124 protein-coding genes, 1 pseudogene and 1 riboswitch (2 of these 126 only partly in view) are annotated in these 230,686 nt (G+C 73.2%); of the genes and pseudogenes, 27 read left to right on the forward strand and 98 right to left on the reverse strand.

Annotated elements, in window-relative coordinates; all coding sequences use genetic code 11:
• Positions 1-505, forward strand: partial view of an aldo/keto reductase gene (locus tag ACWCO8_RS03765; protein WP_451030747.1) — the 3' portion only. It extends 482 nt beyond the left edge of the window; the window shows 505 of its 987 coding nt (coding positions 483-987); the start codon falls outside the window, past its left edge; it ends in the stop codon at positions 503-505.
• Positions 506-565: 60 nt separating this feature from the next.
• On the opposite strand, the gene ACWCO8_RS03770 is transcribed toward ACWCO8_RS03765, so the two are convergent.
• Positions 566-1,921 (reverse strand): helix-turn-helix domain-containing protein, encoded by a 1,356-nt coding sequence (locus tag ACWCO8_RS03770; protein WP_451030748.1) that lies wholly within the window; start codon positions 1,919-1,921, stop codon positions 566-568.
• 209 nt (positions 1,922-2,130) lie between these two features.
• Between ACWCO8_RS03770 and ACWCO8_RS03775 the strand changes: the two genes are divergently transcribed.
• On the forward strand, positions 2,131-2,841 hold the full coding sequence (locus ACWCO8_RS03775) for a DUF4232 domain-containing protein (RefSeq protein ID WP_451030749.1): 711 nt from the start codon (positions 2,131-2,133) through the stop codon (positions 2,839-2,841).
• Here ACWCO8_RS03775 and ccrA read toward each other — a convergent pair.
• The 21 genes and pseudogenes from ccrA to ACWCO8_RS03880 all read right to left on the reverse strand — a co-directional run bounded on the left by ccrA (position 2,834) and on the right by ACWCO8_RS03880 (position 97,935).
• Positions 2,834-4,174, reverse strand: coding sequence for a crotonyl-CoA carboxylase/reductase (gene ccrA, locus ACWCO8_RS03780; RefSeq protein ID WP_451030750.1), 1,341 nt, complete (start codon positions 4,172-4,174; stop codon positions 2,834-2,836). The two genes, ACWCO8_RS03775 and ccrA, sit on opposite strands and share 8 nt — an antisense overlap.
• Positions 4,171-4,866, reverse strand: a complete 696-nt coding sequence (locus ACWCO8_RS03785) for a 4'-phosphopantetheinyl transferase family protein (protein ID WP_451030751.1) — start codon at positions 4,864-4,866, stop codon at positions 4,171-4,173. The genes ccrA and ACWCO8_RS03785 overlap by 4 nt, the downstream gene beginning before the upstream one ends.
• Positions 4,863-5,729 (reverse strand): metallophosphoesterase family protein, encoded by an 867-nt coding sequence (locus tag ACWCO8_RS03790; protein ID WP_451030752.1) that lies wholly within the window; start codon positions 5,727-5,729, stop codon positions 4,863-4,865. The genes ACWCO8_RS03785 and ACWCO8_RS03790 overlap by 4 nt, the downstream gene beginning before the upstream one ends.
• A 5-nt stretch (positions 5,730-5,734) precedes the next feature.
• Complete coding sequence (locus ACWCO8_RS03795; protein ID WP_451030753.1) at positions 5,735-6,514, reverse strand: thioesterase II family protein; 780 nt, start codon at positions 6,512-6,514, stop codon at positions 5,735-5,737.
• Between the two features lie 130 nt (positions 6,515-6,644).
• Complete coding sequence (gene asnB / locus ACWCO8_RS03800; RefSeq protein WP_451030754.1) at positions 6,645-8,495, reverse strand: asparagine synthase (glutamine-hydrolyzing); 1,851 nt, start codon at positions 8,493-8,495, stop codon at positions 6,645-6,647.
• 13 nt (positions 8,496-8,508) lie between these two features.
• Positions 8,509-8,763, reverse strand: a complete 255-nt coding sequence (locus ACWCO8_RS03805) for an acyl carrier protein (protein ID WP_362016286.1) — start codon at positions 8,761-8,763, stop codon at positions 8,509-8,511.
• Between the two features lie 38 nt (positions 8,764-8,801).
• Complete coding sequence (locus tag ACWCO8_RS03810) at positions 8,802-9,824, reverse strand: 3-oxoacyl-ACP synthase III family protein (protein ID WP_362016284.1); 1,023 nt, start codon at positions 9,822-9,824, stop codon at positions 8,802-8,804.
• 31 nt (positions 9,825-9,855) lie between these two features.
• Positions 9,856-10,572, reverse strand: a complete 717-nt coding sequence (locus ACWCO8_RS03815; RefSeq protein WP_451030755.1) for an SDR family NAD(P)-dependent oxidoreductase — start codon at positions 10,570-10,572, stop codon at positions 9,856-9,858.
• Entirely contained in the window at positions 10,569-11,786 is a 1,218-nt protein-coding gene (locus tag ACWCO8_RS03820) for an acyltransferase domain-containing protein (protein WP_451030756.1), read from the reverse strand. The genes ACWCO8_RS03815 and ACWCO8_RS03820 overlap by 4 nt, the downstream gene beginning before the upstream one ends.
• Positions 11,787-11,816: 30 nt before the next feature.
• Positions 11,817-16,352 (reverse strand): type I polyketide synthase, encoded by a 4,536-nt coding sequence (locus ACWCO8_RS03825; RefSeq protein WP_451030757.1) that lies wholly within the window; start codon positions 16,350-16,352, stop codon positions 11,817-11,819.
• Positions 16,353-16,356: 4 nt separating this feature from the next.
• Positions 16,357-17,523 (reverse strand): zinc-binding alcohol dehydrogenase family protein, encoded by a 1,167-nt coding sequence (locus tag ACWCO8_RS03830; RefSeq protein WP_451030758.1) that lies wholly within the window; start codon positions 17,521-17,523, stop codon positions 16,357-16,359.
• A 91-nt stretch (positions 17,524-17,614) separates the two neighbouring features.
• Positions 17,615-27,742, reverse strand: a complete 10,128-nt coding sequence (locus ACWCO8_RS03835) for a type I polyketide synthase (protein ID WP_451030759.1) — start codon at positions 27,740-27,742, stop codon at positions 17,615-17,617.
• A gap of 111 nt (positions 27,743-27,853) precedes the next feature.
• A complete protein-coding gene (locus tag ACWCO8_RS03840) occupies positions 27,854-53,047 on the reverse strand; it encodes a type I polyketide synthase (RefSeq protein WP_451030760.1) in 25,194 nt (8,397 codons plus the stop codon).
• Positions 53,048-53,060: 13 nt separating this feature from the next.
• Positions 53,061-63,986 (reverse strand): type I polyketide synthase, encoded by a 10,926-nt coding sequence (locus ACWCO8_RS03845; protein ID WP_451030893.1) that lies wholly within the window; start codon positions 63,984-63,986, stop codon positions 53,061-53,063.
• Positions 63,935-76,654 (reverse strand): SDR family NAD(P)-dependent oxidoreductase, encoded by a 12,720-nt coding sequence (locus tag ACWCO8_RS03850; RefSeq protein ID WP_451030761.1) that lies wholly within the window; start codon positions 76,652-76,654, stop codon positions 63,935-63,937. Before ACWCO8_RS03850 ends, ACWCO8_RS03845 begins: the two co-directional genes overlap by 52 nt.
• A pseudogene (locus ACWCO8_RS03855) lies at positions 76,651-83,244 on the reverse strand (SDR family NAD(P)-dependent oxidoreductase); the annotation flags it as partial. The gene ACWCO8_RS03850 and the pseudogene ACWCO8_RS03855, both read right to left, overlap by 4 nt.
• Before the next feature lie 154 nt (positions 83,245-83,398).
• Positions 83,399-94,255 (reverse strand): amino acid adenylation domain-containing protein, encoded by a 10,857-nt coding sequence (locus tag ACWCO8_RS03860; protein ID WP_451030762.1) that lies wholly within the window; start codon positions 94,253-94,255, stop codon positions 83,399-83,401.
• Entirely contained in the window at positions 94,252-94,932 is a 681-nt protein-coding gene (locus ACWCO8_RS03865) for an FMN-binding negative transcriptional regulator (RefSeq protein WP_451030763.1), read from the reverse strand. The genes ACWCO8_RS03860 and ACWCO8_RS03865 overlap by 4 nt, the downstream gene beginning before the upstream one ends.
• 16 nt (positions 94,933-94,948) lie before the next feature.
• Positions 94,949-96,232, reverse strand: a complete 1,284-nt coding sequence (locus ACWCO8_RS03870; RefSeq protein WP_451030764.1) for a lysine N(6)-hydroxylase/L-ornithine N(5)-oxygenase family protein — start codon at positions 96,230-96,232, stop codon at positions 94,949-94,951.
• A complete protein-coding gene (locus ACWCO8_RS03875) occupies positions 96,229-97,062 on the reverse strand; it encodes a phenylalanine 4-monooxygenase (RefSeq protein ID WP_451030765.1) in 834 nt (277 codons plus the stop codon). Before ACWCO8_RS03875 ends, ACWCO8_RS03870 begins: the two co-directional genes overlap by 4 nt.
• A 372-nt stretch (positions 97,063-97,434) precedes the next feature.
• Positions 97,435-97,935: a peptidylprolyl isomerase gene (locus ACWCO8_RS03880; RefSeq protein WP_451030766.1), complete on the reverse strand. Its 501-nt coding sequence runs from the start codon at positions 97,933-97,935 to the stop codon at positions 97,435-97,437.
• A gap of 90 nt (positions 97,936-98,025) precedes the next feature.
• Between ACWCO8_RS03880 and ACWCO8_RS03885 the strand changes: the two genes are divergently transcribed.
• Positions 98,026-98,187 (forward strand): hypothetical protein, encoded by a 162-nt coding sequence (locus tag ACWCO8_RS03885; protein ID WP_451030767.1) that lies wholly within the window; start codon positions 98,026-98,028, stop codon positions 98,185-98,187.
• Positions 98,188-98,190: 3 nt separating this feature from the next.
• On the opposite strand, the gene ACWCO8_RS03890 is transcribed toward ACWCO8_RS03885, so the two are convergent.
• From ACWCO8_RS03890 to ACWCO8_RS03900, 3 genes are all read right to left on the reverse strand, one after another.
• A complete protein-coding gene (locus ACWCO8_RS03890) occupies positions 98,191-99,084 on the reverse strand; it encodes an NAD(P)-dependent oxidoreductase (RefSeq protein ID WP_451030768.1) in 894 nt (297 codons plus the stop codon).
• Between the two features lie 125 nt (positions 99,085-99,209).
• Positions 99,210-101,219, reverse strand: coding sequence for a heavy metal translocating P-type ATPase (locus ACWCO8_RS03895; RefSeq protein ID WP_451030769.1), 2,010 nt, complete (start codon positions 101,217-101,219; stop codon positions 99,210-99,212).
• Complete coding sequence (locus tag ACWCO8_RS03900; RefSeq protein ID WP_451030770.1) at positions 101,212-101,571, reverse strand: helix-turn-helix domain-containing protein; 360 nt, start codon at positions 101,569-101,571, stop codon at positions 101,212-101,214. Before ACWCO8_RS03900 ends, ACWCO8_RS03895 begins: the two co-directional genes overlap by 8 nt.
• Positions 101,572-101,747: 176 nt before the next feature.
• Here ACWCO8_RS03900 and ACWCO8_RS03905 point away from each other — a divergent pair, with 176 nt between their 5' ends.
• Positions 101,748-102,695, forward strand: coding sequence for an arsenic resistance protein (locus ACWCO8_RS03905; RefSeq protein WP_451030894.1), 948 nt, complete (start codon positions 101,748-101,750; stop codon positions 102,693-102,695).
• A 61-nt stretch (positions 102,696-102,756) separates the two neighbouring features.
• Here the strand turns inward: ACWCO8_RS03905 and ACWCO8_RS03910 are convergent, their stop codons facing one another.
• On the reverse strand, positions 102,757-102,993 hold the full coding sequence (locus tag ACWCO8_RS03910; RefSeq protein WP_451030771.1) for a DUF2283 domain-containing protein: 237 nt from the start codon (positions 102,991-102,993) through the stop codon (positions 102,757-102,759).
• Positions 102,990-110,987 carry a ricin-type beta-trefoil lectin domain protein gene (locus ACWCO8_RS03915; protein ID WP_451030895.1) on the reverse strand — a complete coding sequence of 2,666 codons (7,998 nt, stop codon included), beginning with the start codon at positions 110,985-110,987 and terminating at the stop codon, positions 102,990-102,992. The genes ACWCO8_RS03910 and ACWCO8_RS03915 overlap by 4 nt, the downstream gene beginning before the upstream one ends.
• 646 nt (positions 110,988-111,633) lie before the next feature.
• Here ACWCO8_RS03915 and ACWCO8_RS03920 point away from each other — a divergent pair.
• On the forward strand, positions 111,634-114,831 hold the full coding sequence (locus ACWCO8_RS03920) for a DNRLRE domain-containing protein (protein ID WP_451030896.1): 3,198 nt from the start codon (positions 111,634-111,636) through the stop codon (positions 114,829-114,831).
• A 128-nt stretch (positions 114,832-114,959) separates the two neighbouring features.
• On the opposite strand, the gene ACWCO8_RS03925 is transcribed toward ACWCO8_RS03920, so the two are convergent.
• Both ACWCO8_RS03925 and ACWCO8_RS03930 read right to left on the reverse strand, forming a co-directional pair.
• Complete coding sequence (locus ACWCO8_RS03925) at positions 114,960-116,288, reverse strand: class I SAM-dependent RNA methyltransferase (protein ID WP_451030772.1); 1,329 nt, start codon at positions 116,286-116,288, stop codon at positions 114,960-114,962.
• A gap of 59 nt (positions 116,289-116,347) precedes the next feature.
• On the reverse strand, positions 116,348-118,399 hold the full coding sequence (locus tag ACWCO8_RS03930; protein ID WP_362012343.1) for an APC family permease: 2,052 nt from the start codon (positions 118,397-118,399) through the stop codon (positions 116,348-116,350).
• A 246-nt stretch (positions 118,400-118,645) separates the two neighbouring features.
• Here ACWCO8_RS03930 and ACWCO8_RS03935 point away from each other — a divergent pair, with 246 nt between their 5' ends.
• Together ACWCO8_RS03935 and ACWCO8_RS03940 are read left to right on the forward strand one after the other, a co-directional pair.
• Entirely contained in the window at positions 118,646-119,314 is a 669-nt protein-coding gene (locus ACWCO8_RS03935) for a potassium channel family protein (RefSeq protein WP_362012340.1), read from the forward strand.
• Positions 119,314-119,988, forward strand: coding sequence for a potassium channel family protein (locus tag ACWCO8_RS03940; protein ID WP_362012337.1), 675 nt, complete (start codon positions 119,314-119,316; stop codon positions 119,986-119,988). Before ACWCO8_RS03935 ends, ACWCO8_RS03940 begins: the two co-directional genes overlap by 1 nt.
• Before the next feature lie 91 nt (positions 119,989-120,079).
• On the opposite strand, the gene ACWCO8_RS03945 is transcribed toward ACWCO8_RS03940, so the two are convergent.
• From ACWCO8_RS03945 to ACWCO8_RS03980, 8 genes are all read right to left on the reverse strand, one after another.
• A complete protein-coding gene (locus tag ACWCO8_RS03945; RefSeq protein ID WP_451030773.1) occupies positions 120,080-120,835 on the reverse strand; it encodes a DUF3159 domain-containing protein in 756 nt (251 codons plus the stop codon).
• A 3-nt stretch (positions 120,836-120,838) separates the two neighbouring features.
• Entirely contained in the window at positions 120,839-121,237 is a 399-nt protein-coding gene (locus ACWCO8_RS03950; protein WP_362012333.1) for an OB-fold nucleic acid binding domain-containing protein, read from the reverse strand.
• 79 nt (positions 121,238-121,316) lie between these two features.
• Positions 121,317-122,003 (reverse strand): response regulator, encoded by a 687-nt coding sequence (locus ACWCO8_RS03955; protein WP_362414558.1) that lies wholly within the window; start codon positions 122,001-122,003, stop codon positions 121,317-121,319.
• A gap of 110 nt (positions 122,004-122,113) precedes the next feature.
• A complete protein-coding gene (locus ACWCO8_RS03960; protein WP_451030774.1) occupies positions 122,114-124,666 on the reverse strand; it encodes an ATP-binding protein in 2,553 nt (850 codons plus the stop codon).
• Positions 124,667-124,929: 263 nt separating this feature from the next.
• A complete protein-coding gene (locus ACWCO8_RS03965; RefSeq protein WP_451030775.1) occupies positions 124,930-125,658 on the reverse strand; it encodes an ABC transporter ATP-binding protein in 729 nt (242 codons plus the stop codon).
• Between the two features lie 164 nt (positions 125,659-125,822).
• A complete protein-coding gene (locus ACWCO8_RS03970; protein ID WP_361967363.1) occupies positions 125,823-126,584 on the reverse strand; it encodes a DUF3710 domain-containing protein in 762 nt (253 codons plus the stop codon).
• Position 126,585: 1 nt separating this feature from the next.
• On the reverse strand, positions 126,586-127,101 hold the full coding sequence (dut, locus tag ACWCO8_RS03975) for a dUTP diphosphatase (protein WP_362012322.1): 516 nt from the start codon (positions 127,099-127,101) through the stop codon (positions 126,586-126,588).
• A complete protein-coding gene (locus ACWCO8_RS03980) occupies positions 127,101-127,685 on the reverse strand; it encodes a PaaI family thioesterase (RefSeq protein WP_362012319.1) in 585 nt (194 codons plus the stop codon). The genes dut and ACWCO8_RS03980 overlap by 1 nt, the downstream gene beginning before the upstream one ends.
• Positions 127,686-127,743: 58 nt before the next feature.
• On the opposite strand from ACWCO8_RS03980, the gene ACWCO8_RS03985 reads away from it, so the two are divergent.
• Complete coding sequence (locus ACWCO8_RS03985) at positions 127,744-128,250, forward strand: DUF3093 domain-containing protein (protein WP_362012317.1); 507 nt, start codon at positions 127,744-127,746, stop codon at positions 128,248-128,250.
• Here ACWCO8_RS03985 and ACWCO8_RS03990 read toward each other — a convergent pair.
• The 4 genes from ACWCO8_RS03990 to ACWCO8_RS04005 all read right to left on the reverse strand — a co-directional run bounded on the left by ACWCO8_RS03990 (position 128,247) and on the right by ACWCO8_RS04005 (position 131,819).
• A complete protein-coding gene (locus tag ACWCO8_RS03990; protein ID WP_451030776.1) occupies positions 128,247-129,224 on the reverse strand; it encodes a hypothetical protein in 978 nt (325 codons plus the stop codon). The two genes, ACWCO8_RS03985 and ACWCO8_RS03990, sit on opposite strands and share 4 nt — an antisense overlap.
• A gap of 12 nt (positions 129,225-129,236) precedes the next feature.
• Complete coding sequence (locus ACWCO8_RS03995; protein WP_003955561.1) at positions 129,237-129,533, reverse strand: DUF4193 domain-containing protein; 297 nt, start codon at positions 129,531-129,533, stop codon at positions 129,237-129,239.
• Positions 129,534-129,925: 392 nt separating this feature from the next.
• On the reverse strand, positions 129,926-131,161 hold the full coding sequence (locus tag ACWCO8_RS04000) for a sensor histidine kinase (protein WP_451030777.1): 1,236 nt from the start codon (positions 131,159-131,161) through the stop codon (positions 129,926-129,928).
• A 4-nt stretch (positions 131,162-131,165) separates the two neighbouring features.
• Positions 131,166-131,819 (reverse strand): response regulator transcription factor, encoded by a 654-nt coding sequence (locus tag ACWCO8_RS04005; protein ID WP_189804626.1) that lies wholly within the window; start codon positions 131,817-131,819, stop codon positions 131,166-131,168.
• Between the two features lie 397 nt (positions 131,820-132,216).
• On the opposite strand from ACWCO8_RS04005, the gene ACWCO8_RS04010 reads away from it, so the two are divergent.
• Positions 132,217-132,390 (forward strand): hypothetical protein, encoded by a 174-nt coding sequence (locus tag ACWCO8_RS04010; protein ID WP_361967377.1) that lies wholly within the window; start codon positions 132,217-132,219, stop codon positions 132,388-132,390.
• Between the two features lie 124 nt (positions 132,391-132,514).
• Here ACWCO8_RS04010 and ACWCO8_RS04015 read toward each other — a convergent pair whose 3' ends face one another.
• Both ACWCO8_RS04015 and ACWCO8_RS04020 read right to left on the reverse strand, forming a co-directional pair.
• Positions 132,515-133,345, reverse strand: a complete 831-nt coding sequence (locus ACWCO8_RS04015; protein ID WP_451030778.1) for an inositol monophosphatase family protein — start codon at positions 133,343-133,345, stop codon at positions 132,515-132,517.
• Between the two features lie 9 nt (positions 133,346-133,354).
• Positions 133,355-134,482, reverse strand: coding sequence for a ferrochelatase (locus ACWCO8_RS04020; protein ID WP_451030779.1), 1,128 nt, complete (start codon positions 134,480-134,482; stop codon positions 133,355-133,357).
• Positions 134,483-134,617: 135 nt separating this feature from the next.
• Between ACWCO8_RS04020 and ACWCO8_RS04025 the strand changes: the two genes are divergently transcribed.
• Complete coding sequence (locus ACWCO8_RS04025; protein WP_362012302.1) at positions 134,618-135,880, forward strand: MFS transporter; 1,263 nt, start codon at positions 134,618-134,620, stop codon at positions 135,878-135,880.
• Positions 135,819-137,159 carry a D-arabinono-1,4-lactone oxidase gene (locus tag ACWCO8_RS04030; RefSeq protein ID WP_451030780.1) on the forward strand — a complete coding sequence of 447 codons (1,341 nt, stop codon included), beginning with the start codon at positions 135,819-135,821 and terminating at the stop codon, positions 137,157-137,159. The genes ACWCO8_RS04025 and ACWCO8_RS04030 overlap by 62 nt, the downstream gene beginning before the upstream one ends.
• Before the next feature lie 34 nt (positions 137,160-137,193).
• Here ACWCO8_RS04030 and ACWCO8_RS04035 read toward each other — a convergent pair whose 3' ends face one another.
• On the reverse strand, positions 137,194-138,000 hold the full coding sequence (locus tag ACWCO8_RS04035) for a hypothetical protein (RefSeq protein ID WP_451030781.1): 807 nt from the start codon (positions 137,998-138,000) through the stop codon (positions 137,194-137,196).
• Between the two features lie 450 nt (positions 138,001-138,450).
• Between ACWCO8_RS04035 and sepH the strand changes: the two genes are divergently transcribed.
• Positions 138,451-139,494 (forward strand): septation protein SepH, encoded by a 1,044-nt coding sequence (gene sepH, locus ACWCO8_RS04040; RefSeq protein ID WP_451030782.1) that lies wholly within the window; start codon positions 138,451-138,453, stop codon positions 139,492-139,494.
• Positions 139,495-139,575: 81 nt separating this feature from the next.
• Here the strand turns inward: sepH and ACWCO8_RS04045 are convergent, their stop codons facing one another.
• Entirely contained in the window at positions 139,576-140,412 is an 837-nt protein-coding gene (locus ACWCO8_RS04045; RefSeq protein ID WP_451030783.1) for a sulfurtransferase, read from the reverse strand.
• Positions 140,413-140,682: 270 nt separating this feature from the next.
• On the opposite strand from ACWCO8_RS04045, the gene ACWCO8_RS04050 reads away from it, so the two are divergent.
• Positions 140,683-141,456, forward strand: coding sequence for a VOC family protein (locus tag ACWCO8_RS04050; protein WP_451030784.1), 774 nt, complete (start codon positions 140,683-140,685; stop codon positions 141,454-141,456).
• Positions 141,457-141,565: 109 nt separating this feature from the next.
• Here the strand turns inward: ACWCO8_RS04050 and ACWCO8_RS04055 are convergent, their stop codons facing one another.
• The 3 genes from ACWCO8_RS04055 to ACWCO8_RS04065 all read right to left on the reverse strand — a co-directional run bounded on the left by ACWCO8_RS04055 (position 141,566) and on the right by ACWCO8_RS04065 (position 146,820).
• Positions 141,566-142,957: a polysialyltransferase family glycosyltransferase gene (locus ACWCO8_RS04055; protein ID WP_451030785.1), complete on the reverse strand. Its 1,392-nt coding sequence runs from the start codon at positions 142,955-142,957 to the stop codon at positions 141,566-141,568.
• A gap of 2 nt (positions 142,958-142,959) precedes the next feature.
• A complete protein-coding gene (locus ACWCO8_RS04060; RefSeq protein ID WP_451030786.1) occupies positions 142,960-143,925 on the reverse strand; it encodes a glycosyltransferase family 2 protein in 966 nt (321 codons plus the stop codon).
• 222 nt (positions 143,926-144,147) lie between these two features.
• The gene (locus tag ACWCO8_RS04065; protein ID WP_451030787.1) at positions 144,148-146,820 is read right to left on the reverse strand and encodes a YfhO family protein; all 2,673 of its coding nucleotides are present in this window, start codon (positions 146,818-146,820) and stop codon (positions 144,148-144,150) included.
• A 299-nt stretch (positions 146,821-147,119) separates the two neighbouring features.
• Between ACWCO8_RS04065 and ACWCO8_RS04070 the strand changes: the two genes are divergently transcribed.
• Positions 147,120-148,346, forward strand: a complete 1,227-nt coding sequence (locus ACWCO8_RS04070; RefSeq protein WP_451030788.1) for an MFS transporter — start codon at positions 147,120-147,122, stop codon at positions 148,344-148,346.
• A 47-nt stretch (positions 148,347-148,393) separates the two neighbouring features.
• Positions 148,394-148,831, forward strand: coding sequence for a GlcG/HbpS family heme-binding protein (locus tag ACWCO8_RS04075; protein ID WP_451030789.1), 438 nt, complete (start codon positions 148,394-148,396; stop codon positions 148,829-148,831).
• A 120-nt stretch (positions 148,832-148,951) separates the two neighbouring features.
• Here the strand turns inward: ACWCO8_RS04075 and ACWCO8_RS04080 are convergent, their stop codons facing one another.
• From ACWCO8_RS04080 to ACWCO8_RS04115, 8 genes are all read right to left on the reverse strand, one after another.
• Entirely contained in the window at positions 148,952-149,827 is an 876-nt protein-coding gene (locus tag ACWCO8_RS04080) for a hypothetical protein (protein WP_451030790.1), read from the reverse strand.
• On the reverse strand, positions 149,824-151,464 hold the full coding sequence (locus ACWCO8_RS04085) for a hypothetical protein (RefSeq protein ID WP_451030791.1): 1,641 nt from the start codon (positions 151,462-151,464) through the stop codon (positions 149,824-149,826). The genes ACWCO8_RS04080 and ACWCO8_RS04085 overlap by 4 nt, the downstream gene beginning before the upstream one ends.
• 488 nt (positions 151,465-151,952) lie before the next feature.
• Positions 151,953-154,739 carry an ATP-binding protein gene (locus ACWCO8_RS04090; protein ID WP_451030792.1) on the reverse strand — a complete coding sequence of 929 codons (2,787 nt, stop codon included), beginning with the start codon at positions 154,737-154,739 and terminating at the stop codon, positions 151,953-151,955.
• A 20-nt stretch (positions 154,740-154,759) separates the two neighbouring features.
• Complete coding sequence (locus ACWCO8_RS04095; protein ID WP_451030793.1) at positions 154,760-155,752, reverse strand: hypothetical protein; 993 nt, start codon at positions 155,750-155,752, stop codon at positions 154,760-154,762.
• Positions 155,753-155,871: 119 nt separating this feature from the next.
• Positions 155,872-156,522 (reverse strand): thymidine kinase, encoded by a 651-nt coding sequence (locus tag ACWCO8_RS04100; RefSeq protein ID WP_362012261.1) that lies wholly within the window; start codon positions 156,520-156,522, stop codon positions 155,872-155,874.
• A 62-nt stretch (positions 156,523-156,584) separates the two neighbouring features.
• Complete coding sequence (locus ACWCO8_RS04105; protein ID WP_451030794.1) at positions 156,585-157,793, reverse strand: alkaline phosphatase family protein; 1,209 nt, start codon at positions 157,791-157,793, stop codon at positions 156,585-156,587.
• On the reverse strand, positions 157,793-158,377 hold the full coding sequence (locus tag ACWCO8_RS04110) for a DUF5998 family protein (RefSeq protein ID WP_362012255.1): 585 nt from the start codon (positions 158,375-158,377) through the stop codon (positions 157,793-157,795). Before ACWCO8_RS04110 ends, ACWCO8_RS04105 begins: the two co-directional genes overlap by 1 nt.
• Positions 158,378-158,475: 98 nt before the next feature.
• The gene (locus tag ACWCO8_RS04115; RefSeq protein ID WP_451030795.1) at positions 158,476-161,421 is read right to left on the reverse strand and encodes a bifunctional acetate--CoA ligase family protein/GNAT family N-acetyltransferase; all 2,946 of its coding nucleotides are present in this window, start codon (positions 161,419-161,421) and stop codon (positions 158,476-158,478) included.
• A 176-nt stretch (positions 161,422-161,597) separates the two neighbouring features.
• On the opposite strand from ACWCO8_RS04115, the gene ACWCO8_RS04120 reads away from it, so the two are divergent.
• Positions 161,598-161,879, forward strand: coding sequence for an HPr family phosphocarrier protein (locus tag ACWCO8_RS04120; protein WP_361767649.1), 282 nt, complete (start codon positions 161,598-161,600; stop codon positions 161,877-161,879).
• 266 nt (positions 161,880-162,145) lie between these two features.
• Here ACWCO8_RS04120 and ACWCO8_RS04125 read toward each other — a convergent pair whose 3' ends face one another.
• From ACWCO8_RS04125 to ACWCO8_RS04140, 4 genes are all read right to left on the reverse strand, one after another.
• Positions 162,146-162,838: a GntR family transcriptional regulator gene (locus ACWCO8_RS04125; protein WP_451030796.1), complete on the reverse strand. Its 693-nt coding sequence runs from the start codon at positions 162,836-162,838 to the stop codon at positions 162,146-162,148.
• A gap of 178 nt (positions 162,839-163,016) precedes the next feature.
• On the reverse strand, positions 163,017-163,802 hold the full coding sequence (locus tag ACWCO8_RS04130; protein ID WP_451030797.1) for a M23 family metallopeptidase: 786 nt from the start codon (positions 163,800-163,802) through the stop codon (positions 163,017-163,019).
• A 13-nt stretch (positions 163,803-163,815) separates the two neighbouring features.
• Positions 163,816-163,981: riboswitch (cyclic di-AMP (ydaO/yuaA leader) on the reverse strand.
• A gap of 223 nt (positions 163,982-164,204) precedes the next feature.
• A complete protein-coding gene (locus tag ACWCO8_RS04135) occupies positions 164,205-165,572 on the reverse strand; it encodes a M16 family metallopeptidase (protein ID WP_451030897.1) in 1,368 nt (455 codons plus the stop codon).
• A gap of 26 nt (positions 165,573-165,598) precedes the next feature.
• Positions 165,599-166,960, reverse strand: coding sequence for a M16 family metallopeptidase (locus ACWCO8_RS04140; protein WP_451030798.1), 1,362 nt, complete (start codon positions 166,958-166,960; stop codon positions 165,599-165,601).
• Between the two features lie 314 nt (positions 166,961-167,274).
• Here ACWCO8_RS04140 and ACWCO8_RS04145 point away from each other — a divergent pair, with 314 nt between their 5' ends.
• Complete coding sequence (locus ACWCO8_RS04145) at positions 167,275-169,734, forward strand: DNA gyrase/topoisomerase IV subunit A (RefSeq protein ID WP_451030799.1); 2,460 nt, start codon at positions 167,275-167,277, stop codon at positions 169,732-169,734.
• Here the strand turns inward: ACWCO8_RS04145 and ACWCO8_RS04150 are convergent.
• Positions 169,731-170,786 carry a CobW family GTP-binding protein gene (locus tag ACWCO8_RS04150; RefSeq protein ID WP_451030800.1) on the reverse strand — a complete coding sequence of 352 codons (1,056 nt, stop codon included), beginning with the start codon at positions 170,784-170,786 and terminating at the stop codon, positions 169,731-169,733. The genes ACWCO8_RS04145 and ACWCO8_RS04150 overlap by 4 nt on opposite strands.
• A 408-nt stretch (positions 170,787-171,194) precedes the next feature.
• On the opposite strand from ACWCO8_RS04150, the gene ACWCO8_RS04155 reads away from it, so the two are divergent.
• Both ACWCO8_RS04155 and ACWCO8_RS04160 read left to right on the forward strand, forming a co-directional pair.
• A complete protein-coding gene (locus tag ACWCO8_RS04155; protein WP_451030801.1) occupies positions 171,195-172,874 on the forward strand; it encodes an ATP-binding protein in 1,680 nt (559 codons plus the stop codon).
• Positions 172,871-173,554 (forward strand): response regulator, encoded by a 684-nt coding sequence (locus ACWCO8_RS04160; RefSeq protein WP_451030802.1) that lies wholly within the window; start codon positions 172,871-172,873, stop codon positions 173,552-173,554. Before ACWCO8_RS04155 ends, ACWCO8_RS04160 begins: the two co-directional genes overlap by 4 nt.
• A 25-nt stretch (positions 173,555-173,579) precedes the next feature.
• Here the strand turns inward: ACWCO8_RS04160 and ACWCO8_RS04165 are convergent, their stop codons facing one another.
• The 5 genes from ACWCO8_RS04165 to ACWCO8_RS04185 all read right to left on the reverse strand — a co-directional run bounded on the left by ACWCO8_RS04165 (position 173,580) and on the right by ACWCO8_RS04185 (position 179,995).
• Positions 173,580-175,178 carry a solute symporter family protein gene (locus tag ACWCO8_RS04165; RefSeq protein WP_451030803.1) on the reverse strand — a complete coding sequence of 533 codons (1,599 nt, stop codon included), beginning with the start codon at positions 175,176-175,178 and terminating at the stop codon, positions 173,580-173,582.
• The gene (locus ACWCO8_RS04170; protein ID WP_451030804.1) at positions 175,175-175,762 is read right to left on the reverse strand and encodes a DUF485 domain-containing protein; all 588 of its coding nucleotides are present in this window, start codon (positions 175,760-175,762) and stop codon (positions 175,175-175,177) included. The genes ACWCO8_RS04165 and ACWCO8_RS04170 overlap by 4 nt, the downstream gene beginning before the upstream one ends.
• Positions 175,763-175,860: 98 nt before the next feature.
• Positions 175,861-176,604 (reverse strand): response regulator, encoded by a 744-nt coding sequence (locus ACWCO8_RS04175; RefSeq protein ID WP_451030805.1) that lies wholly within the window; start codon positions 176,602-176,604, stop codon positions 175,861-175,863.
• Entirely contained in the window at positions 176,601-177,776 is a 1,176-nt protein-coding gene (locus tag ACWCO8_RS04180; RefSeq protein ID WP_451030806.1) for a sensor histidine kinase, read from the reverse strand. The genes ACWCO8_RS04175 and ACWCO8_RS04180 overlap by 4 nt, the downstream gene beginning before the upstream one ends.
• Positions 177,777-177,877: 101 nt before the next feature.
• Positions 177,878-179,995: a DNA gyrase/topoisomerase IV subunit B gene (locus ACWCO8_RS04185; protein ID WP_451030807.1), complete on the reverse strand. Its 2,118-nt coding sequence runs from the start codon at positions 179,993-179,995 to the stop codon at positions 177,878-177,880.
• A 433-nt stretch (positions 179,996-180,428) separates the two neighbouring features.
• Here ACWCO8_RS04185 and ACWCO8_RS04190 point away from each other — a divergent pair, with 433 nt between their 5' ends.
• Positions 180,429-180,659 carry a DUF7455 domain-containing protein gene (locus ACWCO8_RS04190; RefSeq protein ID WP_137992866.1) on the forward strand — a complete coding sequence of 77 codons (231 nt, stop codon included), beginning with the start codon at positions 180,429-180,431 and terminating at the stop codon, positions 180,657-180,659.
• A gap of 101 nt (positions 180,660-180,760) precedes the next feature.
• On the opposite strand, the gene ACWCO8_RS04195 is transcribed toward ACWCO8_RS04190, so the two are convergent.
• The 8 genes from ACWCO8_RS04195 to ACWCO8_RS04230 all read right to left on the reverse strand — a co-directional run bounded on the left by ACWCO8_RS04195 (position 180,761) and on the right by ACWCO8_RS04230 (position 193,350).
• Positions 180,761-181,579 (reverse strand): S1 family serine peptidase, encoded by an 819-nt coding sequence (locus tag ACWCO8_RS04195; protein WP_451030808.1) that lies wholly within the window; start codon positions 181,577-181,579, stop codon positions 180,761-180,763.
• A 132-nt stretch (positions 181,580-181,711) separates the two neighbouring features.
• Positions 181,712-183,259, reverse strand: a complete 1,548-nt coding sequence (locus ACWCO8_RS04200; protein ID WP_451030809.1) for an RNA polymerase sigma factor — start codon at positions 183,257-183,259, stop codon at positions 181,712-181,714.
• 374 nt (positions 183,260-183,633) lie between these two features.
• On the reverse strand, positions 183,634-184,521 hold the full coding sequence (locus tag ACWCO8_RS04205; protein ID WP_362012217.1) for a FadR/GntR family transcriptional regulator: 888 nt from the start codon (positions 184,519-184,521) through the stop codon (positions 183,634-183,636).
• A gap of 160 nt (positions 184,522-184,681) precedes the next feature.
• On the reverse strand, positions 184,682-186,442 hold the full coding sequence (locus ACWCO8_RS04210) for an ABC transporter ATP-binding protein (RefSeq protein WP_451030810.1): 1,761 nt from the start codon (positions 186,440-186,442) through the stop codon (positions 184,682-184,684).
• Positions 186,443-186,561: 119 nt separating this feature from the next.
• Complete coding sequence (locus ACWCO8_RS04215) at positions 186,562-187,326, reverse strand: NUDIX hydrolase (RefSeq protein WP_384506105.1); 765 nt, start codon at positions 187,324-187,326, stop codon at positions 186,562-186,564.
• Positions 187,327-187,435: 109 nt separating this feature from the next.
• Positions 187,436-189,505: a glycogen debranching N-terminal domain-containing protein gene (locus ACWCO8_RS04220; RefSeq protein WP_451030811.1), complete on the reverse strand. Its 2,070-nt coding sequence runs from the start codon at positions 189,503-189,505 to the stop codon at positions 187,436-187,438.
• A 115-nt stretch (positions 189,506-189,620) separates the two neighbouring features.
• A complete protein-coding gene (locus tag ACWCO8_RS04225) occupies positions 189,621-190,976 on the reverse strand; it encodes a DUF4192 domain-containing protein (RefSeq protein ID WP_451030812.1) in 1,356 nt (451 codons plus the stop codon).
• A gap of 214 nt (positions 190,977-191,190) precedes the next feature.
• The gene (locus tag ACWCO8_RS04230; RefSeq protein WP_451030813.1) at positions 191,191-193,350 is read right to left on the reverse strand and encodes a RecQ family ATP-dependent DNA helicase; all 2,160 of its coding nucleotides are present in this window, start codon (positions 193,348-193,350) and stop codon (positions 191,191-191,193) included.
• Between the two features lie 354 nt (positions 193,351-193,704).
• Between ACWCO8_RS04230 and ACWCO8_RS04235 the strand changes: the two genes are divergently transcribed.
• Positions 193,705-194,334 (forward strand): hypothetical protein, encoded by a 630-nt coding sequence (locus ACWCO8_RS04235; protein WP_362012203.1) that lies wholly within the window; start codon positions 193,705-193,707, stop codon positions 194,332-194,334.
• Between the two features lie 150 nt (positions 194,335-194,484).
• On the opposite strand, the gene ACWCO8_RS04240 is transcribed toward ACWCO8_RS04235, so the two are convergent.
• The 6 genes from ACWCO8_RS04240 to ACWCO8_RS04265 form a co-directional block, all read right to left on the reverse strand.
• Positions 194,485-195,114, reverse strand: coding sequence for a hypothetical protein (locus ACWCO8_RS04240; RefSeq protein WP_451030814.1), 630 nt, complete (start codon positions 195,112-195,114; stop codon positions 194,485-194,487).
• Between the two features lie 91 nt (positions 195,115-195,205).
• Positions 195,206-195,916, reverse strand: coding sequence for a ribonuclease HII (locus ACWCO8_RS04245; protein WP_362012197.1), 711 nt, complete (start codon positions 195,914-195,916; stop codon positions 195,206-195,208).
• 205 nt (positions 195,917-196,121) lie between these two features.
• Entirely contained in the window at positions 196,122-198,041 is a 1,920-nt protein-coding gene (locus tag ACWCO8_RS04250; protein WP_451030815.1) for a DUF4153 domain-containing protein, read from the reverse strand.
• A gap of 180 nt (positions 198,042-198,221) precedes the next feature.
• Positions 198,222-199,133 (reverse strand): ADP-ribosylglycohydrolase family protein, encoded by a 912-nt coding sequence (locus ACWCO8_RS04255; RefSeq protein ID WP_451030816.1) that lies wholly within the window; start codon positions 199,131-199,133, stop codon positions 198,222-198,224.
• Between the two features lie 12 nt (positions 199,134-199,145).
• Positions 199,146-199,805, reverse strand: coding sequence for a histidine phosphatase family protein (locus ACWCO8_RS04260; RefSeq protein ID WP_451030817.1), 660 nt, complete (start codon positions 199,803-199,805; stop codon positions 199,146-199,148).
• Between the two features lie 95 nt (positions 199,806-199,900).
• Positions 199,901-200,506 (reverse strand): YdbC family protein, encoded by a 606-nt coding sequence (locus tag ACWCO8_RS04265; protein ID WP_451030818.1) that lies wholly within the window; start codon positions 200,504-200,506, stop codon positions 199,901-199,903.
• A 139-nt stretch (positions 200,507-200,645) separates the two neighbouring features.
• Here ACWCO8_RS04265 and ACWCO8_RS04270 point away from each other — a divergent pair, with 139 nt between their 5' ends.
• Positions 200,646-201,176 (forward strand): TerD family protein, encoded by a 531-nt coding sequence (locus ACWCO8_RS04270; protein WP_451030819.1) that lies wholly within the window; start codon positions 200,646-200,648, stop codon positions 201,174-201,176.
• Positions 201,177-201,258: 82 nt separating this feature from the next.
• Here ACWCO8_RS04270 and ACWCO8_RS04275 read toward each other — a convergent pair whose 3' ends face one another.
• The gene (locus tag ACWCO8_RS04275) at positions 201,259-204,147 is read right to left on the reverse strand and encodes a vitamin B12-dependent ribonucleotide reductase (RefSeq protein ID WP_451030820.1); all 2,889 of its coding nucleotides are present in this window, start codon (positions 204,145-204,147) and stop codon (positions 201,259-201,261) included.
• 161 nt (positions 204,148-204,308) lie between these two features.
• Complete coding sequence (gene nrdR / locus ACWCO8_RS04280) at positions 204,309-204,821, reverse strand: transcriptional regulator NrdR (RefSeq protein WP_451030821.1); 513 nt, start codon at positions 204,819-204,821, stop codon at positions 204,309-204,311.
• A gap of 482 nt (positions 204,822-205,303) precedes the next feature.
• Here nrdR and lexA point away from each other — a divergent pair, with 482 nt between their 5' ends.
• Entirely contained in the window at positions 205,304-206,095 is a 792-nt protein-coding gene (gene lexA / locus ACWCO8_RS04285) for a transcriptional repressor LexA (protein ID WP_362012177.1), read from the forward strand.
• A 117-nt stretch (positions 206,096-206,212) separates the two neighbouring features.
• On the opposite strand, the gene ACWCO8_RS04290 is transcribed toward lexA, so the two are convergent.
• The 5 genes from ACWCO8_RS04290 to ACWCO8_RS04310 form a co-directional block, all read right to left on the reverse strand.
• Complete coding sequence (locus tag ACWCO8_RS04290) at positions 206,213-208,186, reverse strand: ATP-dependent DNA helicase (RefSeq protein WP_451030822.1); 1,974 nt, start codon at positions 208,184-208,186, stop codon at positions 206,213-206,215.
• Positions 208,187-208,223: 37 nt separating this feature from the next.
• The gene (locus tag ACWCO8_RS04295) at positions 208,224-210,080 is read right to left on the reverse strand and encodes an IucA/IucC family protein (RefSeq protein WP_451030823.1); all 1,857 of its coding nucleotides are present in this window, start codon (positions 210,078-210,080) and stop codon (positions 208,224-208,226) included.
• A gap of 61 nt (positions 210,081-210,141) precedes the next feature.
• Positions 210,142-210,834, reverse strand: a complete 693-nt coding sequence (locus ACWCO8_RS04300; protein WP_451030824.1) for a GNAT family N-acetyltransferase — start codon at positions 210,832-210,834, stop codon at positions 210,142-210,144.
• 77 nt (positions 210,835-210,911) lie between these two features.
• Positions 210,912-212,792 carry an IucA/IucC family protein gene (locus ACWCO8_RS04305; RefSeq protein ID WP_451030825.1) on the reverse strand — a complete coding sequence of 627 codons (1,881 nt, stop codon included), beginning with the start codon at positions 212,790-212,792 and terminating at the stop codon, positions 210,912-210,914.
• A gap of 38 nt (positions 212,793-212,830) precedes the next feature.
• Positions 212,831-214,294, reverse strand: coding sequence for a diaminobutyrate--2-oxoglutarate transaminase family protein (locus tag ACWCO8_RS04310; protein WP_451030826.1), 1,464 nt, complete (start codon positions 214,292-214,294; stop codon positions 212,831-212,833).
• A gap of 310 nt (positions 214,295-214,604) precedes the next feature.
• Here ACWCO8_RS04310 and ACWCO8_RS04315 point away from each other — a divergent pair, with 310 nt between their 5' ends.
• Positions 214,605-215,780 carry a trypsin-like serine peptidase gene (locus ACWCO8_RS04315; protein WP_362012160.1) on the forward strand — a complete coding sequence of 392 codons (1,176 nt, stop codon included), beginning with the start codon at positions 214,605-214,607 and terminating at the stop codon, positions 215,778-215,780.
• A gap of 119 nt (positions 215,781-215,899) precedes the next feature.
• Positions 215,900-217,072, forward strand: coding sequence for a trypsin-like serine peptidase (locus ACWCO8_RS04320; RefSeq protein WP_451030827.1), 1,173 nt, complete (start codon positions 215,900-215,902; stop codon positions 217,070-217,072).
• A gap of 111 nt (positions 217,073-217,183) precedes the next feature.
• Here the strand turns inward: ACWCO8_RS04320 and hflX are convergent, their stop codons facing one another.
• The 6 genes from hflX to miaA all read right to left on the reverse strand — a co-directional run bounded on the left by hflX (position 217,184) and on the right by miaA (position 225,243).
• Complete coding sequence (gene hflX, locus ACWCO8_RS04325) at positions 217,184-218,677, reverse strand: GTPase HflX (RefSeq protein ID WP_451030828.1); 1,494 nt, start codon at positions 218,675-218,677, stop codon at positions 217,184-217,186.
• Positions 218,678-218,805: 128 nt separating this feature from the next.
• Positions 218,806-220,302, reverse strand: a complete 1,497-nt coding sequence (locus ACWCO8_RS04330; protein ID WP_451030829.1) for a M1 family metallopeptidase — start codon at positions 220,300-220,302, stop codon at positions 218,806-218,808.
• A gap of 117 nt (positions 220,303-220,419) precedes the next feature.
• Complete coding sequence (locus tag ACWCO8_RS04335) at positions 220,420-222,549, reverse strand: RelA/SpoT family protein (RefSeq protein WP_451030830.1); 2,130 nt, start codon at positions 222,547-222,549, stop codon at positions 220,420-220,422.
• Between the two features lie 209 nt (positions 222,550-222,758).
• Entirely contained in the window at positions 222,759-223,634 is an 876-nt protein-coding gene (gene dapF, locus ACWCO8_RS04340) for a diaminopimelate epimerase (RefSeq protein WP_451030831.1), read from the reverse strand.
• 98 nt (positions 223,635-223,732) lie between these two features.
• A complete protein-coding gene (locus ACWCO8_RS04345) occupies positions 223,733-224,197 on the reverse strand; it encodes a hypothetical protein (RefSeq protein WP_384506348.1) in 465 nt (154 codons plus the stop codon).
• Between the two features lie 107 nt (positions 224,198-224,304).
• On the reverse strand, positions 224,305-225,243 hold the full coding sequence (miaA, locus tag ACWCO8_RS04350) for a tRNA (adenosine(37)-N6)-dimethylallyltransferase MiaA (protein WP_451030832.1): 939 nt from the start codon (positions 225,241-225,243) through the stop codon (positions 224,305-224,307).
• Between the two features lie 183 nt (positions 225,244-225,426).
• Here miaA and ACWCO8_RS04355 point away from each other — a divergent pair, with 183 nt between their 5' ends.
• Together ACWCO8_RS04355 and ACWCO8_RS04360 are read left to right on the forward strand one after the other, a co-directional pair.
• Positions 225,427-225,750 (forward strand): hypothetical protein, encoded by a 324-nt coding sequence (locus tag ACWCO8_RS04355; RefSeq protein ID WP_451030833.1) that lies wholly within the window; start codon positions 225,427-225,429, stop codon positions 225,748-225,750.
• A gap of 55 nt (positions 225,751-225,805) precedes the next feature.
• A complete protein-coding gene (locus ACWCO8_RS04360) occupies positions 225,806-226,159 on the forward strand; it encodes an antitoxin (protein WP_451030834.1) in 354 nt (117 codons plus the stop codon).
• A gap of 102 nt (positions 226,160-226,261) precedes the next feature.
• Here the strand turns inward: ACWCO8_RS04360 and ACWCO8_RS04365 are convergent, their stop codons facing one another.
• The 5 genes from ACWCO8_RS04365 to pdxA form a co-directional block, all read right to left on the reverse strand.
• Positions 226,262-226,969, reverse strand: a complete 708-nt coding sequence (locus tag ACWCO8_RS04365; RefSeq protein WP_451030835.1) for a class III extradiol dioxygenase subunit B-like domain-containing protein — start codon at positions 226,967-226,969, stop codon at positions 226,262-226,264.
• A gap of 10 nt (positions 226,970-226,979) precedes the next feature.
• Positions 226,980-227,327: a hypothetical protein gene (locus ACWCO8_RS04370; protein WP_451030836.1), complete on the reverse strand. Its 348-nt coding sequence runs from the start codon at positions 227,325-227,327 to the stop codon at positions 226,980-226,982.
• Positions 227,328-227,397: 70 nt separating this feature from the next.
• Entirely contained in the window at positions 227,398-228,918 is a 1,521-nt protein-coding gene (gene miaB / locus ACWCO8_RS04375; RefSeq protein WP_362012131.1) for a tRNA (N6-isopentenyl adenosine(37)-C2)-methylthiotransferase MiaB, read from the reverse strand.
• A complete protein-coding gene (locus ACWCO8_RS04380; protein ID WP_451030837.1) occupies positions 228,915-229,649 on the reverse strand; it encodes a HisA/HisF-related TIM barrel protein in 735 nt (244 codons plus the stop codon). Before ACWCO8_RS04380 ends, miaB begins: the two co-directional genes overlap by 4 nt.
• Positions 229,650-229,746: 97 nt before the next feature.
• Positions 229,747-230,686, reverse strand: partial view of a 4-hydroxythreonine-4-phosphate dehydrogenase PdxA gene (gene pdxA, locus ACWCO8_RS04385; RefSeq protein WP_451030838.1) — the 3' portion only. It continues 68 nt past the right edge of the window; only the last 940 of its 1,008 coding nucleotides appear in the window; its start codon lies beyond the right edge, outside the window; it ends in the stop codon at positions 229,747-229,749.

The raw sequence follows: 230,686 nt of genomic DNA on the forward strand, positions 1-230,686 counted from the left end.
CCTGCTCGGCGCCAGCAACCACTGGGCCTGGCGCGTCGAGCGCGCCCGCATCCTGGCCGCCGCGGCCGGCGTCCCCGGCTACGAGGTGCTCCAGCACCACCACAGCTACCTGCGCCAGCGCATGGACATCCCGAGCCTGCGCTCCCCCGACGGCAACCAGGGCCTGGTCAGCGGCGATCTGCTCAGCTACCTGCGCGCCAACCCCGAGCTCACCCAGGTCTCGTACTCGCCGCTGATCTCGGGCGCGTACGTACGGGACGACAAGCCGCTCGGCGCGGGCTTCGAGCACGCGGGCACCGAGCCGCGGCTCAAGGCGATCCGCGAGGTGGCGGCGGAGACCGGCGCGACGGTCAACCAGGTGGTCCTGGCCTGGCTGATGGGCGGCGACATCCCGGTCCTGCCGCTGGTCGGCGCCTCGTCGGTGGCCCAGCTGGACGAGAACCTGGGCGCGGTCGACCTCGAACTGACCGAGGAGCAGCGGAAGAAGCTCGACTCCGTCAACTGACGCCACGCACTCCCGCCGCGTGCCCCGCGCCTCGTCCGAGACGCGGGGCACGCGGCCGTCCTACGGCGTCTGCTCGCTGTTGTCCTCGACGGGCCGGTCGATCCACTCGTTCCAGCCCAGCGGCCGGTCGTAGCCGGGCCGGCCCACGTTGCCGCTCGTACGGAACGGCTTGCCTTCGTCGTCGATGCGGACCGTGCCGCGCTGTTTGCCGCTGGACCAGTCCAGTTCGATGTACCAGCTCACGTCGTGCGCCTGGGCGCTCGCCATCACGTAGAAGACCTCGGGGTCGGACTCGCTGACCTTGTACGGGAAGTCCCGCTGGCCGGCGACGGGGGTGAGGTCGGGGCGCGGGGAGTCGAGGTCCACGGCGAAGGACTTGGTCTCCACCTCACCGCCGCAGCCGACGCCCATGCTGTAGTCGTTCCAGGGGAGCGGCGCGCCCTTCTTCTCGACGCGGACGTGGAGGGCCTCCAGGACGACGGTCTGCTTCCCGGTGCCCTGCACGGTCAGCGCGAGGAGGTGGTCGCCGCCGGTCACGCCGCCGAGCGAGGCCACCCAGCCGGGCGCCTCCGCCTCGATGGGCGGCGGGGGGACCTGCGCGGGCTCCCGGTCCAGCAGGTAGTGCTGGCTGCACGGGTGTTCCCACTTGTACGGGTTCGCGGCGACGGTCGGCGCGGTGGCCTCCCCTTGGCCCCCGCCCGTTCCCGTACCCGCGCCGTTGCCCGTGCTGTTCGGCGCCGACGGCGTCGGGGTGGGGCTGCCGCTCTTGCCCGATACCGACGGCGTCGGGGTCTTGGTGGCGGCGCCGGTCTCCGGGCGCTCGGAGACGGACGAGGAGCCCGTGGTCTCCCGCTTGTCGTCGCCGTCCGCGCCGCTGGGGACGTTCAGCACGAGGGCCACCGTGACGACGGCCGCGACGACGGCGGCACCGGCGATCGCGACGGTACGCCGACCCCACCCGCGCCGGGGGCGGGGCTCGGCGTCGGGCGCGGGGGCCGGGCCGCTGACGACCAGTTCGTTGTCGTCGGAAGCCTCCGATTCCGCGTCCTCGGCCTTGGCTTCCGCCTGAGGCGCCGGTGCGGGCGCGGGCGCCGGTTCCGGCGCGGCTGCGGCTGCCGGTGCGGCTGCGGCTGCTGGCGCGGGCGCCGGTGCGGCTTCGGGCGCCGAACCCTTGCGCTGGCGCGTCACGTCCGCGTGCACCCAGAGCCGGTGGAGCTCGACGAGCTCGTCCGGCGTCGCCTTGCAGAGCCGCGCGAAGCGCTCCACGGGCGCGTAGTCCGTCGGCACGGCCTCCCCGGTGACGTACCGATGGAGGGTGGAACCGCTCATGTGCAGGCGCTTCCCCATCGAGCCGTAGCTCAGTCCCGAGCGCTCCTTGAGCCGTCCCAGAAGCGTCGCGAACTCGTCCCCGACCACCGTTTCATCCTCTCCCGCATCCCGCCCCCGCATCCCAGGGAGCGACATCCCCCCCAGGTCAACGGCGCGACTTCGTCCCAGTGTCCCGTACCACCCGGCGGTTGTGGCGGGCGGGACGGATCTTCGCACAAGCTCTGGTCATCCAAGCACGCCGCAGCGGCCCCGCCGCCGGCCTGCACTCGACCCACGCACATCCCGGGGGACCTCTCATGTCCGGACGCATCACCCGAACCCGCCTGCTCGCCGCGACGACGGTCGCTATCGCCGCACTCTCGCTGACCGCGTGTGGTGACACGGACGCCACTTCCGCACGGAGCCACGGCACCGCCGACTCGGCCTCCTCCACGGCCACCTCCACCCCCACCGCGAGCCCGTCCGCGTCGCAGCCCGCCACGCAGCCGCCGAGCACGAGCCCGACGGCGCAGCCGGCGAAGAGCACGCCGAAGAAGTCCGGCGGCAAGGAGAACGGCGGCCAGGGCGAGGCGAAGGGCTCCTCCGGCGGGGGCGGCGAATCCAGGAACCCGCAGTGCGGCACCGGCACGACCAAGACCATCGCCACGCCGGTCTCCCGCCCGCTGAACCACCTGCTGATCACCGTCACCAACACCGGCACGAAGTACTGCGACCTCCTCGGCCACCCGGTCGCCCGCTTCGGCGAGGCCCAGTCCGTGCCCCCGGTGGACGAGTCCACCCACCCCCAGGCGGTCGTCACCCTCGCCCCGGGCGAGTCCGGCTACGCGGGTGTCCGCCTCTCGGCCGCGGACGGCAGCGGTACGCACGGCTACACGACCAAGAGCCTGACGGTCGCCTTCAGGAACGGCACGGTCGCGAACCCCTCGCTCCCCGGCAAGGGCGTGTACGTCGACTCCTCGCTCCAGGTGACGTACTGGCAGCAGCAGATGGGCGACGCCCTCAACTGACGGCGCGGAAGCGGTTGATGGCGTCGATGTGCTTCGCGCGCATCTCCGGGTCGCGCACGCCCAGGCCCTCGTCGGGGGCGAGGCCGAGGACGCCGACCTTGCCCTGGTGGAGGTTGCGGTGGACGTCGTAGGCGGCCTGGCCGGTCTCCTCCAGGGAATAGGTCCTGGAGAGGGTGGGGTGGATCTTGCCCTTGGAAACCAGGCGGTTGGCCTCCCACGCCTCGCGGTAGTTGGCGAAGTGCGAGCCGACGATCCGCTTCAGCGACATCCACAGGTAGCGGTTGTCGTACTCGTGGTGGTAGCCCGAGGTCGAGGCGCAGGTGACGATCGTGCCGCCCTTCCGGGCGACGTAGACCGAGGCGCCGAAGGTCTCGCGGCCCGGGTGCTCGAAGACGATGTCCACGTCCTCGCCGCCCGTGAGTTCGCGGATGCGCTTGCCGAGGCGCTTCCACTCCTTCGGGTCCTGGGTGCGCTCGTCCTTCCAGAACCGGTACCCCTCGGCGTTGCGGTCGATGACCGCCTCCGCGCCCATCGCCCGGCAGATCTCCGCCTTCTCGGGGGAGGAGACGACACAGACCGGGTTGGCGCCGCCGGCCAGGGCGAACTGGGTGGCGTACGAACCGAGTCCGCCGCTCGCGCCCCAGATCAGGACGTTGTCGCCCTGCTTCATGCCGGCGCCGTTGCGGGAGACCAGCTGGCGGTACGCGGTCGAGTTGACCAGGCCGAGGGAGGCGGCCTCCTCCCAGGTCAGGTGCCTGGGCTTGGGCATCAGCTGGTTGGACTTGACGAGCGCGATCTCGGCCAGACCGCCGAAGTTGGTCTCGAAGCCCCAGATGCGCTGCTGGGGGTCGAGCATCGTGTCGTTGTGCCCGTCCGGCGACTCCAGCTCGACCGAGAGGCAGTGGGCGACGACCTCGTCGCCCGGCTGCCAGGCGTTCACGCCGGGGCCGGTGCGCAGCACGACGCCCGCGAGGTCGGAGCCGAGGACGTGGTACGGCAGGTCGTGGCGCCGGCCCTGCGGTTGCTGCCTGCCGTAGCGCTCCAGGAAGCCGAAGGTGGGCAGGGGTTCGAAGATCGAGCTCCACACGGTGTTGTAGTTGATCGAACTGGCCATCACCGCCACCAGCGCCTCGCCGGGTCCCAGTTCGGGCACCGGCACCTCGTCCAGGTGGAGGGACTTGCGCGGGTCCTTGTCCGCGGAGTCCATGCCCGCGAACATCTCGGCCTCGTCCTTGCGGACGACGACTCCCCGATAGCTCTCGGGGATCGGCAGCGCGCGGATGTCGTCGGCGGTCGCCTCCCCGGAGAGGATGGCGCCGGCAAGGTCCTTCACGTGTTTCTCCTCGTCTGGCTTGTGCTGTGGAGCAGGACGATCGAGGTGCCGAGCAGTCCGTCGCGCACGCTCCAGCGGCCGGCCATCCGGCGCCCCGTCGGCCAGGGGCCTTCGACGAGGAGCTCGGCGTGGAAGCCGCCCGAAGTGCCGGTCCGGCTGTCGCCCTCGACGTCGAAGGTGATCGTCGCGTCCTCGAAGGAGAGGAACCGCTCGGTCAGCGGGAACCACGCCTTGTACACGGACTCCTTCGCGCTGAACAGCAGCCTGTCCCAGCACACGCCCGGGTTCGTGCGCCCCAGCGCGTGGACGGCCGCGCTCTCCTTCGGGAACGCGATGGCCTCCAGGACGCCGTCCGGGAGGGGTTCGTTCGGTTCGGCGTCGATGCCGATGGTCAGGGCCTCCCCGGCGCGGGCCACCGCCGCGGCGCGGTAGCCGACGCAGTGCGTCATGCTGCCGACGACGCCCGCCGGCCACCGCGGCGCACCGCGCTGCCCCGGCAGGATCGGTACGGAGGGGATGCCCAGGCCCGCCAGCGCCTTGCGGGCGCAGGCGCGGGTCGTGGTGAACTCCCGCCGACGGGTGTCGACGGCGAGGGCGATGTGCTCTTCCTCTTCCGGGTGGAGCGGCTCGTGCGTCAGGTCGGTGCGGGAGTCCGCGTACCGCACGCCGGCCGGGAGTATGTCGCCGATCATCCGCGCGCCTCCTCCTGGAGCACCGGGCGCAGCAGCGTCTTCGGCAGGCCCCGTCTGCCCCACTCGCGGGGGTATCCGAGCGAGACCTCCATGAAGGGCACCCCGTCGTAGGTGGTGTCGCGGGGGATGTGCAGGTGTCCGTAGACGGCGGCCGCGGTACGGAACCTGCGGTGCCAGTCGGCGGTCAGCTCGGTGCCGCACCACTGGGCGAACTCGGGGAACCACAGCACCGACGTGGGCTCCCGTACGAGCGGGAAGTGGTTCACCAGGACGAGGGGGATCTCCGGGTCGCACGCGGCGAGCCGCTCCTCGGTCGCGCTGACGCGGGCGCGGCACCAGGCCTCGCGGCTCGGGTAGGGGTCCGGGTGCAGCAGGAACTCGTCGCTGCAGACCACGCCGGCGTCGTAGGCGCGGGCCAGCGCCTGTTCCTGGGTGAGTCCGGGCGCGCGGAAGGTGTAGTCGTACAGCAGGAACAGCGGGGCCACCGTCACCGGGCCACCGGCTCCCCGCCAGACCGGGTACGGGTCCTCGGGGGTGTGCACGCCGACGCTGCGGCAGAAGGCGACCAGGTGGTCGTAGCGTGCCTGGCCGCGCAGTTGGACCGGGTCCGACGGGTGGGTCCACAGCTCGTGGTTGCCCGGCGCCCACACCACCTCGGCGAACCGGTCGCGCAGCAGGGTCAGGGCCCACTCGATGTCCGTGGTCAGCTCGCCGACGTCGCCGGCGATGAGCAGCCAGTCGCCGTCGTTCTCCGGCTTCATGTCCTCGACGATGCGGCGGTTCTCGGCGTGGGAGACGTGCAGGTCGCTCACGGCGAGCAGTCGGCCGGACCCGCCGGGCCGTTCGGTCTCTCGGTCTGTCATGGGTCTCACACCTGGGCTTCCGCTCGCGGGGCGAGCTTGCGCAGGTACTCCTTGATCTGGGCGTTGACGGCGCGGTGTTGCGGCACGAGGTAGAAGTGGCCGCCGGGGTGGACGAGGAGTTCGAAGGCGCCGGTGGTCTCCTCGTCCCAGCTCCGCGCCTCGTCGAGCGTGACCCGCGGGTCGGCGTCACCGGTCATCACGACGACGGGGCAGCTCAGCCGCTGTCCCGGGCCGCGTCGGTAGGTCTCCACGAGCCGGTAGTCGGCGCGGATCGCCGGCAGGATCATCTGCAGCATCTCCGGGTCGTCGAGGAGGGTGAGGTCGGTGCCGTTGAGCTTCTTCATCTCCTCGACAAGACCGGCGTCGTCGCGCTGGTGGACCACTTCGGTACGGACCCGGGACGGGCCGCGGCGGCCGGAGGCGAAGAGGACGGCGGGCGGACGCCCGGCGGCCTCGAGACGGCGGGCGAGTTCGAAGCCGACGACGGCGCCCATGCTGTGCCCGAACAGGGCCAGGGGGGTGTCGTCGTGGGGGTCGAGGACGCGGAACAGCTCGTCCGCGAGGGAGTCGAGGGAGTCGGCGGCGGGCTCCGCCCGCCGGTCCTGACGGCCGGGGTACTGCACCGCGAGGACGTCGACCTCGGGCCCCAGCGCCGCCGAGACGGGGAAGAAGAAGCTCGCGGAGCCTCCCGCGTGCGGCAGACAGAGAAGGCGCGTTGCGCCGGGCGACGTCGGATGGAAGCTCCGCATCCACAGCTTGTGTTCGTCGCTGGACCGGTTCGCCATCAGTTCCCCTTGTTTCCACACATGCGGTCGGATCGAACGGTACGGAGGGCGGGACGGCTCCCGCTCTCCGTACCGGTGCGGTGCCGGCCGGTCTCGTACCGGTCGGCACCGCGGTGGCGCGGACGTCGGCTCAGACGTCCACGGTCACGTCGTAGTTGGTCAGCCACCTGTTGAGCCAGAGAGCCATCTCCAGGCCGCCGCGATCGTGCGGGAGGCTGACGTCGTCCAGCTCGCGGTTGAGGACCCGGGTGACCCTGGTGGTGTTCAGGAGCGGTCGCACCGGGGCGTCCGGGTCGGCGAGCACCTCGCGCAGCTCGGCGCGGAGCGCCTGCTCGTACCGGGTGTCCTGGGTGGCGGGGAACGGCGTCTTCGTGCGCTCCAGGATGGAGGTCGGCAGCACGTCGCGGGCGGCGGCGCGCAGCAGGCTCTTCTCCCTGCCGTCGAAGGACTTCATCGCCCAGGGCACGTTGAACACGTAGTCCATCAGCCGGTGGTCGCAGAACGGGACGCGGACCTCCAGACCGACAGCCATGCTCATCCGGTCCTTGCGGTCGAGGACCGCCTGCATGAACCGGGTGATGTTGAGGTACGTGACCTCGCGCATCCGCCGGTCGACGGCGCTCTCGCCGGGCAGCACCGGCACCTCGGCGACGGCCTCGGCGTAGCGGTCCTGGCGGTAGCCCTCCAGGTCCAGCTTGGCCAGCAGGCCCTGGTCGATCAGCGAGCTGCCGCCGAAGATGCGCGCCGAGCCGGGGGTGAGCCACGGGAAGGTGGGCGCGTTGACCGCCTCGTCCCGCATGTACCACCGGTAGCCGCCGAACAGTTCGTCGGCGGACTCGCCGGAGAGGACCACGGTCGCCCGCTTCCGGATCTCCCGGCACAGCAGGTACAGCGACGGCCACAGGTCGCCCCAGTACCCGGGCGGCAGGTCGGTGGCGGCGAGGATCGCCGCCCGTACCTCCGGGTCGGCCAGCTCCGCGCTGTCGAGGAGCACCTCACGGTGGTCGGTCCCCACCTGGGCGACGAAGTCGCGCACGTACGGCGCGTCGGCCGTGCCGCGCACCGCGTCGGGCTCGAACTGGTCGGCCGCGCCCTGGAAGTCCACCGAGTACGACCGCACCGGGCCGCGGCCCTCGGCGGTGAGCGCGCGGTGGGCGAGCGCGGTGATCGCCGACGAGTCGAGGCCGCCGGAGAGCAGGGTGGCGACCGGGACGTCCGCGACGAGCTGGCGGGACACGATGTCCTCCAGCAGGCCGCGGACCGTGCCGATGGTGGTGTCGAGGTCGTCGGTGTGCTCGCGGGCGGTGAGCTGCCAGTACCTCGTCTTCGTCAGACCGCCCTCGGTCACCCGCACGATCTGGCCGGGCCGGACCTCGGAGAGGTCGGCGAACGGGGTGATCTCCGGGGTCTTGACCATGTCGAGTATCTCGGCGAGGCCCTGGGCGTCGACACGGCGCGGCACGGCGCGGTTGGCGAGGACGGCCTTGGGCTCCGAGCCGAACAGGACGCCGTTCGCGGTGCGCGCGTAGTACAGCGGCTTGACGCCGATCGGGTCGCGTACGAGCAGCAGTTCGCGGGTGGCCGCGTCCCACAGCCCGATGGCGAACATGCCGTTGAGCCGGGCGGCGAAGTCCATGCCCCACTGCAGGTACGCGGTGAGCACGACCTCCGTGTCGCTGCGGGTGCGGAACTCGTGCCCCAGCGCCGCCAGTTCCTCGCGGAGCTCCTGGTAGTTGTAGATCTCACCGCAGAACGTCAGCGCGGCGAGCGTCCTGCCCTCGCGCTCGGCGACCATGGGCTGCGCCCCGCCCGCCGGGTCGATGATGGAGAGCCTTCGGTGGCCGAACGCGACCGGTCCGTCGATCCAGACCCCTTCCGCGTCCGGGCCCCGGCAGCCCATGGTGTCGGTCATCGCCTGCACGACCGGGCGGTGCCGGGCGAGTTCCTCGCCGTGCGCCACCCATCCGGTGATCCCGCACATCCCCGTGTCCTCCTCAAACGCCGCTGAGGGCGGTGTTGACGCGGTCGAGCAGCTGGCGGGGGGTCCTCGCCTCGCTGACCACGTTCTCGCCGAGCTCGATGCCGTTCTTGCGCTCGATCCGCCGGACGGCGTTGAGCGTGGTCAGCGAGTCGAAGCCGAGCGCGGCGAACGTCAGGTCCGACGGGTCGCCCTCCGGCTCGACCGGGTCCTGGTCGCCGATGCTGCGGTTGAACACGTCGATCAGGTCCTGGATGGTCATTTCCGCCATAGCGCTTTCCTTTGTGGTGTCGTGTGCTGGGTCGTCGGTCAGACGGTGAGGAGCGTGCAGTACCAGTGCATGCCGATGGAGATGCCGGCGAGGGCGACCACGTCGCCCTCGACGAGGTCCCCGCGCTCCAGGTAGGTGTCGAGGCAGATGAGCTGGTCGGCCCCGCCGCAGTGGCCGAGGTCGGCGCCGAGCGCGGCGTTGGTGCGCTCCAGCGGTACGCCGACGGCCTTGGCGATGTCCGCCAGGCTGTCCTGGTTGTCGTTGAGGAAGAGGAACTTCGCCACCTGGCCGGTGTCCACGCCCGCGCGGTCGCAGGCGCGCTCGTAGACCGTGCGCACCCGGCTGTTGAGGGTGCGGACGAACTTCGCCAGGTGCTCGGGCTCGCGGCGGAAGTGCCGGTACACGAGGGCGAGCGGGTCGACGTCGAGGTTGGCGGTGCCCTCGGGCGGGAAGGGCGCGGCGGCGCCGCCGTACTCGACGCGGTAGAAGTCGTTGTACGTCGGGTCGGTGATCTGCTCGGTGGCGAGCCACCGCAGCCTGCCGTGGCCCCGGCGCAGCACGGCGGCCGCCGCTCCGTCGCTGGAGAGGAGGGTGTTGCTGCGCATGCGGTTGGTGTGCGCCTCGCTCGCCTGGTTCACGGCGACGAGCAGCACGGTGTCGACGTCCTCGCGGGTGGCGAAGGTGCCGGCGATGTGCTGGAAGGCGGTCACGCCGGACGCGCAGCCCTGGGTGAGCAGCAGCGTGGGCGAGGCGGTGGCGCCGATCTCCCGCGCGAGCGCGGTGGAGGCGTCCCACAGCAGGTAGTCGGGCACGCTGCTGTCCGCGACCACGACGAGGTCGAGGTCCCTCGGGTCGACGCCCGCCTTGGCGAGTGCCTTGGTGGCGGCGCGGGCGGCGAGCGCGGTGGGCGTGGTGCCTTCCGGCGAGCGGTGGAAGGTGCGGTAGCCCCAGAGCAGGACCCGGTCGGGGTCGTCGACGTAGTCGGCCGCGGTGGCGGCGACGTCCCTCGGGTCGCCGAGGGCGTGCGCGAGGCCGAGGATCCCGAAGTCGGCGGGAGGCATGGTCGGTCGGTACTCCTTCATCGTGGGCTGCTCAGCGGGGGAACACGCCGTCGGCGACCCAGCCGCCGTCGAAGCGCAGGGTGGTGGCGGTCATGTACGCGTATCGGTCGCCGGTGAGGTCGAGGACGAGGTCGGCGACCTCACCGGGCGTGGCGAGCCGGCCCAGCGGGGTACGGGCGGCGATGGCGGCCTCGTCGAGGTTGCCGTTCTCGAAGCCCTTCTCCACCAGCGGCGTCCGCACATAGGCGGGGCTGACGGCCAGGACGCGCACCCCGTGCTCGGCCCACTCCACGCCGAGCACCTCGGTGAGCATCACGACGCCCGCCTTGGAGGCGCAGTAGGCGGCGCGGCCGGGGACGGCGCGGTGCGCCATGACGGAGGCGACGTTCACGACGAGTCCGCCGCGCGCGGCGAGCGCCGGGAACAGGGCCTGGGCGCAGTAGAACGTGCCGCTGAGGTTGACCCCGAGGACGCGCTCCCAGGTCTGCGGCCGCAGCTCGGCCGAGGGCGCGATGGCGCCCACGCCCGCGCTGTTGACGAGGAGGTCGGCCTCGGGCACGGCCTCGGCGGCGGCGTGCACGTCCTCGGCGTCGCGGACGTCGACGGTGTGCCAGTCGATGCCGGTCCCGGTGCCCGGCCGGCGGTCCCAGCCGGTGACCGCCCAGCCCACCCTGACCAGCCGTTCGGCGACGGCCGCGCCGATCCCGCTGGCCGCACCCGTCACCACTGCTCGGCGCTGCTCGCTCACGCCCGCCCCTTCCAGTTGCGGTAGACCTCGTCGATGGAGGCGCTGACGGTGGCCATGGCCGCCTCGTAGGCGGCTGCCACGGTGTCGCCGCTGGGCGGCGCGAGGCCGAGCGCGCCCAGGTCGGGGGCGCGGCCCTCGACCCAGAGGGCGGCGGCGGCCCAGCGCAGCTGGTCGAGTTGCGGCCGGGTCGTGGACCCGGCGCCGACCGCCGCGTGGGGCCGGTCGGAGAGCGTGGCCGAGACGAAGCGGAGGAGGCTTCCGCAGCCGACCTGGACGAACACGCGGGCGCCGTCCTCGTACAGACGCTCCACCACCGACCGGAAGAGGACGGGTTCGAGCAGGTGCCGTTCGAGGAGTGCGCGTAACGCCGCCTCGTCGTCCGGGTAGGGGCTGACGGTGGTCGCGGACCAGACGGGCACGGTCGGCCGTTCCAGCGGGATCCGGTCGAACACCTCGGCGAAGCCGGGCAGGTACGGGGCCAGCATCGGTGTGTGGAACCCGGAGCGGAACGGCAGCACCCGGCGCGGGACCGCCGGGTCGGCGATCCGGTCCAGGCAGCGCTCCACGGCGTCCTCGTCCCCGCAGAGCACGCTCTGGTCGGGGGCGTTGTCGTGGGAGAGCACCACGCGGGGCTCGCCCTCGGCGAGCCGGGCGGCCGCCGCCGCGGGCAGGCCGACGGCGGCGAAGACCACGTCCGGCACGGGCGAGGTGCCCATGTCGCCGGCCATCGCCTCGAAGGCCCGCGCGGGGAACGTGCCCGCGGCGAACAGGGCGCTCCACTCCCCCGCGCTGTGGCCGGCCACGGCGTCGGGGGTGATGCCGACGCGGCGCAGCGCGGTGTCGAGGACCCGGTTCAGCCGCAGCGCGGCCTGGGTGCGCGCGCCGAGGGAGTCGTCGTCGGCAGCGGTCGTCGGTTCGGCGGGCAGGCCGAACCAGCCCCGGACGTCGTCGGGGGCCGGACCGGTGCGGGCGTCGAGGCCGGGGAAGAGGAACACGACGCCGCCCCCGAGCCCGGGGCCCGGGGTGAACCAGAGGTCGTTGCCGCCGCGCCAGGGCTCGCCCCGGGCGACGAGCAGGGCCGCCTGCTCCACGCGCTCGGGCGTGGGGTCGAACACGGCGACGCGGCAGGGGCCGGTGCCGGCGGGGCGGCCTGAGCGCAGCGCGTCGAGCAGCTCGGCGGGCGTGAGCGCGGCGGCGAGGAGCACGTCCGTCACGGTCGCCCCCGAAACGCCGGGAGGAGTACGTCAGTCAAGGTCGCCCCCGAACGCGGTGGGGTCGCCCACGGCGTGCAGCACCTGGAGGTCGCGGCCGAACGCCAGCTCGCGCAGGAAGGCCTCCACGCCCTCGTCCGGGTCGATCAGGCCGATGCCGCTCCGCACGTACGCGCGCTCCAGCTCGGGGGTGACCATGCCGCCCGCGTCCGCGGCCCACGGGCCCCAGTCCAGGGCGAGCACCCGGTCGGCGACCCGCCCCGACCACTGGCGGGCCAGGGTGTCCAGGGCGTCGTTGGCGGCGGCGTAGTCGCTCTGGCCCCGGTTGCCCAGGACGCCCGCGATGCTGCCGAACAGCACCAGATGACGCAACCCGGGCCGCAGGTGCTCGGCGAGCGTGCGGGCGCCGGTGACCTTGGTCCCGAAGACCTCGGCGAACGACTCCGGAGACTTGTCGGGCAGCGTCTGGTCGCGGACGACCCCCGCCGCGTGCACCACGGTGTCGAGGCGTCCGTGCCGGGCGTACACGTCGTCGAGGACGGCGCGCAGCCGCTCCGGGTCCGTCACGTCCGCACGGTGATGGCGCACCGACGCGGCCGTCCCGGCGAGGGCGTCCAGAGAGAGTCGGACCTCGCGGGAGGCTCCGTACGCGCGCACCTCGCGCTCGATGTCGGCCGGGGTGCGCCCGCCCTCGGCGATCAGACGGGTACGCAGGGCGGCCTCGTCCAGGGCGGCGTCGGCGGCGGGTTCGCTGCGGCCGATCAACTCGATGTGGCAGCCGGTGCGTTCGGCCAGGGCGGCCGCGAGGCGGGCGGTGATGCCACGGGCGCCGCCCGTCAGCAGGACGACGCTGTCGCGGTCCAGTCCGAGGTCCGCGGCCGTGACGCGCGCGGGCGGCACGGAGGACAGTTCGGCGGCGGTCGTGCGCCAGAGGGCGCGGCGGCCTTCGAGGTGACCGACGGACGGCTGCGGCGCGTCGAGTTCGTCCGCCAGCGCCCGCGCCGCCTCGGCGGGCGAGCGGCCACCGGGCAGGTCGACCGCGACCACCGCGAGGCCGGGGTACTCGCGGGAGAGCGCACGGGCGAAGCCGTGCAGGCCCGCGCCCGCGGGTCCTTCGTCGTGGCAGGTGGCGAGGAGCAGGGTGCGTACGCCCGCCAGGACCGCCGCGCGCACGGCGGCGAAGCGGGCGGGCAGGACGGGGTCGCCGCCGTCGAGCGCGTCGAGACTCAGGAAGGTGTCGCAGTCGGCCGGGTCGTCCACGACCTCGGCGCCGCGCTCCTTCAGCAACAGGGCCAGTTCGGCGGCGACCTCGCCGCCTCCGCTGATCGCGGCGCGCTCGACCCGCCACTCCCCCGGGACGTGCGGCGTCGGCACGAGCTCGACCACGTGGCGAAGGGTGCGGGCGTCGGCGCGGGTGCCGGTGCCGCCGTCGGTGCGGGCGGCCAGCCAGTCGGTCATCTCCCGGATGGTGCGCAGGTCGGAGAGGGCGCCCACGGACTCGGCGTGCGGGGTGCCGCCGAGAAGGGTGGCGGCTATCTCCGTGCGCTTGAGCGAGTCGATGCCGAGCGCGGCCTCCAGGTCCAGGTCCTGGTCGAGCATGTCGGCCGGGTACCCGGTGCGCCGCGCGATCAGTTCCAGGACGGTCGGCGCGGAGGCCGACTCGGTGGGGGGCTTCACCACCGCGGGAGCAGGAGCGGGTGCGTGTGCGGGAGCGGGTGCGGGAGTGCTCGTGGTGGCTTCGCCGCCGAGGTAGCGGAGCATGACCTCCTGCTGGGCGGCGACGATGCGCTGGGTGCCCCGCAGGAACTCGATGACGGTCTCGTCCCGTTCGCCGCCCGTGGTGGTGAGCGCGACAGGCGGTTCGACGGGCCGCAGGCCGCCGGGGACGGGCTCGCCGTCCGCCGTACGGACCAGGTGGCCGTCCACCGTCCACCGCACCGGAGCCGATGGTTCCGGCGCCTCTGCACGGTCCCCTGTCAGCGCCTCCGGCCGCACCGGTACCCCGCGCACGGCGAGGGCGGCGAGGGTGCCGAGCAGGTGGGGCAGGCCGGGGCGGCCGGGCGCCTCCACGGACAGGGCCGTGTGCGGGCGGTCGCCGAGGACGGCGCCGACCAGGCGGGTCAGGACCGTGCCCGGCCCGGCCTCCACGAAGACGCGGGCCCCGGCGGCGTACATCCGCTCGATCTGTTCGGCGAACCGGACGGGCCTCGCGAGGGCGCCGGCCAGCAGCGCCCGTGCGGCGTCCGGTTCGGCCGGGTACGGCTCGGCGGTGGCCCCGGACCACACGGGCACCTCGGGCGCGCGGAACTCCTGGGCCGCCAGCGCCTCGGCGAACGCCTCGACGGCGGGCTCCATCCGGGGGCTGTGGAACGCGGCGGCGACCGGCAGCCGCTTGGCCGTGAGCCCGGCGGTACGGAGCGCGGTGACGGCGGCGTCGATCCCGGCGGCTGACCCGGCGAGCACCACCTGGTCCGGAGCGTTGTGGTTGGCGAGGACCACGTCCTCGGCCAGGCCGTGCTCGGTGATCAGGGCGGCGACCGCGTCGGCGGGGGCGGCGACGGCGGCCATCGCGCCCGCGTCCGTACCGGCGGCGGCGTGCATGGCCTGGGCGCGGGCGCCGCTCAGCGGCAGCACGGCGTCCTCGGGAAGCACGCCCGCGGCGGCGAGGGCGACGAGCTCGCCGTAGCTGTGACCGCCGAGCAGGTCGGCCTCGACGCCGCAGGCGCGCAGCAGGTCGAGCGCGGCCAGGCCGCCGATGCCGAGGGCGGGTTGCGCGAGTCGGGTGTCGACCAGGCGCGGGGCGTCACCGTCGAAGGCGCCGGAGGGGAACACCGCGTCGGCCAGGGCCGGATCGGCGCTCAGGAACCGGTGCAGGCGGGGAGAGGCCAGGAACAGGTCGGCGAGCATCCCCGGCCGCTGGCTGCCCTGCCCGGGGACGAGCAGCGCGACGGGTCGGCGGGTGCCGTCGCCGACGTGGACGCCGTGCTCGGGCGCGTCCTGGAGGCGCAGCGCCAGGTCGATCTGTTCGCGCAGGCCGGCCGCGTCCTCGGCGACGATCGCGACCCGTGTCGGGCCGGTCCCGGTGACGGCGGCCAGGTCGCGGAGCGCGGCGCCGTCGACGTGCCGGTCGGCGAGTGCGCCCAAGGAGGCGCGTACCTCGTCCTCGGTGCCCCGGAACCGCAGCAGCCGGGGCTGCGAGGCGGCGGGCGCGGGGGCCTTCGTGCGCGGCTCGGCGGCGGCGACGACCGCGTGGTAGTTGACGCCGCCGAACCCGAACGCGCTGACCCCCGCGACCCGTTCGGTGTCCGTCCACGGGCGGGCGGCGGTGTCGAAGGCGAAGGGACTGGTCGCGGCGGACCAGGCGGCGTTGGGGGCCTTCACGTGCCGCGTCGGCGGCCGTACGCCGGTGTGCACGGCGAGCACCGCCTTGATCAGTCCGGCCATGCCCGCCGCGCACTTGGCGTGGCCGATGAGCGACTTCACCGAACCCAGAGAGCACGCGCCGGGTTCGGCGCCGGCCTCGCCGAACACGCCTGTGAGCGTCTCCAGTTCGGTCCGGTCGCCCAGGACGGTGCCGGTGCCGTGCGCCTCCACGAGGCCGACCTCGCGCGGCGAGATCCCGGCGGTGGCGTAGGCGCGCTCCAGCGCGCGCCGCTGGCCCTCGGGGCGGGGCGCGGTCAGGCCGAGCCCGCGCCCGTCGCTGGCCGCGCCGACGCCCTTGACCACGGCGTAGACGCGGTCGCCGTCCCGCTCCGCGTCCTCGAGACGCTTCAGGACGAGGCAGGCCACGCCCTCGGCGAGCACGATGCCGTCGGCGGACGCGTCGAAGGGACGGCAGCGTCCCGTCGGCGAGAGCGCCTTCACCGAGCCGAACATCAGGTAGTCGTGCAGGCCGTTGTGCGTGTCGACGGCCCCGCACAGGACCATGTCGCTGGTGCCCGCGAGGAGTTCCTTGCAGGCCTGGTCGAGCGCGGCGAGCGAGGACGCGCACGCGGCGTCGACGGTGTAGTTCGGTCCGCCGAGGTCCAGGCGGTTGGCGACCCGTCCCGCGATCACGTTGGCCAGCGTGCCGGGGAACGAGTCTTCGGTGAGGTGCGGCAGCCGCGCGTCGAGTTCGGCGGGCAGTTCGTCGAGGTGCAGCGGCAGCAGCGACCGCATCGCGTACGCGGAGGCGAGGTCGGCGCCCGCCTCCGCGGCGAAGACGACGGACGTCGCCTCCCGGTCGAAGGGCCGGTCGGCGTAGCCCGCGTCCGCGAGGGCCCGGGTGGCGGTCTCCAGGGCGAGGAGCTGGGCGGGCTCGATGGCGCCGAGCGAGGCCGGCGGCACGCCGTGGCTCAGCGCGTCGAAGGGCAGGGGCGGCAGGAACCCGCCCCACTTCGACGGCGACCGCTCCCCCGACGGGGCCTCGGCGCCCGCCCAGTGGCGATCGGTCGGCCAGCGCTCCGCGTCGACCTCGGTGACCGAGTCGACGCCGGCGACGACGTTCGCCCAGTACTGGGCGAGGTCGGGCGCGCCGGGGAAGGCGCAGGCCATGCCGACGACCGCGACGTCGAAGGATCGGGCGCTCATCGGGTCAGTTCCTCCCGGCGACGGAGAACAACGGGAAGTACCCGTCAAGGTCGTCGCGGCTGTAGGCCTCGGCCAGTTCGGGTATCCGGTCGAACGGCGTGACCGGTCCGTCGGCGATGTCGGGCAGCCAGCCCGTCTCCTGCATCACGTCCCGGATGCGGGCGCCGTCCTGGAACCGCCACGCGTGCGTGTGGACGTGGATGTGCCGGGTGATGCACTCGGTGGCGCGCAGGTTCCACAGCCGCATGCCGGTCTTCCAGCCCACGGTGGACACCACGCCCTCGCGGGCCAGGCTCTTCAGCGTGGCGCGGTGGAGGCCGCCGCCGAGGTTGTCCAGGAAGACCGAGACGCCGAGGCCGCCGGAGAGTTCGCCGACGATCTCCAGGAACCGTGCCTCGGAGGCGCGGTAGCGGTCCATCGCGCCGGGCTCGCCGGACTCCTTGGCCCAGGTGTAGTCCAGGTCCGGGAACTCCCGGCGGTCGACCGGGATCGCCCCCGAGGCGGCGATCTCCTTGAGCCTGCTGTCCCGGCCGGACACCATCGCCGTACGGAATCCCTCGCGGCGGGCCAGTTCCAGTTCGGCGTAGACCACGCCGCCGCCCCAGCCGAGGACGAGCGGCTGCTCGTCCCAGGCGTCGTCGACCTGGCTCCGCCAGCAGCGGCTGGTGACCCGCCAGTTGTCCCAGGCGGTGAAGTAGCGCGCGAACGGAGCCCAGCGCTCCACGGGGTACCGGCCGTCCTCGGGCAGCGGTACGAGCCGGTCGGCGGGCACGACCATGCGCTCGGCGAGCAGGCCGGGCGAACCGGGCGCGTCGTAGGCGGAGATGGTCTCCGCGTAGCCGTTGCGGTCGATCCGGCCGAACGGGATCCACAGGCAGTCCTGGCCCTCGCGCAGGCCGCGCACGGCGGATCCGGCGGAGAGCACGCGCACCACGCCGCAGGTGCCGACGGTGATCCGCTCCTCGCCACGCTGGCGGACGATGTCGACGGGGGTGCGGGCGAGGGCGTGCTCCATGTTCGCCTCCCAGCAGCCCACGAGGGGCTCGACGAGCACCTCGTGCTCGCCCGGCGACGCGATCGGAACGCGGGCGAGGGTCAACTCACCGCGCACCGGCCCCTTCGAACGGTCCTCCGGGCCGGCGGGCAGAACCCATGCCTTGACTGTCTCCATCAACTCCCCCAGATGTGGGTGTATTTTGCCGTCGTCACAAGCCGTCCCGCGTCTGAGGTCGACGCTATCAGGACAGCCGTCTTGTTGATCATCAACGGTTCCACCTCGCCACGAGGCCCTCCAACAGCTCCGCGATCCGGGCCCGTTCGGGGCCGTCGGCGGGCAGTCGGGTGATGGCCTCGTCGAGTTGACCGAGCTCTTCCAGGACGAGGACGGCCGTCGCGGCGTCCTCGTCGGCGAACTCCGCCGGCGCCTCGCCGTCGGCCGGTGCGAGTTCGGCGAGCAGGTGCCGGGCCAGCTCGGCCGGGGTCGGGTGGTCGAACACCAGCGTCGGCGGCAGCCGCAGTCCGGTGACGGCGGCGATCCGGTTGCGCAGCTTCAGCGCGGCCAGCGAGTCGAACCCCTGCTCGAGGAAGCGGTGGTGGACCTGGACGTCGTCGCCGCTCGGGTGGCTGAGCACCAGCGCGGCCTCGGCGCGGACCAGATCCAGCAGGAGCGCCTCCTGCTCCCCGCGCGGGCGGCCGGCGAGATCGCGTCCCAGGGTGGGCGCGGCCGCGGCCGCCGCCTGCGCGGCGGCCCGGCGTGCGGGTACGCCCGAGAGCGCGCGCAGCATCGGGGGCAGTTCGTCGGCGGCGGCCCGCAGCGACCGCAGGTCCAGCGCGCTCGCCGCGACGAAGGGCTCGTCGCCCCGGCACGCCGCGTCGAAGAGCGCGAGGCCGCGCTCCTCGGTCAGCGGCACCATGCCGTTGATGACGGCCGTCTCGTCCGGGGCGACCTCGTGGCCGCTCTTGGTGGCGCGCTCGGCCCACCAGCCCCAGGCCACGGACGTCGCCGTCAGGCCGTGGGCCCTGCGGTGCCGGGCCAGGGCGTCGAGGAAGGCGTTGCCCGCCGCGTAGTTGCCCTGGCCGAGGCCGCCGAGCGTGCCCGCCATCGAGGAGAACAGGACGAACGCGGCCAGGTCGAGGTGGCGGGTCAGCTCGTGCAGATGCCAGGCCGCGTCGGCCTTCGGGCGCAGCGCCGTGTCCACCCGCTCCGGGGTGAGCGCGGCGACGACGCCGTCGTCGAGGACGGAGGCGCTGTGCACGACGGCGGTCAGCGGGTGCTCGTCCGGGATCGCCGCGAGGAGCTCCGCGAGGGCCTTGCGGTCGGCGACGTCGCACGCCGCGTGGGTGACCTGGGCTCCGAGCGCGCCGAGCTCCTCGCTCAGCTCGCCCGCGCCGGGTGCGTCCTGACCGCGCCGGGAGGCCAGCACGAGGTGCCGGACGCCGTGTTCGGCCACCAGGTGGCGGGCGACCAGCGCGCCGAGGTCGCCGGACGCGCCGGTGACCAGGACGGTGCCGGCCGGGTCCCACGGCGCGGGTCCTTCCGGTTCGGCGAGGCGGGCGAGGCGCGGCACCAGGGCCGCGCCGCCGCGCAGCGCCAACTGGGGCTCCCCGGCGGCCGACGCGGCGGGCAGCGCCCGCCACGACTCGGGCTCGCCGTCGGTGTCGACCAGGACGAACCGGTCGGGGTGCTCCGAGTGGGCCGAGCGCACCAGGCCCCAGGCGGCGGCGCCCGCGAGATCGGACGCCCGGTCGGCCGCCGCGCCGCGGGTGAGCACGACGAGCGGGACGGCGGCGAACCGGTCGTCGGCCAGCCACGCCTGGACGGCCGCCAGCGTGGCGTGCGCGACGGAACGCGCCTCGGCGGGCACGTCGCCCTCACCGCCCACGGCGGTGACCAGGACGGCGTCGGGGATCTCGCGCAGGGCCGCCGGGTCGGCCGCGCCGTCCACGGTGTGCCCGAGGCCGCGCAACTCCTGGGCGGCGCCCAGCGGATCGGCACCGAGGACGGCCCACCGGCCGGGCTTCGCCCCGGCGTCGGTCGCGGCCAGCGGCACCCAGTCCATGCGGAACAGCGCGTCGCGGCCGATCCGCCCGGAGGCGGTGCGGTCCGCCACGGCGCCGAGCCGGACCGCGTCGACCGTGAGCACCGGGTCGCCCGCGGGGTCGGCGAGAGTGAGGGCCACGGTGTCCTGGCCGGTGCGCTCGGCGCGTACCCGCACAGCCCGCGCGCCGGTCGCGTGGAGACGTACGCCCGACCAGGCGACGGGCACCCGGTCGGTGTCGAGGACCGCGTGCAGGGCGGCGTCGAGCAGCACGGGGTGCAGGGCGAAGCCGTCGGCCCGTTCGGCGGCGTCGGCGTCGAGCGTCACGTCGGCGAACGCGTCGTCGCCGAGCCGCCACGCGGCCCGTACGGCACGCCATGCCGGGGCGGGGCCGACGCCGGCCGCGTCGAGTTCGGCGTAGAGATCGTCGACGGGCTCCGCGCCCGCCGGCGGCCAGGAGGTCGGCGCGGCGCCGGGCGCGGCGTGGGCTTCGAGCGTTCCTTCGGCGTGGCGCACCCAGTCACCGTCGGTCCGCGCGTGCACGCCGACCGCTCGGGTGCCGTCTCCGTCGGGTTCGCCGACCCTCACCTGCACGGTGACGCCGCCGTCCGCGAGCGCGAGCGGCGCGTACGCGGTCAGTTCGCCGATGCCCGCGCTGCCGACCCGGTCGGCGGCGGCGAGGACGAGATCGACGAGGACCGCCCCCGGCACCTCGCCGGGCAGCCACGGCTGTGCCGCGGCGGAGAGCCTGCCGGTGAGGACGAGCCCGCCGCCCGCGAGGTCGACCTCGGCGCCGAGCAGCGGGTGCCCGGCCGAGGCCAGTCCGGCCGCCGTCATGTCGCCGGTGCCCACCGAGGGCTCCAGCCAGTGCCGGGCACGCTGGAACGCGTACGTCGGCAGCTCGACCGTGGCCGCGCCGGTGCCCTCGAAGACGGGCCGCCAGTCGACGGTGGCGCCCGCCGTGTGGGCCTCGGCGGCGGCGCGCAGGAACTGCTCGCGGCCGCCCTGGTCCCGGCGCAGGGTGCCGAGCGCGGCGGCTCCGACGCCCGCGTCCTCCAGCGTCTGCTGGAGGGCCACGGTGAACATCGGGTGCCCGCTGACCTCCAGGAACGGTCCGTGGCCCTGCTCGGCCATGGCGCGCACGGCCTGCTCGAACTCCACGGTCCTGCGCGCGTTCTCGTACCAGTAGTGCGCGTCGAGACCCGCGGTGTCGAGCAGGCCACCGGTCACCGTGGAGTAGAACGGGATCGCCGACGAGCGGGGGGAGGTCGGCGCCAGCGTCTCGACGAGGTGGTCGCGCAGCACGTCCACGTGCGCGGTGTGGCCCGCGCCGACGATCTGCCGGACGCGGCGCACGCGGACGCCCTCGCCCTCGAGTCCGGTGAGCAGTTCCTCCAGCGCGTCGAGGTCGCCCGCGACGGTGACGGAGCGCGGGTCGTTGACCGCCGCGATGTCGAGGCGCGTCCCCCACGGCTCGAGGCGCCGGAGCGCCTCCGCCTTGGGCAGCGCGACGGCCGCCATGCCGCCGGTGCCCGCCAGGGTCAGCCACGCCTTGCCGCGGGTGGCGACGATCCGGGCCGCGTCCCGCAGGGACAGGGCGCCCGCCACGTACGCGGCGGCGATCTCGCCCTGGCTGTGGCCGACCACCGCCGACGGGTGCACGCCGTGCGCGCGCCACAGCGCGGCGAGCGACACCATCATCGTGAACAGCGCGGGCTGAACGACGTCCACGCGGTGCAGCGGCGGCGCGCCCTCGACGTCGTGGAGCACGTCGAGGAGGTCCCATTCCACGAACTCGGCGAACGCGTCGGCGCAGGCGTGCACGCTCTCCCGGAAGACCGGGAACTCCTCCAGGAGCCCCTTGGCCATGCCGGGCCACTGGGCGCCGTGGCCGGGGAAGACGAACGCGACCCGGTCGGCGCCCGCGGCGACGCCCTGCGCCGCCGCCGGGTGGGCGGTGGCACCGGCGACGGCGTCGAGGCCGCTCAGCAGCTCGTCCGTGTCGGTGCCGAGCACGACGGCCCGGTGGTCGAAGGCGGCGCGGCCGGCCGCGAGCGACCAGCCGACGTCCGCGGGGCGGACGTCGGGAACGGCAGCGACATGGTCACGCAGCCGCGCCGCCTGGGCGCGGAGGGCGGCTTCGGTACGACCGTGCAGCGGCCACACCACGACCGGCTCGGGCGCGTCGGCAAGGGGCTCCGGCGCCTCCGCGACAGCCGGAGCGTCCGCCTCCGGCGCCTGCGCCACGGGCGCGTCCTCCTCAGGCGCCTGTTCGATGATCACATGGGCGTTCGTTCCGGACAGGCCGAACGACGAGATGCCCGCGCGGCGCGGGCGGTCCACGGCGGGCCACTCCATCGGCTCGGTGAGCAGCGAGACGGCCCCGGTCGTCCAGTCGACCTGCTCGGTGGGCGCGTCGACGTGCAGGGTCCTCGGCAGCAGTCCGTGGCGGATGGCCTGCACCATCTTGATGACGCCCGCGGCGCCCGAAGCCGCCTGCGTGTGGCCGACGTTGGACTTCACCGAGCCGAGCCGGAGCGGCTCGGTGCGGTCGCGGCCGTACGTGGCCAGCAGCGCCTGGGCCTCGATCGGGTCGCCGAGCCGGGTGCCGGTGCCGTGCGCCTCCACGGCGTCCACGTCGGAGGGACGCAGACCGGCGTCGCCCAACGCGGCGGTAATCACGCGCTGTTGGGCCGGTCCGCTGGGCGCGGTGAGTCCGTTGGAGGCGCCGTCCTGGTTGATGGCGGAGCCGCGGACGAGGGCGAGGACGCGGTGGCCCTGGGCGCGGGCCCGGGACAGCCGCTCGACCAGCACGAGGCCGACGCCCTCGGCCAGGCCGGTGCCGTCCGCCGCGTCGGCGAAGGCCTTGCAGCGGCCGTCGCCGGACAGTCCGCGCTGGGCGGAGAAGCCGATCAGCGCGGCCGGGCTGGACATCACGGCGACGCCGCCGGCGAGGGCGAGGTCGCTCTCGCCCCGGCGCACGGACTGGCAGGCCAGGTGGAGCGCGACCAACGACGACGAGCAGGCGGTGTCGACCGTGACGGCCGGCCCCTCCAGGCCGAGGGTGTAGGAGATCCGGCCGGACACCACGCTCGGCACGTTGCCGGTGAGCAACTGCCCGTCGGAGCCGCCGGCACCCGGACCGCGACTGGACGCGTAGTCACCGACGTTGGCGCCGGCGAACACGCCCGTACGGCTGCCGCGCAGGCCGGCCGGGTCGATGCCGGCGTGCTCGAACGCCTCCCACGCCGCTTCGAGGAGGAGGCGCTGCTGCGGGTCGGTGGCGCGGGCCTCCAGCGGGGAGATCCCGAAGAACGCGGCGTCGAACTCCGCGAGGCCGGGCAGGAAGCCGCCGTTGCGCACATAGCTGCGGCCCCGGGCGTCCGGGTCGGAGTCGTAGAGCGCGTCGAGGTCCCAGCCCCGGTCGGTGGGCAGGTCGCCCACCGCGTCCCCTTCCGCCACCACGAGCCGCCACAGGTCGTCCGGCGACTCGACGCCGCCCGGGTACCGGCAGCTGAGGCCGACGATGGCGATCGGGTCGTCGTCGTCCTCGGCCCGTGCGGTGACGACGGGCGCGGACGTCGCGACGGCTCCGAAGGCCTCGGCGAGCAGGTGCTCGGCGAGCGCGGCGGGCGACGGGTGGTCGAAGACCAGGGTCGCGGGGAGCGTCAGACCGGTGGCCGCGCCGATCCTGTTGCGCAGTTCGACGGCGGTGATGGAGTCGAAGCCGACGTCGCGGAACGCCCGGTCGGCGGGGAGCGCCGACGGCGAGGCGTGGCCGAGGACGGCGGCCGCGTGGTCACGGACCAGTTCGGTCACGGCCCGTGTGCGCTCCCCTTCGGGCAGCGCGGCGAGCCGTTCGCGCAGGGCCGAGGCCGTACCGGTGTCGACGACAGTGTCGCGCAGCAGGGCCGCGGCCTCCGGTACGCCCTCCAGGAGGGGCCTGCGCCGTGCCGAGCAGAACACCGGCACGAACCGGGTCCAGTCCACGTCGGCGAGGGCGACGGTGGTCTCGTCGTGGTCGAGCACCTGCCCCAGGCCCGCGACGGCCAGGTCGGGGTCGAGGAAGGGCAGGCCCTGCCTGCGGACGCGCTCCGGGTCGACACCCTCGCGGATGCCGTCCCAGTCGTTGACGGCGGCCCAGATTCCCCAGGCGACCGACGTCGCGGTCAGGCCCCGGGCCCTGCGGTCCTCGGCGAGCGCGTCGAGGTAGGCGTTCGCGGCGGCGTAGGGGGCGTGCTCGCCGCTGCCCCACAGGCCGGCGATGGACGAGAAGAGGACGAAGGCGTCGAGGTCGGCGTCGGCTCCGAAGAGCTCGTCGAGGTGGCGGGCGCCGAGCACCTTGGCGGCCACCTCGTCGGCGAACTCGCCCACCGGGGTGTCGGCCAGCGGGCGCAGCTCCAGCGCGGTGGCGGCGTGCAGGACGCTGCGTACCGGCGTACCGGCCCGGTCCAGTCCGGCGACCAGCGCGGCGAGTTGGCCGCGGTCGGCGACGTCGCAGGCCGGGAACTCCAGGGCCGTGCCGGACCCGGCGAGTTCGGCGGTCAGTTCCGCCGCGACCGGGGCGGCCGCGCCGCGCCGGCTGGGCAGCACGACGCGCTCGGCGCCGTGGGCGGCAAGCCAGCGCACCAGGTGCGGGCCGAGCGCGCCGGTGCCGCCGGTGAGCAGCACGGTGCCGGTGGGCCGCCACCGGCGGGGGGCGGGGGTGGCGCCGAGCGGTGCGCGGACGAGGCGGCGCACGGAGAGGCCGGTGTCGCGCAGCGCCACCTGGTCCTCGGCGCCCGCGTCGCCCGCGAGGACGGCGGCGAGCCGGCCGGCCGCGCGGTCGTCCAGTGCGGCGGGCAGGTCGACGAGGCCGCCCCAGCGGTCGGGGTGCTCCAGGGCGACGACGCGGCCGAGGCCCCACGTCTGGGCCTGCGCGGGTGCGGTGACGCGCTCGGCCGGAGCGACGGCGACCGCGCCCCTGGTGGCGCACCACAGCGGGGCGTCGACGCCCGCGTCGCCGAGGGCCTGCACGAGCGCGACCGTCAGGGCCAGGCCCACCGGCAGCGCGGGGTGTTCGGGGTGCGGCTCGTCGTGGAGGGCCAGCAGGGACAGCACGCCGGCGGGGCGGACGTCGGCCGGGCAGGCGTCCGCGAGGCGGGCGGCGAGCGCGTCGCGTCCGGTGTCGCCGTCGGCGAGCGTGAGGGTCGTGACATCGGCACCCCGGGCGGTGAGCACGCGGGCGCAGTCGGCGGGCAGCGGGCCCGTGTGCCCCTCGGGTACGACGAGCAGCCACGGTCCGGTCAGGCGCGCGTCGTCGGGGACGGTGCCGCGCTCCCACTCCACCGCGTACCGCCAGGTGTCGACGGTCGACCGTTCGTGCCGGTCCCGGTGCCACTGGGACAGTGCGGGCACGACCGCGCTGAGCGGTTCGTCCGTGTCGACGCCGAGCGCGCGGGACAGCGCCTCGACGTCGGCGCGGTCCACGACGTCCCAGAACCCGGCCTCCCACGGGTCGGCGCCCGCCGCCGCGGCCACGGCGGCGCGGCGCTGCGGCGTGAGCCAGAACCGCTCGCGCTGGAAGGCGTACGTGGGCAGGTCGACGCGGCGCGGGGCGTACGGGGCCAGTTCGGCCGCCCAGTCGACGGGCGTGCCGAGCACGGCGGCCTCGGCGAGGGCCGTACGGAACCGGCCCAGGTCGCCCTTGTCGCGGCGGAGGGTGGCCACCGAGGCGACGGGGACGTCGAGGGCGTCGGCCGTCTGCTGCACGCCGACGGTGAGCACCGGGTGCGGCCCGGCCTCGATGAAGACGCGGTAGCCGTCCTGGATCGCCCGGCGGGTGGCCTCCTCGAAGCGGACCTGCTCGCGCAGGTTGCGGTACCAGTAGTCGGCGTCGAGCCCGGTGGTGTCGAGGGGTTCGCCGGTGAGGGTGGAGAGGAAGGCGACCTCGGTGCGGCGCGGGGTGATGCCGGCCAGGTCGGCGGCGAGACGCTCGCGGATCTCCTCGACCTGCGGCGAGTGCGAGGCGTAGTCGACGGGCACGCGGCGCACCCGGACGCCCTCGGCCTCCCACGCGGCCTGGGCCGCGTCCAGGGCGGCCACCGCGCCGGAGACGACCACCGCGGAGGGACCGTTGACGGCGGCCACGCCCAGACCGGGCCACTGGGCGAGCCGGGCCCGCACCTCGGCCTCCGGCAGCGGTACGGACAGCATGCCGCCCCGGCCCGCGAGCGCCAGCAGGGCCTTCGCCCGCAGCGCGACGACCTTGGCGCCGTCCTCCAGGGACAGCGCGCCCGCGACGCAGGCGGCGGCGATCTCGCCCTGCGAGTGGCCCAGGACGGCGTCGGGCCGTACGCCCGCCGTACGCCACAGTTCGGCCAGGCTCACCATGACGGCCCAGAGCACGGGCTGGACGACGTCGACGCGTTCCAGCGCCTCCGGCGAGCGGACCGCCTCGTCGAGCGACCAGTCCGTGTACGGGGCGAGCGCGCGGCCGCACTCGGCCCAGCGGGCCGCGAAGGCGGGCGAGGAGTCGAGCAACGGCACGGCCATACCGGCCCATTGGGCGCCCTGGCCGGGGAAGACAAAAGCGGTCCGCCGGACGCCGACCCCCGCGGTGCCGGTGACGACAGCCGGGTCGGGCCGCCGCTCGGCGAGCGCGGTGAGCCCTTCGAGCAGCCCGTCGCGGTCGTCGGCGACCACGACCGCGCGGCTGGGCAGGGCGGTACGGCCGGTGGCGGCGCTGTACGCGACGTCCACCGGGGCCAGGTCGGGACGGTCCACGAGGTGCGCGGCAAGGCGTCGGGCCTGCGCGCGCAGCGCGGGCTCCGTCGCGCCCGACAACACGACCGGGATCGCGACGGGTTCGGTCCGGTCCTCGGCGGGCACGGTGGGCGCGGTGGCCTCCGCACGTGCGGCGGGGACGGTGGCCGAGGCGGGTGCGGACGGCGCGGGGGCCGGAACCACGGCGGTGGGTGCGGCCGGTGCCTGTTCCAGGACGATGTGGGCGTTGGTGCCGCTGATGCCGAACGACGACACCGCCGCCCGGCGCGGCCTGCCGACCTCGGGCCACGGCCGGGCCTCGCGCAGCGGCTCGACGGCGCCGGAGGCCCAGTCGACCTGCGGGGACAGCTCCGTGAGGTGCACGGTGCCGGGCAGTACGCCGTGGCGGAGGGCCATGACGGCCTTGATGATCCCGGCGACGCCGGCGGCGGCCTGGGTGTGGCCGATGTTGGACTTCACCGAACCGAGCCACAGCGGCTCGTCCCGGTCCTGGCCGTAGGTCGCCAGCAGCGCCTGCGCCTCGATCGGGTCGCCGAGGGCGGTACCGGTGCCGTGGCCCTCCACGAAGTCGACGTCGGCCGGGTCGAGCCGGGCGTCGGCGAGGGCCTGGCGGATGACCCGCTGCTGTGCGGGCCCGTTGGGAGTGGTGAGGCCGCTGCTGGCGCCGTCCTGGTTCACCGCCGAGCCCCGCAGAACCGCGAGGACCGGGTGGCCGAGCCGCTCGGCGTCGGCGAGCCGTTCGACGAGCAGCATGCCCGCGCCCTCGGACCAGCCGACGCCGTCGGCCTGGGCGGAGTAGGGCTTGCAACGGCCGTCGGCGGCGAGGCCGCGCTGCCGGGAGAAGTCGACGAAGACGGCCGGGGTGGACAGCACGGTCGCGCCGCCCGCGAGGGCCATCGTGCACTCGCCCGCGCGCAGCGCCCGTACGGCGGAGTGCAGTGCCACCAGGGACGACGAGCACGCCGTGTCGAGCGTGACGGCCGGGCCCTCCAGGCCCAGGACGTAGGCGACGCGACCGGAGGCGATGCTGCCGGCGGTCCCGAGGCCGAGGTAGCCCTCGACCCCCTCGGGCAGCGGGTCCGCGCCCGTGCCGTAGTCGTGGTACATGACGCCCGCGTACACGCCGGTACGGCTGCCGCGCAGCGACGCCGGGTCGATGCCGGCCCGCTCGATCGCCTCCCACGCGGTCTCCAGGAGAAGGCGCTGCTGCGGGTCCATCGCGAGGGCCTCGCGCGGCGAGATGCCGAAGAAGGACGGGTCGAACTCGCCCGCGTCGTGCACGAAGCCGCCCTCGCGGGCGTGCGAGGTGCCGGGCCGGTCGGGGTCGTCGGCGAAGAGCGCGCCGAGGTCCCAGCCGCGGTCGGTGGGGAAGCCCGCCACCGCGTCGCGGCCCTCGGCCACAAGCCGCCACAGGTCGTCGGGGGAGGCCGTGCCGCCGGGGTAGCGGCACGCCATGCCGACGATCGCGATGGGCTCGTGGCCCCGGTCCTCGGCCTCGCGCAGGCGCTGCTTCGTGCGGCGGAGGTCGGTGGTGAGCCGCTTCAGCGTTTCCAGGACCTTCTGGTCGCCGCTCTGTTCGTTGGACAACGCTTCTGCTCCTCGTACCCTGCGGTCTGTGCGGTTCGTACGGTCTGTGCCGTGTGGACGGTCGGGGCCGTGTGTGCGGTCCGTGCCGTGTGTGCGGTCGTGCTCGGTCATCTAGAGGTCCCTCAGCTCCTGGTCGGCGAGGTCGAGCAGCTCGTCGAGGCTGACCTCGTCCAACGCGTCGTCGCCGTGCGCGTCGTCGACCGTGTCGCCGCCGTCGTCCTCCAGCGTCCGCAGCAGCGCGCGCAGCCGGGACCGCACCGCGTCACGGAGCTCCAGGTCGGCGGCCAACTCGGCGGACGCGCCCTCCAGTTCGGCGAGGGTGCTGGTGCGCAACGAGGTCACGGTGACCCGGCCGGGGGTGAGACCGGCCATCAGGTGCGCCGCGAGCGCGGTGGGCGTCGGGTGGTCGAAGATCGTCGTGGCGGGCAGCCGCAGTCCGGCGGCGGCGGAGAGGCGGTTGCGCAGCTCGACCGACATCAGTGAGTCGAAGCCGAGTTGCTGGAAGCCGCGGCCCGGGTCGACGCCCTCGGGCGCCGCATGGCCGAGCACGTCGGCGGTGTGCCGGAGTACGGCGTCGAGCGTGGCCCGCTCCCGTTCGGCGGCGGGCAGCGCGGCGAGCGTCCGCATGAGCGGCTCGGCGGTCTCGGTCACCGGCCGCGCGGGCGCGGGGACCAGGGACCGCAGCACCGGCGGCAGTTCCGCCGCTCGGGCCCGCATCCCCGGCAGGTCGAGGCGTGCGGCGAGCGTGACCGGAGCCCCGCCCCGCGCGACGTCGAACAGGGCCAGGCCCTGCGCGGCGTCGAGCGGCAGCATGCCCGCCCGGGCCGCCCTGCGCGTGTCGACCTGCCCTGCCATGCCCTCGGCCCACGGGCCCCACGCGATCGAGGTCGCGGGCAGGCCCTCGGCCCGCCTGAGCCCCGCGAGGGCGTCGAGGAAGGCGTTGGCGGCGGCGTAGTTGCCCTGGCCGGGCCCGCCGAGCAGGCCCGCGGCGGACGAGAACAGCACGAACGCGTCCAGGTCACGGGTCAGTTCGTGCAGGTGCCAGGCGGCGTCGGCCTTGGGCCGCAGCACCGTGTCGAGCCGGTCCGGGGTGAGCGACTCCACCACACCGTCGTCGAGCACGCCCGCGGCGTGCACCACGGCCGTCACGGGGTGCTCGGGCTCGACGCCCGAGAGCAGGGCGGCCAGGGCCGCCCGGTCGCCGACGTCGCACGCGGCGAACTCGGCGACGGCGCCCGACTCGGCCAGCTCCCGGGCCAGTTCCGGGTGCTGCCCGGACCGGCTGACCAGCAGCAGCCTGCGTACGCCGTGTTCGGCCACGAGGTGGCGGGCCACCAGCGCGCCCAGCGCACCGGTCGCGCCGGTCACGAGGACCGTGCCGCGCGCGCCCAGCGGCGCGGCCGGCTCCGTGGCGGCGGAGCGGACCAGGCGGGCCGCCCGCACGCCGCCGGCACGAACCACGAGCTGCGGCTCGCCCGTCGCGAGGGCGGCGGGCAGGGCCGCGAGCGACGCCGGGGCGTCGTCGGTGTCGACCAGGACGATCCGGCCCGGGTGTTCGGACTGCGCGGCGCGGACCAGGCCCCAGGCGGCGGCTCCCGCCAGGTCGGGCCGCTCGCCGTCGTCGGCCGCCACGGCGCCGCGGGTAAGGACGACCAGACGCGCGTCGGTGGCACGGTCGCCCGTCACCCACGACCGCACCAGCTCCAGCGTGTCGCGCAGGACGTCCCGTACGGCCGACGGCACGTCCCCGGAACTCTTGGCGGGCAGCGGCGCGATCACCACGGCCACGCCCTCGCCGACGGTGTCCGGGCCCTGGTGCTCCTCGACGTCGGCCACCGGGCGCAGCGCGTCGGACAGACCGTGCTCGTCCCCGCCGAGCAGCGCCCAGCGGCCCGGGGTGGCGCCGGTGGCGGCGACGGGCACCCAGTCGAGGTCGAACAGCGCGTCGGCCGCGGTGGGCCCGGCGCGCAGGTCGTCCGGGCCGAGCGGCCGCAGGCGCAGCGACTCGACGGTGACCACCGGGTTGCCGTCGTGGTCCCACGCGTGCAGGGACACCTCGTCCGCGCCGACCGGTGCGAGCCGTACCCGCACCGAGCGGGCGCCCGTGGCGTGCACGGTGACGTCGGTCCAGGAGAACGGCACGCCCTGGGCGCGCAGTTCACCGGCGCCGACCGCGTGCAGCGCCGCGTCCAGGAGCGCCGGATGCACTCCGAAGCCCGCCGGTTCGGCCAGGTCCGGCAGCTCGACCTCGGCGAACACCTCGGCCGTCGCGTCCGTACCGCGCCGCCAGAGCGCGCGCAGGCCGCGGAAGACCGGTCCGTAGCCGAACCCGGCCGTGGCCAGGTCGTCGTAGACGCTGTGGGTCGGCATCGGCTCGGCGCCTGCCGGCGGCCACTCCCGCGCGTCCGGGGCGGGCGCGGGGGCGGGCGCCGCGAGGACGCCGGTCGCGTACCTGGTCCACTCCCGCGCGCCGTCGGCGCGACCGGACACCGTGACCGGCCGCTCGCCGTCGGCGGGCGCGCCGACCTGGACCTGGACGAGCACCGAGCCGTCCGCCGGCAGCACCAGCGGTGCGGCCAGGGTCAGTTCGCGCACCCGGGGCGAGCCGACGTGTCCGCCCGCCGCGACGGCCAGCTCGACGAAGGCGGTCCCGGGCAGCAGGACGCTGCCGAGCACGGCGTGGTCGGCCAGCCAGGGGTGGGTCGCCGCGCCGAGGCGGGCGGTGAGCGTCACACCGTCGGGCGACTCGACGACGGCACCCAGCATCGGATGGTCCGCGACGGCGAGCCCGGCGGCGGAGAGGTCGCCGACGCGCGGCGCCGACTCCAGCCAGTAGCGCGTGCGCCGGAAGGCGGTCGTGGGCAGTTCGACGCGCCGGGCGCCGAGGCCCGCGAAGAACGCCGCCCAGTCCACGTCGGCGCCCCGGTGGTGCAGGGTGCCGAGCGCGGTGACCGCGGCGGGCACCTCCGGCCGTCCGGCGCGCAGCACGGGTACGGCGGCGGCGGTGTCGGGCAGCAGTTGGGCCGCCATCGCGGTGAGCACGGCGTCGGGGCCGAGCTCCACCACGGTGTCCACCCCCGCCGCGTCGAGGGCGCGCACGCCGTCCGCGAAGCGCACGGCGTCCCGCACGTGCCGCACCCAGTAGGCGGCGGTCGCGAACTCCTCGCCGACGACCTCGCCGGTGACCGTGGACACGACGGGAACGCGCGGCTGCCGGAACCCGACGGTCGCGAGGACCTCCGCGAACTCCGCGAGCATGGGTTCCATCAGCGGCGAGTGGAACGCGTGGCCGACCTTCAGCCGCCGTGTCCTGCGCCCCCGTTCGGCCCAGAGCGCGGCCGTGGCGAGGACGGCGTCCTCGGCGCCGGAGACGACGACCGAGGCCGGGCCGTTGACCGCGGCGACGACCGCCCCGGTCACCAGCTCGGCGGCGACCTCGGCCTCGGGTGCCTCGATCGCGGCCATCGCGCCGCCGGCGGGAAGCGCGGCCATCAGGCGGCCCCGCGCGGCGACGACGGTCACCGCGTCGCGCAGCGACCACACGCCCGCCAGGTGGGCGGCGGCCAGCTCGCCGACCGAGTGGCCGAGCAGGAAGTCCGGCGCCACGCCCCAGGAGCCGAGCAGCCGCGCGAGGGCGACCTCGAGCGCGAAGAGCGCGGGCTGGGCGTACGCGGTGTCGTCCAGCCCCTCGCCCGAGACGACGACCTGCCGCAGGGGCCGTTCGAGCTGGGCGTCGAACTCCGCGCACACCTCGGCGTAGGCCTCGGCGAACACCGGGTACGCCGCGGCCAGTTCCTCGCCCGAGCCCGCGCGCTGGGCGCCCTGGCCGGTCAGCAGGAACGCCGTACGGCCGGTGCCCTGCCCGGTGGCAGGACCGCCCCGCGCGGCCAGGCCCGCGAGCAGCTCGGCGCGGGTGCTCGCCACGACCGTGGCCCCGCGTCCGAGGCGTCCCCGGCCGGTGGCGGCGGAGTAGGCGATGTCGAGCGGGGTGAGCGCCGGATCGGCGGTCAGCGCGGCGGCGAGCCGGTCGGCCTGCAGGCGCAGCCCCTCGTCCGTGCGCGCCGACAGCGTCACGGGGACGACGGCGGCCGGCTCCACGGCCGATCCGTCGGTGGCCCCCTCCGTGGGGGTCCGGTTGGGCTCTTCGGCGGGCGGCGTCCGCGGCCCGTCCTGTTCGAGCACCACGTGGGCGTTGGTGCCGCTGAGGCCGAAGGACGACACCGCCGCCCGGCGGGGCCCCTCGCCCTCGGGCCAGGCCCGGGCCTCGGTCAACAGCTCCACCGCGCCCGCCGACCAGTCCACGTGTGTCGACGGCTCGTCGACGTGCAGGGTCTTGGGCAGCACGCCGTGCCGCATGGCCTGCACCATCTTGATCACGCCGGCCACGCCGGCGGCGGCCTGGGTGTGCCCGAGGTTGGACTTCACCGAGCCCAGCCACAGCGGCCGGTCCCGTTCCTGGCCGTACGTGGCGAGCAGGGCCTCGGCCTCGATCGGATCGCCCAGCGACGTGCCGGTGCCGTGGCCCTCGACGGCGTCCACGTCGGAAGGCCGCAGGCCGGCCTCGGCCAGCGCGCTGCGGATGACCCGCTGCTGCGAAGGACCGTTCGGCGCCGTCAGACCGTTGGACGCACCGTCCTGGTTGACCGCCGAGCCGCGTACGACGGCGAGCACGGGGTGGCCGTTGCGGCGCGCGTCGGAGAGCCGCTCGACGAGCAGCATGCCCGCGCCCTCGGCCCAGCCGGTGCCGTCGGCGCCGGTGGAGTAGGACTTGCAGCGGCCGTCGGCGGCGAGGCCGCGCTGCCGGGAGAAGTCGACGAACACGCCCGGGGTCGCCATCACGGTGACACCGCCCGCGAGCGCGAGGTCGCTCTCGCCCGAGCGCAGCGACTGGATGGCCCAGTGCAGCGCGACCAGCGAGGAGGAGCACGCCGTGTCGACCGTCACCGCGGGCCCTTCCAGGCCCAGGGTGTAGGCGACGCGGCCCGAGGCGACGCTGCCCGAGTTGCCGGTGCCGAGGTAGCCCTCGACGCCCGCCGGCAGCGTGCCCACCCCGGCCACGTAGTCGTGGTACATCACTCCCGCGTACACGCCGGTACGGCTGCCGCGCAGCGACGCCGGGTCGATGCCCGCCCGCTCCACGGCCTCCCAGGAGGTCTCCAGGAGCAGCCGCTGCTGCGGGTCCATCGCGAGCGCCTCGCGCGGCGAGATGCCGAAGAAGCCGGCGTCGAACTCGCCCGCGTCGTGCAGGAAGCCGCCCTCGCGGGTGTGGCTGCTGCCGGGCCGGTCGGGGTCGTCGGCGAAGAGCGTCGCGAGGTCCCAGCCGCGGTCGGCGGGGAATCCGGACACGGCGTCGACGCCCGCGGCGACCGTGGCCCACAGCTCGTCGGGCGACGCGATGCCACCGGGGTAGCGGCACGCCATGCCCACGATCGCGATCGGCTCGTCCGCGGGGGCGATCGGTGCCGGGGCCCGTTCGACCGGCGGCGTGGTGCCGAGGAGGCGTTCCAGGAGGTGCGCCGCCAGGGCGGCCGGGGTCGGGTAGTCGAACACGGCGGTGGTGCCGAGGCGCAGGCCGAGCGCGGCGCCGAGCCGGTTGCGCAGCTCCACGGCGGTCAGCGAGTCGAACCCGAGGTCGAGGAACGCGCGGTCGGCGGCGACCGCCGTCGCGGACGCGTGGCCGAGGACCGCTGCCACGTGCTCGCGTACGAGGTCGACGGCGGCGCGCTCCCGCTCGGCCCGGGAGAGGCCGGCGAACCGGTCGGCCCCCTCGCCGGTCCCGGCGCTCGCGGCCCGGCGGGCGGGCTGCCCGACGAGGCCGCGCAGGAGCGGCGGGAGCGCGTCGGCGGCCGCCCGCAGCGCGGGGAGGTCCCAGAGCGCGGCCACGGCCAGGGCGTCGCCGCCGTGGACCGCGGCGTCGAACAGGGCCGTGCCGTCCTCGGCGCCGAGCGGCCGCATGCCCGCGCGGCCGACGCGGCGCACATCGGCGTCCCCGAGGCCCGCGGTCATGCCGCCGCGCGCCTCCCACAGTCCGTACGCGAGGGCCACGCCGGGCAGCCCCTGGGCGCGGCGACGGGCGGCGAGGGTGTCGAGGAAGGCGTTGGCGGCGGCGTAGTTGCCCTGGCCGGGGGCGCCGAGGACGCCGGCGGCCGAGGAGAACAGCACGAACGCGGTCAGGTCGAGGCCCGCCGTCAGTTCGTGCAGATGCCAGGCGGCGTCGACCTTGGGCCGGAGGACCGTCCGTACCCGCTCGGGGGTCAGCGACTCCACGGTCGCGTCGTCGAGGACACCCGCCGCGTGCACCACTCCGGTGAGCGGCGGCTCGATGCCCGCGAGCAGGTCGGCGAGGGCGTCCCGGTCGGCGGCGTCGCAGGACACGACCCGGGCCGTGGTGCCGAGGGCGGCCAGGTCGGCCACGAGCTCGGCGGCGCCGGGGGCGTCCTGGCCGCGGCGGCCCGTCAGGACCAGGTGCCGTACGCCGTGCTCGACGGCGAGGTGGCGGGCGATGACGGCGCCGAGGGTGCCGGTGCCGCCCGTGACGAGCACGGTGCCGTCCTGGTCGAAGGAGGCCGTGGCGGCGGGCGCGGGCAGCGCACGGGCCAGTCGGGGCGCCAGTACGGCCGTACCGCGTACGGCGAGTTGGGCCTCGCCCGTGCGGATCGCGGCGGCCGCGCCGGAGCGGTCGCCGTCCGGGGCCAGGTCCACGAGCGTGAACCGGTCGGGGTGCTCGGACTGGGCCGAGCGCACCAGGCCCCATACGGCGCCGGCCACCGGGTCGGGCGCCTCGTCGGCACCCGCCGCGACGGCGCCGCGCGTGACGAACACCAGGCGCCCGGGGCGGTCCTCGGCGAGCCAGGCCCGGATCCGGGCCAGCGCGTCGACGACGGCCGCGTGCGTCTCGGCCACCGTGTCACCGTCGGGCGTCCCGCCGGGGACGACGAGCTCGGTGACGTCGGAGGCGGCGTCGTCGGAGGCGACGGTGCCGGTCGCCACGGGCGTCCACTCGATCCGGTGCGGTCGCGCGGTCCTACGGGTGGCGGGCGCGTCGGCCACGGGTCGCAGGCGGACGCCCTCGACCGTGACCACCGGCTGCCCGGTGGGGTCGGTGGCGGTCAGCGTGATGCCGCCGCCCTCGGCGGTGAGCCGCACGCGCAGGGCCCGCGCGCCGACGGCGTGCACCCGTGCGCCGGTCCAGGCGAACGGCAGCCGGCCGCGCCCCCAGTCCGCGACCAGGTCGCCGAATCCGAGCGCGTGCAGGGTGGCGTCGAGCAGCGCGGGGTGCACGCCGTACTCGTCGGTCGACCCGGCGTCGTCGGGCAGCGCGACGTCGGCGTACACGGCGCCGTCACGCCCCCATACGGCGCGCAGGCCGCGGAAGACGGGGCCGTAGTCGAAGCCCGCGGCGGCCAGGTCCTCGTAGAGGTCGCCGATCGGGAGCGGTTCGGCGCCCGCGGGCGGCCACTCGGTCAGGGTCTCGGGGGCCGGGCCGCTGTCGGGGGCGAGGACGCCCGCCGCGTGCCGGGTCCAGGCGTGCTCGTCGTCCTCGGGACGCGAGTAGACGCCGATCTGGCGGCGGCCGTCGGCCTCGAGGGCCTCGACCCGGACCTGCAGGCGCACCGCGCCCTGCGCGGGCAGCGGCAGCGGGGCCTCGAGGCCGAGGTCGTCCACGCGGGGGCAGCCGATGTGGCGGCCGGCCGCGAGGGCGAGGTCGAGGAACGCGGTGCCCGGCAGCAGCGCGGGGCCGAGGATGGCGTGGTCGGCCAGCCAGGGGTGGGTGCGCAGCGACAGGCTGCCGGTGAACACGACCGCGTCCGCGCCGGGCAGTTCGACGGCCGCGCCGAGCAGCGGGTGCCCGACGGTGGTCAGGCCGGCGCCCGCGAGGCCCGCCGGGGTGGTCGCGGGCGGCGTGAGCCAGAACCGCGCGTGCTGGAAGGCGTACGTGGGCAGGTCGACGCGGCGGGCGTCCGTGCCCGTGAAGTACGCGGCCCGGTCGACCCGCGCGCCGCCGGCGTGCAGGGCGGCGAGGGCCGCCACGGCGGTCGCGGCACCGGGCCGGCCCGCCCGCTGGACGGGGACGGCGAGGACGTCGTCCACGGTCTCGGCGGTCGGCGCGCTGAGCGCGGCGTCCGGGCCGAGTTCGAGGAACGCCGTGACGCCGGCGGCGCGCGCGGTCCGGACGGCGCCGGAGAACCGTACGGCCTGCCGGGCATTGCGCAGCCAGTAGCCGGGCTCGGTGACGTCGTCGTCGTCGGCCACGGTGGACACGATCGGGACGGTCGGCGCCTCGCTCCGCACCGAGGCCAGGACCTCGGCGAACTCGGCGAGCATCGGCTCCATACGGTGGGAGTGGAAGGCATGACTGACCGTCAACCGCTTGGTCCTGCGCCCCTGTTCGGACCAGTGGTCCGCGACGGCGAGGACCGCCTCCTCGTCGCCGGAGACGACGACCGACGACGGCCCGTTGACCGCCGCGATCCCAGAGCCTTCGACCAGCGTCGGGACGATCTCCTCCTCGGAGGCCTCCACGGCCACCATCGCACCGCCCCCGGGCAGCGCCCCCATCAGCCGCCCACGAGCGGCGACGACGGTCACCGCGTCCCGCAGCGACCACACACCCGCCACATGCGCGGCGACCAGTTCGCCGATCGAATGGCCGATCAGCATGTCCGGGACCACGCCCCAGGATTCGACCAACCGGTAGAGGGCGACCTCGACGGCGAACAGCGCCGGCTGCGCGTACGCCGTGTCGTCCAGACCCTCACCCGAAGCGATCACCTCACGCAACGGACGATCAAGGACTGTGTCGAACTCCGCGCACACGGCGTCGAACGCCTCCGCGAACACCGGGTACGTCGCGGCCAGTTCCTCGCCCATGCCCCGGCGCTGCGCGCCCTGCCCCGTGAACAGGAACGCCGTACGGCCTTCCCTGGCCACCGTCGGCACGGCCGCGTCGAGCGCGGCGAGCAGCTCGTCCGTCCGCTCGCCGACGGCGGCGACCCTGTGCGCCAGCGCGGCCCGGCCCGTGGCCAGGCCGAGACCGATGCCGGCCGGGTCGGCGTCGGGGTGTGCGGTGACGAACGCCCGCAGCCGCTCGACCTGTGCCCGCAGCGCGTCCTCCGTACGCCCGGACACGAGCCAGGGCACCGGTCCGGTCGGCCGCGCGGGGGCGGGGTCGACGGCGGACGACGTGGTGACGGCGACGGCCGGGGCCTCTTCGATGATCACGTGCGCGTTCGTTCCGCTGACGCCGAACGACGAGACGCCCGCCCGGCGCGGCGCGCCGGTCTGCGGCCACTCCCGGGGCTCGGTCAGCAGTTCCACGGCGCCCGCCGACCAGTCGACGTGCGACGACGGCTCGTCGACGTGCAGGGTCCGGGGCAGTTCGCCCGCGTTCAGCGCGAGCACCATCTTGATGACGCCCGCGACGCCCGCGGCGGCCTGGGTGTGGCCGATGTTGGACTTCACCGAACCGAGCCACAGCGGCTCGTCCCGGTCCTGGCCGTAGGTCGCCAGCAGCGCCTGCGCCTCGATCGGGTCGCCGAGGGAGGTGCCGGTGCCGTGGGCCTCGACGGCGTCCACGTCGGACGCCCGCAGCCCGGCGGCGGCCAATGCCGCGCGGATGACCCGCTGCTGCGCGGGGCCGTTGGGCGCGGTGAGGCCGTTCGAGGCGCCGTCGGAGTTCACGGCGGAGCCGCGTACGACCGCGCGCACCGGGTGGCCGAGCCTGAGCGCGTCGGAGAGCCGCTCCACGAGCAGGACGCCCGCGCCCTCGCCCCAGCCGGTGCCGTCGGCCCCGGCGGCGAAGGCCTTGCAGCGCCCGTCGGCCGCGAGGCCGCTCTGCCGGGCGAACTCGGCGAACGCGCCCGGTGTCGCCATGACGGTCACGCCGCCCGCGAGCGCCATCGAGCACTCGCCCGAGCGCAGCGCCTGGATCGCCCAGTGCAGCGCCACCAGCGACGACGAGCACGCGGTGTCCACGGTGACGGCGGGGCCCTGGAGGCCGAGCGCGTAGGCGACGCGACCGGAGAGCACGCTGGCCGAGTTGCCGGTGCCGATGTGGCCCTCGTGCGCCTCGGTGACTCCGCCGAGCAGGGCCGCGTAGTCCTGCCCGTTGGTGCCGAGGAAGACGCCGACCGAGGTGCCGCGGGCCCCGTGCGGGTCGAGGCCCGCGCGCTCGAAGGCCTCCCACGCCGTCTCGAGGGCGAGCCGCTGCTGCGGGTCCATCACGAGGGCCTCGCGCGGCGAGATGCCGAAGAAGTCGGCGTCGAACCCGGCGGCGTCGGTGAGGAAGCCGCCCTCGGCGTAGGCGTCGGCGGTCTCCCAGCCCCGGTCGGCGGGGATCGGGCCGACGGCGTCGACGCCGTCGGCGAGCAGCCGCCAGAGGTCCTCCGGCGACTCGACGCCGCCGGGGAACCGGCAGGCCAGGCCGACGATGGCGATCGGCTCGTCCAGGTCCACGGACATGGACATGGACGCAGACCCCGGCATGGACCCGGACGGGGACGCCGACGCCACGGTGGCCGGGGCCAGGAGCGCGAGGACGTGCGCGGCCAGGGCGCGGGCGGTCGGGTGGTCGAAGACGGCGGTCGTGGCGAGCGACGCGCCCGTCGCGGCCGTGAGCCGGTTGCGCAGCTGGACGGCGGCGAGCGAGTCGAAGCCGAGGTCGCGGAAGGCGGCGTCGGGGTCGACGTCGGCGCCGCCCGCGTGGCCGAGGACGGCGGTGACGTGCGCGCGGACCAGTTCGAGCGCGGCCCGCTCACGGTCGGGGCCGAGGAGCTCCGCGGCCGGCTCGACCGGTGCGGGTGCGGCCAGTTCGGCCAGCAGGGGTGCGGCCGCGAAGCGGTCCCAGTCGGCATCGGCCACGACGAGGTGTGCGTCGTCGCCGCCCACCGCGAGGTCGAGCGCGACGAGGGCGCGGTCGGGGTCGAGCGGGGTCAGGCCGGCGCGGCGCATCCGGCCGGCGGCGGCCGCGTCGAGCATCCCGCCGCCCGCCCACGGGCCCCATGCCACGGCGGTGCCGGGCAGGCCGAGGGCGCGACGGTGGACCGCGAGCGCGTCCAGCACGGCGTTCGCGGCGGCGTAGGCGCCCTGACCCAGGTTGCCGAGGGTGCCCGCGAGCGAGGAGAACAGCACGAACGCGTCGAGATCGAGACCGGCGGTCGCCGTGTGGAGCGCGAGGGCGGCGTCCGCCTTGGCGCGCAGCACGGCGGCGACGCGGTCGGGGGTGAGGGTGTCCAGCGGCGCGTCGTCCAGGACGCCGGCGGCGTGGACGACGGCGGTCAGCGGTTCGTCCTCGGACAACCGGTCCAGCAGGGCGGCCAGTTCGGCCGGGTCGCCGGCATCGCAGGCGGCGAGGGTCACCCGGGCGCCCGCGGCCTCGACGGAGCGGACCAGTTCGTCCGCGCCCTCGGCGGCGGGGCCGCGCCTGCTGACGAGCAGCAGGTGGGCGGCGCCGCGCTCGGCGAGGCCCCGGGCGACGTGGCCGCCGAGCGCGCCGGTGCCGCCGGTGACCAGGACCGTGCCCCGGGGGTGCCACTCGTGGCGGGGGCTGTCGGCGGCGCGGACGAGACGGGCGGCGAAGGTGACGCTCGCGCGGACCGCGCACTCGTTCTCGGTGCCCACGAGGACGGTGGCGAGGCGTCGTCGGGCGCGCTCGTCGAGGGCGCCCGGCAGGTCGACCAGGCCGCCCCAGCGGTCCGGGGCCTCCAGGCGGACCACCCGGCCGAGCCCCCACACGCCCGCCGCGGCGACGGCGGTGTCCGGGATCGCGTCCCAGGAGCCCACGGAGACGGAGCCCGAGGTGGCGCACCACAGCGGCGCGCCCACCCCGGCGTCTCCCAGGGCCTGGACGAGGGTGAGGGTGGCCCGTACCGGGTCGGCGGAGAGGGCGAGCAGCGAGAGCACTCCGGCGACGTCGGGCGTGTCGAGGAGGGCCGCGACGGTCGCGCGGTCGGCGCCTTCGGGCAGTTCGACGTACGTGACGTCGGCGCCGTGCTCGCGCAGCGCGGCGGTGCAGTCGGCGGCGAGCGGCAGGTCGCCCGCGGGGGCGACGAGCAGCCAGCGGCCGGTCGGCGTCGCGTGGGACCGGTCGGCCGACGGCGTCCACCGGACCCGGTGGCGCAAGGCGTCCACGGCGGCGGCGGTACGGTCCCGGTCACGCCAGTTCGACAGGGCGGGCAGCAGCGCGTCGAGGCCCGCGTCGGCGGCGACGCCGAGCAGGTCGGCGACGTCGCCGCGTTCGACGGCGGCCCAGAACGCGTCGTCCGCGAGGGCTTCCCGCGGCGCCGGGACGTCGAGCCAGTAGCGCGTGCGCTCGAAGGCGGTGGTCGGCGGGTCGACCCACAGTCCGCCCGTGTCCGCGAAGAACGCGGACCAGTCGACCGGGACGCCCTCGGCGTGCAGGCGGGCCAGTGCGGCGACGGCCGTACGCTCGCCGGGCCTGCCGTCGCGCTGGGCGGCGACGGCCACGGCGTCCGCGCCCGCGTCGGCGGCGACCAGGCCGGACAGCACGGCGTCGGGGCCGAGTTCGAGGAAGAGGGTGGTGCCCGCCTCGGCGGCGGTCCGCACGGCGTCGGAGAACCGTACGGCCTCGCGGACGTTGCGCAGCCAATGGCCGGGCTCGGTGAGGTCACCCCCACCGGGCACCGTCGACAGGACCGGGATGCTCGGCGCGGCGAAGCCCACCGACTCCAGGACCTGCGCGAACTCCGCGAGCATCGGCTCCATCAGATGCGAGTGGAAGGCATGGCTGACCGTCAGACGCCGTGTCCTGCGGCCCTGTTCGGACCAGCGGGCCACGACGGCGAGGACCGCGTCCTCGTCGCCGGAGACGACGACCGCCGACGGCCCGTTGACCGCCGCGATCCCCGCGCCCTCGACGAGCGTCGGAGCGACCTCCTCCTCGGAGGCCTCCACGGCCACCATCGCACCGCCCTCGGGCAGCGCCCCCATGAGCCGGCCCCGCGCGGCGACGACGGTCACCGCGTCGCGCAGGGACCACACGCCCGCTACGTACGCGGCCGCCAACTCGCCGACCGAGTGGCCGATCAGGAAGTCCGGACGTACGCCCCAGGACTCGAAGAGGCGGAAGAGGGCGACCTCGACCGCGAACAGCGCGGGCTGCGCGTACTCCGTGTCGTCCAGACCCTCGCCCGAGGCGATCACCTCGCGCAGCGGGCGGTCGAGCACCGCGTCGAACTCGGCGCACACCTGGTCGAAGGCGTCGGCGAACACCGGATGCGCGGCCGCCAGCTCCTCGCCCATGCCGATCCGTTGACCGCCCTGCCCGGTGAACAGGAGCGTGGTGACCGCGTCCGCGCGGGCCCGCGCGGACTCGACGTGCGCGGCGGGCCGGTCGGCCGCCAGGGCGGCCAGGCCGTCGGCGAACTCGCCCCGGTCGGCGCCGACGACGACCGCGCGGTGCGGGAGCGCGGCCCGGCCGGTGGCCAGCGAGAAGCCGGTCGCCACGACGTCGGTGTCGTCGCGGACCCAGTCCAGGATCCGCGCGGCCTGGGCCCGCAGTCCGGTCGCGGTACGGGCCGAAAGGACCCACGGCACGGCCGCCGGGGCCCGCGCGGGCTCCGGGGCCTCGGGGACGTCCGGTGCGGCCTCCAGAACGACGTGCGCGTTGGTTCCGCTGACGCCGAACGAGGAGACGCCCGCCCGGCGCGGCGCGCCGGTCTCGGGCCACTCCCGTGCGTCGGTCAGCAGCTCGACCGCGCCCGCCGACCAGTCGACGTGCGACGACGGCTCGTCCACGTGCAGCGTCTTGGGCAGCACGCCGTGCCGCATCGCCTCGACGGCCTTGATCACGCCCGCCATGCCGGCGGCGGCCTGGGTGTGCCCCAGGTTCGACTTGACCGAGCCGAGCCACAGCGGCCGGTCCTGGCCCCTGTCCTGCCCGTAGGTGGCGAGGATCGCCTGGGCCTCGATCGGGTCGCCCAGCGTCGTGCCCGTTCCGTGCCCCTCGATCAGGTCCACGTCGCCCGCGGTGAGTCCGGCGTCGGCGAGGGCGCTGCGGATGACCCGCTGCTGCGACGGGCCGTTCGGTGCCGTGAGGCCGTTGGACGCGCCGTCCTGGTTGACGGCGGAGCCGCGGACGACGGCGAGGACGCGGTGGCCGTTGCGTTGCGCGTCGGAGAGCCGCTCGACGAGCAGCATGCCGACGCCCTCGGACCAGCTCGCGCCGTCGGCGGCGTCCGCGAAGGACTTGCAGCGGCCGTCGGGCGCGAGGCCGCGCTGCCGCGAGAACTCGACGAACGTGCCGGGGGTGGCCATCACCGCGACACCGCCCGCGAGCGCGAGGTCGCACTCGCCGGAGCGCAGCGCGCGGGTCGCCCAGTGCAGGGCGACCAGGGAGGACGAGCACGCGGTGTCGACGGTGACCGCCGGGCCCTCGAGCCCGAGGGTGTAGGCGATGCGGCCGGACGCGACGCTGCCGGAGTTGCCCATGCCGAGGTAGCCCTCGAGGCCCTCGGGAGTCGCGCCGAGCCGCGCCGCGTAGTCGTGGTACATCATTCCGGCGAAGACGCCCGTCCGGCTGCCGTGCAGCGCGGTGGGGTCGATGCCCGCCCGCTCCACGGCCTCCCACGCCGTCTCCAGAAGGAGCCGCTGCTGCGGGTCCATCGCCAGCGCCTCGCGGGGCGAGATGCCGAAGAAGCCGGCGTCGAACTCGCCCGCGTCGGCGAGGAAGCCGCCCTCGCGGGTGTAGCTCGTGCCTTCGTGGTCCGGGTCGGCGTGGTAGAGCGCGTCGAGGTCCCAGCCTCGGTCGGCGGGGAAGCCGGAGATGACGTCGCGGCCCTCGGCGACGACGCGCCACAGGTCCTCCGGCGACGCCACGCCGCCGGGGAACCGGCAGGCCATGCCGACGATGGCGATCGGCTCGTCCACCCGCGCGAGGGCGGTCGGTGCCGTGGGTCCTTCGGCGGCGGCGCCGAGCAGCTCGGCGAGGATGTGCCGGGCGAGGGCGGCGGGTGTCGGGTGGTCGAAGACCGTCGTGGCGGGCAGCCGCAGGCCGGTGGCCGTGCCGAGCCGGTTGCGCAACTCCACGGCGGTCAGCGAGTCGAAGCCGAATTCGAGGAACGGCCGGTCGGCGGCGACGGCGTCGGCCGAGCCGTGCCCGAGCACGGCGGCGGCCTGACCGCGCACCAGCTCCAGTACGGTCCGGGTGCGTTCGGCGGTCGGCTGGGCGGCGAGGCGCTCGCGCAGCCCGCCCGGGTCCCCGTCGCGGGCGACCCGGCGGCGCGGCGCGCCCGCGAGGCCGCGCAGGGCCGCGGGCAGACGGGTGCCCTGGTCGCGCAGGGCGGCCGGGTCGAGCCGGGCGGCGACGGTCGGTCCGCCGCCCGTGACGGCCGTGTCGAACAGCGCCAGGCCTCGGTCGGCCGGCAGCGGCAGGACGCCGCCGCGCGCCATGCGCGAGGTGTCGGCGCGGCCCGTCATGGCGCTGGCCGGGGCCCACAGACCCCAGGCGATCGACACGCCGGGCAGGCCGAGGGTCCTGCGGTGCTCGGCGAGCGCGTCGAGGTAGGCGTTGGCGGCGGAGTAGTTGCCCTGGCCGGGGCCGCCGAGGACGCCCGCGAGGGACGAGAAGAGGACGAAGGAGCGAAGGCCGAGCTCCGCCGTCAGCTCGTGCAGGTGCCAGGCGGCGTCGACCTTGGGACGGAGCACCGCGTCCACCCGCTCGGGGGTGAGGGACTCCACGGTCGCGTCGTCCAGGACGCCCGCCGCGTGGACGACACCGGTGACCGGGTGCGCGGCCAGCACCTGGGCGAGGGCGTCGCGGTCGGCGGCGTCGCAGGCGGCGAAGGAGACCCGGGCGCCCAGCGCGGTCAGTTCGGCGACCAGGTCGGCGGCGCCGGGCGCCTCCGCGCCCCGCCTGCCGACCAGGACGAGGCCGCCCACGCCGTGCGCGGTCACCAGGTGCCGGGCGACGAGGCCGCCGAGGGTGCCGCCCGCGCCGGTGACGAGGACGGTGTCGTCCGGTCCGAAGGGGACGGTCCCGGTCTCGTCGGAGGCAGGGGTGCGGGCCAGGCGCGGGACGAACAGCTCGCCCGCGCGCACGGCGACCCGCGGCTCGTCGGCCAGGGCCGCCGCGGTCGGCACGGCCCGCGAGGAATCGGCGTGCTCGTCGATCTCGACATGACCGAACCGGCCGGGGTGCTCGGCCTGGGCCGCACGCAGCAGACCGCCGACGGCGGCACCCACCAGGTCCGTGGCGCGGGTGACGACGACGAGGCGCTCGGGCCTGTCGTCGGCGATCCAGCGCTGGACCTCGGCGAGCAGTTCGTGCACGGTCCGGCGGACGTCGTCGGGTTCGCCGGACCTGTCGGCCTCGTCGAGGCGCAGCAGTACGACGCCGGCATCGGCGGGGGCTCCGGCCGCTCCGGATGCTTCGGGCGTTCCGGCTGTCCCGGCCGCTTCCGGGGTGGACACCGGGAGCCAGTCGAGGTGCAGAAGGGGGTCGCCCGCCGTGCGGGCCGCGGCGACCTGCGCGGCGGTGACGGCACGCAGCCGCAGCGCCTCGACGCCCGCGACGGGCGCGCCGGTGCCGTCGGCCAGGTCGACCGACACGGCGTCACCGCCCAGGGCGGCCAGCCGGACCCGCACCGCGCGGGCACCGACGGCGTACACGCGCATGCCCTGCCACGCGAACGGCAGCCCGCCCGTGCCGACCAGACCGCCGAGGCCGATCGGGTGGAGGGCGGCGTCGAGCAGGGCGGGGTGCAGCAGGAAGCCCGCCGGGTCCTCCGACTCCAGCTCGACCTCGGCGAACACCTCGCCGCGCTGTCCGGTCCCGCGCCGCCACGCGGCGCGCACGCCCCGGAAGACGGGGCCGTAGTCGAGACCGCGGTCGGCCAGGTCGGCGTAGAGCTCCGACACGTCGACCGGCTCGGCGCCGGTGGGCGGCCACTCGGTGAGCGGCATACCGGTGTCGTTGCCCGTGGGCGCGAGGACGCCGGTGGCGTGCCGCGTCCACGGGCCGTCGTCGCCGACGAGGCGTGTGTGGACGCCGACGGCACGGCGGCCGTCGGACTCGGCAGGGCCCACCCGGACCTGGAGCTGGACGGTGCCGTGCTCGGGCAGCGCCAGCGGCTCGCCGATCACGAGCTCGTCGAGCACTCCGCAACCGAGCCGGTCGCCCGCGGCGAGCACGATCTCGGCCACCGCGGCGCCGGGCAGCAGCACGGCGCCGAGGACGACGTGGTCGGCCGACCACGCGGGCGTGCCCGGGGCGAGACGCCCGGTGAGGACGAGTCCGCCGTCCTCGGCGAGGTCGACGGCCGCGCCGAGCAAGGGGTGCCCGGCGGCGGCGAGACCGGCGCTCGCGAGGTCGCCCAGGGCGGGCCCGGTCGGCGCGAGCCAGAAGCGTTCGCGCTGGAAGGCGTACGTCGGCAGGTCGACGGCCCGCGCGCCCGTACCGGCGTGGAAGGCGGCCCAGTCGACCCGTACACCGCCGACATGGGCCTCGGCCAGGTGGCCGAGGAGAGTCGCCACTCCGCCCTGGTCCCGCCGGAGCGAGCCCACGACCACGGCGGTCGCGTCGGCCGCCTCGACCGTCTCCTGCGTGCCGACGGTCAGCACCGGATGCGGGCTGACCTCGACGAAGCCCCGGTAGCCCTGGGCGAGAAGACCCGCCACGGCGTCGGCGTACCGCACCGGCTCCCGCAGGTTGCGGAACCAGTACTCGGCGTCCAGCGCCGTGCCCCCGATCCAGTCGCCCGTCAGCGTCGAGAACAGCGGGACGGCTCCGGCCGTGGGGGCGACGTCGGCGAGGTCGGCGAGCAGCCGCTCACGCAGTACGTCGACGTGGGCCGAGTGGGACGCGTAGTCCACCGGGATCCGCCGCGTCCGCGCACCATCGGCCGCGCAGGCCGCCGTCAGCTCGTCCAGCGCGTCCGGATCACCCGACACGACGGTCGCGGCGGGTCCGTTGAGCGCCGCGATCGAGACACGACCGGCCCACGGAGCGATCCGCTCGGCCACGTCGTCGGCCGACAGCGCGACCGACAACATCCCGCCCCGACCGGCCAACACCTCACCGATGACCTTCGACCGCAAAGCCACGACCCGCGCGCCGTCGGACAGCGACAACGCCCCCGCCACGCACGCGGCCGCGATCTCGCCCTGCGAGTGCCCCACCACCGCCGACGGCACCACACCATGCGAACGCCACACCTCGGCCAGCGACACCATCACAGCCCACAACACGGGCTGCACCACATCGACCCGGTCCAGGCCGGGGGCTCCCTCGGCCTCCCGCAACACGTCCAGCAGCGACCACTCGACGAACGGGGACAGCGCGGCGGCACACTCCGCCATCCGCGCGGCGAACACCGGTGACGTATCGAGGAGTTCCGCCCCCATGCCCACCCACTGCGAACCCTGACCGGGGAAGACGAACGCCACCCGGCCGTCGCCGCCCGCGAGACCCCGCACCACACCCGGCGCCTCAGCACCCGTTGCCAGCGCGGAAAGACCGGCCAACAGCTCCGCCCGGTCCCCACCCAGAACCACACCACGATGCCCCAGCACCGAACGCGTCGTCCCCAGCGCGAACGCCACATCACGCGGATCGGCCTCAAGCGCAGAGCCGTGCGCGGCCAGACGCTCCGCCTGCGCACGCAGACCCTCCGCCGAATCGGCCGAGAGGATCCAGGGAAGGACCGGCAGATCCCTCTCCGCCGGCCGGGCCGCGGGTTCGGCCGCGACCGGGGGCTCTTCCAGAACGACGTGCGCGTTCGTGCCGCTGACGCCGAACGACGACACACCCGCCCGACGCGGAGCACCCGTCTCCGGCCACTCCCGCGACTCCGTCAACAACTCCACCGCGCCCGCCGACCAGTCCACGTGCGGCGACGGCTCATCCACATGCAGCGTCCGCGGCAGCACACCGTGCCGCATCGCCTGCACCATCTTGATCACACCCGCCACACCCGCAGCAGCCTGCGCATGGCCGATGTTCGACTTCACCGAACCGAGCAACAACGGCCGCTCACGACCCTGCCCGTAGGTCGCGAGCAGGGCCTGCGCCTCGATCGGGTCACCCAGCGTCGTGCCGGTGCCGTGGGCCTCCACGGCGTCCACGTCCGAGGACGCGAGACCCGCGTCCGCCAGCGCGCGACCGATGACCCGCTGCTGCGAGGGGCCGTTCGGGGCGGTCAGGCCGTTGGAGGCGCCGTCCTGGTTGACGGCGCTGCCGCGCACGAGCGCGAGGACGGGGTGGCCGTTGCGGCGGGCGTCGGACAGCCGCTCGACGAGGAGCACGCCCGCGCCCTCGGCCCAGCCGACGCCGTCGGCCGAGGCCGCGAACGACTTGCACCGGCCGTCCGGGGAGAGGCCGCGCTGCCGCGAGAACTCCACGAACGTGCCGGGGGTGGCCATCACCGTGACGCCGCCCGCCAGTGCCATCGAGCACTCGCCCGACCGCAGCGCCTGGATCGCCCAGTGCAGCGCGACCAGGGACGACGAGCACGCCGTGTCGACCGTGACCGCGGGGCCCTCGAGGCCCATGGTGTAGGCGACGCGGCCGGACAGCACGCTGCCCGCCGTACCGAGGCCGAGGTAGCCCTCGACGCCCTCGGGCAGCGTGCCCGCGCCGCTGCCGTAGTCGTGGTACATCAGGCCGGCGAAGACGCCCGTGGCACTGCCGCGCAGGGTCGCGGGGTCCAGGCCCGCGCGCTCGATCGCCTCCCAGGAGGTCTCCAGGAGCAGGCGCTGCTGCGGGTCCATCGCGAGGGCCTCGCGCGGCGAGATGCCGAAGAAGCCCGCGTCGAACTCGGCGGCGTCGAGCAGGAAGCCGCCCTCACGGGTGTAGCTGGTGCCCGCGCGGGACTGGTCGGGGTCGTACACGCCGCCGAGGTCCCAGCCCCGGTCCTCGGGGAAGCCGGTGACGGCGTCGGTGCCGTCGAGGACGAGCCGCCAGAGGTCTTCGGGGGACGCGACGCCGCCGGGGTAGCGGCAGGCCATGCCGACGATCGCGATGGGCTCGTCGACCGGGGCGACGGCCGTCAGGACCCGCGGTGCCCCTTGGCCCGTCCCGAGCGTCTCGGCGAGCAGGTGGTCCGCCAGGGCGGTGGGCGTGGGGTGGTCGAAGGTGACGGTCGCGGCGAGCCGCAGGCCCGTCGCGGCACCGAGCCGGTTGCGCAGCTCGACGGCGGTCAGCGAGTCGAAGCCCAGCTGCAGGAAGGCCCGGTCGGCCGCGATCGCGTCGGAGCCCGCGTGGCCGAGCACGGCCGCCGCGTTCTCGCGGACGAGCTCCAGCGCCGCGCGGCGCCGGTCGGCCTCGGGGAGCGCGGCGAGCCGGTCGGCGAAGTCGCCGGTGCGTGCGGCGGCCGCGGTACGGCGGTCGGGGGCGGGGACGAGACCCCGCAGGACGGCGGGCAAAAGACCGTGCTGCGCCCGCAGTACGGGAAGGTCCAGGCGCGCGGCGACGGTCAGGGAGGCGGGGGCGGCGCAGGCCGCGTCGAACAGGGCGAGGCCGTCGGCGGGCGGCAGCGGGGCGACGCCGCCACGGGCGAGGCGGGCCGTGTCGACGCGGTCGAGGCCGCCCGCCATGCCGTCGGACCACGGACCCCAGCCGATCGAGGTGGCCGGCAGGCCGAGGGCGCGCCGGTGGGCGGCGAGGGCGTCGAGGAAGGCGTTGGCGGCGGCGTAGTTGCCCTGTCCGGGGCTGCCGACGGTGGCGGCGAGCGAGGAGAACAGGACGAACGCGCTCAGGTCGAGGCCGGCGGTCAGCTCGTGCAGATGCCAGGCGGCGTCGGCCTTCGGGCGGAGCACGGTGTCGAGCCGCTCGGGGGTCAGGGACTCCACCGTGGCGTCGTCGAGCAGGCCCGCCGCGTGGACGACGGCGGTCAGGGGGCGCTCGGCGGGGATGCCCGCGACGGCGCCCGCGAGGGCGTCACGGTCCGTCACGTCGCAGGCGACGACGTCGGCGGTGGCGCCGAGCGCCGCGAGTTCGGCCACCAGCTCGGTGGCGCCGGGCGCGTCGGCGCCGCGCCTGCCGAGCAGCAGGAGCCCGCGTACGCCGTGGTGTTCGACCAGGTGCCGGGCGACGAGCCGGCCCAGCGCACCGGTTCCGCCGGTGACGAGGACGGTGCCGTCGAAGCCGAGGGTGCCGGTGCCGTCCGCCGGTACGGCGGCCCGGGCGAGCCGGGGAACGCGCAGGGCTCCGCCCCGTACCGCGAGTTGGGGTTCGCCGGTGGCGAGCGCGCCGGGGAGGGCGGCGGCGGCTTCGGGGGTGTCCAGGTCGATCAGGACGACCCGGCCGGGGTGTTCGGACTGGACGCTGCGGAGCAGACCCCACACGGCGGCGCCGGCCAGGTCGGGCACGGTGTCGCCCTGGTCGGCGGCGACCGAGCCGTGTGTCACGACGACGAGCGGGACGTCCGTACGGTCCTGGGCCAGCCAGGTGCGGACGAGCGCGAGGGCCTCGTGCGTGGCGGCCCGCACCGCGTCGGGAACGGACCCGGCCGTGGCCCCGGAGACGGAGACCACGACGGCGTCCGTGCCGGTCGCGTCGAGGGTGTCGCGGGTGGCGACGGTGGCGAGGTCTCCGGTGGTGGCCTCGGCGCCCGCGTCGGTCAGCGCGGCCGCGATGCCGTCCGCGTCGGCGCCGAGGACGGTCCAGCGGGTGGCGGTCGACCGCCCGGCAGGGCGCGGCTCCCACTGCACGCGGTGCAGGGCGTCCGCGCTCGTGCTGCCGCCGACCTCGACGGCGGGGCGCAGCCTGAGGTCGGCCACGGTGGCGACCGGCCGGCCCTCGGCGTCGGCCATGGTGACCGCGACGGCGTCCGGTCCCGTGGGCGTCAGCCGCACGCGGAGGGACCGCGCGCCGACGGCGTGCAGCCGCACACCGGTCCAGGTGAACGGCAGTCCGCCGCGCTCCACCACGCCGCCGAGGCCGAGGGCGTGCAGGGCGGCGTCGAAGAGGGCCGGGTGCAGGCCGAATCCCGCCTCGTCGGTGCCGTCGGGCAGGTCGACCTCGGCGAGCAGCGCACCGTCGTGGCGCCAGGCGGCGCGCACGCCCCGGAAGGCGGGGCCGTAGCCGAAACCGGCGGCGGCGAGGTCGTCGTAGAGCGCGTCGACGGCGACCGGCTCCGCGCCGGCGGGCGGCCACGTCGCGAGGACGGCGGCGGGCTCGGGGTCGGCGGGGGCGAGCGTGCCGGTCGCGTGGCGGGTCCAGCCGGTGCCGTCGGCGGGGGCGTCGTCGGGCCGGGAGTGGATCGTGACCGCGCGCAGGCCGTCGCGGTCCGGGGAGTCGACGCGTACCCGCAGCCGGACGGTGCCGGAGCCGTGCAGGGCCAGCGGGGCGGTCAGCACGAGTTCGGTGACCGTGCCGCAGCCGATCCGGTCGCCGGCGGCGGCGGCGAGTTCGGCGAACGCGGTGCCGGGGACCAGGGGCGTGCCGAGGACGGCGTGATCGGCCAGCCACGGGTGGGTACGGAGGGAGAACGTACCGGTGAACACCACGGCGCCCGGGGCGTCCGGCCGGTCGGAGTCGGCGGAGTCCTCGGCGGGCAGCTCCACGGCGGCCCGCAGCAGCGGGTGGCCGGCGGCGGCGAGCCCCGCGGTGCCGAGGTCGTCGGCGGGCTCGGCGGCCAGCCAGTAGCGCTCGTGCTGGAAGGCGTACGTCGGCAGGTCGACGGGGCGCGTGCCGGGGCCGAGGAAGGCCGCCCAGTCCACGGGTCCGCCGTGGGCGTGCACGCGGGCGAGCGCGGTGACCAGGGTCTCGGCCTCGGGCCTGTCGGCGCGGGCGGCGGCCACGGCGAGGACCTCGGGCCGGTCGGAGTCCTCCGGCAGGGCGTCGGCGACCAGCGCGCTGAGCACCGCGTCCGGGCCGACCTCGACGAAGGTGTCCGTGCCGTCGTCGGCCAATGCGCGGACTCCGTCGGCGAAGCGGACCGTGTCGCGGACGTTGCGCACCCAGTACTCGGGGTCGCACAGCTCCTCGCCCACCGGCGCTCCGGTCACGGCGGAGACGAACGGCACCCGGGGCGGGGTGAACGTCACCGCTCCCAGGACCTGCCGGAAGCGGTCGAGGACCGGCTCCATCCGGTGCGAGTGGAACGCGTGGCTGACCCGCAGCCGCCGCGTCTTGCGGCCGAGCGCGGCGAACCGTTCGGCGGCGGCGAGCACGGCGTCCTCGTCGCCCGAGAGCACGACCGACGCGGGCCCGTTCACGGCGGCGAGGGCCACGGCCGGGCCGAGGTCGTCCGCGACCTCGGCCTCGCTCGCCTGGACGGCGACCATCGCGCCGCCCGTGGGCAGCGCCTGCATGAGCCTGCCGCGCGCGGCGACCACGAGGACGGCGTTCCGCAGCGACAGCGCACCCGCGACGTGGGCGGCGGCCAGCTCGCCGACGGAGTGACCGAGGACGAGGTCGGGACGGAGGCCCCACGAGTCGAGGAGCGCGGACAGCGCGACCTCGAAGGCGAACACGGCCGCCTGCGCGTACACGGTCTGTTCGAGGGCGTCGCCGCCCTCGGCCACGACCTCGCGCAGCGGCCGGGGCAGTACGGCCTCGAACTCGGCGCACACCTCGGCCCAGGCGGCGGCGAACGCGGGGTACGCGGTGGCCAGTTCCTCGCCCATGCCCGCACGCTGCGAGCCCTGTCCGGTGAAGAGCATCGCCACGGTGCGGTCGGGCCGCGCCTCGCCCGCGACGGCGGTGGGCGCCCCGGCCGCGAGCGCGGCGAGACCGGCCACCAGCCGCTCGCGGTCGGCCCCGACGACGGCCGCGCGGAAGGGCAGCGCGGCGCGCTCGGTGGCCAACGCCGAGGCGATGTCCAGGGGTTCGGCGTCGTCGGGGAGGCCGGCCGCCAGCCGCTCGGCCTGCGCGCGGAGCGCGGCCGGGGTGTGACCGGACAGCAGCCACGGCAGACTCGGGTGCACGAGCCGCCCGGACTCGGGAGCGTCCTCGGGCTCACCGGTGGGCTCGGGGGCCTGCTCCAGGACGACGTGGGCGTTGGTGCCGCTCACGCCGAACGCGGAGACCGCCGAGCGGCGCGGGGCGCCGGTCGCGGGCCAGGCGCGGCCCTCGGTCAGCAGCTCGACCGCCCCCGCCGACCAGTCGACCTGTGGCGTCGGCCCTGTGACGTGCAGGGTCTTGGGCGCCACGCCGCGCCGCATGGCCTCGACCATCTTGATGACACCCGCGACGCCCGCCGCGGCCTGCGTGTGCCCGAGGTTGGACTTGACCGAGCCGAGCAGCAGCGGCCGCTCCCGCTCCTGCCCGTAGGTCGCCAGCAGCGCCTGGGCCTCGATCGGGTCGCCGAGCCGGGTGCCGGTGCCGTGTCCCTCCACGACGTCCACGTCGGAGGGCGAGAGCCGGGCGTCGGCGAGCGCCTGCCGGATGACCCGCTGCTGCGAGGGGCCGTTGGGCGCGGTCAGCCCGCTGCTCGCGCCGTCGGAGTTGACGGCGGAGCCGCGGACGACGGCGAGGACGCGGTGGCCGTTGCGGCGCGCGTCGGAGAGCCGCTCCAGGAGCAGGACGCCGACGCCCTCGCCCCAGCCGGTGCCGTCCGCGTCGGCCGAGTACGCCTTGCACCGGCCGTCGGTCGCGAGGCCGCGCTGCCGGGAGAACTCGACGAACACGCCGGGCGTGGCCATGACGGTCACTCCGGCCGCGAGGGCCATCGTGCACTCGCCCGCCCGCAGCGACCGCACCGCCCAGTGCAGGGCCACCAGGGACGAGGAGCAGGCGGTGTCGACGGTGACCGCCGGGCCCTCAAGGCCCAGGGCGTAGGCGACGCGGCCGGAGACGACGGCGGTCGCGGCTCCGGTCACGAGATAGCCCTCGGCGTCCTCGGGGGCGCGGGCGCCGAGGCCGTAGCCCTGGCCCCAGGTGCCGGCGAACACGCCGGTGCGGCTGCCGCGTTGGGTGTGCGGGTCGATGCCCGCCCGCTCGTACGCCTCCCAGGAGGTCTCCAGGAGCAGCCGCTGCTGGGGGTCCATGGCGTGCGCCTCGCGCGGCGAGATGCCGAAGAAGGCCGGGTCGAAGTCGGCCGCTCCGGTGAGGAATCCGCCCCGGTCGGTGTAACTGCGGCCGGAGCGCTCGGGGTCGGGGTCGTGCACGTCGAGGTCCCAGCCCCGGTCCTCGGGGAAGCCCGACACCAGGTCCGTACCCGCCTCGACGGCGTCCCACAGCTGCTCGGGGGAGCTTATGCCGCCGGGGAAACGGCAGGCGGTGCCGACGATCGCGATCGGCTCGGACGCCGCGTCGACGAGCGTGCGGTTGCGCTGCCGCAGCCGCTCGGCCTCACGCAGGGATCCGCGCAGCGCAGAGACGAGTTCCTCGTTGTTGGTGCTCATTGGTGCTTGTCCCTCAATCCCTGCGGAGCTGATTGTCGTTCGCGATCTTGAGCAGGTCGTCGATGCCCATGGAGTCCAGCGAGTCCAGGAGCGCGGCGGGGTCGGCCTGCGTGCCGTCCGGGTCGGACGGGCGGGCCGGCGGCGGCACCGTGACTCCCGCGAGACGGGCCAGCTCGTCGAGGAGTCCGGCCGATCGGAGCCGGTCGAGCGGGATGGCCGCGATGGCGCGGCGCAACGCGCCGTCCTGGTCGCCGTCCCCGTCGGCGCCCGTGTCGCCACCGGCACCCGGGCCCGCGCCCGCCGGTGTCCGGGCGGCCTGCGACGGCACCACGAGTTCCGCCAGGATGTGCCGGGCCAGGGCGTCCTGGGTCGGATGGTCGAACACCACGGTCGCGGCCAGCCGCAGTCCGGTGGCGTCCTTCAGCCGGTTGCGCAGCTCGACGGCGGTGAGCGAGTCGAAGCCCGCGTCGAGGAAGCCACGCGTGCTGTCCACGGCCGAGGCCCTGGCGTGGCCGAGCACCGCCGCCGCGTGGCCGCGGACGACGTCGAGCACCGCTCGGCGTCGCTGCTCCTCGCCGAGAGGGGCGAGCCGCGCGGGCAGTGCGGCCGCGTCGGTGCGCGGCGCCCGGGCGGGCGGACGGACCAGGCCGCCGAGGAGGGCGGGCAGCGGGCCCGCCTGCCGGAGCAGCGCCGCGGTGTCGAGGCGGATCGCGGCGAGCGCGCCGGACCCGGTGCGGCAGGCGGCGTCGAGCAGCGCCAGCGCGTCCGCGGAGGCCAGCGGACGGATCCCGCCCCGGGACATCCGCGCGCGGTCGCCGTCGCCGAGACCGCCGGTCATGGCGCTCTCGGCCGCCCAGGGACCCCATGCCAGGGAGACGGCGGGCAGTCCGAGGGCCCTGCGGTGTTCGGCGAGCGCGTCGAGGGCGGTGTTGGCGGCGGCGTAGTTGCCCTGGCCGGGGCCGCCGAAGGTGCCGGCGGCCGACGAGAAGAGGACGAACGCGGAGAGGTCCGCCGCACGGGTCAGCTCGTGCAGATGCCAGGCGGCGTCCGCCTTCGGCCGCAGCACGGCGGAGAGCCGCTCGGGGGTGAGCGAACCGACGACGCCGTCGTCGAGCACGCCCGCCGCGTGCACCACGGCCGTCAACGGCGGCTCGATGCCCGCGAGCAGGGCGGCCAGCGCGTCCCTGTCGCCCACGTCGCAGGCCGCCACCCGTACATCGGCGCCCAGGGCCGTCAGGTCGGCCGTCAGTTCGGCGGCGCCGGGAGCGGTCGCGCCCCGTCGGCCGGCGAGGACGAGGTTCCGTACGCCGTGCCGGGCGACGAGGTGCCGCGCCACGAGCCCGCCGAGCGTGCCGGTGCCACCGGTGACGAGGACGGTGCCGTCGCCGTAGGGGGCGGTGGTGAGCACGACCTTGCCGATGTGGCGGGCCTGCGCCATCAGCCGGAACGCCTCCTTGGCGCGGCCGACTGGCAGCTGACGGACCGGCAGCCGCGTCAGGGCGCCGGCCGCGAACAGCTCGACGACCTCGGTGAGGATCTCCTGGATGCGGTCGGGGCCGGCGTCCACCAGGTCGAAGGCCCGGTAGGAGACGTCGAGGCCGGTACGGATGTCGGTCTTGCCGAGTTCCGCGAACCGGCCGCCCGGCGCGAGCAGGCTCAGGGACGCGTCCACGAACTCGCCCGCGAGCGAGTTGAGGACGACGTCCATCCCGCGCCCGCCGGTCGCCGCCTTGAAGCGCTCGGCGAAGTCGGTCGTACGTGAGGAGGCGATGTGGTCGTCCGCCAGACCGGCGGCGCGCAGCACGTCGTGCTTGCCGGGGCTCGCGGTGCCGAAGACCTCCGCGCCCCAGAGCGTGGCGAGTTGGGTGGCGGCCATGCCCACACCGCCGGCGGCGGCATGGACGAGCACCCGGTCTCCGGGGCGTACGTCGGCGACGTCGCGCAGGCCGAACCAGGCGGTGAGGAACGCGGACGGCACGGCGGCCGCCTCGGCGAAGCCCCACCCGGCGGGGACCGGCACGACGAGGCGCCGGTCGGCCACGCAGGAGGATCCCATCGACCCGGGGAGCAGGCCGAACACCCGGGCCCCCGGGGCCAGGTCGTCCACGCCGGGCCCGACCTCGGTGACCACGCCGGCCGCCTCGACGCCGAGCGGCTGGGGGTCGCCCGGGTAGAGGCCGAGCACGGTGAGCACGTCGCGGAAGGTCACGCCGGTGGCCCGGACGGCGACGCGTACCTCGCCCACCGCGAGCGGCGGTTCGGGGCAGGGGGCGGCGGACAGAGCGTCGACCGTGCCGTTCGCGCCGGCTTCGAGGCGCCACCCGCCGGCGGGCAGGACGATCGCGTCGGAGCCCGCGCGTGCGAGCCGTGGCGCGGTGACCGCGCCCGCCCGGACGGCGACCTGGGGCTCCCCGCAGGTCAGCGCGGACGCGAGGGCGCGCGCCGACTCGGGGGTGCCGTCGAGGTCGGCGAGGACGATCCGGTCGGGGTGCTCCGCCTGGGCGGAGCGCACGAGGCCCCACGCGGCGCGCGCGGCGAAGTCGGCGGGTTCGTCGGCGGACACCGCGACGGCGCCGCGCGTGACCACGGCGAGCCGGGCGCCGGCCCCGTCCCCGTCGTCGGCGAGGAAGTTCCCCAGAACCGCGAGGACTTCGGCCGTCACCCGGTGCGAGTCCGCCACGGGATCGGCACCGGGGTCCGCGACGACCGGGAGAAGTACGGTGTCGGGCGCCTTCGCGCCGACCTCGGCGCCCGCGGCCCGCAGCCCGTCCACGAGCGTGGAGACGTCGGGCGAGTCGGCACCGGTCGACGTGCCTGCCGGAATCCCGGTCAGGGCGAAGCGACGAGCCGGGGCGCCGGTGGGCTCGACGGGCACCCAGTGGGTCTCGAAGAGCGCGTCGGGCACGGCGGGCGCCGCGGCGGGCCGCAGGCGCAGCGAGCCGATCGCCGCCACCGGCAGGCCGTCGGCGTCGGACAGTTCCACCGCGAGGGCGCCTGCCTCACCCGTACGGGAGAGACGGGCGCGGACGGCCCGGGCGCCACGGGCGAACACCCGTACGCCGGTCCACGCGAACGGCAGACCGCCGTGCGCGGGGTCGGTGATCAGGCCGCCGACGCCGATGGCGTGCAGGGCGGCGTCGAGCAGGGCCGGGTGCACCGCGCAGCGGTCCGCGTCGGCGACCCCGGCGGGCAGCTCGACCTCGGCGAACACCTCGGCCGCCGGGCCCTCGCCGCGTCGCCACGCCGCGCGCAGGCCCTGGAACGCGGGCCCGTAGCCGAAGCCCGCGTCGGCGAGCCCCGCGTACATCGCGGCGACGTCGGCGGGCTCGGCGCCCGGGGGCGGCCACTCCCCCGCCGCAGGCCCGGCCTCGGGCACCTCGCCCAGCACGCCGGTGGCGTGGCGGGTCCAGTCCCCGTCGGCACGCGCGTGCAGGGCGACCGCACGGCGGCCGTCGTCCTCGGCGGCACCGACGGTGACGCGTACCTCCACGGCGCCGTCCACGGGCAGGACCAGCGGCGCTTCGAGCGTCAGTTCCTCCACGCCGCCCGCGCCGGTCCGGTCGGCGGCGGCGAGCGCCAGCTCCAGCAGGGCCGTGCCGGGCAGCAGCACCGCGCCGCGCACGACGTGTTCGGCCAGCCAGGGCCGCGCCGACGGGGACAGCCGCCCGGTGAGCACGGCGCCGCCGTCCGGCAGGTCGACGGCCGCGGCCAGCAGCGGGTGTCCGGCGGCGGACAGACCCGCGCTCCGGAGGTCGGCGGCGGGAGCGGCGGGCAGCCAGTAGTGCTCGCGCTGGAAGGCGTACGTGGGCAGGGCGACGCGCGCGCCGCCCCGGCCCGCGAAATACGCGGCCCAGTCGAGCGGGAGGCCGTCGGCGTGGGCACGGGCCAGCGCGTCGGTGAGCGCGGCCGTGTCGGGGCGGTCGGCGCGCAGCAGCGGCACGGTCAGCGGCTCACGCTCCTCACCTGCCCCGGCGCCGTCGGTCTCGACGGCCGACGAGTCGGACTCGGCCAGGGTGCCCTGTGCCATCGCGGTGAGCACACCGTCCGGGCCGATCTCCAGGTAGCGGACGGCGCCCGCCGCACGCAGACCGAGGACCGCGTCGTGGAAGCGCACGGTCTCGCGCACGTGCCGCGCCCAGTGGTCGGGCGAGCGGACGTCGTCGGCGGTGAGCGGGCGACCGGTCAGCGCCGAGACCACCGGCACCGTCGGCGTACGGAACTCGAGGCCCGCCACGACCGAACGGAACTCCGCGAGCATCGGCTCCATCAGCGGCGAGTGGAAGGCGTGCGACACGCGCAGCCGCCTGGTCCGGCCCCCTTCGGCGGCAAGCCGCGCGGCGGCGTCCGTGACGCCGGCCTCGGCGCCGGACAGGACCAGCGAGCGCGGTCCGTTGACGGCGGCGAGTGCGACCTCGTCGCCGAGGAGCGGTCGCACCCGCTCCTCGGTCGCCTCCACGGCGATCATCGCGCCGCCCTCGGGCAGCGCACCCATCAGCCTGCCGCGCGCGGCCACGAGCACCGCCGCGTCGGGCAGCGTGAGCACGCCCGCGAGGGCCGCGGCGGTGATCTCGCCGAGCGAGTGCCCGGCGATCAGGTCGGGGACGACACCCCAGGAGCGCAGCAGCGCGGCCAGCGCGAACTCGACGGCGAACAGCGCGGGTTGTGCGTACTCCGTGCGGTCGAGCACCTCTGCGGGGCCGGTCAGGACCAGGTCGCGCAGCGGGCGGTCGAGCAGGCGGTCGAACTCCGCGCACACCGCGTCGAACGCGTCGGCGTAGGCGGGGTGGGCGGTGTACAGCTCGGCGCCCATGCCCACGCGCTGCGCGCCCTGGCCGGTGCACAGGAACGCCGTACGCCCCTGGCGCGCGGCGACGGGCCGGGCTCCGGCGAGGCCTGCGAGCAGCTCGTCGGTGCCGGAACCGGCGGCGGCGAGGCGGTACTCGAAGGCGGTACGGGTGGTGGCGAGCGCCCGGGCGACCGCCACCGGGTCGGCGTCCGCGTGCACGGCGACGTGCGCGCGCAGCCGCTCGGCCTGGGCGAGCGCCGCCTCGGGCGACCGGCCGGACACCACCCACGGGACGTCCCCGGCGGGGTCGAGAGGCCCGGAGGGCCTGATGTCCTCGACGGGCGGGGCCTGTTCGAGGATGACGTGCGCGTTGGTGCCGCTGACGCCGAACGAGGACACACCCGCGCGGCGCGGCGCGCCCGTCTCGGGCCACGGCGTCTCCTTTGTGAGGACGGAGACGGCTCCCAGGCTCCAGTCGACAGCCGTGGAGGGGCGGTCGACGTGCAGGGTGGCGGGCAGGGTGCCGTGGCGGAGCGCGAGGACGGTCTTGATGACGCCCGCGGCGCCGGACGCGGCCTGCGTGTGGCCGAGGTTCGACTTCACCGAACCGATCAGCAGCGGCCGGTCCCGGTCCTGCCCGTACGCCGCCTGCAGCGCCTGTGCCTCGATGGGATCGCCGAGGGCGGTGCCGGTGCCGTGGGCCTCCACGGCGTCGACGTCGGACGGCGCGAGTCCCGCGCCCGTCAGCGCGGCGCGGATGACGCGTTGCTGCGACGGGCCGTTGGGCGCGGTCAGCCCGTTGGAGGCGCCGTCGGAGTTCACGGCGGAGCCGCGCAGCACGGCAAGCACCTCGTGGCCCCTGCGGCGGGCGTCGGACAGCCGCTCGACCAGCAGCAGGCCCACGCCCTCGCCCCAGCCGGTGCCGTCGGCGGCGTCGGCGAACGCCTTGCAGCGCCCGTCGGCGGCCAGGCCGCCCTGTCGCCCGAACTCGACGAAGACGCCGGGGGTGGCCATCACGGTGACGCCGCCGGCGAGCGCGAGGTCGCACTCGCCGGACCGCAGCGCGGCGGCGGCCCAGTGCAGCGCGACGAGCGACGACGAGCAGGCGGTGTCGAGGGTGACCGCCGGGCCCTCCAGGCCCAGTACGTAGGCGAGCCGTCCGGAGACCACGCTGCCGGACGTGCCGGTGAGCAGATGGCCCTGCAGCTCGTCGGGCGTGCCGTAGAGGCTGGTCAGGTAGTCCTGGCCGCCGTAGCCGACGAACACACCGGTCTTGCTGCCCCGCACCGAACGGGGGTCGATGCCCGCGCTCTCCAGGACCTCCCACGCGGTCTCCAGGAGGAGCCGCTGCTGCGGGTCCATGCCGACGGCCTCGCGGGGGCTGATGCCGAAGAACCCGGCGTCGAAGGCGCCCGCCGAGTCGAGGAAGGCGCCGACCTTCGCGTAGCCCGCGTCGGTGACGTCCCACCCTCGGTCGGCGGGGAAGCCGCCCATCGCGTCGCGGCCCTGGAGCACCAGCTCCCACAGCCGCTCGGGCGAGTCGACGCCGCCGGGGAACCGGCAGGCCATGCCGACGATGACGACCGGGTCGTCCTCGATCGCGGTCCGCGTGGCCGGCTCGGCGACGACGGCGCCGGTGGCGGCGCCCGGCAGCCGGTCGAGCAGATGGTCGACGAGCGCCTCGGGCGTGGGGTGGTCGAAGACGAGCGTGACGGGCAGTTTCAGGCCGGTCGCGTCGCGCAGGCGGTTGCGCAGCTCGACGGCGGTCAGCGAGTCGAAGCCCAGCTCCTGGAACGCGCGGCCCTCGGGGAGCGAGGCGGCCGACGTGTGGCCCAGTACGGCCCCGGTCTCACCGAGCACCAGGTCGAGGAGGGCCGCCCGGTCGAGGGGTACGGCGCCGTCCCGCGCCGGCTCGGGCGCGGCGGACTCGGCGGCCTCGGGCAGGCCGGCGAGCAGGGGGCTGCGCCGGGCCACGGTGAACGTCGAGGCGAACACCGGCCAGTCGATGTCCGCGACGGCCAGCGCGGCCTCGTCCCTGCCGAGCGCCCCGCGCAGCGCCGCGACGGCGCGCTCGGGTGCCATGGCGGGCAGGCCCCAGCGGGCCATCTGCTCGCGTGCGGGTCCATCGGACATGCCCGCGCCGCCCCAGTGGCCCCAGGCCACGGCGGTGGCGGGCAGCCCCTCGGCGCGGCGCCGCAGCGCCAGCGCGTCCAGGTGGGCGTTGGCGGCGGCGTACGCGGACTGGCCGCTGCTGCCCCAGACGCCTGCGCCCGAGGTGAACAGCACGAAGGCGGAGAGATCCTGGTCGCGGGTCAGTTCGTCCAGGTGGCGTGCGCCCGCGACCTTGGCGGCGGCGACCTCGGCGAGGTCGGCCGGGGTCACGTCGGCGAGCGGCTTGTACCGCTCGATGCCCGCGAGGTGGAAGACGGCGCCGACGGGGTGCTCGGCGAGCAGCCGGGCCAGCGCGTCGCGGTCGGCGGCGTCGCAGGCGACGACGTCGACCGCCGCGCCCAGCGCGGTCAGTTCGGCGACGAGGTCCCGGGCGCCGGGCGCGTCGGGGCCGCGCCGGTTGGTGAGCACGAGCCGCTCGGCACCGGCGCCGGCGAGCCAGCGGGCGACGTGTGCGCCGAGGCCGCCGGTGCCGCCGGTGACCAGGACGGTCCCCTCGGGGCGCCAGTCGGCGCCGCCGGGGCCGCCCGGGGCGCGGCGCAGCCTCCTGCCGAACGCGCCGGACGCGCGGACGGCCACCTGGTCCTCGTCGCCGGCCAGGACGGCCGCGAGCCGGTCGGCCACGCGTCCGTCGACCTCGGCGGGCAGGTCGACGAGACCGCCCCAGGCCCGGGGCCGCTCCAGCGCGGCCACCCGGCCGAGCCCCCAGACCTGCGCCGTCGCCGGGTCCCCCACCGCGTCGGAGGGCCCGACGGCGACCGCGCCGCTGGTCACGCACCACAGCGGAACGCCGTCGAGGGCCTGCACCAGGGCGAGTACCCCGGGCAGCGGCTCGGGATCGCCGGGCGCGACCAGGACCAGGACGCCCGCGTAGCCGCCCAGGTCACCCACGCCGGCGAGCAGCTCGGCCGTCGTACGGACGAGGTCCATTCGGGCGGCCAGGGCGGTGGCCACGCTGTCGGCCCAGACGTCGCCCTCGGGGATCACGGCCAGCCAGCGGCCGGCCGGAGTACCGGAGACGGTCAGCGGCGTCCAGTCGACCCGGTAGCGCCACGAGTCGACGGCGGTCTCGTCCGCGTGCCGCTCGTGCCAGGCGGAGAGGAGCGGGTGGACGGCGGCGAGCGGCTCCCGGTCGGTGTCGCCCGCGCCGAGCGCGGCGGCGAGGTCGTCGGCCGAGCCGCGCACGGCGGTCCAGAACTCCGCGTCCCCGCCCTGCGCGGGGGTGGGCACGTCGAGCCAGTAGCGCTCGCGCTGGAAGGCGTACGTCGGCAGCGGCACCGGCCGCGCCCCGGGCAGGGCGGCCGTCCAGTCGACCGGCACGCCTCGTACCGCGGCCTCGGCGAGCGAGGCGAGGAACGTGGCGGGGCCACCGTCGCCGCGGCGCAGGGAACCGACGGCGAGGACCCTGTCGTCGGCCTCCTGCACGGCGGCGGTGAGCACGGGGTGCGGGCTGACCTCGACGAACGTGCCGTAGCCCGCGTCGAGGAGCGTGCGCGTGGCGGTGTCGAAGCGGACCGGCTCCCGCAGGTTGCGGAACCAGTACGCGGCGTCGAGGCCGGTCGTGTCGAGGAAGCCGCCGGTCACCGACGACACGAACGCGACGTCGGCGGCGCGGGGCCGGATCGCGGCGGTGGCGGCGAGGACCTCGTCGCGTACGGCCTCGACCTGCGCGGAGTGCGAGGCGTAGTCGACGGGAATCCGCCGGGCCCTCAGTCCGTCGCGGTCGGCCGCGGCCATCAGTTCGTCCAGGGCCGAGGCGTCGCCGGACACGACGGTGGCGGCGGGGCCGTTGACGGCGGCCACCGACAGCCGCTCGCCCCACGGCGCCAGCAGCTCGCGCGCGGCGTCCTGGGCGAGCGGCAGCGCCACCATTCCGCCCCGGCCCGCGACCGCGCGCAGCGCCCGCGCGCGGGCGGTGACCAGCAGGGCGGCGTCCTCGAGGCTCAGCGCGCCCGCGACGCAGGCGGCGGCGATCTCGCCCTGCGAGTGGCCGACCACGGCCGCCGGCTCGACGCCGTGGGCGCGCCAGAGCGCGGCGAGGGACACCATCACGGCCCACAGGGCGGGCTGGACGACGTCGACGTTCTCCAGCGCGGCCGGGTTGGCGAGGACCTCGCGCAGCGACCAGTCCACGTGCGGGGCGAGCGCGGCGGCGCACTCGTCCAGGCGGCCGGCGAACTCGGGCGAGGCGGCCGCCAGTTCGAGGGCCATGCCGACCCACTGGGCCCCCTGCCCGGGGAAGACGAAGGCGACCCGGCCGGGTCCGCCCGCGAGGCCTCGGACGACGCCCGCCGCGGGGTTCCCGGCGGCGAGGGCGGCGGTACCGCGCAGCAGCTCCGCCCGGTCCGCGCCGACGACGACGGCGCGCTGCTCGAACGAGGACCGGGTGGTGGCCAGGGCGAGGGCGATGTCGCGCGGCTCGTCGGTGGGCCGTTCGGCCAGCTGCGCGAGGAGCGCGGCGGCCTGCCCGCGCAGGGCGTCCTCGGTGCGGCCGGACAGCACCCACGGCACGGGCCCTGCCCCGTCCGCGCGCTCCGGCTCGGCCTCGGCCTCGGGCGCCTCCTCCAGGATGACGTGCGCGTTGGTGCCGCTGACGCCGAACGCGGACACGCCGGCCCGGCGCGGCCGGTCGCCCGCGGGCCAGGCCCGGGCCTCGTCGAGCAGCCGTACGTTGCCCGCCGACCACTCGACCTTCGGCGTGGGGGCGTCCACGTGCAGGGTCTTCGGCAACACGCCGTGCCGCAGCGCGAGTACGGCCTTCAGCACACCGGCGACACCCGCCGCGGCCTGCGTGTGGCCGAGGTTGGACTTCACCGAGCCCAGCCACAGCGGCTCGGCCCGGTCGGCGCCGTACGCGGCGAGCAGCGCCTGCGCCTCGATCGGGTCGCCGAGGACCGTGCCCGTACCGTGCGCCTCGACGAGGTCCACGTCGGAGGGCGAGAGCCTGGCGTCGGCGAGCGCGGCCTTGATGACCCGCTGCTGTGCCGGGCCGTTCGGGGCGGTGAGGCCGCTGCTGGCGCCGTCCTGGTTGACGGCCGAGCCGCGCAGCACGGCGAGGACCGGGTGGCCGAGGCGGCGGGCGTCGGAGAGCCGCTCGAGGAGGAGCACGCCCGCGCCCTCGCCCCAGCCGGTGCCGTCGGCGGCGGCCGCGAACGGCTTGCACCGGCCGTCGGGCGCCAGACCGCGCTGGCGGGAGAACTCGACGAACGTGGCGGGCGAGGACATGACGGTCACACCGCCCGCGAGCGCCATCGCGCACTCCCCCGACCGCAGGGACCGCATCGCGAGGTGCAGCGCCACGAGCGACGCCGAGCAGGCCGTGTCGACGGTGGCCGCCGGGCCCTGGAGACCCAGGACGTAGGCGAGGCGTCCGGACAGGACGCTGGCCGCGTTTCCTGTGCCCGCGTACCCCTCGACGCGGTCGAGGACGGGCCGCGCGGCGGAGATGTAGTCCTGGCCGTTGGTGCCGAGGAAGACGCCGACGTCGGCGCCGCGCAGCGACTTCGGGTCGATTCCGGCGCGCTCGACGGCCTCCCAGGCGGTCTCGACGGCGAGCCGCTGCTGCGGGTCCATCGCGAGCGCCTCGCGCGGCGAGATGCCGAAGAACCCGGCGTCGAACTCCGCCGCACCGTCGACGAACCCGCCCTCACGCACGTACGACGTACCCGCGTGCTCCGGATCCGGGTGGTACAGGCCTTCCACGTCCCAGCCCCGGTCGCCCGGGAACGGGGACAGCGCGTCACGGCCCTCCGCGAGCAGCCGCCACAGGTCCTCGGGGGACGCGACGCCGCCGGGGAAGCGGCAGCCCGCGCCGACCACCGCGACGGGTTCGGCGGCGCGTTCGGCCGTCTCGCGCAGCGTCAGGCGTGCCTGGGTCAACTCGCCCGTGACCCACCGCAGGTGGTCGAGCAGCTTGCTCTCGTTCTCCACGTTCAGGACTTCCCGAGCTCGTTTTGGATGAAATCGAAGATCTCGTCGGCGGATGCCGTGCTCAATTGGTCGGCGGCGGCCGGGGACCCGGCGGTCACCGGCGTCCACTCGCCCAGCAGGCGGCGCAGCTCGGCGGTGACCTTCGCGCGGGTCGACTCGTCCGCCGCGGCCGGGTCGAGCCCGGCGAACCGGTCGAGGTCGGCCACCGACGGCGCCGTCCCGGCGGGCGCGAGCCCGGCCGCGAGATGCGCGGCCAGGTCGTCCCCGGTGGGGTGGTCGAAGACCAGCGTGAGCGGCAGCGTGAGCCCGGTGGCCCGGGTCAGCCTGTTGCGCAGCTCCACCGCGGTGAGCGAGTCGAACCCGAGGTCGAGGAAGCCGCGTTCGGTGTCGACGGCCGCCGGGTCCCGGTGCCCGAGCACGGCGGCGACCGAGGTACGGACCAGGTCGAGGACGACCCGCCCGCGTTCGGCGGCCGACAGGCCCACGACGCGCTGCCGCAGCTCCGCTTCGGCGGGGGCCGCGCCCGCACCCGGCGCGACGGCCCGGTGGGCCTCGGGAATGCCGGAGATCAGCGGGCTGGGACGTACGGCGTGCAGGGAGGGCGCGAGCCGCGCCCAGTCCACGTCCGCGAGGACCACGGCCGGGTCGCCGCCGGCGATCTCCCGGCTGAGCGCTTCGACGGCCCGCTCGGGGTGCATGGACCTCAGGCCGTCGCGGTCCAGCCGCCTGCGCACCTCGTCCGCGTCGGCCATGCCGCCGCCCGCCCACGCGCCCCACGCCACCGAGGTGGCGGGCAGGCCCGCGGCCCTGCGGCGCTCGGCGAGGGCGTCGAGGTGGGCGTTGGCCGCGGCGTAGTTCGCCTGTCCCGCACCGCCCACGACACCCCCGAGCGCGCCGAACAGCACGAAGGCTTCCAGGGGCAGACGCTCCGTCAGCTCGTGCAGCGCGGTCGCGGCGTCGGCCTTGGCGCGCAGCACCGTGGCCAGCCTCCCCGGGGTCAGGGAGTCGTGCACGCCGTCGTCGAGGACGCCCGCCGTGTGCACGACGGCCGTCAACGGCGGTCCGTCGGCGGCGATCCGGTCGAGCAGGGCGCCGAGCGCGGTGCGGTCGGCCGCGTCGCAGGCCTCGGCCACGGCTCGGGTACCGAGCGCCGTGAGCTCCGCCACCAGCTCCGCCGCGCCGTCGGCGGCCGGTCCTCGCCTGCTCACCAGGACGACACGGTCGGCGCCCGAGCGGGCCGCCCAGCGCGCCACATGCCCGCCCAGGGCGCCCGTACCGCCGGTGACCAGGACGGTGCCGGTGGGACGCCACCCCTCGGGTGCGGGGGTGGTCGCGCGGACGAGCCTGCGGCCGAGAACGCCCGTGGCGCGCACGGCGACCTGGTCCTCGCCGTCGATCCCGGCGAGCACGTCGCACAGCAGGCCGACGGCATGGCCGTCCGGGTCGGCGGGCATGTCGACCAGGCCGCCCCAGCGGTGCGGCGCCTCCAGGCACAGCACCCGGCCGAGGCCCCAGACCTGCGCCTGCGCCGGGTCGGCGACGTCGCCTTCGGCCACGCCCAGGGCGTCGGCGGTCACGCACCACAGCGGTGCGGACGAGTCGGCGTCGCCCAGCGCCTGCGCGAGCACCAGGGTGGCGGCGGTGCCGTCCTGGCCGAGCGCGAGCAGCGACAGGACACCGTCCACCGGCCCCGCGACCCGCTCGGCGAGCCGGGCCCGGTCGGGAGTCTCGGGTACGACCAGCTCGACGGCGTCCACGCCCCGTTCGGCGAGACCGCGCAGGGACGCCCGTACGAGCGGGTGATCCGCGCGGGCGGCCGGGACGGCCACCACCCAGCGTCCGAGCAGCGGCTTCTCGGACCGGCCGGCGACCCGCTCCCAGCGCACGCGGTAGCGCCACAACGCGACGGGGTCGGCCGACGGCCGCTCGGGAGTCTCCGGCCAGAAGCGGGTGCGCTGGAACGGGTAGGTCGGCAGGTCGACCTGGCGCGCCCCGGTGCCGGCGAAGAAGGCCGGCCAGTCCACGGCCGCGCCGGACCGGGCGAGCCCCTCGACCAGTGCGAGCGCCTCGGGCCTGCCCTTGCGCAGCAGGGCCACGGCGCCCTCGGTCAGCGCGGCGAGCACACCGTCCGGGCCGACCTCGACGAGGGTGGTGGCCCCGGCGGCCCGCAGCGCGGCGACACCGTCGGCGTACCGCACGGCCTCCCGCGCGTTGCGCAGCCAGTACCCGGGTGTGCCCATGTCGTCGACGGCACCGGTCACCGTGGACACGACCGGGATCGCGGGCGTGCCGTAGGCCACGGTGTCGAGGACGCGCTCGAACTCGGCGAGCATCGGTTCCACCCGGTGGGAGTGGAAGGCATGACTGACCGTCAACCGCTTGGTCCTGCGGCCCTGTTCGGACCAATGGGCCGCGACGGCGAGGACCGCGTCCTCGTCACCGGAGACGACGACCGCCGACGGCCCGTTGACCGCCGCGATCCCCGCGCCCTCGACGAGCGTCGGAGCGACCTCCTCCTCGGAGGCCTCCACGGCCACCATCGCACCACCCACGGGCAGCGCCCCCATCAGCCGCCCACGAGCGGCGACGACGGTCACCGCGTCCCGCAGCGACCACACACCGGCCACATGCGCGGCCACCAACTCACCGATGGAGTGGCCCACAAGGTGGTCCGGGCGTACGCCCCACGACTCCAGGAGCCGGTAGAGGGCGACCTCGACCGCGAACAGCGCGGGCTGCGCGTACGCCGTGTCGTCCAGACCCTCACCCGAAGCGATCACCTCACGCAACGGACGATCGAGGACCATGTCGAACTCCGCGCAGACCGCGTCGAACGCCTCCGCGAACACCGGATACGCCACAGCCAGTTCCTCGCCCATACCCCGACGCTGCGCACCCTGACCCGTGAACAGGAACGCCGTCGAACCGTCCTCCCCGGCCGCGAACGGGTCGGGGTCGGCCAGGCCGGCCAGCAGTCCGTCGTGGTCGGCGGCGGCCACCACGGCGCGGTGCTCGAAGCGGGACCGCGCGGTGGCCAGCGTCAGGCCGATGTCGGCCGGACGCACCTCGGGGTGGGCCGTCACGAAGGCGTGCAGCCGCTCGGCCTGTGCCCGCAGGGCCGTCTCCGTACGCGCCGACAGCAGCCACGGCACCACGGCGTCGGGGCCCGACGCGACAGGTGTCGCGGCCCCCACGGGTGCGACCGGCTCGGTGGGCTCGCCCTCCTCGATCACGACGTGCGCGTTGGTCCCGCTCACGCCGAACGACGACACACCCGCGCGGCGGGGACGCCGCCCCGCCGGCCAGGGCCGCGGCTCGGTGAGCAGCCGTACCGCGCCGGCCGACCAGTCGACCTTCGGGGACGGCTCGGTGACGTGCAAGGTGCGCGGCAGTTCTCCCGCGTTCAGCGCGAGCACCATCTTGATGACGCCCGCGACGCCCGCGGCGGCCTGGGTGTGGCCCAGGTTCGACTTGACCGAGCCGAGCCACGCGGGTTCGGCGCGGTCCTGGCCGTAGGTGGCCAGCAGCGCCTGCGCCTCGATCGGGTCGCCCAGCGTGGTGCCCGTGCCGTGGGCCTCGACGGCGTCCACCTCGGACGGTTCGAGGCCCGCGTTGGCCAGGGCCTGGCGGATGACCCGCTGCTGGGAGGGGCCGTTCGGCGCGGTGAGGCCGTTGGAGGCGCCGTCCTGGTTGATGGCCGTGCCACGGACGACCGCCAGGACCTGGTGCCCGTTCCTGCGCGCGTCCGAGAGCCGCTCCACGAGCAGCATGCCCGCGCCCTCCGACCAGCCCGTGCCGTCGGCGCTCCCGGAGAAGGCCTTGCACCGGCCGTCGGCGGCCAGGCCGCGCTGGCGGGAGAAGTCGACGAACACGTCCGGGGTCGCCATCACGGTGACACCGCCGACGAGCGCCATCGAGCACTCGCCGGTACGCAGCGACTGGACGGCCCAGTGCAGGGCGACCAGCGAGGACGAGCACGCGGTGTCGACCGTGACGGCGGGGCCCTCCAGGCCGAGGACGTACGAGATACGGCCGGAGAGCACGCTCGCGGAGTTGCCGATGCCGACGTACCCCTCGGCGCTCTCGACGCCCGGCCGGAGCAGGGACACGTAGTCCTGGCCGTTGGTGCCGAGGAAGACGCCGACGTCCTTGCCGCGCAGCGACTTCGGGTCGAGCCCCGACCGTTCGACGGCCTCCCACGCGGTCTCGAGCGCGAGCCGCTGCTGCGGGTCCATCGCGAGCGCCTCACGCGGCGAGATGCCGAAGAACCCGGCGTCGAACTCCGCCGCACCGTCGAGGAACCCGCCCTCACGCACGTACGACGTACCCGCGTGCTCCGGATCCGGGTCGTACAGCCCCTCGGTGTCCCAGCCCCGGTCGCCCGGGAACGGGGACAGCGCGTCACGGCCCTCCGCGAGCAGCCGCCACAGGTCCTCCGGCGTCTCCACGCCGCCGGGGAGGCGGCAGGACATGCCGACGACGGCGATCGGGTCGTCGCCCGCCGTGCCGACGGCGACGGCCGCGACCGGTGCGCTCCGCTCGCCCAGCAGCTCGCCGCGCAGGTGCTCGGCGAGCGCGCGCGGGTTCGGGTGGTCGAAGACAAGCGTCGCGGGCAGCCGCAGACCGGTCGCGGCGGCGAGGCGGTTCCGCAGTTCCACCGCCGTCAGCGAGTCGAAGCCCAGCTCCTTGAAGGCGTGACCGGGTGTCACGGCGTCGCCGTCCGCGTGGCCGAGGACCACGGAGGCATGGCCGCGGACCAGGTCGAGCAGCAGCCGGTCGCGCTCGGCGGCGCCGAGCGCGACGAGCCGCTGGGCGAGCGTGTCCTGCCCGGACTCGGCGTCGGCGGCGCGACGCGCGGGCCCTCGGACGAGGCCCCGCAGCAGCGCGGGTACGGGAGTGCCACCTGTGGCGAAGGACGTCAGGTCCAGCCAGGCGGGCACGAGGACGGGATCGGCGGCGCCGGTGGCGGCCCGGTCGAAGAGGGACAGCGCGTCGGCCGTGGGCAGCGGCACCACGCCGTCACGGGCGGCCCTGCGCAGGTCGGCGGTGCCGAGGTGGCCGGTCATGCCGCTGGCGTGCGCCCACAGGCCCCACACCTGGGACACGGCGGGCAGACCGAGGGCGCGGCGGTGCTCGGCGAGGGCGTCCACGAACGCGTTGCCCGCCGCGTAGTTGCCCTGCCCCGGGGCTCCGAAGAGGCCCGAGGTGGAGGAGAACAGGACGAACGCGGCGAGGTCGTGCCCCTGCGTCAGCCGGTGCAGGTGCCAGGCGGCGTCGACCTTGGGCCGCAGCGCGCGGTCGACCCGCTCGGGGGTCTGGGAGGCGATGACGCCGTCGTCGAGGACGCCGGCGGTGTGCACGACCCCGGTCAGCGGCCGCTCCGCGGTGATCTCCGCGATGAGCGCGGCGAGCGCGGTCCGGTCGGCGGCGTCGCACGCGGCGACGGACACCTCGGCGCCGAGGCCGCGCAGTTCCTCGGCGAGCGCGACGGCCTCGGGCGCGGCGGCGCCGCGCCGTCCGGCGAGCACGAGCCTGCGCACACCGTGGACGGTCACCAGGTGCCGGGCGCACAGCGCGCCGAGCGTGCCGGTGCCACCCGTGACGAGGACGACGCCCTCGGGGTCCCACGCGGGCGCGGACACGTCGGTCAGCGGGGCGCGGACAAGGCGGGGCACGGAGGCGTGTCCCGCGCGGACGGCGATCTCCGGCTCGTCGACGGCGAGTGCGCCGGGCAGCTCCTGGAGGGCGTCCGGGCTGTCGACGTCGACCAGCACGAGCCTGCCGGGGTGTTCGGCGCGTGCCGAACGGATCAGGCCCCAAACGGGGGCGTGCGCCAGGTCGGTGACGTCCTCCTCGCCCACGGCGACCGCGCCGTGGGTGAGGACCACCAGCCGTGTGGCGGCCAGCCGTTCCTCGGCGAGCCATTCCTGGAGCACGGCCAGCACGCGGTGCGTGGCGGTGTGGGCGGCGCCCACGACGTCCTCCGAGCGCGGCGGCCGGCACGGCAGGACCAGGACGTCGGGGACGGTGTCCAGGGCGGCGACGGCGGCGACGTCCGCGTGCAGGCGGAAGCCGGGCAGCGGGAGATCGCCGAGGACGGCGATCCCGTCGGCCGTGGCGGCGGGCAGCGGTACGGACGTCCACTCGACGCGGTACAGCTCGCGGTCCCTGGCCGACTCCGTGGCGCGCGGCTGCCGCAACTCGACCGTGTCGACCGTGAGTACGGGCGCTCCGGTGCCGTCGGTGGCGTACAGGGCGAACGTGTCCTGGCCCCTGGGCGAGAGCCGTACGCGCAGCCGGCTCGCGCCGACCGCGTGCAGGGTGACACCGCGCCAGGCACCGGGCACCAGTCCGGGGCGGACCTCCGCGAGGGCGGCGTCCAGCAGTGCGGGGTGCACACCCCAGTCACCCGCGCCCTCGGCGGTCACTTCGGCGATCACGTCATCGGCGAGCGCCGGCCCGCCGGCCGCGTCGGCGCCGGTCCGGCCGATGAGCACGCCGGTGGCGTGCCGGCTCCAGGGCCGGTCGTCCGGGGCGTCCTCCGGCCGGGAGAACACGGTGACCGAGCACGTGCCGTCGGCGTCCTCGGCGCCGACGGTGACCTGCAGCCGCAGAGCGCCGTCGGCCGCCGTCAGGGGCGCGTCCTCGACGAGTTCGGCCAGCGCGCGGCCCCCGCCGGCCCAGAGCGCCAGCTCGACCGAGGTGGCGGGGGACAGCGTGGTGCCCGAGGCCACCCGGCCGGTGAACACCTGGCCGCCGAGGTCCGCGAGGGCGGTGGCGGCGCCGAGCAACGGGTGCCCGGCGTCGGCCAGGCCGAGGCCGGTCGCGTCGCCCGCCGCCACCGGTCCCTCCGGCCAGAAGCGGCTGCGCTGGAAGGCGTACGTGGGCAGCTCGACATGGCGGCCGCCCTGGCAGACGGCGGCCCAGTCGACGGGCACACCGCGTACGGCGGCCTCGGCCAGCGAGGTGAGGAGGCGGCGCGGGCCGTCCTCGTCGCGGCGCAGCGAACCGATCGCCGTGGCGGACGCGTCGACGGCGTCCGCCGTCTCCTGCACGGCCGAGGTCAGCACGGGATGCGGGCTGACCTCGACGAAGACGGTACGGCCGTCGTCGAGCAGGGCGCGGACGACGGGCTCGAACCGTACGGTCTCGCGGAGGTTCCGGTACCAGTAGCCCGCGTCGAGCGAGGCCGTGTCGAGCGGTCCACCGGTCAGCGTCGAGTGGAAGGGGACGTCCGACGAGCTCGGCCGCACCTCCGCGAGCACGGTCAGGAGTTCGGCCTCGATCGACTCGACGTGGGCCGAGTGGGACGCGTAGTCCACCGGGATCCGCCGCGTCCGCACACCATCGGCCGCGCAGGCCGCCGTCAACTCGTCCAGCGCGTCCGGATCACCCGACACCACGGTCGCCGCAGGCCCGTTGAGCGCCGCGACCGAGACACGACCGGCCCACGGAGCGATCCGCTCCGCCACCGCATCGGCCGACAGCGCCACCGACAACATCCCACCCCGACCGGCCAACCGCTCACCGATCACCTTCGACCGCAGGGCCACGACCCGCGCGCCGTCGGACAGCGAGAGCGCCCCCGCCACGCACGCGGCCGCGATCTCACCCTGCGAGTGCCCGACCACCGCGGACGGCACCACACCATGCGAACGCCACACGTCGGCCAACGACACCATCACGGCCCACAGCACCGGCTGCACGACATCGACGCGGTCCAGGCCGACCCCGTCCCGGACGACGTCCAGCAACGACCAGTCGACAAACGGCGTCAAGGCCTCGGCACACTCCGCCATCCGCGCCGCGAACACCGGGGAGGCATCGAGGAGATCCGCCCCCATGCCCACCCACTGAGCGCCCTGACCGGGGAAGACGAACACGACGCCCGCGTCGGCGGAGTCGGCGGTGCCGGTGACCACGGAATCCGTGGGCTCCCCGGCCGCCAGCGCGGCCAGACCGCGCAGCGCCTGCGCACGGTCGGCGGCGACGACGACCGCGCGGCGCGGCAGCGACGCACGGGACGCGGCCAACGACCAGGCCACGTCGACCGGTTCGAGCCCGGACTCGGCCTCGATCCGCTCGGCGAGCCGGGCGGCCTGGGCGGCCAGGGCCGCGTCCGACCGCGCGGACAGGGCCCACGGCACCCAGCGGGACTCGGGCTCGGACGTCGGGGCGGCCGGTTCCTCCTCGGGGGCCTCCTCGAGGACCAGGTGCGCGTTCGTGCCGCTGGCGCCGAAGGAGGACACGCCCGCGCGGCGAGGCCGGTCGGACCGGGCCCACGACTCGGCCTCGGTCACCAGCTCGACGGATCCTGAGGCCCAGTCGATGTGCGGGGAGGGCGCGTCCACGTGCAGCGTCCTCGGGACCTCGCCCGCGCGCAGCGCGAGCACCATCTTGATGACGCCCGCCACGCCTGCGGCGGGGCCGGTGTGGCCGATGTTGGACTTGAGCGAGCCGAGCCGCAGCGGCCGTTCGCGCTCCTGCCCGTAGGTGGCCAGCAGGGCGTTGGCCTCGATCGGGTCGCCCAGGGTCGTACCGGTGCCGTGCGCCTCGACGACGTCCACGTCGGACGCGGCGAGGCCCGACGCGGCGAGGGCGGCGCGGATGACCCGCTGCTGCGCCGTGCCGTTGGGCGCGGTGAGCCCGGAGGACGCGCCGTCCTGGTTGATCGCCGAGCCGCGCACCACGGCCAGGACGGGGTGGCCGTTGCGGCGCGCGTCCGACAGCCGTTCCAGGAGCACGACGCCCGCGCCCTCGGACCAGCCGATGCCGTCGGCGGCGGCGGCGAACGCCTTGCACCGGCCGTCCGGGGAGAGGCCGCGCTGCCGCGAGAACTCCACGAACGCGCGCGGGGTCGACATGACCATCACGCCGCCGGCGAGCGCGAGCGAGGACTCGCCGCTGCGCAGCGACTGCCCCGCGAGGTGCAGCGCCACCAGCGACGAGGAGCAGGCGGTGTCCACGCTGATCGCCGGGCCTTCGAGGCCGAGGGTGTAGGAGACCCGTCCGGACAGCACGCTGGCGTAGTTGCCCGTGCCGAGCAGTCCCTCGTCCACCCCGTTGCGCACCACTCCGTGGCGCGTGTCGTAGCGCTGGTCGGTGACGCCGGCGAACACGCCCGTGGCGGAGCCGCGCAGGCCGAGCGGGTCGATGCCCGCACGCTCGAAGGCCTCCCACGCCATCTCCAGGAAGAGGCGCTGCTGCGGGTCCATCGCCAGCGCCTCGCGCGGGCTGACGCCGAAGAAGGCGGCGTCGAAGTCGGCGGCGCCGTCGAGGAATCCGCCCTTGCTCAGATAGCTGCTGCCCGCCTTGTCGGGATCGGGGTCGTACAGGCCGTCGAGGTCCCAGCCCCGGTCGGCGGGGAAGTCGCCGATGACCTCCCGGCCCTCGGCCAGGACGCGCCACAGGTCGTCCGGTCCGTCGACGCCTCCGGGGAAGCGGCAGGCCATCGCGACCACGGCCAGCGGCTCGTCCGTGTCGGCGGCGCGGACGGAGGCCGGAACGGCGGGCGCGGGAACAGCGGGCGCGGGAACGGCGGGCGCGGGAACGGCGGGCGCGGGAACGGCGGCGCGTTCGGGCGTACGGGCCGTGGTGGGCGGCGCCGCCGGGGCGCTGTCCAGTTCGGCGAGCAGGTGCGCGGCGAGCGCGGCGGGGTCAGGGTGGTCGAAGACGACGGTGGTCGGCAGGCTCAGGCCGGTCGCCTCGTTGAGCGCGGTGCGCAGGCGCAGCGCGGCCAGGGAGTCGAAGCCGAGGTCGCTGAAGCCGCGCTGCGGCTCGACGGCCGCCGGGTCGGCGTGGCCGAGCACGACGGCGGTCCGGGCGCGCACCAGGTCGAGCGCCTTGCGGCGGCGGTCGGCCGCGGGCAGCCCGGCGAGGCCGTCGCGCCAGGTGGTCGTGGTGCCGGCCTCGGCGGGCAGCTCCACGGGGGCGGACACGGCCGTCGGGCGCACGATGCCGTCGACCGGCGGCCAGTAGCGCTCGCGCTGGAAGGCGTACGTCGGCAACGCGACGGCCCGCGCGCCCGTGCCGGCGTGGAACGCGGCCCAGTCGACCCGTACACCGCCGACATGGGCCTCGGCCAGGTGGCTCAGCAGGGTCGGCAGTCCGCCGCTGTCCCGCCGGAGCGAGCCGACCACGACGGCCGTCGCGTCGGCCGCCTCCACGGCCTCCTGTGTGCCGACCGCCAGCACCGGATGCGGGCTGGACTCGACGAAGCCCCGGTAGCCCTGGGCGAGAAGACCCGCCACGGCGTCGGCGTACCGCACCGGTTCCCGCAGGTTGCGGAACCAGTACTCGGCGTCCAGCGCGGTGCCCTCGATCCAGTCCCCCGTCACGGTCGAGAACAGCGGGACGGTTCCGGCCGTGGGGGCGACGTCGGCGAGGTCGGCGATCAAGCGTTCGCGCAGCACGTCGACGGCGGGCGAGTGGGACGCGTAGTCCACCGCGACACGCCGCGCACGCACCCCCTTCTCCCCGCAGAGGGCGGCCAGTTCGTCAAGGGCGGTCGCCTCGCCCGCGACGACGACGGAACCCGGGCTGTTCACCGCCGCGACCACCGCGCGGTCCGCCCAGGGCGCCAGCAGCTCGCGCGCCGTGGCCTCCGGCGCGGCGACGGACAGCATCCCACCCGAACCCGCCAGTCGCACCAGGCTCAACCCGCGCAGGGCCACGACCCGCGCGCCGTCGGACAGCGAGAGCGCTCCCGCCACGCACGCGGCGGCGATCTCGCCCTGCGAGTGCCCCACCACGGCCGACGGCACCACACCGTACGAGCGCCACACCTCGGCCAGCGACACCATCACGGCCCACAGCACCGGCTGCACGACATCGACGCGGTCCAGGTCGACCCCGTCCCGGACGACATCGAGCAGCGACCAGTCGACGTACGGAGCCAAGGCCTCGGCGCACTCGGCCATCCGCGCGGCGAACACCGGTGACGTATCGAGGAGTTCGGCCCCCATGCCCACCCACTGCGAACCCTGACCGGGGAAGACGAACGCCACACGACCGTCGCCGCCCGCCACACCCCGCACGACACCCGGCGCCTCAGCACCCGTTGCCAGCGCGGACAGACCGGCCAACAGCTCCGCCCGGTCCCCACCGAGCACCACAGCCCGATGCCCCAGCACCGAACGCGTCGTCCCCAGCGCGAACGCCACATCACGCGGATCGGCTTCGAGCGCAGAGCCGTGCGCGGCGAGACGCTCCGCCTGGGCACGCAGGCCCGCGGCCGAATCGGCCGACAGGATCCAGGGCACCACCGGAAGATCCCGCACCGCGGGCTCCACCGGCGGCGCGTCGAACGGCGGCTCCTCCTCCAGGACCACATGCGCGTTCGTGCCACTGACGCCGAACGACGACACACCCGCCCGACGCGGAGCACCCGTCTCCGGCCACTCCCGTGCCTCGGTCAGCAGCTCCACCGCGCCCGCCGACCAGTCCACCTGCGGCGACGGCTCATCCACATGCAGCGTCCGAGGCAGCACACCATGCCGCATCGCCTGCACCATCTTGATCACACCCGCCACACCCGCAGCAGCCTGCGCATGGCCGATGTTCGACTTCACCGAACCCAACAACAACGGCCGCTCACGACCCTGCCCATACGTCGCCAACAGCGCCTGCGCCTCGATCGGGTCACCCAACCGCGTACCCGTGCCATGCGCCTCCACGGCGTCCACGTCCGAGGACGCGAGACCCGCGTCCGCCAACGCCTGGCGCACCACGCGCTGTTGGGAGGGCCCGTTGGGGGCGGTGAGGCCGCTGCTGGCGCCGTCCTGGTTGATCGCGCTGCCGCGTACGACGGCGAGGACGGGGTGGCCGTTGCGGCGCGCGTCCGACAGGCGTTCCAGTACCAGCAGGCCGACGCCCTCGCCGAAGCCGAACCCGTCGGCGGCCGCGGCGAACGCCTTGCAGCGGCCGTCGGCGGCCAGCGCGCGCTGGCGGCTGTACTCGGTGAACACGGCGGGGGTCGACAGCACGGTCGCGCCGCCCGCGAGCGCCATCGTGGACTCGCCCGACCGCAGCGACCTCACCGCGAGGTGCAGCGCGACCAGCGACGACGAGCACGCCGTGTCGATCGACACGGCCGGGCCCTCGAGACCGAGGGTGTAGGAGAGCCGGCCGGACAGCACGCTGGGCGAGGTGCCGGTGACGACGTAGCCCTCCAGCTGGGTGCCCGCCGCACCGGCGATGTCGGAGTAGTCCTCGCTGCTGAATCCGACGTACACGCTGGTCGCGCTGCCGCGCAGGCCGTCGGGGTCGATCCCGGCGCGCTCCAGCGCCTCCCAGGCGGTCTCCAGGACCAGTCGCTGCTGCGGGTCCATCGCCAGCGCCTCGCGGGGGCCGACCCGGAAGAAGCCCGCGTCGAAGCCGGCGGCGTCGGTGAGGAAGCCGCCTTCACGGGCGTACGAGGTGCCCGGCCGGTCCGGGTCCGGGTCGTAGACCGAGGCCATGTCCCAGCCGCGGTCGGCCGGGAACTCCGAGACCGCGTCGGTCTCGTTCGCGATCAGCTCCCACAGGTCCTCGGGGGAGGCGACGCCGCCGGGGTAGCGGCAGGCCATGCCGACGATCGCGATGGGCTCGCTGTCGCGGCTCTCGACCTCCCGCAGCCTGCGCCGGGTGGTCTGCAGGTCGCCGGTGACCTGCTTGAGGTAGCTGAGCAGCTTCGCCTCGTCGGCCTTGGGCGCACCCCCAGGTCGGTCGGTCCGCTCGGTCATGCGATCCCCCGGTCGATCAGGTCGAACAACTCGTCCGCCGTGGCGGCGTCCAGCGCGGCCGCGTCGTTTCCTTCTCCGGACTCGGCGGCGTCCCAGCGGGAGGCCAGTCGGCGCAGGTGCTCCGCGACGCGTGTCCGGTCGGCTCCGTCGGCGGGCAGCGCGGCGAACGCTCCCTCCAGGCGGGCCAGTTCGGCGATGAGCCGGTCGGCGGCGGCGCCTTCGGCCTCGCTCGGCATCAGCGACGCGAGCAGGTGCTCGGCGAGCGCGGCCGGCGTCGGGTGGTCGAAGACCAGCGTGGTCGCCAGCCGAAGCCCGGTGGCCGCGCCGAGCCGGTTGCGGAGTTCGACGGCGGTCAGCGAGTCGAAGCCCAGCTCCTTGAAGCCGCGCGCGAAGTCCACGGCGCCCGGCCCCGCGTAGCCGAGTACGTCGGCGGCGTGACCGCGGACGACATCGAGCAGCGCGTGCGCGCGCTCGGTCGCGGGCAGCGCGGCGATCCGCGCGACGAGGGCGGCGGCGTCGTCGACGGGGCGCGCGACCGAGGAGGCGGCGGGCCCGGCCGGGGCTCCGGTCAGGCCGCGCAGCAGCCGGGGCGCCGCTCCCGCCCGCAGGGCGGCGAGGTCGAGGCGCGCGGTGACGGTCACGGCGTCCCCGGTGCGGGTGGCCGCGTCGAAGAGGGCAAGGCCCTCGGCCGAGGCCATCGCGACGATGCCGCCCCGGCCCGCCCGTGCCACGTCGGCGGCGTCGAGGTGCCCGGTGAGGCCGGTGGCGTCGGCCCACAGGCCCCACGCGAGGGAGGTCGCGGGCAGTCCCTCGGCGCGGCGTCGCTCGGCGAGGGCGTCGAGGAACGCGTTGGCGGCGGCGTAGTTGGCCTGGGCGGGTGTGCCGAGGGTGGCGGCCGCGGAGGAGAACAGGACGAACGCGGAGAGACCCCGCTCGCGGGTCGCCTCGTGCAGGTGCTGGACGGCGTCGGCCTTCGGGCGCAGTACGGCGGGCAGCCGGTCGGCTGTCAGCGCGGTCAGCACGCCGTCGTCGAGGGCGCCCGCGGTGTGCACGACGGCGGTCAGGGGCTGCTCGGCGGGCAGGCTCGCCAGGAGCGCGTCGACGTCGGCGCGCTCCGTGACGTCGCACCGCGCGAACCGGGCGGTGGCACCCGACTCGGCCAGTTCGGCGACCAGTTCGGCGGCTCCCGGCGCGTCGGCGCCCCGGCGGCTGGCGAGGACCAGGTGCCGGGCACCGTGCTCCTCGACCAGGTGCCGGGCCAGCAGGCCGCCGAGGACGCCCGCGCCGGTGAGCAGCACCGTGCCGTCGGCGTAGGGGGCGACGGTGAACACGATCTTGCCGGTGTGCCGGGCCTGCGCCATGAACCGCAGCGCGGCGCGGGCGTCGGACAGCGGCCAGGTGCGGGTGGGCAGGCCGCGCACCTCGCCGGCGGCGACGTGGGCGACGACCTCGGTCAGCAGGCTCTGGATGCGCTCGGGGCCCGCCTCCATCAGGTCGAAGGCGCGGTACGTGACTCCGGGCAGCGCCGCGGGGTCACGGCGGTCGGTCTTGCCGAGCTCGACGAACCGGCCGCCGTCGGCGAGCAGTTCGAGGGAGGCGTCGGTGAACTCGCCCGCCAGCGAGTTGAGCACCACGTCCACGGCCGGGAACCGCTCGGCGAACTCGGTGGTCCGCGACGACGCGATGTGCTCCTCGTCCAGGCCCTCCGCCCGGAGCACCCCGTGCTTGGCCGGGCTCGCCGTGGCGAACACCTCCGCGCCGAGCAGACGGGCGAGCCGGACCGCGGCCAGACCGACGCCGCCGGCGGCGGCGTGCACGAGGACGCGGTCCCCGGGCCGTACGCCGGCGAGGTCGACAAGCCCGTACCGGGCGGTGGCGTACGCCGACGGCAGCGCCGCGGCCTCCACCCACGTCCAGGCCTCGGGTACCGGGACGACGAGCCGGCGGTCCACCACGGCCAGCGGCCCGAACCCGCCCGGCACCATGCCGAGGACGCGGTCGCCCACGGCCAGGTCGGTCACGTCGGCGCCGACTTCGAGCACGGTGCCCGCGGCCTCGGAGCCGATGGCGTCGACCTCGTCGGGGTACATGTCGAGCGCGCACAGGACGTCGCGGAAGTTCAGGCCCGCCGCCCGTACGGCGACGCGGATCTGACCGGGTGCGAGCGGAGCGGTGGCGTCGGGCGCGGCGACTGCGTCGACGCCGTCGATGGAGCCGGGCCGCACGACGTCGACGCGCCAGGCGTCCGCCCCGGCGGGCGGCCGCAGCGTGTCGTCGGCCGCGCGGGCCAGCCGTGCGACGGACAGCTCTCCCTCGCGGAGCGCGGACTGCGGCTCGTCGCCCACGGTCGGCACGGCACGCAGCGAGTCGGCCACGCCGTCGGTGTCGACGAGCAGGAAGCGGTCGGGGTGCTCGGTCTGCGCGGAGCGTACGAGTCCCCACACGGCGGCGGCGGCCGGGTCGGGCGCCTCGCCGGGCCGGACGGCGACGGCGCCGCGCGTCACCACGGCGAGCCGGGCGGCGGCGAACCGCTCGTCGGCGAGCCACTCCCGCAGCAGGCCGAGCACCTCGGCGGTCGCCCGGTGGGTGTCACCGACCGCATCGGCGCCGGTCGTCACCGGGGCGAGGACGAGCTCCGGTACGGAGGTGAGGTCGGCGAGCGTGGCGTGCAGGGGGCCTTCGAGGCCTGCCGCGCCCGCACCGACCACGGCGCGGCGTGCGACGGGGGCAGGCTCCGCGGCCACCCAGTCCACACGGAACCGCGCGTCCCGGGTGCCCGCGGCCGTCGCGGCGCGCAGTTGGTCGGCCGAGGCGGGCCGCAGCCGCAGCGCGGACAGCTCCACGACGGGCGTGCCGTCGGTGGTGGTCGCGGTGAGCCGTACCTCGTCGCCGCCGACGCGTGCGGCGCGCACCCGCAGCACGCGGGCGGCGCTCGGGCGCACCGTCACGCCGCTCCACGAGAACGGCAGCAGCACCGGGGAGTCGTCGGGCTCGGCGGCGAGCACGGCCTGGGTGGCGGCGTCGAGGAGCGCCGGGTGGACCGCGAACCCCGCCGCGTCGACGCCCTGGGGCAGCTCGACCTCGGCGAAGACCTCGGCGACACCGGCCTTGTTCTCGGCGCTTTCGGCGCTTTCGGCGGCGCGGCTCCACAGCGTTCGCAGCCCCCGGAAGGCGGGGCCGTAGCCGAAGCCGCGTCCGGCGAACCGGTCGTACAGCCCGTCCAGGGACACGGGCCGCGCGTCGGCGGGCGGCCACGTCCCCTCGACGGCCGCGAGCGGCTCGTCCTGGGCCAGCACGCCCGAGGCGTGCGGGGTCCAGTCGCCGTCGGCGAGCGCGTGGACGGCGACGGCGCGCCGGCCGTCCTCGTCGGCGCCGCGTACGGTCACGCGCAGGGCGAGCCCGTCGGCGGGAACGCCGATCGGGGCGGCCAGGGTGAGTTCCTCGATCCGGCCGCAGCCCAGCCGGGCGCCCGCGTGGGCGACCAGTTCGAGGACGGCCGTGCCCGGGACGACGACCGTGCCGAGAACGGCGTGGTCGGCCAGCCACGGGTACGCGTCGGGGGTGATCCGGCCGGAGAGGACGAGGCCGCCGTCGTCGGGCAGTTCGACCTCGGCGCCGGCCAGCGGGTGTCCGCCCGCGACCAGGCCGACGGCGGCGAGGTCGCCCGCGCCGGCCGTCCCCGGGGCGAGCCAGTAGCGCTCGCGCTGGAAGGCGTACGTGGGCAGCTCGACCGGTCGCGCGCCGGCCGCGTCGAACAGCGGCCGCCAGTCGACCGGCACGCCCGCCGCGGCCACCTCGGCCAGGGACAGGGTGAACCTCTGCTGATCGCTCTCGTCCCGGCGCAGGGTCGCGGCGACGTGCAGCTCCACGCCCTCGGCCTCCGCGGTCTGCTGCATGGCGACGGTCAGGACGGGGTGCGGGCTCACCTCGACGAAGCCGCGGTAGCCCTCGGACAGGAGTCCCGTCACGGCGTCGGCGAAGCGCACGGGCTCGCGCAGGTTCCGGTACCAGTAGCGGGTGTCCAGCTCGCTGCCGTCGACCCAGTCGGCGGTCACCGTGGAGTAGAGCGGAATCTCGCTGTCGCGGGGCCTGATGCCCTTCAGCTCGCCGAGGAGCCGCTCGCGGACGGCCTCGACCTGCGGGGAGTGCGAGGCGTAGTCGGCGGCGACGCGGCCCGCGCGCAGGTTCTCGTCGTCGCAGAGGTCGAGCAGTTCCTCCAGCGCCTCGCGCTCGCCGGCGACCACAAGCGAGCGGGGGCTGTTGACCGCGGCCACGCCGAGCCGTCCCGCCCAGCGCTCCACCATCTTCTCGACGTCGGCGGCGGGCGCGGACACGAAGCCCATGCCGCAGCGGCCGGGCAGGTCCACCACGGCCTTGGCGCGCAGGGCGACGATCTTCGCCGCGTCGTCCAGGCTGAGGGCGCCCGCGACGCAGGCGGCGGCGATCTCGCCCTGCGAGTGCCCGACCACGGCGGACGGCACCACGCCGTGCGCGCGCCACACCGCGGCCAGCGACACCATCAGCGCGAAGAGGACGGGCTGGACCACGTCCACGCGGCGCAGCGGCGGCGCACCCTCGACGCCGCGCAGGACGTCGACGACCGACCAGTCGAGGTGCGGGGCCAGGGCGCGCTCGCACGCGGCCATCCGCTCGGCGAACACCGGCGAGCTGTCGAGGAGTTCCACGCCCATGCCGAGCCACTGCCCGCCCTGGCCGGCGAAGACGAAGACCACACGGCCGTCGGCCCCGGCGGTGCCGCGCACGACTGCCGGGTCGGCGCCGCCGGAGGCCAGCACGTCGAGACCGGCGAGGAGTTCGGCGCGGTCACGGCCCACGACGGCCGCGCGGTGGTCGAACGCCGTACGGCGGGTCACCAGCGACAGGCCCACGTCGGCGGGCGTCAGTTCGGGGTCGGCGGCGACGAAGGTGCGCAGCCGGGCGGCCTGGGCGCGCAGCGCGTCCTCGGTGCGCGCGGACAGCGTCCACGGCACGGGCGCGGGAACGGCACCGGCTTCGGTCTCGGCAGCCCCGGCCTCCGTCTCGGGAGCCCCGGCCTCGGGAGCTTCCGCCGGTACGGCCTCGGGAGCTTCCGTCGGTACGGCCTCGGGCGCCTCCTGCACGATCACATGGGCGTTGGTCCCGCTCACACCGAACGAGGACACACCCGCCCGGCGCGGCCGGTCGGTGCGCGGCCAGTCCCGGGCCTCGGTCAGCAGCTCCACCGCGCCCGACACCCAGTCCACGTGCGGCGACGGCGCGTCCACGTGCAGGGTCTTCGGCAGCACGCCGTTCCGCAGCGCGAGGACCATCTTCATGACGCCGCCGACGCCCGCCGCGGCCTGCATGTGGCCGAGGTTGGACTTCAGCGAGCCCAGCCAGAGCGGCCGGTCGCGGTCCTGCCCGTACGAGGCGAGCAGCGCCTGCGCCTCGATCGGGTCGCCCAGCCTGGTGCCGGTGCCGTGGCCCTCGACCGTGTCCACGTCGGCGGCGCGAAGGCCCGCGTCGGCGAGCGCCTGCCGCACCACGCGCTGCTGGGCCGCGCCGCTCGGCGCGGTCAGGCCGTTGGAGGCGCCGTCCTGGTTGGTCGCGCTGCCGGTCAGCAGCGCCAGGACCTCGTGTCCGTTGCGGCGCGCGTCGGAGAGGCGTTCGAGCAGCAGCACGCCGACGCCCTCGGACCAGCCGAGGCCCTCGGCGGCCTTGGCGTACGAGCGGCTGCGGCCGTCGGCGGAGAGGCCGCCCTGCTTGGTGAAGTCGACGAACAGCTCGGGGGTGTGCATCACGGTCACGCCGCCCGCGAGCGCCATCGTGGACTCGCCCGAGCGCAGCGACCGTACGGCCATGTGGATGGCGACCAGCGAGGACGAGCACGCCGTGTCGACCGTGACCGCGGGACCCTCCAGGCCCAGCACATAGGCGATGCGCCCGGACAGCACGCTGGAGAGGCGGCCGGTCAGCGCGTGGCCGTCGCCGCCCTCGGGGACGCCCGCGAGCAGGGATGAGTACGACTGCGCGTTGGCGCCGACGAACACGCCGACCTTGCCGCCGCGCCACGAGCCGGGCTCGACGCCGGCGCGCTCCAGCGCCTCCCAGGAGGTCTCCAGGAGCAGCCGCTGCTGCGGGTCCATCAGCTGCGCCTCGCGCGGGCTGATGCCGAAGAACCCCGCGTCGAACAGGGCCACGTCCTCAAGGAATCCGCCGTGGCGGGTGAGGCTGGCGGCCGGTCCCGACTGGTCGGCGAGCGCGGCGAGGTCCCAGCCCCGGTCCTCGGGGAAGGACGAGATCGCGTCGCGCCCCTCGGCGACCACCCGCCACAGTTCGTCGGGCGTGGTCACCCCGCCCGGGTAGCGGCAGGCCATGCCGACCACGGCGATCGGATCGTCGTCAGCGGCGCGCCGCACGGGCTCGTCGTCGTCGGCGAGGGCGACGTGCTTCCCGCCCGCCGCGTCGACCAGCACGTCCGCCAGGGCCCGGGCGGTCGGGTAGTCGTAGATGGCCGTCGTCGGCAGCTTGACGCCGGTGATCCGGCTGAGCCGCAGCAGCAGCTGTACGGCGGTCAGGGAGCGCAGTCCCAGCTCGCGGATGGCGCGGTCGGGATGCACGTCCTCGGCGGTGCCGATCTCGAGCACCTCGGCGACCTGGGCCAGTACGAGGTCGAGCACCAGTCGGCGCCGCTCGGGCTCGGGCAGACCGCCGAGACGGTGGGCGAGTGCGGGCAACTGACCGGCCGGTGAGGCGTCCAGCGACTCAGGCATGGGTGGTCCCCTCCAGCGGGTCCGAGATCGGGAGAGTGGAAACGGGCAGGGCGGGATCGGCGAGCGCGGCAGCCAGCAGCGCCGCCGTGTCCCCCAGGAGGACGTCGACGGTGGCCTGGTCCAGTACGGCGGCGCGGTGCACGACGTGCCCGGTGAGGCCGCCGTCGGGGTCCTCGACGAGGTGGACCTCGAGGTTCCAGCGGGCGTACACGCGCTCGCCCGCGAACGGCTCGACGCGCACGCCGGGCAGGCGCAGCTCGCCCAGCTCGACGTTGACGAGCTGGAACACCACGTCCACCAGCGGCCGGTCCGGGTCGAGGCCCAGGCCCTCGGCGACCCGCTCCCACGGCAGGGCCTGGTGGGCGTAGGCGTCGACCGAGGTCGTGTGGACGCGGCCGAGGAGCTCGGCGAAGGTCGGGTCGCCCTCGAAGCCGACGCGCAGGGGTACGAAGTTGGCGAAGAAGCCGATCAGGCCCTCCACCTCGGCACGGGTGCGGCCCGCCACGGGCGAACCCACGGCGAGGTCCTCGGAGCCGGTGTGCCGAGCCAGCGTCGCGGTGAACGCGGCGAGCAGGGTCATGTAGAGCGTGGCCCCGTGCGCGGCGCCGATCTGCCGCGCGGCGTCGACGAGTTCGGCGGGCAGCCGCCACTCGGTGAGCACGCCCGCGTCGTCACGAGCCGTCACGGCCCGGGCGCCGGGCAGCGCGAGGGGCCGAAGCCCGTCCAGCCGCTCGCGCCAGTGGTCGAGCTGCTCGTCGAGTACGGCGCCGGTCAGCCAGGACCGTTGCCATGCGGCGAAGTCGCCGTACTGCACCGGCAGTTCGGGCAGCTCCGGTACGCGCCCCTCGCGCAGCGCCTCGTACGCACGGGACAGCTCCGACCAGAGCACGCCCTGCGACCAGCCGTCGGTGGCGATGTGATGCACCGTCAGCATCAGGACGTGGTCGTCGGGGGCGATGCGCAGCAGCGACGGCCGGAGCACGGGGCCCCGGACCAGGTCGAAGGGCCGGGCGGCCTCCTCGCCCGCCGCGACGCGCGCGGCCGCCTCGTCCGGCACGTCCACGGCGAGGAGTTCGACCTCGCCGGCGGGCAGGACGACCGTCGTGGGCTCGTCGCCCGGCACGAACACCGTGCGCAGCACCTCGTGCCTGCCGACGACCTCGGTCACCGCCCGGCCGAGCAACTCCACGTCCAGGTCGCCCCGGATCCGTACGGCCAGCGGGATCGTCCACATCGCGTCGTCCGGGTCCGCCTCGTGCAGGCTCCACAGCTGGCGCTGGGTCAGCGAGAGCGGCAGCGGCCGGTCCCGCTCCACCGGCACCAGCGGCGGCACGGCCGAGCGCGGCGCGGTGGCCGCGACCTCGGCGAGCGCGCGCGGCGTGCGGTGGTGGAACAGCTCGCGCAGGGACACCTCGACGCCGAGCACCTCGCGGATGCGGGCGACCGTGCGGGCCGCGACCAGCGAGTGGCCGCCCAGGGCGAAGAAGTCGTCGTCCACACCGACCCGTTCGGCCTCCAGGACCTCGCGGAAGATGCCGCAGAGGGCCTCCTCCTCGCGGCTGCCGGCCGCGGCGAAGCCCACGTCGAGGGCGGTGCGCAGGTCGGGCGCGGGCAGCGCGCCGCGGTCGACCTTGCCGGTGGTGGTCAGCGGGAACGCGTCGAGCGCGACGAACGCGGAGGGCACCATGTAGTCCGGTACGGCCTCGGCGAGGTGCGCGCGCAGCCGCGCGGGCAGGTCGCGGTCGACTCCGGGGGCGGGCACGACGTAGCCGACGAGCCGCTTGACGCCCGGGGCGTCCTCGCGGGCGACGACGACGGCGCGCGCCACCTCGGGGTGGCGCAGCAGCACGGCCTCGACCTCTCCCAGCTCCACCCGGAAGCCGCGGACCTTGACCTGGTGGTCGAGCCGGCCCAGGAACTCCAGGCTGCCGTCCGGCCGCCAGCGGCCCAGGTCGCCCGTGCGGTAGAGGCGGGATCCCGGCGGCCCGAAGGGGTTGGGCACGAACTTCGCCGCGGTCAGCTCCGGCTTGCCGACGTAGCCGCGCGCGAGGCCGGGACCCGCGAAGCACAGCTCGCCCGCCACGCCCACGGGCACGGGCCGCAGCTCGCGGTCGAGCACGTACGCGCGGGAGTTGTCGACCGGCCACCCGAGGTGGGCGGTGCCGGGCCAGTCGGCGACGGCGGCCGGCAAGGTGAAGGCGGTCACGACCTGGATCTCGGTCGAGCCGTAGTGGTTGTGGATGCGCAGCTCCGGCCGGGCTGCGCAGAACTCCCGCAGCGCGGCGTCCAGCGACAGCGGCTCGCCCGCCTGCGACATGTGCCGCAGCGAGGTCAGCCGGGCGCGGCCCGCGTTGGCCTCCTCGGCGAGCGCGCGGATCATCAGGTTCGGTACGAAGATCTGCTCGATCGCCCGCTCGTCCAGCCAGCGGGCGAACCGGGCCGGGTCGCGGCGCACCTCGTCGGCGGGGATGACCAGCGTCTCGCCGTAGAGCAGTGCGGAGAGGACCTCCTGCACCGAGACGTCGAAGGTGAGGGCGGTGAACTGTGCGGTGCGCGTGCCGGGACCGCCGGGGACGGCCTTCTTCTGCCAGGCCAGCATGTTGACCACGCACCGCGCGGGCATGGCGATGCCCTTCGGGGTACCGGTGGAGCCCGAGGTGTAGACGACGTACGCGAGGGAGTCGGGACCGGGGCCGGCGTCGGCCGGGGCGTCCGGCTCGGTGTCCGTGTCGGTCGCGGCGTCGGTGTCGGCGTCGGTCTCGGAGAGGCCGTCCAGCAGGACGAGCGCCGTGTCGTCGGCGAACACGCCCGCGTGGGCCCGCTCGGTGACGGCGACGGCCATCCCCGCGTCGTCCACGATGAGCCGGACCCGCTCGGCGGGGTGGGTCGGGTCGATCGGCACGTATGCCGCGCCCGCCTTCAGGATGCCCACGAGTCCCACGATCATCGCGGTGCTCCGGTCCAGGCAGAGCCCGACGAGGTCGTCCGGGCGCACCCCCCGGGCGCGCAGCCGCCGGGCGACCCGCTCGGCGGCGCGGCCCAGTTCGGCGTAGGTGAGGGTGTCGTCGCCGAACTCCACGGCGCGGGCGTCCGGCGTGCGGGCCACCTGCTCGTCGAAGAGCTCGGCGAGCGACGCGTCCCGGTACGGCACCTCCGTGTCGTTCCAGCCCTCCAGGAGCTGGTGGCGGTCGGTGTCGTCCAGGAGGGAGACCGTGGACAGCGGTGCGTCCGGGTCGGCGAGCGCGGCGCGCAGGACGACGGTGAGGTGGTGCAGCAGCCTGCGTACGGTCTCGGCCTCGAAGAGCGCCGTGGCGTGCAGGACCGTGCCGCGTACGCGGTCGCCGTCCTCGGTCAGGTGCACCTCCAGGTCGACGCGGGTGAACGCGTGCTCGTCGAGCAGCGGTTCGAGCCGCGCCTCACCGAGCCGGTCCCCCTTGTCGCCGGGGGCGCGCATGAGCTGGAAGACCACCTGCACCAGCGGGTTGCGGGAGAGGTCACGCTCGGGAGCGAGCGCCTCCACGAGGTTCTCGAACGGCAGGTCCTGGTGCTCCATGGCGCCGACCGCCGACTCGCGCACCCGGCCCAGCAGTTCCCGGAAGGTCGGGTCGCCGGACAGGTCGGTCCGCAGGACGAGCATGTTGACGAAGAAGCCGATCAGCCGCTCCACCTCGGCGCGGGTGCGGCCCGCGACGGGCGTGCCCACGGCGACGTCCTCGGTGCCGGCGAAGCGCGCGAGGACGAGGGAGAACGCGGCGAGCAGCGTCATGTAGAGCGTGGCGCCCTCGTCGTCGCCGAGCGCCCGCGCGGCGCGGACCAGGTCCTCGGGCAGCTCCCATGCCTGGGAGGCGCCCGCGGAGGTGGCCAGGGCGGGACGCGGGTGGTCCAGCGGCAGTTCCAGCGGCCGTACCCCGGTGAGCCGGTCGCGCCAGTACTCCACGTGCCGGTCGAGTACGGCACCGTCGAGATGCGCGCGCTGCCAGACGGCGAAGTCGCCGTACTGCACGGGCAGTTCGGGCAGGACGGGCTCGCGCCCTTCGAGCGCGGCGGTGTACGCCTCGGCCAGCTCGCCCCAGAAGACGGCGTGCGACCAGCCGTCGGTGACGGCGTGGTGCGCGGTGATCAGGACGGCGTGGTCCTCCGGCGCGAGCCGCAGCACGCGGGCGCGCAGCAGCGGGCCCCGTGCCAGGTCGAACGGCAGGGCCGCGTCCGCCGCGGCGAGCGCAAGCGCCTCGGCCTCGTCGGCGACGTCGGTGACGGCGAGGGGGATCTCCCGTACGTCCTGGACGACGGCGACCGGCGTACCGCCCCCGTCGTCGGGGAAGACGGTGCGCAGCGCCTCGTGCCGGGCCACGACGGCCGACAGGGCGGCGCGGAAGGCGTCGACGTCGAAGGGTCCACGGGCGCGGACTCCCATCGCCACGTTCCAGAAGCCGCTGTCCGGGGTGAGCCGGTCGAGGAACCACAGCCGCTGCTGGGAGAAGGAGAGCGGCAGCGCGCCGTCGCGCGGCACGGGCCGGATCACGTCCACCTCGGCGGCGAGCTCGCCCACCGCCCCGGCCAGCCGGCGGGGCGTGCGCAGTTCGAACAGCGACTTCAGCTCGGCGTCGGGCCCGAAGAGGGCACGGATCTTCGCGATCGCCCGGGTGGCGAGCAGCGAGTGGCCGCCGAGGGCGAAGAAGTCGTCGTCGGCGCCGATCGGCCGCACCTCGAGGACCTCCGCGAAGATCTCGCAGAGCGCCTTCTCGGGTTCGGTCGTGGGCGGTACGTACGCGGCCTCGGCGACGGAGCGGGCGTCCGGCGCGGGCAGCGCCCTGCGGTCGATCTTGCCGGTGGTGGAGAGCGGGAACGCGTCGAGCGCCACGAACGCCGACGGCACCATGTAGTCCGGCACGCCGCCGACCGCGTGGGCGCGGAGCTCGGGCAGCACGCCCTCGCCGTGGCCGGGTTCGAGCACCACGTACGCCACCAGGCGCTTGTCGCCGGGCACGTCCTCGCGGACGGCCACGGTCACCTGCGAGACGGCGGGGTGGCGCAGCAGCACGGCCTCGATCTCGCCCAGCTCCACCCGGAAGCCGCGGATCTTCACCTGCGCGTCGCCGCGGCCCAGGAACTCCAGGGCGCCGGTGGGCAGCCAGCGCACGACGTCGCCGGTGCGGTACATCCGCGCGCCGGCCGGGCCCCACGGGTCGGGCACGAACTTCTCGGCGGTCAGCTCGGGCATCCCCACGTAGCCGCGCGCGACGCGCGGCCCCGCGATGACCAGTTCGCCCGCGACGCCCAGCGGCACAGGTCGCAGGTCGCCGTCGACGACGTACACGCGGGTGTTGTCGATCGGCGCGCCGATCGGGACCCGGGAGCCCGCCAGGGTGAAGCCGGGTTCCATCGGGAACAGGGTGGCGAACGCGGTCGCCTCGGTCGGGCCGTAGGCGTCGACCACGGTCAGCTTCGGGTGGGCGGCCATGACGCGGGCGACGGTCTCGCCCGACACGGCCTCGCCGCCGGTGAGCACCTCGCGCAGGCCCTCGAAGCAGGGCAGGCACTCCTCGACGAGGAGGCTGAAGAGCGGCGCGGGCAGGCACATCGCGGTGACGCCGTGCTCGCGGATCAGCCGGTCGAAGGTCCCCGGCTCGACGTGCTCGTCGGCGGCGATGACGATCTGCTTGCCCGCCAGCAGGAACGGCCACAGCTCGTAGGTGGAGATGTCGGTGGCCAACGGGTAGTGCAGCAGCACCCGTTCGTGGTTCCCGTTGCGCCAGCGGCGGTCGGCGGCGAGGACCACGATGTTGCCGTGGGTCACCGCGACGCCCTTGGGCTCGCCGCTCGATCCGGAGGTGTAGATCACGTACGCCGTCGCGTCGCGGTCCGGGTCGATGCCGGGGTCCGTGTCGGGCGCGTCGCCCGGGTGGGCCGCGTCGAGGACCGTCACGGCGTCGGTGCCGGGCACGGGCCGGTCGGCGATGACGACACGCAGGCCGGAGGTGGCCACGATCCGTTCGGTGCGGCCCGAGGGGTTGCGCGGGTCGAGCGGCACGTAGGCGCCGCCCGCCTTGAGGATGCCGAGGACGGCCGCGACCATGTCGACGGAGCGGCCGGTGGCCACACCGACCGGCTCGTCCGCGCGGACGCCGTGCGCGAGGAGCACGTGCGCGAACCTGTTGGCGCGACGGTCGAGTTCGGCGTACGTGACCCGCTCGTCGCCGCACACCAGGGCGACGGCGTCGGGCGTACGGGCGGTCTGCTCGGCGTAGAGCCGGGGCACGGAGCCCTCGGGCAGCGGCGCCGCGGTGTCGTTCCACTCGACGAGCACGCGGTGCCGGTCGGCGTCGTCGAGCATCGTCGCCGCGGAGATCGGCCGGTCGGGGTCGGCGAGCACCTGGCCGAGGACCACGGTGACGTGGTGCATGAGCTGGCGGACGGTGTCGGCGTCGAACAGGTCGGCCGCGTAGAGCACGGTGGCGGTGACCTCGTCGCCGACCTCGACGGCGTGCACTTCGAGGTCCATCCGGGTGTACGCGTGGTCGAGGTCGAAGTGCTCGACCTCGGCGTCCGCCCACGACGGCCACCCCGGTGCGCCGGTGAGCAGCTGGAACGCCACCTGCACCAAGGGGTTGCGCGAGAGGTCGCGCTCCGGGCGCAGCCGCTCCACCAGGTGCTCGAACGGCACGTCCTGGTGCTCGACGGCGCCGACGGCCGCCTCCCGTACGCGGCCGAGGAGTTCGCGGAACGTCGGGTCGCCCGAGGTGTCCGTGCGGACGACGACGACGTTGACGAAGAAGCCGATCAGCGCCTCGACCTCGGCGTGCGTGCGGCCCGCCGTGGGCGAGCCGACGGCCACGTCGTCGGTCCGCGCGTAGCGGGACAGCACCACGTCGAAGGCGGCCAGCAGGGCCATGTACAGCGTCGCGCCCTCCTGGGCGGCGACGGCGCGGGCGGCGCGGACGAGGTCGGCCGGGACGGCCCACGGCAGGGCGCCCGCCCGGCCGGTGGCGACGGCGGGGCGCGCCTTGTCGAGCGGCAGCTCCAGCGGCGGCAGGTCGGCGAGCCGCTTCGTCCAGTGCTCGGCGCGCCGCTCCAGGACGTCTCCGGAGAGCCAGGACCGCTGCCAGACGGCGAAGTCGGCGTACTGCACGGGCAGTTCCGCCGGCGCGGTACCGGAGTACGCGGCGGCGATCTCCGCCCACAGCAGCGCCTGGGACCAGCCGTCGGTCGCCACGTGGTGCACGGCGACGACGAGCACGTGGTCGACCGGGCCGAGGCGCAACAGGGTGGCACGCAGCAGCGGGCCGCGGGCCAGGTCGAAGCCGGTGGAGAGCTCCGTAGAGGCCGCCGCGCGCGCCGCGTCGACGCCGTCCACCTCGATCAGGGGCAGCGGGACGGGGGCGGGGGGAGCGATGACCGCGACGGGCGAGCCGTCCTCGATCGCGAAGGTCGTCCGCAGCGCCTCGTGGCGGGCGACGACGGCCGTCAGGGCGGCCGCGAGCCGCTCCGGGTCGACGGCGCCGCGCACCCGCACGGCGCCGCCGGAGGTGTAGGACGCGCTGCCCGGGGTGAGCTGGTCGAGGAACCAGAGCCGCTGCTGCGCGAACGACAGCGGCAGCGGGCCGCCGCGCTCCACCGGCACCAGCGGCGGCGCGGTGGTGGCCGCCGCCGCCTCCACAACGGTGGCCAGCGTGCGGGGCGTGCGCTGCTCGAACAGGTTCCGCAGCGGCACCTCGGCCCCGAGCGCGCCCGCGATGCGGGCGATGACGCGCGTCGCGAGCAGCGAGTGGCCGCCGCGTACGAAGAAGTCGTCGTCGGCGCCGAACTCCGCGACGCCGAGGACCTCGGCGAAGATGCCGCAGAGCGCCCGCTCGGTCTCGGTGCGCGGCGCGACGTGACCCGCGCCCGTCTCCTCCTGCGGGGCGGGCAGCGCGGCGCGGTCGACCTTGCCGGTCGCGGCGAGCGGCAGCGTGTCGAGCAGGACGTACGCGGACGGCACCAGGTAGTCCGGCAGGGCGGCCGAGGCGTGCGTGCGCAGCGCGGCGGCGTCGAGCTCGGCCCCGGCGCGCGGGACGACGTAGGCGACGAGCCGCTTGCCCAGCGCGCCGTCCTCCCGTACGACGACGGCGACGCGCGCGACGGCGGGGTGCCCGGCCAGCGCGGCCTCGACCTCGCCCGGCTCCACGCGGAAGCCCCGCAGCTTCACCTGGCCGTCGGCGCGGCTCAGGAACTCGAGGACACCGCCGGGGCGGCGGCGCACCACGTCGCCCGTGCGGTACATGCGCGTTCCGGGCGGGCCGAACGGGTCGGGCAGGAAGCGTTCCGCGGTGGCCGAGGGGTGACCGGCGTAGCCGCGCGCGAGGCCCACGCCGGAGACGTACAGCTCACCGGGGACGCCGAAGGGCACCGGTCGCAGCCGGTCGTCGAGGACGTGGGCGCCGGTGTTGTCGAGCGGGGTGCCGATGGGCACGCGGCCGGCCGGCGAGGGCTCCCCGGGTGCGACGGCGTGCACGGTGGCGAACGTCGTGGTCTCGGTGGGGCCGTAGCCGTTGAGGACCGTGAGGCCGGGATGGGCGGCGCGTACGCGGGCGACGGTCGCGGGCTGCACGGCGTCGCCGCCGGCGATGATCTCGCGCAGGCCCGCGAGGCAGGCCACGTCCTCCTCCGCGACCAGGTCGAACAGGCCCGATGTCAGCCAGAGGGCGGTGACGCCGTGGTCGGCGACGGCGCGGGCGATCGTCCTCGGCCCGATCGCTCCGGGCGGGGCGACGACCACGCGGCGGCCCGACAGCAGGGGCGACCACAGTTCGTAGGTCGAGGCGTCGAAGGCGTGCGGCGAGTGCAGCAGGACGCGCTCGTGCGCCCCGCCGGCCCAGCGCCGGTCCAGGGCCAGGGCGGCCACGGCGCGGTGCGTCACGGCGACGCCCTTGGGCGTGCCGGTGGACCCCGAGGTGGACATCACGTACGCCAGGCCGTCGGGGTGCGCGACCGTCTCGGGCGCGGTGTCCGGGACTCCGGCCGGGTCGACCCGCAGGTCCACCACGGGGAGGTCCTCGGCGCCGGGGACCGCCTCGTCACGGTCGGTCAGCAGCAGCGCCGCGCCGGTGGCGGCGAGGACCGCACGGGTGCGCCCCGCCGGGTTGCGGGCGTCCAGCGGCAGATACGCGCCGCCCGCCTTGAGCACGGCGAGCACGGCGACCACCAGGCGCACGGACCGCTCGGCCGCCAGCGCGACCACGACTTCCGCTCCGACCCCGCGGTCCTTGAGGACGTGCGCGAGCCGGTTCGCGGCCCGGTCGAGTGCGGCGTACGTCCACAGGTCGGCGCCGTCGGCCACCGCCACGGCGTCGGGGGTCCGCGCGGCCTGCGCGGCGAACAGCTCCGGGAGTGCGGCCTCGGGCAGCGGCACGGTCGCGCCGTGCGCGGCGGCGAGGAGCGCGGCCCGCTCGTCGGCGTCCGTCATGGCCAGCCGGGACAGCGGTACGTCGGGGGCTTCGGCCGCCGCCCGCAGCACGGCCGTCAGATGCCGGGCCAGTCCTTCGACGGTCTCGGCGTCGAACAGGGCGCGGCTGTAGTTGACCAGGCCGCCGACCCCGCCGTCGGCCTCCTCGCCGAGGTAGACCTCCAGGTCCATCCGGGCGAAGGCGCGGTCGCCGGCGAACGGCTCGGTGGTGGTCCCGGGGAACGGCGCGGGGCCCGCCGTCGCACCCGGCACGACCTGGAAGACGACCTGGGCGAGCGGATTGCGCGACAGGTCGCGCTCGGGGACCAGCTTCTCCACCAGGTACTCGAACGGCACGTCCTGGTGGGCCATCGCGTCCACGGACGCGGTGCGCACGCGGTCGACCAGTTCGCGGAACGTCGGGTCGCCGGACAGGTCGGTGCGCGTCACCACGGTGTTGACGAAGAAGCCGATCAGGTTCTCGACCTCGGCCAGCGGCCGGCCCGCGACGGGCTGGGCGACGGCGACGTCCTCCGTGCGGGCGTGCCGGGACAGCACGACGCCGAAGGCCGCGAGCAGCGTCATGTGCAGGGTCGCGCCCTGTTGTTCGCCCACGGCCCGGGCGGCCGCGACGACGTCGGCGGGCAGCCGCCACATGACGACCCCGCCCTCGGCCGACGCCACGGCGGGGCGCGGCCGGTCCAGCGGCAGTTCCAGGGGCGTGATGCCGTCGAGGCGCTCCCGCCAGAACTCCAGGCGCCGCTCCAGCTCGGCGGGCGGCAGCGTGCGACGCTGCCACGCGGCGAAGTCGGCGTACTGGAAGCGCAGTTCGGGCAGTTCCGGCTCCCGGCCGTCGGCCAGTGCGGCGTACGCGGCGGTGAGCTCGGCCCACAGCACGCCGTGGGACCAGCCGTCGGTGGCGATGTGATGCACCGTCAACAGCAGGATGTGGTCGTCCTCGGCGAGCCGCAGCAGACGGGCCCGCAGCAGCGGCCCCTCGCTCAGGTCGAAGGGGCGCGCGGCCTCCTCGCCCGCGAGTCGCTCGGCCTCGGCCTCGTCGGCGACGTCGACGACGTCCACCGGCACCGGCGCGGGGGCCAGGACGACGGCGGAGGGCGCACCGGCGTCGTCGGTGTAGACGGTCCGCAGCGCCTCGTGCCGCGCCACGATCAGGCTCAGCGCCCGGCCGAGCACGTCGGGCCGCAGCGTGCCGCGTACGCGTACGGCGGATCCGAAGTTGTAGAAGGCGCTGCCCGGCATCAGCCGGTCGAGGAACCACAGCCGCTGCTGCGCGAACGCCAACTCCAGCGGCTGGTCCCGCGACACGCGCGTGATGCCCTCGGGCGCCGCGCCCGTCCGTGCCGTGCGCTGCCTCAGCCTGCTCAGCGCCGAGTCGAGACCCGGCCGCCGCCCCGTGCTCCCGGTCACCTGAGCTCCTCGGCCTCTTCGTCCCTGCGGACCAGGCCGCGGGAGCGCATCAGGGCCGCTACCTTCCGGTGGGTCGCCGACTCGCTCCCCTCGAAGTCCTCGACGATCCGACGTCGCATGGGTTCCGGCTTCTCCTGGCTGAGCTTGAACATCGTCTGTACCGACTCCACCTGTAGCTCGAAGGCGCCCACGCCGGGCGCGATCTCGCGGAAGTAGTCCACGGAGGACTCCTGGTCCCATCCCTGGCCGAACCCGGCCTCGAGGCGTCGCGCGGTGTCCCGCACGATCTCCAGGACCTCCGCGGGATCGACGGTGGGGCGCAGCGTGCCCACCACGTGCACGGCGGTGAAGTCCCACGTGGGCGCGGCGGGCGTGACGCCGTACACCGTCGGTGACACATAGCCGTGCGGGCCCTGGAAGACGACCAGCGCCCGGTCGCCCTCGCGCATCGCGGTCCACTGCGGGTTGCGTACGTTCATGTGTCCGACGAGCGTCGAGCCGACCAGGGAGGTGCCGTCGGCCGCGAGGGTCTCCTCGTCGACGCCGCCGGGCCCGTGGCGGAACAGCACCGGCGCATGCGTGCCGAGCGGGGCGTGCTCCCCCGGTGTCACCACCAGGGCCAGTGGGTTGGCTCTCAGCAGGGCCAGGACCGGACCCGTGCGGTCGTCTGAGTACAACGGACGCTCGTGCACGTCATGTCCCGTTCCCCGCTGTCCGCTCCTGCGTCCGCCGGTCGCCGGCCAGCGACTCCGCGATCTCGCCCGCGCGGACCGCGGTCATCGAAAGTAGGGTCGAGGAGATTCCGTGCGTCGCCTCGGTGGCGCCCTGCACGTAGATGCCGCAACGGACGTCGGCGGTGGTACGGAGCCGGTAGTCGCGGCCGATCCGCAGTTCACCCGTCTCGTCGCGGCACAGCTTGTCCGCGATGCCGCCGAGCAGTTCCGACGGGTCGGGCGAGGTGTATCCGGTGGCGTGGACGACCAGGTCGGCCTCGATGTCGGTGACCTCGCCCGTGGGCAGGAACCGCACGCGCACCGCGACGTCGTCCGCGCGCGGGTCGAGGGAGTCGATCCGGGAGCTGTGCATGACCCGGAGTCGGGGCTCTCCCGTGACCTTCTGCTCGTACTGGCGGCGGTACAGGTCGTCGAGCACGTGCCCGTCGACCACCGCGTAGTTGGTGCCCCCGTGGTACCGCAGCATCGCCTGCTTCACGTCCGGCGGGGCCTGGTAGAAGTCGTCCACGGCGGCAGGGTCGAAGACCCGGTTGGCGAAGGGGCTGGCGTCGGCGACGCTGTAGCCGTAGCGCGTGAAGACGGCGCACACCTCGGCCGTCGGGTAGCGGTCCATCAGGTGCCCCGCGATCTCCGCGGCGCTCTGGCCCGCTCCGACCACCACGACACGCTTGGGGGCCCGTTCGTCGAACGCGGGCAGCCGGTGCATCAGCTGGGAGCTGTGCCAGACCCGCTCGCCGGTTTCGACACCCTCGGGCAGGCGCGGGCGCAGGCCCTGGGCGACGACGAGGTTCCTGGTCCGTGCGGCGATCCGGTCACCGGCCAGGACGTCGAGCGCGACGACGGTGTCGTCCTCCACCACCGGCCGGACGCCCGTGACCTCGACGCCGTACTCGACCATGTGGCGCACCCGGTCGGCGGCCCACCGGAGATAGTCGTGGAATTCGGTGCGCGAGGGAGTGAGGACCGCGTGATTGATGAAATCGACGAGCCGGCCCTTCTCATGTAAGTAGGAGAGGAAACCGAATTCGCTCACCGGGTTCCGCATCGTGGCGATGTCCTTGAGGAAGGACACCTGCATCGAGGCGCCCTCGATGAGCATGCCGCGATGCCAGCCGAAATCCGGCTGCTTTTCGAGGAAGAGCGCACCCGCCGACCGGTCTGCTTCGTGCAGTGCTGCGGCCAGTGCGAGATTCGCGGCACCGAACCCTATTCCGGCGACGTCGAGCACGGCCGTGTCCGTCATTTCGCGACCGCCAGGAGCCGCTCTATGGATACGTCGTCGCAGGTTGCCCAGAATTCGCCGGCCACATCCTCGAGGTGTGTTAAGGAACGGGCGCTGTAAAGGGTGTCCTGATACCGGGTGATGTCATAGCTGACATGGACCATGTCGGCGATGGCGAGGGGCCGGATCTCGGCGGCGCGGAACTGGTCCAGTTCGCCGTAGGACGAGACGATGCTGGCACCGTAGGCGCGCGGCCCGTCGGCGGCATCGAGGAGTCCGCACTCGATGGTGAACCAGAAGACCTTGGAAATGAATTGCTGCGCCGTTTCGGTCTCCACGCGGCGCACGGCCTCGCCGGCCAGGCGGTAGAGCTGGGCGAATCGGCGGTCCGCCAGGGCGCTGCCGTGGCCGATGACCTCGTGCAGGACGTCCGGCTCTGTCGAGTAGAACGGCGTCGCGCCGTCACGGATGTACTGCGTGGAGTGGAAGTATCCGTCGGCGAGGGAGCCGCAGAAGCGATGGAAGGGGACCACGCCCGCGGCCGGCTGCAGCCGAAAGCCGGTCAGCTCGTCGAGCCGGTCGGCGACTTGCTGAAGTTGCGGTATTCCATCGACGCCGACGTCGAGCTGTTCGGCCGCGTCGAGGAATTCAGGTGCCGCAAGGGAATGATGCCGTTCCTGCAGTCGCTCGGCGACGAGTCGCCAGACGGCGTGCTCGGCATCGGTGTATTCGATTTCGGGGATGACGTCGCCACGTACGTAATTCGCCGCGAGAGCCGCGATCTCGTCACGTCGGCGTCGGTAGACAGAATTGTCCGCCGATACGCCAATTAACTGCTCCTGGCTGTCCACAACGTATCCCCGTAACGTCGTTGGTAAGAGTAGACGGCCAGGGAGACACCCCTGAACCGAACGACGCTTTCAGGAAATTTTCCCCCGACCAACTCGCTTCAAGCTACACCAACGGACGACCCACTCGCAAGGCATTCACCGGTAACCCGCAGGTCAGCCGCCACTTGACGCCTTGGGATGATCCCAAGAACTCCCACTTCGGTCGATGTATTCAAGCCGTTAACCCCGATGGCGAATTTACCCGATTACCCGCACCATGATCAACTATGCGGCATTTGGCCTCGCGGGAAGGGGCCGGCGGCGCCGGCCCGCCGGGACCAGGCCGGCATCCGCGGCCCGGTCCCGAGCGCCGGACGCGCCGTCAGGACGTGACTACTGCTCGACCTTGGCGCTGAGGATGACCACGGGCTCGACCGGGACGTCCTGGAAGCCGCTGCGGCGGCCGGTGGGGACCGCGGCGATCTTGTCGACCACGTCGAGACCCTCGACGACCTTGCCGAACACCGCGTAGCCCCAGCCCTGCGGGGACGGCGACGTGTGGTCGAGGAAGTCGTTGTTCGCCGTGTTGATGAAGAACTGCGCCGACGCCGAGTGCGGGTCGGACGTACGGGCCATGGCCACGGTGTAGCGGGCGTTGCGCAGCCCGTTGCGCGCCTCGTTCTCGATCGGCGCGTGGGTGGGCTTCTGCGTCATGTCCTCCAGGAAGCCGCCGCCCTGGACCATGAACGTCTGGATGACGCGGTGGAAGACGGTGTTGTCGTAGTGGCCCTCGTTGACATAGGTCAAGAAGTTCTCGACCGTCTTCGGCGCCTTCTCGGCGTCGAGCTTGAGCTTGATTACACCGAAGTTGGTGGTGAGCACGACCTGAGTCATCGTGTCCTTCTTCCGGGAGCTGTCAGAAATTGCGCTTCAGCCTATATGATCTAGGGTCGCCTCCCCCCAGGAGCACGCCCATCGGCCGGAGTGTTCAATTCCGCCCCCGTGCCGTACGCCTCCTTCGGGCACCGCACGGGCGCCGTCCTGGCGTACGGGACGGCCCGGCGCCTCACCGACATCCCAGGACCGGCCCACCTGCTCCTCTCCGGCCGGGCCGCGCCCGGGCCGACCCCGCCAGAAGGCCGGTGAAGGCTACTTCTCGTTCTTCGCCTTCACCTTCACGAAGGTGCGCGCGAAGGAGTCGTCGCCGAAACCCTCGGCGACCAGCTCGTCGGCGGTGTTCTTGACCGGCTCGAGCCAGGACGCGTCGACGCCCAGCTCCTTGCTCGCCTGGAGGATGTGGCCGAGCGCGAGCTGGTTGGTGCGGACGTTGGAGATCCCGGTCGCGTAGTCGCCCTCGTCGATGACGCGCGCCTGGTCCTGGCTCGCGATGGCGGCCGAGACCACGTACTGCACCCAGGTGTCGATGTGGGGCTGGAACTCCTGGGCGGAGATGCCCGCCGTCTTGACCAGCGCGTGCGCGTGCCCCCAGCCCTGGCCTGCGGCGTACAGGACGCTGAGCAGGGCCAGGTCGAAGATGAGGGGAACCCCGGGGTCCTCGCTGACGTGCACGGACGCGCCGCCGAGCTCCTTCAGAAGGGCCACGTTGGCGTCGAAGACCTCCTTCTTGCCTCCGTAGAAGAACTGCCCCTGCGGCGTGCCGACGAGCGGCGGGATCGCCATGATCGCGCCGTCGAGGTAGGCGATGCCGTGCTCGGCGGCCCAGGCGGCGGTCGACCGGGCGTCGTCGGGCGTGCCGGTCGTGAGGTTGATGAGGGTCTTGCCCGACAGCTGCGTGGCCAGCGGTTCGATCAGTCCGCGCGTGACCTCGTACGTCGACACGCACACGATGACGACCTCACTCGCGGCGACCGCGTCGGCGGCGGAACCGGCGAGCTTCGCGCCCTCGGAGACGAGCGCGTCGGCCTTGTCGGCGGACCGGTTCCACACGGTGGTCGGGTGGCCGTTCCGCAGAAGAGTCGCGGCGAGCGCCTGACCCATCAGACCGAGACCGATGACGGATACCGAAGGGTTGTTGCTGGGCATTGAGAAATATCTCCTCGTGGAAATCGAATCCCGGGCTCCTTCACCGAGAGGGTAGGCAGCGTTTCCTTTACCCCTCAAGTACTTACAAATTGGTAAGTGGGGGGCGAGGGAGGGAAATTCGACGTTCAGTCGCAGCAGTCACAGCTGTTCGGCGCGGCCAACGCGACCGGGACGGGGACCGGCACCTGGACCGGCCTACGCACAGACGGGACGGCCCGACCGGCCTCCCGAAGCGCGGCGTGGGCGGGCAGATGCTTGCGGCGTCCGGCCCGGATGCCGTTGCCGATGACGAGGACTTCGGCCAGTTCGTGGCCGGCGACCACGGTGGCGAGCCCCAGGGCGCCGGTGGCGGCCAGGGGGACGAGCGCGACGAGTATGCCGCCGGACATCAGCAGGTTCTGGGTGAACACCCGGCGGGCCGCGCGGGTGTGGGCGATGGCGTCGGGCAGCCGGCGCAGGTCCTCGCCCATGAGCGCGATGTCGGCGGCCTCGACGGCGACGTCGCTGCCCATGGCGCCCATCGCGATGCCCGCGTCGGCGGTGGCCAGGGCGGGGGCGTCGTTGATGCCGTCCCCGACCATCGCCACCGGGCCGTGGGCGGACCGGAGTTCGGTGACGATACGGGCCTTGTCCTGAGGAAGGAGCTCGGCGCGTACGTCGTCGATGCCGGCGGCCGCGCCGATGGCGGCGGCGGTACGGGCGTTGTCGCCCGTGAGCATGACGACCCGGATGCCCTGGCCGCGCAGGGCCTTGACGGCTTCGGCGGCCTCGGGGCGTATCTCGTCGCGTACGGCGACGGCTCCGAGCAGGACGCGGTCGTGCTCGACCAGGACGACGGTGGCGCCGGCGTCCTGGAGCCGCAGGACGTCGTCGGCCAGCGGACCGGCGTCGACGAAGCCGGGCTTGCCGAGGCGAGCCGTGCCGCCGTCGACGGTTCCGGTGAGTCCGTTGCCGGGGACGGCTTCGACGTCCTCGCCCGGGGTCAGGTCCCGCTTGTCGACCGCGGCGAGGATCGCGGCGGCGAGCGGGTGTTCGCTGCGGGCTTCGAGGGCGGCGGCCACCGCGAGCACCCGGGCAGGGTCCGTGCCGGTGACGGGTACGACGTCGACGACCGCGGGTTCGTTACGGGTGAGGGTGCCGGTCTTGTCGAGGGCGACGACCTTCACCTTGCCCAGGGCCTCCACCGCGGCGCCGCCCTTGATCAGGACGCCCGCCCTGGAGGCCGTACCTATGGCGGCGACGACCGCGACGGGCACGGAGAGCGCGAAGGCGCACGGGGCGGCGGCGACGAGGACGACGAGCGAGCGCTCCATCCAGACCGCCGGGTCGCCGAAGAGGCTGCCCAGGGCCGCGATCAGGGCGGCGAGCACGAGGACACCGGGGACGAGCGGCTTGGCGAACTTCTGCGCGAGGCGCTGGCTGGCGCCCTTGCGTTCCTGGGCCTCGTGGACGATGTGGACGAGGCGGGCGAGGGAGTTGTCCCGCGCGGTCGCGGTGACGGTGATCTCCAGGGCGCCCGAGCCGTTGACGCAGCCGGCGAACACCTCGGCGCCGGGGCCGGCTTCGACGGGCACGGACTCGCCGGTGACCACGGACGTGTCGAGCGCGCTGCGGCCGGAGGCGACGACGCCGTCGGTGGCGATCCGCTCACCGGGCCTGACCAGGAGGACGTCGCCGACCCTGAGGTCGGCCGCCGCCACCTCGGTCTCCGTACCCCCGCGCCGGACGGTGGCGGTGGGCGGGACCAGGTCGAGCAGGGCGCGCAGGCCGTGCTGGGTACGGGCGACGGCGTACCCCTCGAGGCCCTCGGCGATGGAGAAGAGGAAGGCCAGGGTGGCGGCCTCGCCGTACTCACCGAGCGCGACGGCGCCGACGGCGGCGATGGTCATCAGCAGCCCGACACCGAGCCGCCCCTTGAGCAGACCGCGCACGGTGCCGGGGACGAAGGTCGCCGCACCGACGAGCAGCGCCGCCCAGGTGGCGCCGGTGTCCCAGGGCCCGGACAGGAAGAGTGAGACGAGGAGCAGGACTCCGGAGGCGGCGGCCGCCTGAAGCTCACGCACCTGCCATATCGCGGCGGGCGCCGAGGCGGAAGCCGGCTTGGGGTTCTGGGCCGCGCAGCAAGCGTCACCCACGAAGCTCACCGTCCTCGACGCAGTCGTCCCCCTCGGAGTCGACGAGCAGGACCAGGGAGGCCAGTTCGGCCAGGGCGTGGGCGAGCTTGGGGTCGGCCAGTTCGTAACGGACCCGCCGGCCGACGGGGACGGTGCGCACGAGACCGCAGCCGCGCAGGCAGGACAGATGGTTCGACACGTTCCCGCGGGTCATGCCCAGGGCTTCGGCGAGATCCGAGGGATAGGCGGGCGCGTCCAGCAGGGCGAGCAGCAGCCGGCGCCGGTTCTCGTCGGCGAGTGCGGTACCGACACGGGCGAGCGCGGCGGCGTCGACGGCGACGGCCACGGGGCCGCAGGTGTGAGTCACGTCCATGAGGGAGACAGTACAGCCATTCCTGAATCAAGCCCAGCCTGAATCAAGCACACCCTGAATCGTCGGGACACCTGCGAGGATGAGGCCCGAGAGCGGCCGACCGCCCACCGGGCTGCGGCGACGAGAAAGAGCAGGGCGACGTGGAGCACCGGGAGTCCAAGGGCCTGGTCGAGCGGATGGACGACCACCAGGTCGCGATCTACCTGGCGGCGATGGGCGTGGGAGGTCTCCTCGGCTGGCTGGCCCCGGCAGCCGGTCCCGGCCTGGAACACGCGATCAACCCCGTCCTCGGGGCGCTCCTGTTCGTGACGTTCCTCCAGGTGCCGGCGGCCGAGCTGTTCCGCTCGCTGCGCGACGGACGCTTCCTGGCCGCGGCGCTGGTCGTGAACTTCGTCGTCGTCCCGCTCGTGGTCGCGGCGATGTTCGCGTTCCTCCCGTCCGACCAGGCGGTCCGCCTCGGCGTCCTGCTCGTGCTGCTGTGCCCGTGCGTCGACTACGTGATCGTCTTCTCGGGCCTGGCGGGCGGATCCAGCCGCCGTCTCCTGGCCGCCACTCCCCTGCTCCTGGTGGCGCAGATGGCGCTGCTCCCCGGCTTCCTCTACCTCTTCATGGGCCCCGACCTCGCCGACATCGTCGAACCGGCCCCGTTCCTGGAAGCGTTCCTGGTCCTGATCGTCATCCCCCTGACCCTGGCCTGGACCCTCCAAGCATGGGCAGCAAGCCGGCCGACGGGCGAGAAGGTATCGGCCGCGGCAACCACAACAATGGTCCCCCTGATGGCGGCAACCCTCCTCACGGTGGTCGCCTCACAGGTCCCCAAACTCGGCGACAGCCTCACGGACGTAGCCGCCGTGATCCCCTTCTACGCGGCGTTCCTGGTGGTCATGGCCTTCGCGGGCAAGGCCGTGGCCCACCTCTTCCACCTCGACACAGGCGCCGCCCGCGCGATCGTCTTCACCGGCGCCACCCGCAACTCCCTGGTCGTCCTCCCCCTGGCCCTGGCCCTCCCGGACACCCTCGCCGTAGCGACCGTCGTCGTAGTCACCCAAACCCTCGTAGAGGTCCTGGGCATGGTCACGTACGTCCACCTGGTCCCGCGTCTGGTCCCGGCACGGCGAGGCTGACGCGAGGGAGCCCCCGCCCGGCAATTGCCGGGCGGGGGCTCCTCATGGATGCCTGACCTCGTTACTCGTCCAGGCGCTCCGCCGCATCGATCAGGTACTGGGGAAGCTTCGTGTCAGCCGCCAGCACCTCGATGCCCACGAGGCGTCCGTCCTTGTCGAAGTCGAGATTGATCATGCCGTCGACGTCGATCGGATCGCACGGGTACATGTGCGCCACACGCGGACGTGTCTGCGGGTCGACGAAGTACACGTACGCCGCATTGGCCTGTCTGTCGTAGGTGACTCTCAGCTCCGTCATCGGCTGCGACGCCCACCCCCTCCTCCACCGGGTCCTGCCGCCCTGAGTCGCTCAACATAGTCGGGCTGGACGTTGACCATCACCGTATTGATGTTGCCATCGATTGTCTTGGCGACGAACACCTTGGACTTCGGGTCGTAGTAACCGAGCTTGTACTGGCCTTCGTGGTAGTACGAGAACGGAGTCTGCGCGAGCACCGCACGCGCCGTCTCCGCCGAGAGCTCTCGATCCCTCAGGCGGTCGATGAGGTGTTTCGTAGTGCCGTCGAGCTCCTCCGCAGCCTCAACCGCGTCATCGGCCGCGTCGGCGGCGTCGTCCGACGCCCGCTGGGCGGACTCGTGTGCGTCCCAGGCGTCGTCCGCGGCTCCCTGGCCTTCGAGGACCGCGTTCGGATCACTGCCGCTGCCGTCGCATCGGCACGAGTCGGCATGGTCGTCCAACCAGCCGTTGCAGTTGTGCACAAGGGCCGAAGTGTCCTCGACCGCCACGTAGTAGGTGTGGAGGTCGGAGACGGTCAGGTTGTGGACGGTGGTGTCCTGCGCGGTCCAGCGCTGGACCGCGGCCACCTGGACACGGGTGCCGGAACTGGTCTGGAGCCACTGACCGGACTTCAGGTCGGTGGCCTTGATCCAGTCGCCGAGCTCGGGGACCCAGATCGGGTGACCGTCGGTCGCGGTGACCTGGGCGGTCTTCGCTCCGGCCTTGCCGTCGACGTCGATCGTGATCTTCACCAGGTGCTTGAGGCCCTGCCCCTTGATCTCGGCCGTGACCGTCTCGACACGGGTCTCCCCGGTCTTCGGGTCGGTCGCGACGACCTTGTCGCCGATCTTCACCTCGTCGATCGCCTTGGTGGAACCGTCGGCCATCAGCACCTTCGTGCCGGGCACGAAGCTGTTGCAGCCGCCGCCTCCGGCCTTCCCGGAACCGCCGCCTCCGCTGGTGCCTCCGTTGCTGCGGGAGGAACCGCCGGACTTGCCGCCGCCACCACCCCCGGAACCCTTGCTTCCGCCGCCCTTGCCGGCCTTCGGATAGGAAGAGGACTTGGGCGCCGCCTTGGCCTGGGCCTGCTTGTGAGTCGGGTTACCTGTCTTCCGCTTCGCGGCGGCCGCGGCGTCGGCCTTTCTCTTGGCTGCTTCGGCGGCCTTCTTCTTGGCTCTCTGCGCGGCCTCCTTCTTGGCCTTCTCGATGGCGGCCTTCTTGGCCCTCAAGGCTGCCGCTTCAGCTGCCTTGGCGGCCTTGAGCACCGCCTCCGCGGCCCGCTTGGCGGCCTTGAACGCCTGGATGGCGTCGATCGTGCGGTTGACCGCCTTGATGAGGGACGGGATCTTCCCGAGCTTCATCCACGGGACGGCATCGACCACGATGCTGACGCAGGACCACATGTCACCGCCGAAGCACGCCATGGCGTCGTTGATGCCGATGAAGTCCTTCAGCGTCTCCCACGCCACGGCCAGAATCACCGAGGTGAGGGACTTGCCCATGGTCGCCTGTGCCTGCGCGACCTGCGCCGCGGACAGACCCGCGCCGGCGAGGGCCGCGGCCTTCTCCGAGGCGGTCAGGCTGATCGCGAGACCGGTCGGGTCGGAGTACGTGACCGGGTTGTTGTGTGCGTAGCTGTACCCGTTGGACTGCAGCGGGTCGTTCAGGTCGAGCACCGGGTCGGCCGACAGGAAGCGTCCGACAACCGGGTCGTACAGACGGGCGCCCAGCGGCTGGAAGCCGGAGGCGTCGTCCCTGGTCTGGCCCAGGAACCCCTTGTGGTTCTGCATGTTGGCACCGAAGGTGCCGCGCTCGTTGCCGAACGGGTCCTGCTTGCGGATGCGCACGGACATGCCGCCGTTGAGGGCGACCTCCGCGTACGCGCTGCCCTGATGGTCTCCGGTCTGGGCGACCAGGATCTCCGAGCCGGTGCCGTAGGCGTAGCGCATGACCGCACCGCCCGGGACGGAGTAGGTGCGCTGGGTGTTGACCAGGACGCCGCCCTGCTGGACGGTCACCTCGGCCTCGGGCAGGTGCAGCGTCGCCTGCTTGCCCTTGACCGTCAGCAGACGCACTCCGCCGGGACCGTAGATGTGACGGGTGTCGTTCTGCGGCGACCACAGCTGTGCGGACGACGTGCCGTTACAGGTCGTCAGGACGATCGGCGTGCCGCTGGCCGAGTTCGCGCCCTGAACCGCCAGGCACAGGGTCGAATCGACGTGGACCAGCTGTCCGTTCGCGTTGCGTCGCCACTCCTGGGCGGTCACCTGCGCGGCGGTGGTGCCGCACTTCTGGATCTGGACCGCCGCCCCGGCCGCGTTGGAGGCCGGCTGGAGGCACCAGGTGCCGTAGACCGACAGAGTGCCCCGGTTGGGGTCGTTCTGCGTCCCGTTGACAGGCTTCGGAGTCGGCGTGAACTTGAGGTTCTGCGCCACCGAGGCGTTGCAGCTGTAGAGCTGGATCGGCTGACCGGCGGCCCCCGCTCCGGACTTCAGGTCCAGGCACTTGTCGGCCAGGCCCACGTACGGGGTCTTGCCGCCGGTGCCCGCGCCGGTGATCCGATCGACCTTGCCGTCGTAGGTCCAGGTCAGTTCCTGCTTGTCACCGTTCTCGATCGAGGTGATCGACTTCGTCTCGCCGGTCAGCTCGTACAGACGCGTGGCCTCTGCCTTGACCTGTGCACCCGCGGGGGTGGCGTAGGTCTTCGACACCTTGGTCAGCGTGTGCGGCTGGCTCTTGGCCGCGCCGACCCCGTACTCGTACGTGGTGGTGGCGTCCTTGTTGGTGTCGCCGCTGAGGTCCCTCTCGGTCAGCTTCGTGCGGTTGCCGAGAAGGTCGTACTCGTACTCCTGCCAGTAGCCCGAGGTGTCCGCTCCGGCGGCGACATTGAGCGTGCCGTCGGCGTTCTTCGGAGTGGTGCAGCCCTTCGTCGCCGGGTCCTTGGAGGTCCAGGCGGACTTGAGCTGCCCGAGCGGGTCGTAGGAGAAGCACTGCCGCTCCTCGATCCCGGTGGACTTCTCCTGGATCGAGGTGACGTTGCCGGCCGGGTCGTAGGTGTACGCCCGGTTGGACACGAGGTTGCCGCCGACGACGCTCTTGTCGGTGAGGGGGTCGTTGGCGCCCTTCTCGCGGTAGACCGACTGATCGGTGAGCTCACCGCTGGACTCGTCGAACGCGTTCTGCGTCCACACGCGGTACGGCTGGGCACCGAGCGTGGAGCGGAGCATCTGACCGTACGCGTCATAGGTGATCTCGGAGCCGTACCAGTCCTTGCCCGAGATCGAGAGGGGCTGGCCGTCCTTGTTGTAGCGGACGACCATCCTCTCGCTCGCGAACTTGCCCACCGCGGGAACAGTGAACTCGTCCAGCATGCCGTTGTCGGAGTACTTGTACTCGTACGTGTAGTCCTTCAGCAGACCCCAGGTATCGGCGATCGACTGCGGCAGGGACAGGGTGGTCGAGATCGGCTCGTAGTCCCGCGTGTAGCCGTTGACCTTCTGCGTGTACGCCAGGTCGTCCGTGTAGCGGGTGGCGGTGGCGGGCATGCCCTTGCCGCCCGGGGCGCTGTCGTACGTGAAGCCGGCCAGGAGCTTGCCCGTGGAGCTGTCCTGTCGCTGCTCCTTGGGGCGCGACAGCTCGTCGTAGCCGTTCCAGACCTTGGTGCCACGGCCATTGGTGACCGTCAGGGGGCGGTCACGGTTGTCGTAGGTGTTGCGCGTGGTGCCGGCGTCCGGATCGGTGACGGTCAGCGCCCGCCCGCGATGGTCGTAGGTCCAGGACCACGGGTGCGTCGGGTCGGCCGAGGCGGTCGCGTTCTCGACCTGCCCCTTCGCGTCGTAGCCGTAGCGGGTCGACGTGAATCCGCCCGGGGCCGCCGGGTTGAAGGTGTCCGTGCGGAGCGTGCGGCCGGTCGCGTCGGTCCAGACCCGGTAGGACGAGTCGCCCTGCGGCTGGACGACCTTCGACCAGTCCTCGCCGTACTCGTAACGGACGGCCCGGTCCGGGTACGCCTTGGAGTAGGACTCCGTGGTGTCCGGGTCGATCCACTTCATGTACGGCATTTCCTCGGTCACGCGACCGAGTCCGTCGTACGAATAGCGCGTGATGTTCGGAACCGCGGTGTCGGACAGCGGGCTGAACAGCGCTCCCGGCGTCGACTCCTGGGTCAGGTAGGCGTTGTTGGTCTGGTAGACCTCACCGGAGTTGTTGTACAGCGTGTCGGTGATCAGCCAGCCGGATTCGTTGTCGGCCTCCTCCTGCGTCTGCCGCTCGCGGCCGAGGCCGTCGTAGAGGGTGACGGAGGTCTCGATCCGGTCCTCGTAGCCACGTGCATAGGTGGTGACGTACGGAGGCTTGCGGATCTTGAGATTGGGGTCGTCCGGGTCGGTCGTCTCCAGGGGAATCGAGTAGACCGCCCGGAAGTCCGGCACCCCCGAGCCGGGGGTACGGCCCGGGGCCCAGGCCTCGGCGAGCCGGCCGAGCGGGTCGTACAGCGCCTCGCTCACGTGCCCGTTGGTGTCCGTGGTCTTGACCGTGGTGGAACGGCCCGGCTCCAGCTCCATGATCTGGCTGTGACCGAGCACGTTGGTCGTGGTGACCTTGAAGACCTGGCCCGTGGCCGGACCGATGGGCTCGTACGTGATCGTGGAGGACTTCGGGGTCGGCTTGGCCAGCTGGTCCGGGTCGGTCTGCTTGACCACTCGACCGACGGCGTCGAAGCCGCGCGTGCCGTCGGTCTGGAAGCCGGTGCCGGCGCCGTTGAGGGACCAGCTCTCCGTCGCCAGGCCGCGGGTGTCGGCGGCAAGAGCCGTGCCGTACGCCGCGCCGTCGTAGGCCGTGCGCATCGCACTGGCCAGCGAGCCGAGGTCGCTCCAGTCGGCGTTCACGCAGAGCGTCGGCGAGACCAGAACCTGCTTGCTCAGACCGATCAGGTTCTTCGCCGTCTGGTGGACGTACTCCGACTTGGTGCAGGACTCGTCACCGGGCTTCCCGGTGTCCCCCTGCGACTCCACGAGCGTCGGAAGCCCGTACGTCGACTCGTACGTCGTCGTCGTCTTCACCGTGCGCAGCGTGCGCGGGTCGTCCGTGTTCGTGCCCGACGAGCGGGTGTACGCGATCTCGTCCGGCTCCGTGACCCGCCATGCCCGCAGCGGCGTCAGGCCGTCGTCGCGGTTGCGCTTGGCGAGTTCGGTGGCCGCGGGCTTGGTGGTGCTGCGGCTCAGCCACTCGGCGTCGGTCTTGGTGGAGTCGAGGTAGGTGAGCTCCTCCGCGATCCGGCCGGCGAACGGCTCCTCGTCCTTGGCGATCTCGACACCGGCGATGTCCTTGACGGACACGGTGTCGCCGAGGCCGCGGAAGAACCGGGTGACGGCCTTGGAGCGCTGGCCGGGGGCGTCCGGGGTGTTCTCGACGACCGGACCCGTGAGGGTCGTGGTCTGCTCGACGCCGGCGAACTGCGAGTAGGTGCGCGTGGACTTCTTGGTGAACTCGGCCTCGGCGAGCTTCCAGGCCGGGGCCTTGTACTGGTACTCCGTCCTGGTGGGGAAGCTGCCGTCGATGTTCGGCAGCTCCTCGACGGTGTCCACGACGTACTTGTGGAACCAGTCGATGTCCTCGAACTCGGAGTCCGGGTTCCAGAACACGGGGTAGCAGAGCCGGTTGTTCGCCTTCAGCGTCGGCTGCATCCGGGCGATGGCCTGCGCGCGGGTCTCCCCGGACTGCTCGACGATCCGGGGCAGGTCGCCGGTCGCGCAGCCGTCGGCGGCCGGCTTGTACGAGACGATGGTCTCGCCGCCGTACTCGTTGACGACACGTCCGACGCGCAGCCGGGAGAAGCCGGGCCGGTGCGGGTTGTACTTCACGACCCGGTTCGGCATGTCCTCGGCGTTGGGCTCGAACTTCACCGTGTTGAGCTTCACGCTCGCGTCGGTGGTGCCCTTGCGGGCGTAGCCGGTGCGCTGGATGGACTCCAGCCACAGGGCGGTGTTCGGGCCGGTCTTCAGCGGGTCGGCGTTGTCCGGGTCACCGTTCGCGGCGAAGCTCTGCACGAGCTTGTACTCGTCGACGACCTGGCGGGCGGTGGTGTCGGTGCGCCGCTGGGCCGAGGTCGTGATCTTGTCGAGGCGCTTGCGGGTCCAGAAGCTCGGGCCCGCGTTCCAGCACTTCTTGTCGGCCACGCAGCGCAGGTCGGCCGGGGTGTCGAACCAGGGCCGGTAGTTGCGCGGGTCCGGGGACGCGAAGTTGGTGTCGGAGCAGGTGATGCCGTCGACGGTGTAGCAGCGCTCCTCGACCTTGAAGCCGATGCGGGCGGGGGCGTTCTCCGTGAAGATCTTGTCGCTGCGCTGGCCGTAGTCGATGTGGTCGAGCCAGCCGTCGCGGTCGTACGGAACCGGGTCCTTGAAGTTGAAGTTCCGGGCGTAGTAGTTCGGCTCCGCCTTCTGCCACCACAGGGACATGGCGTTGCCGTGGACGTCCTCGACGTAGTCGAGGCTCCAGCGCCAGGCCTGGGTGCAGAAGGACGTGGTCCAGTCCGTGGTGGTCGGACCCTTGTAGCAGTCCTCGCCGGAGTGGTTGCCGTACACCGGGACGGTCAGGACCGAGTTGGTGTACGGGTCGTCGTCGCCCTTGTCCGCGGTGCCCTTGTCGGACCAGCCGGGCAGCTTGTTCATGCCGAAGTGGTACTTGATGCCGTCCTTCGTGGTGACGACCCAGTACTCGTTGAACCGGGCGCCGTTGGCCCGGTCCGTGTTGGTGATCCGCTCGACCTTGGAGCCGTCGCCGTTGGCGGTGAACCACTTGCTCTGGGTCTCGTCCCACACGAGCTCGGTGGTCGTGCCGCCGAGCGAGAGGGTGGCGTTGTCCGAGCCCCAGCACAGGTCCGCGGTGCGGTGCGTGGAGTTGTTGGCCCCGGGCTTCTTGGAGTCCTGGCGGCAATTGGCGTACGAACGCGTGATGGAGCCCGCGTTGTAGTCCCAGCCGTCACCGATCCAGGAGGCCTGGTTGTTGGAGGACGACGTGCGGCCGTCGACGGACTGCGAGGAGTACGACAGGCCGACCTTCGGCATCAGACCGCCGGCGGTCTCCGGGACCTGCACCTGGTACCCGTAGGTGAAGGCGCCCGAGGAGGAGCCGGACGACCAGGAGCCCGAGGACAGCAGCGGCGAGGCCGTGAAGTCACCGGACGCCGAAGCACCGGTGTCGAGCATGCCGAGCGAGGAGCCGGCCGGCGCGTTGGCGGCCGGCTGGACACCGTCCTGGTAGGAGGCGTAGGAGGTCTTCGTCGGCTTGGAGGGGACGAAGCCCTCGCCGACGAGGCTGGAGACCGGGACGATACCCGTCACGATCTTGCGGGTCTTGGCGTTCTTCGCAGCCGTGGACCTGGTCGGCGCGTCCTTGGCCGCCACGGTCTCCACGGTGCTGGGGAGCCGCTGGAAGTCCTTCTTGCCGTTCTTGACGTCCTGGCCCCCGTCGGAGCCGGACAACGCCTGCGTACCGCCGCCGTCGGCGCAGTCGCCGGTGGTCGGGGAGGAGTAGACGCACTCGGGCAGCACCATCAGACCGAAGCGGTCGGCGGCCTGCGGTCCGTAGAGGTCGGCGAAGCCCGTGGTGTCGACGCTGACGGCCACCTCGGCGGTCGGGTCGACGGTGGCCGGCGGGGTGAGCTTCATGATGACGCCGGAGACGCCCGCGGTCTGCGAGGTCTCCTGCGGGGCCACGCCCACGGTCCACTCACCGGCGAGATCGGCGGCGTCACCGCCCTCGGGAACGCCGATGGCGACGGGCAGCACGGTCGAGCCGGCCTGGACCGCCTTCATGGTGCCGGGCGCGTCGGTCGCGGCGATCGGGGCGTTACCTGTTCCGGACGCCCAGGCCGCGGTGGCGGTCGGGGTGTACGGGTCGACCGGGTTCTCCGGCGCCAGGGTCAGGGCCTTGTCGGCGGCATCGTCGCCCGCGACATCGGTGGCCTCCGGAAGGTCCGGCAGCTCGACCTTGGCGACCTCCTCCTCGCGGTTCATCCCCGGGCCGGGCACGGCCAGCGCCTGGCCGCCCAGGCTGGTCACCGTCAGCACCGACGACAACAAGAGAACGATCGCCGTGCGGCTTCGCCGCCGACGCCTTCGTTGTGACTCTGTCAAAGCTGGGCGTCCTCGCCCCAGCCGTGACAGCGGACCTGAAGCACGCATACGCGCCGACTCCCACCCTGGCAATTCAGACAACGGACGAGGTGCGAAAACACCAAAGAGCACACGCCTGGCTCAGGTGGCTCAGGCGCGTGCGTGCGCACTCTCTGTCATGTCCGCCGCAGAGTTCAAGATCTACCGGAAGCCGGGAATCCCGCGAAAAGTGATCTGCATCACGGGATAGAACGGATCAGAGACATTCCGCTGATGGCGCATCAGACATACCTGCTACTTCGACAGATGACAGTCAATAGGGTCCGGTAAAAGCCCTTAATCGGACCAAGTTGACACGTCCTCCCATCGATTCCGAATTCGCATAACGAATTCACAACTTCGTCACACGTGGACGGGAACCTTCGCATGTGTGATCGTGTGCGCGCCTTCTGCCCCGCGGCCTGCCGTACGGGGCTGTCTGTGCTGTCCTCAATCCGCTTGGTCCCCACGGGAGTAGACCGCCGTGACCGCGCCGCCCCGATATCTCATGCCGTTCGTGCGCACGCGCACGCGGTTGTCCCTGACCATCGGCCTCGTTCTGGCCGCCCTGACCGCCACCCTGCTGCCCTGGTGGCAGCCCGACGGCTCGTCTCCGAGCACCGCCGGCGGCCGCGCCACCGACGCCAAGCCCGCCTCGACCGGGCCGCGCGACGAGGCCACCGCCATGACCCAGGCCATGCGCACCCGTAAGCAGGTGCTCGTCGACACGGCCACCACCGCCACCTCGCTGACCTGGGCGCTGCCCGACGGGCAGTTCAAGACCCGGACCACGGCCGCACCCACCCGCGCGAAGAACGCCAAGGGCGAGTGGGCCGCGATCGACAACACCCTCAAGCGAACCGCCAAGGCTCCCCGGGGCCTCGGCATCGCACCCGTGAACCCGGCCGCCCCGGTCCGCTTCGCGAGCGGCAACGCCCCGAAGGACCGCGCCGACCGCTCGTTCGCCCGCGCCGAGACGCCGGGCGACACGGTGCTGGCCGAACTCGACCTCGGCGGCGGTCACACCATCGCGTACACCTGGCCGGGCGCCCTGCCCGAGCCGGTGCTCGACGGCCCCCGCGCCCTCTACTCCGAGGTGCTGCCGGGCGTCGACCTGCTGGTCGTGGCCCGTGAGGAGGGCGGTCTGGCCCAGGTCCTGATCGTCAAGACCCCCGAGGCGGCCCGTCAGAAGGCCCTGGCCACCGTCACGTACGGGCTGCGCTCGGACACCGCCGTCTTCCGGCAGGACCGCAAGGCCAGCCGGGTCCAGGTCCTGGACAAGGCCGGCAAGGAGATCGCCTCGATCCCCACGCCGTTCGCCTGGGACTCCAGCGGCCGTGACCCCGAACTGCCCGAGGGCACACCGAACCGCACGGCCACGGGCAGCCCGGCCCAGGTGCTGAAGCTGTCCGGCCTCAGCGGCATCGAGCCCGGCGCGCAGTCCGCGCCTCTGCCGATCGCCCTGGACGGCGAGAACACCGGCGCCGCCCGCCTGGGGCTCGGCCTCGCCGCCACCGGTCTGGCCGACCGTGAGGGCGTCCGCTACCCGCTGTTCGTCGACCCGCCGCTGAACCCCGGCTGGGACGCCTGGACCGTGGCCTACAAGCCGTACCCGACGACGAGCTTCTTCAACGGCACGAACTTCAACTCCGGCACCTCCGAGGCCCGCGTCGGCAGCGAGAACGAGACCAACGGCACCGCCCGCTCGTTCTGGCGCATGGACTGGGACAAGAACATCAAGGGCGCCGTGATCAGCGCGGCCACCTTCAAGGTGCTCAACGTCCACTCCTGGTCCTGCACGAAGCGCGAGTTCCAGATCTGGCGCACCGGTCCGATCTCGTCCGGTACGACGTGGAGCGCGCAGCCGAGCTGGTCCGACGAGCTCCAGCGCAAGTCCTTCGCGCACGGCTGGCCGGGGTCGGGCTCGACCTGCCCGGACGACTACGAGGACTTCAACGTCAAGGACGCGGCCCAGTACGCCACGACCAACGGCCACTCCACCGTGACCCTGGGCATGCGGGCCACGAGCGAGGGCGACACGCAGACCTGGCGCAAGTTCAAGGCCACCTCCGCGGTCATCGAGGCCACCTACAACCGCAACCCGTCCGAGCCCACCAGCGGGACCTCGACCCCGGGCGGTCCCTGCACTCCGGGTCCCGGCGCGGGCGTGACGGTCGGCAAGACCGGCATCACCCTGAAGGTGACCGCCAAGGACCCCGACAACAACATGAAGCGGGTCCGGTTCCGGTTCTGGAAGACGGGCGGCACGGTTCCGACCGGCACCTACTACACGATCGCCCCGAGCGGCGGCACCGCCACGGTGACCATCCCGGTCACCGACCCGGCGCTGAGTGGCGTCGTCACCAACACCACCTTCTCGTGGGACGCCATGGGCGAGGACCTGGTGGGCGCCACCTCGTCGGTGTACCCGCCGGGCACCGAGCCCTGCCGGATCACGGTCGACCCGAGCGGACCGTCCCAGCCCGTCGTCGAGAGTGGCGTGTGGCTGCCGGTCACCCCTGACGGTGCCACCTGGGCGACCGTGAGCTTCGGCCAGACCGGTCCGATCACGTTCGAGTCCCCCGGCGCCGTCAGGTTCACGTACGCCTGGGGCGGCGTCGCCCCGGTCCCCGTCAACGCCGACGCCAACGGCGTCGCCCTCGTCCCGGACCTGAAGCCGCTGACCGCGGGGCCCAACACCCTCCAGGTGTACGCCTACGACAACCTCGGCAACCCGAGCAAGCGGACGGACTACACCACCTACGTCCCGCCGAAGAACAACGCCGACGCCCCCGGTGACACGGGCGGCGACGGCACTCCCGACCTGCTGGTCATCGACGCCGCCGGCGCGCTGAAGACGTACCCGGGCACGCCCGTCGCCGGTACGGACCAGCCGGGCGGCGAGCTGTACGCCGCGCTGACGTCCTCGTACCTCCGGAACAAGGACGGCACGACGACGCTCAACCCGCCGGGCCACTGGTACGACGCCGCCTCGACGCTCGGCAACAAGGCCGCGCTGATCGGCCACTACCAGGACGTCTATCCCGGCGACGGCACGACGGACCTGTTCGCCCGCACCCCGGACGGCGGCTTCTGGCTCTACCCGGGCGACGGCTACGGCTCCTTCGACGTCAAGCAGCGGATGAAGGTGCGGCTTCCGTCGAACGCGCCGGCGCCGTCCACCTGGATCCAGATGAAGGTCCTCGGCGACATCACGGGCGACAAGCTGTCGGATGTGGTGCTGCGCGACGCGGCGGGGTTCTGGGTGCTCTCCGGCTACACCGGTGGTGCCTTCAAGACCGCGACGCAGATGAACCCGGACGCCTGGGCGCGCCGTGACATCGTCAACCTGGCCGACATGAACAAGGACGGCGTGGCCGACCTGCTCTGGCGGAACCTGGACAACGGCAACATGTACCTGCGCCGCGGCAAGCCCGCCGCGGCCGGCGGTGTCGACCTCAACTCCCTGATGCTGGCCAACAACGCCGTCGCAGGGGACGAGCCCTTCGGCACCAGCTGGACCGAGGCCAACGTCGACACGGCGATCGGCATCCCGGACATCAACGGCGACGGGATCCCGGACATCTGGGCCCGGTTCAAGTCCGACGGGCACGTGTCGATCTACCACCCGTCGACCACCAACACCAACGCCCCGGTGAAGACGGTCATCTCCTCGGGCTGGGGCGACAAACTCGCCTTCGGCTGAGCCCGCCCCGACCCGACCCGACCCGACAACAGGGTGAGCCCCGGCGCCACATGGCACCGGGGCTCACCCCTTTCTCAGGTCCTGTACGGCGACTCCTGTACGGCGACGAGGCCCGGAGGAACCTCAGGTCAGGCGTCCTTCTTCACCGGCTCCAGAATCGCGACGCACTCCACGTGATGCGTCATCGGGAACAGGTCGAACGCCCGCAGCGTGCGCACCCGGTAGCCGCCCTCCTTGAAGTAGGCGATGTCGCGGGCCAGGGCCGCCGGGTCGCAGGCCACGTAGGCGATGCGGCGGGCGCCCAGGCCCGCGAGGTGCTTGACGGTCTGCTTGCCCGCGCCCGCGCGGGGCGGGTCCAGGACGATGAGGTCGACCTCCGTGATGCGGGTGCGCGGGAGGACGGTCTCCACCTTGCCCTGCTCGATGCGCACGCGGTCGTAGGCCTCGAGGTTGTGCCGGGCGTCCTCGACCGCGCGCTTGCCGGACTCGATGCCCAGGACCGCGCCCTGGTCGCCGACGCGGTCGGCGATCGCGCCCGCGAAGAGGCCGACGCCGCAGTAGAGGTCCAGGGCCGTGTCGCCCTTGCGGGGCATCAGGCCCTGCATGACCGCGAGGACCAGGGTCTGGGCGGCCTTCGGGTGGACCTGCCAGAAGCCGCCGTTGCCGACCCGGTACGTGCGGTCGTCGGCGCGCTCGCGGACGAAGGGGCGGCCGTGGACCCGGTGCACGCCGCCGTCGTTCTCGTCGACGCGGAGGACCGAGACCGGCTTGTCCAGCTCCACCAGCGGGAGACGGCCGCCGGGGCGGGGGGTCAGGACCACCTGACGGTCGCCCGAGCCCGTCGCGGCGATCGCCTCCACCGAGGCCATGCCCTCCCAGGTGTGCTTCTCGATGCCGAGCTCCGTGACGCCGGGAGAGGCGATCATGCAGTGGTCGATCACCTCGACCTCGTGCGAGCGGTGCTTGCGCAGGCCCGCGTGGCCCTCGGCGTCGACCGCGTACTGCACGCGGGTGCGCCACTGCGGGACCTCGCCCGCCGGGAGCTTGTCGCCCTCGGCCGGCATCACGGTGCCGTCCCAGCCGGCCTCCTCCGGGGTGAGCCCGGCGAGGCGCTGGAGCTGCTCGGCGATGACCTCGCCCTTGAGGCGGCGCTGCGCGCCCGGCTTGGCGTGCTGCCAGTCGCAGCCGCCGCACTTGCCCGGTCCCGCGAAGGGGCAGGGGGCTTCCACCCGGTCCTTGGAGGCGTCCAGGATCGTGATCGCGTCCGCGCGCAGGTAGCGGGAGGTCTCGTCGCCCTCCGTCACCTTCGCCACGACCCGCTCGCCCGGCAGCGCGTGCCGGACGAAGAGGACCCGGCCGCCCTCCGTCCGCGCGATGCAGTGGCCGCCGTGCGCCACCGGGCCGACCTCGACCTCGTACTCTTCCCCGATCAACGAAGGAACAGGTGCGTTCTGCATGAGCGGGTTACTCCAGGGGAAGAGAGATGTGGGCTGCCGCAGGGCGGCAGCCCACCAGTCTACGTGCCCTTGCCGGCCGGTTCCTTCGTGCGCTTCTCGACCGGGCCGCGCCGCACCGAACCCGGCGCGTTCCAGTCCTGTCCCTTCCGGGCCCGCTTCTTCGCGGCCTCGGACGAGCGGAGCTGGTACGGGACCGAGGTGACCATCACGCCCGGGGTGAAGAGCAGCCGGCCCTTGAGCCGCAGCGCGCTCTGGTTGTGCAGCAGGTGCTCGTACCAGTGGCCGACGACGTACTCGGGGATGTAGACCGAGACGGCGTCCCGCGGGCTCTCGCGGCGGATGTTCTTGACGTACTCGATGACCGGCCGGGTGATCTCGCGGTACGGCGAGTCGAGGATCTTCAGCGGTACGTTGATCCCGCGCCGGTCCCACTCCTCCCGCAGCGCCTTGGTCTCGGCCGGGTCGACGTTGACGCTCAGCGCCTCCAGCTCGTGGGCGTGCAGCAGCTTCGCGTACGCGAGGGCGCGCAGCGTCGGCTTGTGCAGCTTGGAGACGAGGACGACGGAGCGGACGCGGGAGGGGCGGACGTACTCGTCGGGGCGCTCCTCGGCCGCCGCGATCTCCTCCGCCACCGAGTCGTAGTGGCGCCGGATCGCCGACATCGTCCCGTAGAAGATCACCATGCCGAGCAGCGCGACCCAGGCGCCGTGGGTGAACTTCGTGGCGAGGACGACGACCAGGACCAGGCCGGTGAAGAAGGCGCCGAAGGCGTTGATCGCGCGGGAGCGGATCATGTGGCGGCGCTTGGCCGGGTCCTTCTCGGTCTTCAGGTGCCGGTTCCAGTGCCGGACCATGCCGGTCTGGCTGAGGGTGAAGGAGACGAAGACGCCGACGATGTACAGCTGGATCAGCTTCGTCGAGTCGGCCCCGTAGACCCACACCAGCAGCATGGCGGCGCCGGCGAGGAGCACGATGCCGTTGGAGAAGGTGAGCCGGTCGCCGCGGGTGTGCAGCTGGCGCGGCAGGTACCGGTCCTGGGCGAGGATCGAGCCGAGGAGCGGGAAGCCGTTGTACGCCGTGTTGGCGGCCAGGAAGAGGACGAGCGCCGTGGCGGCGGCGAGGACGACGAAGAGGAACGTTCCGTCGCCGAAGACCGCCGCGGCGACCTGGGAGATGACCGGGTCCTGTACGTAGCTCTCGCCGACGGGCTGACCGTTGCTCAGCAGGTCGTGCGCCGGGTTCTCGGCCATCCGTACGTCGGTGGCCATCGCCAGGAAGATGATGCCGCAGAACATGGTGACGGCCAGGCCGCCCATGAGCGCGAGCGTGGTGGCCGCGTTCTTCGACTTCGGCTTGCGGAAGGCGGGCACGCCGTTGGAGATCGCCTCGACGCCGGTGAGGGCGGCGCAGCCGGAGGAGAAGGCGCGCAGAAGCAGGAAGACCAGCGCGAAGCCGGCCAGGCCCTCGTGCTCGGGCTTGATCTCGAAGTCGGCGGTGGGCGCCTTCATGGTGTCGTCGAGGACGAGCCCCTTGTACGCGCCCCAGGCGATCATGATGAAGACGCCGACGACGAAGACGTACGTCGGGATGGCGAAGAGGCTGCCCGACTCCTTGACCCCGCGCAGGTTCATCAGCGTCAGGAGCAGGATGACCGCGACCGCGCAGAGGACCTTGTTCTCGACGACGAACGGGATGGCCGAGCCGAGGTTCTCGATTCCGGAGGAGATCGAGACGGCGACGGTCAGCACGTAGTCGACGAGCAGCGCGCTGGCGACGGTGAGGCCGGCCTTCGGGCCGAGGTTGGTGTTGGCGACCTCGTAGTCGCCGCCGCCGCTCGGATAGGCGTGCACGTTCTGCCGGTACGAGGCGACGACCGTGAACATCAGGACGACGACCGCCAGCGCGATCCACGGGCTGAAGTGGTAGGCCGACAGACCCGCGATCGACAGGACGAGCAGCACCTCGCCGGGTGCGTACGCCACCGAGGACAGCGGGTCGGAGGCGAAGACGGGGAGAGCGATGCGCTTCGGGAGCAGGGTCTCCCCGAGCTTGTCGCTGCGCAGAGCCCGTCCGATCAGGATGCGTTTGGGCAGGTCGGTCAGTTTGGACACAACAGAGGATCGTAAGCGCTAAGAATTCGTCAGGCTCACCTCGGGCCCCCATCCACACCGAATCTCCCTGGCCGAGACCTGACAGGGGCCTCGGATGCGGTCCCGCCCGGCGTTGCCGCATAAGCTCGGACCGGGCAGCACGGCAGGGCGCTGCCCGCCACGGCCCGGGCCAGTCGGGTGAGGAAAGTTGTGAGCAGGGTGTTTTCGCAGGTCAGCAAGACGATCAGGAGTGCGGGGTAAGGGGACGTGCACATCGTCATCATGGGCTGCGGGCGAGTGGGAGCCGCTCTCGCGCAGACCCTGGAGCAGCAGGGGCACACCGTCGCGGTCGTGGACCAGGACCCGACGGCTTTCCGCCGTCTCGGCTCCGGTTTCGGCGGACGTCGTGTCACCGGCGTCGGGTTCGACCAGGACACCCTGCGTGAGGCGGGGATCGAGGAGGCCGGCGCCTTCGCCGCCGTGAGCAGCGGCGACAACTCGAACATCATCGCGGCGCGCGTCGCGCGCGAGATGTTCGGCATCGAGAACGTGGCGGCCCGGATCTACGACCCGCGGCGCGCCGAGGTCTACCAGCGGCTCGGCATCCCGACGGTCGCGACGGTCCGCTGGACCGCCGACCAGATGCTGCGGCGGCTGCTGCCGTCCGGCGCGGAGCCGCTGTGGAGCGACCCGAGCGGTGGCGTGCAGCTGGCGGAGGTGCACACCTCCCCCGCGTGGATCGGTCACAAGGTCAGCAGGCTGCAGGACGAGACGGGTGTGCGCGTGGCGTTCCTCACCCGGCTGGGCGAGGCGGTCATCCCGTCCTCGCAGACGGTGCTGCAGGAGGGCGACCTCGTGCACGTGATGATGCGGACCGACGAGGTGGCCAAGGTCGAGGCGGCCTTCGCCGAGGGTCCTGAGGAGGGCGGTCACTGATGCGTGTCGCAATCGCGGGCGCGGGTGCGGTGGGCCGTTCCATCGCGGGCGAGCTCCTGGAGAACGGCCACGAGATCCTGCTGATCGACAAGGCGCCGACCGCCATCTCGGTGGAACGGGTGCCGCAGGCGGAGTGGCTGCTCGCCGACGCCTGCGAGATCACCTCGCTGGACGAGGCGGCGCTGCAGCGCTGCAACGTGGTCATCGCGGCCACCGGCGACGACAAGGTCAACCTGGTCGTCTCGCTGCTCGCGAAGACCGAGTACGGCGTGCCGCGCGTGGTCGCCCGGGTGAACAACCCGAAGAACGAGTGGCTCTTCAACGAGTCCTGGGGCGTGGACGTCGCCGTCTCGACGCCGCGTCTGATGTCGGCCCTGGTGGAGGAGGCGGTGAGCGTCGGCGACCTGGTCCGGCTGCTGCGCTTCAGCCACGGCGACGCGAACCTGGTGGAGCTGACGCTGCCGCCGGAGTCGGCGATCGCGGGTACGGCGGTGGGCGACGTGGCCTGGCCGCAGGACACCTCCCTGGTGACGATCATCCGCGGCTCCCGGGTCCTCACCCCGACCGCGGAGGAGACCCTGGAGGCCGGCGACGAGCTCCTCTTCGTGGCCGCCCAGGCCCGCGAGGAGCAGCTGGAGGACCTGCTCTCGGTCCGCCGCGACGAGGGCGCGTAAAGGCGTACGGTTACGCGTACGTGGAAGGGCCCGGGACCTCTCAAGGTCCCGGGCCCTTCCTCGTACCGTCTACGCCTCCGGTTCGTACGGTCTACGCCTCCGGCTGCCTGGCCGCGGCCTCCTTGCTGGCCTTCTCGGCCGCCTCCTCCGCCTCCATCTCGGCGAAGACGTCGATCGGCGGCGGGGCCTTCGCCAGGAAGACCCACGTCAGGTAGACCGCGAGCAGGAACGGCGGGATCTTCAGCGCGATGAGCACCCAGCCGAACTGGGTGGTGTCGGCCCACCAGTAGAGCGGGAAGAGGATCGCGCACTTGGCCAGCAGGATCAGGCCCCAGGCCCAGCTCGCCTTGGTGTACGCCTTCTTCCGGCCGGGGTTACGGGTCCGCCAGGAGAGGTTCTCCTTGAAGACCGGGCCCAGGATGAGGCCGATCAGCGGCACACCGGCGAGCGCGGTGATGATGTACGCGAGGGCCAGGCCCAGCGTGTACAGCATGCCCGGAAGATAGAAGTCCTTGGCGTTGCCGGTCATCATCGCGAAGACCACACCGAAGGCCACGCCGAAGACACCGCTGAAGGCGTGCTTGACCGTGTCCCGGCGGATCAGCCGGACGGCGACCAGGACCAGCGAGACCGCGAGCGCCGCGATGGCCGAGACATGCAGGTTCTTGTTGATCGTGAAGATCGTGACGAAGAGCAGACCGGGCACGACCGTCTCGATCATGCCGCGCAGGCCGCCGAAGGCCTCGAAGAGCGCGGCCTCGGTGACCTCCTTGGAGGCCTGGTCCTGCTGGGCGCCCTGGCTGTCCGGGGCGTCCTGATCCGTCGTCGGCTTGTCGAGCGACGTCACCGGCTACTCCTGTCCGAGCGGTCGGAGCTCGTATTTGGGGTTGAAGAGGACCCGCCGGCCGTGGCTCATGGAGATCCGGCCGGAGGCGATCAGCTTGCGGCCCGGCTCTATGCCCACGATGGACCGCCGGCCCAGCCACACCACGTCCAGCGGGGCCGTGCCGTCGAACAGCTCGGCCTCGAGGGCGGGCACACCGGCCCGGGGGCGCAGCGTGACCGTGCGCAAGGTACCAGTCACCTTGACTATCTGGCGGTCCGAACAGTCCGAGATGCGCGTGCAGCCCGAGGCCTCGGCGTCCTCCTGGAGCTCTTCGGACTCCAGTTCCTCCTGCGAGGAGGACAGCCGGTCGAGCATCCGGCGGAAGCGGCCGGCCGGCTTCTCTGTACGGGGTGCGGCACTCATACATAGAGCGTACCGGCCCTCACCGACAGCGGAACCGGCCCGGATCGCCCCGGACCGTCCCGTACTAGCGCGTCCCGTATCAGTGCTCGAAGCGGTAGCCCATCCCCGGCTCCGTGACGAAGTGCTTCGGGTGCGAGGGGTCGGCCTCCAGCTTGCGCCGCAGCTGCGCCATGTAGACCCGGAGGTAGTTGGTCTCGGTGCCGTACGACGGGCCCCAGACCTCCTGCAGGAGCTGCTTCTGGCTCACCAGGCGCCCGCTGTTGCGGACGAGCACTTCGAGGAGGTGCCACTCGGTCGGCGTGAGGCGGACGTCCCGCCCGTCCCGGTGGACCTTCTTCGCGGCCAGGTCGACCGTGAAGTCCTCGGTCTCGACCGTCACGACACCGTCGTCCCCGCCGCCGACCGGCTCGGCCCTGCGCACGGCGGCGCGCAGCCGCGCCAGCAGCTCGTCCATGCCGAAGGGCTTGGTGACGTAGTCGTCGGCGCCGGCGTCGAGGGCCTCGACCTTCTCGTCGGAGGTCTGGCGCGCGGAGAGCACCAGGATCGGCACGCGGGTCCAGCCGCGCAGGCCCTTGATGACCTCGACACCGTCGAGGTCCGGCAGGCCGAGGTCGAGGACGACCACGTCGGGGTGGCGTTCGGCGGCGAGCCGAAGGGCGGTGGCGCCGTCGGGGGCCGCGTCCACCTCGTACTTGCGCGCCTTGAGGTTGATCACCAGCGCGCGGACGATCTGCGGCTCGTCGTCGACGACGAGAACCCGGGTCATCGAAGGCTTCCTTCTCTCTGCTTCGTACGTCTGGAAGAACGGGGTCGTCCGGGACGACGGGGTCGTGCCGGGGGACGGGGTCGTCCCGGAGGACGGGGTGGGTCGTGGGGTCACGTGGTGATCCGGGTGGCGGCGGACAGGTCGGAGTCCGAGGGCGGCAGCTGACCGTTCACGGCCTTGAGGGTCAGCGTCATCGTCAGGCCGCCACCGGGAGTGTCCTCCGCGGTGATCGTGCCCCCCATGGCCTCGACGAAGCCCCGGGCGACCGCGAGGCCGAGGCCGACGCCGGAGCCCCGCGGGGCGTCCCCGAAGCGCTGGAACGGCTCGAAGACGCGCTCCTTGCTCTCGTCCGGCACCCCGGGCCCCCGGTCGACGACGCGCAGCTCGACCCGGTCGCCCAGGGCGCTCGCGGAGACGGTCACCGGCGTCCCGTCGGGGCTGTACTTGACCGCGTTCTCGACGACGTTGGCGACGACCCGCTCCAGGAGCCCCTTGTCGACCTCCACCATCGGCAGGGTCTCGGGGATGTCCAGCTCGGCGCTCCCGTCCGGCACACCGCCGAGGGCCATGGGAACCACCTCGTCCAGGTCGATGGGGCGGATCAGGGGGGTGACCGTACCGGTCTGGAGCCGGGACATGTCGAGGAGATTACCGACCAGGTGGTCCAGCCGGTCCGCTCCTTCCTCGATGCCCGCGAGAAGTTCCGCCCGGTCCTCCTCGGACCAGTCGACGTCGTCGGAGCGCAGGGAGGTGACGGAGGCCTTGATGCCGGCGAGCGGGGTACGCAGGTCATGGCTGACGGCCGCGAGGAGCGAGGTGCGGATCTTGTTGCCCTCGGCCAGCTTGCGGGCGCTCTCCGCCTCGCCGACGAGCCGCTGGCGGTCCAGGACGACCGCGGCCTGGGCGGCGAAGGCGCCGAGGACGCGACGGTCCTCGGCGGGCAGGACTCGGCCGGTCAGCGCGAGCGCCATGTGCTCGCCGACGGGCATGTCCACGTCCGCGTCCTCGGGGCGGGCGACGGGGCGCTGTCCGACGCTCGCCGCGCAGACCCAGGGCTCGACGTCGCTCTCGCGTTCGAGGAGGGCGACCGACTCCATGGAGAAGGTCTCCCGGACGCGTTCCAGCAGGGCTTCCAGGCTGGTCTCCCCGCGCAGCACGCTCCCCGCCAGGTACGAGAGCACCTCGGACTCGGCGCGCAGCCGGGCGGCCTGGTGGGTGCGCCGGGCGGCGAGGTCGACGACCGAGGCGACGGAGACGGCGACGCCGAAGAAGACGGCGATGGCGACGATGTTCCGGGGGTCGGCGATGGTCAGCTGGTGCACCGGCGGGGTGAAGAACCAGTTCAGCAGGAACGAGCCGAAGGCGACCGACGCGAGGGCCGGCAGGAGTCCGCCGAGCAGCGCCGAGGCCACGGTCAGCGCCAGGAACAGCAGCATGTCGTTGGCGAGGCCGAGGTCGGCGTCGATGTGCGTGAGGAGCAGGGTGAGCAGCGCGGGGCCCGCGATGCCGACCAGCCAGCCCCAGATGATCCGGGAGCGGCCGAGCCGGGCGCCCCGGGCGACGGGCAGGCCGCGGCCCTTGGCGACCTCGTCGTGGGTGACGATGTGGACGTCGAGGTCGGGGCCCGACTCGCGGGCGACGGTCTGGCCGACGCCGGGGCCGAACATGTACTGCCAGGTCTTGCGGCGGCTTGAGCCGAGGACGATCTGGGTGGCGTTGACGCCCCGGGCGAACTCCAGGAGGCCGGAGGGGATGTCGTCGCCGATGACGTGGTGGAACGTTCCGCCGAGGTCCTCGACCAGCGTGCGCTGGACCGCGAGCTCCTTGGGCGAGGCGGCCGTGAGGCCGTCGCTGCGGGCGATGTAGACGGCGAGCACCTCGCCGCCGGCGCCCTTCTCGGCCAGCCGCGCGGCGCGCCGGATGAGGGTGCGGCCCTCGGGGCCGCCGGTGAGGCCGACGACGATCCGCTCGCGGGCCTGCCAGGTGGAGCGGATGCCGTGCTCGCCCCGGTACTGCTGGAGGTACTCGTCGACCCGGTCGGCGGTCCAGAGCAGGGCCAGCTCACGCAGGGCCGTGAGGTTGCCGGGGCGGAAGTAGTTGGCGAGGGACGCGTCGATCCGGTCCGGTTTGTAGATGTTGCCGTGGGCCATGCGGCGGCGCAGGGCCTGGGGCGACATGTCGACCAGCTCGATCTGGTCCGCGCGGCGCACGACCTCGTCGGGGACGGTCTCCTGCTGGCGCACGCCGGTGATCGACTCGACGACGTCGCCCAGCGATTCGAGGTGCTGGATGTTGACGGTGGATATGACGTCGATCCCGGCGGCGAGCAGCTCCTCGACGTCCTGCCAGCGCTTGGAGTTCCGGGAGCCCGGCACGTTGGTGTGGGCCAGCTCGTCCACGAGGGCGACGGCGGGCTTCCTGGCGAGGACGGCGTCGACGTCCATCTCGGTGAAGGTGGCGCCCCGGTACTGGAGGGTGGCGCGCGGGACCTGCTCCAGGCCGTGCAACATCACCTCGGTGCGCGGCCGCCCGTGGTGCTCCACCAGGGCGACGACGCAGTCGGTGCCCCGCTCGACACGGCGATGTCCCTCGGAGAGCATCGCGTACGTCTTGCCGACGCCCGGTGCCGCGCCGAGGTAGATCCGTAGCTTGCCGCGTCCCATGCCATGACCTTACGTCCAGAGAATCGGACATTCCGCACCAGGGGCAAGCGCGACAAGCTGTATTGACGTGATTCTGATGGCTCCGGGAGCGATCCGGCGGAAAGGTGGCTGGCGCTTCCCCGCGGGGCCGCTACGCCCTTCCGTGGGGCGCCCAGAGCCCCGGGCCGCGCGGCCGGCGGCCCACCGACGGCGCGGGATCGGATATTGGATATTGGACAGTGGATATTGGATCCGATATCCGGCCTTCGCTATCCAGCCCCGCGTCAGTGCTCGATGATCTCGCCGTCGTTCAGTTCGAGCACCCGGTCCGCGAGGCCCAGGAGCTGGGCGTCGTGGGTGGCCACCAGGGCCGTCACGCCCTCGCTGCGGACCACCGCGCGCAGCAGGTGCATCACCGCGAGTCCGGTCTCGGCGTCGAGCTGACCGGTCGGCTCGTCGGCGATCAGCAGGGCCGGCCTGTTGGCGAGGGCCCGGGCGATGGCGACGCGCTGCTGCTGGCCGCCGGAGAGCTCACCGGGCCGCTGGGACGCGTGGTCGGCGAGGCCGACCAGGGCGAGCAGGAGCGCTACCCGCTCCTCGCGCTCCTTGGGGTCGGCCTTGCGCAGCCGCAGCGGTACGCCCACGTTCTCGGCGGCGGTCAGGATCGGGATGAGCCCGAAGGACTGGAAGATGAAGCCGATCCGGTCCCGGCGCAGCGCCAGGAGCCCGTCCTCGCCGAGCTCCGCGAGGTCGGTGCCGTCGATGGTGATCCGGCCGCCGTCGGGGGCGTCCAGGCCGCCGACCAGGTTGAGCAGGGTGGTCTTGCCGGAGCCGGAGCGGCCCTTCAGGGCGACGAGCTCCCCGCGCGGGAGGTCGAAGGAGACCCCGCGCAGCGCGTGGACGGCGGCCTCACCCGTACCGTACGAGCGGCGCAGCCCCTCGACGCGGACCATGGGTCCGCCGGTCGGGTCCTCGGCGACGGCCGTGCCGGACCGGGCGCTGCTCTCACTCATCGCTGTGCTCCCCCTCGTCGAACGTGTGCGCCCGTCAGTATGGGCCGACGAGGGCCCGCCCGACCAGGGTCCAGACGTGCCGGTGGGCCGCATTCCGGACAGGTTGTCCGGAATACGGCCCACCGGCCTCGTTCACGAGGGAGCGAGGGATTACGGATACGGGGTCAGCGGACCTCGGTGATCTCCGGTCCGCGCTGGAGCTGGCCCATGCCTCCGGAGAAGCGGGAGCCCTCCTGCTCGTCCTGCTGCACGCCGTCCGGCACCATCTGCGCGTCGTTGGGCAGCTTGAGGACGATCGGGTCGCGCGGGGCCATCGGGCCCTCGCCCCGGACCACCACGGTGTCCCGGACGATCTGCTCCAGCAGACCGGCGGCCTCGGGCTGGACCGCGCCCTGGCCGGAGATGACTCCGCGCAGGAACCAGCGGGGCCCGTCGACGCCCACGAAACGCACCAGCTGCACACCGCCGGTGCCGTCCGGCAGCTGCACGGGGACCTGCGCCCGCAGCTCCCAGCCCAGCGGGCCCTCGACCTCGTCGATGACCCCGCCCTGCTGGGTGATGCCGGAGGCGATCTCCTCGCGGACCTCGCCCCAGATGCCTTCCTTCTTCGGCGCGGCGAAGGCCTGCAGCTGTACGGCGCTGTTCTGCAGCACGACGGTGGCCGCGACGATCGCGTCGCCCGCCACCTCGACCCGGAGCTCCATGCCCTCGACTCCGGGCACGAAGATCCCGCCGAGGTCCACCCGGCCGTCCTCCGGCTTGGAGACCTCGGAGATGTCCCACGGTCCGTCGGGCCGGGGCGCCGGCGGAAGGTTCACCCGACGCGGCGCACCGGCCGTGTCGTCAGTGTCGACCTCGTCGACGACCTGCTCGGCCTCGCCCGCCGCGTCCTCAGCGGTACCGCTCTTCTTGCGACGTCCGAACACGTCACTGTCCTTCCCGGTCGGATACGACCGAAGCGTATCGATTCCCACCCGTTGTGCCGTCCACGGCGGCATGACCGCCGGTGGACCCGAAGCCCCCCTCGGCCCGCGCCGAGCCGGGAAGCTCCGCCACCTCGTGGAAGCGCACCTTCTCGACCTGCTGGACGACCAGTTGGGCAATCCGGTCGAACCGTTCGAACCGCACGCTCTCGCGCGGGTCCAGATTGACCACGATCACCTTGATCTCTCCACGGTACCCGGCATCCACCGTCCCCGGGGCATTCACGAGCGCCACTCCGCAGCGGGCGGCCAGGCCCGAGCGCGGGTGCACGAAGGCCGCGTAGCCGTCGGGGAGCGCGATGGAGACGCCGGTGGGCAGCACGGCCCGCTCACCGGGGGCCAGGACGGCCGCCTCGGTGGTCACGAGATCGGCCCCGGCGTCGCCGGGGTGGCCGTAGGCCGGGATCGGGACGTCGGGGTCGACGCGGCGGATCAGGACGTCGAGAGGGGGGTTGCTCATCAGGGGTTCACCTCGAAGGCGCGGGCGCGCCGGACCTGGTCGGGGTCGGACATGGCGGCCTGGATCTCCTCCGGGCGGCCGTTGTCGATGAAGTGGTCGACCTTGACCTCGATGAAGAGGGCGTCGGCGCGGACGGCGACGGGGCCCTCGGGCCCGCCGATCCGGCCGACGGCGGTCGAGTAGATCTTGCGCCCGTGCACGGCGGTGACCTGGGCCTCCAGGTGCAGGACGGTGCCGACGGGGACGGGCCTGGCGAAGTCGGTCTCCAGGCGTCCGGTGACGGCGATGACCCGCAGCAGCCAGTTCAGGGAGCCGAGGGTCTCGTCGAGCGCGGTGGCGAGGACGCCGCCGTGCGCGAGGCCGGGGGCGCCCTGGTGGTCGGGGGTCACCGTGAACTCGGCGGTGACGCTCACGCCCTCGCCCGCCCGCGCCTCCAGGTGCAGCCCGTGGGGCTGCCCGCCGCCGCACCCGAAGCAGTACGCGTAGTGCGCGCCGAGCAGCTCGCCCGGGGCGGGCGCGTCGGGGTGGCGTACCGGCGGTATGGCGTCGGCCGGCGGGGTGAGGGCAGGAGATGTCGCGGTCACAGGCGCAGACCTTACCCGCGAGTCCGGGCGCAGGTCGCGCCGTGCCAAGCTTGGACGCATGCAGCCTTCCGCCTCCTCCCCCGTTCCGCCCGCCGCGGCGGCCTCGGCGCCGCGTTTCGACGAGCGGTTGACCGCTCCCGGCTCCTGGTGGGTCATCACGGCTCTGCTGGGCCTCAGCGGCGGTCTGGTCATGTTCCCGCTGGGCACGGTCCCGCTGCTGGGCGGCGTGATCGCCGCGGGCGCGCTGGCGGCGGTGGCGGTGTCCTCGTACGGCTCGGTGCGGATCCGGGTGGTGTCCGGTTCGCTGGTCGCGGGTGACGCGCGGATCCCGGCGTCGGCGCTGGGGACGCCGGAGGTGCTCGACGAGGAGGAGGCGCGGGCCTGGCGCACGTACAAGGCCGATCCGCGCGCCTTCATGGTGCTGCGCAGCTATGTGCCGCGCGCGGTCCGGGTCGAGGTCACGGACCCCGAGGACCCGACTCCGTACGTCTATCTCTCCAGCCGCGACCCGGAGGGCCTGGCGGCCGCGCTCGAGGCGGCCCGCGCGGAGGGCCAGGAGGGCTAGAAGCCGATCTGCTTGGGGTTCTCGGGCTGCTCCAGCGGGGGCAGCCCCTCCAGGGCGTCCCAGGGGACCTGTCGCGCGCGCAGGTCCTTGCGGACGTGCTGGGCGAGCTTCCGGGTGTCGCGGCGGTTCATCACGGCGCCGACGGCCGCGCCGACCATGAACGGCATCAGGTTCGGCAGGTTGCGCACCATGCGCTTCATGATCTGCTGGCGCAGCTCGCGCTTGAGCTGGCCGCCGAGCGCCGCGTTGACGGTGGTCGGCTTGGTGGGGTCGATGCCCCGCTCCTCGGTCCAGGCGGTCAGATAGGCCGTCGACCGCTGGGTGAGCGTGCCGGGCGGCCTGAGTCCGTAGACCTCGTGGAGTTCGGCGATGAGCTTGAGCTCGATCGCGGCGACCCCGGTGATCTCGGCTGCGAGCTCGGCGGGCATGGCCGGGGGTACGGGCAGCATGGCGGCCGCGCCGACGCCGGCGCCGACGGTCGAGCTGGCGTTGCAGGCGCCCGCGACGAGTTTGTCGGCGATCTGCTCGGGGCCGAGCCCGGGAAAGTGCTTGCGCAGGGTCGCCAGGTCCCGGACGGGGACGCGCGGGGCGATCTCGATGATCCGGTCGGCGAGATAGCCGATGCCCGCTCTGGCGCTCTCGCCGCCGCGCTTCACGCCGCGTTTGACGGCGTCGATCCGCGCGCGGTCGAGCTTCATACGGTCCAGTTGGACGCGTGCCGGGTCGGCGACGCGCTTGACGAGGCGCCCACCGCGTGAAGCGTCCCGCTCCTCCGGTTCCGGCACCGTGGCAGCTTCGAGCGAGGCCGAGGGGCCCCGCTCGTCGTCACGTGCGCCGAGGGAGGGCAGGAGGGCGGTCTGCTCGGCTGGCGCGGCCTCCTGGGCCACGTCCTCCGGGTTCGAGCCGCCCTGAACCGCCTCCGGCTTCCCATGAAGCCGGAAGCGTCGCTTCCGAGACGGTGAGTCGCCTGCCACGGTCGACCGATCTCAGTCGCAGTCGCGGCAGATCGGCTGACCGTTCTTCTCCCGAGCCAGCTGGCTGCGGTGGTGCACGAGGAAGCAGCTCATGCAGGTGAACTCGTCGGCCTGCTTGGGCAGGACCCGGACGGCCAGCTCCTCGTTCGAGAGGTCGGCGCCGGGCAGTTCCAGGCCTTCGGCGGCCTCGAACTCGTCGACGTCGACCGTCGAGGTCGACTTGTCGTTCCGGCGGGCCTTCAGTTCCTCAAGGCTGTCCGAATCGACGTCGTCGTCGGTCTTGCGTGGGGTGTCGTAATCCGTTGCCATGTCGCTCTCCCCCTCTGGGTGGTTGCGGTGTCTCCAGCGCACGTAACGCGTGAGAGGCCGGACTTGTGCCCGACCCGAGGCGGAGATTTTGCCTCACATCAAGGTCTGTTACTCAATCGACACCCAACCGGCCCTCTCACGAGTGATCGGCTTTGGGTGGCGAACCGGACCGTACACGGTCCTCCTGCCGCCCTTCACGGGCGCCACCCCGTGTACTTCCCGTCATTCAGGGCCCGGGAAACCCGGACTTTTCCGGGTTTTCCCATGAATTCTCGATCACGGAGAGTAGAGCGCCGGATGCGCGTCCCTGTGATCGATCACACACGTGCGTCTCAGGAGCGGACCCGGAATTCCGCGCAAAGCGAACGGAACCGGCTGGTACTCGAAGTGTGTCAGATCGGCAGAGTGACACGCATCACGAGACCGCCGCCTTCGCGGGGCTCCGCGATGATACGGCCACCGTGGGCGCGCGCGACGGAACGGGCGATCGACAGGCCGAGTCCGACGCCCTTGTCGCTCCCGGTCCGCTCCTGCCGCAGCCGCCTGAACGGCTCGAAGAGGTTGTCGATCTCGTACGCGGGAACCACGGGACCCGTGTTCGAGACGACGAGCACCGCCTGACCGCGCTCGACCCCGGTGGTGACCTCCACCCAGCCTTCCTCGGCCACGTTGTACCGCACGGCGTTCTGGACCAGGTTCAGGGCGATCCGCTCCAGGAGCACGCCATTGCCCTGGACGACGGCGAGCGCCCGCTCGCCGCGGATCTCGACGCCCTTGGCCTGGGCCTCGGCGTGCACCTGGTCGACGGCGCGCGAGGCGACCTCCGCGAGGTCGACCGGCTTGCGCTCGACGAACTGGTTGTCGCTGCGGGCGAGCAGCAGCAGGCCCTCCACCAGCTGCTCGCTGCGCTCGTTGGTGGCGAGCAGGGTCTTGCCGAGCTGCTGGAGCTCGACCGGGGCCCCGGGGTCGGAGAGGTGGACCTCCAGGAGCGTGCGATTGATCGCCAGCGGGGTGCGCAGCTCGTGCGAGGCGTTGGCGACGAACCGCTGCTGGGCGGTGAAGGCCCGCTCCAGGCGCTCCAGCATCTCGTCGAAGGTGTCCGCGAGCTCCTTGAGCTCGTCGTCCGGGCCGTCCAGCTCGATCCGGCGTGCCAGGTCGGAGCCGGCCACCTGGCGGGCGGTCCGGGTGATCCGGCCCAGCGGGGAGAGCACGCGGCCCGCCATGGCGTAGCCGAAGGCGAAGGCGATGATGCTCAGGCCGAGCAGGGCGAAGAGGGAGCGGCGCAGGAGGTCCTCGAGCGCCATTTCCCGCTGCTTCTGGAGGCAGGCCGAGACGGCGTCGTTGAGCTGCTCGCCGGTGCCCTGGACGGGCAGCCGGCACCAGGAGGTGGTCGGCTGGACCTTGCCCTCGATGACCTTGAAGGGCAGCTCGGAGGCGCTGTCGCTCAGGGCCTGCGCGGTGAAGAGGTAGATGATCGACAGCAGCAGGATGCCGGCGATCAGGAACATCCCGCCGTACAGCAGCGTGAGCCGTATGCGGATGGTCGGGCGGAGCAGGGGCCGGACCGGGTCCCTCGGGTCCCAGGTCGGCTTCGGGGGCGCCTGTGGGTGCGCCGGCGTCGCGGCCACCGGGTCAGATCCGGTAGCCGGAGCCGGGCACGGTCACGATGACCGGCGGCTCGCCCAGCTTGCGGCGCAGGGTCATCACCGTGACCCGTACGACGTTGGTGAACGGGTCCGTGTTCTCGTCCCAGGCCTTCTCCAGGAGCTGCTCGGCCGAGACGACCGCGCCCTCGCTGCGCATGAGGACCTCGAGGACCGCGAACTCCTTCGGGGCGAGCTGGACCTCCTTGCCCTCCCGGAAGACCTCGCGGCGGTTCGGGTCGAGCTTGATGCCCGCGCGCTCCAGGACGGGCGGCAGGGGCACCGTGGTGCGGCGGCCGAGGGCGCGCACGCGCGCGGTGAGCTCGGTGAAGGCGAAGGGCTTCGGCAGATAGTCGTCGGCGCCCAGCTCCAGGCCCTCGACGCGGTCGCTGACGTCGCCGGAGGCGGTGAGCATCAGGATGCGGGTGGGCATGCCGAGCTCGACGATCTTGCGGCAGACGTCGTCGCCGTGGACCAGGGGAAGGTCGCGGTCGAGGACGACCACGTCGTAGTCGTTCACCCCGACCCGCTCCAGGGCGGCGGCGCCGTCGTACACGACGTCGACGGCCATGGCCTCCCGGCGCAGTCCGGTGGCCACCGCATCGGCGAGCAGCTGCTCGTCCTCGACGACGAGTACGCGCACGTCGGTTCTTCCTTCCCTAGGGGCCCCTGTCCTCGACGCGGACCGGGCGGTCTGAGCACTGACTGTGCGTGTCCATCCTGCCCCGTACGCGCGTAAACCGGCTGTAAGACGGCCTGCGGGAGGCGGGCACGGGGTGTCACGACGGGCGGGGGGCGTGTGGAAGCACGGGTGGGGTGAGAGGGGGGCGTGCCAAGAATTCACCTGATTCCCGGGCCAGTTGAGGTTTCTCTGAGGAAACAGCTGGGGAGGACGTCTGCACACCCCGTGATCACACTCTGCTTCGTGGCACCCGTACGTGGCCGCCACAGGCCGCTCTGTCCCCCAGAGGTTCGCAGCGTGTGATCCACCCACCCTCGGCACACCCCCGTGCCACCGACCCATGACGAGGGGGCGCACCATGGACGCTTTCACCGCAGGACTGCTGCAGCGCATAAGGACCGCGCAGACCGACCTCACACGGGCACGCGAGACGGGCGACGACTTCCTCGCGGAGGTCGAGCAGGCCGAGCTCGACGACCTGCACCGACTGGCCGCCGAGCACGGCGTGGAGGTCGGCGCCGCCAGCGTCTGACCTCGTGCGGAGAGGCCCCGGTGTCCACACACCGGGGCCTCTCCGCATGTCCGGGACTTCGCGTCTCCGGGACTTCCCGTGTCCGGGAAACCGCGCGTCCGGGAAGCCGCGCGTCCGCCACCGCTCAGTCGTGCCAGGCGCCGAGCTCTTCCAGCAGCCCCTGGAGGGGCTCGAAGACGCCCGGCGGGGCCGCGACGGTCAGCTCGCCCGACGGGCGCTCGCCGGGCCGCCCGCCGGTCAGGGCGCCCGCCTCGCGGGCGATCAGGTCCCCGGCGGCGAGGTCCCAGGGGTTGAGGCCCCGCTCGTAGTAGCCGTCGAGCCGGCCCGCGGCGACGTCGCAGAGGTCGATGGCGGCCGATCCACCGCGCCGGATGTCGCGCAGGCGCGGGATCATCCGCTGGGCGACGTCGGCCTGGTGGGCGCGGCGGGTCTGGACGTAGGCGAAGCCGGTGGAGATCAGTGCCTGGTCCATCGGGGGCGCCGGGCGGACCGCGAGGCGGCGCTCACCGTCCGCGGCGTCGACGTACGCGCCGCCACCGAGCACCGCCCGGTACGTCTCGTTCCGCATCGGCGCCTCGACCACGCCGACGAGGGTCTCGCCGTCGCGCTCGGCCGCGATGGAGACGGCCCAGGTTGGCAGGCCGTAGAGGTAGTTCACGGTCCCGTCGAGGGGGTCGATGACCCAGCGGACGCCACTGGTGCCGGGGGTGGCGGCGCCCTCCTCGCCGAGGAAACCGTCGTCAGGCCGGTGCTCGGCGAGGAAGCCGGTGATCAGCTTCTCCGCCGCGATGTCCATCTCCGTGACGACGTCGATGGGGCTGGACTTCGTCTTGGCGACCGTCAGGTCGTCCGGCCGGCCGTCGCGCAGCAGCGCGCCGGCCCGGCGCCCGGCCTCCAGGGCAAGGCCGAGCAGCTCGGTCAGCAGGGGGTCGGTCGGGGTGGGGTTCTCAGTCACCGGGGCTCCTCAGGCGTACGGACTGTCGGCGCCGGCCGCCGCGGGCCGCTCCGCCCGCGCGGGGCAGCAGCCGATCGGGCAGAGGTCGTGGGAGGCACCGAGGGTGCCGAGGGCGCAGCGCTCGACCCGGGCGCCGCGCTCCCGCGCCGCGCGCTCCAGGACGAGGTCCCGTACGGCCGCGGCGAACCGGGGGTCGGAGCCGACGGTCGCCGAGCGGCGCACCGGCAGGCCCAGCTCGGCGGCCTTCGCGGTGGCTTCGGTGTCGAGGTCGTAGAGGACCTCCATGTGGTCCGAGACGAAGCCGATCGGGACCATCACGGCGGCCAGGACACCGGCGCCGTGCAGCTCCTCCAGGTGATCACAGATGTCCGGCTCCAGCCACGGGATGTGCGGGGCGCCGCTGCGCGACTGGTAGACGAGCTTCCAGGGATGGTCGACGCCGGTCTCCTCGCGGACGGCGTCCACGATCACCCGGGCCACGTCCAGGTGCTGCCGCACGTAGGCGCCGCCCTCGCCGTGGTCACCGACGGGGCCGGAGGAGTCCGCGGCCGAGTCCGGGATGGAGTGCGTGGTGAAGGCGAGGTGCGCGTCGGCCCGTACGGACTCGTCGAGGTCGGCGAGGGAGGCGAGGACGCCCTCCACCATGGGGCGGACGAAGCCGGGGTGGTTGAAGTAGTGCCGGAGCTTGTCGACCCGGGGCAGCGGCAGCCCCTCCGCCTCCAGCTCCGAGAGCGCGTCGGCGAGGTTCTCGCGGTACTGCCGGCAGCCGGAGTAGGAGGCGTACGCGCTGGTGGTGAGGACGGCGATGTGGCGCCGGCCGTCGGTGACCATCTCCCGCAGGGTGTCGGTGAGGTACGGCGCCCAGTTCCGGTTTCCCCAGTAGACCGGCAGGTCGAGGCCGGCCCGCGCGAAGTCCTCGCGCAGCGCGTCGAGCAGCGCGCGGTTCTGGTCGTTGATCGGGCTGACGCCGCCGAACAGGAAGTAGTGCTGCCCCACCTCCTTCAGCCGCTCCTTCGGGATGCCTCGGCCGCGCGTCACGTTCTCCAGGAACGGGACCACGTCGTCCGGGCCCTCGGGGCCGCCGAAGGAGAGCAGCAGAAGGGCGTCGTACGGGGCGGGATCGTGCTCATCGGACATGGCACCGATCCTGCCACCAGCCACTGACGGCCGATGGCCCGGCCCGACCGAAAAAGTGGCTGCACCATCCAGTTCAACGCCGTAGGCTTTAGCTGTTAATTACACGATTGAGCCGCTGCCTGCCCGGAGATCAACTTGCCCAGTCCCTACCGCGCGATCTTCGCGGCGCCCGGCACCGGAGCCTTCTCGGTGGCCGGTTTCATCGGCCGGATGCCGCTGTCCATGATGGGCATCGGCATCGTCACGATGATCTCCCAGGTCACCGGCCGATACGGCCTCGCGGGCGCGCTCGCCGCGACCATGGCCATGTCGGCGGCCGTCCTCGGCCCGCAGGTCTCCCGGCTCGTCGACCGGTACGGCCAGCGCCGGGTGCTGCGCCCGGTCACCCTCGTCTCGCTCGTCGCCGCGGCCGGGCTGCTGCTCTGCGTGCAGCAGAAGGCCCCGGACTGGACGCTGTTCGTCTTCACCGCCGTCATCGGCTGCGTGCCGAGCCTCGGCGCCATGACCCGGGCCCGCTGGGCGTCCATCTACCGAGGAGAGGCGCGCCGGCTGCACACCGCGTACTCCTGGGAGTCGATCGTCGACGAGGTGTGCTTCATCTTCGGCCCGATCATCTCCATCGGTCTGTCGACGATCTGGTTCCCCGAGGCGGGCCCGCTCTTCGCCGCCGTCTTCCTGGCCGTCGGCGTCTTCTGGCTGACCTCGCTGCGGGCCACCGAGCCCGAGCCGCACCCGAAGGACGACAACTCCGGCGGCTCGGCGCTCCGCTCCCCCGGTCTGCAGGTCCTCGCGCTCGCCTTCGTCGCCACCGGCGCGATCTTCGGCTCGGTCGACGTGGTCACGGTCGCCTTCGCGGAGGAGCAGGGCCACAAGGCCGCCGCCAGCCTGGTCCTCGCGGTCTACGCGCTGGGCTCCTGCCTGGCCGGCGCCGTGTTCGGGCTGCTGCACCTCAAGGGCGACCCGTCCCGCAGGTGGCTGCTGGGTGTCTGTGCGATGGCCGTGAGTATGATCCCCCTCCTACTGGCCGGGAACCTGCCGTTGCTGGCCGTGGCGCTCTTTGTCGCGGGCCTCTCCATCGCACCGACGATGGTGACCACGATGGCCCTCGTCGAAGCGCACGTACCGCGCACCAAACTGACCGAGGGCATGACCTGGACAGGGACCGGGCTCGCGATCGGTGTGGCGCTGGGCTCCTCGGCCGCCGGCTGGGTGGTCGACGCGTCGGGTGCGGAGGCGGGGTACGTGGTGCCCGTCGTCTCGGGCGCGCTCGCGGTCGCGGTGGGTCTCCTGGGGTACCGCCGGCTGCGCAGGCCGGTGCCGACGCGGGAGGGGCAGCGTGAGCAGGACACCGAGAGCACGGTGGACGAGCACGAGGGCGGCGAGCAGCCCGTGGCGTAACTGGGCCGGGAACGTCACCTCCCGTCCCGCGCGGGAGGTGAGCCCGGCCTCGGCCGAGGAGTTGGCCGACGCCATCAGGAAGGCCGCCGAGGACGGGCTGCGGGTGAAGACGGTCGGGACCGGCCACTCCTTCACCTCGATCGCCGCCACCGACGGCGTGCTGATCCGTCCGGACCTGCTGACGGGCATCCGGCGGATCGACCGCGAGGCGATGACCGTGACCGTGGAGTCCGGCACTCCGCTGAAGCGGCTCAACGTGGCGCTGGCCCGGGAGGGCCTGTCGCTCACGAACATGGGCGACATCATGGAGCAGACGGTCGCCGGGGCCACCTCCACCGGGACGCACGGCACCGGCCGCGACTCCGCCTCGATCGCCGCGCAGATCCGGGAGCTGGAGCTGGTCACGGCCGACGGCGGGCTGCTGACCTGTTCGGAGAAGGAGAATCCGGAGGTCTTCGCGGCCGCCCGGATCGGGCTCGGCGCGCTGGGCGTGGTCACGGCGATCACCTTCGCCGTCGAGCCGGTCTTCCTGCTCACCGCACGCGAGGAGCCGATGACCTTCGACCGGGTCACCTCGGAGTTCGACGCGCTGCACGCGGAGAACGAGCACTTCGAGTTCTACTGGTTCCCCCACACGGACAACTGCAACACCAAGCGCAACAACCGCAGCGCGGGCCCCGCCGCCCCGCCCGGCCGGATCGGCGCCTGGATCGACGACGAGCTGCTGTCGAACGGCGTCTTCCAGCTCGCGTGTTCGGTGGGCAGGGCGGTCCCGCCGGTGATCCCGTCGATCGCCAAGGTCTCCAGCCGCGCCCTGTCGGCCCGTACGTACACCGACATCCCGTACAAGGTGTTCACCTCCCCGCGCCGGGTGCGCTTCATGGAGATGGAGTACGCCCTGCCGCGCGAGGCGGCCGTCGCGGCGCTGCGCGAGGTGAAGGCGATGGTCGAGCGTTCGCCGCTGAAGGTGAGCTTCCCGGTGGAGGTGCGGACGGCGCCCGCCGACGACATCGCGCTCTCCACGGCCTCGGGGCGCGAGACCGCGTACATCGCGGTGCACCTCTACAAGGGCACGCCCCACCGCGCGTACTTCACCGCGGTGGAGCGCATCATGACCGCGCACGGCGGCCGGCCGCACTGGGGCAAGGTGCACACCCGGGACGCGGCGTACTTCTCCGAGGTCTACCCGCGCTTCACCGAGTTCACCGAGCTGCGCGACCGGCTCGACCCCGACCGGCTCTTCGCCAACGACTATCTGCGCCGCGTCCTGGGCGACTGACGGTCCACCAGGCTGCATTTCACCACGCGGCCTGTCACTCGGCGGGCGTTCCGGCCTTCTCCGGAGCGCCCGCGCCGGTGGACGGGGGGTCCGTCGGGGGCGCCGTGGGCGTCGTCGAACCGCTCGGGGTCGGGGTCGGCGTGGGGGTCGGCGGCGGGGTCGGCGTGGGCGTCGGGTCGCCGCCGGCGGAGCCCGAGGGGGTCGGCGTGGGGTCGGGGGTGCGGTTCCCGGAGTCGGGCGTGCCGCCGCCGGTGGGAGTGCTGCCGTCGCCCTTCTCCCGCTGCTCCTGCCGCTGCCCCGTGGGCGCGTCGTCGGACGGCTGCTGGTTCTTCGCCTCGCCGCGTCCGACGACCGAGCCGAAGGTCGTGGTCCCCTGCGTGCCGCTGAAGTCCTGATCGGAGATCAGTTCGTAGGTGGTGATGCCGCCCATGGCGACCAGGAAGACGAGCGCGGCGCCGACGGCGGACCTCTTCCAGCCCCGGACGCGCGTGCCGTGCGTGGTCGCCTCGCTGAACTCCTCGTCGTACGGGGGCAGGCCGGGCCCGCCGACGGTCGTGAGCACCTGGGTCCGGTCCGGGGCAGGTCCGTCGACGGTCGTCTTCACCGGCTCGCCGTGGACGGTGACCACCCGGATCTGCTCGCCCGTGCGCTTGAAGACGTGCTGGAAGATCGAGCCGCCGCAGGTCGCGATGACACTGATCACACCGGCGCCCAGGATCGTGCCGTACACACCGAGCGTGGAGGCGAGTTTGGCCGCCACGACGGCGGCGACCGCGGAGCCCGAGACCTGAGCCACGCTCAGGTCGAGCTTCTTCTTCTCACCGTTCTTCTCCTGCTCCATACCCACAAGGGACAAATGGGCGAAGTGAATAGTTCCGTTTCCGGGGTTTCTGTGAAGAGCGCCACGTGCGGACGGAGATCACGGAGACTCAACTCCCGTACCCCCGGAGAAGTTGGGCGGCGCGCCGGTCCACCCAGGTGGCCCGAATGGAGTACTGTGGCGATCCCTGGGTCCGGGCTCCCTCATGGGTGCCGGGTCACGGGGAGGGGGCCGAACGTGGCACTCGAACCGGCGGAGCCGCGGCACCGCACGGTCGCCCACTGCGGAGCGTGACCACCGGTCACTCAGTGTCGCAAAAGGGTAACCGTGCCATAACGGCGATCCAAGATCCATGCCCGACACGCCGGGCAACTCGGCAAGGTTGTGGCAGGCTGCACCCGGGCAGGCCACACTCGACTAGCGGAAGCAGCGACGCACGTGACGTCGGCAGGCACCACCCGGGAGGTCCCCATGCCCGAACTGCGTGTCGTGGCCGTCTCCAACGACGGCACACGACTGGTGCTGAAGGCTGCTGACAGCACGGAGTACACGCTTCCGATCGACGAGCGGCTGCGCGCCGCCGTGCGCAACGACCGCGCGCGGCTCGGTCAGATCGAGATCGAGGTGGAGAGCCACCTCCGCCCCCGCGACATCCAGGCGCGGATACGTGCCGGTGCCTCCGCCGAGGAGGTCGCCCAGCTCGCCGGCATCCCCGTCGACCGCGTACGTCGCTTCGAGGGTCCCGTGCTCGCGGAGCGGGCGTTCATGGCCGAGCGGGCCCGCAAGACGCCCGTGCGCCGGCCCGGCGAGAACACCGGACCGCAGCTCGGCGAGGCGGTGCAGGAGCGGCTGCTGCTGCGCGGCGCCGAGAAGGACACCGTGCAGTGGGACTCCTGGCGCCGCGACGACGGCACCTGGGAGGTGCTGCTCGTCTACCGCGTCGCGGGCGAGGTGCACACGGCGAGCTGGACGTACGACCCGCCCCGGCGGCTCGTCCAGGCCGTGGACGACGAGGCACGCGCGCTGATCGGCGAGACGGACGACACCATCGCCGCCGCGCCGGAGCCGAGCTTCCCGTTCGTGCCCCGCATCGCCCGGCTGCCGCGCGACCGGCCTCTGGACCGCACCCTCGACCGGACGCTCGACCGCCAGATCGAGCGCCCGGCCCCGGTTCCCGAGCCGGAGGACGAGCGGGACTCGCTGACCAGCCTGCTGGAAGCGGTGCCCAACTTCCGCGGCGACATGGTCGTTCCCGACCGGACCACCGACCCGGCCTCGACCGAGCCCGGCGAGGAGCCCGAGGCGGAGGAGCCCCCGGCTCCCGCGGCCTCGGCCGGCGCGGGCTCGGCGTACGCCGACGTCCTGATGCCCCGCGCGGTCTCGGGCCACCGCGACCGCCTCACCGGCACCACGGACCGGCAGGCGGAGGCGGACGGCGTCCGCCCGGGCCGCCGCGCGGCAGTCCCGAGCTGGGACGAGATCGTCTTCGGCACGCGAAGGAAGAAGCAGGACTGACGTTCGTACGGCAGTCCTACGGCTCTACGTGAAGGGGCCCGCACCGATCCCGGTGCGGGCCCCTTCGCGTGCGGGCAAGGGCTACTGCGGGTCCGGGCCCTTGGCGACCGGGCGGGCGGGGTCGTTGGACCACTCCGACCAGGAGCCCGCGTACAGGGCGGACGGGATGCCCGCGATCGCCAGGGCGAGGACCTCGTGCGCGCCCGAGACGCCCGAGCCGCAGTAGACGCCGACCATGCCGTCCTCCTGGGCGCCGAGCGCGTTGAAGCGGGCCGCCAGCTCCCGCGCCGGCAGGAAGCGGCCGTCCTCGGCCACGTTCTCCGTCGTCGGGGCGGAGACGGCGCCCGGGATGTGGCCGCCGACCGGGTCGATCGGCTCCACGTCGCCCCGGTAGCGCTCCGCCGCCCGCGCGTCGAGCAGCAGGCCCGAGCGGGCCAGGGCCGCGGCCCCGTCCGCGTTGAGCAGCCCGACCTCGCTCGGGTCCGGCGCGAAGTCGCCCGGCTCCGGGCTCGGGGTCTCCTTCGACAGCTCGTGCCCCGCCGCCGTCCAGGCCGCGAGGCCGCCGTCCAGGACGCGTACGTCCGTGTGCCCGGTCCAGCGCAGCAGCCACCAGGCCCGGGCGGCGCCCCAGCCGAGGCCGCCGTCGTAGACGACGACCGGCGTGTCCGCGGCGACACCCGCCCCGCGCATCGCCGCGCCGAAGACCTCCAGGTCCGGCAGCGGGTGCCGGCCGCGACTGCCGGGCGGAGCGGCCAGTTCCGTGTCCAGGTCGACGTAGACCGCGCCGGGCACGTGCCCGGCCTCGTACGCGGGCCGTCCGGGCGGGCCACCGAGCTGCCACCGGACGTCGAGGAGGACCGGGCGCCGGGCTCCGGCCAGGTCGCTCGCGAGATCGCTTGCGGAGATGATGGGCTTCATGGGTGCCATCCTCGCGCAGCCCGCCGCCGACCGTCCCGCCGCATAGGACGACGGAACTCGGCGCGGCCGAGGCGCGCGGGGCGCCCGTCGGTGCGAGCATCGTGCACGGGCGCGCCCGAGGGGCGTGTACGGGGCGCGGTCGGCGGGCAGGAACCCGCTGCGGAAGCCGAGAACGCCGACCCAGGGCCCCGCTCCCACCCGCCCGCACGCGTTCGTGCGCCCGGGTCCCCCGCACGGCCACGACGACGATGGTCCGAGGAGAGAGTGACGATGACCGAGGCGACTCGGCGTACACCCGGTACACCCTCTTGGGTGAGCTTGATGGTGCATGGGCTTGACGCGACGCGGGAGTTCTACGGCGCGCTCTTCGGCTGGGAGTTCGTCCCCGGTCCGCAGCAGCTCGGGCCGTACGTCCGTGCCCTGCTCGACGGCAGGGAGGTGGCGGGCATCGGCCAGCTGCCGCCCGACCGGCACCTGCCGGTCGCCTGGACGACGTACCTGGCCACCGACGACGCCGACGAGGCCGCGGAGACCATCCGCTGCTGCGGCGGCACGGTCGCCGTCGGCCCGATCGACGCGGACGAGGCCGGCCGCCTGGTGATCTGCTCGGACCCGGTCGGCGCCGTCTTCGGCGTCTGGCAGGCCGAGCGGCACCACGGCACGGCGACCGCCGGGCCGCCCGGGACGCCGGTGTGGAACGAGCTCCTGACGTACGAGACCTCGGCGGTCGCGAAGTTCTACCAGACGGTGTTCCGGTACGAGGTCGAGCCGGTCGTCTCCGCCGACTTCGACTATCTGACCCTCCACCTGGAGGGACGCCCGGTGGCGGCCCTGCACGGCGTCGGCTCCGCGCTCCCGCGTGACCGGGGCCCGCACTGGATGACGTACTTCGAGGTCGCCGACACGGACGCGGCCGCGCGGCTCGTCACCGAGCTGGGCGGCCAGGTCCTGCGGCAGCCCCGGGAGGGCTCGACGGGCCGGATCGCGCAGGTGGCGGACCCGGAGGGGGCCGTCTTCACGATCGTCCACTCGGCGACGGGCTGAACGACGGCGGCGCTGAGGGCCTGGCTGCCCGGGAGCGCCGCCAGACCCTCAGGCGGCCTCCCGGACCGTCGGCCCTCAGAGGGCTCCCGGGTCCCCGGCCCTCCCGCCCTCAGCTCCGTCCGCTGCGGATCAGGCTCCGGCGCAGCCGGGACGCGCCGCCGCGCGGGGCCGGGCCGCCGCCGGGGAGCGCGAGCTGCGTCAGCCGCTCGGTGTCGAAGTAGCGCGCCATGTCCGCGTCGCCCCCGTGGGCTTCGAGGAAGCGGGCCGTCTCGTCGCGGAGGAGCGGGTGGAGCTTGGGCTGCATGCAGAAGCCCACGGCCCGGACGAGCGGGGTGAGCGTCTCCGGTCCGGCGCCCGGAACGGCCGGTCCCGTGCCGGTCTCCAGGTCGGGCACGATGTGGTCCACGACGGTCAGCGGCACCCGGTTGCTGTTCTCGACCGGCGTCAGCCGCTCCAGGACCGTGTCGGTGCCCACGCGCGCGATCGGGACGCCGTAGTAGACGGACGCGGTGACCATCGCGGTGGAGAAGCAGCCGACGACAAGGCGGGGCCGGCACCGCTCGTAGAAGGTCTCGGCGAGCAGCGGACCGTCCAGGACCGTCAGCCGTACGCCGGCCTCCTCGGCGGCCTCGTTCAGCGCCGTGGAGTAGCGGGCGGGCGCGGTCGGGTGCGGCTTGAAGATCACCGAGGTGTGTCCGGCGGCCGCGGCCCCGCGCATCATCCGGATGTGCAGCTCCTCCTCCTCGTCGGCGGTGAGGATGTCGAGCGCCGCGAGGTACTGGCCGAGGAGGAGGGCGGTGGGCTCGGCCGCGACGGCCTCGGTCACCATCGGGTCGCCCTCGGCGGCCTCGGCGATCTCCGCGAGGACGCCGCGGAAGGCCTCGTCGGGGACGAGTTCGGGCTTGACGCCGTACTCGGAGAGCAGCAGCGGGCGAAGACCCGGCACCAGGTCGAGGTGGAGCAGGCGCCCGATCCGGCAGGCGATCGACTGCGGCAGCTCCTCACGCGTCGGGCCGTAGCTCATCAGGCCGTCGGCGTAGACCTGGACGGTGCTCTCGGCGAAGACGAAGGCGAGCGCCTTGGCCGGGTTGACCTGGATGGACTCGACGATCAGCTCGACCGGGGCGTCGCCCAGGTCCCACGCCGTGCGGAAGACGCGCTGCCAGAGCGGGGCCTCCTCGGTGCGCGGCGACCAGGTGGCGGGGTGGTGCGGCTGGATCGCCTCGTTCCAGTCGATGACCTCGTCGAAGCGGGTGACGATCCGGTCGTAGCCGGTCATCGTCTCCATCCGCAGCGCGGTCTCCGGGATCGCCGCGTTGTTCGAGATGAGCAGGATCCGGCGGGCGCTCTCGGCGGGCCCGAACTGGCCCGCGTCGATGGCCGCGGCGAGCGTGGCGGCGCCGTAGAGGGTGGACACCTCGAAGATCTGGATGCGCGGCTTCGCCGTCGTCGTACGCGGGTTTCCCGGTGCCGTACGCGGGTTCGCGGGCGTCGCGGTCATGATCAGGCGGTCCTTCCGGTGGCGCGCAGGCCGCGGAGCAGGGTGCTGCGCGCGGTGTCCATCGTCGCGAGGGTCTCGTCGAGCACCTGCTGCGGCATCCGGCGCAGGGCGTCGGTCACGTTCTGCTTGAGGCGCTTGGTGACGGCCGGTTCGTACTGGTCGGCCTTGCCCATGTGGAAGGCGATCATGGCGCAGTACGTGCGCACGGCCTTCGGCAGGAAGCGGTCGGCGTCGCGGTCCGCGGAGACCTCCTCCAGGAGGAGGTCGTACGACGGGATGAAGTCGAGCTGGCGGTTGTCGGTGATCTGGGTGAGCGAGGTGGTGACGCCGCGCCGGTAGAAGACGCCGTGGACGCTGAGGGAGGCGTAGGTGGCGGCGTTCAGGTGGAGGCGCCAGATCCAGAGCCGGTCCTCGGCGGTGCGCAGCTTCGTCTCGAAGCGCGAGCCGCCGTTCTCGAAGAGCCGGGCGCTGTAGATGCCGAAGGGGACGAAGGGGTAGTCGACCATCGTGATCATGCTGGCGGGCGCGATGCCGTCACGCGGGTCCATCACGGTCTCGCGCTCCTCGGCGGGCGCGTAGCGGATCGCGCGCTTCGTACCGGTCGACAGGACGTGGTCGGTCCGGGCGAAGTCGCAGCCGAGCGCGTCGATGCCGTCGACCATGGCGCGCAGGTGGCCGGGGGCGTACCAGTCGTCGCCGTCGAGGAAGGTGATGTAGTCGCCGGTGGCCGCGTCGATGCCGGTGTTGCGCGCCTGGGCCACGCCGAGGTTCGTCTCGTGGCGGATCACTCTGGCGTTCGGGATCCGGTCCCGCCAGCGGTCCAGGACGTGCGGCGTCTCGTCCGTCGAGCAGTCGTCGATCAGCAGGAACTCGAAATCCGGGTCCGCGTTGCTCGCGAGGCTGCGCATGGTGTCGGAGGCATAGATCCCGACGTTGTGGAACGGCACGATGACGGACAACTTGGGCACTCGGACATCCCCACACTCAAGCCAGGCGAACAGAAGAGCAGACGAACGGACCAGCGGACGAACGGATCGGCGGACCGGCGGACGAGTCGGCGTCCGCCCGTGTGCGAGCGTCCGCCCGTGTGCGAGCGTCCGCCTGCGTGTGAGCGTCCGCTCGGTGTGCGAGCGGGCTCGCGGCGGCGTTCACCTGGGCGAACGCCGGTCGGACGGGCAGCGTAACCACCGTCATTTCCCGTCCGGCGAGCCGGACGCGGACTCCAGGTGAACTCTTGGCGCCCTCCTGCCGAACCGGCCCCCGAGTCGGCTCCCGGTTCGGCCCCCGAGTCGGCCCCACAGCCCGACGGCGAGCAGGCCGAGCAGCGCCACGGCGCCGACCGCGCCGCCGGCGCGCAGCCCCGGTGGCCGGAAGGTGCACGTGACCGACGTCGCCGTGGAGTCGAGGGGGACGGCGAGGAGGCCGAGGTAGCGCTGGGCGGGCGCCGGGGCGGCGTCTCCGGCGGCGCAGCTCCAGCCGGAGATGCGCGGTACGGCGATGACGGCAGTTCCCGTGCTGCCGGCGGGGAGTTGGGCGGTCAGCGTGTGGCCGGAGACGCGGACGTCGGTGGCGCCGGTCGCGGTCAACTGCCGTACGGCGGTGTCGAGTCGCTCCTGGTCCAGGCAGCCGAGGGGCTGCCGCGGCAGGGACGGCGGCTCGTCGGCGCTCAGTTCGACGCGTACGGATCCGGAGGCCGGGACGGTGCCGAGCGTCCGCATCGGGCCCTGCACGGACGGGAGTCCGCCGAGGAAGGAGACGGGCCGCTCGCCTGCCAGGGCCGCAGTGCCCTTGAGTTCGGGCGCCCAGAGCCAGACGCCGGAGCCCGCCGGGCAGGAGGCCGTCAGGGTCGTGGCGCCGCCGGGTGCTTCGGTGCGCCGGACCTGCTGCGGCACGGTGTACACCTTCGATCCGAGCAGCAACTCCTGGTTGGCGAAGACGGAATCGCCGAAGTCGGTCCCTCGCGCGGGCAGCCGGACGTCCGGGCGGACCGTCACGAGCGGCGGCACGGGCGTGTCGGTGACGGTGATGTCCGCCTCGGGGAGCGTGTCGGTCGTCACGGGCGCGGAGGGCGTGGACCTCATCCGCGTACCGATGGAGAAGATGGCGTCGGTCACCGGGTTGTCGAGCGTGGTCAGGTGACGGCCCTTGGCCCAGAAGCCGAAGCCGAGCGCGGAGAGGGTGCGGTTGTACGACTCCGCGGTGAGGCTGGAGTAGTACTCGGAGCTCTGGCCGCCGACGAGCAGGACGTCGTTGCCGCCCGGCAGTTCGCCGGGGTCCGTACGGTGGCGTGGCCAGGCGTCCTTGTCCGCGACGGCCCGCCGCATGTCCTCCTGCCAGGGCCCGACGCGCGGGGACCAGTGGACCTGGGCCAGCGACTGTTCGGCCATCCTGGCGCCGGTGACGGCGGCCTCGCCGGCCTGGGCGACGACGAGGAGGAGTACGGCGAGGACGGGCAGGACCTTGACGCCGACCGCGTATCGCCGGGCGAGCAGGACGGCCACGGCGGCGAGCGCCGCGAGGGCCAGGGCGGCGGCGAAGGCCGGGTAGGTCCAGCGGTCTACGACGAGGCTGCCCCGGGCGGCGAAGGCGAGGGCGGCGAGCACGGCCGCCCCGCCGAGGAGGGCGGGCAGCGGGGGCAGGCCGCGGGCGGTGGAGAGCCAGGCCGCGATCAGCAGGAGCCCGCAGAGCACGAAGGTCTGCCGGTACGGGATGCCGTTCGGCGAGGCGCCCGCGTGCCAGAGGAGGTGGGTGGGGCCCCATTGCAGGGAGAGCGCGACCAGGACGATCGCGGACGTCCAGACGAGGCGTGTCCGCAGCGCCACCGAGCTGTTGAAGGGCAGGGTGAGCGCGAGCGCGAGCGCCGGGGTGCCGATGAAGAGGGCCGGGCTGGCGACGCTGGCCGTGGCGGGCAGCAGCCGGGCGAACACCTCGGTCCAGGCGACGGCGGTGAACGTCACCTCGGGGGTCGGGTCGGCGGTCTTGGTGGCGAGGTAGACGACCAGGACGAGCGGGGTGGCGAGGCCGATGCCCAGGAGCACGGAGCGGGAGGCGCGCAGCAGCCCGGCCAGGCGCCTGCGGGCCGGCCCGGGTTCGGTGAGCAGACGGATCGTCAGGACGACGGCCGCGCCGAGGGTCGCCATGTACGCGGTGTAGAAGTTGGCGTACCAGGCGAGGGCGACGACGAGCGGCCCGAGGACGGGCCGGCGCCCGCCGCGGGCCCACTCGCCGACCAGGCAGAGGAGGGGGAAGGCGAGCAGCCCGTCGAGCCACATCGGCACGGTGGTGCCGTAGTTGAGGGTCCAGCCGCACACCGCGTACGCCGCGCCCAGGACGGCCGCGACCTGCCAGGGGCCCCGGCGGAGCCGGAGGAGCAGGACCGCCATGGCGGCGCCCGCGGCCATGATCTTGGCGGCGGTGATGACGTAGAGGGCGAGTTCGATCCGGTCGGCCGGGAAGACCACGACCAGCAGGTCGAAGGGGCTGCTCAGGTACGTGCCGTAGTCGCCGAGGAAGTTCGATCCGAAGCCCGCGCTCCAGTTGACGAACAGGTCCCCGTCGGCCTGGCCGAGGAGGACTCTGCGCCAGTGGGCGTGGAAGGGCAGGTACTGCTGCCCGAGGTCGACGGTGTTGCGGGTCGTGGGCCCGAACGGATGGCTGCCGGCCAGGAGACCGCCGAGGGAGAGGACGAGGCAGGTCAGCAGGGCGGCAGCGGCGGCCGCCCGGACCCGCGCGCTGCGCCGGACCCGGGCGAGAAACCGCTGCTCGCCGGTCCGGCTCCCGCCGCCGTCCGGGGCGCCCGGACGCTCGGCCTCCGTGCGCGCGCCTTCGCCCCGGTCGGGCACGGTCTCGGCAGCAGGTGGCACACGTCCTCCGGGGTGTCTCGCGCGGTGCGCGGTTGCGCGTAGGCCCGGTGTTCACGTTCACGTCACGGGCAGAGAGCCATTACCGCCGAGCCGGACGACTCGCGTCCGATCAGCAGGCGGTCTTCCGGCACACCCGAGGTGAACACGAGGTGTTGCGACAGGGCCTCACAGGCGGGGGAACCCCGCGCACGTCGACACTTCCCCCCTCGCAATACCCCCCGCTTGCACTTAACCCGCGTATGCAATTATTGTCGAAGCAAGCAAAACCCCCCTGCAAGCATTCTGGAAGGTGCTCCACCATGCCTCTCGCGCTCCTGGCCCTCGCCATTGGGGCCTTCGGGATCGGCACCACCGAGTTCGTGATCATGGGCGTGCTGCCCCAGGTCGCCGGCGACTTCGGTGTCTCCATCCCCACGGCCGGCTGGCTGGTGACCGGCTACGCCCTCGGTGTCGTCTTCGGCGCCCCGCTCCTGACGGTGCTCGGCACCAAGGTGTCCCGGAAGAAGATGCTCCTCTTCCTGATGGGCCTCTTCATCGTCGGCAACCTGCTCTCCGCCGTCGCCCCGTCCTTCGGCATGATGCTGGTCGGCCGGGTCGTGGCCTCGCTCGCACACGGCGCGTTCTTCGGCATCGGCTCGGTCGTCGCCGCGGACCTGGTCGCACCGGAGAAGAAGGCGTCCGCGATCTCCCTGATGTTCATGGGCCTGACCGTCGCCAACATCGTCGGCGTACCGCTCGGCACCTACATCGGCCAGGCCGCCGGCTGGCGCGTCACCTTCGCCATCGTCGCCGCGCTCGGCGTGGTCGGCTTCCTCGGCGTGGCCAGGCTCATCCCCACGACGGGCCGGCCCGAGACGGCGAACGTCCGCACCGAGTTCGCCGCCTTCAAGAACGTGCAGGTCTGGCTGGCCATGGCGATGACCGTCCTCGGGTACGGCGGTGTCTTCGCGGCCATCACGTACATCACCCCGATGATGACCGAGGTCGCCGGCTACACCGAGGGGGCCGTGACCTGGCTCCTCGTCCTCTTCGGCATCGGCATGTTCCTCGGCAACCTGCTCGGCGGGAAGTTCGCCGACCGCGCCCTGATGCCCATGCTCTTCGTGTCGCTGGGCGCGCTCTCCCTCACCCTGCTGGTCTTCACGGCAACGGCCGAGAACAAGGTCCTCGCCGCGATCACCCTCACCTTGATCGGCGCCCTCGGCTTCGCCACGGTGCCGCCGCTGCAGAAGTGGGTCCTGGACCAGGCCAAGCAGGCCCCGACCCTCGCCTCGGCCGCCAACATCGGCGCCTTCAACCTCGGCAACGCCCTGGCCGCCTGGCTCGGCGGCGTCGTCATCGCCTCGGGCCTCGGCTTCACCGCCCCGAACTGGGTCGGCGCGCTGCTCTCGGGTACGGCGCTGCTGCTGGCGTTCCTGGCGGCGTTCCTGGACCGGCGGAAGCGGTCCGCGGCGGCCGCCCCCGAGACCACGTCTCAGCCGGTCGAGGCCCGAGCCACCGCCCCGGTGCCGGCCGGCCGGCACTGACCCCCGTAAAGCCCTACCCCTCCCCCACCCCAAAGGAAGAAAGCACCATGAGCACGACCACCACCGCCACCGCAGTCACTCCCCTGACCACCCAGGACGCCGAGACCCTGCTCTCCGCCGCGCTCCGGGCCGCCGAGGAGGCCGGGGTCACCGTCAGCATCACCGTCCTGGACGCGGGCGGCCACCTGCTGGCCTTCCGCCGCGACGACCGCGCGGTCCTGATCTCCGGCGAGACCAGCACCCGCAAGGCGTACACGGCCCTCCAGCTCAACGCCCCCACGGCCGACCTGGTCGACCTGGTGAAGCCCGACGGCCCCTTCCACAGCCTCACGACGGCCCTCGACCGCCCGCTCCTCTTCATCGCCGGCGGCCTCCCGGTCCACCGCGACGGCCGGCTCATCGGCGCCATCGGCGTCGGCGGCGGCGCCCCGGACCAGGACCACGGCTTCGCGACCGCGGCCGTGGAGGCACTCGCGGCGCGGTAGGCGAGGTCGGGGGCTCGCGAGCGGGGCACGGCGGGAGTCCCCGGGCGAAGGGCGTGTGACGGGCCCCGCACCGTGCCGCGAGGAGCATGAAGCCGACGCGACCGCCGGCACCGCACCGACCTACTGGTCAGCCAGCAGGTCGGTGCGGTGCTGTTCGAGGTCGGTGACACCCTTGAGGGCCGCCAGGACCGTGTACCGGGTGTGCACTCCGTCGGGACCCGTCTCCTCGGTCAGATACGAAGTGTGCGCGACGAAGCCCCAGCTACCGCCTGTGTAGACGCCCTTGATCCGGCCGTCCACCGTCCCGACGGCGTCGAAGGGTTCGCCATGCGCTCGGAAGGTCCAGTGGGTCCGGTACCAGGCGTCCAACTGCTCCGGGGCCGCCAGGAAGTGCTCGCCTCCCGGGTCCCGGGGATCGGCGACAAGACCCTCAGGACGGTCATGCCCGGTGGTCAGTTTGATGAGGCCCGACGCGTCGGCCTCGGCAGCAGCCGGATACGTCCGGCCGCGGTACACCACGTAGGCCTGGGGGCGGAAATGGTCAACCTCGGCCAGGCGCCGGACCAGGGCGTGCAGAGGCTGCAGCAGATCCTCACGGTGCTGCTCCAGCTGGGTGACCTCGTCGCGCGGGAGGACACCGAAGTATTTGAAGGCCAGACGCTTGAGGTGCTCCTTGGCGAAGTGTTCGTCGGAGCCGAGATAGTCGCCCGTGAGCGTGGTGGGCGCGGCGGCGACGCACCCGAAAAGCTCGCCGCGCCAGCGGAACGTCCACGTCACCGCATACCAGGCTTCAAGGCGCTCCGGCGGAACCGGGTATCCCACCGACCCGTCGGCGCTTTCGCGCGGTGCGAGCCCTGCGGGCGCGGGACGGCCTGGCTCGGGCAGCAGCTCGACGCACGGCCACAAACCCACGGCGGCACGGGCCCGATAGGGCTCACCGCCGAAGACGGCGACCTCACCCTTGACCGGATCGGGGAAACCCGCAGGGTCAGTCATAGAAGTTTCCACAGCCCTTCGTTCTTGTCGAAGAAGCCGACGGCCTCTTCGGTCCCGTCGGCGTCCATTCGCCAGATTTCAGCATGGTGAGGGAAGCCGGTGGCCTTGGCAGACCACTCCGGCACACCCCCGCCGGTGTAGCCGGTGCCGAGGAACGGGTCGTCATAGGCCTTTCCCTCGCTCTGGCCGGCGATGCCGGCGACGTGGTTGGCCAGCCTCCGGTCGCCGACGGCACCGAGGGCCGGATCGGCACGCATGCCGTCTGGTGCCGGGAAGCGCAGCTGGTACGCCTCGGAGGCACCGGGAGGGACCGGGGTCCAGCCGGCCCCGCCATCGTCAAGAGCGAGCCCGTCGCGCAGTTGGTCCATGCTGCGCAAGTCGGCAGTGTCGCAGCCGCGCGCGATGGAGCCGCGGAACTCGTCGGCGTTGAAAGGCTCGTCGTCGAGCTCCGTGGCGTTCGCCATGTAGGCCACCATGACCTTGGGCTCGATCACCTTCGTCACCATACGGCCCTTGTCGAGCTTGATCGCGTCACGGACCCCGACGACCTCGCGAGCCTGCGCCTCGCTCAGCTCGTTGGTCCGGGAGAGCCGGAGCTTGTCGTGCTCGGAGCGGTCCAGGCCGCGTGCGTTCAGCAGGTCGTCCAGCTCCTGCTGGTAGTTGCGGCCGTCGCGGCCGTCCCGCAGAGCGCTGTTGTCGTACCGCTCGGCCTTGTCCTCCGACGCTTCGGCCGTCGGCTCGGCCTCCCCTTCAGACACCTCGGCCGTCGGCTCGGCCTCCGCCTCGTGGTCCTGGCGGATGCCGTTGCCGTCACCTGGCAGGGCGGGCTCGCCGGCCTCCCCGGTCTTCGCACCGGCACCGGCAGGTTCGGCGGCCTCGGCCTCACTCGCCGGCGTGCTGCCCTCGTGCGCTTCGACGGGCTCGGCCTCGTTCTGGGCGTGCGCGGGGAGGTCGCGGGCATCTTCTGCCTGTGGCTCGGGGGCATCGATCGGCGCCGTCGGCTCCGGAGCCTCTTCAGCCGAGTGCACGGCCTCCGCCTGCGGCTTCGCCGCCTCGGCCCGTTCCGGAGCGGCCTCCGCGTCAGCCTTGGGCGCGGGCGCCTCGTGTGCGTCGGTCGGCGCGGGCGGCTCCGGCGCCGACTCATCGACGGTCTCCGATGCCCGTGCGGGTACCGCGTCCGCTTCGCGGGCCTCGGCGGCACCGCGTGATGCGGTGTACGCGGCCGAGTACGGCACTGAGTCGTCGTAGGGCTTGAGTTCAAGCTCCAGCTCGGGAGTCTCGTCGTCCGGCTCCGCGCGATCGCCGGAACGTTCCTGCGCTTCCGGTTGCCTGCCGTCGGCGGACGCCTCCGGGCCCTCGGGCCCGGCCGGCTCGGGGGTGTCGTCCGACGCCGGCACAGGGTCGGGCGCCTCGTCCGTTTCCGGGGAGCGCGATCCGCCCGAGTCGACGGCTTCCGCCGGGACCGGTGCCTTCTCCGGATCCGACGCCGCGTCCGACGGCACAGGCGCATCGCGGTCGGAAGTCTCGGCAGAATCCGACGCCCCGGCGGGTTCAGGTGCCTCGTCAGAGTCGGAGGCATCGGCCGGAACCGGGGCATCCGCCGAGTTGGGGGCTTCGGCGGGGTTGGGCGCCTCCACCGAATCGGAAGCCTCACCAGGACTGGGCGCCTCCCCCGACGCCGAAGACTCCGCCGGGTTAGGCGCCTCCGCCGAGTTGGAACCTTCGCCAGGGTTGGGCGCCTCCTCCGAAGCCGAGGAACTCGCCGGGTCAGGCGCCTCCGCCGAGTCGGAAGCCTCACCAGGACTGGGTGCCTCCCCCGACGCCGAGGAATCCACCGGGTTAGGCGCCTCCGCCGAATCGGAAGCCTCGCCAGGACTGGGCGCCTCCGCCGAGTCAGAAGCCTCGCCAGGATTGGGCGCCACCTCCGAAGCCGAGGATTCCCCCGCTTTGGGCGCCTCCGCCGACTTGGAAGCCTCGGTCCGGTCCGTCGCCGGCGTCGGGGCAGGAGCGTCCGTCGGCGGCGTGGGGGCAGGAGCGTCGGACGGCGGGGTCGGGGCAGGGGCGTCCGTGGGCTCCGGTCGCGTTGGGGCTTCCGGACGTGGGGGCTGCTCCGGCGGACGTTCGCTCATCGGTCACCTCCCGGCCGGACGTTGGCGCGGTAGAGACGCACCCACGGCAGGGTGTTGCGCTGCCAGGCGGCTCGGGCGACGTGGACGAAGACACAGGCGCGGTAGTCGCTCACGACGGGGTCCCGATCTCCTTCGCCTTCCGGAACGCGCAGGGGCACCGTGTCGGCGAGCTCGGCCACCCAGTCGCCGGTGTCGCGCCACCAATCGGCCTGCTCTGCGCTCGTCTTCGGGTACGCCGCCACGCGCTCCTTCAGCTTCGTACCGTGCTCGGGCCACACCGCCGTGGCGGCCCGGGTGCGGAAGCTGCAACGGTGACGGCAGCCCTCGCAGTCCGGGAAGGGGGCCAGTGCGGCGTCGACCGCCTCGTCGTCGGCCGCCAAGGCGCGGAAGCGGGTGGCCAGTTCGGCGTCCGTGGCCAGGGGTGCCCGGCTGACGCCTGCCTCCCTCGCCGCCTGCGCGCGTACGTCGGGTACCCGGAGCAGTCCCGGACGGTCGATGCGGTCGTGGTGGGCGAAAGCCTGGAAGGGCTCCAGGGAGGCGGCGTACCGCTCCTGGTCGGGAGAGAACCGCATGGTTCCGCCGATGAGGTTGCGGTCCTCCGCGGACGGCAGCCGGTGCATGACCTTGAGGTTGGTGTTCTTGTACGCGTCCTCGACGAGCTTGCCGGGAACCTGTTCGACGATGACGACACCCTCGCCGTACTTGCGGTTCTCCGCCAGGGTGTTGGCGAAGGCCTGGGCCGCCCGGGCCTGCGCGTTGCCCTCCTTCGCGTCGCCACCGTGGGCCGCCGGCCGGCCGAGCAGGCGGTGAGCCTCCTCGATCACGGTGACGTGGGCGAGGGAGCCGCCCACGCGGTTCGCCTTGTAGTACTCGGTCATGTTCTGCAGGAGCAGCGCCGTGACGAGCGACTGCTCCTTCTCGTTGTCCCCGACTCCGGCCAGTTCGACGACCACCGGCCGCCGCAGCAACTCCTCCACCGGATAGGAGCGGGCCACGTCCAGGGTTGTGCCGCACGCCCCTTCCGCGAGGGACTCCGCACGCAGGCGGGAGGCGGCGATGATGTTGTCGCGCACCTCGCCCGAGTAGTCCAGCTGCTCGCACTGCTTGCGCATCTCCGTGATGAAGTCGCGCAGCGTCGGCCAGTCTCCGGCGTGGCTCGGATCAGCGATGTCGGTGGGGACGATGCGCTTGCGTGCGTACGTCGCCCGCAGCGCCCGGTTGTAGACGCTGGGCAACGGGTCCCAGAGGCCGAAGGCCGCGTCGAAGCAGGCCATGAGCCCGGCGATGTGGGTGCTGACGCGAACCCCCACCGGCACCTCGAAGGGGTTGAGGCGCAGAGGGGCGACGGATTCGTCGCCGACGGTGAGGACCAGCAGGTCCTCGAAGCCAGGTCGGGTGGCCAGCCAGCGGTAGTCGTCCAGGGCGGAGTTGACGGGTTCGAGGACGAGGAAGGGCACCCGGTGGTCCCGCCACAGCTGCTCGCAGAACGCCAGGGTGGTGTTGGTCTTGCCGGAGCCGGTCGTACCCACGATCAGGGCGTGCCGGGTGAGGTCACCGAGGCCGATGCCCAGAGGGCCGGCGGGCGTGTCGTTGACGAGCTGCTGTCCGAGGGTGATGGCCGGGCCGTCCATGCGGTACGCGGTCTCACCGGCCATGCCCGGGCGCCGGACCGGGAAGCCCGTCATGTGGCCGTTGACGGCCAGCGGCAGGCGGAAGGCCGCGACGGCCTCACGCGCGTCGACGAGTTCCGGCAGCAGTCGCAGGGGCGGGGAGAGCTGTTCGGGCAGCCGCCAGCAGTGGTCGCCGCCCCAACGCGACTGCTCCAGGGTGGTCAGTTGCCGCCAGGCTTCGGGTAGTTCACCGGGTGCGGGCCAGGCCACGGTGTGGGCAGCGCCGTTGATCGTCTCGGTCAGGACACCGCCCTCGCGAGCCTGCACCGGCGGGGACACCGTGGCACCGACGAGTTCGGCGAGGGATTCCGGCAGGGGCGCCGGCGAGGCGAGCCCGATCCGTACGCGGAACACCCGGTCGGTGTAGCGGCGGGCGGCATCGGCGTAGATCCGGGAGGCGTCCACGGCGAAGGCGTCGGCGGCGAGTTGGGCGCCGGGGGACCACAGCCCGTCGGGGAGCTGCCCAGGGGTGCCCAGGCGTCCGTACTGGGTGGCGATGCGGTGCAGCAGCGGACCGAAGTCGGGCGGTACGACGTACGGCTCCAGGCCGATGCTGAGCATCACGGGGTACGGGTGGGCGGCCAGCGCCTGCCACAGCATGTCCCACGGCGGGGCCGCCGCTGTGAACGGCTGCGGCGCGAGGTAGTACCGCACGCCGGCGTCGGGGCGGTTCGGCAGCCCGCTGTGGTAGCGCTTGCGGATCTCCGCCACCCCCGCCGCCCCATCGGGCGAGAAGGGGGTCAGCAGCCGTGCCGTCTCGTCGCGGTCCTCGACCGGCGTGGCGTGCACATGCCTGGGCAGCGCTGCCATCCGGGCGCGGAGCCCACGCGCGGCCGCCTCGGCGCCCTCCGCTGTGGGAGCCGCGACCCGACCGAGCAGGGCGCAGGAGATCCTGCGCTCGACCGGGTCGCTGAGGTACCGGAGCTCGATCCGTTCGCCGTGCCCGGTGTTCCACTGCCCCGTCAGCCAGGCGGTCTCGGCGGCCGCGGCCTTGGTCCTGCGCTCCGACTCCGAGAGGTCCGCGTACTCCTTGGTCTCGGTGAGGTCGGCGGCGGCGTCGATGCGAACGGCCGTCCAGGCCCAGACGGTCGTGCCGTCGGTGACGGTGAGCACGCCGTCCGACCCAGCTGCGCTCAGTGCCCACCGCCGGGGGTCCCGTACGGCGGCATGGGCGGGGCGGGCGGCGGGGTCTGGGAACCGTAGTGCGGCGGCGGGGTTCCCGGGGCGTGCGGAGCCGGGTACGGCTGGCTCCCGTGCGGCGCCATGGCCGGACCGGCCGTCGGAGGCGCGGGCACGGCGCCCGGGACGGGACCGCTGCCGTTCTTGGTCGCCTGCCCGGTCGCGGAGGCGCCGGACTGGATGGGCGGCTCCTGACCGAAGGTCGACGCGAGCGGAACCTCGATGCCCTGGACGGCCGTCTCCACGCCCTCGCGGGCCGCCGAGTGCACGGCCTCTCGCATGGCACGCGGCTTCTCGGTACGGAGCATCTGGTTGATCGAACCCGTGCGGTTGAACATCCCGCCCACGAGGTCCTTCAGGAAATGACCGATGATCACCGCTCCGGAGCGGGTGCGCCACATCGTCCATCCGACGTACAGGCTGGTCCCGTAGCCGAACACCGTGACGTAGGCGATGTACCGGCCGCTCTTGATGACCAGCCGATTGTTCACGACCTCCGACATGATGTCGCTGCGGATCCGGACCGGCACCGCGGACACGGGGATCTGCCGCCGCGCGAGGGCGCCGTAGATGGCCGCGTAGGCGGAGGACGACGCCGCGTGCTTGTCCTCCAGCAGGGTCTTCCACTCCGAGACCGGCTCGTTGATGCGCGCGGCGAGCAGGACGATCCAGAAGGCGATGGTGCCGAGGATCTGCCCGGTGCCCAGCTCACCCTCCGCGTCGAAGGGGCCGGAATCCGACATCAGCGCGGGCAGCAGGCCGAAGAGCATGAAGACGACGAGGGAGACGACGAAGGCCTGGAACCAGAGCTGGAACACGGTCCGGAAGGGCACCGACTCGTCGAAACTCAGCTCGACGTTCTCGTACCGCATCGTCTGGTTGCGGTACGCGGCGTTCGGCCCCATCGCGCCCGTGGCCGCCCAACCTCCGGCTTGTATACCGTCCATGGTCCCCGTTCCCCCGCTCAGCAGTCGAGTTGATCACCCTACTGCAGGCGTCGGACGCCGACCGAAGCCCCCCTGTTCTTCGGGGAGTCGGGGCCGGATCGGGAGCAAGAAAGCAGCGCTCAGGCGTGGTTGACGGGGAGGACGTCCGGGGAGAGGGCGCCGGCGCGGGTGGAGGCGGAGGTCATGTGGCGGCGGTGGTGGCGGCGGCAGAGGACCTCGTAGCCGACTTCCTCGGCCGGGCGGTTGACGTCGCCGACGACCACCTGTTCGCCTTCGACGACCATGACGCCGCCCACCGTGCGGGCGTTGTGGGTGGCGCGGGCGCCGCACCAGCACAACGCCTCGACCTGGAGCTGCTCGATCCGGTCGGCTAGTTCGATCAGCCGCTGCGAGCCCGGGAAGAGCTTGGTGCGGAAGTCGGTGGTGATGCCGAAGGCGAAGACGTCCATCTCCAGGTCGTCCACGATCCGGGCCAGCTGGTCGATCTGCTCGGGCGCGAGGAACTGGGCCTCGTCCACGATGACGTAGTCCGCCTTGCCGCCCTTGGACAGCTGGTTCACCAGATACCCGTACAGATCCATGCCCTCGCCGGCCTCGACCGCGTCCGTCACCAGGCCGAGCCGGGAGGACAGCTTGCCCTCGCCCGCCCGGTCGTCCCGCGTGAAGATCACGCCCTGGAGCCCGCGGGCAGAGCGGTTGTGGCCGATCTGGAGAGCCAGTGTGCTCTTTCCGCAGTCCATCGTTCCGGAGAAGAACACCAGCTCGGGCATGGGAAGTCAGGGACCTTTCAGGTCGGGGTGGGTGACGGGAGTGAGGGCGTACGGGTACGGGGTCAGGAGCGGACTTCGAGGAGCGGGACCAGCTGCTCCGCGGGCGTCATCGATCCGTGCACACCGACCATCGCCGACTCGTGGGGCTCGTTGACGGAGGCGGTGATGACGACGTCGTCGTGGGCCGCGGCGACGACGTCGCCGATCCGGCCGTGGACCCGCTCGTCGACCTCGTCGCCGAACCAGCCGAGCGCGATCGCCTCCTCGCGGCTCGCCACCCAGAACTGCTCGCCGAGCACTTCCCGCCAGCACGTCAGCACATCGGCCTCCGCCCCCGGCACCGCGTAGACGTGCCGGGCACGGCCCTCGCCGCCGAGGAGGGCGACGCCGGCGCGCAGCTCCCAGTCCTCGTCGAAGTCGATCCGATGCTGGTCGTCGAACGGGATGTCGACCATGCCGTGGTCGGCCGTGACGTACAGGGTCGAGCGGGGCGGCAGTTGCTCCGCGAGGCGCTGCACGAGCCGGTCGACGAACATCAGCTGACCGCGCCAGGCGTCGGAGTCGATGCCGAAGCGGTGTCCGGCGCCGTCGAGTTCGCTGTAGTACGTGTACACCAGCGAGCGGTCGCCGCCGGCCAGCTGCTCGGCGGCGAAGTCCATCCTCTCCTCGCCGGAGAGCCGACCGTGAAATGTTCCGCCGCTCAGCGCGATCTTGGTGAGCGGGGTGTCCTGGAAGATCGGCGAGGAGACCTGGGCGGTGTGGATGCCCGCCTCGTGGGCCAGCTGGAAGACCGTGGGGTACGGCTGCCAGACGCGCGGCGAGGTCCACGGCTTCCAGCGGAGCTGGTTCATCAGCTCGCCGGTCTCCGGGTTGCGGACGGTGTAGCCGGGCAGTCCGTGCGCGCCGGGGAACCGTCCCGTGCCGACCGAGGCGAGCGAGGTCGCCGTGGTGGCGGGGAAGCCGGCCGTGATCGGGCGACCGGTGCCGCCGCGCGAGGAGCCGAGGAGGGAGGTGAGGTACGGGGCCTCGTCCGGGTGGGCCTTGATCTGCTCCCAGCCGAGCCCGTCGATCAGGAAGAGGCAGTTCCGGTCGGCCGGGGCGAGCTCGGCGATCCGGGCGTCGAACCCGGGGGCGCCCTGTCCGGCGACGAGCGTCGGGAGGACGTCGGCCAGCGAGCCGGTGCCGTACTCGGGGACGGGCGCCGTGGCGAGTTCGAGCGGGACGGGATCGTCCGGCCAGCCGGAGGCGACGGCGGTGGGCTGGACGACCATCAGCGGGTCGCCGCGGTGGCTTCGGAGAGCGACTGGGCGAAGGCGAGGGTCTGGCGGACCGTGTCCGGGCCGTCGCCGGCCTCGCTGACCCGCAGGCTGAGGTCGTCGGCGGTGGCGTTGCCGGTGTAGCCGTGGTCGGCGTCGCAATTGGGGTCGCCGCAGGCGGCGGGCTCCAGGTCGATGCGCGAGACGGCGCCCCAGCCGATGGTGAGGACGACCTCGCGGGGCAGGGTGCCGACGGTGTACGACTCCGGGTTGGCGACGACCCGGCTGACGACGACGGAGGAGATCCGGTCGAGCTTGACCGACTCGGTGGAGGTCGTGGCGTACGGGGTCGGGGAGCTGCTGTCGGCGGCCTGCTCGTCGGTGTGGCTGACGATGAAGCGGTTGGCCGTCAGGACGAGGACCGTGACATGGCGCCGGACCTCGTTGGAGTCGAAGGTGGTCTCCTGGTGCACCAGGTACGACGCGATCGGCTCGCCGCCGACGGCGGCCTCCACCGCCTCGGCCACGAGGGCCGGGTAATAGCCGCTGCGCTCGATCGCCGCGCGCAGCCCCTGGGTCGTCGTACCGGTCTTCGCCATGGACTCCATCCTAATCCGTCGGAAGGGGCACTCCGGGACGGTCCGGCCGTCTCGTCGAGGCCGTTCCCGAGGGGTTCCCCAGGGGTTCCCAGGGGGTTCTAGTAGCTCGGAAGGCTGCGCGGGCCGAGGTCCGTGCGGGGTGGCGGCGGGGCGAGCCGGACCGTCGCGCCGAGCGCGGAGAGGCCGTGCGGGGCGACGACCACGGGCTCCAGGGCGATCGCGACGACCTCGGGATGGTCGTCGACGAGCCGGGAGACGCGCAGGAGCAGCTCCTCCAGGGCGGGGGTGTCGACGGGGGCGGAGCCGCGCCAGCCGAAGAGGAGGGGGGCGGTGCGGATGGAGCGGACCAGCTCGGCGGCGTCCCGGTCGGTGGCCGGGACCAGCCGGTGGGACATGTCGCCGAGCAGCTCGGATGCGGCGCCGGCGAGGCCGAAGGAGAGCACGGCGCCGACCGCCGGGTCGATGGCCGAGCGCACGACGGTGTCGACGCCGCGCGGCACCATCGCCTGGACGACCGGCTGCAGCTCGGCGGGCTTGCCGAGGGTCTCGGTCAATTCGGCGTACGCGGTACGGAGTTGTTCCTCGCCGGCCAGGTCGAGGCGTACGCCTCCGAGGTCGGGGCGGTGGCGCAGGTGGGGGGCGGTCGTCTTGAGGGCGACCGGGTAGCCGAGCCGGTCGGCGGCCTGGACCGCGGCGTCGGGGGTGGGCGCGGGGAGGGTGGGGAGCGCGTCGATCCCGTACCGCCCGAGCAGCTCGCGCGCCGCGTCGGCGTCGAGGGTCACGCCGCGCTCGTCCGCGTCCGGCCCGAGCGCGCGCTCGATCTGCGCGGCGGCCCCGGCCTCGTCGATCTCCTCGAACTCGGGCACCCGTCCGGGCTCGACCACCTGCCGCCGCCACTGCCCGTACCGGACCGCCTCGGCCAGCGCCCGCACGGCCCGCTCGGCGGCGGGGTAGGCGGGGATGCCGCCGGGGCGGGCGGGGGTGGGGGCGCCGTCGGCGGGGGGCGCGGGCTCGGTCGGGGGTGCCTGCGGGGCGGGGGCCGGGGCCTGTGGTGCCTGCGCGGCCGGAGGTGTTTGCGGCGTGGGTGCCGGCGCCTGGGGTGCCTGCGGCGCGGAGGCCGGCGCCGGGGACGGTGGCGTGCGCCGGCCCTGCGGTCGCGTGCTGGTCGCCGCCGAGAGGGCCTCCGCCAGGCCGCCCATCTCGACGTGGACGACCACCACCGGCTTCGCCGGGAGCGGGGCGGAGGCGACCGCCTCGCGGAGCTGGGCGGCGAGGACCTCACCGTCGCCTGACTCCACCGCGCCGTTCTCACCGACCCAGGGGATCGCGGTCACGACGACCGCGTCGCACGCGTCGTCCACGAGCGCGGCCGCCAGCGCGGCGCGGAAGTCCGCGGGGCTCGCGCCCGTCGTCAGGTCGAGCGGGCGCAGCGGGCGGAGCCCCTCCGTCAGGCAGGCGTCGTACGCGAGCAGGCCGAGCGACTCGGAGTTGCCGAGGATGGCGACGCGCGGCCCGGCCGGGAGCGGCTGGCCCGCGAGGAGGAGCCCCGCGTCGACGAGCTCGGTGACCGTGTCGACGCGGATGACCCCGGCCTGCCGGAGCAGCTCGGAGACGGTGGCGTACGGGATACGGGTGACCGGCACCCGGTGTCCCGGCGGCGCGCTGCCGCTGTGCCGCGCGCCCCTGACCACGACCACCGGCTTCACCGCGGCCGTGCGCCGGGCCAGCCGGGTGAACTTCCGCGGGTTCCCGATGGACTCCAGGTACAGCAGGACGACGTCCGTCTCCGGGTCGTCGTACCAGTACTGGAGGAAGTCGTTGCCGGAGACGTCCGCCCGGTTGCCCGCGGAGATGAAGGAGGAGATCCCGGCTCCGTGCCGGTGGAGCCCGGCGAGGAGCGCGATCCCGATCGCGCCGGACTGGGTGAAGAGCCCGATCCGCCCGGTGGCGGGCAGCTGGGGTGCCAGCGAGGCGTTCAGCCGGACGTCGGCCGAGGTGTTGATGATCCCGAACGCGTTGGGCCCGATGATCCGCATGCCGTACGAGCGGGCCTGCCGCACCAGTTCCCGCTGCCGGTCCCGGCCCTCCCCCGACCCGGTCTCCGCGTATCCCGCCGAGAGCACGACGAGGCCCCGCACGCCGTGCTCGCCGCAGTCGGCGACCGCTTCCGGCACGCGCTCGGCGGGGACGGCCACGATCGCGAGGTCCACCGGTTCGCCGATGTCCCCGACGGAGCGGAAGGCCGGTACGCCTTCGAGGGTGCCGGTCTCCTCGGTCAGCGCGCGGTTCACCGCGTACGTCCGTCCGGTGAAGCCGCCGTCCAGGAGGTTGCGCAGGACCGTCCGGCCGACCCCGCCGGGGGTCCGGCCGGCTCCGACGACGGCGACCGAGGCGGGCGTGAGGAGCCGCTGCACCGAGCGGGCCTCCGCCCGCTGTTCCCGGGCGCGCTGCACGGCGAGGGAGCGGTCGGTGGGCTCCAGGTCGAGGTGGAGCCGTACGGAACCGTCCTCGAAGCTGCGCTTCTGGGTGTATCCGGCGTCCGTGAAGACCTTGATCATCTTGGTGTTGGCGGGCAGCACCTCCGCCGCGAACCGCCGGATGTCCCGCTCGCGCGCCACCGCCGCGATGTGTTCGAGCAGCGCGGAGGCCACGCCGCGTCCCTGGTGGGCGTCCTGGACGAGGAAGGCGACCTCGGCCTCGTCGGCGGGCGAGGAGGCGGGCAGGCCGCGGTCGTCGATCCGGTCGTACCGCACGGTGGCGATGAACTCGCCGCCGACGGTCGCCGCGAGGCCCACCCGGTCCACGAAGTCGTGGTGGGTGAAGCGGTGCACGTCCTTCGCGGAGAGACGGGGGTAGGGAGCGAAGAAGCGGTAGTACTTCGACTCGTCGGAGACCTGCTCGTAGAAGCTGACCAGCCGGTCGGCGTCGTCGGCGGTGATGGGCCTGATGCGCGCGGTGCCGCCGTCACGGAGGACGACGTCCGCTTCCCAGTGGTCGGGGTACTCGTGTTCCGCTTGCTCCGGCCGTTCCGACGCGCTCTGCATGGGGCAAGCGTACGGCCGGGGTACGACACGGGCACCGGTCGCGCGGCGGGTGTGCACCATGCAAGGTAAGGAGGACCGAACGGCCCCCCGGTGGGGGTCGAAGGTCGGCGACGAGCACCCCGCAACCCGTGAGAGACTGGTCTAGACAACCCGCTTGAGACTTGAAGGGCAACACCATGGCTGAGCGCCGCGTCAACGTCGGTTGGGCCGAGGGCCTGCACGCCCGCCCCGCCTCCATCTTCGTCCGTGCCGCCACGGCCTCCGGCGTCCCCGTGACGATCGCCAAGGCTGATGGCAACCCGGTGAACGCCGCGTCGATGCTCGCGGTGCTCGGTCTGGGCGCGCAGGGCGGCGAGGAGATCGTGCTCGCTTCGGACGCCGAGGGCGCCGAGGTCGCGCTCGACCGTCTGGCGAAGCTGGTTGCCGAGGGACTCGAGGAGCTCCCCGAGACCGTCTGACGGATTTCCGGCCGGACGGACGTCGGGGCCGAATGCGCGGGAAGCCGCACACGCCGAATGACGGCGGGTGCGGCTTCTTCTTTTCCGGCACCCCGAAACGTCTCGTTTTCCCGTACCGCGAAACGCCTCCCGAACCGTCCCGCGAAAAGCCTCCTGAAACGTCTCCCGAAACATTCCGTAGTGAATTCCGGGGATCCGGGCAGCCCGAAGAAAGCCCGTCGAATTCCCACCGCCAGGGCGAGCTCTCTTTGTATACGGCCCGCTCGTTAATTCCGGCCGCTCGCGGTGTTGACGACATGTTGCGAAGTCCTCACACGCCCGCGCGGCGGACGCTCGGGGCGCTTCAGCCGGTGCAGCAGCAGGGAGCGCTCGGCGTGCAGCGCGGTCAGGGCGCGGGCTCGTTCGGCGTCGCCGCGCGCCACCGCGTCCACGATCGCCCCGTGCTCCGCCCAGGCCTCGACCGGCTGGGCGGGGGCCTCGACCGCGTACATCCAGGCGATCTTGTGCCGCAGCTGGGTGAGCAGGGCGGTGAGCGCCGGGCTGCCCGAGGCCTGCGCCAGGGTCTCGTGGAACCAGCCGCCGAGCGAGCGCAGATCGTCCCCCTGGCCCCGCCTGGCCCGCTCCTGCCCCAGTCTGACCAGGCCGCGCAGCACCTTGAGGTGCGCCTCGGTGCGGCGTTGCGCGGCCCGGGCCGCGCCGAGCGGTTCGAGGAGCGAGCGCATGTCCAGGAGGTCGGCCGCCTCCTGCTCGGTCGGCTCGGCCACCTGGGCGCCGGCATGCCGGCGGGTGATCACGAAGCCCTCGGCCTCCAGGGTGCGCAGCGCCTCGCGGACCGGGACGCGGGAGACTCCGTACCGGCGGGCCAGCTGCTCCTCGGTCAGCCGGCTGCCGCGCTCGAAGACGCCGGTGACGATGTCGTCCCGGATCGCCGTGCACACCGAGTGCGCGGGAATGCGCATGATCGACCTCCGCCTTAATACGCGCGAAACCGGTTGTCCGGTGACTCTATTGCAGCGGGGCGGTATTTCCGACGGGTCCTCGGTAACCATGGATATCTTTTGGTCAGCGAAAAGCCCCGGCTCAGTACGAGCCGGGGCTTTTCTGACGTGCGGTGCGGGACCTCGACGGCCGGTCGGGTCAGACGTTCACGCCGCGGGCGCGAAGGTACGCGACCGGGTTGATGTCGGAGCCGTACTCGGCGGTGGTGCGGGCCTCGAAGTGGAGGTGCGGGCCGGTCGAGTTGCCGGTCGAGCCCGAGATGCCTATCTGCTGGCCCGGGGTGACGGACTGGCCGACGGAGACACTGATGGCCGAGAGGTGCCCGTACTGGGTGTACGTGCCGTCGTTCATCCGGATGACGATGTTGTTGCCGTACGCGCCGCCCCAGCCGGCCTCGACGACGGTGCCGGAGCCGACGGAGACGACCTTGGTGCCGGAGGCGGCGTGGAAGTCGACGCCGGAGTGGCTGCCGGAGGACCAGAGGGAGCCGCCGGTCTTGTAGCCGGTGGAGACGTACGAGCCGGCCACGGGCAGCTGGAAGGAGTTCAGGCGCTTGCGCTCGGCCTCACGGGCGGCGCGCTCCTTGGCCGCGCGGACCTCCTTGGCACGGGCCTCCGCCTTGCGCTTGGCCTCCGCCTTGGCGCGGGCCTCGGCGACACGCTTGGCCTCCGCCTCGGCGGCCTCGCGCTCCTGCGCGGCGGCCTGGGCGTCGATCTTGTCGGCGAGGGCGTTGTCGGCCACGACGACCTGGGTCAGGCCGGTGTCCTCGAGGGAGGGGGCGTCCGTGTCGGCGGCGAGCGCCGGGGAGGCCAGGGTGCCGATGACGCCGGCGGTGGCGAGGGACGCGATGCCGGCGACGCCGGCGCTGCGGCGCGCCAGACGGCTCGGACCACGATGCTTCCCGGTGGCACGGGTGAACGCCATGTAGTGGCTGATCCTTTCCTTCCTTCTCGCCTACCGGGTTAGCTGACGGGTTCGGAGCAGGAAGGTCTCCTACGGGCCCCTCCGCACGGATGCGAAGGCGTCCGATTCACCCCAGGGACTTCGTGTGGGTCCCCGGCTCCCCAGGCTCGCGCCTGACGGGGACTCGGCGATGACTGTCCGATGCCGCGGGCGCGGCGGGTGCAACTGGCGAACAGCCGGACCGACGCTAAGCGGATCGTCTTTCAATCACCAAACAGACACGCCAGTTTGTAAGACATGCCACAGGGCATACGGCCACCCTTGCCACCAATCCGGACATAGCGGAGGACCCCGACGTAACGTGACGTCGGGGTCCTCCGTTCGCTCCGCTTCGGCGGCGGTGCGCCGCTCGATGCCGCTCGATCAGCCGGTGACGACGGTGACTTCGCCGATGCCGAGGGCCCGGACCGGCTCCTCGATCTCGGCCGCGTCACCCACGAGCACCGTCACGAGCCGGTCCACCGGGAAGGCGTTGACGACGGCCGCCGTCGCCTCGACCGTGCCGGTCTCGGCCAGGCGCGCGTACAACTGCGCCTGGAAGTCGTCCGGGAGGTGCTGCTCGACCTGGTCGGAGAGGGTCGCCGCGACGGAGGCCGCGGTCTCGTACTTGAGCGGCGCCACGCCCACCAGGTTCTGCACGGCCACGTCGCGCTCGGCGTCCGTCAGACCCTCGGCGGCGAGAGTGCGCAGCACCTTCCACAGGTCGTCAAGTGCCGGGCCGGTGTTGGGGGTGTCCACGGAACCGCTGATGGCGAGCATCGAGGCGCCGTGGCCCTCGCCGTCGGAGCGCAGGACCTGGCCGAAGGCCCGGACACCGTAGGTGTAGCCCTTCTCCTCGCGCAGGACGCGGTCCAGGCGGGAGGTGAGCGTGCCGCCGAGGCAGTACGTGCCGAGGACCTGGGCGGCCCAGACGCGGTCGTGCCGGTCGGCGCCCACGCGGCCGATCAGCAGCTGGGTCTGGACGGCGCCCGGCCGGTCGACGATGACCACACGGCCGGTGTCGTCGGCCGTGATCGGCGGCATGGGCCGGGGCTCCGCGCTGTTGCCCGTCCAGGCACCGAGCGACTCGGCGAGGACCTTGTCCAGGTCCACGTCGGTCAGGTCGCCGACGACCACGGCGGTCGCCGTGGACGGCCGCAGGTGGGTCTGGAAGAAGCCACGGACGGCGGAGGCGTCGATGGCCGCCACCGTCTCCTCGGTGCCCTGACGCGGCCGGGACATGCGGGACTCGGCCGGGAAGAGCTCCTTGGAGAGCTGCTTGGCCGCCCGGCGGGCCGGGTTGGCCGTCTCGTGCGGGATCTCGTCGAGCCGGTTGTTCACCAGGCGCTCGACCTCGGTCTCGAGGAACGCCGGCGCGATCAGGGCCTCGGAGACCAGCCCGAGCGCCTTGGGCAGCCGGGAGACGGGAACTTCCAGGGAGACCCGTACGCCCGGGTGGTCCGCGTGCGCGTCGAGCGTGGCGCCGCAGCGCTCCAGCTCGGCGGCGAACTCCTCGGCGGTGTGCTGGTCGGTGCCCTCGGTGAGGGCACGGGCCATGATCGTGGCGACACCGTCGAGACCGGCGGGCTCGGCCTCCAGCGGGGCGTCGAAGAAGATCTCGACGGCCACGACCTGCTGGCCGGGGCGGTGACAGCGCAGCACCGTCAGGCCGTTGTCCAGCGCTCCGCGGTCCGGGGCGGGAAAGGCCCAGGGCCTGGCCGCGCCCGGCTCGGGCTGCGGGTGGAACGTCATGCTCGTCAAAGACGCGGCAGCGTCGGTCACTGGTCCGCTCCCTCTTCCTCGTCGCTGTCGCCCTGCTCGGCGTCGCTCTGTTCGGTACCGATCGGCTCGTAGACCAGCACCGCGCGGTTGTCCGGGCGCAGCCGGGCCGCGGCGACCTCCCGCACCTCGTCGGCGGTGACGTCCAGGACCCGGTTGACGGCGGTCAGGGCCAGCTGCGGGTCGCCGAACAGGACCGCGAAGCGGCACAGTTCGTCGGCGCGGCCGGCGACCGTGCCGAGCCGGTCCAGCCACTCGCGCTCCAACTGGGCCTGGGCGCGCTCCATCTCCTCGGGCGTCGGGCCCTCGGCGGCGAACCGGGCCAGCTCCTCGTCGACGGCCGTCTCGATCTCGGGCACCTCGACGCCACCGGAGGTCTTGACGTCCAGCCAGCCCAGCGAGGGCGCGCCGGCCAGGCGCAGCAGGCCGAAGCCGGCCGCCACGGCCGTACGGTCGCGGCGCACAAGGCGGTTGTGGAGCCGGGACGACTCGCCTCCGCCGAGCACGGTCAGGGCGAGGTCGGCGGCGTCGCACGCGCGCGTGCCGTCGTGCGGGAGGCGGTAGGCGGCCATCAGCGCGCGGGCCGGTACCTCCTCCTCGACGACCTCGCGCAGCTGCTCCCCGATGGTGTCGGGGAGGGTGCCGTCGCGCGGGGGCAGCTTGCCGTCGTGGGACGGGATGGAGCCGAAGTACTTCTCGATCCAGGCCAGCGTCTGCACCGGGTCGATGTCGCCGACGACCGAGAGGACCGCGTTGTTCGGCGCGTAGTACGTACGGAAGAAGGCCCGCGCGTCCTCCAGCGTCGCCGCGTCCAGGTCGGCCATGGAGCCGATCGGCGTGTGGTGGTACGGGTGGCCGTCGGGGTACGCGAGGGCGGTCAGCTTCTCGAAGGCCGTGCCGTAGGGCACGTTGTCGTACCGCTGGCGGCGCTCGTTCTTGACGACGTCCCGCTGGTTCTCCATGGACTCGTCGTCCAGGGCGGCGAGCAGGGAGCCCATGCGGTCCGCCTCCAGCCAGAGCGCGAGCTCCAGCTGGTGCGTCGGCATGGTCTCGAAGTAGTTGGTGCGCTCGAAGCTCGTCGTGCCGTTGAGCGAGCCACCCGCGCCCTGCACCAGCTCGAAGTGGCCGTTGCCTTGGACCTGCTTCGAGCCCTGGAACATCAGGTGCTCGAAGAGGTGGGCGAGGCCGGTGCGGCCGGCGACCTCGTGGCGGGAGCCGACGTCGTACCAGAGGCACACCGCGGCGACCGGGGTCAGGTGGTCCTCGGAGAGCACCACCCGCAGGCCGTTGGCCAGCCGGTGCTCGGTCGCTGTCAGGCCGCCTGAGCCGGCCTCTGCCGTGGCCGTGTGACCCATGGGCATGTACGTCCCTTCGATCGCGATATGGAAAAGTCCTGCCACCCTATGCAAGCGCACTGACCCCTCGCGAAGTTCCCACAGCTTCCCTGCGTCCCTCTTCCGGGTCGCGTGGGCGTCGCGGAAACGATTCACGGCCCGTTGGCGGACGCTCACGGCCCGGTCGCGGACGGCTCACGAACCGCTCGCGGACCGTGCTCGGACCGCTCCGCTAAGGCCCGACCGCCGCTCACGCCCGGGTCGCGGTCGGCGTTGTCGGTGGGACGGTCCACAATGGTCCGCGTCAGATCAACCTTGTTGGTGAAGGAGCCGCAGCCGCGATGGCCCGCCGCAGCACGAAGACACCGCCGCCGGACGACGCGTTCGAGGAGAGGATCCTCGACATCGACGTCGTCGACGAGATGCAGGGCTCCTTCCTCGAGTACGCGTACTCGGTGATCTACTCCCGCGCGCTGCCGGACGCCCGCGACGGCATGAAGCCGGTGCAGCGCCGCATCGTGTACCAGATGAACGAGATGGGGCTCCGCCCCGACCGCGGCTATGTGAAGTGCGCCCGCGTCGTCGGCGAGGTCATGGGCAAGCTGCACCCGCACGGCGACGCGTCGATCTACGACGCGATGGTGCGCATGGCCCAGCCCTTCTCCATGCGCCTCCCGCTGGTCGACGGCCACGGCAACTTCGGCTCGCTCGGCAACGACGACCCGCCGGCCGCCATGCGGTACACCGAGTCGAAGATGGCTGCCGCCGCGCTGATGATGACGGAGTCCATCGACGAGGACACCGTCGACTTCACGCCGAACTACGACGGCCAGGAGCAGGAGCCGGTCGCGCTGCCGGCCGCGTATCCGAACCTGCTGGTCAACGGCGCCTCGGGCATCGCGGTCGGCATGGCGACGAACATGCCCCCGCACAACCTGGGCGAGGTCATCGCGGCCGCCCGGCACCTGATCCGCCACCCGAACGCGGACCTCGAGGCGCTCATGCGCTTCGTGCCGGGCCCCGACCTGCCCACCGGCGGCCGGATCGTCGGCCTCTCCGGCATCAAGGACGCGTACGAGAACGGCCGCGGCACATTCAAGATCCGCGCCACCGCGACGGTGGAGAACGTGACGGCCCGGCGCAAGGGCATCGTCGTCACCGAGCTGCCCTTCACGGTCGGCCCGGAGAAGGTCATCTCCAAGATCAAGGACCTGGTCGGCTCCAAGAAGCTCCAGGGCATCGCCGACGTCAAGGACCTCACCGACCGCAGCCACGGCCTGCGCCTGGTCATCGAGGTCAAGAACGGCTTCGTGCCGGAGGCGGTCCTTGAGCAGCTCTACAAGCTGACGCCGATGGAGGAGTCCTTCGGCATCAACAACGTGGCGCTGGTCGACGGCCAGCCGCTCACGCTCGGCCTCAAGGAGCTCCTCGAGGTCTATCTCGACCACCGCTTCGACGTGGTGCGCCGACGCTCCGAGTTCCGCCGTACGAAGAAGCGCGACCGGCTGCACCTGGTCGAGGGCCTGCTCGTCGCGCTGCTCGACATCGACGAGGTCATCCGCCTCATCCGCTCCAGCGAGAACTCGGCGCAGGCGAAGGAGCGGCTGATCGAGCGCTTCTCGCTGAGCGAGGTCCAGACGCAGTACATCCTGGACACCCCGCTGCGCCGGCTCACCAAGTTCGACCGGATCGAGCTGGAGACCGAGCGCGACCGGCTCAACGGCGAGATCGACGAGCTGACCGGGATCCTGGAGTCCGACAGCGAGCTGCGCAAGCTGGTCTCGGCGGAACTGGCGGCGGTGGCCAAGAAGTTCGGCACCGACCGTCGGACGGTCCTGCTGGAGTCGGCGGGCGCTTCGGTCGCCGCCGTGTCCCTCGAGGTCGCGGACGACCCCTGCCGGGTGCTGCTGTCCTCGACGGGGCTGCTGGCGCGTACGGCCACGGCGGAGATCCCGGCCCCCGCCGAGGACGGCAAGCGTGCGAAGCACGACGTGATCGTCTCGGCGGTCCCGGCGACGCAGCGCGGCGACGTCGGCGCGGTGACTTCCACCGGTCGGCTGCTGCGGCTCGCCGTGATCGACCTGCCCCAGCTGCCGGACACGGCCGCCGCGCCGAACCTGGCGGGCGGGGCGCCCCTGGCGGAGTTCCTGACCCTGGAGGACGACGAGACGGTGGTCTGTCTGACCACGCTCGACGAGTCCTCGCCGGGTCTGGCGCTCGGCACGCTGCAGGGCGTGGTCAAGCGCGTGGTCCCGGACTATCCGTCGAACAAGGACGAGCTGGAGGTCATCACCCTCAAGGAGGGTGACCGGATCGTCGGCGCGACCGAGCTGCGGACGGGCGAGGAGGACCTGGTCTTCATCACCTCCGACGCCCAACTGCTGCGCTACCAGGCCTCGCAGGTACGACCCCAGGGCCGGCCGGCGGGCGGCATGGCGGGCATCAAGCTGGCGGACGGCGCCGAGGTGCTCTCGTTCACCGCGGTGGACCCGGCGGCGGACGCGGTGGTCTTCACGGTCGCCGGCTCCACGGGCACGCTGGACGACGGCGCCGCCACGTCGGCGAAGCTGACGCCGTTCGACCAGTACCCCCGCAAGGGCCGTGCGACCGGTGGTGTGCGCTGCCAGCGGTTCCTGAAGGGCGAGGACGTGCTCATCCTGGCCTGGGCGGGCGCCACCCCGGCGTACGCCGCACAGGAGAACGGCACGCCGGTGGACCTGCCCGAGGTAGACCCGCGCCGCGACGGCTCGGGCACCCCGCTGCCCAAGCCGGTCTCGGTGCTGGCGGGCCCGGCGAACTAGCCCTCTTCCGGCTCGTTCTCGTTCTCGTTGTCCTGTACGTACCGCAGGACGCCCCACATGCTGTGCTCGTCGGGGGCGTCCTGCGGGCCGTTCACGCGGCAATCGTCGAGCGCCTTACGCAGGGCCCCGGCGTCGATGTCGGAGCCGATGAGGACGAGCTCGGTGAGCCGCTCCTGCCCGGCGGTCCAGGGCTCGGGGTAGAAGCGCAGGAACCTGCCGACGGCGTGCACGGCATAGCGGTTGGCGGGGTCGGCGGCGCCGAAGTCGAGGAAGCCCTTGATGCGGTAGAGGCCCTCGGGCCGGGAGTCGAGGAACTCCATGAGCCTGCGCGGGTGGAGCGCGGTGCCGGAGGACAGGGAGAGGGTCTCGTAGGCGGCGTGCGGATGGTCGTGCGCGTCGTCGTCCCCGTACAGCAGGTCCTCGATCGACATCTGCCCCTCGATCTCCCCCTCGGGCACGACCCGGTCGAAGAGCAGTTCGGGGTCGACGCGGCCATGCGCGGCCCGGACCACGGCGGCGCGCCCGGCGAGCCGCGCGACGCTGTCATGAACCGCTGCCAGCTCCCCCTCCCCCACCCGATCGACCTTGTTGAGGACGACGAGGTCGGCAAGAGCCAGATGCCGGTCGGTCTCGGGGTGCGCGGCCCGGGTCCGCGCGAACTCGGCGGCGTCGACGACCTGCACGAGCCCGCCGTAGACGACGCGCTCGTTCTCGCTGGCGAGCACCATCCGCACGAGCTCCTGGGGCTCGGCGAGACCGCTCGCCTCGATGACGATCACGTCGAGCCGAGCCTCGGGACGGGTGAGCACCTCCAGGTACTCGTCCAGCTCACTCGCGTCGACGGCACAGCACAGGCACCCGTTCCCGAGCGAGACGGTGGAGCCGACCTGCCCGGCGACGGTCATGGCGTCGATCCCGATGTCCCCGAAGTCATTGACCATGACCCCGATCCGAGTCCCGCGGGCGCTGCGCAGCAGATGGTTGAGCAGCGTCGTCTTGCCCGACCCGAGAAACCCGGAGAGAACGACGACGGGAATCTGCTGCTTGGTCAAGGGAAACCCCTCCGACGACTAGACACACACCAAAGCCCCCAGAATAGGCAACCGCCCCCCAACCGGCCCTCACCCCACCGCCCCGGGCCCACGACGGCACACAGGGCGCACGGGCACGGCGGCCCGAGACACACACGCCCTTTCCCTTCCCGCGACGCGAAGCCGTCGCGTCCCACCGCCCCGCAGCCGCCGACGGCGGGCAACCGCCCACTGGGCGACCCGCACCTCTGCCCTCCTTCCCGCACGGGTGCTGCGGGTGGGAACCCCAAGCCCTGCTGGAGGCCGGGCGCACCCCCACCGGCCCGCGGCCGCACCACACGCCCCCGCCCACCGCCACCCCGCGCCGCCGCCCGCCCAAGGGCCCCGTACATTTCCGGTCCCCGCCCCCACCCCCGTACCGTTCCTGCCATGCCCCCCGCAGCGACCACCCCCACGCGACGCAGGCGCTTCGGCTGGCCGAGGCGGGTCTTCGCCCAGGTCCTCCTGATGCAGCTGGCCATCGCCGCCGGCGTCACCGTGCTCGCCACCGGCCTCTTCCTCGCCCCGCTGAGCGACCAGCTCGACGACCAGGCCATGCAGCGCGCCCTCGCCATCGCCGAGACCACCGCCTCCCCCGAGGTCGCGGCCGCGCTGCGGACCACCGGGCCCACGCCCGAGGGCCCGGTGCAGCGCGAGGCCGAGCGGATCCGGCAGGCCACGGGCGCCGAGTACGTCGTGATCATGGACACCCGGGGCGTCCGCTGGTCCCACACCGACCGGACCCAGATCGGCAGGATCGTCTCCACGGACCCCAGCGCCGCGCTCGCGGGCCGCGAGGTCATGGAGATCGACAACGGCACCCTCGGCCGTTCGGCCAGAGGCAAGGCCCCTCTGCGGGACGCGGACGGAACCATCGTCGGCGCGGTCTCCGTCGGCATCGAGTACGACAGCGTCCACGACCGGCTCCTCGGGGCGATCCCCGGGCTCCTCGCGTACGCGGGCGGCGCCCTGGCGGCCGGTGCCCTGGCCGCGTACCTGATCTCGCGCAGGCTCCAGCGCCAGACCCACGACCTCGCGTTCTCGGACATCTCCGCACTCCTCGCCGAGCGCGAGGCGATGCTCCACGGCATCCGCGAGGGCGTCGTCGCCCTCGACCGCACCGGACGCGTCCGGCTCCTGAACGACGAGGCGCAGCGGCTGCTCGGCATCGGCCCCGAAGCGACCGGGCGCCCGCTGGAGGACGCGCTCGGTTCCGGTCGTACGGCCGATGTGCTGGCCGGCCGGGTCACGGGTGAGGACCTGGTCACGGTACGAGGCAACCGTGTGCTGATCGCCAACCGGATGCCGACGGACGACGGTGGCGCCGTCGCCACCCTCCGCGACCGGACCGAGCTGGAGCGGCTCGGCCGGGAGCTGGACTCCACCCGGGGCCTGATCGACGCCCTCCGCGCCCAGGACCACGAGCACGCCAACCGGCTGCACACCCTCCTGGGCCTGCTGGAGCTGGAGATGCACGACGAGGCGGTCGAGTTCGTCACCGAGGTCGTCGGCGTCCACCGGGCCACTGCCGAGCAGGTCACGGAGAAGGTCCACGACCCGCTGCTCGCCGCGCTCCTGGTCGGCAAGGCCACGGTCGCCGCCGAACGAGGCGTGTCCCTGCGGATCTCCACCGACTCGCTCCTCCCGGACCGGCTGGTCGACCCCCGCGAGCTGGTCACGGTCGTCGGCAACCTCGTCGACAACGCCCTGGACGCCGCCGCGGCCACCGCCCACGCGCGCGTGGAGATCGCCCTGCGGGCCGAGGGCCGTACGGTCGTCCTGCGGGTCACCGACAGCGGTCCCGGCGTACCGGACGACCGCCGCGAGCTGATCTTCACCGAGGGCTGGACCACGAAGGAGCTGCCCTCCCACGGCAAGCGGGGCCTGGGTCTGGCCCTCGTACGCCGGCTCGCCGAACGCCGCGGCGGCAGCGCCCTGGTCGGCGCGGGCCCGGACGGCAACGGCGCCGAGTTCACCGTCGTCCTCCCGGAAGCGCTGAACGAGCCGGCGCCGCAGAAAGACCCGGACCCGGCGGAGCGTACGGCCGCACCCGTAGGAGATCCGCGATGATCGACGTACTCGTCGTGGACGACGACACCCGCGTGGCACAGATCAACGCCGCGTACGTGACGAAGGTGCCCGGTTTCCGGGTCGTCGCCACCGCCCACTCCACGGCGGAGGCGCTCGCCCGCCTGAGCGAGGTACCGGTCGACCTGATCCTGCTCGACCACTACCTGCCCGACGAGAACGGACTCGCGGTCGTACGGGAGCTGCGCCGCCTCGGCCACCAGACCGACGTGATCATGGTGACGGCGGCGCGCGACGTGGCGACCGTCCAGGCGGCGATGCGCCACGGCGCGCTGCAGTACCTGGTCAAGCCCTTCGCCTTCGCGGGGCTCCGCGCCAAGCTGGAGGCGTACGCAGGCCTGCGCGACACGCTCGAACGCGGCGGCGAGGCCGAACAGGCCGAGGTCGACCGCATCTTCGGCGCCCTCTCGGCGGGCGCGGTGGAGCCGGACCTCCCCAAGGGCCACTCCCCCACCACCGCGGAGCTGCTGCGCCAGGTGCTGCTGGCCGCCGACGGGGCTCTGTCCGCGCAGGAGATCGCCGAGCGGGCGGGGGTGAGCCGGCAGACCGCGCAGCGCTATCTCAAGCTGCTCGAACGGGCCGGCCGGGTGCGGCTCTCGCTGAAGTACGGCGAGACGGGCCGCCCCGAGCACCGGTACGTCTGGGTGAAGGCGACCGGCTGAGCCCTGCGGAGGCTCCCTCCGGGCCTCAGACCGCCCCGGCCCCCGTCAGGGCCCTGACCTCCGTCTCCGCGTGCTTGGCCGCGTCCGGCGGCTCGGGCGAGGTGACGGTGCCGATCCAGCCCGCCAGGAAGCCGAGCGGGATGGAGACCAGGCCGGGGTTCTGGAGCGGGAAGACATGGAAGTCCACGCCGGGGAAGAGCGCCTCGGGGCTGCCGGAGACGACCGGCGAGAGGACCACGAGCAGCATCGCGGGAACGAGCCCTCCGTACACCGACCAGACGGCGCCGCGCGTGGTGAAGTTCCGCCAGAACAATGAGAAGAGCAGCACCGGCAGGTTGGCCGAGGCGGCGACCGCGAAGGCGAGGCCGACCAGGAACGCCACGTTGAGGTCGCGGGCGAGCAGGCCGAGCCCGATCGCGGCCGCGCCGATCCCGGCCGCGGCCATCCGCGCCACGGTCACCTCGCTGTACTGCTTGGCCCGCGCGCGCCTGCGGCGCAGCGAGGCGTACAGGTCGTGGGCGACGGAGGCGGACGAGGCGAGCGTGATGCCGGCGACGACGGCCAGGATGGTGGCGAAGGCGATGGCGGCGACGATCGCGAACAGCACCGTGCCCCCGGTCGACCCGGCCCCTCCGCCGAGGTCGAGGGCGAGCAGCGGTACAGCGGTGTTCCCTGCGGCGTTGGAGGCACGGACGGCGTCGGGGCCGATGATCGCGGCGGCGCCGAAGCCGAGGACGATCGTCATGAGGTAGAAGCCGCCGATGAGTCCGATGGCCCAGACGACCGAGCGGCGGGCGGCCCGCGCGGTGGGCACGGTGTAGAACCGGGACAGGATGTGCGGCAGGCCCGCCGTGCCCAGGACGAGGGCGAGGCCGAGGCTGATGAAGTCGAGCCGGGCGGTCCATTCGCCGCCGTAGCGCAGGCCCGGCGCGAGGAAGTCCCGTCCGTGTCCGCTGCGTTCGGCGGCCGTGGCGAGCAACTGGTTGAAGTCCCCGTGGAATCGGAGCAGCACCAGCACGGTGAGGGCGATCGTGCCGGCGATGAGCAGCACGGCCTTGACGATCTGGATCCAGGTGGTGGCCCGCATGCCGCCGAGCGACACGTAGATCACCATCAGCGCGCCGACGCCGATCACGGTCCAGGAGCGGGCGGCCTCGCTGGTGCCCCCGAGGAGGAGGGCGACCAGGCTGCCGGCCCCGACCATCTGGGCCACGAGATAGAGCACGGAGACGGTGACGGAGGACGTGCCGGCGGCGATCCGGACGGGGCGCTCCGCCATCCGCGCCGCGACGACGTCGGCGAGCGTGAACCGGCCGCAGTTGCGCACCAGTTCGGCCACCAGGAAGAGGACGACCAGCCAGGCGACGAGGAAGCCGACGGAGTACAGCATGCCGTCATAGCCGAAGAGCGCGATCAGGCCGGAGATGCCGAGGAAGGAGGCGGCGGACATGTAGTCGCCGGCGATGGCGAAACCGTTCTCCAGGGGCGAGAAGAGCCGTCCCCCGGCGTAGAACTCCTCGGCCGAGCCGTGCCGGTTCCGGCTCACCCAGGTGGTGATCCCGAGGGTCACGGCGACAAAGGCGCTGAACAGCAGCAGCGCGAGCATCTGATGGTCGTTGGTCACCGCTGCACTCCCCGTGTCATCTCCTGTGCCCGCGTCTCGTCGAACACCGTCCACCGCAGCTCCAGCGCGGCCCGGTCCCGCCGGAGCCGGGCGTGCCGGGCGTAGGCCCAGGTCAGCAGGAAAGTGGTGAGGAACTGCCCGAGCCCGGCCAGCATCGCCACGTTGATCATCCCGACGACGGGCCGGGCCATCAGCTCAGGTGCCGCCGTCGCCGCCACGACATAGGCGAGGTACCAGAGGAGGAAGGCGAAGGTCGCCGGGATCACGAACCGCCGGTAGCGGCTGCGCACTTCCTGGAAGGCCGGGCTGCGCTGGACCTCCAGGTAGACGGCCGCCGCACTCCGGTCGGAGCCGTGCACCGAGCCGCGCTCGGACCCGTGCCCCGAGTCTCGCCGCCCCGAACCGTGCGCCGACCCGTGTTCAGGCTGCTGTCGCGGTACGGCTCCGGTCGCCGGCGCTGCGGTCCCGTCCTCGGTGGTCGGTGCCTCCGCGTCGACCGACTCGCCCCAGCCGGAGGCGAGTGCGTCGTACCAGGGGTCGTCGATCCGCACCGCGGGGACGCCCGGCCCTTCGTCCTTCTCCACCGCTGAACTCTCCTTGTCAGCGAACCGTTTCGGCCGCGTGCCCAAGGATGGACAGAGCGGGAAGATCCCGGACTCTTCTCCCTCCTTACTTCACCCCATCAGGTGATGGTTTCGCCTGGTGGTGCGACGAGCCCATGCCGATATGCGTACCGGACGGCCTGCACCCGGTCGCGGACTCCGATCTTGGCGAAAAGGTTGTTGATATGGGTCTTCACCGTGGCGGTCGAGATGCTCAGGCGGGCGCCGATCTCCTGGTTGGAGAGGCCGTCCGCGACCAGGGCGAGCACCTCGGCCTCGCGCTCGGTGAGCCCGTCGGGCAGCGTGGCCGGTTGCCGCCGCGGCCGGCCTCCTGGCAGGTCACCGACGGGTCCGCCGCGCCGCTCGGGCTCGACCATCAGCTTTTCCAGCAGCCGCCGTTGGACGGCGGGAGCGAGTCCGGCCCGCCCGTCGAGCACGTCGTGCACCGCGCGCACGATCTCCTCCCCTCCCGCGTCCTTGGTGAGATAGCCACGCGCCCCCGCCCTGAGCGCCGGGAAGAGGGAGTCGTCGTCGGCGTACGTGGTGAGCACCACGATCTCCGTGCCGGGGTGTTCGGCGCGGATCCGCCGGGTCGCCTCGACTCCGTCGCAGCGCGGCATCCGAAGGTCCATCAGCACCACATCGGGGGCCAGTTCGGCGGTCAGGGCGACGGCCTCCTCACCGTCCTTGGCGGCCCCGACCACCTCGATGCCGGGCAGCAGGCCCAGCACGAGCACGATTCCCTCCCTCACCATGGACTGGTCGTCGGCGACGATCACCCGCGCGACCCTGCCGTCGCCCTGCCGGTTCCCGGGGCCGCTCATGCCGGCACCCTCAGCCGCACCGCGAAGCCGTCGCCCTCGGGCCCCGCGTCCAGCGTCCCGCCGAGGAGCTCGGCGCGCTCGCGCATCCCGAGCAGCCCGTAGCCGGAACCCGAGGCGCTCAGCCCCGCGCCGCCCGCGACCGCACCGGGTGCGCCCGAGTCCCGTATCTCCAGGGCGACCTCACCCGTCTCGTAGGCCAGGAGCAGGCGCGCCCTGGCCCCGGGAGCGTGCTTGCGGACGTTGGTGAGGGCTTCCTGCGCCACTCTCCGTACGGCCTGGGAGGCTTCCGCCGGCAGCTGTCGGCGCGCGCCGACCACCTGGACCTCGGCCCTGTCCTCGCGCGCCAGCTCCCGTAGGTAGTCCTCGACGGGCGCCATGTCGCCGCGGAGCGCGGAGAGCGCCTGCCGGGTCTCGGCGAGCCCCTCCCGGGCCATGGACCGGGCCGCGACCACCCGCTCCAGGATCGTCTCCCGCTCGGCGCCGGCCTCGATCTGGAGCCTGGCCGCCTCCAGGTGCACCATCTGCGCGGAGAGGCTGTGCGCCAGGACGTCGTGGATCTCGCGCGCGATCCTGGCCCGCTCGGCCAGGGCCGCGGAGGCCGCCTCGGCCTCGCGTGCGGCGCGCTCCTGGGCGAGCAGCCGGAACCCGGCGCTACGGGCTTCGGCGTCCAGGCGCAGGGAGTACCCCGTGAGCAGGACCGCGGCGGTGGTGACCGCGGCCCCCGCGACCCCGGTCTCGTCGGCGTCGACGAACCCCCCGGAGAGGAGCAGCACGGTGGCCAGGGCGACGAGCATCGGCAGTCGCTGCATCGCGGCGACGGAGACGACGATCCAGAGCAGGGTGGCGGTGACGTGCGCTCCCGCGAGGTGCGCCGCGAGGCCGAGGCCCGCGACGGCCCCGAGCAGGGCGAGGGAGGGCAGGAGTCGGTTGGCCAAGGTCGTCCGGTGGTAGGCGCAGAGCGCGGCCCCGGCCAGGACGAGGCCCAGCGGTGGAAAGACCCCGTACCAGCCGGGGGAAGCGCCCGAGAGATAGACGCTGATCACGGTCCACCCGCTGATCGCGGCGAACAGCAGTCCGTCGATCACGAGGCGGCCGCGTGGCACACCGACCCGGGTCAGTGCCTCCGGCGCGGGCCACGCGAACCATCGCCCGGTCGACTTGTTGCCTTTCACATCCGTCCCCCTCCGTCATCTCGATGCTACGGAGAGGGAGCGCGTCCGTGATCAGCTCAGGGGTGGAACTCGGTGGCTCCACCCGTGGGTGGAGCCACCGGCTACGCGTCGATCCGAGAACGGTCGAGCGTCGCCGCGGAGCTGGTGATGAACTCCTTGCGGGGCGCCACGTCGTTGCCCATGAGCAGGTCGAAGACCGTCTCGGCCGAGTCCAGGTCGCCGATGTTGATCCGGCGCAGGGTCCGGTGCCGCGGGTCCATGGTGGTCTCCGCCAGCTGGTCGGCGTCCATCTCGCCGAGGCCCTTGTAGCGCTGGATGGCGTCCTTGAAGCGGATCCCCTTGCGCTGGAACTCGAGCAGGGTCTGGCGCAGCTCGCTGTCCGAGTACGTGTAGACGTACTTGTCCTGGCCCTTCTTGGGCTGGACGAGCTCGATCCGGTGCAGCGGCGGCACGGCGGCGAAGACCCGGCCCGCCTCGACCATGGGGCGCATGTAGCGCTGGAAGAGGGTCAGCAGCAGGCAGCGGATGTGCGCGCCGTCGACGTCGGCGTCGACGAGGAGCACGATCTTGCCGTAGCGGGCCGCGTCGATGTCGAAGGTCCGGCCCGAGCCGGCTCCTATGACCTGGATGATCGCCCCGCACTCGGCGTTCTTGAGCATGTCCGAGACCGAGGACTTCTGGACGTTGAGGATCTTGCCGCGGATCGGCAGCAGGGCCTGGAACTCGCTGTTCCGTGCGAGCTTGGCGGTGCCGAGCGCGGAGTCTCCCTCGACGATGAAGAGCTCGCTGCGCTCCACGTCGTCGCTGCGGCAGTCGGCGAGCTTCGCCGGCAGGGAGGAGGACTCCAGCGCGGTCTTCCTGCGCTGCGCGTCCTTGTGCTGGCGGGCCGCGATACGGGTCCTGGCGGCCGCGACGGCCTTCTCCAGGACGGCCCGCGCCTGGGCCTTGTCGTCGCGCTTGGTGGACGTGAGGAAGGCCTTCAGCTCCTTGGCGACCACGTTGGCGACGATCCGGCGGGCCGCCGAGGTGCCGAGCACCTCCTTGGTCTGCCCCTCGAACTGCGGCTCGGCCAGCCGGACGGTCACGACGGCCGTGAGCCCTTCCAGGGCGTCGTCCTTGACGATGTCGTCCTCGGCGACGCGCAGCATCTTCGCGGAGCGCAGGACCTCGTTGACCGTCTTGGTGATGGCCTGGTCGAAGCCCGAGACGTGGGTGCCGCCCTTGGGCGTGGCGATGATGTTGACGAACGACTTGACCGTGGTGTCGTAGCCGGTGCCCCAGCGCAGGGCGACGTCGACGCCCAGCTCGCGGGTGACCTCGGTCGGCGTCATGTGGCCGCGGTCGTCGAGGACCGGGACGGTCTCCTTGAAGGTGCCCTGGCCGGTGAGCCGGAGCACGTCGCAGACGGCCTTGTCCTGGGCGAGGAACTCGCAGAACTCGCTGATGCCGCCGTCGAAGCGGAACGTCTCCTCGCTCTTGCCCACGCCCTCCAGGTCGCGCTCGTCGCGGACGACGATGGTCAGGCCGGGGACCAGGAAGGCGGTCTGCCGGGCGCGCTGGTGCAGGTGCTCCAGAGAGAGCTTGGCGTCCTTGAGGAAGATCTGGCGGTCCGCCCAGTACCGCACACGGGTGCCGGTGCGGGTCTTCGGGACGCGCTTGCCCTTCAGCAGGCCGCTGGACGGGTCGAAGGGGCTGTCGGGGCCCTGCTCGGTGAAGATGCCGGGGACGCCCCGGCGGAAGCTGATCGCGTGCGTCGCGCCGTTCCGGTCGACCTCGACGTCGAGCCGGGCCGAGAGCGCGTTCACCACGGAAGCGCCGACGCCGTGCAGACCGCCGGAGGCCGCGTACGAGCCGCCGCCGAACTTTCCGCCCGCGTGGAGCTTCGTCATGACGACCTCGATGCCGGACAGCCCGGTCTTGGGCTCGACGTCGACCGGGATGCCCCGGCCGTTGTCGCGCACCTCGACGGAGCCGTCGTCGTGGAGGATCACGTCGATGTGGTCGCAGTAGCCACCGAGAGCCTCGTCGACCGAGTTGTCGATGATCTCCCAGAGGCAGTGCATCAGACCGCGACTGTCGGTGGACCCGATGTACATACCGGGGCGCTTGCGGACAGCTTCGAGCCCTTCGAGTACGAGCAGGTGCCGCGCGGTGTAGTTGGAACCGTCACGGTCTGCGGTCAGCAGCGCACTGGACGGCACGGACGTCTCGGCGGTCACGCGGTTCGCTCCTCGCTGAATTTGAAAACTGGCCCGGTGGGGTAAGGCCCGGCGTCATTCACCGGTCAGAGGGTACCGATGCCTGGTAGAGCCGTTGTCACGCCACCCTCCTGATTTCTCATGCTAGTGCAGAGTCGTATGGGTGTTCGATCCCTCGAAGGGGTGACGCGAACATCACGTTCCCTTCGAGGCATGAACCATTTAGGCTCCGGGCACGTCCTCATGAACAACCGGCAACCCAGCCGGGAGGACGAAACCGAGACAAGCAATGCGAAATCCGTAGAGCGACGCAATACGGCTCATTCGCCGCCAACCGGCAGCAGACAGCCACCTCGGGAAGAAGTTTCGAGGAAAAGCCACGAGCGGGAACGTTTTCGGCCTGGTTGGATGTTGACCCTGGTACGACAGCTCGTCGAGCTAGAGAAGAGGCGACGTGACTACTGTTCTGACCCCCGCGAGCCCCCTGACGGCCGCTGACCGCTGCGACCGCTGCGGCGCCCAGGCGTACCTGCGCGTCGTCCTGACAAGCGGCGGTGACTTGCTCTTCTGCGCCCACCACGGTCGCAAGTTCGAGCCGGAACTCAAGAAGATCGCCGCGGAAATACAGGATGAGACCGACCGGCTCACCGATGTGCCGGCCAAGGCAGTAGACGAGGACCGCTGACGCCTCGCATCCACGACGAGCCAAGGGCCGGTCACTGATCGGTCGACGGGCGGCCACCCCCGCACCCAGGGGGTGGCCGCCCGTTCTCGTACCCCGAGAGCTCAGAAGCTCTCCGGCAGCACCGTCGAGACGCGGGTGTAGACGCCCGGGTTCTCGGGCTGTCCGCAGCCGCTGCCCCAGGACACCAGACCGATGAGCCGCCCGCCGGCCACCAGCGGCCCGCCACTGTCCCCCTGGCAGGCGTCCCTGCCTCCCTGCGGGTCACCGGCGCACAGCATCGTGGCGGACCGGTACGCCGCCCCCCAGCCCCCGGGATAGGCCCGCTGGCACGCGCTGTCGGGCAGCACCTGGACGCGCGCCGAGCGCAGGGTGGAGGCGTAGGTGCCGTTTCCTGTGGTGTCCCCCCAGCCGTACACGTCCGCCGCCGTGCCGGGCGTCTCGGCCGCGTCCCCGGGGACGGCGGTCTTGATCACATACGACTGCGGCAGCGGGCTCGCCAGCGTCAGTACGGCGAGGTCGTTGGTGTTGGCCGTCGGGTCGTAGTCCGGACTGATCCAGGTGCTGGAGACCCGGATCTCCTGTCCGTCCTGGCCGTGGAGAGCGCTCCGGCCCGCGATCACCTTGAAGTCGGGCAGCTGCGAGGGCTCGCCTCCGAGCACGTCCCTGCCCAGGCAGTGGGCGGCGGTCAGCACCCGCGTGGGTGCCACGACCACTCCCCCGCAGAACTGGCCCGCCCGCGTACCCCCGAACCGGTCACGGCTGGACAGCGCCACGGCCCACGGAGCGTCCGCGGCGGCGGCGGGCTGCCCGCCCACGACGACGCTGTCGGCGGCTGCGGGGGCGACGGCGGCGAACGGACCGGCCGCAGTCGAGATCAGGCCCAGGGCAGTGGTCACTGCTCGGGCGATGGGGCGACGCATAGAGCCTCCTGACTCTCCGGTGACGTCTGTTCACCCAGAGTCGTTCAGGCCTTCCCGCCGTGCACCCGCGCAATGCCGAAGGGCCCGGCCCCCTTTCGGGGAACCGGGCCCTCCAGTTCGAACGATCGCGGACTAGTCGAGGTAGTCGCGCAGCACCTGCGAACGGGACGGGTGGCGCAGCTTCGACATCGTCTTCGACTCGATCTGGCGGATGCGCTCGCGCGTCACTCCGTAGACCTTGCCGATCTCGTCCAGCGTCTTCGGCTGACCGTCGGTGAGACCGAAGCGCATGGAGACCACGCCGGCCTCACGCTCGGAGAGCGTGTCGAGCACGGAGTGCAGCTGCTCCTGGAGGAGCGTGAAGCTGACCGCGTCGGCCGGGACGACCGCCTCGGAGTCCTCGATCAGGTCGCCGAACTCGCTGTCGCCGTCCTCACCCAGCGGGGTGTGGAGGGAGATCGGCTCGCGGCCGTACTTCTGGACCTCGATGACCTTCTCGGGGGTCATGTCGAGCTCCTTGGCCAGCTCCTCCGGGGTGGGCTCGCGGCCCAGGTCCTGGAGCATCTGGCGCTGGACGCGCGCGAGCTTGTTGATGACCTCGACCATGTGCACCGGGATACGGATGGTGCGGGCCTGGTCGGCCATGGCGCGGGTGATCGCCTGACGGATCCACCAGGTGGCGTACGTGGAGAACTTGTAGCCCTTGGTGTAGTCGAACTTCTCGACGGCGCGGATCAGACCCAGGTTGCCCTCCTGGATCAGGTCCAGGAAGAGCATGCCGCGGCCGGTGTAGCGCTTGGCCAGCGAGACCACCAGACGGAGGTTGGCCTCCAGGAGGTGGTTCTTGGCGCGGCGGCCGTCCTCGGCGATGATCTCCAGCTCGCGCTTGAGCTTGGGCGCCAGCTTGTCGGAGTTGGCCAGCTTGTCCTCGGCGAACAGACCGGCCTCGATGCGCTTGGCGAGCTCGACCTCCTGCTCGGCGTTGAGCAGCGGGACCTTGCCGATCTGCTTGAGGTAGTCCTTGACCGGGTCCGCGGTGGCACCGGCGACGGCGACCTGCTGCGCGGGAGCGTCGTCCTCGTCCTCGTCGGACAGGACGAAGCCCTTGTTCTCGCCCTCGGCCTCTTCGTCCTCGCCCTTGCCGGGCGCGACGTCCTCGATGAGCTCCTCGCCCTCGACGGCCTCGTCGGCGTCCTTCTTGGCGGTGGTCTTCTTGGCCGCCGTCTTCTTGGCGACGGTCTTCTTCGCCACCGTCTTCTTGGCGACGGTCTTCTTCGCGGCCGCCTTCTTGGCCGGCGCTCCGGCCTCGTCGGCCGGGTCCGCGCTCTCTGCCGCCGGGGCCGCCGTGGCGGCCGCGACGCTCTTCGTCACGGTCGTCTTGGCGGTGACGGTCTTGGTGGCGGTGCGCTTGGCCGGGCTCTTCGCTGCGACGCTCTTGCGGGCGCGCTTCGGCGACTCCGCTGCACTGACCATCAGCGTCACACCCTCTTCCTCGAGGATCTGGTTGAGGCTGCGCAGAACATTCTTCCACTGGGTTGGCGGAATCTGGTCAGCCTCGAAGGCCCGACGCACGTCATCGCCGGCGATCTGCCCATCAGCCTTTCCCCGCTCGATGAGCGCCATCACAGACTCGGACTCGGCGATCTCCGGCGGGAGCGTACGGGATGTGCTGGCCGACACGAACAACCTCTCGGAACGATGGAAAACGGCTTCCGGCCCCGCCCAGGATCGGGCCGGAGCCGACGACCGTCGACGGGGAATGTGCCGACGGCGCGGGCTGGACCGGGGAACTGCACAGCGCCTGAGACGGCTGCTGTATTCCTTCCTCGGCTGTCACCTCTTAAGTCATCGCACGGCTCCGAGGAGTGTTACGCCCAATCCGCGTGGCCCGAGTCACACCCCATGTGCGACGAATGCGGCCAGAACGGGCGTTCGTCGCACATTCGCGCCACCGGAGCCCCCGCGACCCCGGGTCTCACCATGATTCCCGGGTTCCGCGCGGCTCCGGCGGCACGTGACGTGTACGCCTCGCGTGCCCGGCCACGGCCCGTAGGTCAGTGCTCGCGCGGAGCGGGCACGACGCGCTCCACCTCCGGGTGGACCGTGAGCAGCTGGCGCATGGCCGTCTCGGCCCCCTGGGCGTCGCCCGTCGCGAGGCAGTCGGCGATGCGCGCGTGGTGCGCCAGGCAGGACTCACCCGGGCGGTCACAGCCGGTGACCGGGCCGCCGGAGACCTGGAGCGCGGCGGCGACGATGCCGGAGAGGTGCTCCAGCATGCGGTTCCCGGCGAGCTGGATGAGCAGGGAGTGGAACTCGGCGTCGGCCCGGGAGAAGGTGATGCCGTCCCCCTGGGCATAGGCGTGGCCCATGATCTCGACCATGTCCGAGAGCCGCTGCTGGACGTCCTCACGGCCGTGACCGGCGGCGAGGCGGGCGGCGAGGGGCTCGATCGTCCACCGCAGCTCGTTGAGCTCGCGGCGCTGGTCGTCGCGAGCCGGGCCGAAGGCGCGCCACTCGATGATGTCGGGGTCCAGCAGGTTCCAGTCGCTGACCGGCCGGACCCGGGTGCCGACGTTGGGGCGGGCGCTGACCAGGCCCTTGGCCTCCAGCACGCGCAGCGACTCGCGCACGACGGTGCGGGAGACCTCGAAGCGCTGACCGATCTCCTCCGGGACGAGCGGGCGGTCCGCGCCGAGGTCGCCGGAGACGATCATCTGGCCGAGCTGCTGGACGAGCTGGCCGTGGAGTCCGCGGCCACGGCTGCCGGCGCTGCGACGACCGACCCGGCCGAGGTCCGTCTCCACCCCTTCCCAGGAGGGGGGACCCACGCGCTCGGCGACGGGCGCCTCCGCGTACGGGTAGCGATCGAGATCGCCCGGGGCGCCGAGGCCGGAGTCGACGGGACGGGCGGCGGTCATCATGGTGTGCGCAAGGGTACTCACGCATCCTTTGTCGGCGTGGCCCTCGTGACCCTTGAGGTCTTTGGTGAAAAGCACACGAAAGGGTGATCGGCGCCCCCTACACAATTGACGATTATTCGGACATAGCCGGGCATTTTCAAGAGAGTTACATGGGAACCGGAACGATTCGATCCGGTTTTGATCACCAACGCGCCTTGCGATGAAGGCCCGTGATCACATACGCGCAGAGGAGCGCGGTCAACGCCAGCGCCAGCGCCACCCCCACGGGCTGCGCGACCACCCGGAGGGCGCCCAGCAGCCAGCGGTCGGCCGCCACGGGCCACTCCATGCTGACGAATTCCCTCAGCCTGCCGGGGAGTCCGGCGATCGACCGGCCCGCGGGGCCCGCGGTCGTCTGACGCAGCAGCGGAGCCACGACGACGGGCACCGCGAGCACCGCCGCCACTCCCGCCGCGGCCACTCGGAAGACCCCGGCCCCGAGCACCCCCGCCCAGGCGCACCCGACGATCAGACCGAGCCAACTCGCACACAGAGTCGGCCAGTTTTCCGGTACGGGAATCAACTCGCCGCCGTACACGAGGCGGAGCGCCTCCAGGTCCGCCACCACGACGAGCACCGCGATGACCAGTGCGGTGGCGGCCGCGACCGCGAGCTTGGCGAGCAGAAGCCCCAGCCTGCGCGGAACGACCCCCCGACCGGTCGTGAGCGCCGGGTAGCGGTACTCGTCGCCGAACGAGAAGGCGCCGAGCAGCCCCGCCCCGAGCGCGGCGGGAGGCAGCGGCGACAGGGCGGGCCAGCCGGCGAGCACGGTCGGCAGAGGCGTCCGGCCACTGCGCGCGAGGAGCAGCGAGATCACCACAGAGGCGACGAGGACCGCGGCCACGACGAGCGGTGTCGCGGGCACGCCGAGCAGCCTGCGGATCTCGTACCGCAGCGGCCGCAGCGGCGAACGGGCCGGCCGCCGCCGGGGCTCCTGCGGACCGGGTTCCGACGCGGCGGCGGCAGCGGGCCGGTCGGGCTCGGTGTCGGAACGCCCCTCACCCCGGGTGTCGCGGCCGGTGTCGACGGGGCCGGTGTCGCCCACCTCGTCGGTCAGCCGGTGGATGAGGACTCCGTGGCGGAAGGCGGTCTCCCCGATGGCGGCGCAGTCGCTGCCGTAGACGGACAGGCGGTTGCCGCGTTCGGTGATCACTTCGACGGTGCGGCGCGCGGCGCGCGCCTCCTGGGTGACGGCGGCGGCAAGCCGCGCTGCATGCGGTGTGCGGACGGCCACGCGCGGCCGGAGCCGGGTGTGCGCGAAGTCCGCGGCCGCCTGGGCCGCGACGAGCCGTCCCTTGTCGAGGGTGACGATCCGGTCGGCGTTGCGGGCCGCGTCCTTGGGGTCCTCGGTGGTGTAGAGGACGGTGCCGCCCTCGGTGGCGTGGGCGCGCAGCAGTTCGTGCAGCCAGGCACGCTCGCGTACGGAGAGCCCGGCGCCGGGCTCGTCGAGCAGCAGCGTGTGCGGGTCGCCCAACAGGGCCGAGGCGAGGCCGAGTCGACGGTCCATGCCCCGGGAGAGCCGGCCGATGCGCTGGTCGTGCAGGCCGGCGAGTCCCACGAACTCCAGCATCTCGTCGGCCCTGGACGCGGGGACCCCCGCTGCGGCGCTCAGCATCCGCAACTGGCTGCGCAGGGTCCGTGAGGGGTGTCCGGGAACGTCACCGAACAGCACGCCCACCTCGCCGGCGGGGTGGGCGATGCGCTGCAGGGGGCGGCCGCGGAAGTAGGTGACGCCTCGGCCCGGCTCGAGTTCGAGCATCAGCCGCAGGGCGGTGGTCTTCCCGGATCCGGCAGAACCGAGAAGGGCGGTGACCTGCCCCGGCCGTGCGTCGAAGGTGAGATCGTCCACGGCGGGCGGGAGCTCGCGGCGGGGGCTGCTGGTGAGTCCGATGACCTGGAGCATCGCTTCTCTCGCGGTAGGTGAGACCGCTCCGCGGCAGGGCGGCTATCGAAGCAAGATAACGCTACATTTCGGACTTTTGGTGCATGGTTGAAGCCACGGGTCGCCCCGGAGCGGGGCGCTCAGACCTCGGGACGGAGCATCGGCGGGTTGAGCAGTGTCGCCCCGCCCGCCCTGAACAGCTGCGCGGGACGCCCGCCCTGACGGGTCGTGGTGCCGCCCGCAGGAACCAGGAAGCCCGGCGTACCGGTCACCTTCCGATGGAAGTTGCGCGGGTCGAGCGCGACACCCCACACGGCTTCGTACACCCTCCGGAGCTCGCCGACGGTGAACTCGGGCGGGCAGAAGGCCGTTGCCAGCGAGGAGTACTCGATCTTCGAGCGGGCCCGCTCCACGCCGTCACCGAGGATCCGCGCGTGGTCGAACGCGAGCGGCTCGGCCTGCCCGTCGTCGACGGATCCGTCCTTGCCGAGCAGCTCCTCCACCGGTGCCCAGCGGGCGCTGTTCGCGTCGCCGCCCGCACGCGGAGCGGGCAGATCGGGGGAGAGCGCCAGGTGGGCGACGCTGACCACCCGCATCCGGGGGTCGCGCTCGGGGTCGCCGTAGGTGGCCAGCTGCTCCAGGTGGGCGCCGTTGGCCGGCACGGGCGCCGGGGCACCCGGGTCGTGGACGCAGAGGCCGGTCTCCTCCACCAGCTCGCGCGCCGCCGCCATGGTCAGGTCCTCGTCGGCCCGGACGAATCCGCCGGGCAGCGCCCACCTGCCTTGGAACGGCGCTTCTCCCCGCCGCACCACCAGGGCGCACAGGGCGTGGCGCCGCACGGTGAGCACGACCAGATCGACAGTGACGGCGAAGGGCGGAAAGGCCGACGGGTCGTAGGGAGGCATGCCGTGATCATAGTCGTCTTCCTGACGATAAACACGCCCCTCCCGTGCATCGACGTCGACTTCTTCCCGCTCCCCCGGGACCGTGCCATTGCTGAGGGGTTGCATCCCTTCAGCCCCCCAGCTGGAGGCCGTCGGCGGCCTCCTCGACCATGCCGAGGCCCAGCCGGCTCACCCGTGCGGCGAACGGCTCCCCTGCGACCCGGACGCCCGACAGCTGTACGGCTCCGAGCGGAGCGGACCGGACGGGGTGCAGGGCGACCGTGCCGCCGGGGGCGTCCGGCCGGATCCCCACGAGGGCCGTCACAAGGTGGACCGCACCGGCCGCCGCCACCGCCGCGGGCCGACAGGCCGTCGGATGGGGAACGGGGGTCGACCCGGTCGTCCGCACACCGCCGCCGTACATCTCGGGCAGCCGGTAGCCGAACGCCTCCGCCGCGTCGACGGTCCCCTTCAGCAAGGACCCCGCTTCCCTCTCGTATCCCGCCGCGGCGAGACCTGCGACGGCCACCGCCGTCTCATGGACCCGCACCGCACCGGCCCGGTGCCCGAAGGGGTTGTGGCCGGGCTCTTTGACACCGAGGCTGCGCAGCCCCCAGCCGGAGTCGAGAGCGGGCGTGCCCAGCAGGCGGGCCAGTTGTTCGGTGGAGGCCTTGTCCAGCAGGCCGGGTGCGTACCGCCCGCCGCCGAGGAGCCCGGTGTCGAGCAGGTGTGCCGCCCAGCCGCCCAGCTGCGTCCACGGCCGGCCGCCGGGCACCAGGGCCGCGGCGGGCCTGCCGCCGGACCTGTCGTCGAGCCAGAACACCGCCCGGAACCGCTCGCGCAGGGCGCGAGCCCACTCCCGCCATTCGTCGGCCCCGGGGCGTCCACAGCCGTCGAGGAGGTCGGCGCCGAGCAGGGCCGCGCGATGGGCGTGGGCCTGGGTCTCGGCCCGCCACGGCCCGGCGGGGCCCGGGTCGGGGACGAAGCCCTGCGCGTCGGCCGCGCCCCTGAGCCACTGGAGGCACCGTTCCGCGGTGGGCAGGAGCTCCACAAGGTCCTGCTCGGGGAGCCCCCACCGCCTCGCCTCGGCAAGGACCGTGGGGAAGGCAAGCGTGGCCTCGATACCCGTGCAGCGCGGAGGGAGGAAGGGGCCGGCGTCTCTGAGGGGCCCTTGGATGCGGCCCCGCGCCGGCCCCGGCCCGTCGAGCTGGGCGCGGGCCAGGGCTCGGAGCGTCGTGACGGCGAGTCGGGTGCCGAGCGGGAGGGCCATGCGCGCCGCCCAGAGCGCTTCGGCGGTGGCGGGTCCGCAGCGCCAGGGGACTCCGGCGGCGAGGTGGACATCGCTCGGGTGCACCGGGTCTCGCTGCAGGAGCGCCCGCAGGTCGTCGACGGCCACCCGCAGGAGCTCGCCGATCCGGGGATCGTCTCCCTCGGCGCGCGCCTCCGCGAGGACGACGCCACTGGGTCGGCCCGTACCGGTGCCCACGGCTCCGGAGGGTCGGGGGGCGCGGTCCGCGCGGACCCTGAGTTCGATGGTCCGGGTCGCCCCGGGAGCCAGCTCCATCTCCCAGCGAAGGAGTCCCGCCGCGGCCAGCGCGTCCGTCGGCGGTGGGTCGGCGCTGACGGAGGCGTACCGTCCGTCACCCGCTGTCCAACGCATCCCCGTGCCGTGAACACTGGCGGCGATTTCGGGTCCGGCCCGCCCCGCCGCCACGGCGCCCAGGTCTGCGAGATCCGTACCCAGAGCGATTTCCACCGGGAGCCGGAGGGGTCTGCCGACGGAGCTGCGCAGGGTGATCCGCTCGGTCCCGTCGGCGTCGCGTGAGCGCTCGACGGTGAGTCCGGGGTCGGGGCCGATGTCTCCCGCCGTACGGACGGCGGAGAGGAAGACCGCGCGGTCCGCCGAGGCCTGGCGGCCCTGCAGGGCGAGAGGTTCTCGGCCGGCCACGCGCAGCACGGAGCGGGCGAGGAGGCGGCGCCCGGAGAGGTAGACCCCTTCGAGGCCGTGACCGGTGAGCTGGCCGTGATCGGGCGAGATCGCGAGGCCGGGCAGGGCCACGCAGAGGAGCGCGTGGTGCACCGACGGCGGTTCTCCCGGTCGGGCGGTGGCAGGAGGCGTAAGACCGCCGGCGGACGCCTGTCCGGCCGGGAGTCCGGGGGCTGCCGGGAGTCCGGGGGCTGGGGCGGGACGGGAGGCCATGGGTGGTGTGCGGTGCTCTCTGTGCGATCCGGGCTGCCGACAAGGGTTCGGCGGCACGGGTCGTCGGGCTCCGCCACAGAGGTGAACGCCGCTGCGGGTGGCCTGGTCACGGGCGTCACCGCCCGCTCCTCGTCCCGCGCTGTCCGCCCGGCCTGGTCGCGGCACCCCGCGATCGCTGGGTGGAGCCCTTGCCGGGACGGGTCCCCGCGGTCGGCGCAGCCTTCCTCGGGGCCTTCGCGACCTTCCCCGCCTTCGCCTTGGCGGGACGGTGCGCCGCGGCGTGCTGTTCCAGGGCCGCCGCCCTCGACCCGCGCTCCTGCCGCAGGCAGCTCCGCAGGGATTCGGGGTCCAGCCCCTCGTTGCAGGCCTGGTGCAGCAGGCGGGCGAAGACGTAGTCGGGGTCGGAGTCCAGGGCGAGCCCCAGGGCGACCCGGGCGGCCGGCTCGTCCCCGGTGGACCAGGCCACCCAGCCGGCGAGCGTGAGCGGAGCCGCGGCGTGCTCGCCGAACGGTGCGACGCAGCGCCGGGCCAGCACGCGCCACAGCCGCAGCGCGGCGGCGCCCTCGCTGCCCTCCATCCATTCGGCGGCCTGGTCCCGTGTCTCCCGGTCCTGGAGCCCCAGGATCAGGGCGGCGGCCTCGTCGGCGTCGAGGATCGCGTCGTCGGCCGCGTCCTGTTCGGCCGTCGCGGCGCCACGCACGCCGGCCGGCGCGGGTGGCACGGCCGGGGCGTCGAAGCGTCGGAGGACCTCGCGGGCGAGGTCGATCGTCGTCTCCCTGACCTCTGCACGGCCCGCACCGGGCGGACCGTCGAAGATCTTGGGGACGATCACGGCGGAGGCCTCGTTCAGCGCCGTGCGCTGCCGATCGTCCTCGGACGAGGGCGACGCACGGGGCGTGAGCCGGGCCTCCATGTCCCGCAGGGATCCCCGGACCTGGATTCCGGCGTAGGCGGCGGACGCGGCCATGACCGACGTACCGGTCAGCGCGAGGGGTGTGCCGTCGGGCGGGCAGCAGCGGGTGTCGGGGCAGCAGTAGGAGAAGTACAAGCCGTCGGAGATGCAGAGTGCTTCGTAGACGGGAATGTCGAGCGCGCCGCAGGCGGTGCGCAGGCGCTGGGCGAACGGGCGCAGCCGCTCCATCACATGACGGCCCGTCTCACCGGGCGCCGGGTCCTGGCAGAGGAAGACGACGATGCCGTCCGGCCGGGTGCCGCGCCGGGTGCAGCCCTCGACGAGGCACTCGGCGAGGTGTTCCGCCGTCGAGGGCCATTCGTTCGCGGAACGCGGGATGCCGAGCCTGACCCGGCCGCCGAATCGTCCGAGCTCACCGTGGAGCGCGACGAGGACGACGGAGTCGCTCGGGTGAAAGCCGAGCATGAACGGGAGTGCGTCGGCCAGCTCGGCGGGGCCGCGCAACGTGATCTGCTGGGATTCGGTCGTTCCACGGAATTCGTGCGGGTTCGTGTTCATGGTCACGACGGTCTCGCGCCGACCGCCGACTCCGAAAGCCCTGTGGATAACTCCCCGGCCGACCCGCCCGGCAGTTGTCCACAGCTCGGACGGCTCGCTCGCGCGATGTCCGAGGCATCGGCTTACCTGGGGTCATGAACCACACAGACCGCCAGGACACGTGGCGCCCGTCGAAGCCGTTCAGCGACCGAACGCACGGGCGCCCTGCCCGCATTCACGCCGATGCCGCGAGAACCAGCGGGAGAACCGGACCGCTGCCGGCGCGGCGGAGCTGACGGGTCGCGACGGCGAGGGTCCAGCCGGAGTCGGTGTAGTCGTCCACCAGCAGGACGGGCCCGGCGGCGCCTGCCACGGCGTCGGCCAGCTCCTCCGAGACGGTGAAGGCACCGAACAGACCCTTCAGCCGTTGCGCGGAGTTGCTGCGGCGTGCCGCTTCGGCGCCGCTCGGCCCGGTGTAGGTCAAGGTGCCGAGGTAAGGGAGGCGACCGATGGACGCGATCCCCTGCGCCAAGGAGCCGACGAGCTGCGGTCGGCGGAGGGACGGCACGGCGACGATGCCCACGGGCCGGGCGGAGGCGTCCGCGACGTTCGGTGCCCACCCGCCGGCAGAGCGCGCCCAGTCGGCCAGGACGGCCACCGCCGCCTTCAGGACGTCGTCGGGGACGGGACCGTCGGGGGCGTTCTCGGCCAGCAGGGGGCGCAGTCGGTTGCCCCAGCCGATGTCCGAGAGCCGGCCGAGGGCACGCCCGGTGGCCCCCTGCTCACCGGCGGGGATACGTCCCTTGAGGTCGATGCCCAGGGCCGGCATGCCGGTCGGCCACATCCGGCGCGGCTCGACCTCCACACCCGGGCGGTCCAGCTCTCGCGTGGCACCTGTCAGCGCCTCGGTCGAGACGGAGGAGCCGATCCAGGCACCGGCGCAGTTGTCGCACCGGCCGCACGGCTCCGCGCCCTCGTCGTCCAGGTGCTGACGCAGGAACTCCATCCGGCACCGGGTCGTGCTCACGTAGTCGCGCATGGCCTGCTGCTCGGCCTTGCGCTGCCGCGCCACCCACGCGTACCGCTCCGCGTCGTAGGCCCACGGCTGCCCCGTGCTCTCCCAGCCGCCCTTCACCCGCTTGACGGCCCCGTCCACGTCGAGGACCTTGAGCATCGTCTCCAGGCGGGTGCGGCGCAGATCCACCGCCGCCTCCAGGGCCGGCACGGACAGCGGCCGTCCCGCGTCCGCGAGGGCCGTGATCGTCTGGCGCACCTGGGCCTCGGGCGGGAAGGCCGTGTCGGCGAAGTAGCGCCAGATCGCCTCGTCCTCCTTGCCCGGCAGCATCAGCACCTCCGCGTGCTCCACCCCACGTCCGGCACGGCCCACCTGCTGGTAGTACGCGATCGGCGAGGACGGCGAGCCGAGGTGGATCACGAAGCCGAGGTCGGGCTTGTCGAAGCCCATGCCCAGGGCCGAGGTCGCCACCAGCGCCTTCACCCGGTTCTGCTGCAGGTCGGCCTCGGCCTGCAGCCGATCGGCGTTCTCTGTACGGCCCGTGTACGAGTCCACCGTGAAACCGCGCTGCCGCAGAAAGGCCGTGGCCTCCTCCGCCGCGGCCACGGTCAGCGTGTAGATGATCCCGGAGCCCGGCAGCTCGTCCAGGTGCTCGGCGAGCCAGGCCAGGCGGTGGGCCGCGTCCGGCAACTGGACGACTCCGAGCCGGAGGCTCTCCCTCTCCAGCGAACCGCGCAGGACCAGGGCCTCTCCGGCGCCCGTGCCCAGCTGCTCGGCCACGTCCGCGGTGACCCGCGCGTTGGCGGTCGCGGTGGTGGCAAGGACCGGCACGCCCGGGGAGAGCTCTCCGAGCATGGCCCGCAGCCTGCGGTAGTCGGGGCGGAAGTCGTGCCCCCAGTCGGAGATGCAGTGCGCCTCGTCGACCACGAGGAGACCGGTCGTGGCCGCGAGCTTGGGAAGCACCTGCTCGCGGAAGTCGACGGAGTTGAGCCGCTCCGGACTCACGAGGAGAACGTCGGTCTCGCCCCGCTCGACCTCCCCGTAGATGGTGTCCCACTCCTCCGGGTTGGCCGAGTTGATGGTGTGCGCCCGGATACCGGCCCGCTCCGCCGCCTCGACCTGGTTGCGCATCAGCGCGAGCAGCGGCGAGATGATCACCGTCGGACCGGCCCCACGGCGCCGCAGCAGAGCCGTCGCCACGAAATACACCGCCGACTTGCCCCAGCCGGTGCGCTGCACCACCAGCGCCCGCCGACGCTCCTCCACCAGGGCGGACACCGCCTGCCACTGGTCCTCCCGCAGCCGCGCGGAGCCCCCGGGATCTCCCACGAGCTCGGCAAGGATGGCGTCGGCTTCGGCACGGAGCTCCAGGTTGTCCATGCCCCCATGCAACCCGATGGCACTGACAATCGGCCAATTCACTCGGAGCGACATCTCGCTCTCGAACAGTCCCCGGCGCGGGCACCAGCGAGGCCGGTTCGGGCGCGTTCCCCCTGATGCCTGACGTCCAGGTGTGAAACGGAGCGTGAACAGTGGGTGTCTGGGCAGGGATATGAGTGCCATACCGACCCATTCCAGTCAGCGGCGTCAATTGCTCGTTGCCGCTCGCGCACGGGCCAGCAAGAATTGGGAAACCGCCCGGCATGGCCCCGCACGCGGTCCGGAAGGACTGTGCCGTGGTGCGCCCTCACTCGACCCTGCCCGCCCAGCGGGCGCGTATCCGAAGGGAGGACCGTGACCTTCGGATTCGCTCCGTCCGCAGCCACTTCGATCAACTCGTCGACCGAGTCCGCCAGCCGCCTCGCTCGGATGCTGGAGCCGGCGGAGTGGGCGGCGGCCGAAATCCCGCTGCTCCGCAACCCCCGTGAGGTCGTCAGCGGGCTGCACACCCGCCACCGCCCGACCCCGGCGACGGCGGTCGTCGCCGTGCTCGACCACGAGGAACGGCTCACCGCCAGCGCGTCGTTCACCCGTCGTCCGGTCCCGGCGGACGGCTGGGAGTTCCGCAACGTGCTCCTCGCCCATCTGCGCCGCGTCATCCCGCACGATCTGCGCCGCCGGACACCCGTGCGGACGGCGGTGCTGCTCTACTGCCGGGACGGCGACGAGCGGTGGACGGAGGAGGACGGCGCCTGGATGTGGGGCCTGCGGGACGCCTGCACGCTCCACGGGCTGCGCTGTGGCGCGTACATCACCCTGACGCGCGGCGGCTGGCAGGTGCTGGGCGAGGGGCGCGGCGGCCGGTACCCCGGCTCGGGTTCGCGCCCCGCACCGCTCGGCGATGTTCCGTCCGAGCTCGGTCTTCTGACACCCCGTACGGCCGGCGGTGCCGCCGAACCGTTGCGCCGAACGGCGGCCCGCTGAGGCGGACCGCACCGGCCACGAGGCGGGGCCAAGGCCCGGCCGCCCCTAAGGGCAGCCGGGGCAGGACCACGAGAGTGATCCTGCTCGGACCTCGGACGTCAGACCTCGGCGGTCAGCCCCCCGGACCTCAGGCCTCAGACCTCGTGCAGGTCAGACACCCACGCCGAGCACGCCGTTGATGCGCTGCGGGTCGCCGCAGACGATGAGCAGCGCGGTCGCGCGCCCCCTCGCCAGGGGCAGCGCCTTGGCGACCGCCTCCTCGGCTCCACCGTTGACCGCCACCACGACCACGGGCCGGGCGGCCGCCCGCTCCACGGCGTCGGCGTCGGCGAAGAACACGTCGTCGCCGGCGTCCTGCTGGGCCCAGTAGGCGGTCTCGCCGAAGGACAGCTCGTGCGCCGCCCACGGGTGCTGCTCACCGGTGGTGAGCACGAGGATGTCGCCGGGGGAACGGCCGCTGTCCAGGAGCAGATCGACGGCCTCTTCGGCGGCGTCGACGGCGCCGTCGACCGGGGCCGGGATCAGCTGGATCTGCGGGCCCGTGCGCTGCTCGGAACGATTCTCCGGACGGGTCGACGGGGTCTGCGCGGCGCCGGTGTGCGGGCGGGGCATCGGCGGTCCGGGCCTGGCCGAGCCGGGACCGGGACGCCCGGGACGCGGCGAGGCCGCGGAACGCGGACCGGGTACGGGACGGGGGGTCGGCGCGGGGTGGCCTGCGGCCGTGCCGCGGGGACCCTGGGCACTCTCGTGAATCTGAGGCTCCTCGGGGAAGAGAGGCATGAGTGGATGTCTATCAAACGCCGGTGCGCGGGGCTCCGGCGGGTGGGCACAATCGTGCGACCCGGCCGTCGGCATGAGCCTGCCGGGAAGTTCAGAAATCGAAGCCGAGTTGGCCCCCGCTTTCCAGTGCGGCCGCCTCGGCGGAGATGCGGATCTTCTTGAGGTGCCGCCACTGGGGCAGCGCGTCGAGATACGACCAAGAGAGCCGGTGGAAGGGCGTCGGTCCCCGCTCTTCCAGGGCGGCCTTGTGCACCGGCGAGGGGTAGCCCGCGTTGGCGTCGAAGCCGTATCCCGCGCACCCCTGCGACTCGCCCTCGAGCTCGGCCATCATCGCGTCGCGCCGGACCTTGGCGATGACCGAGGCCGCCGCCACGGCGATGCAGGACTGGTCGCCCTTGATCACCGTACGGACCTTCCAGGGGCTGCCGAGGTAGTCGTGCTTCCCGTCGAGTATCACCGCGTCGGGGCGGACCGGCAGTGCGTCCAGCGCGCGCACGGCGGCCAGCCGGAGCGCGGCGGTCATGCCCAGCTCGTCGATCTCCTCGGGGGAGGCGTGGCCGAGGGCGTAGGCGGTGACCCACTTCTCCAGTTCCGCGGCCAGGGCGGTACGGCGCTTGGGGGTGATCAGCTTGGAGTCGGTAAGCCCCTCGGGGGGCCTGCGGAGGCCGGTGACGGCCGCGCAGACCGTCACGGGACCGGCCCATGCCCCGCGTCCGACCTCGTCTACTCCGGCGACGATCTTGGCGCCGGTGGTGGCTCGGAGCGAGCGCTCGACGGTGTGTGTGGGTGGTTCATAGGGCATGGCGCGAGCAAGGTTACGCCGATGGGCACCGCCCGCGATACCCGGATTCCCCTCGGATGTCCGAACGGGCCGTGTGAAGCCGGTCCGAGACGGCTTGATCTGATCGATCGCGGGGCATCCGGAACGCACGCACCCCGGCCCCTTCCGCTCTCGAGCGGGCCAGGAACCGGGGTGGTGCGCGGCGCGGCGCCGACCTCTCCGAAGATCAGGGGGCCCCGTATGGGTCGCCGGACCGATCGCCGTTCTCGTAGGGGTCGTAGCCGTCCAACCTGCTCACCGCTCCGCACTCGGCCGGGCTCCGGTCGACGCCCCGCTCCGCCAGGAGCGTGCGCGCCCTCGCCTCTGACCAGCTCGTGGCGTACCAGCCTCCGTCGTCGCCGCGCAGGCGCACCTCGATACCGAGGAGGGCGCAGGAACGCTGTGGCTCCGGAAGCCGGTCGAGGGCGGGTACGGCGTCCGCCGAGAGCGCGGCGAGATAGGGAATGTCGATCTTCTTGGAGCTGCTGAACCGCTCGACGTTGCGTTCGGCGACGAGGGCGTCGGGCGAGGCGAGGCCGAAGGCGAGTACGCCCGCGGCGGCACTGACGGCCACCGCGCGGGGCAGCAGACGCGCGCCGAAGATCCCGGCGGCCATGATCAGCAGAATGACCAGACCCAGCCAGATCTCCATGGCGGCCACGGAGATGCGCAGCCGGGTGAGCCCGTACGCGTCGACGTACAGGTCCATCCTGCGCAGCGCGGAGGCGACCACGACGAGCGTGAGGACGCACAGGGTGCCGAGGACGGCACGGACGAGCGTACGGTCGCGGGCGCCGTCGCGCGGCGCCCAGCGCAGGGCGAGACCGATCACCACGAGGGTGAGCAGGGTGGCCATGAGCAGCTGCCAGAAGCCCTGGCGGGCGTACTCGGAGTAGGTCAGGTCGGTCTCTTCGAGGACCTTTTCGTACCCGCCGAAGAGAACGGCGAGTTGGACCCCGTTGAACGCCGCGAAGAGCAGGTTGAGCACGATCAGCGGAAGGGCCCACTCCAGTCGCGCGCGGGCCCGGCCGGGGCGGATCACCATCCGGTCCCAACGCAAGGGCGCGGCGGCCGTACGGGCGAGGGCGATGGCGCCGAAGAGCCCGAGCAGGAAGAACGAGAGCCGCCAGGGCGCCTGCTCCAGCGAGATGTCGGGCATCAGCGAACCGAGCAGGTCGGCGAAGGCCGCGTCGGCGCCAGCGAACAGCGCGCCGAAGACGACGAGCAGGGCGACGGCCACTCCGACGGTCCGCACGACCGGGCCCCACCGGCCGCGCGAGCCGTCCGCACGATCACGTACGCCGCGCCAGATCCAGCCGGTCCCTGAACCGAGGGAGTCGAACAGACCGAAGGGCGCGAAGAGAACGCTCGGCCAGCCCCGGCCGCCGTGCAGAGCGAGGGCCGTCACGCCGATGGCGGTGACGATCGCGAGGAAGGTCGGCCATCCCGCGTCCCGGAGCGCGGGGACGGCGAGGAGGGCGAGGGCCCCGATCGCCCAGACCAGCGTCCAGGGCCGGAGCCGCCTGCCCGCCGCCCGCGCGGCGAAGGCGGCCGCGAGGACCGCGGGAGCGGCCACGATCATCAGGTTGAGGCCGATTCCCTCGTCGAGGAGCAGGGCGGACAGCAAGGCGGTGGCGAGGACCGCCCAGAGCGTCGGGGCGGTGACCTGGGCCGGCGCGGCGGGGCGCAGTCGGGTCAGCCAGGTGTCGCCGGGGGGCGCGGGCGGAGCCCAGGGGTGCGGCGGCCTGCCACCGGGCCACGCCGTCGCCGGGGCCCGCTGGTGGGGCGGCGCGTACGGCGCGTAGTACGGCCCCGGCGGTACGGGACCCGGGGGCACGGGACCGGGAGCGGGACCCGGGGGCACAGGAGCGGGACCGGGAGCGGGACCGGGACCGGGCTCCGGCTTGCGGTCGGCCGTCGTCCCCGCCTTCGACTCGGCAGCGGTCTCCACCTTGGGCTCGGCCGCTGTCCCCACGACGGGCTCGGCAGCGGTCTCCGCCCTGGGCTCGGGCGTGGGCTTCGGCTCGCTGACGGGCTGAGCTCCGTCCTGCGGTAGTGGATCGGACGGTATGTCGGACACGGGACCCCCTCCCGACCCGGCTCGCATGCGGTGCCTCGCCGGCGGAGGGCTGCGGTCCGGGTGTCGTGTCGGCGCGCTCTTGACATGATCAGCGCTGCGGAGTGGCCGACTCTAACGGCGGTCCGCCCGTTCGGACCCGACCGGACGGCGCTGTGTCAGGACCGTGACACTCACCTCCCCGTTCCCGGGGTACGGGGAGGGGCCGGATCAGGGCCGTACGCCGGCGGGCACCCAGTCCGGCAGTTCCTCCGTCCGCTCCAGCCAGGAGGCGGGCGGCGCGCCGGCCGCACCGGAGGCCACGACTCCGCCGGCGATCGCGCAGGTGGTGTCGACGTCGCCGCCGACCTGGGCGGTCGTCCAGAACACCTGCTCGTAGTCGCCGAGCGCCCGGGCCGCCGACCAGAGCGCGAACGGCACGGTGTCGTGGGCGCTGGTACGGCGCCCACTGCCCAGGACCGCCGCGACCGTCCCGGCGTCGCCGTAGTCGAGCATGTCGCGGGCGCGGCGCAGCCCCGCGCCGACCGCGCTGCGCGGTACGAGGGCGATCACCCCGTCCAGGAGGTCCGTCGGCGTGGGCGGACCCGCCGGGTCCGCGGCAAGAGCGGCGGCGGCCGCGACGGCCATGGCGCCGACGACGGCCTCACGGTGCTGGTGCGTGGTGTACGCGGAGATCTCGGCCTGGTGGGTCGCCTGCTCCGGGTCGTCCGCGTACCAGGCGCCGAGCGGGGCGATCCGCATCGCGGCCCCGTTGCCCCACGAGCCCTGACCGTTGAAGAGCGCGGCGGCGAGTTCACGCCAGTCGCCGCCCTCCCTGATGAGCCGGAGCATCCTGTTGACGGCGGGGCCGTAGCCCCGGTCGAAGTCGTGGTGCTCGGCGAACGCATGCGCGAGCGCGTCCTGGTCGATCCGCCCGTGGCTCACGAGCACGGCCAGGACCGAGCCGGCCATCTCGGTGTCGTCGGTCCACTGCCAGGTGCCGGGAGGCAGCTCGCGTCGCTTGAGCAGCGGATAGTTGACGGGAACGAAGAACTGGGAGCCCAGGGCGTCTCCCACGGCCAGCCCTCGAAGGCTGGCCAGGGCGCGTTCGAAGCGCCGGTCGAGAGTGGAGTCAGCGGTCATCGCTTCACCACTCTATCCGGTGGAGCCGTACGGTTCCGGGGTACGCCAGTGCTCGAACGGCCGGTCCAGGCTGTATCTGCCGTCCTCGCCGAGCAGCAGCGTCCGCGTCTCGCCGTTGCCCGGGTTGGACAGCGACTCGAACTCGGCGACGCTCCAGTGGAACCACCGCATGCAGAACAGCCGCATCGTCAGCCCGTGGGTCACCAGGAGCACGTTCGGCGGGTGGTCGGGCGCCTCGAAGCTGCGGTAGAGGCTCTCCAGGAACGCCCCGACCCGGTCGTACACGTCGGCCCCGGACTCGCCCTGCGCGAAGCGGTAGAAGAAGTGCCCGTACGCGTCCCGGTACGCCTTCTGCAGGCGTACGTCATCCCTGTCCTGCCAGTTTCCCCAGTCCTGCTCCCGCAGCCGGGGCTCCTCCCGCACCCGGACCTGCTCGGGGTCGAGCCGGAACTCCCGGAAGGTCTGGTGCGTTCGACGGTACGGCGAGACGTACACGCTGACCTGCTCCTCCCCGAAGAGGTCCCGCAGTTGCTCCCCTGTCTCCCGGGCCTGCCGCAGACCGGTCTCGGTGAGCCTGAGCGCGTGGTCGGGCTCCCGCTCGTACACCGTGTCGTCGGCATTGCCTTCGGACTCTCCGTGCCGTACGAGGACGATGCGCCGCGGTCTTGCCATGCCACGACCCTAGATCGCCCGCTTCGCGCGGGCTCAGCCGGGGAGGCACCCGGCGTCCATCCGGCGTACGCGGCCGGCACACCGCCTGCGGGTGATCAGACCGTCCAGGACGGCTCGAGCTGCACCACGTCCCCGCTGAGCGCCGCCACGTCGGCCTCCGTCTGGGCCCGCAGCCCGAGCCGTTCGACGCGCTCCACCCGGTACTTGCCGTGCTCCGCGGCGGACCGCCACATCGAGAGCACCACGAACTCGTTCCCCGGCGCCTCGCCGAACACCCCGCGCAGCATCCCGGGAGAACCGGCCATCGCCGGGTTCCACACCTTCTCCTGCATCAGCGCGAAGTGCTCGACCCGGTCCTCGTGGACGCGGCAGTGCGCCACGCGCGCCACGTCGGCGTCCGTGAACCGGGGTTCGAAGCCCGTCTTCACGTCGAAGCGGTGGTCGAAGAGTTTGACCTGGAGGTCCTTGAACGAGCCGGACTGCGTGGCAGCGAGCCGGTCGTGCGAGCGCGCCATGAACGAGTCGTAGAAGGCGCGGCTCTCCCAGAACGAGAAGACATGAGCGACATCGGGCCGCGCCCGGCTCCACCCACCGCCCTGGCCCCGGAATCCCGGCTCACCCAGCAGCCCCGCCCATTTCCGCTGTCCCCGTTCGAACCCCCGACGGTCCACGACGGTGCAGCGAATCCACTTGACCAGCACGGCGCCATCGTACGGGGCATTCACCCTCCGCCACCCCGTTCTCGCGGTGAGTGCGCATGACACCATGAACAACCGGTCGGAGACCATGGGCAGTTGACCGGGCCCGCGGTACCAGTCGTACGCAGAGAGGGAATTCACGGTGAGCGGACTCAACAAGGGGGTCGGCAAGGTCGAGGTGACGCTCAAGTGGGACCCCAGTCCGATCGGCGCGTCGGCGCACGATCTGGACATCATCGCCGGGGTCTACACGGCGGACGATCCGTACGGTGCGCCCGTCTACCTGGTGCACTTCGACAGCCGCTCCCCCGACGGCACGATCACACTCGCCCGGGACAGCCGTACGGGCCAGGGCTTCGGCTACGACGAGGCCATGACCCTGGAACTGAACCGGCTCGCGCCGCGGTACGCGCGCGTGGTGGTGGGAGTGGCCATACAGCAGGGTTCCGGACGGCTGACGTTCGGCGACATCGTCAACACCGGTGTACGGGTGGGCGAGGGCTACCGGGATCTCGCCGTCCATGGCTTCGAGGACGTCGCCGGCTCCACGGCGGCGACAGTCGTGGAGTTCACCCGGGACGGACCGGAGACCTGGTCCTACCGGTCCGTGCTCCGCGGCTTCGACCTGGACCCGCGGGCCTTCGCGGCGGTGATGGGCGCCCAGCACGTCTGAGAGCCCGACGGAGACCCACCTGAACCGAGAAGGGGACCGGCCTGAGGCCGGTCCCCTTCTCACTCACCGTTCAGCCGGCGGCTCAGCTGCAGCCGCTGGTCGAGCCGCAGCCCTCGCAGATGTAGCAGGAGCCGGCCCGCTGCATCTTCGTGCCGCAGGAGAAGCAGAGCGGGGCGTCCGCGCTGATGCCCAGCTGCATCTCGACGAGCTCCGCCGAGGTGTGCGCCTGCTTCGGGGCCGGGACCTCGACCTTCGGCGGGGTCGAGACGGCCTTCAGGGTCTCCGTCTGGCGCGGGGCGGACTGGGCGAGGCCCTCGACGTCCACCTCGTCGTCGGAGGGCTCGTAGGAGCCCGTCTCCAGGTGACGCTGACGCTCCTCGGCCGAGTGGATGCCGAGCGCGGAGCGGGTCTCGAAGGGCAGGAAGTCCAGCGCCAGGCGGCGGAAGATGTAGTCGACGATCGACTGCGCCATACGCACGTCCGGGTCGTCCGTCATGCCGGCCGGCTCGAAGCGCATGTTGGTGAACTTCGAGACGTACGTCTCCAGGGGGACGCCGTACTGCAGACCGACGGAGACGGCGATGGAGAAGGCGTCCATCATGCCGGCGAGCGTCGAGCCCTGCTTCGACATCTTCAGGAAGACCTCACCGAGACCGTCGTCCGGGTAGGAGTTGGCGGTCATGTAGCCCTCGGCGCCACCGACCGTGAAGGAGGTGGTGATCCCCGGACGGCCCTTGGGCAGACGCTTGCGGACCGGGCGGTACTCGACGACCTTCTCGACGGCCTCGCGGATCGTCGCCTCGGACTTCGCGGTGACCTCGGCCTTCTCCTCCTCCTTCTTCTTGGCGGAGAGGGGCTGGCCGACCTTGCAGTTGTCGCGGTAGATGGCGAGCGCCTTGACGCCCATCTTCCAGGCCTCGAAGTAGACCTCCTCGACGTCCTCGACCGTGGCCGTCTCCGGCAGGTTCACGGTCTTGGAGAGGGCGCCGGAGATCCACGGCTGGATGGCGGCCATCATGCGGACGTGGCCCATCGCGGAGATGGAACGCTCGCCCATGGCGCAGTCGAAGACCTCGTAGTGCTCGGTCTTCAGGCCGGGGGCGTCGATCACGTTGCCGTGCTCGGCGATGTGGGCGACGATCGCCTCGATCTGCTCCTCCTGGTAACCCAGGCGGCGCAGGGCCTGCGGGACGGTGCCGTTGACGATCTGCATCGAGCCGCCGCCGACCAGCTTCTTGAACTTGACCAGGGCGAGGTCGGGCTCGAGGCCGGTGGTGTCGCAGGACATCGCGAGACCGATGGTGCCGGTCGGGGCGATGACCGACGCCTGGGCGTTGCGGAAGCCGTTCTTGGCGCCGAGGCGGATCACGTCCTGCCAGGCCTCCGTGGCGGCGGCCCAGATCGGCGAGTCGAGGTCGTCCACGTGGACGGCCGCGGTGTTGGCGTCCGCGTGCTGCTTCATGACGCGCTGGTGCGGCTCGGCGTTGCGGGCGTAGCCGTCGTACGGGCCGACGACCGCGGCGAGCTCGGCGGAGCGCTTGTACGAGGTGCCCGTCATCAGCGAGGTGATCGCACCGGCGAGGGCGCGGCCGCCGTCGGAGTCGTACGCATGGCCGGTGGCCATGAGCAGGGCGCCGAGGTTGGCGTAGCCGATGCCCAGCTGACGGAAGGCGCGGGTGTTCTCGCCGATCTTCTGGGTGGGGAAGTCGGCGAAACAGATGGAGATGTCCATCGCCGTGATGACCAGCTCGACGACCTTGGAGAAGCGCTCGACGTCGAACGACTGGCTGCCCTTGCCGTCGTCCTTGAGGAACTTCATCAGGTTCAGCGAGGCGAGGTTGCAGGACGTGTTGTCCAGGTGCATGTACTCGCTGCACGGGTTCGAGCCGTTGATCCGGCCCGACTCGGGGCAGGTGTGCCAGCGGTTGATCGTGTCGTCGTACTGGATGCCCGGGTCGGCGCAGGCCCAGGCGGCCTCGGCCATCTTGCGGAACAGCGACTTGGCCTCGACCTCCTCGATGACCTCACCGGTCATGCGGGCGCGCAGGCCGAACTTGCCGCCGTTCTCGACGGCCTTCATGAACTCGTCGTTCACACGGACCGAGTTGTTGGCGTTCTGGTACTGGACGGACGTGATGTCGTCGCCGCCCAGGTCCATGTCGAAGCCCGCGTCGCGCAGGGCGCGGATCTTCTCCTCCTCCTTGACCTTGGTCTCGATGAAGTCCTCGATGTCGGGGTGGTCGACGTCGAGGATGACCATCTTGGCCGCGCGGCGCGTCGCGCCGCCCGACTTGATCGTTCCCGCGGACGCGTCGGCGCCACGCATGAAGGAGACCGGGCCGGAGGCGTTGCCGCCGGAGGAGAGCAGCTCCTTGGAGGAGCGGATGCGGGAGAGGTTCAGGCCGGCGCCGGAGCCGCCCTTGAAGATCATGCCCTCTTCCTTGTACCAGTCGAGGATCGACTCCATGGAGTCGTCGACGGACAGGATGAAGCAGGCGGAGACCTGCTGGGGCTGCGGCGTGCCGACGTTGAACCACACCGGGGAGTTGAAGCTGAAGATCTGGTGCAGGAGGGCGTAGGCCAGCTCGTGCTCGAAGATCTCGGCGTCGGCGGGCGAGGCGAAGTAGCCGTACTCCTCACCGGCCTTGGTGTAGGTCTTCACGATCCGGTCGATGAGCTGCTTGAGACCGGTCTCGCGCTGCGGGGTGCCGACGGCCCCGCGGAAGTACTTGCTGGTGACGATGTTGACCGCGTTCACCGACCAGAAGTCGGGGAACTCGACGCCACGCTGCTCGAAGTTGACCGAGCCGTCGCGCCAGTTGGTCATGACGACGTCACGACGCTCCCAGATCACCTCGTCGTACGGGTGCACGCCCGGAGTGGTGTGGATGCGCTCGATACGCAGGCCCTTGGCCCCCTTGGCTCCCTTGGCGCGGGAACCTCGTGCCGGACCGCTCGCCGTCTCTGTCATGCCGCCTCCCATATACGGGCAAAACACCCTTAAGTGCCCAGATAATCCCAGGGCACTGTCTTCTCTGTCTGTTGTCGCGGGCGCCGCTCGGAACGCCCGTGACACGTCTTTTCGGCCGCCACGCGGCCGGCCACGACCGGACCCTCGGTCCGGCCGGCCGGTCAGTCGGCGGCGGTGGCGGGAACGGGGACCTCGGGGGTCGCTCCGGTCCCGCAGTCCTCTGCGGATGGCCGTCGTTCGCGGAGTTCCGCGACCGCGGCCTCGAAGTCGTCGAGGCTGTCGAAAGCCTTGTAGACGGATGCGAAGCGCAGGTACGCGACGAGGTCGAGATCCTGCAACGGGCCGAGGATGGCCAGACCCACGTCATGGGTGGTCAGCTCGGCGCTCCCGGTGGCGCGCACCGCCTCCTCGACCCACTGGCCGAGCTTGGCGAGGGCGTCCTCGGTCACGGGCCGCCCCTGGCACGCCTTGCGCACGCCGGAGATGACCTTGGTACGACTGAAGGGTTCGGTCACGCCCGAGCGCTTCACCACCATGAGCGAGCACGTCTCCACCGTCGTGAAACGACGGGAGCAGTCGGGGCACTGGCGGCGGCGTCGGATCGACGTCCCGTCGTCGGTGGTGCGACTGTCGACGACACGACTGTCGGGGTGCCTGCAGAAGGGGCAGTGCATGGTTTCCGACCCTCCCTCACGGCGCGACTGAATAGCCTCACCGGGCCCGTCAAGGCCCTCGAAGCGACCACCAGCATAGGCGATGCGGATCCCCCCGGAAGACCGGGGACCACTACGTGTAGGCGGCTGATGCAATCCAACCACTAGATCTAGGGTTCAGCCCGTTTCCGGCACTTCGCGCGTGTCGCGCGAACCGGCCGCACCGCCGACCGGCCACGAGGGTACGGGACGCGCGCGGCGCCGCCGATTCCGGCCCGCCGGATGCGAGACTGGAACAGCACCCCCCGCCCGCGTGCGGCCGACGGCTGAACGGTACCGTAATGACCGGAATTGCCTCCGGCGCCCGGGCTCGCATATACACCCAGTCGCGAACACACGTAAGGCAATCTGCGTTTTTTCACTCGAACGTGTGTTTGGCGCAACCTTTCGAAAGCCACTACCGTTGTGCCAGCGAGGGAGACCATTCGAGAGGGGCCGCCGACGTGACCACCACCGCAGACAGTGCCACCATCACTGCCCAGGACCGCTCCCAGGGCCGACTCGAGGCGGTGCATGCCATGAATGACGCAGCCACGAACGGGGACGGGGAGCCAGGGCGACCTGCGCGCTCGCTCCCCGGACGACCTCCAGGCATCAGGGCCGACAGCTCGGGCCTGACCGACCGGCAGCGCAGGGTCATCGAGGTCATCCGGGACTCGGTCCAGCGGCGCGGATACCCGCCGTCGATGCGCGAGATCGGTCAGGCGGTGGGCCTCTCCAGCACGTCCTCCGTCGCGCATCAGCTGATGGCGCTGGAGCGCAAGGGCTTCCTGCGCCGTGACCCGCACCGCCCCCGGGCGTACGAGGTACGCGGCTCCGACCAGCCGAGCACCCAGCCGACCGACACGACCGGCAAGCCCGCCGCGTCGTACGTGCCCCTCGTCGGCCGGATCGCCGCCGGTGGCCCGATCCTCGCCGAGGAGTCCGTCGAGGATGTCTTCCCGCTCCCCCGGCAGCTGGTCGGTGACGGCGAGCTCTTCGTCCTGAAGGTCGTCGGTGACTCGATGATCGAGGCCGCGATCTGCGACGGGGACTGGGTCACCGTCCGCCGCCAGCCGGTCGCGGAGAACGGAGACATCGTCGCCGCCATGCTCGACGGCGAGGCCACGGTCAAGCGCTTCAAGCGCGAGGACGGCCACGTCTGGCTGCTGCCGCACAACGCGGCGTACCAGCCGATCCCCGGTGACGAGGCCACCATCCTCGGCAAGGTCGTGGCGGTACTGCGGCGGGTGTGACACCACCTCGCCGGCTCTGACCGGGCCCCGGGACCCACTGCGCCGGTCCCGGGGCCCTGCTCTTTCCTGAATCGGGTCCTGCCGTGCCACGGCAGGACCCGGTCCGCGTCTCAGCCCTCAGGCTTCCGCCGCCTTCGACGCCGCGTCGATCGCGGCCAGCGACTTCCGCACCTGATTGCGGTCCGTCGTGTACCAGAAATCGGGCAGCGAAGCCTTCAGATAGCTGCCATACCGGGCCGTCGCCAGCCTCGGATCGAGTACGGCGACCACACCACGGTCTCCAGTGGCCCGGACGAGACGTCCCGCGCCCTGGGCCATCAGCAGGGCCGCGTGCGTGGCGGCGACGGCCATGAAGCCATTGCCACCCGCGTCCTCCACCGCCTTCTGGCGGGCGCTCATCAGCGGGTCGTCGGGGCGCGGGAAGGGGATCTTGTCCATGACGACCAGCTGACAGCTGGCCCCCGGGACATCCACTCCCTGCCAGAGAGAGAGCGTGCCGAAGAGACATGTCTGGGGGTCGGCGGAGAAGTTCTTGATCAGCTCGCCGAGCGTGTCCTCGCCCTGGAGCAGAATCGGGAACTCGGGGATCCGGGTCCGCAGCTCCTCGGCGGCGAGCTGGGCGGCACGCATCGAGGAGAACAGGCCGAGCGTCCTCCCGCCCGCCGCCTGCATCAGCTCCGTGAGCTCGTCGAGCATGTCCGTCCGGTCGCCGTCCCGCGCGGGGCGGGCCAGGTGCTTGGCGACGTAGAGGATGCCCTGCTTGGGGTAGTCGAACGGCGAGCCGACGTCGATGCCCTTCCACTCCGGGATGTCGTCGCCCTTGGTGCCCTCGGGGGCCAGCCCCAAGGAGGCCCCGACCCCGTTGAAGTCGCCACCCAGCTTCAGGGTGGCCGAGGTGAGGACCACCGAGCGGTCGGCGAAGAGCTTCTCGCGGAGCAGCCCCGACACGGAGAGCGGGGCAACCCTCAGGGAGGCGCCGAAACGGTCGTGGCGTTCGTACCAGACGACGTCCCACTCGGAGCCCAGGGTGATGCGCTCGGCGACGGCGTGGACGCTCTCCACGGAGGCGAGGGCCTGCTTGCGGACGGCGTCCTCGTCCTGGACGGACTTGTCCCGGGTGGTGCCGAGCGCCGAGATCACATTGCGGGAGGCGTCCCGCAGGGCCATCAGCGCGTAGCCGAGGTCCTCGGGGATCTCCTCGAGCCGGCCCGGCAGGGCCAGCTCCATCAGCCGCTCGAAGCCCTCCGCGGCGGTCTGGAGCTGGTCGGCGACCTTCTCGTCGACCAGCTTCGCCGACCGGCGGACCGCGCGGTTGACCTGGCCCGGGGTGAGCTCGCCGGTCGCGACGCCGGTGACCCGGGAGACGAGCTCATGGGCCTCGTCCACGATCAGCACTTCGTGCTGCGGCAGAACAGGCGCGCCCTCGATCGCGTCGATGGCGAGCAGGGCGTGATTGGTGACGACGACCTCCGCCAGCTTGGCCCGCTCCCGCGCCGCCTCGGCGAAGCACTCGGCCCCGTACGCGCACTTGGTCGCGCCCAGACACTCACGGGAGGAGACCGACACCTGGCCCCAGGCACGGTCCGAGACACCGGGGGTCATATCGTCCCGGTCACCCGTCTCCGTCTCGTCCGACCAGTCGCGGAGCCTCAGCAGGTCCTGCCCCAGCTTGCTGGTCGGGGCCGCGGCCTCGAAGGGGTCGAAGAGGCCCTCCTCCTCGTCCTGGGGCACGCCCTCGTGGAGGCGGTGCAGGCACAGGTAGTTCGATCGCCCCTTGAGCATCGCGAACTCCGGACGGCGACGCAGCTGCGGGTGGAGCGCGTCGACCGTGCGCGGAAGATCGCGCTCGACCAGCTGGCGCTGGAGCGCCAGGGTGGCCGTGGCGACCACCACGCGCTCACCGTGCGCCAGCACCGGCACCAGATAGCCGAGGGACTTTCCGGTGCCGGTGCCGGCCTGGACCAGCAGGTGGGAGCTGTCGTCGATGGCCTCGGCAACGGCCTCGGCCATGGTGACCTGGCCGGGCCGCTCCGTCCCGCCGACGGCGGTGACGGCGGCGTGCAGGAGGTCGGGGAGGGATGGCTTCGTCATAGCGCGTCCACCCTACGGCGCTGCACTGACAGTCGGATCACGCGAGCGGATTCGGCACCGTTCCGTGGACGGCGGCGTGCGGGCGCTGGGGGCGGTCGCGGTAGCCGTCCAGGTGGAGACGGTTTCGGTTGAGACAGAGCCGCTCGATCCTCGGGACGAGAAGATCGAAGAGCTCGAACCGTTCCTTCAGCTCGGGGAAGCGCGCCTGGTGCCGCAGGATCTCGGCCCGCACAAGCGCCCAGAAGTCGGCTTCCGGTACGCCGAGTTGCTCCTCGCAGAGCGGCGCCAGGTAGCGGAAGACGCCGACGAACAGCCCTGAATGGATGAACTGGGTGAGGAAGTCGGGCTCCTCCGTGAGCAGGACGGCCCGGACGTCGTCGGGCATGGCGTCGTGCTCGGGCAGCGGGTGGGCGCTGATGTTGACGTCGTCGACGAAGTCCTTGATCGCCAGGCGTACGGGAACGTCATGGTCGTCGAAGACGACGACGGCGTTCTCGCCGTGCGGGGAGAAGACGGTTCCGTACTGGTAGAGGAAGTGCAGCAGCGGAGGGAGCAGCGCGGCGAAGAGCCGCTGCAGCCAGACCGTGGGGGCGAGTCCGGACCGCTCGACGAGTTCGGCGACGAAGGCCCGGCCGTCCGGGTCGGTGTGCAGCAGGGCGGCCAGCGTCCGGGCGCGTTCGCCCGGCGGAAGCCTCAGCGGTTCGCGCCAGATCGTGCCGAGGAGTTCCTTGTACTGGTACGGGACCTCGGGGAGCCGGTCGTAGAGGGGGTGCTCGACGGTGACCGAGGCGACCTCGCCGAGCAGGATCACCCCGCACTCGTCGCGCAGGAAGGGGTCGGCGTCGCGGAGGCCGTGGACCCAGGCCGTGACGGCGGGGGCGGCGAGGGTCCTTTCCGTGGGGAGTCCGCGCCAGACGAGGGTGTTGAGCACGGAGAGCGGCAGCTTCACGGTGTGCCGGTCGGGCCTGCTGGTGTTGAGGAACGTACGGATGGACTGCTGCGGCAGGCGCACGTCGCCGTCGGCGGGGAGCGGGACGATGGCGCCGGCCGCGACGGCGGGGGCGTAGAGCGGCAGGATGATCTCGTCCCACTGCCAGGGGTGGACGGGCAGCAGGAGGTACCGGTCGGGGTCGAGGCCGCGGGCGCGCAGCGTGGTGCGGTAGGTCTCGCGGACGTCGGTGTCGAGTTCGCGGTCGTAGAGCCGGTCGGGGGTGTCGAGGCCGGGGACTCCGCGGTAGGCGGCGATGTCAGTGCTGACGGCGATCCAGGGGAGGCTCGCGGGCCGGCGGGCTTCGGGGGCCCAGCGGGTGGCGTCGGTGGCGGAGAAGCCGATCCGGCCCTTGTTGAGGACGAGCCAGGGGTGGCCGGTCATGTGACCTTCGAGCTCGGCGTATCCGAGGTCCGCGAGCCGGTCGGCCGTGAGTGCCGTCCGGTCGAGGCGGGCGTCGGCGGCGAGGGTGGTGGTGAGCTCGCGGATCAGATGGCCGAGCGTGGCGCCGTCGAGGTCGAGGAGGCGGCGCGCGCGGACGAGGAAGTCGAGGGGGTCGGTCAGCGGCCGCCCGTCGAGAGCGAGCGAGTCGGGGGCGAGGCGCCAGCTCCCGTAGGCGCCTCGGACGGCCGTGAAGGTCAGGGCCGAGCCGTCGTCGAGGCGGAGGGTGTAGGGGCGAGGGGCGGGGCCGGAGCCGGAGCCGGGTCCGGGGCTGTCGGGCGTCTCGGCCGCCGCGGTCTCCGCCGCCTCGATGTCGGCCGCCGGGACGGGCTCGATGATCTCTTCGTACGCGAACTCGGCGATGGTCTTGGCGAGCAGGCGGGCGGCGGCCCGGTTCCAGGCCTCGGCGGTCAGCTCGGGCGGCGCGAGCAGGACGGAGTCATGGGTGGCAGGGGACGTCGGCACGAGGACTCCTCGGGGTGGGAACCGCTGTGGGTCGAGCGGTGTATGTAAGGCAGGGAGGCGTTCACAGGACGTGACGAAGGGCGCGTTCGCGGACCATGAGGGCGGCTCGCTTGTCGGGGAGGTCGACTTCCGCGGAGAGGCGGAAGCCGGCGCTCAGGAAGGCCGAGACGGAAGGGGTGTTGCGCAGGTCGGGTTCGGCGATGACGCGGGTGCACCGGGGACGGTGGTCGAGCGCGAGATCGGCGACGGCACGGAGCAGCGCGGTGCCGACTCCACGGCCTCGGTCGGCGACGCCGCCGAGGAGGAGGTGGATGCCGGTGTCGTGCGGGCGGGCCGGATAGTGCCGGGCGAGCGGGTCGAGGTCGGCGCGGTAGATCTCGAAGTAGCTCATGGGGGTGGAGTCGAGGACTCCGAGGCAGGGCACGCTGCGTCCGTCGCCGTCGAGTTGGCCGCGGATGTGGGTGGCCGTGACGGTCTCGGGACCGGCGAGCTCCCAGAAGGCGGCGACGGCCGGGTCGTTCATCCACCGGGCGACGAGGCTGAGGTCGCGTTCGAGCCGGACGGGTACGAGGCGGAACGAGCCGACGGGGGTGGTGACGGGGCCCCAGGAGGCGACCGCGTCGAGGAGGTCGCCGTCCGTGGGCGCCGGGCTCTCGCCGGCGGCGATCAGGGCGACGAGTTCGTCCGAGAGGTGCAGGTCCAGGGTGTCGTCACCGCCCGGGTCGGTGGCGGGGCGCGCATCGGTGGGAGGCACGGTGGGGCTCTCCTCTCGGCGGGTCGGTCGGTCGACGGTCGCTCGGCCGTCCGGTCGGGGCGTGGGCTCCAGGAGCCTCAGGAACGGAGGGGGTTGGTGATGGTGACGTACACGGACTGGGTGTCGACGGGACCGACGAGTTCGTCGAGGCCGTGCAGACGGGTCAGGAGGTTGGCCTTGCAGCGCAGCGTGGCGGCTTCCAGGAGCCGGTGCGGCAGCGGCGAGCCGAGGCTGGTGGCGGAGGTGAGGAACTGCCGGAATCCGGCGAGCAGGACGCGTTCGTCGGCGAGGTGCTGGGAGCCGAAGGCGCCGATGAGTCCGAGGACGTTGTTGATGCCGAGGTAGTAGGCGAAGCGCTCGTCGGTGACCTGGTCGGAGACGAAGGTGTCGCTCGTGGCGCCGATGCCCGGGAGGCGGCCCTCCAGCTCGTCGCGGCGGGACTCGCGGAAGTAGTAGCCCTGATTGTCGCGGTAGCGGCCGCCGATCGGCCAGCCGTCCGGGTCGAGGAGCACCAGGGTGTTCTGCTGGTGGGCCTCGAGGGCGACTCCGGCCACGCCGTCGAGCCAGAGGACGGGGCGGACGACCTGGTCGAGGTAGCGCAGGAACCACTCGGCGGCGACGGCGGTCGTCGGGCGGCCCGTGCGAGCGGCGAGGCGGGTGACGATGTCGGTGAGCCGGGATCGCATCCGCGTGGTGCCTTGCCAGGGGCGGGGAGCGGTGAGGGCGGCGATGCAGACGGCGTCGTCGCCGGTGGCGAACGGGTTGTGCCGGATCATGACGTCCAGACCGGGGACGGGCGCTCCGTCCGGGGTGTCGACGGCGAGCCAGGCGGGGTCGCGGACGATGTCGAAGCCGGGGTGGGCGGCCTGCCACTGGTCGACCAGGCCCGTGCGCAGGAGCCGGTGGACCTCGACTCCGCGGTGGAGCTCCTTGCGGAGGTTCTCGCGGCGGGAGTTGGTGATGCGGACGCCGAGGGAGAGCTTGAGCATCGTGCGGGCGCCGGGCCGGTGCACGGTGCGGACGGAGGAGGTGGGGTGCCAGGCGGCACCGGCGGGACCGAGGTCGTGGAGGAGACCGGAGTCGAGGAGGGCGGCGACGGCGGGGCGGTGGGTCAGTTCGCGGGCCTGCCAGGGGTGCAGCGGCAACGGGACCGTACCCGAGGGCAGTTCGAGCCCTTCGGCGAGACCGAGGGCGAGCCGGCCGGCGCTGACCGGGCGGCCCTGTTCGGTCCAGGCCGAGTCGGAGGCGAGGACCGAGGGGGCGACGGCCATCCAGTGGAGCGGGAAGGAGCCGTACAGCTCGGGCGAGTAGAGCCGGGCCTCGGCGTCGGAGAGTCCTTCGCGGCTCTTCGGGGTGGGGTGGAGCGGGTGGCCGAGGAGCAGGGACTGCTCGGCGGTGAGGAAGAGGTCGGCGTCCGGGCCGGGGTTCGGGCGGCGGCGCCGGTCGGTGATGAAGTCGGCGGTGCGGCGGGCCGAGTCGGCGACGCGGCCGACGAGTTCGGTGCCTTCGGGGCGGCCGGTCTCGCGGCTGATCAGGGCGGCGACGGTGACCGCGTCGACGTTCGGGGCGGTGGGGTGGAGGCCTTCGAGGGCGGGCGGGCCGAAGCGGTGCCATCCCGTGGGCGACCAGTAGAGGACGGGGACGAGGAGGGCGGTGCCGCTGGCTTCGAGGGGGATGCGCAGCGTGGTCGAGCCGGGGGCCGGCAGGTTCTTCTCCCGTACCCAGCACCTGAGCAGGTTCTCGATGGTCGCCGCGTCGGCGGCGCGCTGCGGATCCGGGTCGTCGAGGTGGTCCTGCCGGGTGGCGGCGGCAGTGGCGGCGACGACCGTACGCGCCGGTGTGGGGAGGGTGTCGTACGGACCGGAGTGCTGGCGCGGGACGGTGGCCTGCTCGACGGTGAGCGGGCCGTGCGCGGCGCTGCCGGTGTCGGACGCTTCGGAGGCGGGGCTGGCGTTCACGGGGGCTTCCTTGTGAGGGGGTCCGGGGCGTGCCGGGATCAGTGGGACGGTCCGGTCGGTCCGATCGGTCCGGGGGTGTTCCGGACGCGTGCGTCGTGCGCGTGCGGGCGCGTGCGGTGGGTGCGTTCGGCGGCGGCCAGGGCGTCGGCGAAGCGATCGAGGACGGCTTCGGCCTGCTCGTCGGTGAGGGTGAGCGGGGGCAGGAGCCGGACGACGCCCGAGTGCCGGCCGCCGAGTTCGACGATGAGTCCCCGGTGCAGACACTCCTGCTGGACGGCCACGGCGAGTGCCGAGTCCACCGGGGGGACGTCCGCGTCGGCGTCCGCGCTCTCCGGATCCACCAGTTCGACGCCGATCATGAGCCCCCGCCCGCGTACGTCGCCGATGCAGGGGTGGACGGCGGCCAGGCCCTGGAGGCGGGCGAGCATCCGGGCGCCGAGCGTCGCGGCGCGGTCGGCGAGCCGGTTCTCGCGTACGTACGCGAGGGTGGCGGCCCCGGCGGCCATGGCGAGTTGGTTGCCCCGGAAGGTGCCGGCGTGTGCGCCGGGCTCCCAGGCGTCGAGTTCGGCGCGGTAGACGACGACCGCGAGCGGGAGGGAGCCGCCGATGGCCTTCGAGAGGACCATGACGTCGGGGACGACCCCGCTGTGCTCGACGGCCCAGAAGGCGCCGGTGCGGCCGACGCCCGTCTGGACCTCGTCGGCGATGAGCGGGATGGACCGCGCCGCGGTGATCTCCCGCATGCGCCGCATCCAGTCGTCGGGGGCGGGGATGACACCGCCCTCCCCCTGCACCGGTTCGAGGATCATCGCGGCGGGCGTCGTGACCCCGCTCTTCGGGTCGTCGAGGAGGTTCTCCGTCCAGCGCGCGGCCAGTTCGGCGCCGCGGGGGCCGCCGACGCCGAAGGGGCAGCGGTAGTTCTGCGGGTAGGGCAGCCGGGTGACCCGGACGTCCGTCGCGCCGCCGGAGGCGTCCAGGGCGCCGGCCGTCATGCCGTGGTAGGCGCCGGTGAAGCTGAGCAGCCCACTGCGGCCCGTCGCCGTGCGGACGAGTTTCAGCGCGGCCTCGACCGCGTCCGTCCCGGCCGGTCCGCAGAACTGGATGCGCGCGTTGTCGGCGAGTCCGGCCGGCAGCGTCGCGAACAGCTCGGTGGTGAAGGCGTCCTTGACCGGGGTCGCCAGGTCGAGGACGTGGAGGGGGGCTCCGGAGTCGAGCACCTTCTTGATGGCTTCGAGGACCACCGGGTGGTTGTGCCCGAGCGCCAGGGTCCCCGCGCCGGAGAGGCAGTCCAGGTAACGCCGCCCGTCCGCGCCCTCGATGGTCAGGCCCCTGGCCCGGACGGGCACGATCGGCAGCGAGCGCGCGTACGTGCGCGCGGCGGACTCGCGCAACGACTGGCGGCGCAGGATGCCTTCGAGAGCGGCCCCTTCGCCTGCTCTCCGCTCCCCCTGGTACGTCTGCGCGGCCGACGGTACGGCCGGAGCTGGTTCGGTCACGGCCACGGTTCGGTGCCCTCCCGCGGTAACAGTTGCGTTGCACATCGGTACGTTGCTGACCACCGCGAACGGTGGCGCTGAACGCTGCCTCGGTGTCCCCCGTACGTACCAACGACGGGACACGCCAAGGATCACGGGAAAATCCCAAGATCCTTGGCGTGGTGGGGATCACGACCCGGCAACGGGCGGAACCGTGGACCTGGCGCGTACCGTCCCCTCCGGCACCGGCATCATGGGGGCCGCACTTCGGCGCCCGATTGGGCGCCATCACTGTTCACTCATGCACAAGTTGACGTAGTCCCAGGGGGATCACGAGATGCGATCGATTCGTCCGCTGCTGGCCGCGGCGGCAGCCGTCGCGGCGCTGACGCTGACGGCGACGGCCTGCGGCCCGACCGAGGAGAACGCGGGAGACAAGCCCTCCGCGTCCGCCAGCCCGTCCACCGGCGACAAGATCACGATTCCGGACGATCTGAAGGACCGGCTCAAGGAGCACGGGATCGATCTGGACAAGTGGAGGAACGGCGAGTGGAAGAACTGGGATCGCGACAAGTGGCTGCGTGAGGCGAAGGACTACGTCAACCCGATCATCGAGGACCTCTGGGACCCCGACCGGATGCGGGACGCCCAGCGCCCCGACAAGCCGGTCGAGGAGGAGGATCTGCAGGGCGACAAGGGCGTCACCGACCCGACGCCCGCGCCGGTGAGGGCGAAGGGTGTGCCCGCGCCGTACCACTCCAACGCCCCCGAGGCGGGCAAGGTGTTCTTCGACGGCCCCGAGGGCTCGATGGTCTGCTCGGCCACCGTCGTGAAGGACCCGGCCAACCCCGGCAAGTCCAACATGGTCTGGACGGCGGGCCACTGCGTGCACGCGGGCAAGAAGGGCGGCTGGTACCGCAACATCGCCTTCGTGCCGTCGTACAACGACAAGGCCCTGCCGACCGCTCAGCTGCAGAACGCGACGCGCGAGCAGGTCGCTCCGTACGGCGTGTGGTGGGGCGACTGGGCGCAGACCTCCGAGCAGTGGATCTCGGAGGGGGCCTCGACCGGCGGTCAGGGCGCTCCGTACGACTTCGCGGTGATCCACGTGACGCCTGAGAAGGGCGGCACGACCAAGTCGCTGGAGGAGACGGTCGGTTCGGCGCTGCCGGTGGAGTTCAACGCGCCGACGGTCGCGAAGATCGCGAACATGAAGGCCATCGGCTACCCGGCGGGTCCGCCGTTCGACGGCCAGAAGATGTACCAGTGCACGGACAAGCCGGGCCGTCTGTCGGTCAAGGCGGAGCAGCCGACGATGTACCGCATCGGCTGCACGATGACCGGTGGTTCGTCCGGTGGCGGCTGGGTGGCCGCGGGCCGCGACGGCAAGCCGGCGCTGGTGTCCAACACCTCGATCGGCCCGGTCACGGCCGGGTGGCTGGCCGGACCGCGCCTGGGCGCCGAGGCCAAGGGCATCTACGACGAGGTCAGCAAGAAGTACGCCGGCCGCTAGGCGACGGCTTTCGGGGCGGGATCCCGACGGGTCCCGCCCCGTCCCACGACATCATCGGGCGCCCGCGCGCGGACCGTTCGCCGCGCGCTGCCCGCACTTCCATCAGGGGGACCCTCCACATGCGTTCCATACGACTGCTTCCAGCCACCCTCGGCCTGGTCTCGGCGCTCGCGCTGACGGCCACCGCCTGCGGCCCGACCGAGACCCCGGCGGCCGACAAGCCCGCCGGGGGTTCGAGCGCCTCCGCTTCCGCCACGGAAGGCGGCGGGGCTGACCCCGCCATCCCGTCCGACATCGCCGACAAGCTGAAGAAGCACGGCGTCGACGTCGACAAGTGGAAGGACGGCGAGTGGAAGAACTGGAACAAGGACACCTGGCTCCGTGAGGCCGAGGACTTCGTCAACCCCGTGATCGACGGGCTCTGGGACTCCGAGCGCATGCAGACCGCGAAGAGCCCGGACCAGACGATGACGACCGCGGCGGGCTCCGGGGGCAGCGACCCCGTGCCGCGTCCCGTCCAGGCGCAGCGGGAGAAGACTCCGTACCACCGCAACGCGGCGCCGGTCGGCAAGATCTTCTTCGACTCGCCGCAGGGCAGCATGGTCTGCTCCGGCACGATCGTGAAGGACCCGCGCCGGCCCGGGAAGTCCAACATGGTGTGGACCGCCGGTCACTGCGTCCACGCCGGTCAGCGGGGCGGTTGGTACCGCAACATCACCTTCGTCCCGGCCTACAACGACCTCGGCAAGTCGCCGGCCGCGCTGCGCAACGCGAAGCCGCACGAGGTCGCGCCGTACGGTCAGTACTGGGCGGACTGGGCCGTGACCTCGGGCGAGTGGATCAACAAGGGCGGTTCGAACGGGGCCTGGCCGTACGACTACGCCGTGCTCCACGTGAAGCCGCAGCAGGGCAAGAAGTCCCTGGAGGAGACCGTCGGCGTCGCGCTGCCGATCGACTTCTCGGCCCCGGCGCACGCCAAGGCCGGCTACATGGGCGCCTGGGGCTACCCGGCTGCGGCTCCGTACAACGGTCTGATCATGCACAAGTGCGTCGACCGGCCGACCCGTATGACCACCGCGCCCGCGACGCCCACGATGTACCGCATCGGCTGCACGATGACCGGTGGCTCCTCCGGCGGCGGCTGGATCCGGACCATGCCGAACGGCAAGCCGGCGCTGGTGTCGAACACCTCGATCGGCCCGGCCGGCGGCAACGGCTGGCTGGCGGGACCGCAGCTGGGCAAGGGCGCGAAGGACGCGCACGAGATGGTGAGCAAGAAGTTCGCCCGCTGATCGAGCTCGCCCACTGATCGCCGTACGGATGTGACCGTACGGATGTGACATGCGGAAGGCCCCGCTCCTCGATGAGGAGCGGGGCCTTCCTTCACTTCTCGGACGAACCGGTCAGTGCGCGGCCGGGACGAACGGGGCGAGGAACGCCGCGAGCTCTTCGTGCACCCGCGCCTTCAGCAGCGTGCCCTCCGGGGTGTGCTCCTCGGAGAGCAGCTCACCCTCGGCGTGCACCCGGGAGACGAGACCGCCTTCCGTGTACGGCACGAGTGCCTCGATCTGGACCTGCGGGCGCGGCAGCTCGGCGTCGATGAGCGCGAGCAGCTCGTCGATGCCCTCGCCCGTGCGGGCGGAGACCGCGATCGCGTGCCGCTCGGCGCGCATCAGCCGCTGGAGGACGAGCGGGTCGGCCGCGTCCGCCTTGTTGATGACGACGATCTCCAGCACGTTCACCGCACCGACGTCACGGAAGACCTCACGCACGGCGGCGAGCTGCTCCTCCGGGGCCGGGTGCGAGCCGTCCACCACGTGCAGGATGAGATCGGAGTCGCCGACCTCCTCCATGGTGGAGCGGAACGCCTCGACGAGGTGGTGCGGCAGGTGCCGTACGAACCCGACGGTGTCGGCCAGGGTGTACACCCGGCCGGTGGGCGTCTCGGCCCGGCGCACGGTCGGGTCGAGGGTGGCGAACAGGGCGTTCTCCACCAGCACACCCGCGCCGGTCAGCCGGTTGAGGAGCGAGGACTTGCCGGCGTTGGTGTAACCGGCGATGGCGACCGACGGAATCTTGTGACGCCGCCGCTCCTGGCGCTTGACGTCGCGGCCGGTCTTCATCTCCGCGATCTCCCGGCGCATCTTCGCCATCTTCTCGCGGATCCGACGCCGGTCGGTCTCGATCTTGGTCTCACCGGGACCACGGGTGGCCATGCCGCCACCGCCGCCGCCACCCATCTGACGGGAGAGCGACTGACCCCAGCCTCGCAGTCGCGGCAGCATGTACTGCATCTGCGCGAGCGCGACCTGCGCCTTGCCCTCTCGGGACTTGGCGTGCTGGGCGAAGATGTCGAGGATCAGGGCGGTCCGGTCGACCACCTTGACCTTGACGACGTCTTCGAGGGCGATGAGCTGACCGGGGCTGAGCTCGCCGTCGCAGACGACGGTGTCGGCGCCGGTCTCAAGGACGATGTCCCGCAGCTCACGGGCCTTGCCCGAGCCGATGAACGTGGCCGGGTCCGGCTTGTCACGGCGCTGGATCACGCCGTCGAGCACCAGGGCACCCGCCGTCTCGGCGAGGGCCGCGAGCTCCGCGAGGGAGTTCTCCGCGTCCTGGACGGTCCCCGAGGTCCATACGCCGACCAGCACGACACGCTCGAGGCGCAGCTGCCGGTACTCGACCTCGGTGACGTCCTCGAGCTCGGTGGAGAGGCCCGCCACGCGCCGCAGGGCGGCGCGCTCGGAGCGGTCGAACTGATCGCCGTCCCGCTCTCCGTCGATCTCGTGGCTCCAGGCGACGTCCTCTTCCATCAGGGCATCGGCCCGAAGGCTCTCGGTGCGGCGCGTGTCCGCGAAGCTCTGCTCGTCCTGGGAAGGGGATGAAGAGGAGGTCATTGGATCCTTACGTCGATGGAAAGTGGTTGCGTCGATCACAACGTGTGACGGCGGGGAAAGATTCCCGGCCGGCCGCGTCGTCGACCTGACGATGGTGACATGGTCGCCCCGAGCCCGTCATCCCGGTTTCACCGCGCCTTCGCCGGGCCGCGCGCCTCGCCGGCCGGGCGGGAGCGCCAGTCCGGGTGCCCGGGCATCGGCGGGGTCTTCTCGGCGTACAGCCAGCCGGTGAAGAAGGACGTGAGGTCACGCCCCGCGACCTCGGCGGCCAGGGCGGTGAAGTCGGCGGTGGTGGCGGTGGCGTGCTCGTGCTCGCTCACCCAGCGGCGCTCCAGCTTCTGGAAGGCCTCCGTGCCGATCTCCTCGCGCAGCGCGTAGAGGACCAGGGCACTGCCGTCGTAGACGACGGGTCGGAAGATGCTGATCTTCTGGCCGGGTGTGGGCGGCTCGGGGGCGGCGGGCGGCCCGCCGTTCGCGCGCCAGGTGTCGGAGGCTCCGTAGGCGGCCTTCATGCGCCGCTCCAGGGACTGTCCGGCGGTCTCGTCCGCGTACAGGGCCTCGTACCAGCTCGCGTGGCCCTCGTTGAGCCACAGGTCGGACCAGGCGCGGGGCGAGACGCTGTTGCCGAACCAGTGGTGGGCGAGCTCGTGGACCATGACCGAGTCGACGTACCACTCGGGGAAGCCGGGGTCGGTGAACAACCTTCTCTCGAAGAGAGAGAGGGTCTGTGTCTCCAGCTCGAAGCCGGTCTCGGCGTCGGCGATCAGCAGCCCGTACGTCTCGAAGGGGTACGGGCCGACCTGGCGCTCCATCCACTCGACGTGCCCTGGGGTGCGCTTGAGCCAGGGCTCCAGGAGGTCGCGGTCGGCGGTGCGGACGACGTCCCGCAGGGGCAGGCCGTGCGGCCCGGCGCGGTGGACGACGGTGTTGCGGCCGATGGAGACCTGGGCGAGTTCCGTGGCCATGGGGTGGGCCGTGCGGTAGGTCCAGGTCGTGGTGGTCCCGTCGGTGGTCCGGCCCGCGGGGAGGCCGTTGGCGACGGCCGTCAGGGCGTTGGGCGCGGTGACGCGGAAGGTGAAGTACGCCTTGTCGGCGGGGTGGTCGTTCGAGGGGAAGACCCGGTGGGCGGCGTCGGCCTGGTTGGCCATGGCGAGTCCGTCGCCGGTACGGACCCAGCCGCCGGAGTCCGCGGAGCCGCTGGGGTCGCTGGTGTGGGTGACGGAGATGGTCAGGGCGTCGCCGCTCTCGGTCGCCCGGCCGGGCGTGATCACCAGGTCTTCGCCGGTGGTCTCGAAGGTGGCGGGCTCGCCGTCGACGGTGACGGAGGAGACCTTCCCGTGCGTGAAGTCCAGGTTGATCCGCTCCAGGTCGGCGGTGGCCCGGGCCTCGATGCGGGTCACGCCGGCGAGCGGTGCGGTGTTCTTGCCCGGGTAGGTGAGGCCGATGTCGTACGAGAGGACGTCGTAGCCGGGGTTGCCGAGGTGGGGGAAGAGGGGGTCCCCGATGCCGAGCGGCACGGGCGCGGGGAGGGCGGCGGCGACGAGTCCGGCCGATGCGGCGACCAGGACGGCGGAGCGCAGCCACCGCGCGCGTGAGGAGGGGTTTCGGGGTGGTGTGAGCGGCATGGGCTACGGCTACCAGTGCCGTGGCCGCTCCCCCGGGCGGCGCGCGCGCCGGCCACCCGAAGGGGTCACGCGGGTGCCGAGGCGAGTGCGCCCCTGTGGCCTTCGGGTACGCGGTCCTCAGGCTTCGGGGGTGGCCGGGTGCTGGGCGCGGCTGACGTCGTACACCCCGGCCACGTCGCGCATGGCCCGCATGAGCGAGGGCAGCCCTGCCGCGTCCGGGAGTTGGAGGGTGTACGTGTGCCGGACCCGCTGTTCGTTCGGGGGCTCGACGGTCGCCGAGACGACGGCGACGTCCGCCGCCGCGATGGCCTCGGTGAGGTCGGCGAGGAGCCGGGGCCGGCCGAAGGCCTCGGCAACGAGAGTGACGCGGCACTCGGCGGTGTCGCCCCAGCGGACGGGGACAGGTGCGCGCCCGAGCCGCCGCATCGTGTCGACGGAGGCGCAGCCGGTGCGGTGGACGGTGACGGAGCCGCCGCGTACCTGGAAACCGGTGATCTCGTCGGGGGGTACGGGGGTACAACAGCCCGCCGGGCGTACGGCGGTGGCCTGGGCGCCTTGGAGGTCCGCGTGGAGCTTGGCGCCCGAGCGGCGGTCGGCCGTGACGGAGACGGGCGGTCTCGGGTCGGCCTCCGGCGCCCCGGCGGACTCCGGGTGCGCCTGGAGCCAGGCCGTGATCGCGATCCGCGCGGCGGGCGTACGGGCGTGGTCCAGCCACTCCGGGGAGGGCCCGGAGGCGGTGTCCTGGGCGAGCAGGAGCTGGACGGTGTCGCCGTCGTTCAGGACCGTACTGAGCGTCGCCAGACGGCCGTTGACGCGGGCGCCGAGGCAGCCGTGGGCGGCGGCGCCGTGCTGGGCGTAGGCGGCGTCCACGCAGCTCGCCCCGGCCGGCAGGCCGAGCGTGCCGCCGTCGGCGCGGAAGACGGTGATCTCCTGGTCCTCGGCGAGGTCGGCGCGCAGCGAGGTCCAGAAGGTGTCCGGGTCGGGCGTGGACTGCTGCCAGTCGAGGAGCCGGGAGAGCCAGCCGGGCCGGGTGGGGTCGGCGCGCTCGCCGTCCTCCGCGGGCTCGACGCCGTCGCCGCCCGTCGGCGGCGTGTACGGGTTGCCGAGCGCGACGACGCCGGCCTCGGCGACCTTGTGCATCTGGTGCGTGCGGATGAGGACTTCGGCGACGGCCCCGTCCGGGGCGGCGACGGCGGTGTGCAGCGACTGGTACAGGTTGAACTTGGGGGCCGCGATGAAGTCCTTGAACTCGGAGATCACCGGGGTGAAGCAGGTGTGGAGTTCGCCGAGGACGGCGTAACAGTCGGCGTCCTCGGCGACCAGGACGAGGAGCCGTCCGAAGTCGCTTCCGCGCAGGTCGCCGCGCTTGAGGTGGACGCGGTGGACGGAGACGAAGTGCCGTGGCCGGACGAGGACTTCGGCCGCGATGTCCGCCTCGCGCAGGACGGCGGAGACGCTCTCGGCGATGGCGGCGAGCGCGTCGCCCGCGCCGGTGTTGCCGGCGATGAGGGCGCGGGTCCGCTCGTACTCCTCGGGGTGGAGGATCGCGAAGACGAGGTCCTCCAGCTCGGTCTTGAGCGCCTGGACTCCGAGCCGTTCGGCGAGCGGGATGAGGACGTCCCGGGTGACCTTGGCGATCCTGACCTGTTTCTCCGGGCGCATGACACCGAGCGTGCGCATGTTGTGGAGCCGGTCGGCGAGTTTGATCGACATGACGCGGACGTCGTTGCCGGTGGCGACGAGCATTTTGCGGAAGGTCTCGGGTTCGGCGGCGGCGCCGTAGTCGATCTTCTCCACCTTCGTGACGCCGTCGACGAGATAGGCGACCTCGTCGCCGAACTGTTCCCGGACCTGATCGAGAGTCACTTCCGTGTCCTCGACGGTGTCGTGGAGGAGGGCGGCGGTCAACGTCGTCGTCTCGGCGCCGAGTTCGGCGAGGATGAGGGTCACCGCGAGGGGGTGGGTGATGTACGGCTCACCGCTCTTGCGGAACTGGCCCCGGTGCGAGAACTCGGCCAGGACATACGCCCGGCGCAGCACGGCCAGGTCGGCGTCGGGATGGTGCGCCCGGTGGGCTTCCGCGACGTGCCCGATGGCGTCGGGCAGCCGGTCCCTGGTGGCGGGACCGAGCAGTGCGGCGCGGCCCAGCCTGCGGAGGTCGATCCTCGGCCGGGCGCGCCTGCGGCTGGGAGCGTCGGGGCCCGCGGCCTCCGCTGCGCTCACAGGGTTGGTGGCCTCTGCACTCATGGGGCACCTCCGGCGACGTCGACCGGCGGTGGACGGGCAAGGCGTGCCCGCGGGGCCGGTGCTTGATGCTACCGACCCCACCACGGGGTGCAGTCCCGCTCTCGCCCAGCGTGAAACGGATCACCCATTCGAGCGAACGGTCAGTCGTTGACAGTTTCGAATGGGTCGCTTCCGGTCCCTACCGTTGTTCGGCGACCGCCGCGGCCGGCTCAGGCGTCCGCGAGCCAGTTCGGGTCGAACGTGCCCTCGCCGACGATGACGGCCGGGCCGGTCATGTCCAGCTCCCCGTCGGGGTGCTCGGTGATGGTCAGCGTCCCGCCCAGGACGTCCACGGTGTACGTGACGGGCGTCCCGCTCACGGCGGGGTCGACGCCGTCCCGGCGGGCGGTGGCGACGGCGACGGCGCACGCGCCCGTGCCGCAGGAGCGGGTCTCGGAGGCGCCGCGCTCGTGCACGCGCATGGCCACGTGGCGCGGGCCGCGGTCGGCGACGAACTCGATGTTCACCCCGTCCGGGAAGACCTCGGCGGGGGCGTACGGGGGCTCGGTGAAGAGGGTGCCCGCGTGGTCGAGGGACTCGACGAAGGCGACCGCGTGCGGGTTGCCCATGTTCACGTTGCGGGCGGGCCAGCTGCGGCCGTCGACGGTGACGGTGACGCCGTCCTCAGGGAGCCGGGCACGGCCCATGGAGACGGTGACGGAGCCGTCCTTGTCGAGGTGGACGTGCTTGACGCCGCCCCGGGTGGCGACGGCGACCTCGCCGGCCGTGATGTGCCCGGCGTGCTCCAGGTAGCGGGCGAAGACGCGGACGCCGTTGCCGCACATCTCGGCGACCGAGCCGTCGGCGTTGCGGTAGTCCATGAACCACTCGGCCTCGCCGGCCATCGCGCGGGCCTCGGGGTGGGCCTCGCTGCGGACCACGTGCAGCACGCCGTCCCCACCGATGCCGGCCCGGCGGTCGCACAGCCGCGCGACGAGGGCGGCGGGCAGCTCAATGGCGTTGTCGGCGTCGGGGACGATCACGAAGTCGTTCTCGGTCCCGTGGCCCTTGAGGAATGCGAGTGGCGAGGTCTGCGTGGTGGTCACGGGATCAACTGTACGGGCCGGGTCCGACAGCCGCTCGAAGGTCCACTCCTCGGGCGGGCCCACCGGACGGGGGCGGCCGGACGCGTACGGCCGGACGGTCAGCGGAGGCGGGCCACGCGCCAGACGGCCAGGGCCACCAGGAGCGCGCTGAAGAACACGTACAGGGCGATCACTCGCCAGTTCGGCCGCTCGCCGGAGCCGCGGGCCGGGAGGCCCGGCCAGGCGGAGCCGACCCTGCGGGCGGCCATCATGCCCCAGCCGGCGGCGCAGGAGCTGATCAGGAGGCCGAGCATGGCGACCACGGCGCCGCCGTCCCCGGAGCCGAAGGCGAGGGGGAAGGCGAACATCAGCGACCCGACGGCGGCGAGCCCCACGATGGGGGCGAGCTGCCAGATCCGCAGCCTGCGCTGGGGCCGCAGCTCGACCTCGACCTCGTCGGCGTCGACCTCGACGGACGAGCCCTCGGCGTCGTCCGGTCCGTCCGGGCTCAAACCGGGCGCGTCACCCGGAGCTTCGCCCGGGACCGCGTCCTGCTGCTCTGTGTCACGAGGGCCGGCCTCCATCGCCACGCGCCCTCCCACTCGGACTCCACTTGGTCGATCGATGCTCGATGATGGCACGCCAGAGACCCCTGGAATGACGGGCATGGCGTCCCGATGCCATCACGTGATCAGGCTGTAACCGCTCGTTCGACCAACGTCAGCGCCTGTCCCGGGAGTTCCCCGCGGTCCTCCGCGGCGCCGCTCAGCCAGTGGACACGCGGGTCGCGCCGGAACCACGAGTCCTGGCGGCGCGCGAAGCGTTTGGTGGCGCGTACGGTCTCGGCCCGCGCCTCGTCCTCGGTGCACTCCCCCGCGAGCGCCGTGAGCACCTGCTGGTAGCCGAGCGCGCGGGCGGCCGTGCGCCCCTCCCGCAGCCCTCGCGCCTCCAGGGTGCGCACCTCGTCGACGAGTCCGGCCTCCCACATGCGGTCCACGCGCGCGGTGATCCGTTCGTCGAGCTCGGGGCGTGCCACGTCGACGCCGATCTGCACGGTGTCGTAGATCGGGTCGGGGCCGGGCAGGTTGGCGGTGAAGGGCTTGCCGGTGATCTCGATGACCTCCAGGGCCCGGACGATGCGCCGGCCGTTGCTGGGGAGGATCGCGCGCCCGGCGTCGGGGTCGGCCGCGGCGAGACGGGCGTGCAGCACCCCGGAGCCGCGCTCCTCCAGCTCGGCCTCCAGGCGGGCCCGTACGGCCGGGTCCGTGCCGGGGAACTCCAGGGAGTCGATGGCCCCGCGTACATACAGACCCGAGCCGCCGACCAGGACCGGGGTGCGGCCCTCGGCCAGCAGCCGGTCGATCTCGGCGCGGGCGAGGCGCTGGTACTCGGCGACGCTGGCGGCCTCCGTGACGTCCCAGATGTCGAGGAGGTGGTGCGGGATTCCGCCGCGCTCCTCCAGCGTCAGCTTGGCGGTACCGATGTCCATCCCTCGGTAGAGCTGCATCGAGTCTGCGTTGACGACCTCGCCGCCCAGTTGCTGGGCGAGGAATACACCCAGATCGGACTTTCCGGCCGCTGTGGGACCGACGACGGCGATGACCCGCGGGGCGGGAGCTGCACTTCTCACCGTCACAGTCTCGCAAACCTCGGAGGAGGTCCCCGAATGAGCGACGTGACGGTCCGCCACCGGGTTCGTTGCCAGTTTCGAGGTTCCGACCGCCGGTTTTCCGTACCGGCTGCGCCGGGTGGCGCAACAGGGCGCTCCGGGCGCCGCGGGCCTTATCCCACACGAGTACGCTATGGAGTTGAAATGGGCGTTTTTGCAATGTTTCGGCGGAAGGGCAAGGAAGCTGCCGAGGCGTCGACGGAGGAGGCCCAGGCTGTCGCCCTGACGGACGCACCGGACGAGGCGGAGGCCGGAGCGCCGAGCGGTGAGGCCGCGGAGGCCGAGGCGGGTGCCGAGACCGGTGCCGAGAGCGGCTCGTCGGCGGAGTCGGCCGAGGACGCCGAGGCGGGCGACGAGGCCCCCGTGGCGGAGACCGTCGAGGTGGTCGAGGCGGCCGTGGAGATTCCGAAGCAGCAGTCGGCGGAAGAGGCCGCGGACAACGAGGCCGGCGAAAGCGCGCGGAAGTAGCGGGCTCCTGGCGACAGGGCACGGCAAGACGGACTCACCGGAGGGAAGGTGGCCCATGGGTCTCCTGGATTCACTGAAGGCCAAGCTCGCCCCGGCCAAGGACAAGGTCTCGGGCCTCGCCCAGCACCATGAGGCCAAGATCGACCAGGGCCTGGACAAGGCCGCGAAGCTGGTCGACGAGAAGACCAAGGGCAAGTACAGCGCCAAGATCGAGTCGGGCACCGGCAAGGCCAAGGACGCCCTTGAGCGGATCGCCCACAAGGACGACGACGGCACGAAGGGCCCCGGCGGGGACGCGGGTCCGGGGCAGGGCCAAGGCCAGGGTCCAGGAGCGGGGCAAGGTCCGGGGCAGGGTCAGGGTCCCGGGCAGGGTCAGGGTCCCGGGCAGACTCCGCCGCCGGCCACCTGACGTCCGGCGTCACCCCACGGTCCCTCCCGCACGGCGGACGGCCGCGGAGCTTCGCGCTCCGCGGCCGTCCGCCGTTCTTTCGTGCCTGTGCCGTGGGCGCCGTTACGACCAGGCCGCCACGAAGTAGCCGACGCCGTACGGGGCGTCCTCGTAGAGCAGCCGGCCGTCGAGGTCAGCTCCCTCGGCCGCGCCCGCGAGGACCTGCCAGGGGGCCCGGCCGGCCGCCTTCAGCTCGTACGCGAGGTTCTCGTCGAGCGCGAGCAGGGCGTCCACGTCCGCCGTGCCCAGCGCGCGGGCGGCCTCCGCGTCGAAGGCGGCGGCGCGCTCGTCCAGGTAGCCGGGGGCCTTGAGGGTCCGGCAGGCGCTGCCGTCGCCCATCACGAGCAGCGCCACGCGGTCGGCCGCGGCGGCCAGCTCACGGCCGGTGGAGACGCAACGGTCGGCTTCCAGCGGCTGACCGACCCCGAGGCCTTCGACGGGCGCGTCGGCCCAGTCGGCGCGCCGGAGGAGCCAGGCGGCCACGGCGAGCGACGCGGGCAGCGGGCGCTCCCCGGCGGGCCCCTCACCGAGGCGTACGGAGAGGTCGACGCCGAAGCCCGCGAAGCTGCCGGTCGAACCGCCCGGGAACGTACCGCGCGCGCCCTCGTCGGCGGGGCCGACGACGAAGAGCCGGTCGGGCCGGGACGCGGCGAGCAGACCGACGGCGTCGGCGCAGGCCGTCCGGGCGGCATCGAGTTCTCCGGCGGCTCCGGCCGCCACGTCGGGCACGAGCAGAGGAGGACAGGGGCAGACGGCTGCGGCGACAAGCATGATCCGCAGCCTACTGCGACGGTCTCCAGTCCATGGGCGGGACGCTGTCCTGCGGTTCGCCGCCGGTCGGGGCCCCCTTCGCGTGTGCGGGGCCGGCCGAGTCGTGGACCAGCTCGGCGATGCTCAGGACCGTGTGTGTCTCCGACATCATTCCTTTGACGATCACCAGGCAGCTGTCGCCGCTCGGGAAGCGGTACACCTCGCGCGACTTCTCGCGCCACGGCTCCTTGTACGTCAGCGTGGCGGCGCGCATCGCCTCCTGCGCGTCCTCCCGTGTGCCGGTGATCCTCCGGACCACTTCGGCGAGGTACGTGTCACCCCCGGCCCCGCGCTGTGCGACGACGACCCACTTCCCCATCCCGGCCCCCCGGTTCCTCGAATGCGTCGGCTCTCGGCGTGTCCGAGGGTGTCAGTGTCCGCCTCGGTTGTCAGTGGCTTCCGCAGGCCGGGGCCGAGGCCTCGGGCAGCGGGTCCGGGACACCGATCTTGGGGAGTCCGAGCAGGACACCGGCCGGCTTCGCGGCGGCCGCGGTGGTGCGCTTCTCCCAGGCGTCGCCGGCGCGGGTGCGGCGCACCGCCGTCGTCGGGCCCTCGGCGAGCAGGTGGTGCGGGGCGGCGTAGGTGACCTCGACGGTCACCACGTCGCCCGGGCGGACCTCCTGGTCCGGCTTGGTGAAGTGGACGAGCCGGTTGTCGGGGGCGCGGCCGGAGAGGCGGTGGGTGGCGCCGTCCTTGCGGCCCTCGCCCTCGGCGACCATGACCTCCAGGGTCCGGCCGACCTGCTTCTTGTTCTCCTCCCAGGAGATCTCCTCCTGGAGGGCGACCAGACGCTCGTAGCGCGCCTGCACGACCTCCTTGGGGATCTGCCCGTCCATCTCGGCGGCGGGGGTTCCGGGCCGCTTGGAGTACTGGAAGGTGAAGGCGTTGGCGAAGCGGGCCTCGCGGACCGTGTGCATGGTCTGCTCGAAGTCCTCCTCGGTCTCGCCGGGGAAGCCCACGATGATGTCGGTGGAGATGGCGGCGTGCGGGATGGCCGCGCGGACCTTCTCGATGATCCCGAGGAAACGCTCCTGCCGGTAGGAGCGGCGCATGGCCCTGAGGACGGTGTCCGAACCGGACTGCAGCGGCATGTGCAGCTGCGGCATGACGTTCGGCGTCTCGGCCATGGCGGCGATGACGTCGTCCGTGAAGTCGCGGGGGTGCGGGGAGGTGAAGCGGACCCGCTCCAGGCCCTCGATCTGGCCGCAGGCGCGCAGCAGCTTGGAGAAGGCCTCGCGGTCGCCCAGGTCGGAGCCGTACGCGTTGACGTTCTGGCCGAGCAGGGTGATCTCCGAGACGCCCTCGGCGACCAGGGCCTCGATCTCCGCGAGGATGTCGCCGGGACGGCGGTCCTCCTCCTTGCCGCGCAGCGCCGGGACGATACAGAAGGTGCAGGTGTTGTTGCAGCCGACGGAGATCGAGACCCAGGCGGCGTACGCGGACTCGCGGCGGGTCGGCAGCGTGGAGGGGAAGGCCTCCAGCGACTCCGCGATCTCGATCTGGGCCTCTTCCTGGACGCGGGCGCGCTCCAGGAGGACCGGCAGCTTGCCGATGTTGTGCGTGCCGAAGACGACGTCGACCCAGGGGGCCTTCTCGACGATGGTGTCGCGGTCCTTCTGGGCGAGGCAGCCGCCGACGGCGATCTGCATGCCCGGGCGCGTGGTCTTCCTGGGGGCGAGCCGGCCGAGGTTGCCGTAGAGCTTGTTGTCGGCGTTCTCGCGGACCGCGCAGGTGTTGAAGACGACGACGTCGGCGTCACCGTCGGAGCCCTCGGGGGCGCGGACGTAGCCGGCGTTCTCCAGCAGACCGGAGAGCCGCTCGGAGTCGTGGACGTTCATCTGGCACCCGTAGGTGCGCACTTCGTAGGTTCGCTGGACGTCCACTGCCTGGCTCCGGTCGCTGCTGGTCATGGAACAAGGGTATGCGGTGCCGGGGACAGCCCGTCCCCGAGCCGCCGGGGCGAGGGCGCAGGGACGCTCCCGGCCGCTTCGAGGGCCGCGCCGAGCTGGGCGGCGAGGGTGCCCGCGCGGGGCCGGAGGGACCCGTCGAAGGCGGCGGACCCGATGGTGAAGGCGTCGGCTCCGGCGTCCGCGACCGCCCGTATCCGGTCGGTCGTGGAGATGCCGCCGGCCACGACCAGGCGGCCCGTGGTGGCCGCCCGGGCGGCTCGGACGAGGTCGAGCGGGTCCGCGTCGGTGGCCCGGTGGGCGAGGAGGTCGACGCCCGCGCAGCCCGCGGCCTCCGCCCGGAGGCAGTCCGCGGAGATCCGGTCGGGGCCGCCGGCGAGGCGGGTGGGGTGGCCGAGCGGTTCACCCACGAAGGGAAGGTACTCGACGGAGGTGCCGGCGAGAAGGGCCAGCGTCTCGTCGATCCAGGTGCCGCCCATGAGCCGGTCGACACCGAGGTCGACCGCGCGGCGCACGGAGGTGAGCGCCTCCTCGCGGGTGGTGCTGACCACTTCGAGGTAGCTGGTGGCTCCCATCTCCTTGATTTGCCGGTGGAGCCGGTCGAGGGTGGCCGGCTCGACTCCTACGTCCTTGAAGCCGATGTGCGTGACTCCGAGGTCCCGCACGGTGTCGAGGACGTCGAGGCAGTCGGTGACGGTCCTGTCGTCACGGGTGAGCATGAAGATGAAGTCCACGGGGGTCCTCCGGGTCGGGGCGATGGCCTGCGAGGGCAAGGGGTGGAGACCCTCGGGGGGCGGCCGGGGTCTGCGGGGCGGGGCCTGGTGAGCGCGCCTACGGGGCGGCAGGGGCCTGGGCGGACAGCTCGTCGGCGTGGTGCAGGGCGGTGAGCAGGCTGGTGTGGTCGGCCGTGCCCCGCCCCGCGAGGTCGAAGGCCGTGCCGTGGTCGACGCTGGTGCGCACGAACGGCAGGCCGATGGTGATGTTGACGCCGTGCTCCAGGCCCAGGTACTTGACCGGTATGAGCCCCTGGTCGTGGTACTGCGCCACGACGGCGTCGAACTCGCCCGCGCGGGCGCGCATGAAGACGGTGTCGGCGGGCCAGGGACCGCTGGCGTCGATGCCTTCCCGCTGAGCGGCCCGTACGGCCGGTTCGACGATGTCGAGGTCCTCGCGCCCGAAGAGTCCGTTCTCCCCGGCGTGCGGGTTGACGGCGGCGACGGCGATACGGGGGCGGGCTCCGGAGCGCCCGCTCGGGTGGCCGGCTCGGAGCGTCCGGTCGGTCAGCCGGATGATCTCCAGCTCCCGGGCGGTCGTGAGGGAGTCGATGGCCGTGCGCAGCGACTGGTGGACGGTGACCAGGACGACCCGCAGGTCGTCGTTGGCCATCATCATCGCGTAGTCGCTGGTACCCGAGAGCTCGGCGAGGATCTCGGTGTGGCCCGGGTAGGGCAGCCCCGCCAGCCGGAGCGCCTCCTTGTTGATCGGCGCGGTGGTGAGGGCGCGGACCTCGCCGCGGAGGGCGAGCTCGATGCCTCGGCGTACGTACCCGAACGAGGCGGCTCCGGCGCGGGCGTCCACTGTGCCGAGCGGTACGCCCGCGGGGAACGTGCCCTCGGGGAGGACGTCGAGGATCCCGGGGGCGTGGGCCGCGTCCGCGACGGAGGCGATCGGCCGCACGGTCAGCTCGGTGCCCGTGATCCGGCAGGCGCGGGCGAGGGTGGCCGGGTCGCCGATGACGACGACCGGGGGCCGACGCCGTGGGTCGGCGTAC

This window comes from Streptomyces sp. NPDC001927 (assembly GCF_053594455.1).

Coding starts and splice junctions, on each gene's coding strand:
- ACWCO8_RS03775 (WP_451030749.1), top strand. CDS start 2,131: ATGTCCGGACGCATCACCCGAACCCGCCTGCTCGCCGCGACGACGGTC.
- ACWCO8_RS03785 (WP_451030751.1), bottom strand. CDS start 4,866: ATGATCGGCGACATACTCCCGGCCGGCGTGCGGTACGCGGACTCCCGC.
- ACWCO8_RS03790 (WP_451030752.1), bottom strand. CDS start 5,729: ATGACAGACCGAGAGACCGAACGGCCCGGCGGGTCCGGCCGACTGCTC.
- ACWCO8_RS03795 (WP_451030753.1), bottom strand. CDS start 6,514: ATGGCGAACCGGTCCAGCGACGAACACAAGCTGTGGATGCGGAGCTTC.
- asnB (WP_451030754.1), bottom strand. CDS start 8,495: ATGTGCGGGATCACCGGATGGGTGGCGCACGGCGAGGAACTCGCCCGG.
- ACWCO8_RS03805 (WP_362016286.1), bottom strand. CDS start 8,763: ATGGCGGAAATGACCATCCAGGACCTGATCGACGTGTTCAACCGCAGC.
- ACWCO8_RS03810 (WP_362016284.1), bottom strand. CDS start 9,824: ATGCCTCCCGCCGACTTCGGGATCCTCGGCCTCGCGCACGCCCTCGGC.
- ACWCO8_RS03825 (WP_451030757.1), bottom strand. CDS start 16,352: ATGAGCGCCCGATCCTTCGACGTCGCGGTCGTCGGCATGGCCTGCGCC.
- ACWCO8_RS03830 (WP_451030758.1), bottom strand. CDS start 17,523: ATGGAGACAGTCAAGGCATGGGTTCTGCCCGCCGGCCCGGAGGACCGT.
- ACWCO8_RS03840 (WP_451030760.1), bottom strand. CDS start 53,047: ATGAGCACCAACAACGAGGAACTCGTCTCTGCGCTGCGCGGATCCCTG.
- ACWCO8_RS03850 (WP_451030761.1), bottom strand. CDS start 76,654: ATGACCGAGCGGACCGACCGACCTGGGGGTGCGCCCAAGGCCGACGAG.
- ACWCO8_RS03870 (WP_451030764.1), bottom strand. CDS start 96,232: ATGACGGACACGGCCGTGCTCGACGTCGCCGGAATAGGGTTCGGTGCC.
- ACWCO8_RS03880 (WP_451030766.1), bottom strand. CDS start 97,935: ATGACTCAGGTCGTGCTCACCACCAACTTCGGTGTAATCAAGCTCAAG.
- ACWCO8_RS03890 (WP_451030768.1), bottom strand. CDS start 99,084: ATGCCCAGCAACAACCCTTCGGTATCCGTCATCGGTCTCGGTCTGATG.
- ACWCO8_RS03900 (WP_451030770.1), bottom strand. CDS start 101,571: ATGGACGTGACTCACACCTGCGGCCCCGTGGCCGTCGCCGTCGACGCC.
- ACWCO8_RS03905 (WP_451030894.1), top strand. CDS start 101,748: ATGGACGACCACCAGGTCGCGATCTACCTGGCGGCGATGGGCGTGGGA.
- ACWCO8_RS03910 (WP_451030771.1), bottom strand. CDS start 102,993: ATGACGGAGCTGAGAGTCACCTACGACAGACAGGCCAATGCGGCGTAC.
- ACWCO8_RS03915 (WP_451030895.1), bottom strand. CDS start 110,987: ATGAACCGCGAGGAGGAGGTCGCCAAGGTCGAGCTGCCGGACCTTCCG.
- ACWCO8_RS03920 (WP_451030896.1), top strand. CDS start 111,634: ATGCCGTTCGTGCGCACGCGCACGCGGTTGTCCCTGACCATCGGCCTC.
- ACWCO8_RS03925 (WP_451030772.1), bottom strand. CDS start 116,288: ATGCAGAACGCACCTGTTCCTTCGTTGATCGGGGAAGAGTACGAGGTC.
- ACWCO8_RS03940 (WP_362012337.1), top strand. CDS start 119,314: ATGCGTGTCGCAATCGCGGGCGCGGGTGCGGTGGGCCGTTCCATCGCG.
- ACWCO8_RS03950 (WP_362012333.1), bottom strand. CDS start 121,237: ATGAGTGCCGCACCCCGTACAGAGAAGCCGGCCGGCCGCTTCCGCCGG.
- ACWCO8_RS03955 (WP_362414558.1), bottom strand. CDS start 122,003: ATGACCCGGGTTCTCGTCGTCGACGACGAGCCGCAGATCGTCCGCGCG.
- ACWCO8_RS03960 (WP_451030774.1), bottom strand. CDS start 124,666: ATGGGACGCGGCAAGCTACGGATCTACCTCGGCGCGGCACCGGGCGTC.
- ACWCO8_RS03965 (WP_451030775.1), bottom strand. CDS start 125,658: ATGAGTGAGAGCAGCGCCCGGTCCGGCACGGCCGTCGCCGAGGACCCG.
- dut (WP_362012322.1), bottom strand. CDS start 127,101: ATGAGCAACCCCCCTCTCGACGTCCTGATCCGCCGCGTCGACCCCGAC.
- ACWCO8_RS03985 (WP_362012317.1), top strand. CDS start 127,744: ATGCAGCCTTCCGCCTCCTCCCCCGTTCCGCCCGCCGCGGCGGCCTCG.
- ACWCO8_RS03995 (WP_003955561.1), bottom strand. CDS start 129,533: ATGGCAACGGATTACGACACCCCACGCAAGACCGACGACGACGTCGAT.
- ACWCO8_RS04010 (WP_361967377.1), top strand. CDS start 132,217: ATGGACGCTTTCACCGCAGGACTGCTGCAGCGCATAAGGACCGCGCAG.
- ACWCO8_RS04020 (WP_451030779.1), bottom strand. CDS start 134,482: ATGTCCGATGAGCACGATCCCGCCCCGTACGACGCCCTTCTGCTGCTC.
- ACWCO8_RS04035 (WP_451030781.1), bottom strand. CDS start 138,000: ATGGAGCAGGAGAAGAACGGTGAGAAGAAGAAGCTCGACCTGAGCGTG.
- sepH (WP_451030782.1), top strand. CDS start 138,451: ATGCCCGAACTGCGTGTCGTGGCCGTCTCCAACGACGGCACACGACTG.
- ACWCO8_RS04045 (WP_451030783.1), bottom strand. CDS start 140,412: ATGAAGCCCATCATCTCCGCAAGCGATCTCGCGAGCGACCTGGCCGGA.
- ACWCO8_RS04050 (WP_451030784.1), top strand. CDS start 140,683: ATGACCGAGGCGACTCGGCGTACACCCGGTACACCCTCTTGGGTGAGC.
- ACWCO8_RS04055 (WP_451030785.1), bottom strand. CDS start 142,957: ATGACCGCGACGCCCGCGAACCCGCGTACGGCACCGGGAAACCCGCGT.
- ACWCO8_RS04070 (WP_451030788.1), top strand. CDS start 147,120: ATGCCTCTCGCGCTCCTGGCCCTCGCCATTGGGGCCTTCGGGATCGGC.
- ACWCO8_RS04075 (WP_451030789.1), top strand. CDS start 148,394: ATGAGCACGACCACCACCGCCACCGCAGTCACTCCCCTGACCACCCAG.
- ACWCO8_RS04080 (WP_451030790.1), bottom strand. CDS start 149,827: ATGACTGACCCTGCGGGTTTCCCCGATCCGGTCAAGGGTGAGGTCGCC.
- ACWCO8_RS04095 (WP_451030793.1), bottom strand. CDS start 155,752: ATGGACGGTATACAAGCCGGAGGTTGGGCGGCCACGGGCGCGATGGGG.
- ACWCO8_RS04100 (WP_362012261.1), bottom strand. CDS start 156,522: ATGCCCGAGCTGGTGTTCTTCTCCGGAACGATGGACTGCGGAAAGAGC.
- ACWCO8_RS04105 (WP_451030794.1), bottom strand. CDS start 157,793: ATGGTCGTCCAGCCCACCGCCGTCGCCTCCGGCTGGCCGGACGATCCC.
- ACWCO8_RS04110 (WP_362012255.1), bottom strand. CDS start 158,377: ATGGCGAAGACCGGTACGACGACCCAGGGGCTGCGCGCGGCGATCGAG.
- ACWCO8_RS04115 (WP_451030795.1), bottom strand. CDS start 161,421: ATGCAGAGCGCGTCGGAACGGCCGGAGCAAGCGGAACACGAGTACCCC.
- ACWCO8_RS04120 (WP_361767649.1), top strand. CDS start 161,598: ATGGCTGAGCGCCGCGTCAACGTCGGTTGGGCCGAGGGCCTGCACGCC.
- ACWCO8_RS04125 (WP_451030796.1), bottom strand. CDS start 162,838: ATGCGCATTCCCGCGCACTCGGTGTGCACGGCGATCCGGGACGACATC.
- ACWCO8_RS04130 (WP_451030797.1), bottom strand. CDS start 163,802: ATGGCGTTCACCCGTGCCACCGGGAAGCATCGTGGTCCGAGCCGTCTG.
- ACWCO8_RS04135 (WP_451030897.1), bottom strand. CDS start 165,572: ATGACGTTCCACCCGCAGCCCGAGCCGGGCGCGGCCAGGCCCTGGGCC.
- ACWCO8_RS04140 (WP_451030798.1), bottom strand. CDS start 166,960: ATGCCCATGGGTCACACGGCCACGGCAGAGGCCGGCTCAGGCGGCCTG.
- ACWCO8_RS04145 (WP_451030799.1), top strand. CDS start 167,275: ATGGCCCGCCGCAGCACGAAGACACCGCCGCCGGACGACGCGTTCGAG.
- ACWCO8_RS04155 (WP_451030801.1), top strand. CDS start 171,195: ATGCCCCCCGCAGCGACCACCCCCACGCGACGCAGGCGCTTCGGCTGG.
- ACWCO8_RS04160 (WP_451030802.1), top strand. CDS start 172,871: ATGATCGACGTACTCGTCGTGGACGACGACACCCGCGTGGCACAGATC.
- ACWCO8_RS04175 (WP_451030805.1), bottom strand. CDS start 176,604: ATGAGCGGCCCCGGGAACCGGCAGGGCGACGGCAGGGTCGCGCGGGTG.
- ACWCO8_RS04195 (WP_451030808.1), bottom strand. CDS start 181,579: ATGCGTCGCCCCATCGCCCGAGCAGTGACCACTGCCCTGGGCCTGATC.
- ACWCO8_RS04210 (WP_451030810.1), bottom strand. CDS start 186,442: ATGCTCCAGGTCATCGGACTCACCAGCAGCCCCCGCCGCGAGCTCCCG.
- ACWCO8_RS04215 (WP_384506105.1), bottom strand. CDS start 187,326: ATGCCTCCCTACGACCCGTCGGCCTTTCCGCCCTTCGCCGTCACTGTC.
- ACWCO8_RS04220 (WP_451030811.1), bottom strand. CDS start 189,505: ATGGCCTCCCGTCCCGCCCCAGCCCCCGGACTCCCGGCAGCCCCCGGA.
- ACWCO8_RS04225 (WP_451030812.1), bottom strand. CDS start 190,976: ATGAACACGAACCCGCACGAATTCCGTGGAACGACCGAATCCCAGCAG.
- ACWCO8_RS04230 (WP_451030813.1), bottom strand. CDS start 193,350: ATGGACAACCTGGAGCTCCGTGCCGAAGCCGACGCCATCCTTGCCGAG.
- ACWCO8_RS04240 (WP_451030814.1), bottom strand. CDS start 195,114: ATGCCTCTCTTCCCCGAGGAGCCTCAGATTCACGAGAGTGCCCAGGGT.
- ACWCO8_RS04245 (WP_362012197.1), bottom strand. CDS start 195,916: ATGCCCTATGAACCACCCACACACACCGTCGAGCGCTCGCTCCGAGCC.
- ACWCO8_RS04250 (WP_451030815.1), bottom strand. CDS start 198,041: ATGCGAGCCGGGTCGGGAGGGGGTCCCGTGTCCGACATACCGTCCGAT.
- ACWCO8_RS04255 (WP_451030816.1), bottom strand. CDS start 199,133: ATGACCGCTGACTCCACTCTCGACCGGCGCTTCGAACGCGCCCTGGCC.
- ACWCO8_RS04260 (WP_451030817.1), bottom strand. CDS start 199,805: ATGGCAAGACCGCGGCGCATCGTCCTCGTACGGCACGGAGAGTCCGAA.
- ACWCO8_RS04275 (WP_451030820.1), bottom strand. CDS start 204,147: ATGACAGAGACGGCGAGCGGTCCGGCACGAGGTTCCCGCGCCAAGGGA.
- nrdR (WP_451030821.1), bottom strand. CDS start 204,821: ATGCACTGCCCCTTCTGCAGGCACCCCGACAGTCGTGTCGTCGACAGT.
- ACWCO8_RS04290 (WP_451030822.1), bottom strand. CDS start 208,186: ATGACGAAGCCATCCCTCCCCGACCTCCTGCACGCCGCCGTCACCGCC.
- ACWCO8_RS04315 (WP_362012160.1), top strand. CDS start 214,605: ATGCGATCGATTCGTCCGCTGCTGGCCGCGGCGGCAGCCGTCGCGGCG.
- ACWCO8_RS04320 (WP_451030827.1), top strand. CDS start 215,900: ATGCGTTCCATACGACTGCTTCCAGCCACCCTCGGCCTGGTCTCGGCG.
- hflX (WP_451030828.1), bottom strand. CDS start 218,677: ATGACCTCCTCTTCATCCCCTTCCCAGGACGAGCAGAGCTTCGCGGAC.
- ACWCO8_RS04330 (WP_451030829.1), bottom strand. CDS start 220,302: ATGCCGCTCACACCACCCCGAAACCCCTCCTCACGCGCGCGGTGGCTG.
- ACWCO8_RS04335 (WP_451030830.1), bottom strand. CDS start 222,549: ATGAGTGCAGAGGCCACCAACCCTGTGAGCGCAGCGGAGGCCGCGGGC.
- ACWCO8_RS04345 (WP_384506348.1), bottom strand. CDS start 224,197: ATGGAGGCCGGCCCTCGTGACACAGAGCAGCAGGACGCGGTCCCGGGC.
- ACWCO8_RS04355 (WP_451030833.1), top strand. CDS start 225,427: ATGGGCGTTTTTGCAATGTTTCGGCGGAAGGGCAAGGAAGCTGCCGAG.
- ACWCO8_RS04360 (WP_451030834.1), top strand. CDS start 225,806: ATGGGTCTCCTGGATTCACTGAAGGCCAAGCTCGCCCCGGCCAAGGAC.
- ACWCO8_RS04365 (WP_451030835.1), bottom strand. CDS start 226,969: ATGCTTGTCGCCGCAGCCGTCTGCCCCTGTCCTCCTCTGCTCGTGCCC.
- ACWCO8_RS04370 (WP_451030836.1), bottom strand. CDS start 227,327: ATGGGGAAGTGGGTCGTCGTCGCACAGCGCGGGGCCGGGGGTGACACG.
- miaB (WP_362012131.1), bottom strand. CDS start 228,918: ATGACCAGCAGCGACCGGAGCCAGGCAGTGGACGTCCAGCGAACCTAC.